At 70.5% G+C, this 197,453-nt stretch carries 169 protein-coding genes and 14 pseudogenes (1 of these 183 cut by a window edge); 97 read left to right on the forward strand and 86 right to left on the reverse strand.

The window, feature by feature from the left end; all coding sequences use genetic code 11:
- From AC3IX6_RS38315 to AC3IX6_RS38340, 6 genes are all read left to right on the forward strand, one after another.
- A protein-coding gene (locus tag AC3IX6_RS38315; RefSeq protein ID WP_489367925.1) for an ABC transporter ATP-binding protein crosses the window boundary here: on the forward strand, positions 1–512 show its 3' portion. The gene continues 301 nt to the left of window position 1, outside the view; only the last 512 of its 813 coding nucleotides appear in the window; its start codon lies beyond the left edge, outside the window; its stop codon occupies positions 510–512.
- Complete coding sequence (locus AC3IX6_RS38320; protein ID WP_250747797.1) at positions 509–1,399, forward strand: branched-chain amino acid ABC transporter permease; 891 nt, start codon at positions 509–511, stop codon at positions 1,397–1,399. Before AC3IX6_RS38315 ends, AC3IX6_RS38320 begins: the two co-directional genes overlap by 4 nt.
- On the forward strand, positions 1,392–2,528 hold the full coding sequence (locus AC3IX6_RS38325; protein ID WP_489367926.1) for a branched-chain amino acid ABC transporter permease: 1,137 nt from the start codon (positions 1,392–1,394) through the stop codon (positions 2,526–2,528). Before AC3IX6_RS38320 ends, AC3IX6_RS38325 begins: the two co-directional genes overlap by 8 nt.
- Complete coding sequence (locus tag AC3IX6_RS38330) at positions 2,525–3,790, forward strand: ABC transporter substrate-binding protein (protein WP_489367927.1); 1,266 nt, start codon at positions 2,525–2,527, stop codon at positions 3,788–3,790. The genes AC3IX6_RS38325 and AC3IX6_RS38330 overlap by 4 nt, the downstream gene beginning before the upstream one ends.
- A gap of 175 nt (positions 3,791–3,965) precedes the next feature.
- Positions 3,966–4,538 carry an RNA polymerase sigma factor gene (locus tag AC3IX6_RS38335; protein WP_489367928.1) on the forward strand — a complete coding sequence of 191 codons (573 nt, stop codon included), beginning with the start codon at positions 3,966–3,968 and terminating at the stop codon, positions 4,536–4,538.
- Positions 4,535–5,185, forward strand: coding sequence for a hypothetical protein (locus tag AC3IX6_RS38340; protein ID WP_489367929.1), 651 nt, complete (start codon positions 4,535–4,537; stop codon positions 5,183–5,185). The genes AC3IX6_RS38335 and AC3IX6_RS38340 overlap by 4 nt, the downstream gene beginning before the upstream one ends.
- A gap of 92 nt (positions 5,186–5,277) precedes the next feature.
- Here AC3IX6_RS38340 and AC3IX6_RS38345 read toward each other — a convergent pair whose 3' ends face one another.
- Together AC3IX6_RS38345 and AC3IX6_RS38350 are read right to left on the reverse strand one after the other, a co-directional pair.
- Complete coding sequence (locus AC3IX6_RS38345) at positions 5,278–6,066, reverse strand: GNAT family N-acetyltransferase (RefSeq protein ID WP_489367930.1); 789 nt, start codon at positions 6,064–6,066, stop codon at positions 5,278–5,280.
- A 116-nt stretch (positions 6,067–6,182) separates the two neighbouring features.
- Positions 6,183–6,386 carry a cold-shock protein gene (locus tag AC3IX6_RS38350; protein ID WP_243336897.1) on the reverse strand — a complete coding sequence of 68 codons (204 nt, stop codon included), beginning with the start codon at positions 6,384–6,386 and terminating at the stop codon, positions 6,183–6,185.
- A 271-nt stretch (positions 6,387–6,657) separates the two neighbouring features.
- Here AC3IX6_RS38350 and AC3IX6_RS38355 point away from each other — a divergent pair, with 271 nt between their 5' ends.
- Together AC3IX6_RS38355 and AC3IX6_RS38360 are read left to right on the forward strand one after the other, a co-directional pair.
- Positions 6,658–7,050, forward strand: coding sequence for a TOBE domain-containing protein (locus tag AC3IX6_RS38355; protein ID WP_489367931.1), 393 nt, complete (start codon positions 6,658–6,660; stop codon positions 7,048–7,050).
- Positions 7,051–7,056: 6 nt separating this feature from the next.
- A complete protein-coding gene (locus tag AC3IX6_RS38360; protein WP_489367932.1) occupies positions 7,057–7,845 on the forward strand; it encodes a sulfite exporter TauE/SafE family protein in 789 nt (262 codons plus the stop codon).
- 22 nt (positions 7,846–7,867) lie between these two features.
- Here the strand turns inward: AC3IX6_RS38360 and AC3IX6_RS38365 are convergent, their stop codons facing one another.
- The 4 genes from AC3IX6_RS38365 to AC3IX6_RS38380 all read right to left on the reverse strand — a co-directional run bounded on the left by AC3IX6_RS38365 (position 7,868) and on the right by AC3IX6_RS38380 (position 9,875).
- Positions 7,868–8,557 (reverse strand): hypothetical protein, encoded by a 690-nt coding sequence (locus AC3IX6_RS38365; protein WP_489367933.1) that lies wholly within the window; start codon positions 8,555–8,557, stop codon positions 7,868–7,870.
- 95 nt (positions 8,558–8,652) lie between these two features.
- Positions 8,653–9,252 (reverse strand): HAAS signaling domain-containing protein, encoded by a 600-nt coding sequence (locus AC3IX6_RS38370; RefSeq protein WP_489367934.1) that lies wholly within the window; start codon positions 9,250–9,252, stop codon positions 8,653–8,655.
- Complete coding sequence (locus AC3IX6_RS38375) at positions 9,249–9,623, reverse strand: PadR family transcriptional regulator (RefSeq protein WP_489367935.1); 375 nt, start codon at positions 9,621–9,623, stop codon at positions 9,249–9,251. The genes AC3IX6_RS38370 and AC3IX6_RS38375 overlap by 4 nt, the downstream gene beginning before the upstream one ends.
- 114 nt (positions 9,624–9,737) lie before the next feature.
- The gene (locus AC3IX6_RS38380) at positions 9,738–9,875 is read right to left on the reverse strand and encodes a hypothetical protein (RefSeq protein ID WP_489371730.1); all 138 of its coding nucleotides are present in this window, start codon (positions 9,873–9,875) and stop codon (positions 9,738–9,740) included.
- On the opposite strand from AC3IX6_RS38380, the gene AC3IX6_RS38385 reads away from it, so the two are divergent.
- From AC3IX6_RS38385 to AC3IX6_RS38405, 5 genes are all read left to right on the forward strand, one after another.
- Positions 9,865–10,743: an AraC-like ligand-binding domain-containing protein gene (locus AC3IX6_RS38385; RefSeq protein WP_489371689.1), complete on the forward strand. Its 879-nt coding sequence runs from the start codon at positions 9,865–9,867 to the stop codon at positions 10,741–10,743. The two genes, AC3IX6_RS38380 and AC3IX6_RS38385, sit on opposite strands and share 11 nt — an antisense overlap.
- A 78-nt stretch (positions 10,744–10,821) precedes the next feature.
- Entirely contained in the window at positions 10,822–11,457 is a 636-nt protein-coding gene (locus AC3IX6_RS38390) for a class I SAM-dependent methyltransferase (RefSeq protein ID WP_489367936.1), read from the forward strand.
- Between the two features lie 262 nt (positions 11,458–11,719).
- Entirely contained in the window at positions 11,720–13,816 is a 2,097-nt protein-coding gene (locus AC3IX6_RS38395) for a glucose PTS transporter subunit IIA (protein ID WP_489367937.1), read from the forward strand.
- Between the two features lie 148 nt (positions 13,817–13,964).
- A complete protein-coding gene (locus AC3IX6_RS38400) occupies positions 13,965–14,816 on the forward strand; it encodes a PRD domain-containing protein (RefSeq protein WP_489367938.1) in 852 nt (283 codons plus the stop codon).
- Between the two features lie 95 nt (positions 14,817–14,911).
- A complete protein-coding gene (locus AC3IX6_RS38405; RefSeq protein ID WP_489367939.1) occupies positions 14,912–15,544 on the forward strand; it encodes a hypothetical protein in 633 nt (210 codons plus the stop codon).
- On the opposite strand, the gene AC3IX6_RS38410 is transcribed toward AC3IX6_RS38405, so the two are convergent.
- On the reverse strand, positions 15,519–16,466 hold the full coding sequence (locus AC3IX6_RS38410; protein WP_489367940.1) for a CehA/McbA family metallohydrolase: 948 nt from the start codon (positions 16,464–16,466) through the stop codon (positions 15,519–15,521). The two genes, AC3IX6_RS38405 and AC3IX6_RS38410, sit on opposite strands and share 26 nt — an antisense overlap.
- 173 nt (positions 16,467–16,639) lie before the next feature.
- Between AC3IX6_RS38410 and AC3IX6_RS38415 the strand changes: the two genes are divergently transcribed.
- From AC3IX6_RS38415 to AC3IX6_RS38430, 4 genes and pseudogenes are all read left to right on the forward strand, one after another.
- Positions 16,640–16,795: a hypothetical protein gene (locus tag AC3IX6_RS38415; protein WP_489367941.1), complete on the forward strand. Its 156-nt coding sequence runs from the start codon at positions 16,640–16,642 to the stop codon at positions 16,793–16,795.
- A gap of 230 nt (positions 16,796–17,025) precedes the next feature.
- A complete protein-coding gene (locus AC3IX6_RS38420; RefSeq protein WP_489371690.1) occupies positions 17,026–18,522 on the forward strand; it encodes a UDP-N-acetylmuramoyl-L-alanyl-D-glutamate--2,6-diaminopimelate ligase in 1,497 nt (498 codons plus the stop codon).
- A gap of 352 nt (positions 18,523–18,874) precedes the next feature.
- A pseudogene (locus AC3IX6_RS38425) lies at positions 18,875–19,414 on the forward strand (carbohydrate binding domain-containing protein); the annotation flags it as partial.
- Positions 19,415–19,573: 159 nt separating this feature from the next.
- The gene (locus AC3IX6_RS38430) at positions 19,574–20,572 is read left to right on the forward strand and encodes a chitinase (protein WP_489371691.1); all 999 of its coding nucleotides are present in this window, start codon (positions 19,574–19,576) and stop codon (positions 20,570–20,572) included.
- 87 nt (positions 20,573–20,659) lie between these two features.
- Here the strand turns inward: AC3IX6_RS38430 and AC3IX6_RS38435 are convergent, their stop codons facing one another.
- The 3 genes from AC3IX6_RS38435 to AC3IX6_RS38445 form a co-directional block, all read right to left on the reverse strand.
- The gene (locus AC3IX6_RS38435) at positions 20,660–22,054 is read right to left on the reverse strand and encodes an amidohydrolase family protein (RefSeq protein WP_489367942.1); all 1,395 of its coding nucleotides are present in this window, start codon (positions 22,052–22,054) and stop codon (positions 20,660–20,662) included.
- A 252-nt stretch (positions 22,055–22,306) separates the two neighbouring features.
- On the reverse strand, positions 22,307–22,741 hold the full coding sequence (locus tag AC3IX6_RS38440; RefSeq protein ID WP_489367943.1) for a hypothetical protein: 435 nt from the start codon (positions 22,739–22,741) through the stop codon (positions 22,307–22,309).
- A 37-nt stretch (positions 22,742–22,778) separates the two neighbouring features.
- Entirely contained in the window at positions 22,779–24,041 is a 1,263-nt protein-coding gene (locus AC3IX6_RS38445; RefSeq protein ID WP_489367944.1) for an FAD-dependent oxidoreductase, read from the reverse strand.
- A gap of 286 nt (positions 24,042–24,327) precedes the next feature.
- Here AC3IX6_RS38445 and AC3IX6_RS38450 point away from each other — a divergent pair, with 286 nt between their 5' ends.
- The 4 genes and pseudogenes from AC3IX6_RS38450 (at position 24,328) to AC3IX6_RS38465 (ending at position 27,555) form a co-directional block, all read left to right on the forward strand.
- Positions 24,328–24,654 carry a hypothetical protein gene (locus AC3IX6_RS38450; RefSeq protein WP_489367945.1) on the forward strand — a complete coding sequence of 109 codons (327 nt, stop codon included), beginning with the start codon at positions 24,328–24,330 and terminating at the stop codon, positions 24,652–24,654.
- A 56-nt stretch (positions 24,655–24,710) separates the two neighbouring features.
- A pseudogene (locus AC3IX6_RS38455) lies at positions 24,711–25,648 on the forward strand (IS5 family transposase).
- 196 nt (positions 25,649–25,844) lie between these two features.
- Positions 25,845–26,145 (forward strand): annotated as a pseudogene (locus tag AC3IX6_RS38460) (transcriptional regulator); the annotation flags it as partial.
- 333 nt (positions 26,146–26,478) lie between these two features.
- A complete protein-coding gene (locus AC3IX6_RS38465) occupies positions 26,479–27,555 on the forward strand; it encodes a hypothetical protein (protein ID WP_489367946.1) in 1,077 nt (358 codons plus the stop codon).
- 55 nt (positions 27,556–27,610) lie between these two features.
- Here the strand turns inward: AC3IX6_RS38465 and AC3IX6_RS38470 are convergent, their stop codons facing one another.
- Positions 27,611–28,996, reverse strand: coding sequence for an MFS transporter (locus tag AC3IX6_RS38470; protein ID WP_489367947.1), 1,386 nt, complete (start codon positions 28,994–28,996; stop codon positions 27,611–27,613).
- A 71-nt stretch (positions 28,997–29,067) separates the two neighbouring features.
- On the opposite strand from AC3IX6_RS38470, the pseudogene AC3IX6_RS38475 reads away from it, so the two are divergent.
- Positions 29,068–30,090, forward strand: a pseudogene (locus AC3IX6_RS38475) (GlxA family transcriptional regulator).
- 8 nt (positions 30,091–30,098) lie between these two features.
- Here AC3IX6_RS38475 and AC3IX6_RS38480 read toward each other — a convergent pair.
- The 3 genes and pseudogenes from AC3IX6_RS38480 to AC3IX6_RS38490 form a co-directional block, all read right to left on the reverse strand.
- Complete coding sequence (locus AC3IX6_RS38480; protein ID WP_489367948.1) at positions 30,099–30,422, reverse strand: hypothetical protein; 324 nt, start codon at positions 30,420–30,422, stop codon at positions 30,099–30,101.
- A pseudogene (locus tag AC3IX6_RS38485) lies at positions 30,406–30,621 on the reverse strand (hypothetical protein); the annotation flags it as partial. The gene AC3IX6_RS38480 and the pseudogene AC3IX6_RS38485, both read right to left, overlap by 17 nt.
- 47 nt (positions 30,622–30,668) lie before the next feature.
- Complete coding sequence (locus AC3IX6_RS38490; protein WP_489367949.1) at positions 30,669–31,349, reverse strand: MarR family winged helix-turn-helix transcriptional regulator; 681 nt, start codon at positions 31,347–31,349, stop codon at positions 30,669–30,671.
- Positions 31,350–31,416: 67 nt separating this feature from the next.
- Between AC3IX6_RS38490 and AC3IX6_RS38495 the strand changes: the two genes are divergently transcribed.
- The 4 genes from AC3IX6_RS38495 (at position 31,417) to AC3IX6_RS38510 (ending at position 33,878) form a co-directional block, all read left to right on the forward strand.
- Positions 31,417–31,878 (forward strand): carboxymuconolactone decarboxylase family protein, encoded by a 462-nt coding sequence (locus AC3IX6_RS38495; RefSeq protein ID WP_489367950.1) that lies wholly within the window; start codon positions 31,417–31,419, stop codon positions 31,876–31,878.
- 159 nt (positions 31,879–32,037) lie between these two features.
- Positions 32,038–32,574 carry an LOG family protein gene (locus AC3IX6_RS38500; protein ID WP_489367951.1) on the forward strand — a complete coding sequence of 179 codons (537 nt, stop codon included), beginning with the start codon at positions 32,038–32,040 and terminating at the stop codon, positions 32,572–32,574.
- Positions 32,575–32,661: 87 nt separating this feature from the next.
- Positions 32,662–33,027: a MerR family transcriptional regulator gene (locus AC3IX6_RS38505; protein ID WP_489367952.1), complete on the forward strand. Its 366-nt coding sequence runs from the start codon at positions 32,662–32,664 to the stop codon at positions 33,025–33,027.
- Entirely contained in the window at positions 33,024–33,878 is an 855-nt protein-coding gene (locus tag AC3IX6_RS38510; RefSeq protein ID WP_489367953.1) for an alcohol dehydrogenase catalytic domain-containing protein, read from the forward strand. Before AC3IX6_RS38505 ends, AC3IX6_RS38510 begins: the two co-directional genes overlap by 4 nt.
- Positions 33,879–33,925: 47 nt before the next feature.
- Here the strand turns inward: AC3IX6_RS38510 and AC3IX6_RS38515 are convergent.
- Positions 33,926–34,638, reverse strand: a pseudogene (locus tag AC3IX6_RS38515) (SDR family oxidoreductase); the annotation flags it as partial.
- Positions 34,639–34,654: 16 nt separating this feature from the next.
- Here AC3IX6_RS38515 and AC3IX6_RS38520 point away from each other — a divergent pair.
- Positions 34,655–35,002 carry a TetR-like C-terminal domain-containing protein gene (locus AC3IX6_RS38520; protein WP_489367954.1) on the forward strand — a complete coding sequence of 116 codons (348 nt, stop codon included), beginning with the start codon at positions 34,655–34,657 and terminating at the stop codon, positions 35,000–35,002.
- A gap of 97 nt (positions 35,003–35,099) precedes the next feature.
- On the opposite strand, the gene AC3IX6_RS38525 is transcribed toward AC3IX6_RS38520, so the two are convergent.
- The 6 genes from AC3IX6_RS38525 to AC3IX6_RS38550 form a co-directional block, all read right to left on the reverse strand.
- A complete protein-coding gene (locus tag AC3IX6_RS38525) occupies positions 35,100–35,531 on the reverse strand; it encodes a VOC family protein (RefSeq protein WP_489367955.1) in 432 nt (143 codons plus the stop codon).
- Positions 35,532–35,654: 123 nt separating this feature from the next.
- Positions 35,655–35,984, reverse strand: coding sequence for a hypothetical protein (locus AC3IX6_RS38530; RefSeq protein ID WP_489367956.1), 330 nt, complete (start codon positions 35,982–35,984; stop codon positions 35,655–35,657).
- Positions 35,985–36,043: 59 nt separating this feature from the next.
- Positions 36,044–37,471, reverse strand: a complete 1,428-nt coding sequence (locus AC3IX6_RS38535; RefSeq protein WP_489367957.1) for a GH1 family beta-glucosidase — start codon at positions 37,469–37,471, stop codon at positions 36,044–36,046.
- A gap of 120 nt (positions 37,472–37,591) precedes the next feature.
- The gene (locus tag AC3IX6_RS38540) at positions 37,592–38,512 is read right to left on the reverse strand and encodes a carbohydrate ABC transporter permease (RefSeq protein ID WP_489367958.1); all 921 of its coding nucleotides are present in this window, start codon (positions 38,510–38,512) and stop codon (positions 37,592–37,594) included.
- Positions 38,509–39,516 carry a carbohydrate ABC transporter permease gene (locus tag AC3IX6_RS38545; protein WP_489367959.1) on the reverse strand — a complete coding sequence of 336 codons (1,008 nt, stop codon included), beginning with the start codon at positions 39,514–39,516 and terminating at the stop codon, positions 38,509–38,511. Before AC3IX6_RS38545 ends, AC3IX6_RS38540 begins: the two co-directional genes overlap by 4 nt.
- 79 nt (positions 39,517–39,595) lie before the next feature.
- The gene (locus AC3IX6_RS38550; protein ID WP_489367960.1) at positions 39,596–40,900 is read right to left on the reverse strand and encodes an ABC transporter substrate-binding protein; all 1,305 of its coding nucleotides are present in this window, start codon (positions 40,898–40,900) and stop codon (positions 39,596–39,598) included.
- Positions 40,901–41,149: 249 nt separating this feature from the next.
- Between AC3IX6_RS38550 and AC3IX6_RS38555 the strand changes: the two genes are divergently transcribed.
- Entirely contained in the window at positions 41,150–43,930 is a 2,781-nt protein-coding gene (locus AC3IX6_RS38555; protein WP_489367961.1) for a glycosyl hydrolase, read from the forward strand.
- A gap of 109 nt (positions 43,931–44,039) precedes the next feature.
- On the opposite strand, the gene AC3IX6_RS38560 is transcribed toward AC3IX6_RS38555, so the two are convergent.
- Together AC3IX6_RS38560 and AC3IX6_RS38565 are read right to left on the reverse strand one after the other, a co-directional pair.
- Positions 44,040–45,077, reverse strand: a complete 1,038-nt coding sequence (locus tag AC3IX6_RS38560; protein ID WP_489367962.1) for a LacI family DNA-binding transcriptional regulator — start codon at positions 45,075–45,077, stop codon at positions 44,040–44,042.
- 167 nt (positions 45,078–45,244) lie between these two features.
- Entirely contained in the window at positions 45,245–45,406 is a 162-nt protein-coding gene (locus tag AC3IX6_RS38565) for a carbohydrate-binding protein (RefSeq protein WP_389695821.1), read from the reverse strand.
- Between the two features lie 187 nt (positions 45,407–45,593).
- On the opposite strand from AC3IX6_RS38565, the gene AC3IX6_RS38570 reads away from it, so the two are divergent.
- A complete protein-coding gene (locus AC3IX6_RS38570) occupies positions 45,594–46,535 on the forward strand; it encodes a LysR family transcriptional regulator (RefSeq protein WP_489367963.1) in 942 nt (313 codons plus the stop codon).
- 130 nt (positions 46,536–46,665) lie between these two features.
- Positions 46,666–48,036, forward strand: coding sequence for a carbohydrate-binding protein (locus AC3IX6_RS38575; protein WP_489367964.1), 1,371 nt, complete (start codon positions 46,666–46,668; stop codon positions 48,034–48,036).
- A gap of 74 nt (positions 48,037–48,110) precedes the next feature.
- On the opposite strand, the gene AC3IX6_RS38580 is transcribed toward AC3IX6_RS38575, so the two are convergent.
- Positions 48,111–50,516 carry a bifunctional serine/threonine-protein kinase/ABC transporter substrate-binding protein gene (locus AC3IX6_RS38580; RefSeq protein ID WP_489367965.1) on the reverse strand — a complete coding sequence of 802 codons (2,406 nt, stop codon included), beginning with the start codon at positions 50,514–50,516 and terminating at the stop codon, positions 48,111–48,113.
- Between the two features lie 246 nt (positions 50,517–50,762).
- On the opposite strand from AC3IX6_RS38580, the gene AC3IX6_RS38585 reads away from it, so the two are divergent.
- A complete protein-coding gene (locus AC3IX6_RS38585; RefSeq protein WP_489367966.1) occupies positions 50,763–53,405 on the forward strand; it encodes a SpoIIE family protein phosphatase in 2,643 nt (880 codons plus the stop codon).
- Positions 53,406–53,435: 30 nt separating this feature from the next.
- Here the strand turns inward: AC3IX6_RS38585 and AC3IX6_RS38590 are convergent, their stop codons facing one another.
- The 3 genes from AC3IX6_RS38590 to AC3IX6_RS38600 all read right to left on the reverse strand — a co-directional run bounded on the left by AC3IX6_RS38590 (position 53,436) and on the right by AC3IX6_RS38600 (position 55,399).
- The gene (locus AC3IX6_RS38590) at positions 53,436–54,275 is read right to left on the reverse strand and encodes a DUF1206 domain-containing protein (protein WP_489367967.1); all 840 of its coding nucleotides are present in this window, start codon (positions 54,273–54,275) and stop codon (positions 53,436–53,438) included.
- A 5-nt stretch (positions 54,276–54,280) separates the two neighbouring features.
- Positions 54,281–54,613, reverse strand: coding sequence for an SRPBCC family protein (locus tag AC3IX6_RS38595; protein ID WP_489367968.1), 333 nt, complete (start codon positions 54,611–54,613; stop codon positions 54,281–54,283).
- Between the two features lie 126 nt (positions 54,614–54,739).
- Positions 54,740–55,399: a GNAT family N-acetyltransferase gene (locus tag AC3IX6_RS38600; protein ID WP_489367969.1), complete on the reverse strand. Its 660-nt coding sequence runs from the start codon at positions 55,397–55,399 to the stop codon at positions 54,740–54,742.
- Between the two features lie 533 nt (positions 55,400–55,932).
- Here AC3IX6_RS38600 and AC3IX6_RS38605 point away from each other — a divergent pair.
- The 3 genes from AC3IX6_RS38605 (at position 55,933) to AC3IX6_RS38615 (ending at position 58,695) form a co-directional block, all read left to right on the forward strand.
- On the forward strand, positions 55,933–56,337 hold the full coding sequence (locus AC3IX6_RS38605; RefSeq protein ID WP_489365223.1) for an aggregation-promoting factor C-terminal-like domain-containing protein: 405 nt from the start codon (positions 55,933–55,935) through the stop codon (positions 56,335–56,337).
- Between the two features lie 321 nt (positions 56,338–56,658).
- A complete protein-coding gene (locus AC3IX6_RS38610) occupies positions 56,659–57,429 on the forward strand; it encodes a 2OG-Fe dioxygenase family protein (RefSeq protein WP_489367970.1) in 771 nt (256 codons plus the stop codon).
- A gap of 660 nt (positions 57,430–58,089) precedes the next feature.
- Positions 58,090–58,695 carry a hypothetical protein gene (locus AC3IX6_RS38615; RefSeq protein WP_489367971.1) on the forward strand — a complete coding sequence of 202 codons (606 nt, stop codon included), beginning with the start codon at positions 58,090–58,092 and terminating at the stop codon, positions 58,693–58,695.
- A gap of 23 nt (positions 58,696–58,718) precedes the next feature.
- Here the strand turns inward: AC3IX6_RS38615 and AC3IX6_RS38620 are convergent, their stop codons facing one another.
- The 4 genes from AC3IX6_RS38620 to AC3IX6_RS38635 form a co-directional block, all read right to left on the reverse strand.
- Positions 58,719–59,414, reverse strand: a complete 696-nt coding sequence (locus AC3IX6_RS38620) for a 4'-phosphopantetheinyl transferase family protein (protein WP_489367972.1) — start codon at positions 59,412–59,414, stop codon at positions 58,719–58,721.
- On the reverse strand, positions 59,411–64,213 hold the full coding sequence (locus AC3IX6_RS38625) for an aminotransferase class I/II-fold pyridoxal phosphate-dependent enzyme (RefSeq protein ID WP_489367973.1): 4,803 nt from the start codon (positions 64,211–64,213) through the stop codon (positions 59,411–59,413). The genes AC3IX6_RS38620 and AC3IX6_RS38625 overlap by 4 nt, the downstream gene beginning before the upstream one ends.
- A 119-nt stretch (positions 64,214–64,332) precedes the next feature.
- The gene (locus AC3IX6_RS38630; protein WP_489367974.1) at positions 64,333–66,576 is read right to left on the reverse strand and encodes an MMPL family transporter; all 2,244 of its coding nucleotides are present in this window, start codon (positions 66,574–66,576) and stop codon (positions 64,333–64,335) included.
- Between the two features lie 122 nt (positions 66,577–66,698).
- Positions 66,699–68,306: a phospholipase D-like domain-containing protein gene (locus AC3IX6_RS38635; RefSeq protein WP_489367975.1), complete on the reverse strand. Its 1,608-nt coding sequence runs from the start codon at positions 68,304–68,306 to the stop codon at positions 66,699–66,701.
- Between the two features lie 230 nt (positions 68,307–68,536).
- Between AC3IX6_RS38635 and AC3IX6_RS38640 the strand changes: the two genes are divergently transcribed.
- From AC3IX6_RS38640 to AC3IX6_RS38655, 4 genes are all read left to right on the forward strand, one after another.
- On the forward strand, positions 68,537–69,163 hold the full coding sequence (locus AC3IX6_RS38640; protein WP_489367976.1) for a hypothetical protein: 627 nt from the start codon (positions 68,537–68,539) through the stop codon (positions 69,161–69,163).
- Positions 69,164–69,320: 157 nt separating this feature from the next.
- Positions 69,321–69,770 (forward strand): nuclear transport factor 2 family protein, encoded by a 450-nt coding sequence (locus tag AC3IX6_RS38645; RefSeq protein ID WP_489367977.1) that lies wholly within the window; start codon positions 69,321–69,323, stop codon positions 69,768–69,770.
- Between the two features lie 311 nt (positions 69,771–70,081).
- Positions 70,082–71,107 (forward strand): glycoside hydrolase family 26 protein, encoded by a 1,026-nt coding sequence (locus tag AC3IX6_RS38650; protein ID WP_489367978.1) that lies wholly within the window; start codon positions 70,082–70,084, stop codon positions 71,105–71,107.
- Between the two features lie 72 nt (positions 71,108–71,179).
- Positions 71,180–71,776, forward strand: coding sequence for a hypothetical protein (locus tag AC3IX6_RS38655; RefSeq protein ID WP_489367979.1), 597 nt, complete (start codon positions 71,180–71,182; stop codon positions 71,774–71,776).
- A 137-nt stretch (positions 71,777–71,913) separates the two neighbouring features.
- On the opposite strand, the gene AC3IX6_RS38660 is transcribed toward AC3IX6_RS38655, so the two are convergent.
- From AC3IX6_RS38660 to AC3IX6_RS38680, 5 genes are all read right to left on the reverse strand, one after another.
- A complete protein-coding gene (locus tag AC3IX6_RS38660; protein WP_489367980.1) occupies positions 71,914–72,939 on the reverse strand; it encodes a phytase in 1,026 nt (341 codons plus the stop codon).
- 149 nt (positions 72,940–73,088) lie between these two features.
- Entirely contained in the window at positions 73,089–73,361 is a 273-nt protein-coding gene (locus tag AC3IX6_RS38665) for a hypothetical protein (RefSeq protein WP_489367981.1), read from the reverse strand.
- A 60-nt stretch (positions 73,362–73,421) separates the two neighbouring features.
- Complete coding sequence (locus AC3IX6_RS38670) at positions 73,422–75,074, reverse strand: ABC-F family ATP-binding cassette domain-containing protein (protein ID WP_489367982.1); 1,653 nt, start codon at positions 75,072–75,074, stop codon at positions 73,422–73,424.
- Positions 75,075–75,121: 47 nt separating this feature from the next.
- Complete coding sequence (locus AC3IX6_RS38675) at positions 75,122–75,625, reverse strand: hypothetical protein (protein ID WP_489367983.1); 504 nt, start codon at positions 75,623–75,625, stop codon at positions 75,122–75,124.
- Positions 75,626–75,830: 205 nt separating this feature from the next.
- Positions 75,831–76,682 carry a LysR family transcriptional regulator gene (locus AC3IX6_RS38680; RefSeq protein WP_489367984.1) on the reverse strand — a complete coding sequence of 284 codons (852 nt, stop codon included), beginning with the start codon at positions 76,680–76,682 and terminating at the stop codon, positions 75,831–75,833.
- Positions 76,683–76,776: 94 nt separating this feature from the next.
- Between AC3IX6_RS38680 and AC3IX6_RS38685 the strand changes: the two genes are divergently transcribed.
- Positions 76,777–77,508: an SDR family NAD(P)-dependent oxidoreductase gene (locus tag AC3IX6_RS38685; protein ID WP_489367985.1), complete on the forward strand. Its 732-nt coding sequence runs from the start codon at positions 76,777–76,779 to the stop codon at positions 77,506–77,508.
- Positions 77,509–77,579: 71 nt separating this feature from the next.
- On the opposite strand, the pseudogene AC3IX6_RS38690 reads toward AC3IX6_RS38685, so the two are convergent.
- From AC3IX6_RS38690 to AC3IX6_RS38700, 3 genes and pseudogenes are all read right to left on the reverse strand, one after another.
- Positions 77,580–77,984 (reverse strand): annotated as a pseudogene (locus AC3IX6_RS38690) (trypsin-like serine protease); the annotation flags it as partial.
- A gap of 204 nt (positions 77,985–78,188) precedes the next feature.
- Complete coding sequence (locus AC3IX6_RS38695) at positions 78,189–79,700, reverse strand: FG-GAP-like repeat-containing protein (protein ID WP_489367986.1); 1,512 nt, start codon at positions 79,698–79,700, stop codon at positions 78,189–78,191.
- A gap of 104 nt (positions 79,701–79,804) precedes the next feature.
- Positions 79,805–80,311, reverse strand: coding sequence for a hypothetical protein (locus AC3IX6_RS38700; protein WP_489367987.1), 507 nt, complete (start codon positions 80,309–80,311; stop codon positions 79,805–79,807).
- Positions 80,312–80,667: 356 nt separating this feature from the next.
- On the opposite strand from AC3IX6_RS38700, the gene AC3IX6_RS38705 reads away from it, so the two are divergent.
- Entirely contained in the window at positions 80,668–84,612 is a 3,945-nt protein-coding gene (locus AC3IX6_RS38705) for a polymorphic toxin-type HINT domain-containing protein (RefSeq protein ID WP_489367988.1), read from the forward strand.
- Positions 84,609–85,004 carry a hypothetical protein gene (locus AC3IX6_RS38710; RefSeq protein ID WP_489367989.1) on the forward strand — a complete coding sequence of 132 codons (396 nt, stop codon included), beginning with the start codon at positions 84,609–84,611 and terminating at the stop codon, positions 85,002–85,004. The genes AC3IX6_RS38705 and AC3IX6_RS38710 overlap by 4 nt, the downstream gene beginning before the upstream one ends.
- A gap of 86 nt (positions 85,005–85,090) precedes the next feature.
- Here the strand turns inward: AC3IX6_RS38710 and AC3IX6_RS38715 are convergent, their stop codons facing one another.
- Positions 85,091–85,783 (reverse strand): SDR family oxidoreductase, encoded by a 693-nt coding sequence (locus tag AC3IX6_RS38715; RefSeq protein ID WP_489367990.1) that lies wholly within the window; start codon positions 85,781–85,783, stop codon positions 85,091–85,093.
- A gap of 115 nt (positions 85,784–85,898) precedes the next feature.
- Between AC3IX6_RS38715 and AC3IX6_RS38720 the strand changes: the two genes are divergently transcribed.
- Together AC3IX6_RS38720 and AC3IX6_RS38725 are read left to right on the forward strand one after the other, a co-directional pair.
- The gene (locus AC3IX6_RS38720) at positions 85,899–86,459 is read left to right on the forward strand and encodes a TetR/AcrR family transcriptional regulator (protein WP_489367991.1); all 561 of its coding nucleotides are present in this window, start codon (positions 85,899–85,901) and stop codon (positions 86,457–86,459) included.
- 203 nt (positions 86,460–86,662) lie between these two features.
- The gene (locus tag AC3IX6_RS38725) at positions 86,663–86,872 is read left to right on the forward strand and encodes a hypothetical protein (RefSeq protein WP_489367992.1); all 210 of its coding nucleotides are present in this window, start codon (positions 86,663–86,665) and stop codon (positions 86,870–86,872) included.
- 213 nt (positions 86,873–87,085) lie between these two features.
- Here AC3IX6_RS38725 and AC3IX6_RS38730 read toward each other — a convergent pair whose 3' ends face one another.
- Together AC3IX6_RS38730 and AC3IX6_RS38735 are read right to left on the reverse strand one after the other, a co-directional pair.
- Complete coding sequence (locus AC3IX6_RS38730) at positions 87,086–87,613, reverse strand: NUDIX hydrolase family protein (protein WP_489371692.1); 528 nt, start codon at positions 87,611–87,613, stop codon at positions 87,086–87,088.
- 124 nt (positions 87,614–87,737) lie between these two features.
- Positions 87,738–88,478, reverse strand: a complete 741-nt coding sequence (locus AC3IX6_RS38735) for a class I SAM-dependent methyltransferase (protein WP_489367993.1) — start codon at positions 88,476–88,478, stop codon at positions 87,738–87,740.
- Between the two features lie 287 nt (positions 88,479–88,765).
- Here AC3IX6_RS38735 and AC3IX6_RS38740 point away from each other — a divergent pair, with 287 nt between their 5' ends.
- On the forward strand, positions 88,766–89,071 hold the full coding sequence (locus AC3IX6_RS38740; RefSeq protein ID WP_489367994.1) for a hypothetical protein: 306 nt from the start codon (positions 88,766–88,768) through the stop codon (positions 89,069–89,071).
- Positions 89,072–89,088: 17 nt separating this feature from the next.
- Positions 89,089–89,265, forward strand: a complete 177-nt coding sequence (locus AC3IX6_RS38745) for a hypothetical protein (RefSeq protein WP_489367995.1) — start codon at positions 89,089–89,091, stop codon at positions 89,263–89,265.
- Here AC3IX6_RS38745 and AC3IX6_RS38750 read toward each other — a convergent pair.
- The 3 genes from AC3IX6_RS38750 to AC3IX6_RS38760 all read right to left on the reverse strand — a co-directional run bounded on the left by AC3IX6_RS38750 (position 89,259) and on the right by AC3IX6_RS38760 (position 91,224).
- A complete protein-coding gene (locus tag AC3IX6_RS38750; protein WP_489367996.1) occupies positions 89,259–89,549 on the reverse strand; it encodes a hypothetical protein in 291 nt (96 codons plus the stop codon). The two genes, AC3IX6_RS38745 and AC3IX6_RS38750, sit on opposite strands and share 7 nt — an antisense overlap.
- A gap of 183 nt (positions 89,550–89,732) precedes the next feature.
- The gene (locus AC3IX6_RS38755) at positions 89,733–90,125 is read right to left on the reverse strand and encodes a hypothetical protein (RefSeq protein ID WP_489367997.1); all 393 of its coding nucleotides are present in this window, start codon (positions 90,123–90,125) and stop codon (positions 89,733–89,735) included.
- Positions 90,126–90,193: 68 nt separating this feature from the next.
- A protein-coding gene (locus AC3IX6_RS38760; protein WP_489371693.1) for an IS630 family transposase occupies positions 90,194–91,224 on the reverse strand; the annotation gives its coding sequence in 2 pieces (ribosomal slippage) (positions 90,194–90,753 and positions 90,753–91,224; 1,032 coding nt in all).
- Positions 91,225–91,235: 11 nt separating this feature from the next.
- Here AC3IX6_RS38760 and AC3IX6_RS38765 point away from each other — a divergent pair.
- Positions 91,236–91,664, forward strand: a complete 429-nt coding sequence (locus AC3IX6_RS38765; protein WP_489367998.1) for a LuxR C-terminal-related transcriptional regulator — start codon at positions 91,236–91,238, stop codon at positions 91,662–91,664.
- 172 nt (positions 91,665–91,836) lie between these two features.
- Here the strand turns inward: AC3IX6_RS38765 and AC3IX6_RS38770 are convergent, their stop codons facing one another.
- A complete protein-coding gene (locus tag AC3IX6_RS38770; protein ID WP_489371694.1) occupies positions 91,837–93,195 on the reverse strand; it encodes an SMI1/KNR4 family protein in 1,359 nt (452 codons plus the stop codon).
- 226 nt (positions 93,196–93,421) lie between these two features.
- Here AC3IX6_RS38770 and AC3IX6_RS38775 point away from each other — a divergent pair, with 226 nt between their 5' ends.
- The 7 genes from AC3IX6_RS38775 (at position 93,422) to AC3IX6_RS38805 (ending at position 108,492) form a co-directional block, all read left to right on the forward strand.
- Complete coding sequence (locus AC3IX6_RS38775; protein WP_489367999.1) at positions 93,422–94,276, forward strand: DUF4132 domain-containing protein; 855 nt, start codon at positions 93,422–93,424, stop codon at positions 94,274–94,276.
- Positions 94,273–99,270, forward strand: a complete 4,998-nt coding sequence (locus AC3IX6_RS38780; protein WP_489368000.1) for a hypothetical protein — start codon at positions 94,273–94,275, stop codon at positions 99,268–99,270. The genes AC3IX6_RS38775 and AC3IX6_RS38780 overlap by 4 nt, the downstream gene beginning before the upstream one ends.
- Entirely contained in the window at positions 99,267–100,460 is a 1,194-nt protein-coding gene (locus AC3IX6_RS38785) for an ATP-binding protein (protein WP_489368001.1), read from the forward strand. Before AC3IX6_RS38780 ends, AC3IX6_RS38785 begins: the two co-directional genes overlap by 4 nt.
- Positions 100,461–100,464: 4 nt before the next feature.
- A complete protein-coding gene (locus AC3IX6_RS38790; RefSeq protein WP_489368002.1) occupies positions 100,465–104,274 on the forward strand; it encodes a vWA domain-containing protein in 3,810 nt (1,269 codons plus the stop codon).
- Positions 104,271–106,040, forward strand: coding sequence for a hypothetical protein (locus AC3IX6_RS38795; RefSeq protein WP_489368003.1), 1,770 nt, complete (start codon positions 104,271–104,273; stop codon positions 106,038–106,040). The genes AC3IX6_RS38790 and AC3IX6_RS38795 overlap by 4 nt, the downstream gene beginning before the upstream one ends.
- A 119-nt stretch (positions 106,041–106,159) precedes the next feature.
- Positions 106,160–106,369, forward strand: a complete 210-nt coding sequence (locus tag AC3IX6_RS38800) for a hypothetical protein (RefSeq protein WP_489368004.1) — start codon at positions 106,160–106,162, stop codon at positions 106,367–106,369.
- A 419-nt stretch (positions 106,370–106,788) separates the two neighbouring features.
- Positions 106,789–108,492, forward strand: a complete 1,704-nt coding sequence (locus AC3IX6_RS38805; RefSeq protein WP_489368005.1) for a hypothetical protein — start codon at positions 106,789–106,791, stop codon at positions 108,490–108,492.
- Positions 108,493–108,629: 137 nt separating this feature from the next.
- Here the strand turns inward: AC3IX6_RS38805 and AC3IX6_RS38810 are convergent, their stop codons facing one another.
- Positions 108,630–109,505 (reverse strand): hypothetical protein, encoded by an 876-nt coding sequence (locus AC3IX6_RS38810; protein WP_489368006.1) that lies wholly within the window; start codon positions 109,503–109,505, stop codon positions 108,630–108,632.
- 245 nt (positions 109,506–109,750) lie between these two features.
- Positions 109,751–110,551, reverse strand: a complete 801-nt coding sequence (locus AC3IX6_RS38815; RefSeq protein WP_489368007.1) for a maleylpyruvate isomerase family mycothiol-dependent enzyme — start codon at positions 110,549–110,551, stop codon at positions 109,751–109,753.
- A 261-nt stretch (positions 110,552–110,812) separates the two neighbouring features.
- Here AC3IX6_RS38815 and AC3IX6_RS38820 point away from each other — a divergent pair, with 261 nt between their 5' ends.
- Together AC3IX6_RS38820 and AC3IX6_RS38825 are read left to right on the forward strand one after the other, a co-directional pair.
- Positions 110,813–111,298, forward strand: a complete 486-nt coding sequence (locus tag AC3IX6_RS38820; RefSeq protein WP_489368008.1) for a hypothetical protein — start codon at positions 110,813–110,815, stop codon at positions 111,296–111,298.
- 266 nt (positions 111,299–111,564) lie between these two features.
- On the forward strand, positions 111,565–114,039 hold the full coding sequence (locus AC3IX6_RS38825) for an MFS transporter (RefSeq protein WP_489368009.1): 2,475 nt from the start codon (positions 111,565–111,567) through the stop codon (positions 114,037–114,039).
- A 7-nt stretch (positions 114,040–114,046) separates the two neighbouring features.
- Here AC3IX6_RS38825 and AC3IX6_RS38830 read toward each other — a convergent pair whose 3' ends face one another.
- Positions 114,047–114,571: a winged helix-turn-helix transcriptional regulator gene (locus AC3IX6_RS38830; protein ID WP_489368010.1), complete on the reverse strand. Its 525-nt coding sequence runs from the start codon at positions 114,569–114,571 to the stop codon at positions 114,047–114,049.
- A 110-nt stretch (positions 114,572–114,681) separates the two neighbouring features.
- Between AC3IX6_RS38830 and AC3IX6_RS38835 the strand changes: the two genes are divergently transcribed.
- The 7 genes and pseudogenes from AC3IX6_RS38835 (at position 114,682) to AC3IX6_RS38865 (ending at position 120,928) form a co-directional block, all read left to right on the forward strand.
- Entirely contained in the window at positions 114,682–115,173 is a 492-nt protein-coding gene (locus tag AC3IX6_RS38835; RefSeq protein WP_489368011.1) for a PaaI family thioesterase, read from the forward strand.
- A 73-nt stretch (positions 115,174–115,246) separates the two neighbouring features.
- A pseudogene (locus AC3IX6_RS38840) lies at positions 115,247–116,250 on the forward strand (IS5 family transposase).
- 388 nt (positions 116,251–116,638) lie between these two features.
- Positions 116,639–117,220, forward strand: a complete 582-nt coding sequence (locus AC3IX6_RS38845) for a YdeI/OmpD-associated family protein (RefSeq protein WP_489368012.1) — start codon at positions 116,639–116,641, stop codon at positions 117,218–117,220.
- Between the two features lie 544 nt (positions 117,221–117,764).
- The gene (locus AC3IX6_RS38850) at positions 117,765–118,421 is read left to right on the forward strand and encodes a hypothetical protein (RefSeq protein WP_489368013.1); all 657 of its coding nucleotides are present in this window, start codon (positions 117,765–117,767) and stop codon (positions 118,419–118,421) included.
- Between the two features lie 1,220 nt (positions 118,422–119,641).
- Positions 119,642–119,857 carry a hypothetical protein gene (locus tag AC3IX6_RS38855; protein ID WP_489368014.1) on the forward strand — a complete coding sequence of 72 codons (216 nt, stop codon included), beginning with the start codon at positions 119,642–119,644 and terminating at the stop codon, positions 119,855–119,857.
- Between the two features lie 181 nt (positions 119,858–120,038).
- Positions 120,039–120,428 carry a hypothetical protein gene (locus AC3IX6_RS38860; RefSeq protein ID WP_489368015.1) on the forward strand — a complete coding sequence of 130 codons (390 nt, stop codon included), beginning with the start codon at positions 120,039–120,041 and terminating at the stop codon, positions 120,426–120,428.
- A gap of 275 nt (positions 120,429–120,703) precedes the next feature.
- Complete coding sequence (locus tag AC3IX6_RS38865; RefSeq protein ID WP_489368016.1) at positions 120,704–120,928, forward strand: hypothetical protein; 225 nt, start codon at positions 120,704–120,706, stop codon at positions 120,926–120,928.
- Between the two features lie 44 nt (positions 120,929–120,972).
- Here the strand turns inward: AC3IX6_RS38865 and AC3IX6_RS38870 are convergent.
- A pseudogene (locus tag AC3IX6_RS38870) lies at positions 120,973–121,146 on the reverse strand (DUF4262 domain-containing protein); the annotation flags it as partial.
- A 452-nt stretch (positions 121,147–121,598) separates the two neighbouring features.
- On the opposite strand from AC3IX6_RS38870, the gene AC3IX6_RS38875 reads away from it, so the two are divergent.
- Positions 121,599–122,801, forward strand: a complete 1,203-nt coding sequence (locus AC3IX6_RS38875; protein WP_489368017.1) for a protein kinase domain-containing protein — start codon at positions 121,599–121,601, stop codon at positions 122,799–122,801.
- Positions 122,802–123,162: 361 nt separating this feature from the next.
- Here the strand turns inward: AC3IX6_RS38875 and AC3IX6_RS38880 are convergent, their stop codons facing one another.
- From AC3IX6_RS38880 to soxR, 3 genes and pseudogenes are all read right to left on the reverse strand, one after another.
- On the reverse strand, positions 123,163–123,612 hold the full coding sequence (locus AC3IX6_RS38880; RefSeq protein WP_489371695.1) for a bacteriocin immunity protein: 450 nt from the start codon (positions 123,610–123,612) through the stop codon (positions 123,163–123,165).
- A 426-nt stretch (positions 123,613–124,038) separates the two neighbouring features.
- Positions 124,039–124,439 (reverse strand): annotated as a pseudogene (locus AC3IX6_RS38885) (ATP-binding protein); the annotation flags it as partial.
- A gap of 414 nt (positions 124,440–124,853) precedes the next feature.
- Positions 124,854–125,318 carry a redox-sensitive transcriptional activator SoxR gene (soxR, locus tag AC3IX6_RS38890; RefSeq protein WP_329390230.1) on the reverse strand — a complete coding sequence of 155 codons (465 nt, stop codon included), beginning with the start codon at positions 125,316–125,318 and terminating at the stop codon, positions 124,854–124,856.
- A gap of 95 nt (positions 125,319–125,413) precedes the next feature.
- Between soxR and fdxA the strand changes: the two genes are divergently transcribed.
- A complete protein-coding gene (gene fdxA / locus AC3IX6_RS38895; RefSeq protein WP_489368018.1) occupies positions 125,414–125,755 on the forward strand; it encodes a ferredoxin in 342 nt (113 codons plus the stop codon).
- A 165-nt stretch (positions 125,756–125,920) separates the two neighbouring features.
- Positions 125,921–126,412 (forward strand): hypothetical protein, encoded by a 492-nt coding sequence (locus AC3IX6_RS38900; protein WP_489368019.1) that lies wholly within the window; start codon positions 125,921–125,923, stop codon positions 126,410–126,412.
- Here the strand turns inward: AC3IX6_RS38900 and AC3IX6_RS38905 are convergent.
- Together AC3IX6_RS38905 and AC3IX6_RS38910 are read right to left on the reverse strand one after the other, a co-directional pair.
- Positions 126,409–127,362, reverse strand: a complete 954-nt coding sequence (locus AC3IX6_RS38905; protein WP_489368020.1) for an IS481 family transposase — start codon at positions 127,360–127,362, stop codon at positions 126,409–126,411. The two genes, AC3IX6_RS38900 and AC3IX6_RS38905, sit on opposite strands and share 4 nt — an antisense overlap.
- Positions 127,349–128,047 carry a bestrophin-like domain gene (locus tag AC3IX6_RS38910; RefSeq protein WP_489368021.1) on the reverse strand — a complete coding sequence of 233 codons (699 nt, stop codon included), beginning with the start codon at positions 128,045–128,047 and terminating at the stop codon, positions 127,349–127,351. Before AC3IX6_RS38910 ends, AC3IX6_RS38905 begins: the two co-directional genes overlap by 14 nt.
- A 357-nt stretch (positions 128,048–128,404) precedes the next feature.
- Here AC3IX6_RS38910 and AC3IX6_RS38915 point away from each other — a divergent pair, with 357 nt between their 5' ends.
- Both AC3IX6_RS38915 and AC3IX6_RS38920 read left to right on the forward strand, forming a co-directional pair.
- A complete protein-coding gene (locus AC3IX6_RS38915; RefSeq protein ID WP_489368022.1) occupies positions 128,405–129,436 on the forward strand; it encodes a hypothetical protein in 1,032 nt (343 codons plus the stop codon).
- Positions 129,396–130,331, forward strand: coding sequence for an HAD family hydrolase (locus tag AC3IX6_RS38920; protein WP_489368023.1), 936 nt, complete (start codon positions 129,396–129,398; stop codon positions 130,329–130,331). Before AC3IX6_RS38915 ends, AC3IX6_RS38920 begins: the two co-directional genes overlap by 41 nt.
- 205 nt (positions 130,332–130,536) lie before the next feature.
- Here AC3IX6_RS38920 and AC3IX6_RS38925 read toward each other — a convergent pair whose 3' ends face one another.
- Positions 130,537–131,202: a HalD/BesD family halogenase gene (locus AC3IX6_RS38925; protein WP_489371696.1), complete on the reverse strand. Its 666-nt coding sequence runs from the start codon at positions 131,200–131,202 to the stop codon at positions 130,537–130,539.
- 108 nt (positions 131,203–131,310) lie between these two features.
- Here AC3IX6_RS38925 and AC3IX6_RS38930 point away from each other — a divergent pair.
- The 3 genes and pseudogenes from AC3IX6_RS38930 (at position 131,311) to AC3IX6_RS38940 (ending at position 134,134) form a co-directional block, all read left to right on the forward strand.
- Positions 131,311–132,248, forward strand: a pseudogene (locus AC3IX6_RS38930) (IS5 family transposase).
- A gap of 92 nt (positions 132,249–132,340) precedes the next feature.
- Positions 132,341–133,344 (forward strand): annotated as a pseudogene (locus AC3IX6_RS38935) (IS5 family transposase).
- Positions 133,345–133,930: 586 nt separating this feature from the next.
- Positions 133,931–134,134 (forward strand): hypothetical protein, encoded by a 204-nt coding sequence (locus tag AC3IX6_RS38940; RefSeq protein WP_489368024.1) that lies wholly within the window; start codon positions 133,931–133,933, stop codon positions 134,132–134,134.
- A 318-nt stretch (positions 134,135–134,452) separates the two neighbouring features.
- On the opposite strand, the gene AC3IX6_RS38945 is transcribed toward AC3IX6_RS38940, so the two are convergent.
- Positions 134,453–134,602, reverse strand: a complete 150-nt coding sequence (locus AC3IX6_RS38945; protein ID WP_489368025.1) for a hypothetical protein — start codon at positions 134,600–134,602, stop codon at positions 134,453–134,455.
- Positions 134,603–134,716: 114 nt separating this feature from the next.
- Positions 134,717–134,818, reverse strand: a pseudogene (locus AC3IX6_RS38950) (YidB family protein); the annotation flags it as partial.
- Between the two features lie 669 nt (positions 134,819–135,487).
- Here AC3IX6_RS38950 and AC3IX6_RS38955 point away from each other — a divergent pair.
- The 3 genes from AC3IX6_RS38955 (at position 135,488) to AC3IX6_RS38965 (ending at position 137,801) form a co-directional block, all read left to right on the forward strand.
- A complete protein-coding gene (locus tag AC3IX6_RS38955) occupies positions 135,488–135,889 on the forward strand; it encodes a DUF4279 domain-containing protein (RefSeq protein WP_489368026.1) in 402 nt (133 codons plus the stop codon).
- A 54-nt stretch (positions 135,890–135,943) separates the two neighbouring features.
- The gene (locus AC3IX6_RS38960; RefSeq protein WP_489363493.1) at positions 135,944–136,858 is read left to right on the forward strand and encodes an IS982 family transposase; all 915 of its coding nucleotides are present in this window, start codon (positions 135,944–135,946) and stop codon (positions 136,856–136,858) included.
- 112 nt (positions 136,859–136,970) lie between these two features.
- Entirely contained in the window at positions 136,971–137,801 is an 831-nt protein-coding gene (locus AC3IX6_RS38965) for a CYTH domain-containing protein (protein WP_489368027.1), read from the forward strand.
- Between the two features lie 133 nt (positions 137,802–137,934).
- On the opposite strand, the gene AC3IX6_RS38970 is transcribed toward AC3IX6_RS38965, so the two are convergent.
- Positions 137,935–138,642, reverse strand: a complete 708-nt coding sequence (locus AC3IX6_RS38970) for a hypothetical protein (protein ID WP_489368028.1) — start codon at positions 138,640–138,642, stop codon at positions 137,935–137,937.
- A gap of 234 nt (positions 138,643–138,876) precedes the next feature.
- On the reverse strand, positions 138,877–140,235 hold the full coding sequence (locus AC3IX6_RS38975) for an aminotransferase-like domain-containing protein (protein ID WP_489368029.1): 1,359 nt from the start codon (positions 140,233–140,235) through the stop codon (positions 138,877–138,879).
- A 47-nt stretch (positions 140,236–140,282) separates the two neighbouring features.
- On the opposite strand from AC3IX6_RS38975, the gene AC3IX6_RS38980 reads away from it, so the two are divergent.
- The 4 genes from AC3IX6_RS38980 to AC3IX6_RS38995 all read left to right on the forward strand — a co-directional run bounded on the left by AC3IX6_RS38980 (position 140,283) and on the right by AC3IX6_RS38995 (position 143,566).
- Entirely contained in the window at positions 140,283–141,221 is a 939-nt protein-coding gene (locus tag AC3IX6_RS38980; protein WP_489368030.1) for a serine hydrolase domain-containing protein, read from the forward strand.
- Positions 141,218–142,405: an aminopeptidase gene (locus AC3IX6_RS38985; RefSeq protein ID WP_489368031.1), complete on the forward strand. Its 1,188-nt coding sequence runs from the start codon at positions 141,218–141,220 to the stop codon at positions 142,403–142,405. Before AC3IX6_RS38980 ends, AC3IX6_RS38985 begins: the two co-directional genes overlap by 4 nt.
- Complete coding sequence (locus tag AC3IX6_RS38990) at positions 142,396–142,854, forward strand: hypothetical protein (RefSeq protein WP_489368032.1); 459 nt, start codon at positions 142,396–142,398, stop codon at positions 142,852–142,854. Before AC3IX6_RS38985 ends, AC3IX6_RS38990 begins: the two co-directional genes overlap by 10 nt.
- Before the next feature lie 298 nt (positions 142,855–143,152).
- A complete protein-coding gene (locus tag AC3IX6_RS38995; protein ID WP_489368033.1) occupies positions 143,153–143,566 on the forward strand; it encodes a hypothetical protein in 414 nt (137 codons plus the stop codon).
- Here AC3IX6_RS38995 and AC3IX6_RS39000 read toward each other — a convergent pair.
- Complete coding sequence (locus AC3IX6_RS39000) at positions 143,508–144,035, reverse strand: winged helix-turn-helix transcriptional regulator (protein WP_489368034.1); 528 nt, start codon at positions 144,033–144,035, stop codon at positions 143,508–143,510. The genes AC3IX6_RS38995 and AC3IX6_RS39000 overlap by 59 nt on opposite strands.
- Before the next feature lie 100 nt (positions 144,036–144,135).
- On the opposite strand from AC3IX6_RS39000, the gene AC3IX6_RS39005 reads away from it, so the two are divergent.
- Entirely contained in the window at positions 144,136–145,533 is a 1,398-nt protein-coding gene (locus tag AC3IX6_RS39005) for an MFS transporter (RefSeq protein ID WP_489368035.1), read from the forward strand.
- Between the two features lie 327 nt (positions 145,534–145,860).
- Here the strand turns inward: AC3IX6_RS39005 and AC3IX6_RS39010 are convergent, their stop codons facing one another.
- Positions 145,861–146,529, reverse strand: coding sequence for a class E sortase (locus AC3IX6_RS39010; RefSeq protein WP_489368036.1), 669 nt, complete (start codon positions 146,527–146,529; stop codon positions 145,861–145,863).
- A gap of 217 nt (positions 146,530–146,746) precedes the next feature.
- Complete coding sequence (locus tag AC3IX6_RS39015; RefSeq protein ID WP_489368037.1) at positions 146,747–147,379, reverse strand: sortase domain-containing protein; 633 nt, start codon at positions 147,377–147,379, stop codon at positions 146,747–146,749.
- A 2,285-nt stretch (positions 147,380–149,664) separates the two neighbouring features.
- Between AC3IX6_RS39015 and AC3IX6_RS39020 the strand changes: the two genes are divergently transcribed.
- A complete protein-coding gene (locus AC3IX6_RS39020; RefSeq protein WP_489368038.1) occupies positions 149,665–150,270 on the forward strand; it encodes a dihydrofolate reductase family protein in 606 nt (201 codons plus the stop codon).
- Position 150,271: 1 nt separating this feature from the next.
- On the opposite strand, the gene AC3IX6_RS39025 is transcribed toward AC3IX6_RS39020, so the two are convergent.
- Positions 150,272–151,843 carry an alpha/beta fold hydrolase gene (locus AC3IX6_RS39025; protein ID WP_489368039.1) on the reverse strand — a complete coding sequence of 524 codons (1,572 nt, stop codon included), beginning with the start codon at positions 151,841–151,843 and terminating at the stop codon, positions 150,272–150,274.
- A 165-nt stretch (positions 151,844–152,008) separates the two neighbouring features.
- Between AC3IX6_RS39025 and AC3IX6_RS39030 the strand changes: the two are divergent.
- Both AC3IX6_RS39030 and AC3IX6_RS39035 read left to right on the forward strand, forming a co-directional pair.
- A pseudogene (locus tag AC3IX6_RS39030) lies at positions 152,009–152,454 on the forward strand (WapI family immunity protein).
- A 413-nt stretch (positions 152,455–152,867) separates the two neighbouring features.
- Positions 152,868–153,116: a hypothetical protein gene (locus AC3IX6_RS39035; protein ID WP_489368040.1), complete on the forward strand. Its 249-nt coding sequence runs from the start codon at positions 152,868–152,870 to the stop codon at positions 153,114–153,116.
- A 145-nt stretch (positions 153,117–153,261) separates the two neighbouring features.
- Here the strand turns inward: AC3IX6_RS39035 and AC3IX6_RS39040 are convergent, their stop codons facing one another.
- Entirely contained in the window at positions 153,262–154,986 is a 1,725-nt protein-coding gene (locus AC3IX6_RS39040) for an FG-GAP repeat domain-containing protein (RefSeq protein ID WP_489368041.1), read from the reverse strand.
- A 538-nt stretch (positions 154,987–155,524) separates the two neighbouring features.
- On the opposite strand from AC3IX6_RS39040, the gene AC3IX6_RS39045 reads away from it, so the two are divergent.
- A complete protein-coding gene (locus tag AC3IX6_RS39045; RefSeq protein WP_489368042.1) occupies positions 155,525–156,307 on the forward strand; it encodes a DUF6086 family protein in 783 nt (260 codons plus the stop codon).
- A 74-nt stretch (positions 156,308–156,381) separates the two neighbouring features.
- Here the strand turns inward: AC3IX6_RS39045 and AC3IX6_RS39050 are convergent, their stop codons facing one another.
- From AC3IX6_RS39050 to AC3IX6_RS39060, 3 genes are all read right to left on the reverse strand, one after another.
- Entirely contained in the window at positions 156,382–157,629 is a 1,248-nt protein-coding gene (locus AC3IX6_RS39050) for a tyrosine-type recombinase/integrase (RefSeq protein ID WP_489368043.1), read from the reverse strand.
- Between the two features lie 59 nt (positions 157,630–157,688).
- A complete protein-coding gene (locus tag AC3IX6_RS39055) occupies positions 157,689–157,889 on the reverse strand; it encodes a hypothetical protein (RefSeq protein WP_489368044.1) in 201 nt (66 codons plus the stop codon).
- A gap of 608 nt (positions 157,890–158,497) precedes the next feature.
- On the reverse strand, positions 158,498–159,007 hold the full coding sequence (locus AC3IX6_RS39060; RefSeq protein WP_489368045.1) for a septum formation family protein: 510 nt from the start codon (positions 159,005–159,007) through the stop codon (positions 158,498–158,500).
- Between the two features lie 756 nt (positions 159,008–159,763).
- On the opposite strand from AC3IX6_RS39060, the gene AC3IX6_RS39065 reads away from it, so the two are divergent.
- Positions 159,764–160,060, forward strand: coding sequence for a hypothetical protein (locus tag AC3IX6_RS39065; RefSeq protein ID WP_489368046.1), 297 nt, complete (start codon positions 159,764–159,766; stop codon positions 160,058–160,060).
- Complete coding sequence (locus tag AC3IX6_RS39070; RefSeq protein WP_489368047.1) at positions 160,057–160,227, forward strand: DUF6233 domain-containing protein; 171 nt, start codon at positions 160,057–160,059, stop codon at positions 160,225–160,227. Before AC3IX6_RS39065 ends, AC3IX6_RS39070 begins: the two co-directional genes overlap by 4 nt.
- 284 nt (positions 160,228–160,511) lie before the next feature.
- Here AC3IX6_RS39070 and AC3IX6_RS39075 read toward each other — a convergent pair whose 3' ends face one another.
- The 4 genes from AC3IX6_RS39075 to AC3IX6_RS39090 form a co-directional block, all read right to left on the reverse strand.
- Positions 160,512–160,943: a hypothetical protein gene (locus tag AC3IX6_RS39075; RefSeq protein ID WP_453603576.1), complete on the reverse strand. Its 432-nt coding sequence runs from the start codon at positions 160,941–160,943 to the stop codon at positions 160,512–160,514.
- Positions 160,944–161,783: 840 nt separating this feature from the next.
- The gene (locus AC3IX6_RS39080) at positions 161,784–162,809 is read right to left on the reverse strand and encodes a hypothetical protein (protein ID WP_489368048.1); all 1,026 of its coding nucleotides are present in this window, start codon (positions 162,807–162,809) and stop codon (positions 161,784–161,786) included.
- Positions 162,810–163,349: 540 nt separating this feature from the next.
- Positions 163,350–165,806, reverse strand: a complete 2,457-nt coding sequence (locus AC3IX6_RS39085) for a trypsin-like serine protease (RefSeq protein WP_489368049.1) — start codon at positions 165,804–165,806, stop codon at positions 163,350–163,352.
- Positions 165,807–166,025: 219 nt separating this feature from the next.
- Entirely contained in the window at positions 166,026–166,520 is a 495-nt protein-coding gene (locus tag AC3IX6_RS39090; protein ID WP_489368050.1) for a hypothetical protein, read from the reverse strand.
- A 793-nt stretch (positions 166,521–167,313) separates the two neighbouring features.
- Between AC3IX6_RS39090 and AC3IX6_RS39095 the strand changes: the two genes are divergently transcribed.
- The 6 genes from AC3IX6_RS39095 to AC3IX6_RS39120 all read left to right on the forward strand — a co-directional run bounded on the left by AC3IX6_RS39095 (position 167,314) and on the right by AC3IX6_RS39120 (position 176,127).
- The gene (locus AC3IX6_RS39095) at positions 167,314–170,673 is read left to right on the forward strand and encodes an ALF repeat-containing protein (protein ID WP_489368051.1); all 3,360 of its coding nucleotides are present in this window, start codon (positions 167,314–167,316) and stop codon (positions 170,671–170,673) included.
- Between the two features lie 760 nt (positions 170,674–171,433).
- Positions 171,434–173,098: a DNA/RNA non-specific endonuclease gene (locus AC3IX6_RS39100; RefSeq protein ID WP_489368052.1), complete on the forward strand. Its 1,665-nt coding sequence runs from the start codon at positions 171,434–171,436 to the stop codon at positions 173,096–173,098.
- Between the two features lie 38 nt (positions 173,099–173,136).
- On the forward strand, positions 173,137–174,177 hold the full coding sequence (locus AC3IX6_RS39105) for a hypothetical protein (RefSeq protein ID WP_489368053.1): 1,041 nt from the start codon (positions 173,137–173,139) through the stop codon (positions 174,175–174,177).
- Between the two features lie 89 nt (positions 174,178–174,266).
- Positions 174,267–174,404 (forward strand): hypothetical protein, encoded by a 138-nt coding sequence (locus AC3IX6_RS39110; RefSeq protein WP_489368054.1) that lies wholly within the window; start codon positions 174,267–174,269, stop codon positions 174,402–174,404.
- A complete protein-coding gene (locus tag AC3IX6_RS39115) occupies positions 174,401–174,592 on the forward strand; it encodes a hypothetical protein (RefSeq protein ID WP_489368055.1) in 192 nt (63 codons plus the stop codon). The genes AC3IX6_RS39110 and AC3IX6_RS39115 overlap by 4 nt, the downstream gene beginning before the upstream one ends.
- Before the next feature lie 977 nt (positions 174,593–175,569).
- Positions 175,570–176,127 (forward strand): hypothetical protein, encoded by a 558-nt coding sequence (locus tag AC3IX6_RS39120; RefSeq protein ID WP_489368056.1) that lies wholly within the window; start codon positions 175,570–175,572, stop codon positions 176,125–176,127.
- Here AC3IX6_RS39120 and AC3IX6_RS39125 read toward each other — a convergent pair.
- The gene (locus tag AC3IX6_RS39125) at positions 176,084–176,875 is read right to left on the reverse strand and encodes an IS5 family transposase (RefSeq protein WP_489368057.1); all 792 of its coding nucleotides are present in this window, start codon (positions 176,873–176,875) and stop codon (positions 176,084–176,086) included. The genes AC3IX6_RS39120 and AC3IX6_RS39125 overlap by 44 nt on opposite strands.
- A gap of 409 nt (positions 176,876–177,284) precedes the next feature.
- On the opposite strand from AC3IX6_RS39125, the gene AC3IX6_RS39130 reads away from it, so the two are divergent.
- The gene (locus tag AC3IX6_RS39130; protein ID WP_489368058.1) at positions 177,285–177,764 is read left to right on the forward strand and encodes a ricin-type beta-trefoil lectin domain protein; all 480 of its coding nucleotides are present in this window, start codon (positions 177,285–177,287) and stop codon (positions 177,762–177,764) included.
- Positions 177,765–178,062: 298 nt separating this feature from the next.
- Here AC3IX6_RS39130 and AC3IX6_RS39135 read toward each other — a convergent pair whose 3' ends face one another.
- The 4 genes from AC3IX6_RS39135 to AC3IX6_RS39150 all read right to left on the reverse strand — a co-directional run bounded on the left by AC3IX6_RS39135 (position 178,063) and on the right by AC3IX6_RS39150 (position 182,092).
- Positions 178,063–178,998, reverse strand: a complete 936-nt coding sequence (locus AC3IX6_RS39135) for a nitrilase-related carbon-nitrogen hydrolase (RefSeq protein ID WP_489368059.1) — start codon at positions 178,996–178,998, stop codon at positions 178,063–178,065.
- A gap of 951 nt (positions 178,999–179,949) precedes the next feature.
- On the reverse strand, positions 179,950–180,330 hold the full coding sequence (locus tag AC3IX6_RS39140) for a hypothetical protein (protein ID WP_489368060.1): 381 nt from the start codon (positions 180,328–180,330) through the stop codon (positions 179,950–179,952).
- 250 nt (positions 180,331–180,580) lie between these two features.
- Positions 180,581–180,859, reverse strand: a complete 279-nt coding sequence (locus AC3IX6_RS39145) for a hypothetical protein (protein ID WP_489368061.1) — start codon at positions 180,857–180,859, stop codon at positions 180,581–180,583.
- A gap of 81 nt (positions 180,860–180,940) precedes the next feature.
- Positions 180,941–182,092: a HEAT repeat domain-containing protein gene (locus AC3IX6_RS39150; RefSeq protein ID WP_489368062.1), complete on the reverse strand. Its 1,152-nt coding sequence runs from the start codon at positions 182,090–182,092 to the stop codon at positions 180,941–180,943.
- Between the two features lie 270 nt (positions 182,093–182,362).
- Here AC3IX6_RS39150 and AC3IX6_RS39155 point away from each other — a divergent pair, with 270 nt between their 5' ends.
- From AC3IX6_RS39155 to AC3IX6_RS39170, 4 genes are read left to right on the forward strand one after another with little or no spacing between them, the layout of a single operon-like run.
- Positions 182,363–182,743, forward strand: a complete 381-nt coding sequence (locus tag AC3IX6_RS39155; protein ID WP_489368063.1) for a hypothetical protein — start codon at positions 182,363–182,365, stop codon at positions 182,741–182,743.
- A 39-nt stretch (positions 182,744–182,782) separates the two neighbouring features.
- On the forward strand, positions 182,783–183,091 hold the full coding sequence (locus tag AC3IX6_RS39160) for a transposase (RefSeq protein WP_328898144.1): 309 nt from the start codon (positions 182,783–182,785) through the stop codon (positions 183,089–183,091).
- Positions 183,088–183,777 carry a DDE-type integrase/transposase/recombinase gene (locus AC3IX6_RS39165; RefSeq protein ID WP_489368064.1) on the forward strand — a complete coding sequence of 230 codons (690 nt, stop codon included), beginning with the start codon at positions 183,088–183,090 and terminating at the stop codon, positions 183,775–183,777. The genes AC3IX6_RS39160 and AC3IX6_RS39165 overlap by 4 nt, the downstream gene beginning before the upstream one ends.
- Positions 183,728–185,146, forward strand: a complete 1,419-nt coding sequence (locus AC3IX6_RS39170; protein WP_489368065.1) for an IS30 family transposase — start codon at positions 183,728–183,730, stop codon at positions 185,144–185,146. Before AC3IX6_RS39165 ends, AC3IX6_RS39170 begins: the two co-directional genes overlap by 50 nt.
- A gap of 485 nt (positions 185,147–185,631) precedes the next feature.
- Here AC3IX6_RS39170 and AC3IX6_RS39175 read toward each other — a convergent pair whose 3' ends face one another.
- The 9 genes from AC3IX6_RS39175 to AC3IX6_RS39215 form a co-directional block, all read right to left on the reverse strand.
- Positions 185,632–186,495 (reverse strand): hypothetical protein, encoded by an 864-nt coding sequence (locus tag AC3IX6_RS39175; RefSeq protein WP_489368066.1) that lies wholly within the window; start codon positions 186,493–186,495, stop codon positions 185,632–185,634.
- Positions 186,496–186,632: 137 nt separating this feature from the next.
- Complete coding sequence (locus AC3IX6_RS39180) at positions 186,633–187,406, reverse strand: AAA family ATPase (RefSeq protein ID WP_254386552.1); 774 nt, start codon at positions 187,404–187,406, stop codon at positions 186,633–186,635.
- Entirely contained in the window at positions 187,403–188,941 is a 1,539-nt protein-coding gene (locus tag AC3IX6_RS39185) for a Mu transposase C-terminal domain-containing protein (RefSeq protein WP_374684052.1), read from the reverse strand. Before AC3IX6_RS39185 ends, AC3IX6_RS39180 begins: the two co-directional genes overlap by 4 nt.
- A 422-nt stretch (positions 188,942–189,363) precedes the next feature.
- Complete coding sequence (locus AC3IX6_RS39190) at positions 189,364–190,041, reverse strand: hypothetical protein (protein ID WP_489368067.1); 678 nt, start codon at positions 190,039–190,041, stop codon at positions 189,364–189,366.
- A 32-nt stretch (positions 190,042–190,073) separates the two neighbouring features.
- A complete protein-coding gene (locus AC3IX6_RS39195) occupies positions 190,074–190,508 on the reverse strand; it encodes a type II CBASS E2 protein (protein WP_254386555.1) in 435 nt (144 codons plus the stop codon).
- On the reverse strand, positions 190,505–191,527 hold the full coding sequence (locus AC3IX6_RS39200; RefSeq protein ID WP_489368068.1) for a hypothetical protein: 1,023 nt from the start codon (positions 191,525–191,527) through the stop codon (positions 190,505–190,507). Before AC3IX6_RS39200 ends, AC3IX6_RS39195 begins: the two co-directional genes overlap by 4 nt.
- A gap of 148 nt (positions 191,528–191,675) precedes the next feature.
- Entirely contained in the window at positions 191,676–192,716 is a 1,041-nt protein-coding gene (locus tag AC3IX6_RS39205; protein WP_489368069.1) for an ImmA/IrrE family metallo-endopeptidase, read from the reverse strand.
- Positions 192,713–193,672 carry a hypothetical protein gene (locus AC3IX6_RS39210; protein WP_489368070.1) on the reverse strand — a complete coding sequence of 320 codons (960 nt, stop codon included), beginning with the start codon at positions 193,670–193,672 and terminating at the stop codon, positions 192,713–192,715. The genes AC3IX6_RS39205 and AC3IX6_RS39210 overlap by 4 nt, the downstream gene beginning before the upstream one ends.
- Before the next feature lie 84 nt (positions 193,673–193,756).
- Positions 193,757–194,650 (reverse strand): hypothetical protein, encoded by an 894-nt coding sequence (locus AC3IX6_RS39215; protein ID WP_254386559.1) that lies wholly within the window; start codon positions 194,648–194,650, stop codon positions 193,757–193,759.
- 837 nt (positions 194,651–195,487) lie between these two features.
- Between AC3IX6_RS39215 and AC3IX6_RS39220 the strand changes: the two genes are divergently transcribed.
- Both AC3IX6_RS39220 and AC3IX6_RS39225 read left to right on the forward strand, forming a co-directional pair.
- Positions 195,488–195,907, forward strand: a complete 420-nt coding sequence (locus AC3IX6_RS39220; protein WP_254386560.1) for a hypothetical protein — start codon at positions 195,488–195,490, stop codon at positions 195,905–195,907.
- A 1,083-nt stretch (positions 195,908–196,990) separates the two neighbouring features.
- A complete protein-coding gene (locus AC3IX6_RS39225; RefSeq protein ID WP_489368071.1) occupies positions 196,991–197,188 on the forward strand; it encodes a serine protease inhibitor in 198 nt (65 codons plus the stop codon).
- The last annotated feature ends 265 nt before the right edge of the window (positions 197,189–197,453 follow it).

Here is a 197,453-nt window from a genome sequence, read left to right on the forward strand (position 1 = left end):
CGCTGCCCCCGCACACCACCGTCGCCGACAGTCTCCTGCTGGGGCGCCACCGGCTGATGCGGACCGGATTCCTGGCCGCCGGACTGCGGCTGCCCGCCGCCGCGCGCGAGGACCGCCGGCACCGCGAACGGGTCCGGGAGATCGCCGAGTTCGTGGGGCTGGAGGGCGACCTCGCGGCGCCCGCCGGCTCGCTCCCGTACGGAAAGCAGAAACTCGTCGAGCTGGCCCGGGCCCTGTGCATGGAGCCCCGGCTGCTGCTCCTCGACGAACCCGTCGCCGGCATGACCGCCGACGAGAGGCAGCGCACGGCGGCCGTCATCGCGGGCGTCCGGGACGGCCTCGGCATCTCGATCGTGCTGGTCGAACACGACATGGGGGTGGTGATGCGGCTCGCGGACGCGGTGACCGTACTCGACTTCGGCAGACGCATCGGCGGCGGGACTCCCGCGCAGGTGCAGAACGACCCCGCGGTGGTCCGCGCGTACCTCGGAGAGGAGGAGCCGGCCGCATGACCACCTTCCTCGAACTGCTCCTCGGCGGGCTCTCCATGGGCTCCGTCTACGCGCTGATCGCCCTCGGCTTCGTGGTCATCTTCAAGGCCACCGAAGTGGTCAACTTCGCGCACGCCTCCCTGCTGCTGGCCGGCGGGTACGTCACCGCCACGCTGCACGAGGAGCTCGGATTCTGGGGCGCGCTCCTGGCCGGCGCCCTCTCGGCCGCCGCCGTGGGGGCGGCGATCGAGTTCCTGGTGATGCGGCGCTACCGGGGCCAGGACCAGAGCGTGCTGGCCATCGTCACCATCGGCGTCGACATCCTCCTGATCACCGACCTCACCCGGCGCCTCGGCACCGACGTGCTCTCGCTCGGCGACCCGTGGGGCGACCGCGTGGTCCACCTCGGCGCGGTCACCGTGCCCCAGACCCGGATCGCCGCCATCCTCGCCGCCGGGCTGCTGATCACCGTGTTCCTGCTCGTGTTCCGGCACACCTCCTGGGGCGTGGCCATGCGGGCCGCCGCCGAACAGCCGGAGACGGCCGCGCTGATGGGCGTACGGCTGGGCCGCGTCTCGCTCGCGGCGTGGGCCGTGGCCGGGGCGCTGGCCGCCGTCGCCGCGCTCTTCCTGACCGTCTTCCCCACGCCCGGCCTGGAGCGGGCCACGTCCCTCGCCGCCCTGAAGGCCTTCCCGGCCGCGATCCTCGGCGGCCTCGACTCCACCTCCGGAGCCCTGGCCGGCGGCCTGATCGTGGGCGTCACCGAGGCACTGGCCACCGGCTACCAGAGCCAGTTGACCTTCCTCGGCCGGGGCATCGGCGACCTGGCCCCCTACCTGGTGATGGTCGCGGTCCTGCTGATCCGTCCCGCCGGACTCTTCGGCACGAAGGAGCTCGCCCGTGTCTGACACCCGCAGCCCCGTGCTGCACCCCGAGGCCGTCGCCCCGGTGGCGGCCTCCCGGCCCCGGCTGCTCAGCGCCCGGAACGCGGCGGCGGCAGCGGCCGTCCTGGTGCTCCTCGCGCTGCCGTTCTACCTCGACCGGTTCTGGCTGCAGGCAGGGCTGTTCGCCATCGCCGCCGCCATCGGGGCCATCGGGCTCAACCTGCTCACCGGAGCCACCGGCCAGCTGTCGATGGGCCACGCCTTCTTCCTCGCCGTGGGCGCCTACGGGTACTGCGCGCTCGCCGGGGACGGCAGCAGGGCGGGCAGCCACGAGCTGGTCGGACTCGGCCTGCCCAGCTGGCTCGCCGCGGTCCTGGCCGTCGCCCTCGCCGGGGCGGCGGGCGGCGTCTTCAGCCCCATCGCCGGCCGCCTGCGCGGCGCGTACCTCGGCATCGCCACGCTCGCGCTGATCTTCATCGGCCAGCACGTGCTGTTCAACGCCACCAGCGTCACCGGCGGGTTCAACGGCCGGGAGGTGGAGCCGCTGTCCCTCCTCGGATTCACCTTCGACGACACCGAGACCGTCATCGCCGCCGTCCCCTTCCAGTCCGCCGAGAAGCTCTGGTACGTCGCCCTCGCCGCCCTGCTCTGCGGGGCCCTGTTCGCGCGCGGCGTCCTGCGGGGCCGGCCCGGCCGGGCCATGAACGCCCTGCGCGACCACAGCATCGCCGCCGGGGTGATGGGCGTGCCGGTCGCCCGGTACCGGGCCGCCGTCTTCGTCCTGTCGTCCATGTACGCGGGCCTCGCCGGCGTCCTGCTGGCCCTGGTCTTCCAGCGCACCGTGCCGGACTACTTCGGCATGGTGCTGTCCCTGGAGTACCTCGCCATGATCGTGATCGGCGGCCTCGGCACCGTCGGGGGAGCCGTCGTGGGCGCCGTCTTCGTCTCCCTCCTGCCCCAACTCCTCACCCGCTACAGCGACGCCCTCCCGCTGGTCTCCGCCCCCGGAACCGGTGGGGTCTCGCCGGGTGAGGCCTCCCGCTACCTGTACGGAGCGGCCGTCGTCGTGGCCGTCCTGTTCCTGCCCGGTGGTCTCACGGGCATCACCCGGATCGTCCGCACCCGCACCACACCCTCGAAGGAGCGAACGTGAACAGAAGAAGGCACGCCGTCGCGGTCCTGGCGGTCGCACTCGTCCTGACCGGCGCCGCCGGGTGCAGTGGCAAGGCCAAACCCTCCACGGACGGGGACAAGCCCGCCGCGGGCGGGGTCAAGGCCGGAGCCGGGGTGAGCGACAAGACCATCAAGCTCGGCGCGCTCACCGACATGACCGGCGTCTACGCCTCCCTCGGCAAGAGCGTCACCCAGGCCCAGCAGCTGTGGGTCAAGCAGACCAACGCGGCGGGCGGCATCTGCGGCCGCACGATCGAGCTGACGGTGCGCGACCACGGCTACGACCCGCAGAAGGCCCTCGCCGCCTACACCGAGCTGGAGCCTTCGGTGCTGGGCTTCGCCCAGTTCATCGGCTCCCCGTTCGTCGCCGCCGTGAAGCAGCGGATCGACGGCCAGGACAAGGGGCTGGTCATCCCGCAGGCCTGGTCCGCCTCCCTGCTCGGCAGCCCGTACATCCGTACGGTGGGCGCGACGTACGACGTCGAGACGATCAACGCGGTCGGCTACCTCCTCGACCAGAAGCGGATCGCCTCGGGCGACAAGATAGGGCACGTCTACTTCGAGGGCGACTACGGCGAGAACGCCCTGACCGGGGCCAAGGCCATCGCCGCGGAGACCGGGCTGACCGTCGTCGAACAGAAGATCAAGCCGACCGACAACGACATGACGGCCCAGGTCGCCGCGCTCAAGCAGGCCGGGGTCAAGGCCGTGGTCGTCAGCGCCGGCCCCCGCCAGGCGGCCTCGCTCGTGGGCGTCGCCGCGGCCGGCGGCTGGGGCGTCCCGATCGTCGGCAACAACTCGGCCTTCGCCCCGCAGCTCCTGGCCACCCCGGCGGGTGCGGCCCTGCAGAAGGACTACTACGTCGCCTCCTCGGCCCTGCCGATCGGCTCGACCGAGGCGGGCCCGGCCGCCCTGGCCGCCGCGTACAAGGCCGAGTACCCGGACGCGGGCCTGGACAACGGCGTGGTGGCCGGCTACTCCGCCGGCGCCCTGTTCGGGGAGGTGCTGAAGAAGGCCTGCGCCGACAAGGACCTGACCCGCGAGGGCGTCCGGGCCGCCCTGCTGAGCCTGAAGTCCTACGACAACGGCTTCGGCATCACCCACGACTTCTCGGACCCGAAGGCCCCCTCCACCCGGCAGAGCGTGATCCTGAAGCCCGACGCTACGGTCCCGGGCGGCATGAAGGTGGTCAAGGAGGCCACCGCGGTGCCCGCCGCCACGAAGTTCACGCCCGCTTCCTGAGCAGCGGGCAGGAAACGGACGCCGCCGCCCCGACCCGCGTCGGGGCGGCGGCGTCCGTCCGCGTGCCCCGGTACTCCCGGCAGGCTCGTCGGCTCCCGATGAAACGTTTGAGGCGCCTTCGGCCAAGTACTGGATGAGGGAGCCATCCGGGATCCCTGCACAAGGGAGGAACCGGGTGCTCAGCCCACGACACGAGACCGGACCGCCGGGCCTCACCACCCCCGAGGGATTCGGCGCGTTCTACGAGGAACACATCGACGCCGTCCTCGGATTCGTCACCCGCCGGGTCGCCGACCCGCACCAGGCGGCCGACCTGACGGCGGACATCTTCCTCGCCGCCATGAGCTCGGCCGCCGGATACCGGCCCGGCAGGAAGGCTCCGATCGCCTGGCTGTTCGCGATAGCCCGCACCATCCCGTCGGGCGCCCGCGGGCCGGCCCGCGACGGACGGGCACCGGCGCGGCTCAGCGGCCGGGGCCTCCTGGACGGCGAGGACCTCGCCGCGCTGGAGGAACGCATCGACTCCCAGCGGTCCTTGAGACAACTGGCCGAGCACCATGCCGTCCTGCCCGAGCCGCTGCGCGCGGCCCTCGATCTCGTGGTGGTCGACGCGCTCACCCCGGCCGAGGCCGCGCAGGTCCTCGGAGTCACCCGGGCGACGATCCGCGTCCGCCTGCATCGTGCCCGGCGTGCTCTGGGCGCCGTCCAGGGCTATGTCACCGAAGGCCAGTTGGAGGTATCCCGATGAGCGATAGGCCCAGTGGTTTCGAGGAGCGCCTCAAGGCGGCGCTCATGGCACGTCTCCCGGAGGCGCCGCCCGCGCCCCCCGCCCGGTCCGTCGCCCGGCGGTACGGCATTCCGGTCGCCGTGGGCGCCGCGACGGCGGCGGTCGTCGCCGTGATGGCCCTGCCCGGCAGCACCCACACCGGCTCCCGGCCCGCCGGCGGTCCCACCGGCTCGCCGAGCCCTTCGGCTTCCGACCAGCCCGAGATCAAGCGGGACGCCGACGGCTCGCTCCGGTTCGACCTGCCCGAGAACCATCAGGTCCCCGGGCTCGCGGCGCGGCTGAAGGCTCTGGGCGTACCGGTCGTCGTGGTCCCGTCGCGGCCACGGTCCCAGTGCTCCGACCCCGGGGGCGGGTACCGGGGTCCCCAGGCCGATCACGACGCCGAGATCTTGCAGAACAGCGGTGACGGCATGAACCTGAAGGTCAATGCGAAGACGGTACCGCCGGGCTACACGCTGACGTTCGGGTGGTCGGACTACTACCCGCTGGGTCAGGGAGGGAGCAGGTTCGGCGTCATCGAGACCTCCAAGGTCCCGTCCTGCTCGATCGACTACTCCGAAGGACTGGAGGAACTGCTGGCATCCCGCGCAGCCAGCCCGGCACCGTAGCGCGCATCCACGCGGCCGTACGCGCCCGCACGGCACGCGGACGGCCCGGGCCCCTCACAGGGCCCGGGCGGGCCGGGGCGGGGCGCCGGTTCCTACGGACGGGCCGTGAAGAGGGCTTCGGTGAACTCCGTGACCTCGCTGAAGCCGAGCCGTCGGTAGAGGCGCACGGCGGTGGCGTTGTCCGCACGGACGTTCAGCCCTATGTGGTCCACCGTCTCTCCCAGCCGTCGGCACAGCGCGGCGACGCAGGCGCCGCCGGCGCCCTGTCCGCGCACGCGCGGATGCGTGGTGACGTTCCCGATCGCGGCGACCCGGTAGGCGGCCGAGTGCACGTGCACGCCCGCCACGGCGACCAGCTGACCGTCCTGCCGGGCGCCGAGGTACTGGCCGGTGTCGAGCATGCGGTCGTCGAACCAGTTGCCCGGATAGGCCTGTTCGAACAGTTCGAGGAGTTCCGGGAGGTCGTCCCGGCTCAGCGGGGCGGGCTGCCAGGGTCCGGCGGGATACCGGTCGGCCGTGCCGGGCTCGGTCAGCACCATGCGGAGCAGGGTGGAGTGCGACTGCGCGACGTACCCGGACTCCAGTACCTTCGCGGCGTTTCCGGTCAGATGCCCGAGGAAGCGCCGGGGCAGTACGGGGAGCAGCGCCTCGGCGAGCTCCTCCAGGGCGGCCGCTTGCCCCGGGCGGGTGAAGCCCAGCAGGGTCGGTGTGTCGCCGACCGCGTAGAGCAGTGCCACCGGCCCGTCCTGGGAAAGGGTGTACCAGCTGGTGTGGGGCCACGGCAGGTCGTCGAGGTCGCCGAGTTCCATCAGGTTCATGGCGGGATCCCGTTCGAAGCGGGCGGCCAGGTCTGATCGGTCGTGAAGGCTGTGCAGGATCACCCGGACAGAGTACGGCGGGGCCCGGTCCGGTTCGACGGCGAGGTGGGCAGGACCACCGGCGGCGGACGCGGCGACGCCCCGCACCGATACGGTGCGGGGCGTCAGGCTGCTACGCCTTAGAGGGGACGAATGTCCTCGGCCTGCGGGCCCTTCTGGCCCTGGGTGACCTGGAACTCGACCTTCTGGCCCTCCTGGAGCTCACGGAAGCCCTGGGCGTTGATGTTGGAGTAGTGGGCGAAGACGTCGGGGCCGCCGCCGTCCTGCTCGATGAAGCCGAAGCCCTTTTCCGAGTTGAACCACTTCACAGTTCCGGTGGCCATCTTCTGCTCCCTGTCGGGGACGAGGGTCCTCGCTGCTGAGGACCCTTGGGTGTGGGTTGCTTGCCCTGGTCCTCCGACGCTTGGTGAAGCGGTACTTCGGACACACGACTGCCGATCACGAGGCATGATCTACCCACTTGCACGAGGAGGGCAAACCGATGATCGTTTTGCCCTGGCATGGGCACATCGCCTCGGGCCGATCGAGCCCTCCACCGCGCGGGGCCCAGGACGGTCGACAGACCCGCGATCTTCTGCCCGTAGGGTGGTGCTCATGGAGTCGTACACGATGGGGCAGGCCGCCGAGCTGCTGGGTGTGAGCGTCGACACGGTGCGGCGGTGGGCGGACGCGGGACGCTTCCCGACCCACCGGCAGGGCAGCCGGCGCATCGTGGAGGGGCCGGCCCTCGCCGCGTTCTGCGTGGAGGTCGCCCACGAGGGCGCCGATGACGGGGAAACCCCGTACACCTCGGCGCGCAACGCGTTCCCGGGGATCGTGACGGCCATCAAGCTGGGCGAGGTCTCGGCGCAGGTGGAGGTCCAGGCGGGCCCGCACCGGGTGGTGTCGCTGCTGACGCGGGAGGCCGTCGAGGACCTCGGCCTGGAGCCGGGCGTGACGGTCACCGCCCGGGTGAAGTCGACCAGCGTGCACATCGAACGCGGCTGAGCCCCCGTGGAATGGGGGCCGGGCCTGGCCGGCCTGGCCACCGGCCTGCTGATCGCGGTGATCACCGCACCGGTCGGGGTTTCCGGTGCGGTGTTCCTGTTGCCGGTACAGCTGAGCGTGTTCGCGGTCCCGAGCCCGGCGGTCACACCGACCAACCTGCTCTACAACGTCGTCGCCGGTCCCGGCGCGCTCCTGCGCCACCACCGCACCGGCACCCTGCACGGGCCGTTGGTGCGCCGGCTGGTGCTCGGAACCCTGCCCGGCGTCGTCCTCGGAGCCGTCATCCGGGTGTTCGCGATCCCGGGACCCGTCGTCTTCAAGGCTTTGGTGGCCGGATTCCTGCTCCCCCTCGGACTGTGGCTGATCATCCGCACGCTCCTGCCGTCCCGGTGGTCCGGCCGGGCCCGTGAGCAGCTGTCGCCGCGGGCGGTGACCGGTCTGGCGCTGGCCGTCGGCGTGGTCGGCGGGATCTACGGCATCGGCGGCGGCTCCCTCCTGGGCCCCATCCTGGTCGGCCGCGGCGCGCCGGTCGCCGAAGTCGCCCCGGCGGCCCTGGCCTCGACCTTCGCCACCTCCGTGGTCGGCGCCGCCACCTACACGCTGCTGGCGCTCGCCGGGCCCGGCAGCATCGAGCCGGACTGGTTCCTCGGCCTGGCCTGCGGAGCCGGCGGCCTCATCGGCGGCTACCTCGGCGCCCGCCTCCAGCCGCACCTCCCCGAGAAGGCCCTCCGGCTCCTCCTGGGCACCCTGGCCACCGCCGTGGGCGCCCTCTACGCCGCCCAGTCCCTGACCTGACCCGGGGCGGTCGTGGGCCGCCTCACCAGTGGGTGAGATCGAAGACCTGCGCGCAGTAGGGGTCGGTCTCGTCCGACGGGTTGTACCGCAGCTGGTCGGCGGCGATGAGGCTGGGGAGAGCCGCGGACAGGCCGGTGACGCCGGAGATCACCGCGCCGTCGCGGTCCCGCAGGCCGACGTCGAGGCCGACGGTACCGGACAGGCCGCCGCCGGTGAGGTAGAGGCGCACGCGTTCCCCGTCGAGCAGAAGAAACCCCAGCAGGACGAGCCCGTCCTGGTTGTCCCCCGTCTCGCCCGGCGCGATGCCCGCGACGGCGGCGTGCAGGGCGTCCGTGAGGTCGAGCGCATCGGGGTGGGCGTCGAGGACCAGCCGCACGGCGTCCACCGGTACGACGGGGATGCCGTGTCCGTCCCGCGGGCCGGACGGGGCGAGGATCCGGTGGCCGGGTGAGTGACGTACGACCTGCCGTACGGCGGCCACCAGCACGGCGGCGGGGAGGCGGTATCCGTCACGGTCCAGCAAGGGGACGTCGTACGCCACCGAGCCGGCCGGGACGGCGCCGTCCCCGACGACGACGCGTACGAGGTCCGGACGCTGCGCCAGGGGCAGTACACCCCTGACCACGGGGCCGCCTCCCAGCGGCGCGGCCGTCAGGCGGAGCAGGGCTCGGAGGGCGTCGGCCTGCACGCTCGGGCACTTGTCGAGGGCCATACGCGGACATTGGACGGTGACCCTGCCGGTCTTCCGGCGCCGACCGGTGCGCCGGTGGAAGTCGTCCCGGACCCACGGACCGGGAACGGCACGTCTCAGGCGCGGCGCCCCCGCCAGAGCCATGCCGCCGTGCCGGCCAGCAGGGCGAGCGTCGCCAGATTGGCCAGGTTGGCCGCGGTGTCGCCCGTCGGTGCGGCGGCGAACACCTTCCAGATGCCGATGGCGAGGGTCGGCAGGACGGCGGTGAGCAGTACGCCGGTCCTCTTCTGGGCCGTGGTCCAGTGCACCGAGGTGCACAGGAGCACCGCGCCGATGACGCGGAACAGGGTGCTCAAGAACGCCGTGGTGTCGCTGTAGGGGAGGACCGCGGCGACGAGGAAGGGGACGGTCAGCATCAGGAGCGGGACCAGCGGGTGGACCTTGCCCCGCCGGACGGGCGCGCCCGCGCCGATCTGGGCAGGGGGCTCGACGACCCCGTCGCCCGCCTCGGCCAGTGCCGTCGCCGCGATGGTACGGGGATCCCCCAGCTCCGCCAGGACCTCGCCGATCGTGACGTGGGGACGTTCGGCGCGCGTCACCTCGATGTGTTCGGCGAGGTCGGCGAGGAGTTCCCGGCGACGGTCGGCGGGGACTGCGGAGGCCTCGCGCTCGACGGCGGAGAGGTAGTCGCGTACGGGGTCGGCCGAGGTCTTCATGCGGAGTCTCCGGTGGAGTGGTGCGGGGTGGCGAGGAACTCGTCGACGGCGTTGCGGAAGCCGGGCCAGACGCGGGCGAACTCGTCGAGCGCGGCGCGGCCGCTGTCGGTGAGCGCGTAGTAGCGGCGGGGTGGTCCGGAGGCGGACTCCTGCCAGGTGGTGGTGACCAGGTCGTCGCGGCGCAGCCGGGAGAGCAGCGGGTAGACCGTGCCCTGGCTGGTGGCCAGGGTGCCGGAGTCCTCCAGGGCGTGCAGCAGCTCCACGCCGTAGCGGGGGCGGTCCCGCATCAGGGCGAGTACGCAGTACTCCAAGACCCCTTTGCGCAGTTGGGCGGCCGCCCGGGCCTGCTTGGTCGAATCACCTGGTTCCATGCGATGCAAGATACCTGGTGAGGCGACCGGCTGGGAAGGGGGCCCCGGTGTCACGTTCGCCGCGATCGCGTGGCCGATACTTGATCACGTGACGGGGGGAAGCACGGCTGTGGGTCAACCGGTGGGGAACTGGTTCACTGCCAGGTCAAAGGGTGTGGGTGAGTTGGCGGTGGTGACGGAAACTGTCGTGGCGCGCGAGGACAGGTTCGATTGGTTCTGCGAGACGGTGTCCAGCGATGTGATGCCCGTCATGCTCAGCACCCGGCATGCGGCCGACTTCCGGGCGAAGATCACGGACCTGGACCTCGGCGTGGTGCGGTTGTCCGCCCTGAAGTGCTCACCGGTGCTCTCGCGCCGTACGTCGGCCCATGTCCGGCGCGGTGACCCCGAGCACGTGCAGCTGGCGCTCATCACCCAGGGCGCCTTCAAGATCTCCCAGCGGGGCAGCGAGTCGGTGGTCGCGGGCGGGCTCGTGCTCACGGACACCTCCCGGCCGAGCGAAGGGGTCAGCGCCGGCGGGCAGGGCGAGGCGATCGTGCTGCAGATTCCCCGCCCGGCCCTGGCCCTGCGCCCGAACCGCGTGGACCGCCTCCTCGCACAGAACCTCGCCGCGGACAGGGGTTCGGGGGCCGTCCTCGCCGACTTCCTGAAGACGCTGCTCGCGCACGGCCCGCACTGCCGCCCCGAAGAGCTGCGCGGGATGGGGTCCATCGCCCTCGACCTGGCCACCGCGTGTCTCGCGCAGCAGCTCGGCGACCCGGGTGAGGCACCCGCCGAGGTGCGCGCGCAGGAGACCCTGCAGCGGATCCACCGCTTCATCGAGCACAACCTCGGCGACCCGGGCCTGACTCCCCAGGAGATCGCCGATCGGCACAACCTGTCCCTACGGGCCCTGCACGCCCTCTTCGCCGACCAGGACCTGAGCATCGCGGCACGCATCCGCGCGAACCGGCTGGAGCGCGCCCACGCCGACCTCGCCCGCACGGAAGCGGGCGCGGAGCCCGTTCAGGCGATCGCGGCGCGCTGGGGATTCCCCAGCGCCACCGCCTTCAGCCGGGCCTTCCGCGAGGCCTACGGCATCACCCCGACCGAACACCGGGCGGCGTCCCTGAACGCCTGAGGGGGCGCCTTCCCGAGGCCGCGGGGGGCGGGCGAGGGGCGGGCCAGGGGCGCCTGCGAGGGTGTTAACTTCGTCCCCATGGGGGATCATCAGACCGAAACCAGGGCGGCCTACGACGGGATCGTCGAGCTGTACGCGTCGATGTTCGCCGACCGGCTGGAGACGCAGCCCTTCGCACGCGCCATGATCGACACCTTCGCCGAGCTGGTGCGCGGGACGGGGAACCCGCGGGCGGCCGACGTGGGGTGCGGACCCGGACACCTGACGGCGATGCTGCACGAACGGGGACTGGACGCCTTCGGGCTCGACCTCTCCCCGGCCATGGTCGACCACGCCCGCCGCGCCCACCCGGCGCTGCGCTTCGACGAGGCGCGCATGGAGGCCCTGCCCCTCGAGGACGCCGCGCTCGGCGGCGTACTGGCCCACTACTCGATGATCCACACCCCGCCCGGGGAACTGCCCGCCCTGCTCGCCGAGCAGGTGCGCGTCCTGGCGCCGGGGGGCCTGTTCCTGGCCTCGTTCTTCGGGACCGACGGATCGCAGGAGCCGGTCCGTTTCGACCACAAGGTGACGCCCGCCTACAGCTGGCCGGTGGACCGGTTCGCCGAGCTGCTGTCCGGGGCCGGCCTCGTCCCGTTCGCCCGGCTCGTCCACGACCCGGCCACCGAACGCGGCTTCCTCGACGCCCACGTGATGGCCCGCCGGCCCTCGTGAGTTGCGCCACGTCAGCGCCGTCTTCCGCGGCCGATTCCCGGTGTTAAGATTTTGTTCGATCGATCTCGATCGCAGGATTGTTACTCCCCGAGGGCATCACCTTCGTCGCCACGCGACGCCAAGGCGGTGCGCCGCTTGAGGGGAGGCAAGGCCTGGGTAGCGCCGCGTGCGCGACCCGGGCCTTTTTTGTTGCCCGGATCCGGGCGTGAGAGATCGCGGACCGAAGCAGGATGGCAAGAGCCCCAGGATGCAAGGACGCATCATGAACACACCCGTAGCCGGACCCGGCACGCCGGCGGAGCAGATCCTCCGCGGCGTCGGCGGAGCCGAGAACATCGAGAGCCTCACGCACTGCGCGACGAGGCTACGTTTCCAGCTCCACGACGGGGCGAAGGCCGACACGGCCGCGCTCGATGCCCTCGCCGGCGTCATGGCCACCGTTCCGCAGTCCGGTGACCGCCTCCAGATCGTGATCGGCGGAGCCGTCGCCCGCGTCTACTCCGAGATCATGAACCTGCCCTCGATGGCAGGAGGCGGCACGGCCGCCCCGCGGTCCGACGCCGACGTCAAGGCCTCGATGCGGGCCAAGAGCCGCGGCCGCTACGCCTGGGTCGACAACTTCTTCGAGTACCTGTCCGACTCGTTCCGCCCGCTCATGGGCGTCCTGCTGGGCTCCTCGCTCATCATCGCGATCGCCTCCGTCCTCGACGCCCTGGGCTTCGTCGACTTCCGCGCCGCGGACAAGTCCGCCACCTGGGTGTTCGTCGACGCCATGTGGCGCTCGGTGCTGTACTTCCTGCCGATCATGGTCGCCTACAACTCGGCCAAGAAGCTGAAGATCGACCCCTGGGTGGGCGCCGCGGTGATGGCCGCGGTGATGACCCCGAACTTCACGGGCATGCTCAACCCGAAGTCCGGGATCCCCGGCATCACCTGCACCACCAACGGGACGCTGGGCACCCAGGAGTGCGTCGCGCACGTCTTCGGGCTGCCGATGCAGCTCAACGACTACGGCGGCCAGGTCTTCGTGCCGCTGCTGATGGTGGCCGTGCTCGCCCTGGTCTACAAGGGACTGCAGCGCATCTTCCCGGAGGCCGTGCACCTGGTCTTCGTACCGTTCTTCAGCATGCTGATCATGATCCCGATCACCGCCTTCCTCATCGGCCCGCTGGGCGTCTGGGCCGGCAACGGACTCGGTGAGGGCCTGTCCTGGCTGAACGGCAACGCCCCGATCGTCTTCGCGATCCTCATCCCGCTGCTGTACCCGTTCCTGGTCCCGCTGGGCCTGCACTGGCCGCTGAACGCGCTGATGCTCGTGAACATCAACACCCTCGGCTACGACTTCATCCAGGGCCCCATGGGCGCCTGGAACTTCGCCTGCTTCGGCGCGACCGCCGGTGTGCTGCTGCTCTCCCTGCGCCACCGCGAGAAGGAGATGCGCCAGACCGCCACCGGAGCCCTGGCCGCGGGTCTGCTCGGCGGCATCTCGGAGCCCTCGCTGTACGGCATCCACCTGCGCTTCAAGCGGATCTATCCGCGCATGCTCGTGGGCTGCCTCGTGGGCGGCGTGATCGTGGGCGTCATGGGCGGCGTGGACACCAAGGCCTTCGCCTTCACCTCCCTGCTGACCATCCCGGTCTTCTCCCCGATGACCACCTACACCATCGCGATCACGGCGTCCTTCTTCGTCTCGATGGCGCTCGTCTACTTCTCCGACTTCCGCACCCCCGAGGACCGCGTCCAGGCCAACGCCGAGCGCGACGCCTCCGAGGCCGCCTCCCGCGGCGAGGCCGCGCCGGCCGATGACCGCGAGCTCGTCACCGTCGGCGCAGCGGCGACCACCGCGGGCGCCCCCGCCCCCGCAGCCGCATCCGTGGCCGGCGCTCCCGCCGCCACCCCCGGCAAGGGGATCGAACTCGCCGCGCCCGTCGCGGGCCGCGTCGTCGGCCTCGACGAAGTCGGCGACCCCGTCTTCGCCTCCCGCGCACTCGGCGAGGGCGTCGGCATCGAGCCGGCCGACGGCCGCGTCGTCGCCCCGGTCGACGGAGAGCTGATCATCGTCGCCGCCACCGGCCACGCCTTCGGCATCCGTACCGCCGACGGCATCGAGGTGCTCATCCACATCGGCATCGACACGGTGCAGATGAAGGGGGAGGGCTTCGACGTCCGCACCGAGGCCGGCCGCCAGGTGTCCGTCGGCGACCTCCTCGTCGAGGTCGACCTCGACGCCGTGCGCGCCGCGGAGCACCCGACCGTCACCCTCATGACCGTCACCAACACCGCCGACCTCACCTCGGTCGAGCCGCACACCGGGAAGACCGTCGCCGCCGGGGCCCCCGTGGTGACCGTACGACGGTAGCGACCCGCCACCGGTCCGACGCGGGCACGCGCCACTTCGTGGGGCGTGCCCGCGTCGGACCGGATCGGGGGAGAGGGTGGCACACGCGTGGCAGACAATGCGGGATCATTGGGCAGAACCGGACCGCGAACGAGAAGGAGAGCAGGCGTTGAAGGCGCTGCGTGTCCTCAATAACAACGTGGTCCTCGCGCGCGACGACAAGGGCCAGGAGGTCATCCTCACCGGGCGCGGCATCGGCTTCAGCTCCCGCCAGGGCAAACCGGTCGACCCCGCACTGATCGTGCGCGTCTTCGTCCCGGCGGACGGACGCGACCCCGACCACCTGAGCGAGGTCCTCGCGCTCATCGACGAGGAGGTCCTGCGGGCCGTCGTGATCGCCCTCGACGAAGCCGGGATCGAGGGGCGCGAGTCCACCCGCCCGACCCTCGCCATCGCCGTCGCCGACCATGTCGCCGGCGCGCTGGACCGGGCCGAGCGGGGCATCGTCATCGAGTACCCGCTGCGCGCGGAGGTCCAGGCCCTGTACGCCGCCGAGTTCGCCCAGGCGCAGCGCCTGCTGGAGGCGATCAACGAGCGGGTGGACGCGCCGCTGGATCCCTCCGAGGCGATCGCGCTCGCGCTGCACCTGGTCAACGCGGGCTTCGCCACGGGCGACCTGTCCTTCACGTACACGATGACCGGGGTCATCCAGCAGATGCTCGCCGTCGTGCGGGAGCGGTACGGGCTGTCCGTGTCCCAGGAGTCCATGAGCGCGGCCCGCTTCATCACGCACGTGCGCTACCTCTTCGTACGCATCCAGCAGCACCGGCAGCTGAAGGGGCACGAGTCGACGATCGGCGAGGGCATCCGCCGCCACTACCCGGAGGCGACCCGCACCGCCCAGCAGCTGGCGACGATCGTCGAACTGCGTCTGGGGCAGCACCTGAGCGAGGACGAGGTCTCCTACCTGGCACTCCACGTGGCCCGCATGACCCTGGAGCCGGACGGCACCACCACCTGAGGCCACGACAGGCCTGGCTGCCGCGGGGGGACGGGGCGTACGGCCGTGCCGAAAATGCGATGACCTGCAATGACGCACCGTGGCAGAGTCATCGCATGTCCAACGACGTCGCCTATCCCGTGTTCCGTAGCCCCGACCTCGCGCTCGCCCTGAGCACCGCGCGCCGCCTCATGGAGTTCGGCCGCCGCGAGTACTCCGATGTCTCCGTCTCCGCGGAACTCCGCTCCCTCGCCGAGGTGCGGCGGGTGGCGCAGGAGCTGCCCGGGGTGTGGTTCCAGGGGCAGGAGGAGTACGGGGAGTTCGACGGAGTGCCGTTCGAGGAGCAGCCCGCGCTGGTCGTCGGCATCCAGGCCCCCGGTCTGCCGGCCGACCCGGCCGCGTACGAGGGACGGCTGCCGGTCGAGTGCTCTCTGCTCGACCAGCCGGTCGGCAGCATCGAGGACGCCTTCGCGGCGACCACCGGCCCGAACATCGGCGAGATCCGCTGGGCGAGCCTGTGCTGGCCGGACGCGCCCGAGGCGGGCTTCTTCGGCGAATCCAAGCACGCCGAGGTGACCCTGCTCCTCAACACGCGCTCCCGCGATCTCGACCAGCCGGCCGACGACCACACCGTCCTCGTCCACGTCCGCAGCGCAGTGTTCAGCGGCCGACAGACGCAGGAGCCGTATGCGCACTGGCTGGCCGAGCAGGTGGGGCTCACGGTCATGGGGCCCGGACAGCGGTTGTGAAGCAGGCGGCGGCCGCCCCGGTCGGTGCGAGGTGGACCGGGTTGCTCCATGCCCGTCCACCGGCCGCGTCCTCGATGGTGACCCTGAGGAATCCGCCGCGGAACATCGCCAGCGGCAGGGTGCACTCCGTGAGGTCCTCGCCCTGGACGACCTCCGCCCCGGGTGCGCCGCCGGTGATCAGGACCTTGCGGACGGGGGAGCACCGGACGGTGACGTGTTCGCCGGTCAGGCTGACGTCGAACAGCTCGGGTCCGGTGGAGGAGTAGTAGTGCCCGGCCTTCAGCGCGGCCAGGATCCGGTCCGGGTCGAGGGACTCGGCGCGCACCTGGACCCAGGCGGCGCAGCCCGGCGGGTCCTGTGGCTGGAGGTGCGCGTCGTCGGCCGCGTAGGCGTGGAGTCGGTGGCCGCGGTTGAGGAGGACGTCGGTCAGATGCCAGCTGTCTCCCCGGTCCTCGCGCGCGGCGAGCGCGTTGTACACCTCGACGGCGTGCGCGGCGTCCAGGCTCTCCGCGTCCGCGGCGCTCAGCAGGGAGGCGGCCGGGTGGGCCAGGCCCACGAACGCGCCGGCGCCGCGTGCCCTGCGGGCCAGCTGGGGCCCCGTCTCTTCCGGTCCGGGAGGTGCGAACCCCGGCGGGAGCCCGACGGCGACGATGTGCCATTGCGAACCGGCCTCGGTGCGCGGCGCGTGCAGTTCGGCTCCGAGCAGGGTGGTGAATCCCTCCGTCCGCAGTGGGGTCGTGTCGGTCAGCGGGAAGCCGTACTCCGGACGGAAGTGGTCGGTGACGGCCAGGAAGTCGTACCCGGCGCTGCGGTAGTACCGCGCCGTCGCGGCGGGGGACAGGGCCCCGTCGGACCGGTCGGAGTGGGTGTGCAGGTTCCCCCGCCAGAAGCGGCCCGGTCGATCAAAGGGCAGGCTGTGCATCCAGTTCCTCCTGGGAGTCGATCCGGCGGGCCTCCGTAGCCCTCACTATCCGGGTCCGACCCCGCGATCCGCAGGGCAATTCCCCAGCGGCCGACCCCTGGACCGGGGCGGATGTCCCCGCCAGGCGCGCGGACGCGGCGTACGGACCGGGCGGGCCCACGTACACTCGGCCCATGAACCGCACACGACGCGTCATGGGGGAGTGCCTGCCGCAGGCCGCCCCCGGCGCGCCCGCGGTCTCCGCGGGCCGGACGGGCGTCAGCCTCCGGACCGCCGCCGACGGCCAGGCCCCCACGGTCGGCCGCGGCGTCCTGCACGGCCACGGCTAGCGCTCTCCCACCGCGCCCGGGCCCACTCCCTCCCGCCGCACCATCCCCAGCGACGGTCCCTGTCCCGGCAGCCCGCAACCCGGCCTCATCACCGGGTTCGGCCCGGCCCCGTCGTCCCGAGGGCGACGCATCGCCCTCCCCGCCGCACCACCGCAGTCCCGACGCTCCGTCGGCGCTGCCACCAGGTTAGGGCCGTGCGCCGGGCCGTAGCCGCCTCCGAAGGGACCACCGTGAAGTTGAGCGGGTTGCTGACCGGCCAGGAACACCACGTCATCCAGGGCGACCCCGAGTCGACCGGGATCACCGCGGGCACCACCTTCGACGTGGACCGGGTGGTGCCGGGCTCGCTCTTCATCGCCGTACCCGGCCACCGAGGCGGTGGTCCGGCAGCCATCGGTGCGGCGCTCGCGCGCGGGGCGGTGGCGGTGCTCGTCGACGAGGCGGGAGCCGCAACCGCGCCCTCCGGGCGGGAACTGCTCCCGGAGGCGTGCGTCGTACGGGTCAGCGACACCCGCAAGGCGGCCGCCGTCGTCTCCTCCCGCTACTTCGGCGAGCCCGGCCGGCACATGGACGTGGTGGCGGTCACCGGGACCAACGGGAAGACCTCCATCTCCTACATGGTCGAGTCGCTCCTCAAGATCTCCGAGGGTGCCTCGGTGGGCGTGATCGGGACGGCGGGCAGCCGGATCGGCGACGAGGTCATCCCGATGCCGCCCTCCGTGCTGACCACGCCGGAATCACCCGACCTGCAGTACCTCCTGGGCCGCATGCGGGACCAGGGCACCGGCAGCGTGGTGCTGGAGGCCACCTCGATGGCCCTGCAGACGTACCGGGTGGACCGGACCTTCGTGGACGTCGGCGTCTTCACCAACCTGACCCAGGACCACCTGGACGACCACGGCACGATGGCCCACTACACGGACGCCAAAATGCGGCTGTTCCAGGGGTTGTGCCGGCACGCGGTCGTCAACGTGGACGACGTCGTGGGCGCCGGTATCCGCACGATGATGCCCGGCGCGGTGACCACGTACGGCCTCGACCAGGAGGCCGACTTCCGGGCCACGGACCTGATCGCGGACGCCTCGGGCACGCGGTTCACGCTGCACCACGCCGGCAAGGAGTACCCGGCGGCGATCCCGGTCCCGGGCCGGTTCTCCGTGTCCAACGCCCTGGCGGCCGTGGCGGCTTGCCGGGTCCTGGGTCACGACCTGGACGGACTGGTCGCCGCACTCGCCCAGATGCCGCCCGTACCCGGCCGGTTCGAACGCTTCGTCACGCCCGCCGGCACCTCGGTGATCGTGGACTACGCGCACTCGCCGGACTCCCTCGACAAGGTCCTGACCGCCATCCGCGGCTTCGCCCGGGGCCGCGTCATCACGGTCTTCGGCTGCGGCGGCGACCGCGACACCACCAAGCGCGCCGAGATGGGCCGCATCGCCGGCACCCACTCCGACCTCTGCGTCCTGACCTCGGACAACCCCCGTACCGAGAACCCCGAGACGATCCTGGACCAGATCGCCTCCGGCATCGAAAGCACCGGCACGCCGTACGAACGCTCCGCCGACCGGCGCCGGGCCATCGCCTTCGCGCTGACCGCGGCACACCCCGAAGACATCGTCCTGATCGCGGGCAAGGGCAGCGAACCGCACCAGATCGTGGGCGAAGACCTGCTCCCCTTCAGCGACATGGCGACCGTACGCGACCTCGCCTCCCGCCTGCTCCCGTGAGCAAGAGGTCCATTCCGTAAGAGCGGCACGGGCGGGGCCGTCGACCCGTACTTCAACGCCCGGCTGTGGCTGCGATCGCCCGCGTCCATGACTCGCCGCCCCGCACCTGATCGGGGATCCCGGGCATGCCCCAACGGGCGCTCCTGTCGCCGACGTCGGCTCGCGGGTCCCAGGCCCAGTACACGATCTCCACTTCCGGTCCGGCTATTGGTCCAGACCTATTGACCGGCCGGGTCGTTGCTCCTACGATCCGGTCGGCACAGCCCCACCTGTCCCCACCTCACCCGGAGCCGGGCGTCACGCCCCCACGCGTCGGTCATGCCCATGACGCTCGGCCTGAATGGAGCACACCATGTTCCGTCGGAGATCACGTACTCCGCGCCCGCCGGCCGACTTCGGCCCCCGCGTGGACCGGACCGGCCGCGCCAAGCGCGGAGCGAGCGTCCTGAACCGCTCCCTCGCCGGAGTGAGCGCCGCCGCCGTCATCGGTGCCGGCATCGCCGCGGCCGGGGCCGTCACGGCCGGCGCCGCGACCAACGAGGCCGTCGCCACCAACCTGGTGGTCAACTCCGGCTTCGAGAACGGCCTCTCCGCCTGGACCTGCTCCGGAGGCTCCGGAGTGGCCGTCGGCACTCCGGTCCGTTCGGGGGCCTCCGCCCTCAAGGCCACGCCGTCCGGCCAGGACAACGCCCAGTGCGTCCAGACCGTCAGCGTGCAGCCCAACTCCCCGTACACACTGAGTGCATACGTTCAGGGCAGCTACGTCTACCTGGGCGCCACCGGCACCGGCCTCACCGGAACCACGTCGACCTGGACGCCGAGCAGCCCGTCGTACGGCCGGCTCAGCGTCGGCTTCACCACGGGGCCGGGCACCACCTCGGTGACCGTCTACCTGCACGGCTGGTACGGGCAGCCCGCGTACCACGCGGACGACGTATCGCTCGTCGGTCCGGGCGGCAGCAGCCCCACACCGACCGTCCCGCCCACCACCGTGCCGCCGACCACCGCGCCTCCCACCACCGCGCCCCCGACGACCACCCCGCCGACCACGGTGCCCCCGACCACGGCCCCGCCGACCACCGCCCCACCCGGCGATACCTGCGCCACGAAGCCCAAGCCGGCGGGCAAGGTCCTGCAGGGTTACTGGGAGAACTGGGACGGCGCCGCGAACGGCGTCCACCCGGGCATGGGCTGGGTGCCCATCACGGACAGCCGGATAGCCGCGCACGGCTACAACGTCATCAACGCCGCGTTCCCGGTGATCCTCTCGGACGGCACCGTCCAGTGGCAGGACGGCATGGACACCGGCGTCAAGGTCGCGACCCCCGCCGAGATGTGCCAGGCCAAGGCGGCCGGGGCGACGATCCTGATGTCGATCGGCGGCGCCACCGCGGGCATCGACCTGAGTTCCAGCACCGTCGCCGACAAGTTCGTGGCGACCGTCGTGCCGATCCTGAAGAAGTACAACTTCGACGGAATCGACATCGACATCGAGACGGGCCTGACCGGAAGCGGCAACATCAACACGCTGTCCGCGTCCCAGGCCAACCTGATCCGCATCATCGACGGCGTACTGGCCCAGATGCCCGCGGGCTTCGGCCTGACGATGGCCCCCGAAACCGCGTACGTCACCGGCGGCAGCGTCACCTACGGATCGATCTGGGGCTCCTACCTGCCGATCATCAAGAAGTACGCCGACAACGGCCGGCTGTGGTGGCTGAACGTGCAGTACTACAACGGCAGCATGTACGGGTGCTCCGGTGACTCCTACCAGGCCGGCACCGTGCAGGGCTTCACCGCCCAGACCACCTGCCTGAACAACGGTCTGACCATCCAGGGCACCACCATCAAGGTGCCGTACGACAAGCAGGTCCCCGGCCTGCCGGCCCAGACCGGAGCGGGCGGCGGCTACATGACGCCGAGCCTGGTCAGCCAGTCGTGGAACGCCTTCGGCGGTTCGCTGAAGGGGCTCATGACGTGGTCGGTCAACTGGGACGGCTCGAAGGGCTGGACCTTCGGTGACAACGTCAAGGCCCTCCAAGGCCGTTGATAGCGCCCTCCTGACGTCCTGAGGATCGCGGACATGAGTGGGCAGGGCCCCGTGGGTGCGTCGAGCGCCCCCGGGGCCCTGCTCGGTTCAGGAGGCGGTGCGCAGGCGGGTGGCGGCGGACTCCGCTTCCCGGACGACGCGGTCGGTGTCGATGCCGACGAGGCGGCCGTCGAGCTTGAGGGGACGGCCGTCCACGAAGACCGCGCGGACGTTCTCCGGGCGGCCGTTGAAGACGATCTGGTTGATCCAGTCGAACCGCGGCGCGAAGTTGAGCGCGGCCGGGTCGATCGCGATGACGTCGGCGCGCTTGCCGGGGCTCAGGGAGCCCACCGTGCCGGCCATGCCGATCGCTTCGGCGCCGCCGAGCGTGGCGAGGCGCAGCACGTCGTGCACCTGGGGGAACACCGAGGAGTCCAGTGCGCGTGCGCGCTGGAGACCGATGGCCGCCTTCATGAGGCCGAAGAAGTCCGAGGTGTCGTTGGTCCCGCCGTCCTGGCCGAGCCCGGCCTTGACCCCGCGTCGGCCGAGGTCCGGCAGTCGCATGATCCCCGAGGCGAGGCGCATGTTGCTGAGCGGACAGTGCGCGACCCGCACGTCGTGCGCGGCGACCGCTGCGATCTCGTCGTCGGTGAGGTGGATCGCATGGTTCATGAGGAGGTGCGGGCCCAGTGCGCCGATGTCCGTGAGGGTGCCGATCGGGTCGTCCGCGCGCTGCTCGGAGCGTTCGAGGACATGGCTGTTGAGCATGACCCCGAGGTCTCGGGCGATCTCCCAATGCAGCCGGTTGAGACCCCTGATGGCCCCCGCCGCATGGGTGGCGACCTGGGCCGAGGCGAGCGGGAGCGGGTCGATGAGCTCCTTCTTCGTCCGGGTGATCAGCGAGGCTTCCCGCTCGGCCTGGAACATCGCGTAGGTGAAGCGCACACCCGTGTCGGCCAGGGCGCGCACGTACTGCACCGTCGTGTCGTACGGGAGGGCGTCCACCCAGTCCACGAGCGTGGTCACGCCGGACTGTACGGAGTCGAGGGCGCCGAGGCGGACGAAGCGGTACATGTCCGCGGGCGTGATCCGGGAGAACGTCGCCCGGTTGCAGTCGGCCAGCCAGCCGAAGAGGTCGCGGTCGGCGCAGCCGCCCCGCATCGACGACTGCCACAGGTGGGTGTGCACGTCGACGAATCCCGGCATCACCAGGTGACCGGCGGCATCGATCACCCGGGTGCCGGGCGGTGTGGGCAACCGTCTGCCCACGGCCGCGATGGCGCCGCCGCGCATGTGGACGTCCGCGTGCTCGACCGTACCCAGAGGGCCGTCGCCGAGGGCGGGGTCCATGGTCAGCACGAGGGCGGCGTTCCTGAGGACGACGGCTTGCCCCGAGGGTGGTCCCCCGTGCGGACGGCTCCTCCCGGCGCCCAGCACGAGCGGGGCGGCCGCGGCCATTCCGAGGCCGCCCAGGATGCCGCGGCGGCTGGGTGCCCGTGGCACGGGCGAGGGCAATCGGACTTCGGGTAAGGAGGTCGGGACGGGTTCGGGACACTCGCTGAGCGGGTTCATGGCGTGTGGCCTCCCAACGAACGAGGGGGGGATCGCCCTTCCCCGCGCTGACGGTCGGTCAGGTGAAGGCGGGGAGGGTACGAGAATCGTCCATCGGGCCGACGTCTTTCCGATAGAGGTGCGTCAACATTCTGTAGAAGTTTTATCGGTGGCGCCGCCCTCACCCACGGACAGGGGCCGCTCCTACGGACGTTCGTCGTAGGTCCCGGCCTCGACCTCGAGGGCGAGTTCCTGGAGGACCTGGATCGCGGACACGTCCGTACGCCCGCCGTCGTGAGCGATCGCGAGGCTGGTGAACGCCAGGCTGAATCCGGAGACCATCGTGTGCAGCGCCGGACCGAGGGCCTCGGCCACCGCCGCCGCGACCTGCTGTGGAGACGCGTCGGCCGGCACGCTGATCGACGGCAGCATCTCGTTCAGGAGGGTCGAGGCCACTCCGGCCGTGGCCTCGACGGCATCACCGGCACGGCCTCCGTCTCCGCCTCCGTCTTCGCCCCCGTCTCCTTCACCGGATCCGCCGTCTCCGTCCGTGTCCCGCTCGGATTCGACGGCCCGGCGGATGTCCTGGGCTTCGGTGAGGATGCCGATCACTCGCTTGAGGACCTCTGCGCGTTCCATCCTGTGGAGCGTAGCCCCGCACGCGAACGTGCGGGGCTCACGACGCCTCCCGCCCTACGGGGCCGCCGCCGCGGATCGATTCCACCGGCGGCCGCTCCCGCAGGGCCCCGTAGCCGATGAAGTAGGCCGGCACCCGGTTCAGCCACCGCGAGCCGGTGACGAGCTCCGTCAGCCGCTTCGCCGCCCGCGGGTGGCCGAATGCGGTCCGCCCGGCCAGCAGCGGTGCGATGACCCGGGTGTGGGCCAGGCGTTGCAGGCCCTGGGTCGCCACCGTCGTGGGCATGCGGCGGCGTTGTACGCGGCGTACGTCGTGCAGCCCCACGGTCCCCGCGCGCAGCGGTCCCACGAGGTAGCGGGCCGCCGCCACCGCGTCCTGCACGGCGAGGTTGATGCCGATGCCGAAGACCGGCGACATGGCATGGGCGGCGTCGCCGATGCACAGCAGCCCCGGCCGGTGCCAGCGGCGCAGCCGCTCCAGCCGTACGTCGAGCAGCTTGACCTCGTCCCAGGAGGTGACCGAGTGCGCCCGGTCGGCCAGCCACGGGACGGCCTGCGCGAACTGGGCCATGAACCGGTCCAGACCCTCCGAGCGGCGCTCGGCATCGGTTCCCTTGGGGATGAGCCCCGCGCACTGCCAGTAGTCGCCGCGGTCGATGAGCGCGCTGAAGAACCGTTCGCCCAGGCCCCCCACGAGCCCGCTGGGATCGCTCTCGTGGCGCGGCAGCCGGAACCACCAGGCGTCCATCGGGCACGGGAAGCCCTCCAGGCCGAGCTCGGGCAGCGCCCTGGCGAAGGATCCGCGGCCGTCGCAGGCCACGGTCAGCGTGGCCCTGAGCTCACCGGTGGCGCCGTCCGCGGTGCGGTACCGCACGCCGGCGACCCGGCCGTGCTCCATCAGGAAGGAGGTCGCCTCGGTGTTCATGCGCAGCCGGAAGGAGGGTTCCTTGCGCGCCTCGTCGGCGAGCAGGTCGAGCAGGTCCCACTGCGGCACCATCGCGATGTAGTTGTACTTCCCGGGCAGCGCCCCGATGTCCCCGACCGTGACCAGGGAGCGGTCGGGCCCGATGGGCAGCTGCACCGAGGTCACCCGACGTTGCGGCAGCCGCGCGAACCGCTCGGCGAGGCCGATGTCGTCCAGCAGGGACAGGGTGGACGGGTGCACGGTGTCGCCGCGGAAATCGCGCAGGAAGTCGCCGTGCTTCTCCAGCACGGTGACCTCCACCCCGGCCCGGGCGAGCAGCAGGGCGAGCACCATCCCGGCGGGTCCGCCGCCCACCACACAACAGGTCGTACGCTCCACGGCACCCCTTCCCTTCGCCGGCATCGGCCGACCCGACGGCATGTACCCCACCAGCTTGCTCGACGCCGCCCTGATCGGGGCGGCGACGCGGGCGGATGCGGCGACGAGCGAGGCCGGGAAACCGACCGGCTCCGAGGGCTGAACCCCTTGCCGGGGCGGCCGCCCTCGCCGACGATGCTGCAAGACCCCTTCTGCCCGCGTTCTGCCGGGCCCTTGACGGGTCATCGAACAACAGGGGGAAACAGTGACGAACCATCACACTCCGAGGAAGCGTTCCCGTGCGGCGATGACCACACTGGTGCCGTTCTTCGTGCTCGCCGGGTTGCTGCTGGGCCCGGCGGCGACCGCCACGGCAGTCGCGCCGGCCGCCCGGCAGGCTCCGGCGGCCGCGGCCCTCCAGCAGATCCCCCTCTCGGCCGGTGCCGGCCCGGTGACCGTCCTGGGCGCACCGACGTCGTCCCGGGTCCAGGCCACCACCGGGAGCAAGAAGAAAAAGAAGAGCAAGAAGAAGGGCGGGCTCTTCAAGAACCTGCTCGTCATCCTGCTGCTCGTGATCGTGGTGGTCGGGATCGTGTTCGCCGTACGCATGTTCCTGCGCCGCAGGTCCGCCTAGGTTCTGTTTCCTGGATCTCCTGACGTGATCATGCTGTGGGGTTCAGGCTGGTCGGCATGGTGGGGCGGGGAGATCTGACGACTGCGGAGTGGGAGCGGCTGGAGCCGTTCCTGCCTCGTGGCGGGGCGCGTGGTGGCCGGTGGAGCGAGCACCGGAAGGTCATCAACGGGGTGTTGTTCCGGGTGCGGACCGGTGTGCCGTGGCGGGATCTGCCGGAGCGGTTCGGGCCGTGGGAGACGGTCTACAAACGGCATCGCCGCTGGTCGGCCGATGGAACGTGGCAGTTGCTGCTGACGCGGGTGCAGGCCGCGGAGAACTCCGCGGGCAGGATCGACTGGGACGTGTCGGTGGACTCCACCACGGCACGTGCCCACCAGCATGCGGCTGGCGCGAGGAAGGTGGCCCCGCCGCCGATTGCTCCCCAAAAGGGGGCCAACAGCGGGGCAAACCAGGGCGATCCGGTGCTGCGGAGGCTGTCTGCCCGCCTGGCGGAGGTGGTGCGGCAGGCGAGTGCTTAGGGCGCTCGCGGGGCGGCTTCACCACGAAGATCCACCTGTCCGCTGACGGCCGGTGTCGCCCGCTGTCGCTGATCCTCACGGCCGGGCAGTGCGGGGACAGCCCGCAGTTCGAGGCGGTGCTGGAGAAGATCTTGGTGCCCTGCACTGGGCCGGGGCGGCCCCGAACCCGGCCCGACAGCGTCAGCGCCGACAAGGCGTACAGCTCCCGGAGCAACCGCCGCTATCTGCGGAAACTCAAGATCCGGCACACCATTCCCGAGCCCAAGGACCAGCGGGCCAACCGCCGCAGGCGCGGCTCGGCCGGCGGACGCCCGACCGGGTTCGACAAGGACCGGTATAAGAAACGGAATGTCGTCGAGCGGGCGATCAACCGCCTCAAGAACTTCCGGGCAGTCGCCACCCGCTACGACAAACGCGCCTACGTCTACCTCGGAACCGTCACCATCGCAGCCCTGACGATCTGGCTCCGCACCTGATCCAGGAAACAGAACCTAGACGGTCTAGGACGCGACTCGCCGGGGAACGCCCGGCCTTCGCCCCGGCAGGCCGCGGGGACAGTGCGCCCTGCGGCCTGCGCCGGTTGGGCCGTGGCCCACGGCAACGGGGCGCGGGTCGGGCTCCGTCCAGCCCGTTCCGGCCTGCGGGCCGGCCGGGCCAGGCGGTCCAGGGTGCTACTACGCGATGGCCGCGCGGTCGATCGTGCTGCCGGATCCGGGCGAGGGCGGTCCCGACCTGCTGATGAGACATGCGGTGGCGGACCTGGAAGCAGCGCCGGCGGCGGGCGAGCGGCACGTACGGATGGCCCATCTGCGCCTCACCGAGGGAGCAGGTCGCGGAGCTGGGGGCGCGACTGGACGCATTGGCGGACAAATACCGGGAGTTGTCCGATCCGGCACTGCCGGACGCGTCACTCGTCCTCGCACTCTTCCACCCGCCGCAGGGTGACCAGGCCACCGGCGAGGGCGCCAAGTGACATCGACCGCACGGAAGTCGCCGACCGGATTCGCCGTCACTGCCACCATGACCAGCAACCGCCGGGCCGAAGCGGCACTGCTCGGCGCTGCCCGGAGAAGTGCGGACGACCTGGAATCCGAGGATCCCGTCCGGGAGGGTGCAACCGAATCCTCCTGACGCCGTCTTCGTGACGCGGGCAACCCCGCAGGGTCACCCTGTCCCGGAAGCTCCGGCGCTCCGGCGCTCCGGGGTCCGGAGGCGGCGATCTACGGGAAGTCCTGCAGCTCATGCGGGCGGCGGTTAGCCTCCCAAGGGATTCGGCAGGAGGCCGACCCCGTGGGAGGGGTGGATCGTGGCCGATGGGCAGGGCTGGGAGCGGCGCAATGAGCTCGCGTACGGGACGGTGGCGTGGCGGCGGGCCGTGATGTCCTGCGGGGCGCTGGTGGTGTGGTCGACCGGCTACGACAACCGGGCCGAGCCCGGCCCGAGGGGACCGCGCCCTGGCCGCCCGGACGCGCCCGACGCCGCGGAGTTCAACTCCGTGTGGATGCGCGTCGTCGCGCTGCTGGCGCTCGCGGCGTGCCGCGCCGCCCGCGAGGCGGACGTCCTGGTCGACGACGTCGAACTGCCCACCCTGCTCGGCTGGGTCGACGGCGCGTACACCGGGCGCCTGCACCAGGGGCCGCTGGAGACCGGCGAGGCGCGGCAGCGCACGGAGGCGGGCTGGCTCGAGTTCGTCGGGGACGAGAAGCGTCAGTGCCTGGCCCGCCAAGTCCTTGCCGACCACGTCATGGCGCACATCGCCGGCGAACGGGAGCCGGGGGACACCGGCGAGGGGACGGAGCCGCCCCCGCTGACCATCGGAGATCGGGCCCGCGCGGTTCGGGCCGCAGGTATCCCGGACCTCGAGCCGGAATGGGCGGGCTCCGTGTCCCGTGCCCGGGCCGAGATCGACCGGCTCCGGCTGGCGCTACGCGGGGGCCTGTGGACTCCCACCCCCGAACACCGCAGGTTCGCGGGGATCCTGCACCACACGCTGGTGGCCGAGCCGGACTTTCCGAGCCTGCCCGAGGGGTTTCCCGGCCCGGCCTGGGTGCAACGGGTGCTGCGGATGCCCCACATCAGCTCCACCTACCTCGCCGTCACCGAGTTGCCCGAGTTCGTGGCGTACGGCCCGCTGGGGGACGCCGGAGACCCGCTGGGCAACGCCGTCGGCTCCGTCGTGATCGACGCGGTGCACGTGACGGTGAAGATGGCGGCCGACCTCGAGAAGCTGTGGGCGGCTCGCCCCGCGGACCGGCCGGTGGACCTGTGGGAGCGGGTGCACCTGCCGGCACCGGTCCGCACGCAGGTCCTGGCCGTCGAGGAGGTGGTGCACGAGCTGGCCGTCATCCTCTTCGACATCGCCCAGCCCGAGTCCGAGGAGTAACCGGCCGGTCCGCCGGGCCGGCGTACGCCGGGTGATCGCGTGGCGGTGGGTCCGCTCAGCCTCCGTCCGGAACGGCGAGCGCCGGCGGTCTGCCGCCGTCCGCGTGAGCGATGCGGCGCAGGGTGCGGATGGCCGGGATCGCGAGGAGCGCCACGCAGCCCGCCAGGCAGGTGCCCGCCGAGACCAGGAGCAGCGTTTCCGGGGAGGCCAGCTCGGTGGCCGGGCCCGCCAGGATCTGGCCGAGCGCGATGCCGGACACCGAGCCGGCCAGCTCGTAGGCGGTGACCCGGTTGAGGACCCCCGGGGGCGTGTGGGTCTGGACGCTCGTCGCCCACATCACCGACCAGAACGCCCAGGCGCCGCCCCCGATGACGTGGCCGGCCAGCAGCACGGGCAGTCCGGCACCCAAGGCCACGCAGAGCGGCAGCACGGTGAACAGCACCATGGCCACCGCGCCGGCCGCCAGCGGCCGGCCCGGGCGCAGCCGCAGGGCCAGCATGCCGCCGAGCACCGTGCCGACACCGAGGGAGGAGACGGCCAGGCCGTAGGCGTTCGGGCCGAGCCGGGCTCCGATCAGTGCTGAGCTCAGCGGCACCAGCGGGCCGAAGAGCAGTACGCCGTAGACCACCCAGATCAGGATCACCGCCCACATCCAGGTACGCGAGCGGAACTCCCGCCAGCCCTGACGCAGGTCGCGGCGGAGCGAACTCTTCCGGCCGACGCCGACGCCGACGCCGACGCCGACGCCGACGCCGGAGCCGGAGCCGGCCACGGTCCCCGTGGACGTGCCCGCCGGGGCGAAGCGGATGAGCCCCAAGCACAGGGCGCTGAGCACGAAGGTGCCCGCGTCGATCGCGTAAACGGTCCCGGCACCGGTCAGCACGATCAGCAGCCCCGCCAGCGCCGGGCCGAGCAGTTGGGCGAGCGCGTCGGCCACCTTGAGCGTGGCGTTGGCCCGCTGCGGCTCCCGTGCGACCAGCGGGACCATGCCGTTCACGCCCGGCTGGAACATCGCGACGGCCGCGCCGGCCACGGCCGCCATGGTCACCAGCAGCCAGAACGGCGGCGTCCCGGCGAAGAACGCGGCAGCCAGCACGCCCTGGGTGAGCACCCGGACGAGGTCCGCGCCGACCATCATCCGGCGCGCGCCCACCCGGTCGGCGAACACCCCGCCGAACAGGACCAGGAGGACGAACGTCCCGGTCCAGGTCCCCAGTACCAAGCCGACCCCGGAGATCCCGTACAGCGGGCCGACCGCGAGTGCGGCGGCCACCGGCATCATCGCGTCGCCGACCAAGGAGACCGCACGTGCGGTGAAGTAGAGCGTGAACCGCCGGTCCCACAACGGAGGCCCGCCGGTTGGCGGATCGATCTGAACGGTGGTCTGCAGGTCGCTCTGGACGCTCGGGACGGTCTGCTTCGGTGTCTGCGCGATGGTCACAGGACGATGCTGGACTAGACCAATGAGTTCGCTCCAGTGTCCTGAACGACACGATGGGGTACTTTCGCGCCATGACACCTCGTACGCCGCCGAAGTCCCCGGTGCTCCACCGGGTCGTGGCCGTGCTCCAGCCCCCGCAGTCGACCTTCCCGCTGGCCTGCGCGACCGAGGTGTTCGCCGACCACAGCCCGGCCATCCCCGCCCGCTACGCGTTCGAGGTCTGCACCGAGCACCCCGGCCCGGTACGCACCCAGGCCGGCTACGACCTCCTGGTCACGACAGGCCTGGACGCCTTGGAGTGCGCGGACACCGTACTGATCCCCGGCTGGCAACAGCCCGCCGGCACCGCGGTGTCGACAGCCCTGATCGCGGCGGTCCGCCGGGCACATGCCCGAGGCGCCCGCGTCGTCGGCATCTGCTCGGGAGCCTTCGTCCTCGCTGCCGCCGGACTGCTGGACGATCGCCGGGCCGCCACCCACTGGGCCCAGGCCCCTGAACTGGCCGCCCGGTTCCCGAGGGTCAGGGTCGACCCCGCCGTCCTGTACGTGGACCACGGCGACGTCGCGACCAGCGCCGGATCGGCGGCCGGCGTGGACCTCTGCCTGCACCTGGTGCGCACCGACCAGGGCGCCGCGTACGCCATGCGCATCGCCCGCCAGATGGTGATGCCGCCGCACCGCGAGGGCTGCCAGCTGCAGTACGCCGAACTGCCCACGTCCGGGCCGGTCGCCGACTCGCTGGCCCCGCTGCTGGAATGGCTGACCGGACGGCTGGACCAGCCGGTCAGCATCGCCGAGATGGCGGTCCACGCCTAGGTCTCGGCCCGCACGCTGACCCGGCGCTTCACCGAGCAGTTGGGGATCAGCCCCGGACGCTGGCTCCTGGACCGCCGGATCGCCGCCACCCGGGCCCTGCTGGAGGAGACCGACCTGCCCGTGGAAACCATCGCCCACCGGGTCGGCCTCTCCTCGGCCGTCAACCTGCGCCGACGCTTCCACGAGGCCCTGCGCACCACCCCCGCCGCCTACCGACGAGCCTTCCGAGCGGACACGGCCGCCGGCCTCCCCTCCCCTCCCGGGAGCAAGTCGGCTTAGGCCCCATCTCATGTGGTGTTGGGCAGGTTCCCCGACACGAGCACAGCGAGCTGGTGCAACCGCTGGCAGTACTGGACTGCTACAGGGTCATTGACCTCGGGGATGACTCGGTCCAGGTCCTCGATGCGGCTCTGCAGGAGGGTGCTGTTCTTCGAGTCGAGAGTGCCGCTGTTGTCGAGCCAGCGAAGAGCACAGCCGGCGATGTCCAACTCGATGAGCCACACGTCTGTGCCCCCGAACGTGGCACGTCGCAGGCTGTCGGGGAAGGGCTCTTGGCGGAATTCCTGCCAGAGGCGATCTGTGGTCTGCACCTGCTCAGTCGATTCGCTCACTTGAGCCATCTTGCAGGAGCCGTGGAGCCGGCTGGGCGTTCATCTTCAAGCGGCGGAAGCAGAAGAGGGCCGCAGCGATGCCTGCGAACGCCAGGAAGTGTTCGGCCTTGCGTTCATGGCACCGGGGTAAGCGACGGCAGCCTGAGGGTCAGGACACCGTCCGCTCCACGACCCATCGGTCCCGGCCGAGCTGGTTCGACGGCTCGATTTCCTTCTCCCGTCAGCCCCCGTTTCAGGGCCGCATGTTCACCGAGTCGATGGCGCGGCGGGACCATTGACTCCTTGAGCCGACTGGTGTTGGGCGCAGTCCACGCGCAAGTCCGGGTCGCCGATCGGGGCGTCCAGCAGGGCGCAGTGGTGCGGGCGCCGGGAATCGTCATGCTCGTCGCGCCGGAAGAAGCGGCAGGTGGTGCAGGTCCGGGCGACGGACAGTACGCCGGTGTCGGCGAGGTGCCCGACCAGGTCGAGGACCAGGCGCAGGGCGGCGCCCTTGTCCTCGACGGGCAGGGTCGCCAGGTGGGTGGCGACGGGGTCGGGCCAGTGGGCGAGGGCGGCGGCCGTGGCGAGGCCCGCCTCGGTCGGCGCCATGACGTGGCCGCGCTTGTCTCCGGCTACGGGCTGCTTCTCGACGAGGCCCTTGCGGCGCAGGGTGGACAGGGCTTCGCTGACGGTGGCCGCGGAGAGGTCGAACTCGGCGGCGAGCGTGCCGACCCGGCGCCGCTCGGGAGGCTCGACCCCCAGGCGTAGCAGGAGTTGGACCTGGATCGGGCTGAGCCCGTGAGCGGTGGCCTGGGTCCAGATCAGCGTGCGCAGTGCGTGGCCCGCGCGTTCGAGCGCCGAGGCGAGACGCCGGTCGAGGTCGGACCGGTCTCCCGACGTCCCGGGCAGCTCCTGCGCCGCCAGATCGGGCGGCAGCTGAGGAGCCACCGGGCCATCGGTGTAGGCTGGGTCGGCGGTCGGCACGGCAGTACCTCCTGTGGAGCGTGCGCTCGGCGTGACGCCGAACATGATGCGGGCGATGGCGGCCTCGCCGGCCGTCCTGGACGGCTACCTGTCCTTCGGCGGTGCCCTGTCCAAGGGGCTGCTGCCCGGCTCGCTCCGGGAGCAGATCGCCCTCGTCTCGGCGGCCGAGAACTCGTGCGACTACTGCTACGCGGCCCACCACGTGCTCGGTGCCCGCGCCGGGGTCTCCGCCGAGGACCTCGCCGTCGGCGGCCACGCCCACGCCTCGGACCCCAAGGCCGCGGCCGCCCTGCTCTTCGCCCGATCCGTGCTGCGCACCAAGGGCTTCGTCGCCGACGCCGACATCGAGGCCGTGCGCGCCGCGGGGTACGGCGACGGGGAGATCGGCGAGATCATCGGCGCCGTGGCGCTGAACATCTTCACGAACTACTTCAACTCCGTGGCCCGCACCGAAGTCGACTTCCCGGCCGTCGACCTGCCGGTCACGGCCTGAGCCGAACTTCCGGACCGGGCGAGCCTTCCCGGCCCGGCCCGGCCCGGCCCGGCCCGGAAGGGGCTGAGCCCGGGCCGGCGGCGTCCCCACCGCCCACCGCCCCCACCGCCCCACCGACCCGCGCCTCACGGCCGGCCCCCGGCCTCGTACTGTCGAGGCATGAACATGTGCGTCTTCCTCTCGGCCGCCGAACTCGACGAGCGCTACACGCTCCCGGCCCGGGAGTTCGCCGAGCTCCTCGGCAAGGCGGGTCACACGCTGGTGTGGGGCGGCTCCGAGAGCGGCCTGATGAAGGTGGTGGCGGACGGTGTCCAGGCGGCGGGCGGGCGACTCGTGGGCGTCTCGGTCGACTTCCTGGCGGCGAAGGCCCGCGAGAACGCCGACGAGATGGTGATCGCCGGCGATCTCGCCGAACGCAAGGCGCTGCTCCTGGCCAAGGCGGACGCGGTCGCCATCCTGGTCGGCGGGACCGGGACGCTGGACGAGGCGACCGAGATCCTCGAACTCAAGAAGCACGGGAAGACCACGAAGCCGGTGGTGATCCTCAATACGGCGGGGTTCTACGACGGCCTCAAGGAGCAGTTCCGGCGCATGGAGGAAGAAGGCTTCCTCCCCGTGCCCCTGACCGACCTGGTGTTCTTCGCCGAGGAGGCCGAGGCGGCGCTCGCCCACCTGGAGGGGAACGTCGGCGCGTAGCCGTCGGCCCACCGTCCACGGGACGGCGCAGGTCCGGAACGGTACCGCTACCGGAACACCCCGCCCCGGCGGGGCGTTGCGCCTCTCATGGACGCGTTGAAGATCGGCGAAGCCGCACAGGCCAGCGGGGCCAGCGCCCGAGCGCTCAGGCACTACGAGGAGGAGGGGCTGATCACCCCCGAACGGTGCGCGAACGGGTACCGGCTCTACTCCACCGAAGTACTGGACCGCGTCCGCGTGATCCGCTTCCTGCTGGAGTCCGGCCTGCCCATGCGGCTCATCAGGGAAGTCCTGCCCCACATCACCCCCTCCACCAGCCCCAAGGGGGTCTGCGCCGAGTTCCTCGCCGAGGTGGAGGGCTACCGGGACCGTCTCGCGGACCGGGTCGCCTCCCTGGTCGCCCAGCAGTCGGCCCTGGACGCCTTCCTGGGCGCCGCACGGAGCGGGCCTTGACCTTCCCGCTTACGGGAAGCTTCTACGGTCCCTCACATGCCACGAACACACCCCTGGTGCGGGCTCTCGTCCAGCAGTCCCTGAAGGGTCCGAAGGATCTGATCCTGACCTTCGACCATCCCCTCCCCGTCGCCGGTCCCGGCCAGTACCTGATCCGCGTCGGCGCGGCGGGGGTCAACTTCGCCGACGTCATGCAGGCCCACGGCACGTACGACGGCGGCCCGGCCGCGCCGTACACGGCGGGCTTCGAGGCCGCCGGTGAGATCGTCGGTGCGGGCCCCGGTGTCGAGAACCCGCTGCCGCCGGGCACGCACGTCGTCGGCATGGGCTACGGCGCCTTCGCCCAGTACATGACCATGCCGGCGGCGGGCGCCCTGCCCGTTCCCGACGGCTGGAGCGACGCCGAATCCCTCGGCCTCGTGCTGAACTGGGCGACGGCCCTGGCCGCACTGAAGCCGCTGGGCGACATGCAGCGGGGCGAGACGGTACTCATCCACGCGGCGGCGGGCGGGGTCGGCCAGGCCGCCTTCCGCGACAGCCTCGCCGTGACCCGTCCCGTCACCGGCTCCGTCGTCGTCTTCGGCGCCGCCTCGGGCCACACCGACATCTCCACCCGCGACCTGCTGTTCACCCACCGGGTCCAGGTCAAGGGCCTCCACATCGGGTCGATGGCCACCGAGGCACCGCAGGTCTACGCCGGTCTCCTCGCGGAGCTGCGTTCCCTGATCGCCGACGGCGTCTACCCGCCGGGCGTCCCGGAGGTCCACGCCCTGGCGGACGGCCCGAAGGTGCTCCGGCAGCTCGAATCCCGCAGGACCACCGGCAAACTGGTCCTCGACCCCTGGGCCTGACGGCGCGCTCGCCCCTGGGTCTGACGGCACTCGACCTCTCGGACCGTGGGATACGAGATCTTCGTCAGCTCTTCGGAGGCTTCCCAGATGCGCCGGGCGTCCTCGGTGCTGCGAAGGCGGGAGTACAGCTTCTGCTCGGCAGGGGGCCCGCCGAGATGTCCGGGGCCGCACGGTCCCGAGCAGGATGCCGCGGGCGGACAGGGCGCGGATGAGCCGCACGCCCATGGTGTCCTTGTCGCGACCGAGCTCGGGGCACGCGGCGAGCAGGCTGGTCCTGCCAGTTGATGGCGTTGCTGTTCGCGGCGACGCTGATCTGGGAGGTCACGCGTGCCCGGCCGGCACGCAGCAGGGGCAGCAGGTGTGCCACCAGGGCGAAGTGACCGAGGTGGTTGGTGCCGAACTGGAGCTCGAACCCGTCGGCGGTCGTCTTCCGGTCGGGCGGGGTCATCACGCCGGCGTTGTTGACGAGGATGTGGATCGGACGCCCGTCCCTTCCCAGGGTCTCGCCGAGGGCCGCGACGGAGTCGAGCGAGGACAGGTCGAGGGCGTGGAGCGATACGTTCGCGCCGGGGCCCGTCTGCCTGATCCCGGCGATCGCGGCCTCGCCCTTGCGCGGGTTGCGGACCGGCAGAAGCACCTCGGCTCCGGCCGAGGCGAGTCCGGCGGCGATCCCGAGTCCGATGCCGTCGCTCGCTCCGGTGACGACGGCACGCTTCCCGGAGAGGTCGGGAAGGGGGACGTCGGTGTGTGTGCGTGACATGACTGGTCCTGTGGTCGTGGCTGCACCCCAACTGGACGCCGTGGCCCGGACCTACGTCGGCTTCGCCACGGACAACGCCGCACTGCTCGACCTGATGTTCCCGGCCCAGCACAGCCCTGAGGCGTCCACGGCGCTGGGCACGGCCGCCCACCGCTGGGGCGAGCAGTTCCTCGAGCTGGTCGCCCACGGACAGCAACGGGGCGAGGTGCGCCAGGGTCCGCTGGAAGGCGTCACGCTGACGGTCTTCGCGCCGCTCCACGGATACATCGGTCTGGCCGCGAGCGGCGTACTGCCGCCCGAGGCCGCCGGGCCGGGGCTGGACGACGTGATCGAATCCATCGTGCGCCACTGCCGGCCCGAGTAGCGCGGACCACGCACCACGGACCACGCACCACGGCCCCGGCCGGTGACCGACGGCGACGGCGCCGCGGCGAGGTCGCCGCGGCGTTTGCCGCCGGCCGTCAGCGTGCCGACAGTTCCGAGGGCGCTTCCTGGACCACCCAGCCGTTGCCGTCCGGGTCGGTGAAGGTGAGGAAGGAGTTCCAGGTGTCGCCCTTGCCGTCCTCCCAGCCCTTCTCGCCCACGTGCCGCACCGGCGACACCTCCACACCGCGCGCCGTCAGCTCCTCTCGTGCGGCCTCGATGTCGGTGACGCAGAGCTGCAGGCCTTGCAGCGTGCCCGGTGCCATCTGGCGCGTACCGGGCGCCGGAGGCATCCCGTGCTCCAGCGCGATCGAACAGCGCGAGCCGGGCGGGGTCAGCTGGATGATGCGGATGCCGGGCGCGACCTCGCTGTCGAGATCGACCGTGAAGCCGACCTTGTCCGCGTAGAACTCCTTCGACCGGTCCATATCGGTGACAGGGACCAGAACCACTTCGAGCGTCCAGTTCATGACGGGTCTCCTCGGAACAGGCAGGGTACGGGGCAGGTCCACCGTGGCCCACAGGATGCCGGTGTGCGAGCCGCAACGCGGCATGCGGCAAAGAACGGGCGGTGCCCCACGGGACGCGCGGGGTCAGGGCGACTGCCGGCCGCCGTCCTCGCGGGCGAGACGAAGGGCGAGTTCCTGGAGGATCGCGTCGGTACCGGGCTCCGCGCCCGTTTCGTCGTACGCGTAGGCGACTGCCGCGAAGGCGGCGATGAAACCGTTGACCAGGGCGCTCAGCGGCTCGGAGAGCTGATCGAGCACGGCGCCGCCGATTTCCTCGGGGTCGGCTCCCGCCGGTACCAGGAAGTGACCGGGGGTCACTTCGGCGAGCAGATCGGAGGCGAGGCCTTCGCCGACGTCCGCGCGCAGTGCGGTGAGCGCGGCGATGGCCTTGAGTTTGATCTCGTTTTCGTGCACGGCCCGAGCGTACGACGGCCCCGGGGCGTTCCCGGGGCCGTCGGGCAGGAGAGAGCCCCTCAGCCCTGCGCCAGCCCGCCCCGCGCGATCACCTCCGCGTACCAGCGCGCGCTGTCCTTCACCGTCCGGCGCTGGGACGCGAAGTCCACGTGGACGATGCCGAAACGCTTGCTGTAGCCGTACGACCACTCGAAGTTGTCCAGCAGGCTCCACAGGAAGTAGCCGCGTACGTCCACGCCGTCCCCGATCGCCCGGTGCACGGCCGTCAGGTGCGCGTCGAGGTACGCCACCCGCTCCGGGTCGTGGACCTGCCCCTCCGGGTCCGCGTAGTCGTCGTACGCCGCCCCGTTCTCGGTCACCAGGAGCGGGACGTGCGGGAGTTCGTCGCGCAGCCGGGTCAGCAACTCGTACAGGCCGTTCGCGTCCACCGGCCAGTCCATCGCCGTGCGCGGACCCGCCGCAGGGGTGAACGCCACATGCTTCTCGGCGCCCGCCCAGGGTGCGGGGGAGGGGGAGGAGCCCGCCGAAACCACACTGGGGGAGTAGTAGTTGATGCCCAGCGAGTCGATCGGGGTGGACGTGACCTCCAGGTCGCCGTCCCGGACGAACGACCAGTCCGTCACCCCCGCCGTGTCCTCGACCAGGTCCTGTGGCAGCCGCCCGTGGAAGACCGGGTCCACGAAGATCCGGTTCGCGACCGCGTCGATCCGGCGCACGGCGTCCCGGTCCGCCGCGCTGTCCGTCAGCGGGCGCAGGGCGTGGAGGTTCAGGGTCAGGGAGATCTCGGCCGTGGACGGGAGACGGTCACGCAGGACGCGGGCCGCGCCGCCGTGCGCCAGGTTGAAGTGGTGGGCCGCGCGCAGCGCGGCGAGGTTGCTGGTGCGGCCGGGGGCGTGGACCCCGTTCCCGTACCCGAGGAACGCCCCGCACCAGGGCTCGTTCAACGTCGTCCAGGTCGACACCCGGTCGCCCAGCGCCCGGGCCACCAGGCCCGCGTACTCCGCGAACCGGTGTGCGGTGTCCCGTTCCGGCCAGCCGCCCGCGTCCTCCAGCTCCTGCGGGAGGTCCCAGTGGTAGAGCGTCGCGACCGGCCTGATGCCGTGCGCCAGCAGCTCGTCCACCAGGCGGCGGTAGAAGTCCAGGCCGCGCTCCACGGCCGGGCCCCGCCCCGTCGGCTGGACCCGGGGCCAGGAGACGGAGAACCGGTAGTCCGTGACGCCGAGCTCCTTCATCAGCTTCACGTCGTCGGGCATCCGGTGCAGGTGGTCGGCGGCGATGTCACCGGTGTCACCGTTGCGGACCTTGCCGGGCGTGCGGCTGAAGGTGTCCCAGATGGACGGCGTCCGGCCGTTCTCGGCGGCCGCCCCCTCGATCTGGTAGGCGGCGGTGGCGGTGCCCCAGCGGAATCCGGTGGGGAAGCGGAGCCCCGTCCCGGTCCCGGGGCGGGTGCCCGTGGAGGTCGCCGGGCGGGCATCGACAGCGGTCATGAGACGGACACTCCAGGAAGTAGGAGGGAGGGGGATGTTCATGTGGGGCTGGTGGGGCCGGGCTCTCGCCGGTGGCCGGTGGCCGGTGGCCGGAGACCCTGGCCGCACGGCAGGAACGCGTCAGCCCTTCACCGCTCCCTGCATGATGCCGCCGACGATCTGCCGGCCCAGCAGGCCGAAGACGAGCAGCACCGGCAGCGTGCCGAGCAGGGTGCCGGCCATGATGACCGACTGGTCGTTGACGTAGCCGCCGCCGAGCTGGCGCAGCGCGACCTGCACGGTCGGCTCCTGCGAGGACAGCGCGATGACCGGCCAGAAGAAGTCGTTCCACGCCGTCATGAACGTGAGCATCCCGAGCACCGCCATCCCCGGCCGCGCGATCGGGATCACGATCGACCAGAAGATGCGGGCTGTGGAGGCCCCGTCCACGCGGGCCGCCTCGATCAGTTCGTCGGGCAGCGACTGGATCAGGTACTGGCGCATGAAGAACACCCCGAAGGCCGACACCAGACCCGGCAGGATCACCGCCTGGAGCTGGTTCACCCACTGGAGTTCGGCGATCAGCATGAACAGCGGAATCACACCGAGCTGCGGCGGGATCATCATCGTCCCGATCGTCAGGGTCAGCAGTGCGCCCCGGCCCCGGAACTTCAGCTTGGCGAAGGCGAAGCCTGCCAGCGTGCAGGAGAGCACCGTGCCCACGGTGATGGACCCGGAGACGATCAGCGAGTTCAGGAGCGCCTTGCCGATGTCGGCCTCTTCGAGGACCGCCTCGAAGTTCTTCATCAGGTTCGGGCCGGGCAGCAGGCTCGGCGGCACCTGCGCCAGGTCCGCGTTGGACCGGCTGGCCGCGACGATCGTCCAGTAGAAGGGGAACGCCGAGATCAGCAGTGCGATGCCGAGGATGAGGTAGGCGAGCCAGCCGCCCGTCATCGTCCTCCCGGCCCCGTCGCCCTTGCGGAGCCAGGCGTGCCTGCCGGGCCGCTCCTGCGGAGGGCGGCGCTTGCGGGGGGCGGTCGGCGGTGGGGCGAGCGCGGTCATCGGCCGGCCTCCTTGCGTGCGCGGCGGCGTGCGATCAGGGCGTTGACCCCGACGAGCACCACGATCAGGACGAACATCACCCAGGCGATGGCCGCGGCCCGCCCCAGGTGGAAGAAGCCCCAGCCCTGCTCGTACATGTACAGGCCGAGGGTCTGGTACTGGTGCGAGATGCCGCCGGACATCGACCCCTCGAACAGCAGCGGCTCACCGAAGAGCTGGGTCGCGCCGATCGTCGAAATGATCACCGTGAAGACGATGGTCGGCCGCAGTCCGGGAAGGGTCACGTGGATGAACTGGCGCCAGCGGGACGCCCCGTCGATCCCCGCGGCCTCGTACAGCTCGTGCGGGATCGACTGCATGCCTGCCAGGTAGATCAGCGCGTTGTAACCGGTCCAGCGCCAGATCACGATCGTCGAAACGGCGATCTGCGAGGCGACCGTGCCGGTCTGCCAGTCCACCGGGCCGACACCGATGAGTCCGATCACGTAGTTGATCAGCCCGAAGTCACGGCCGAAGAGCTGCGCGAAGACCAGCGTGGCGGCGGCGACGGACGTCGCGTAGGGGAGCAGGACCGCGGTCCTGATGAACGTCCGGCCGCGCAGCTTGTAGTTGAGCAAGTGGGCCAGGCCCAGTGCCATCGCGAGCTGCGGCACGGTGGACAGCACGCCGATGGTGAAGGTGTTGCGCAGCGAGATCCAGAAGTACTCGTCGCCGAAGAGGGCCGTGTAGTTGGCGATGCCCCGCCACTGCATGTCACCGCTCGTCTGGAGCTCGACGCGGTAGAGGGAGACGAACGCCGTGTAGAGGAGCGGGAAGAGGCCGAAAGCGAGGAACAGGGTGAAGAAGGGGGCGATGTAGGCGTACGGGGAGGCCTTGCGCCAGGTGCGCCGGAGAGCGGCTGCCGGACCGTCGCCCGGGTCGGTCCCGGGACCGGATCCGGGACCGGACCCGGTCCCGGATCCGGCAGGGCGGGGCCCGGCCTTCGCGGTGGAGGTGGGGGACACGATGCGGCCCTTCGGAATCGGGGCGGGAGGGATTGCGGGGACGCGAGCGGGGCCGGTGCGGCCGGCCCCGCGACCGGCGTCAGCCGGTCACGTTCGCCACGCCCTTCTTCGCCGTCTCCCACGCCGTGTCCGACGGGACTCCCTTGCGCTCGACCTCGCTCAGCGCGTTCGTCAGCTGCTGCATCACGTTCTGGTCGTGCACGCCCAGGACCTGGACCGGGGACGACTTGGCCGCGTCACCGAAGATCTGACCGATCGGGGCGCCCGAGAAGTACGCGTCCTTGGCGTCCGCGATCTGCGCGATCGCGCCCGTCGAGGAGGGGAAGTTGCCCTGCTTCTGGAAGACCTTCGCCTGCTGCTCGGGCGCGGTGAGCCACTCGATCAGCTTGTACGCCTCCTCCTTGTGCTTGGCCGCACGCGGGATGGAGAGGTACGAGCCGCCCCAGTTGCCCGCACCGCCGGGCAGCTTGGCGATGTCCCACTTGCCCTGGCCGGCGGCACCGGCCTGGGCCTTGACGTAGCCGAGCATCCAGGCCGGGCACGGGATGGTGGCGAACGAACCGGCGGCGAATGCCTGGTTCCACTGCGGGGACCACTGGTCGAGCTTGGCGCTCAGACCGGCCTCGGCCGCCTTCACGGAGGTGTCCCAGGCCGTTCTGACCGCCGGGTTCTTCTCGTAGATCATCTCGCCGGCGGCGTTGTAATACCGCTCCTTCTCCTGGCCGATCATGATCCCGTAGAGGGATCCGATGCTGTCCAGCCAGGCGCTCTGGGCGGGTGCCTTCTTCTTGTACTCCTTGCCCAGCTCCAGGTAGCCCTCCCACGTGGACCACTTCTTCGCGAGCTCCTCGCGGTCGGTGGGGAGACCGGCCTGCTGGAAGAGATCGGTGCGGTAGCACATGGCCTCGGGGCCCACGTCCGTGCCGAGGCCGAGGATCTTGCCGTCCTTCGTGGTCGCCGCCGACCACTTGGCCTCGGCGAACTGGCCCTTGAGCTTGTCGGCCCCGAACGCCTTCAGGTCGTGGAACTTGTCGGCCTGCTGCTGGGTGACCGACGCGATCCGGCCCACCTCGACGCCCTGCACGTCCGCGAGACCGCCGCCGCCCGCGAGGCGGGTCTGGAGCGACTTCCAGTAGTCCGCCTCGTCCTGGGTGTCGCTCTGCTTGATCGTCACCTCGGGGTGGAGCTTCTGGTACTCCTCGTAGAGCCCGGCCTCCTTGAAGCCGAAGGATCCGAAGAGGTCGACCGTGAGGGTGACCTTTCCGCCCGCGCCGTCGGAGGAGTCCGGTGAGGCGCCGGATCCACAGGCGGCGAGGAGGGCCCCTGCGAGAACGACCGCGCCGAGGCGGGCTGTGGCTCTCTTGGCGGCTCGGGCGATGGGCATGGGAAGCCTCCCTTGACTTCGGGATGAACCGAGCGTTCTTTCGTTGAGAGCGCTCTCACTAGATGCGTCTGGAGCGTCCCCCACCGCCTGCCCTCCGTCAAGACTCGAACACATAACAGCTTGGCGTTACGATCAACTGCCCGTTACGTGGGCCATCTTGACACTTAGGTTTCAGGAGATTTACGTTCCATGGCACTTGAGAGCGCTCTCGAACGCGCTCTTCCCCCCACGTGATCGAGGTGCTGTTTCGTGCAAGCCTCCCTCTCCAGACCTGCCGCGGCGACGCTCCTGGCCATCGCCCTGGCCGCCGTCGGCCTGGGCCCCGCCGCCTCCCCCGCGGCCGCCGCCACCATCCCCGCGGGTTCCGGCAGTTACACCGACACCCGCCCCGCCGGTACGTCCGGACCCACGACGAACACCGGTGCCCCCGTCACCCCCAAACTCACCGCCGCCGCCCGCGACAAGCCGGTCCCGACCAACGACTGGTGGACCTCGCTCGCCTACCAGCGCTACGGCGACAACCCGTACTCCACGCCCATGTACGGGCACCCCCTCACGTATCAGGCCAAGGCCTCCGGCCTGGAGGTCGGCTACCCGACCGCGCCCGCGATCGTCGGCGACGGCCGGCAGTACGAGTACGCGCACAAGGCCGACCTCACCGTCGGCCTCACCGGCCTGAACTCTCCCGACACCAAGGCCGACGCCTGGTCGGACTGGACGGTCACCCCGTACTGGGCGGACGGCTCCCGCACGTTCCGGGCCACCATCGGCCACGGCATGCCGTTCGTATACGCCAAGGGCTCCGGCGGCGACGCCCGCGTCACGACCGCCTCCACGCCCACCGTCTTCGCCGACAACGGCAACGTCATCGGCATCACGATCGCCGGTCACCATTACGCCCTCTTCGCCCCGACCGGCGCCGACTGGAACGTCTCCGGCACCACGATCACCGCCGGACTCGCGGGCAAGGACTACTTCTCGCTCGCCGTCCTGCCCTCCACGGACGCGCTCGCGACCTACCGCACGTACGCGTTCAGCTTCGTCACCGGCTCCCAGGTGGCCTGGCAGAACGCCGGCGGCGACGTCCGGGCGACCTACACCCTGACCACGGAGGCGAAGGAGGGCACCGAGCGCGGCACGCTCCAGGCCCTCTACCGCCACCAGTGGCTGCACACCACCGACGCGCTGACCCCGTACACGTACGTCTCGCCGCGCGGCACCATGAAGGTGCGCGAGTCCGCCTCCTTCACCACCAGCCAGAAGAACAACGGCGTGGTGCCCGCCCTGCCCGCCTCCAGCGGCGTCGACCGGGCCCGGCTGACCGGCTACCTCAACGAGGTCGCGAACGCCTCCGACCCGTTCTCCGGGGCCACCGACACCTACTGGACGGGCAAGGCGCTCGGCCGGCTCGCCCAACTGGTGCCCGTCGCCGACCAGATCGGCCAGACCGCGGTCCGCGACAAGCTCCTCGGCCTGATGAAGGGCCGGCTCCAGGAGTGGTTCACGGCGGGCGGGGCGGGCGAGTTCAGCTACGACAAGGACTGGAAGACCCTCACCGGCTACCCGGCCTCGTACGGCAGCGACACCGAGCTCAACGACCACCACTTCCACTACAGCTACTACGTCTACGCGGCGGCGATCATCGCCCAGTACGACCAGGCCTGGGCGGCCGACCCGGCCTGGGGCGCGATGGTGAAGCACCTGATCCGCGACACGGCCAACCCGAGCCGCACCGACGCGGCGTACCCCTTCCTGCGCGGCTTCGACGTGTACGCGGGCCACAGCTGGGCCTCCGGCCACCAGGGCTTCGCGGCCGGCAACAACCAGGAGTCCTCGTCGGAGTCGATCAACCTCAGCGCGGGCCTCGTGCTCTGGGGTGCGGCGACCGGCGACACCTCGCTCCGCGACCTCGGCAGCTACCTGCTGACGACGGAGTCCGAGGCGATCACCCAGTACTGGTTCGACGCGAGCGAGCAGGTCTTCCCCGCCTCGTACAAGTACGGCACGGTCGGCATGGTCTGGGGCAGCGGCGCCGCGTACTCCACCTGGTGGACCGCCAACCCGGAGGAGATCCACGGCATCAACGTCCTTCCCGTGACCGGAGGTTCACTCCACCTGGCCCGTGAGAAGGCCGCCATCACCCGGAACATCGCCGAGATGGAGCGCGAGAACGGCGGCCCGGCCCAGGAGTGGCGCGACCTGCTCTGGGAGTTCGAGGCGCTGACCGATCCGGCGTCGGCGAAGGCCAAGTGGGACGGCGTGAACGGCAATTACACCCCCGAACAGGGTGAGTCCAAGGCCCACACCTACCACTGGATCAACACCCTCGACACACTGGGCGCACCGGACATGACGGTCAGCGGAGACCTGCCCACCTCCGCCGTCTTCACCAAGAACGGAACCCGCACCTACACCGCGCACAACCACGGCCCCACCACCCGTACGGTGACCTTCTCCGACGGCAAAACCCTTTCCGTTCCGGCCCGTTCGACGGTCACGGGTACCGGCCCCGGCGGCGGAGACCCCGACCCGGAGGAGCCGGGCCCGTCCACCGGCAACACCTTCCGCCTCAAGTCCGGCGGCGTCCTCACCACCGCCACCACCGACCCGGCCGGCGTGGACACCCTGGCCTCGGCCGACGGCGTGAACCGGGACGGCACCCCGTACCGGCCGACCGTCTACGAGGCGAAGCAGGTCAACGGCAAGGTCTCCGCCGGGGCCGCCACCGCGTTCCGCCTCCGGGTGGACGCGGGAACCAAGGTCGGGCTCGCCCCGCAGGTCCGGGTCAGCTACGACCTGACCGGTGACGGCACCTTCGACCGCACCGAAACCTTCCGGTACTTCGCCACCGACCCGGTCGCGGGCTGGGAGGAGTACACGCAGGCGGTCGGCGCGCAGGCCGTCACCGGCAGCCTGGGCGAACTCAAGAACGGCACCGTCCGCCTGGAGATCTGGAACGCGCTGGGCAACGGCACGTCGCAGGTGCAGACGGGCACGGACGCGGCGGTGCTGAGGATCCCGTACGCGTAGTCCCCTGCGCGTTGAAGCGGACGCACGGGCACGATCGATGCGGCGGGTCTCCGGCTCCTCGGGCGGAGGCCCGCCGTACGCGCAAGTGCGCTTACGCGTACGTCAGGGCTCAGGCCGAGGCGCGCCGGACCAGCATGGTCGGGGTGATCACCGAGTCCGGTGCCGCCCCGTTCCCCGTGCGGTCGAGGGTGCGCAGCAGGAGCCGTGCCATCAGCCGCCCCTGGCCCTCGATGTCCTGGCTGACGGTGGTCAGTGGCGGGTCGGTCTCCTTGGCCACCGGATCCATGTCGTCGAACCCGACCACCGCCACCTGCTCCGGCACCGCGATCCCGCGCTCGCGCAGGACCCGTAGCGCCCCGGACGCCATGAGGTCGTTCGCGACGAACACCGCGTCCAGGTCGGGCCGCCGTTCCAGCAGCTCGGCCATCGCCCGCGCCCCGCTGTCCACGGTGAAGGCGCCCTCGGCGACGAGCGTCGGATCCATGTCCAGCAGGACGTCCCGGTAGCCGTCGAGGCGGTCGATCGCCGAGGTCTGGTCGGGAGGCCCGCCGATGTGCGCGATCCGCTCCCGCCCGAGGTCCCGCAGGTACTGCACGGCGACCCGGGCCCCGCCCCGGTTGTCGGCGTCGACGTACGGAACGGCCCGTTCGCCGGGGTCGGCGGTCCAGCCGGGCCGGCCCCCGAACACGGTCGGAATCCCGGCTCGCCGGGTGATCGCGGGCAGCGGGTCGTCCGTGTGCAGCGAGAAGGCGAGCGCGCCGTCCACGTGCCCGCCGGACAGGTACCGGGTGATCCGGTCGAAGTCGCCTGGCCCCTCCACGAGCAGCAGCACGAGCTGGGTGTCGTGGGCGGTCAGCTCCTTGCTGATGCCCCGGATCTGCTGGGAGAAGAAGGGGTCGGAGAAGATCCGCACCTCGGGCTCCGCGATGACGACGGCCACCGCGCCGGTCCGCCGCGTCACCAGCGTCCGGGCCGCGTGGTTGGGGACGTAGCCGAGCTCGTCGACCGCCCGGAGCACCTTGTCGACCAGCGGCTTGCGGACCCCGTCGCCCCCGTTGACGACCCGCGAGGCGGTGGCCCGGGAGACCCCCGCTCGCGCCGCGACGGCTTCCAGGGTGGGGCGGTACCCGGGGGACTGCTCGGGCAAGGCGGTCGCTCCTCGTCGACGGGGGCGGCGCCGCGCAGGGTGGTGCTGACCTGTGCCGTCGCCGGATCGTCTACAGCCTAGCGCCGGGACGGGCCGCGGGATGAGAGCGCTCCCAATCCGGATCCGGTGCGTGCGTGCGGCGAGCGAGGCCGCAGGCCGCGGGCGGCTCAACCGGCGTAGGGCTGCCACATCTTGACGGCCGTGGCCGGGTTGCTCGCGGAATTGGACTTGTGCGTCACCAGGCACCGGTACTGCTTGCCGAAATGAACGACCCGGTCGTTCTCCGCGTACTGCCGGTTGACCTTCCAGTCCGAGAATCCTGCTGCCATGGGACGCCGCCTTTCATCGCGCCGGCCCACTGCCGGCGGGTATGAAGCATCGCACCCCCTGAGCAGGGCAAACACCGACGCCGGGTTCGACGCGGTGGTCCCGGCCCGCCTGCGGCACCGGCTCTCGTCGATTCCGCATGCGGCAGACCCGTAGCGCATGCCCACAGGTCTGGACCAAGCTCGGGGCATGGATCTGGAGTTGAGGCACCTCAAGATCGTCAGAGCCGTCGCCGACGCCGGCAGCCTGACCCGCGCGGCCACCGTGCTGGGGCTCACCCAGCCCGCTCTGAGCACCCAGCTCAAGAGGATCGAGCGGGCGCTGGACGGCCCGCTCTTCGTCCGGGGGCGGGAGGGCGTACGGGCCACCGCGCTCGGGGAGCTGGTGCTGGAACGGGCCCGCGTCGTGCTGCCGGCCGTGTGCGAGCTCCAGGAGGAGGCGGTGCGCTTCGCCCGGCAGGGCACGGTCGGCTACCGGCTCGGGGGGACGCACGGGCCGCTGCTGGGCGGACTCGTGGACCGGATCGTCCGGCAGGAGCCCGGGGTGCCGGTGACCACCTACACCTCGTGGTCGGAACGGGAGGTCGCCGGGGGCGTGGCCGCCGGCAGGCTGGACTTCGCCCTGGTCGGGGTGTGCGGGGAGAGCGCCCCGCCGGAGCCGGGGCGGCTCGCGTGGAGGGAGGTGGCGCGGGACCCGGTGCACGTGATGCTGGCCGAGGACCACCCGCTGGCGCAGCGGCCGTGGATCGAGCTGGCGGAACTGGCCGCCGAGGCCTGGACCGACGTACCGGGCGACGGATGCTTCGGGGACTGCTTCGCGGCGGCGTGCGTGCGCGCCGGATTCACCCCGGCGTGCGTGTACGAGACGGACACGGCTTCGTGCGTGCACCTCGTCCAGGTCGGGCGGGCCGTGGGGCTGTGCCGGGCGACCTTCCCCGTGACCCCCGGGCTGGTGACCCGGCCGCTCGCCGGGAGCCCGCTGGTGTGGAGGCACCTGCTCGGCTGGCATCCGGGGGGCCGGGCGGCCGCCCGGGCGGCCGCGGTGCTGGAGCACGCCCGGGACGCGCACACGGACGCCCTGGCCCGGTCGTCCGCGGCCGCGGACGCCACGGCGCTGGCGGAACGGGCGTAGGGCGGAGGGGTCCGGCGCGGGCGCCCGCCGCGTGGCCATAACACCAGGGGAGGGGCCAACCGGCAGCTCCCGCTGGAGCGTTCGGATTCCTACGGTGTCGCTGACCCCCACCGAACCGAGGAGATCCCCCATGCTCAAGCGACACGCCCGCGCGGCGTGTACCGCCCTGGCCGCCGCCGGGCTGCTGCTGGCCGCCACCGGCGCCGTTGCCACCGCCGCCCCCGCGGACTCCGCCGACACCGTGCGCCCGCAGCAGTCGGCCACCGCCACCCTGCGCACCGCCGACGCTCCCTCCGAGCTGCTCACCGCCATGCAGCGCGACCTCGGCCTGACCCCCACACAGGCCAAGGCCCGGCTGGCCCACGAGGCCGAGGCGGGGGCCACCGCCGCCCGGCTGCAGGCCCGGCTCGGCGCGGCCTTCGCCGGAGCCTGGCTGGACGGCGCCGACGCGGGGACCCTGACCGTGGCCACCACCCGGGCCGCCGACACCGCCGCGATACGCGCCACCGGGGCCCGGGCGAAGCTGGTCGGCCGCTCCCTGGCCGACCTGGACTCCGCGAAGGCCGCGCTGGACCGGGCCGCCACCGCCGGGACCCCGGTCCGCTACGTCGACCCGCGCGGGAACACCCTCGTCGTCGAGGAGACCCGGCCCGGGGCCGCGGGCGCCCTGCTGGCGGCCACCGGGACCGACGCGGCACTGGTCACGGTGGTTCGTACCGCCGAGGCCCCGCGCCCGCTGTACGACCTGCGCGGCGGGGACGCGTACTACATGAACGGCAGCGGCCGCTGCTCGGTGGGCTTCCCGGTCACCAAGGGAACGGTGAACGGCTTCGCCACCGCCGGGCACTGCGGGCGGGCCGGGACGACGACCAGCGGCTTCAACCAGGTCGCCCAGGGCTCCTTCCAGGCCTCCGTCTTCCCCGGCAACGACATGGCCTGGGTCGCGGCGAACGCCAACTGGACCTCCACCCCCTACGTCAAGGGCAGCGGCGGGGCGAACGTGCAGGTCACCGGTTCGGTGCTGCAACCCGTCGGGGCCTCGGTGTGCCGCTCCGGATCGACCACCGGCTGGCACTGCGGGACCATCCAGCAGCACAACACCAGCGTCACCTACCCCGAGGGCACCATTTCCGGCGTCACCCGTACGACGGTCTGCGCCGAGCCCGGTGACTCCGGCGGCTCCTACATCTCCGGCAGCCAGGCCCAGGGCGTGACCTCGGGCGGCTCCGGCAACTGCTCCAGCGGCGGTACCACCTTCTTCCAGCCGCTGAACCCGATCCTGTCCGCCTACGGCCTGACCCTCAAGGTCACCGGAAACGACCCGGGCCCGGGCCCCGGCCCGGGTAACCCCGAGCCCGGCGGCACCTGGAAGGCCGGCTCCGTCTACGCGGCCGGCGCCACCGTCACCTACGGCGGCGCGAGCTACCGCTGCATCCAGGGCCACCAGGCCCAGACGGGCTGGGAGCCGCCCGTGGTCCCGGCGCTCTGGCAGCGGCTGTAGGCCGCTCGGCAGGGACAGGAGGCGCCGTGGCTGCCAAGGGGGGAGCCACGGCGCCTCCGGCGCGTCCGGGACGGTCAGGGGGTACCGGGGCCGCTCTTCACGGTCGTCCAGCTGCCGCCCTTCACCGCGTACACCGTCAGTTGGCGGTTGACCGTGTCGCCGTACGCGTCGAAGGCAACGCGACCGGTGACGCCGTCGAACGCCAGCCCCGACACGGCCTGCGACATCTTCGCCCGGGCGTCCGTGGGGAGGGCCCCGCCGTTGTCCTCCACCACCGCCTTCACCGCCTCGATGACGGCCCAGGTCGCGTCGTACGCGTAGGGACCGTAGGAACCGGCCGCCTCCGGGTACCCGGCCTCCTCGTACCGCTCGAGGAAGTCCCGTCCCTTGGCCAGGTCCTCGGCGGGAACGCCGATGCCCGTGGCGAGGTCGCCCTCGGCCTTCGTGTTCTTCGTGAGGAACTGCTGGTCGAAGATGCCGTCGCCGCCCATCAGGGGGACGCTCACGCCCGCCTGCTTGAGCTGCGAGGAGAGCGGCCCGGCGGTGTCGTAGTAGCCGCCGAAGTACACGGCGTCGGCGCCGGAGGCCCGGATCTGGGGTGCCAGGTAGGAGAAGTCTTCCTGCGCGGGATCGATCAGGTCCGTCCCCACGACGGTTCCGCCGAGCTTCGCGAACGCCGTACCGAAACCGGACGTGAGGCCGCTGCTGTAGGCGCTGCCGTCGTCGATGAGGTAGAGCTTCCTCTTCCCGGCCTCGCCGTGGAGGTACCGGGCGGCGAACGGCCCCTGGTCCACGTCCGTGGCGACGGTCCGGAAGTAGGACGTGAAGGGGCGGGACTTCGATCCCTTGGCCCAGTCGGGGCCCAGTGTCAGCACGGGGTCGGTGTTGGCCGGCGACACGTTGACGAGGTTCGCCCGTCCGAGCGGTTCCGCCATGGTCTTGGCGACCCCGGAGGTGAGGGGCCCGACCATGCCGAGCACCTTCGGGTCGTCGATGAACTGCGCGGCGTTCGGCCGGCCCTTGGCGGGACTGCCCTCGTCGTCCAGAGCCTTGATCTCGAAGTTCACGCCGGGGACGTGCCCGGTGCTGTTGGAGGTCTTGACCGCCAGGTCGGCGGAATTCTTCATGCCGACCCCCATGGCCGACAGGCCGCCGCTGAGCGGTGCGTCCACCCCGATGACCACCGTGACGGCGGAGGCCGCGGAGCCGCCTGTGGTCGTCCCGCCGCCGCGCGAGGTGTCACGGTTCAACTGCCAGGTCAGAACGGAGCCGGCCGCGAGCGTGACCATGGCGACCCCCACAACGGCGGAGCGCCGCGTCAGGGCGCGCCGCCGGGTGGACGCACCCTCGTCCCGCCCCCGCCGGTCCGACCAGCCGAGCGAGATCAGATCCTCGGCCGGGGGCACGGCCACGGGCGGGGAGGTCGGCGGATCCGGCACGGGCCGGCGAAGGGCATCGGGGGCGTTCGCCGGTTCCTCGGCCGTGGGCGCCGGTTCCTCGGCCGCGGGCGTCGGCAGGGGAGAGGAGACAGGCAGCTCCGCTTCCCGCACGGTCGGCGCCGGAGCGTGCTCCGTCGCCGCCTCCGGGCCGGGTGCCGGTACGGACTCGTGGGACTCGTGCGGTACGGCCTTCGCGGCCGTGTCCGTCCGGGACCCGGAGGACCGCAGCGCCGAGGCCAGCAGTTCGGCGGCCTCGGCGGCGCCGATGCGCTGCGCCGGGTCCTTCGTCAGGAGCGCGTCCAGTACGGGCGCCAGCAGGCCGGCGTGCTTCGGCGGCCGGTGCGGGCGGGTGAAGACGGCTACGGCAAGGGCGTGGAGCCCGTCGGCCTCGAACGGCGGGCGTCCCTCGACGGCGTGGTAAAGGGTGGCACCGAGCGCCCACAGGTCGTTCGCGGGGGTCGGGCGCTTGCCCTCCAACTGCTCCGGGGGCATGTAGTGCGGGGTGCCGATGACGGTCCCGCTCTGGCTGAGCTTGGTCGTGGCGTCCGCCAGGTGGGCGATGCCGAAGTCGGTGAGGACGACGCGGTCCTTGCCCAGGAGCACGTTGTCCGGCTTGATGTCGCGGTGGACGATCCGCGCGTCGTGCGCTTCGGCGAGCGCGCCGAGCAGGGCGGCCCCTATCTCCGCCACCCGCCGCACGGGCAGCCGGCCCTCCTCGCGGATGGCCGCGGCGAGGGACTGCCCCCGGATGAACTCCATGACGATGACGGGGGCGCCGTGGTGCTCGACGACGTCGTGGATGGTGATGATCCCGGGATGGCTGAGAGTGACCGCCGCGCGCGCCTCGCCGGTGAAACGCCTGAGCAGCGTCGCGCGGTCGACCTCGGCCAGCCCCGCCGGGAAGAGGATCTCCTTGACGGCGACCTCGCGTCCGAAGAGCTGCTGGTCGACACCGCGCCAGACCCGGCCCATGCCCCCCTGGCCGATGGGTTCGACCAGTTGGTACCGGCCGGCGATGAGTTCGGGTTTCTGCTCGGTCACGCGCACACTCTAGGACCTGATGGACCGGCCGGGTGACGGAACCATGGCCTGATCCCACACCTCGGACCGGGCACGGACCCCCGTGGCCGCGCTTGCGCGTGAAAGCCGGGGCGCGATGTTGCCCGCCGGGGGGCCACGGACGCCCAGAGGTGCTACAACTGGGGGCGTGACCCTTCCTTGCCACCCGTGCCTGGTGTGTCGGTGCGGTCACTCCTAGGCAACAGACTCCGAAGCGTCGCCGGACAGGTGTTCGTCCTTCAGGTGGCGATCGTGGTGTTGCTCGCCACCGGCGCCCTGCTGTCCCTGCTGCTCCAGTCGCGGCACGACAGTGACAGGGAGGCACGCAACCGGTCGGTTGCCGTCGCGCAGACCTTCGCCCACTCCCTGGGCCTGCAGGACGCGCTCAAGACGTCCGACCCGTCCGCCGTCCTGCAGCCCCTCGCCGAAGCGACGCGCAAGGACGCCGGCGTCGACTTCATCGTGGTGATGGACACCAACGGCATCCGGTACAGCCATCCCCAGCCGGACCGCATCGGAAAGAGGTTCGTCGGCACGATCGAGCCCTCGCTCGCGGGCCAGGTCCACACCGAGAGCGTCGAGGGTCCGCTCGGCAAGGAGATCCAGGCGGTGGTGCCCGTCACGGCGCCCGACGGCCGGGTCGTCGGCCTGGTCTCGGCGGGCCTGACGGTGAAGAACGTGACCGGTGTCGTCGACCGTCAGCTCCCGGTCATCCTCCTGGCCATCGCGACCGGCCTGGCCCTGGCCACCGTGGGCACGGCCCTGATCAGCCGACGGCTGCGCCGCCAGACCCACGGGCTCGGTACGCAGGAGATGACCCGCATGTACGAGCACCACGACGCGGTGCTCCACGCCGTCCGCGAAGGGGTGCTGATCACCGACGGCGACGGCCGGCTACGGCTGGCCAACGACGAGGCCAAACGACTGCTCGACCTGCCGGAGGACGCCGAGGGACGCAGCGTCGGGGACGTGCCCGGCCTGAACCGCCGGATGGCGGACCTCCTGCTGTCGGGCCGCGTGGCCACCGACGAGGTGCTCGAAACGGGCGACCGGCTGCTCGTGGTCAACCAGCGGCCCACCCACCCCGGTGGCCGGCGGGAGGGCGCCGTCGTCACCATCCGGGACTCGACCGAGATGCGGGTCCTGACGAGCCGGGCGGACACGGCCCGCAGACGGCTCAAGCTGTTGTACGACGCGGGAGTCGACGTCGGAACCAGCCTCGACGTGGTGCGGACGGCCGAGGAACTCGCCGCCGTCGCCGTACCCCGGTTCGCCGACTACGTCACGGTCGACCTGGCCGACTCGGTGCTCGACGGCGACGAACCCGGCGCCGGCGCCGACATGCGGCGCACGGCGGTCAGCGGCATCCGCTCCGACCACCCCCTCTACCCGCGCGGGTGGCTGATCGACTTCCTTCCGTCCACCCCCCAGGCGCGCGGCTACGGCACGGGCGAAGCGGAGCTCGTGCCCGACCTGGAGGACGCGCCGGGCTGGCACGCCCAGGACCCGCCGCGCGCCCGGGCCATCGTCGATTACGGGATCCACTCGCTCATCGTGGCCCCGCTCAGGGCGCGGGGCGTCGTGCTCGGCGTGGTCAACTTCTGGCGGTCGCAGAAGCCGGAGCCCTTCGACGAGGACGAGCTGTCACTGGCCGAGGAACTCGTCGCCCGCGCGGCGGTCAGCATGGACAACGCCCGCCGCTACACCCGGGAACACGCCCTCGCCGAGACCCTCCAGCGCAGCCTGCTGCCGCGCGCCCTGCCCGAGCAGAGCGCCGTGGACGTGGCGCACTTCTACCTGCCCGCCCAGTCCGGGGTGGGCGGCGACTGGTTCGACGTGATCCCCCTGCCGGGCAGCCGGGTCGCGCTGGTCGTCGGAGACGTCGTCGGCCACGGACTGCACGCCGCGGCCACCATGGGACGGCTCCGCACGGCGGTGCACAACTTCTCCACCCTCGACCTGCCGCCCGACGAGATCCTCGCCCGCCTGGACGACCTCGTGCAGCGCATCGACCGCGACGGGGCCGCCGACGACCTGGACGGCGGCGTACTGGGCGCGACCTGCCTGTACGCCGTCTACGACCCGGTGTCCCAGCGCTGCACCATGGCGCGGGCAGGGCATCTGCCACCCCTCGTGGTCGCTCCCGACGGCACGACCGACATCGTGGACCTGCCGGCCGGGCCCCCACTGGGACTGGGCGGCATCCCGTTCGAAACCGCGGAGCTGTACCTGGCGGAAGGCAGCCAGCTCGTCCTGTACACGGACGGACTGATCGAGGAGCGGACCCGGGACATCGGCGAGGGCCTGGAACTGCTCCGCGGGGCGCTGAGCCACCCGGACCGGGACCCGGCGGAGAGCTGCCGGGCCGTACTCGACCTCCTCCTGCCGGCCCGTCCGACCGACGACGTGGCGCTGCTCATCGCGCGGACGCGGACCCTCGGCCCGGACCGGGTCACGGAGTGGGACATGCCGTTCGAGCCCAGCGCGGTCGCCGCCATGCGGAGCGTCGCGGTCAAGCAGCTCGACGACTGGGGCCTGTCGGAGCTCGGCTTCGCCACCGAGCTGATCCTCAGCGAACTGGTCACCAACGCCCTGCGGCACGGCAGCGCACCGGTCCGGGTACGGCTGCTGCACGCCCGCACCCTGACCTGCGAGGTGTGGGACGGCAGCAACAGTGCCCCGCACGCGCGCTTCGCCGCCACCACGGACGAGGGAGGGCGCGGCCTGTTCCTGGTGGCGCAGCTCAGCGACCACTGGGGCACCCGCTACACGCCCGACGGCAAGGTCATCTGGGCGGAACAGGCCCTCCCCGGCACCCCGGGCGCCGGCGAACCGTCCCCCGCGGCCTTCCTCGACCTGGAACCCCTCTGATCCACCCGCGCTCAGCGGAACCCCGGCCCCTCAGACCGTGCGCCACCGGGCCATCGCCCAGGAGAACAGTCCGAAGAGCACCAGCCCCACCGCGACCGCCACCAGCAGCCACGGACCCGCCGGGGTGGTGGTGAAGGACCGCAGCGTGTCGTCCACCCCCTTCGCCTGCGCGGGGTCGTAGCGCAGCGCCGCGTACACGAGGAAGCCGCCGGCCGCGACGCCCACCGCTCCCCGGGCCAGACCGCCGGTCACCCCGAGGAAGTCGACGGCTGTGCGCCACCGGGCGGAGGCACCGCCCATGGACAGGTGCTTGCGAAAGGAGCAGCGTGCGGCCTGCACCGCGATGACCACGCCCGCGATGCCGATCCCCATCCCGACGGCGCTCACCAGCCATTGACCGGCGGGCAGGTCCAGGACCTTCGCCGTCGCATCGCGCGACTGCTCGTCCCCGGAGCGCCCGCCGCCCGCCGAGAAGGTCAGTACGGAGAAGGCCACCACCGCGTAGAACACGCACCGGCCCGCCGAAGCCAGCCGTTTCGCGGGCTTGCCGCCGCCCGGTCCGGCCGCCCCGAACAGCGCCTCCGCCAGACGCCACAGCGCCATGCACACGAGTCCGAGACCCACGGCCCAGACGAGGGCACCGCCGAAGGGTTTGTCCGAGAGCTCCTGGAGGGCACCCTGCCGGTCGGCCTCCTCGCCACCGCCTCCCAGGGCAATGCGTACGGCCAGCGTCCCGGTCAGTACGTACAGCACTCCGCGCGCCACCAGCCCGCAGCGTGCCGTGACCTCCCGGCCCCGGCCGCCCTGCGAGGCGGTACGGGCCCCGCGGGACGCGGCGCCGGCGCTCCCGCGAGCCGCCAGGATCCCCATCCCGGTCAGACCTTGCCGCGCCAGGCGCCGGTCGCGACCCCGCGCGATTCGATGAAGAGCTTGAACCGCTTCAGATCACCCGCGACCTGACGCCTGACGAAGCCGAGCTTGTCGGCCGCCACCTCGGCCGGACCGTCCGGGAGCTGCTCGGTGATCTGCGCGTCGAACTCGCGCTGCACCCCGTTCACGTTCGTCACCCAGTGCGTGAGCTTGTCCGTGCGCTGCACGATCCGTTCCACCCCCTCCATGAAGACGGGGAAGTCCTCGAACTGCGTCCACTGGCTGTAGGCCGTACGTACCGGGACGTTGACCTCGACGTACTCCTCGACGTGCGACATGCGCACCCCTTCCGTGTCGTCAGCCCGCACCCGCAGGTGCGGGGCGTCCGTCAGGACGTCTCGAGGCGCGGCTACCCGAGCTGGACGAGCCCATGCGCGGGCGAAGCCCTGGCCGGGTTCCACGGGTCAGCGCGCAGGCGGAGCCGCGGGCGAGGGCTCGCGCCACATGGGCCAGAGGGTGGGCCCGTCCTGCGGGAGACGGAGCGATGAGGTGACGCGGAAGCCCAGCCGTTCGTAGAAGGGAACGTTGGCGGCCTTGCTCGACTCCAGGTAGGCGGGTTGCCCGAGCCTGTCGCACTCGGCCAATTGCTGGCGCAGCAGCGCCGAACCGACTCCCGTCCCCTGAAGCCCCGGGTCCGTCCCCACGGACGGCAGGTACCAGTGCGGAGGGTCCGGATGGGAACCGTGCATGAGGTTCTGGACCTCACCGGCCCGCGACATCCCACCGAGCCCGAAGACGCGCACGTAGTGGGGGAGCGCCGCCAGCTCTCGTACCGCAGAGGTCTTCCAGCGCCCCGGCCCCGACCACAGCGCGGCCGCCAGCAACCGACCGTCGGCGGTCGCGGCGACCCGGACACCGCCGGCGCGGGGTCGCTGCTGGCGCTGGGCGAGCTCGAAGTAGCGGGCGATCCGGCGTTCCCGGTCGGCTGAGTCGGGGACCATCCATGCCATGACCGGATCGTCGGAGAAGGCGCGGGCCAGCAGGGCGGCGACGGCCCCGGACTCGGAGGGCCGGGCGAACCGGATGCCGTAGCCGGCGAGGGCCGGAGTCGTGCGGGTGCTCATGGGTCCACGCTAGGCAGCGGTCCCGCACTTCTGCGGTCGCGCCCGACGGACACGCCGTCCGGACCACCCGGCGACGCCTCCACGCCGTGCGAATGGTGGTGTGCGACGGGCCTGTGGCCTTCGATCCGGGGGTCGGATCGATCCGTCCGCCTTCCCCCGATAGGGGCACGATCGGCCACGGAGGGTGAGTTTCGGGGCTCTGGGCGGTGACCCGCCCCACAGGACCTTGGTCACATACGAGGCGGGATAGTAGTCCTTAAACGCCCCTTACCGACCCCCTCACACCCACCCCGACCTGCACCGATACCCGCCAACCCGGTGGGGGGTCGTTGCGCCCCCGGCTGCGAGGGCCACTAGTAAGAGGGGTCGTTGCCAGACACTCGGGAGCCCCGTAGAACTGGATGAGTCGCAGGGCGGACGGAGATCCCCCGGATCCCCGCTCCCGCCGACGAACCCCTCTCCTTCACGTGAGCGGATCACGCATGTCTCCGGCATGCCTGCGATTGTCCTTGTCCCCGTCGGAAGGTCCGTCCGTGTCCCACACCGTCATCCGCCGCATCGCCGCTTCGAAGAAGACCCTCGCGGGTACCGTCCTCGCCCTGGGCGTTGCCGGTTCCATGCTGGCCGCGGTTCCCGCGCAGGCCGCCCCGATGAGTGCCAAGGCGATCGCGCAGCAGATGATCAAGGACCCGGCGCAGTTCGCGGCGTTCAACAACATCGTGTCCCGCGAGAGCGGCTGGGACCACACCGCCACGAACTCCTCCTCGGGCGCCTACGGCCTGGTCCAGGCCCTGCCGGCCTCGAAGATGGCTTCGGCGGGCTCGGACTGGAAGACCAACCCGGCCACCCAGATCAAGTGGGGCCTGGACTACATGAACTCCCGCTACGGCAGCCCCGAGGGCGCCTGGACCTTCTGGAAGAACAACCACTGGTACTAAACCACCAGCGGAACACGGGGACACGAAAGCGCCCGGCCGGTACCCACCGGCCGGGCGCTTTCGCATGCGCGCACAGCCACCCAGAGCCTCATGGGCGGCCCCTTGGACCGGGCTCGGGTCCCGGAGGCGGGTGGCCGAGCGCTGAGCCTGCTCGGGCTTCCGGGGCACTGCCGGCTTTCGTCCGGAGGGGGAAGGTGTGCGTAAGGTCGGCACGGCCGCCGGCGCGATGACCGCGGTGGTGACCTGGTGGAGGAACACGTGGGAATTACCGAGCCCCGGCGGCGGTCGCACTCTGATGCGGGGGCTCCTGGCGCAGCAGAAGTGGACGGACTGCGTGAGCACGGGTTCGCCCGCTACGGTGCCGAGCAGCTCGGTATCGATCCGGGCGGCTCCGCGGCGAGGGACCTGGCCCGGATCCGGGAGGGCTTCGAGGCTCTGCCGCCCGACCCGTACGCCCCGGGAACGAACCGGTTCCGCCGCTACTCCCACGCCGTGTACCTGCCGTGGAAGGACGAACTGTCCTGGATCCCCGGAACCCCCGACCCGGTACACGGTACGGTCACCAATTTCTCCCAGGGCGAGGACGACCCCGAGCACCCGCGAAAGCTCCGTGTGCTCCCCGAGATCCCCGAGGAGCTGCGCGGCAACGCCCTGCTGCTGCGGCTCCTGCACTGGGACATCGAGCAGGTCCTGTCCTTGAGGGACCTGACGAGGCGGCCGCTGTGGGCCGGGGTCCACCTGATCAGGCTCGGCGTCGAACTTCCAGGCCAGGAGGCTGTTTCTTCCCCGAACTGCCTGCACCAGGACGGAGGTTCGGCCAGCACGTTCACGTTCGCCCACCTGATCAGCCGCACCAACGTCACGGGTGGGGAGAACGTCATCGCCACGCCGGGCAGCGCGGGCCTACAGCCCGAGGATCCGTGGGCGGACATCCACACCGGATTCACCCTCACCGACCCCCTCGACGGCTACGCCGTCCACGACCACAGAGTCAGCCACTACGTGGGCCCGGTTCGCCCGGGCCCCGAGCCGGGCCCGGGCGAGCGATCCATCCTCATCGTCGGCCTCGCCCCGTACATCCCCCAACTGTGACGGCCCGCCGGACCACCCCCACGAGGGCCCGGGCCGATATCCCGTGGCGACTGCGCCCCCGGCCAGGCAGGGTGCCGGGTGATGAGCCATCACGACGAGACCTCCCGCACTCTGTCCTACGCACGCCACGACACGCTGGAAGGGCTGCTGCAGCGCGGCCGGGGGCTCGGTGCGGAGCGCGCGGGGTACGAACCTGACGCCGCCGCGCCCTTCGTGTACGACGGGCGAGGCCGCCGCCGCAGTGCCCGTCCTCTGGCGCTTCTGGCGGCACACCCCGCACTCGTACGAGCGTGCCGACTATCTGATGGCGCTCGCGGCGATCGACCCCTCCGGCCTGGACGACGCGTACACCGAGTCGCTCCGGGACTGTGAGCATCGGGCACGGCTGCTGGGCATCGCCTGGGTGCCCCTCACCCGCAGACCCTGCACCGCATCGCCGTACTCCGCGACGACCCCATGGAAGCCACCGAGGTACGGGCCGCTGCCGAAGCCCGGTTGGTCTCGTGACCGGCCCGTCGGACTCCAGGCAGACGTCGCGGCTGAAATCACCGCACCATTTCGCGAGTATGGGTCTGCCCGAGGGCCGCTCTGCGTCATCGTCGTGTTCAGGCAGCCCGGACCACGGGCGGCCTGGAGACGGGATGGGTCGAGGAGGGCGTTGTGAGCAGGCGCGAAACGTGGACGACGGAGGAGTTCGGTACGTCCCATGCCGGTGCCGTCGGGGTGCTCCTCCCCGACGGCACCGTCCCGGAGCCCGTGTACTTCGACAGCGGCTCCGGCTCGGGCGGGGAAGCGGTGGCGCAGTGGAGCGTCTACGACGGCCGCCGCACCCGCGTACCGCGCGCGGCTGCGGTGCGCGCGGTGTGCTCGTGCGGCTGGGCGGGCCCGGCCCGCTGTCTGGACTGGGAGGCGATCGGCGACGACGACCTGGTGGACGGCGGGGACGATCAGGCGGACGCGTGCGCCAGGGACTGGGACGATCACACCGTCCAGGTCGAGGCGCGGACCGTCCCCTTGCCCGAGTCCGTCACGACGCTGCTCGAGCGGCTGGAGGAGGAGATCGGCAAACTCACCAGAACCTCCCCGGTCGCGGCCGTGCGGGCGGCCCGCCGCCTGGAAGTCACCGCCGATCGGGTCGGCTACTGGGCCGCGCGCGGCACCGCCAACGACCTCGACACCGCACAGGCGGCCGCCCACCTCGGACTGGACGAGGACGCCGCCCGCAAACTGATGGCCCGTTTCGGACGCTGGAGCCCCTACCGCTGAACCCGCTACGTCGGCACGGACCGTCAAGGAGGTCCGGTGCCGGATCTCACGGGTGACAGTCGCAGGACGAGGGCGAGCACCGCGTCTCCCGCCTGCCACGCCATGGCACGGCGCCGTCCGCCGAGGACGGGCGGACGCAGGCCCAGGATCGTGATGCCCCGCGCGGCCGTCCCGAAGACGCCGGTCCGGTCGGCCTTGACCGCCGCTTCCTTCAGCGCCCAGGCGCCGGCCAGCGCCTCGGGCCGGTCCGCACCGACGAGGGAGAGTTCCCCGGCGGAGAGCACGTGGTCCGCGACCCGGCGTACCGCGTCGGCCGAGGCGGTCTCGCACAGGTCCACTCCGACCGGCTGCGGTGCGAGGGCCGCGGCGACGTGATGGGCGGTGTGGCTGATGGAGACGTACAGGACGGGCGCCGGGCTGCCGCCGACGAGGACGTGGGGGCTGCCGTCGTCGCGCGGGAGGATCTCCACGTCGGCCGCCGGGGCGGCGAGGAACTCGCCGACCAGGCGCTTGGCGAGCAGCCGTCCCGCTGCCCACTCGGCCTGCCGCCAGGCCGGCAGCGCCCGGACCACGTGCTGCTCGGCCGGTGAGAGGGGCGCGAGGGGCACAGCCCGGTGGAGGTCGGGGCGCCGGGCCACGAGGACCCCGGCCCCGTCCCATCGGTGGACCTGTCCCGGCACGATCGGCGGGAAGACGGTGTACGGGGCGGCGGGGCTCATGCGGCGCCGGCGGTGGCCGTGTCCAGCCGCCGCAGTTCGCACTCCAGGGCGGTCACGGCCTCGCGGATCTGGTCGGGCGTGTGCTCACTGGTGATGAAGAAGCGCAGCCGGGCCATCTCCTCCGGTACGGCCGGGTAGAGGATGGGGTTGACGCTGACGCCCTCCCGGAAGAGGGCCTCCGCGAGCTTCAGGGTCTTCAGGGAGTCCCCGACGATGCAGGGGACGACCGGCGTGTCGTGGCTGTCCCCGACGTCGATCCCCGCCTCCCGCGCCAGGCGGACGAACAGCGAGGCGTTGTGCGCGAGACGCGTGACGCGCTCCGGCTCGGTGCGCAGCAGGCGCAGCGCCGTCAGGGAGGCGGCGGTGTCGGCCGGGGTCATGCCGGCGCTGTAGACGAAGCCCGGCACGGTGTAGCGCAGGTACTCGACGACCGTGCTGCTTCCGGCGACGTAGCCGCCGCAGCCGGCCAGGGCCTTGGACAGGGTGCCCGACCACAGGTCGACGGCGCAGCGGTCGATGCCGTGGTACTCGCCGGCGCCTCTCCCCGTCGCGCCGGTGGTTCCGATGCTGTGTGCTTCGTCGATCATCAGCAGTGCGCCGTGCCGGCGCTTGACCTCGACGAGCGCGGGCAGGTCGGCGATGTCGCCGTCCATGCTGTACACGCCTTCGATGACGACGAGCACCCGCCGGTACTGGTGGCGGACCTGGGCGAGGAGGGAGTCGAGTGCGGCCGCGTCGTTGTGCGGGAACGGACGGCGGGTCGCGCCGGAGAGCTTGCAGCCCTGCAGGATGCTGTCGTGGGCGAGGGAGTCGTGGACGACGAGGTCGCCGGGGCCGACGAGGTGTCCGATGACGGTGACGTTGGTGGCGTGCCCGTTGGGCAGCGTGAGCGCGGCTTCGCAGCCGAGCAGGCCGGCGAGTTCCGATTCGAGTTCCAGGTGGAGCGGACGACTGCCCGACAGCAGCCGGCTGGCGGACACCGACGTGCCGTAGCGCTCGACCGCCTCCCTGGCGGCCGCCTTCACCTTCGGGTCGGTCGCCATGCCCAGGTAGTTGTAGCTGGAGAAGGAGACGAGTTCCCGGCCGTCGATGACCGTCGTGTCCGTCATGCCGCCTTCGTGGACGAGGAAGTACGGATTCGCGAGTCCCAGCCCGGCGAGCATGCCGATCCGCTCACCGTGGGCGGCGACCTCCGGGAAGCGGTCGATCCGCGTGTGCTCCTCCGGCGCGGCCGGGTCGCCCGTCGGCTGGTCCGGGAGCGTCGGTACCGCGCGCAGGCGGGCGGAGTCCGCTGCCGCGGGCGGGTCGGGAGCCACCACGTCCGCCGTCCGGTCGGCGGACGTCTCCGACGGGGACCCGTCACCGTGTCCGGCGCGCTGCAAGGGGACGGCGGTCGCCGCCGTGGCGTCCGGGCAGGTGCCCGTGATCAGCGCGGCGAGCCGGGCGACGGTCGGCCGGTCGGCGGCCCGCTCGTCGAAGGCCCACCGCGGCCACTGCCGGCTGAGGGAGGTGAACAGGTCGGTCAGCATCAGCGAGTCGAATCCGAGGTCGTCGATCAGCAGCTGGTCGATGCTCAGCTGCTCCACCGGGAAGGCGCTGACCCTGGCCACCTGCGCGAGCACGGCGTCGGTGACCTCGTTGGCGACCTCGCCGGCCGGCGCGTCCCGAAGTGCGGGCGGGTCGGCGGCGGCCTCGGCCTCCTCGGCGGCCGCGGTGGTGGGCACGGCTGCGGCAGCGGGTACGGGCACGGCCGGGGCAGCGGGCACCGGCGCGGGGAGCGTCCCCGTGAGGCGGGCGAGCAGCTCCGCCTGCTGCCGGACCAGCTGGAGAAGTTCCTCCATCGGAGTGTCAGCCGAGTCGTACGTCGAGGCGTCCGTCGAGGTCTCCTCGGGCTGTGCGGGTTCTACCGGCCGTACGGGCTCGGCGGACCGCACGGGCTGCGCCGGGACGGCGGCGGCGGGGTCCTGCTTCGCGGCGCGCCTGGCCGGCACCCAGTAGGACTGGGTGGCGAGCCCGGCCACCGGCAGGTCCAGCAGCCGGCGGTCCTCCTCGGCGATCAGGGCGCGCGGGTCGACCGGGACGCCCAGGACCGCGAGCCGGGCGAGCGCCAGCACGAAGGCCCGCCCGCCGTCGGCCGTCCCCTCGACGGGGACGACGTGGACGTCGCCGTGGTCGGTGAGGTTGCGGCGTACCGAGGTGAGGAGCGAGCTGCCGCCGGTCACCTGGAGGAAGACGCGGGCCCCCTGGTCGTAGGCGGTGCGGACCGCGTCGCCGAAGAGCACCGGCGCGGACGCGTGCCGGGTCCACAGCTCGCGCAGCCGGTCGGGGTCCTCGCAGACCTCGGCGTTCACGCAGGAGACGAACGGCACGGCGGGGCTGCTGATGCGACGGGAGGCGAGGCCCGAGCGGATGGCGTCCTCGACGGCGGCCAGGTGCGGCGAGTGGAAGGCGCCGGACACGTCGAGCGCCGCCGTGACGACCCCGGCTTCCGCGCAGGCCTCGCGCAGGGCGGCCAGACCTTCCGGCGTGCCGCTGACCACGATCTGCCGCGGCTGGTTGAAGCAGGCGAGCCAGACACCGTCGATCCCGTTAGTGAGTCGGCGGCAGGTCTCCTCGTCGGCTTGTACGGCGAGCATCCCGCCCGGGAAGCGGGACTCGGCCTGCCGGAGGGTCGCACCCCGGTGGACCAGCAGCCGGACCGCCGCCACGTTGGTGAGGGCTCCGGCGGCCTCGGCCGCGGCGAACTCTCCGGCGCTGTGCCCGAGAGCGAGGTCGGGCCGGATGCCGCAGTCGGCGAGGACGCGGGTGGCGGCGATCTGGACGGTGCCGAGCAGGGGCTGGCACACATCGGTGGCGGCGAGCCGCGTCCTGAGCTCCTCGGTGTCGCCGTGGGACCGGGCCTCATCGCCGTACAGCAGGTCGGCCAGGTCGAAGCCGAGGTCGGCGCGGGCCACGGCGCTGAGGACGCAGACGGCCGAGCGGTAGGCGGGGAACCGCGTGTAGAGGTCCCGCATCATGCCCGGCCGTTGACTGCCCTGACCGGGGAAGAGGAAGGCCACGCGGCGCTCCGCGGCCGGCAGCGGGGCGTCGGCGGCGAAGGCACCCTCGCCGAGGTCGCCCCGGGCGCCGGCCAGGAGCTGCTCACGGGCACGGCGCAGCCGCTCGACGAACGCGTCCGTGCCGGTGGCCACGATCGCGAGCCGGGCCGTCAGCGGTTCCCGGGAGCCGAGGGTGTGGGCTACCGCGGCCAGCGGGGGACGGTCCGCCGTGTCGAGTGAGTCGAGTACGTCGCCGATGTGCCGGTCCAGCAGCTCGGCGCTGCCGGCCGAGAGGAGGACGAGGTGGGGCCCGGTGTCGTCGGTGTCTCCGGCGTTTGCGGTGCGGTCCGAGAGGTGACCGCGGACCGGTTCGCTGTGTTCCTCCAGCACCACGTGGACGTTGGTGCCGCCGAAGCCGAACGAGCTGACGGCGGCACGTCGCGGGCTGCCGGTGTCCGGAAAGGGCAGTGCGGCGGCGGCGAAGCGCAGGCCGGCGGCGGAGATGCCCAGGTCGGGGTGGGGAGCGGTCTCCGGCTGCGGCACGATCGTGCGGTGGTGGACGACCAGGGCCGTCTTGATCAGTCCCGCGATGCCCGCCGCGGCCAGGGAGTGCCCGATCAGGGCCTTGCCCGCGCCGAGGTAGCACAGGGCGGGGTCGTCGTCGGGGTACTCGGTGCGCAGCCGGCGCAGGGCCTCGGACTCGGCCCGGTCGCCGGCGGCGGTTCCGGTGCCGTGGGCCTCCAGGAAGCCCACGGAGGAGGGCGCGACGCCCGCGTCCTCGTAGGCCCGGCGCATGGCGCGCAGCTGGCCCTCGGAGGTGGGGACCAGTGGTCCGGGAGAGGCGCCGTCGTTGGTCGAGCCGATGCCCTTGATCACCGCGTAGACGCGGTCGCCGTCGGCCAGCGCGTCGGCCAGCGGCCGTACGACGACGACACCGGCGCCTTCGCCGAGGACGAAGCCGTCGGCCCCCTCGTCGAACGGGCGGCACACCCCGGCGGCGGACAGGGCACGGAGCCGGGAGAAGCCGACCAGGCTGTCGGGGGTGAGGTTGAGGTACACGCCGCCGACGAGGGCGATCCGGCAGCTGCCGGACCGCACCTGGGCGATCGCCTGGTCGAGGGCGACCAGCGAACCGGAGCAGGCCGCGTCGACGGCGAAGCTGGGACCGCCGAGGTCGAAGTGGCGGCTGACGGTCCCGGCCGCCATGTTGAGCAGGCTCCCGGGCAGGGTGAAGGCGTCGATGGTGCCGAGCTGCCGCGCCCGCTCCTTGGCGGCAGCGGCGGAGTCGGCGGCGTCCGTGGCCTCGGCGCCGTCGTCCGCCGCGTGCGCGTCCTCGGCCAGGGTGATGGCCCGGAGGGGGGCCGCCATGAGGTCCTTGTAGTCGGAGACCGAGAGTCCGAAGAACACCCCGGTGTTCTCGCGGTCGAAGTCCCCGCGGCCCATCCCCGCGTCGGCGAGGGCCTCGCGGCTGACGTCGAGCATCAGCCGGTGCTGCGGGTCCATGGCCCGGGCGCGAGCGGGCGGTACGCCGTAGTGCGCCGCGTCGAAGCGGTCCAGGTCCTCCAGGAAGGCGACCTGGTCGGTGTACGAGGCGTTGGGCGCCGACCGGTTGCCCGGCTCGTGGAAGGTCCCGTGGTTCCAGCGTTCCCCCGGGACGGCGGAGAACTGACGCTCCGCGCTCATCAGGAGCTTCCAGTAGGTGCGGATGTCGGGGGCACCCGGAAAGCGGCAGCCGAGTCCGACGATGGCGATGTCAGTCATGGGTCTTCCTTTTCGTAGCGCCCTGGACGGAGGCGGCCGGGGCTGGTCAGTGCTGGGGGGTCGGGAGGGTCGGGAGGGAGCGGTACCGGACCGGACGGGAGAGGGGGAGCGCCCGGTGGTCAGCGGCGCGCGTGGGCGTGGGTACGGACGACGGTGCGGTTCGGGGAGCAACGGCCCGGGGCGCACCGCCGCGCGGCGACCGGTGGCGGCCGGGGCGCCGGCTGCGGCACTTTGGGCTTCAGCGCCTTCGGTGCCCACCAGTTCAGGCCGCCCGCCAGGCGCATGAGCGCCGGTACGAGGACGCCCCGCACGAGCGTGGCGTCGAGGAGGACGCCCAGACCCGCGCCGATGCCGAAGAACTGCAGGAGAGAGACCTGGGAGGTACCGAAACTCAGGAGGGTGAACGCGAGCAGGGCTCCGGCGGTGGTGACGATGCCGCCCGTCCGGGCGATGCCCGTGACGATCGAGTCGGTGTTGTCCTCCCCGGCGTCGCGCGCTTCCTTGATCCGGGCCAGCACGAAGACCTCGTAGTCCACCGAGAGCCCGAAGAGGATGCAGAACAACAGCACCGGCATGGTCGTGCTGAGCGGGCCGGGCGTGAAACCGAGCAGGCCGCTCAGATGGCCCTCCTGGAAGATCCACACCATCGCGCCCAGGACGGCCGTCAGGCTCAGGGCGTTCAGCGCGATGGCCTTGAGCGGCAGGAGCAGGCTGCGCGTGAACCAGAAGAGCAGCACGAACGTGGTGACGGTGATCAGGGCGAGGGCCGGCGGAAGGCGGTCACCCACCGTCTCCTTGGCGTCGACCAGTACCGCGCTCGGTCCGCCGACCAGGACCTCGGTGCCCGCCGGGGCGGGGGTCTCGCGGACGTCGTGCACGAGCTGCTGGGCCGCCCGCGAGCGGGGGTCGACCCGCGGTACCACGGAGAGCTGGGCCGGACCGTCGTCCCCGGAGCCGGCGACCGGGGACACCTGGGAAACGACGGAAACCTGGGCGACCCGGGGGAGCGCGGACAGCCTGCGGACGTAGTCCTCCCGCGCCGACCGGGGCGCCGTGCCCGTCACGGATACGGTGAGCGCGTCGGCGCCCTTCATGTCGAACGCGTCGCGCACCAGGTCACCGGTCTGCCGGCTGGCTGCGTTCGTCGGCAGCGCCCGGTCGTCGGGGGTGGCGAAACCGGCGTGCGCGAACGGCGCGGCGAGCAGCACCAGCAGGCCGATCACCGGCAGTGCCGCGAGCAGCGGACGGCGTACGACGATCCGCGCCAGCCCCTCCCAGAAGCGCGATCCGGAGCCCGTACGGGCCCGGCGGCGCCAGGGCACCGGCAAGGCGTTCACGCGCTTGCCGAGCAGGGCGAGGAGAGCGGGCAGGACGGTCACGGAGCTCACGGCGGCGATGGCCACCACGGCGATGCCCGCGTAGGCGAAGGAGCGCAGGAAGTACGGCGGGAACACCAGCAGCGTCGCGAGCGCGGCGGAGACCGTCGCGGCGCTGAAGGCGATCGTGTGGCCGGCGGTGCGGACGGTCCGGATGGCGGCCGTCCGCGGCAGGTACCCGGCGGCGAGCTCCTCGCGGAACCGCGAGACGATCAGCAGCCCGTAGTCGATGCCCAGCCCCAGGCCGAGCGCCGTGGTGAGGTTCAGCGCGAAGACGGACACGTCGGTGACGGAGCCGAGGACGCTCAGGACCAGCAGGGTCCCGGCGATGGCCAGGACTCCGATCAGCAGCGGAAGCGCGGCGGCCACGACGCTGCCGAACGCCAGGACCAGCAGGATCAGGGTGCCCGGCAGCACGACGGCCTCGGCCCGCTTCAGATCGGATTCCGCGATGTCCTGGAGCTCGGCGTCGGTGAGCGCCGACCCTCCCAGGCGCACGGTCAGAGCCCCGTCGGGGGCGTCGGGAGCACCGGGTGCGCCGGGGACGGTCAGCTCCTCGCTCAGCCGCTCGACCCGCGCACCGAGCTGTCCGCCCTCCCCGTCCACGTGCGCGACCACCATGGCCGCGCGGCCGTCCCGGCTGCGCAGCTCCGCCGCGCCGCCGGTCCAGTACGAGGTCACGGCGCTCACGTGCGGATGGGCGGCGAGCCGGCGGGTCAGGTCCTCGCCCTCGCTCCGGGCTGCCGGGCCGTCGACGGAACCGTCGCGGGCCTGCGCGACGACGATCAGGTTGGGGGAGGCCCCCAGACGCTCGGCGGCCACGCGGGCGGCGCGGCTGGACTGGGACCGGGGATCGTCGTACCCCTGAGTCTTCAGCCGCCCGGTGGCCTGCGCACCGAAGACGACGGACAGCGCGAGGAACACGAGGGCGGCGAAGAGGACGAGTCCGGGGCGGCGGGTCACGAAGACGCCTGCGCGACGGGACATCGGGGTCTCCGATCCGGGTGGCGGTCCGTCCTGCTCTGGTGCAGGACGGTGGATTTCCACCGTGCCCCCGGTCGGGGACGGGCCCGTAGCCCCGGCTACTCGTTACTTGACAGGAGCGAACCTCAGCCCTGGCAGATGCCGCGGGCGTGGTCGTACGTCGCGGTGGCCTGCGAATAGCGCCACTGCGGGTCCAGCAGGTCGCTCTTCAGCTGTGCGGCCGCGGCCGGGCTCTCGATGACGTAGCCGAAGTCCTGCAGCCAGGAGGGGTACAGGTTCTTGGAGCCGATGTAGAAGGCCGCACCGTCGACCGAGACGAGCTTGTGGTGCTGGGCGTACGGCTTGCCGTCGGCCCAGGTCGGCGAATCGGAAGCCCGGAACGTGGCCAGCTGGAGGTTCTCGCACAGGGCTGTCCGAGTTCGGGCGCCGTCACCTGTGAGAGCCGCTACCCGGCCGCGCAGGGCGTCGCTCACTTCGGAGAGCGACTTGATCTGGGAGTAGCCTCCGCTGCCGATCGTGCCGCGGTTCGCGGGATCGCTCACGACGATGCGGACCTTCACGCCGGAGACGAGCTTCGCGGCGAGGGCGTCGTAGAGGCGGACGTCGTAGCGGGGCAGCGGCGGGCAGGTGGCGTGCACGTCCTGCTGGGAGATCTCGATGTGCGAGTTCGCGCTGGAGACGAGGGTGCGCAGGGCGCTCTCTTCCGGGTTGACCGTGTCGTAGTCCCGGTCGGCGTTGGTGTAGTCGTGCAGGCCGATCCCGCACTTGGTGTCCCCGGCCGTCGGCAGTACCGGACGGAACGAGGAGGCGGGGTCGTTCTGGCGGATGCCCACCCCGAGTCCGCCGACGGCGAGCGCGGGCACGTCGCCCCCGCCCTGCGGCGAGGCGGGCCGTGGCAGGGCGGGCATGCACTCCGCGCCGGGTGAGGCGGCGAACCAGACCGCGCTCCAACTGCTCTTGTTGCGACAGGTCCAGTCCCACAGGGAGTCGAGGTAGCGGCCGGCCGATCCCGCCGCGGGCCCGGAGAGCGCGAGGTCGACGTCGTTCACCGGGTGGGTGGTGTCCAGGTAGTCGTCCTTCCAGCTGTTGATGCCGCCCGTGATCACCGAACTGCCGTCCACCACCACGAGCTTGGAGTGGTTCCAGGAGAAGGCGGTCTTCGAGGTGGTCATCGAGGCCACGTTGAGCGTGATGCTGCCCGCGGTGGCCGGGCCCAGTCGCGCGAGCAGCTCGTCCCGGTAGGAGGACGGGATCACCGTGGAGTGGTAGAGGGGTGCGGCGCCCACGAGGATGCGCACCTTCAGCCGGTTGCCCTTCCGGACCGATTCCCTGAGGCCGTCGATGATCGCCTCCTGGTAACCCCCGTTGGGGAAGGGTGCCAGCGTCGATATGTCCACCGTCTGCCGGGCGCCGGCGATGTCCTGGCGCGTCTTCTCCAGAAGGCGGCGCGATCCGGGCCGGTCGGCGCACGTGGCGTCGCCCCAGCAGCCGGGCGTCTGGAGCAGCCAGTCGGCACCACCGGGCTCGGACGAGCCGAACCGGTTGCCGGACGTGCGTTCCCAGACCGAGCCCTCCAGCCCCGGCGAGACCTGACGCAGGGTCTGCTCGACCGCGTCCAGGTGCGGTGTGGGCGCCTCCGCGGCGAACGCGGGTGCGGTGGCGCCGGCGAGGGTGAGCGCGAGGGCGAGGGCGGATGCGGAGACGAGGGAGGTCGTCCGAACGGTGCGTGCCAAGGTGGTTCCTTACCCGAGGGGTGGGGCGGGCCCGGGCCGGGAGCGTGGCCGGCCAAGGCTGCGAGCATGATCAACTCGCGCAAGTTACCAGTTGGTACGGAGTCGTTCCCCGACCTCGGGCGAGTTCCGGCCACCCGGAGCCGGGCGCCCAGGGCCGGCCAGCCGGGGCCGGATTCACGGAGTCGGATGCACGGAGTCGGCTGTCAGTGCCGGCTGATAGACAGGTGGGCATGGACACTCCTGAGCCCCGACCGTCATCTGCCCCTGATCCCGCCGAGATCGCCTTCGCGCGCGGGTGTGAGGCCCTGGAATCGCGGAACTGGGAACACGCCCGCAGCCTGTTCGAGGAAGCGGTGCGCGGTTCGGGCCCGCACATGCTCTGGCGCGTGGCAGAGGCCTCCCTGGAGACCGAGCAGAGCCCAGGATGGATGCGGCGGGCCGTGCTCTCGGAGAGCGAACCGGGTGGCATCACGGTGGATCCGGATGCGCTGCGCATCCTGGGGGGCGGCGCCGAGTTGTTTCGCCAGGATTGGGAGATCGCCGTCGAGTCGAGCGACCCGGCCGGGGCGATCGCGGCGCTCACCGCCGCGAGCCTTCGCCTGCCGTACGTGTTCGAGGACGGCCGCGAATGCTCAGAGGAGGAGGCCGACGACGTCCTTGACACCACGGAGCTCTACAGCCCGAACTTCGTCGGCTTCGACGAGACGGTGCCCCGCGTGTGGATGGACTGCAAGGACGGAATGTATCCGCACATGGCGCGCACCGCTCTGCGCATCGTGGCCGACGAACTGCGCAAGGCCGGGGTGAGGCAAGCGCACCTGTTCACCCGCTCCCCATCACGCCCCGCAGGCTGCTGACCGCACCGCGCGCGGAGGTCATCGCGCCCCACCGCAATGCCCAACTGACTGATCACGGCAGCCGGATCCTGGCCCAGCGCCTTCTCGCCGGACACCCCGTCGCGCAGGTCGCGGGGTCTGATAGGACTTGATCATGGATGTTGAGACTCTTGGCGCGATGGAACGCTTGATCGCCGAGCGGGCCTGTGAGCGACTGATCATCGAGTTCGTGCACCAACTCGACCTCGGGGACCCGGGCTCGGTGGCGGACCTGTTCACGCCGGACGGCGTCTGGGAATGGCCCGCCGGGGACCGCCGCATAGCAGGCCGCGAGACCCTTCGCGGCTACTTCGACGGTCGGCCCGCGGACCGGCTGTCGCGTCGGATGTGCACCAACATCCTGGTCACCGTGGCCTCTCCGGACACGGCCACTGCCACCACCTACTTCGCCACGTACCGAGTCGACGGCTACTCCGAGGGCATGGTGCCGCCCCGGCCCCCGACTCAAGTGGGGCATTACGAAGACACCTTCCGCAAGGTGGACGGAGTCTGGCTGCTCGCCACCCGGACCCTGTTCCTGTCCTTCGCCGGCCCCACGGAACACCTTGGCCATCCCGTCCCCTCGTGACGACGACCTGCCGAGCCCTGCCCCTCGCAGGCCGTGCCGTGGTGCTCCGGCTGGAACCTCGCTCAGCCGGCCGCACGGGAAGGCCGGACCGAGCGGTCGGTGAAGCGCACCCCTGAGCTTCTCGCCGGTGCCGCAGACCGGCGGGGAGCCGTCCTTCGCGAGGCTCCGGGCGGCGACGTTCACCTGGTTGGGTCAAACGAGGGCGGTCGGTTGCCGCGAACGGCGCAGCATCGGGAACCGGGCCGGGCCGCGCATCGGATGAGATGCCTACCGTGGCTGGACACATCGTTCGCGGAGCATGTGGAGGCGTCATGTCCCGAAGAAGCCGCTGGGTAGCGGGCGCCTGCATGAGCACGGTCGCCGTCGGCCTGCTGGTCACCGGGAGCACCCTCGCCCCGCCGCCGCGACAGGCCTCCGGCGGTGACGCCCGGCCCGACGTCGCGGTGGGCGCCTACCTCCACTACGGCTCGCCCGGCGTCGACAGGATGGAGGGACTCTCGCACTGGCTCGGCGGTACGGACGTGCGTGCGGGACACACGTACCTGCCGGGCGACACCTGGGCCAACATCGAGGGGGCGCCCGATTCCCTGCACAGCTGGGCACGCTGGCGCAGGGCGAGAGCCGATCGGCTGTTCGTCCTGAACGTGCCCATGCAGGAACGCAATGAGGCCGGCGTCTCCGACGCCCGGGTCACCGAGCTGATCCGGGCCGGCGCGCGGGGCGGGCACGACCACCACTTCCAGCGGCTGGCGAAGCGGCTGGTCGCCCTCGGGTTGCCGGACACGGTGATCGTGCTCGGTTGGGAGATGAACGGCTTCAACTACACTCACCGCTGCCGGCCCGACCCCGAGAACTGGAAGGGATACTGGCGGCGCATCGTGGGCGCCATGCGCACGGTGAAGGGCCAACGGTTCCGCTTCGACTTCGCCCCCAACCGGGGGAGCGACGCGATCGCCTGGACCAGGTGCTACCCCGGCGACGACGTGGTCGACATCATCGGCATGGACTCCTACGACCAGCCGCCCGGCCACTCCTTCGACGAGCAGATCACCCAGCCCTACGGACTCCAGCAGCAGGTCGACTTCGCGAGGGCGCACCGCAAGCGCATCTCGTACCCCGAGTGGGGGCTGTTCCGCAACGGCGACAACCCCGAGTACATGCGGGACATGCTGCGATGGATCGCCGACCACCGCCCGCTCTACCACAGCATCACCGACTACTGCCCGCACGGCGTGTGGCAGTGCAGCGAGAACCCGCGCTCCGCCAGGGTCTTCCAGGAGTTCCTGTCCCCGGAACAGGACGGCCGCCCGGCCGTCCGCCTCAGCCCGCCGGACTGACCCGTCCTCCACCAGGAGCCGGGTCGGCAACCGGGTCGAGGCTGCCGGCGTCCCCGTACGGGGGTGGTGGGCATGGAGGGGAAAGAACCTCGGGCACGTACGGGTGGCGCTCTGTTCGTGGTGCTCGCGGCGTCCGTCGTGTACGGCTGGGCCTGGTGGTCCTTGGGCGGAGCGGCCGCGCCGTCGATGACGGCCGCCGTCGCCGTTGGTGCGGTCATGCTCGTGGCCGCCTGGGTCGCGTATCTCAGGCTCGTTCAGGGCAGTGCCGGCGTCTTCGGGGCGATCTTGCTGGTGCTGGGGCTGTTGACGCTGGTGGCCCTGGCCGACCGGATGGCCGTGCGTGGGGCGGTCGCCGACTGCGTCGTCACCGAGGTGGACGAGAAGACCCAGGGTTCCTCGGGTGAGGGCGCCCCTCCGCCCAGGACGGTCTACCGCCACGTGCTGAGTTGCCCCGACGGCTACCCGAGCGAGCTCAAGGGCGACCGCCGGCTGGCATCCGAGGGCGGACGGATCCAGGTCTCCTACGACCCGCGCCGCAGGGTCTCTCCGGAAGTGGAGGACTCAGGGACGCCGTGGGCGCCGCTGCTCCTCGCGCTGGCCTTGCTGGGCAGTGCGGCGGCCCTCGCCGGCCGGCGGCCCGCCTCGCAGGAGGGCCCGCAGAAGCGCTGACCGTGCGGCCGACCGCTACGGCGCACCAGGACCCGCCGAGGGGCCGCGGGCTGGGCCCTCCGGCCGTCTTTCCGCGTCCGTACCGGAGGACCGCCCGGGCTGCGCGTGTGCTGCCCGGGCCTGGGGTTCACCGGTGCTCAGGCGAAGTGCGCGGTGATGAGCTGGAGCGGGACGAACTTGAAGTTCTGGTTCCCACTGCTGCCGGGGGTCCCGTTGGAGCCGTCCTGGCAGATGAAGACGCCCTGGGGGAAGGCGGGGCCGAGGTTGGCCGCGGTGGCGTCGATGCCGTCGGTGTCCTCGCAGTCGTCGGCCGCGGTGCCGTTGGCGACGGAGAAGCGGCCGAGGTAGGCGCGGGTGGTGCGGTCATAGACGGTGAAGTCGTTGCTGCCCTGGGAGGAGACGTAGATCCGGTTGCCCGCAGCGGCGATGCCCTCGGCGTCGGCGGTGATGTGGCCGCCGGATCCGGTGGAGTCGAGCTTGGTGCGGGAGGTGCCGGCGGTGGGCTCGGCGCCGTACACCCAGACGCCGACGTCCTCCTCGCCGAGGTAGAGCTTTCCGGTGCTCGCGTCGGCGTAGCAGCCCTCGACGGCGGAACCCGCGTCCCACAGGCGGACCGACGTCGCGTTCACGGTGTCGCCGTTCACGGCGAGCTCCCACTGCTCGACCCGGCCTGAGGTGGAGTTGGGGAAGGCGTACAGCTTCCCGGAGGCCGGGGACGTGTAGAGGCAGATGCCGTGGGCCGTGACCTCGGTCGGAACGTCCTTCAGGTGCTTGAGCTGTCGGCTCACGGGGTCGATGCGGTAGATGTGCATGGCGCCGTTGCCGCCCGCGGCCTCGTCGTCCGCGGAGACGACGATGTTGCCGCGCAGGTCGACGTTGTTGCCGTAGTCGCCGCTGATCCGCTGGATCCGGGTGCCGGACAGGTCGTAGACCTCCAGCGCGCCCTTCTTGTCCGTGGCGACGACCACGGACTTGGCGGGGTCGGTCGGGTGGACCCAGATCGCCGGGTCGTCGGCGGCGTCCCCGCTGTGCGAGACCGGCGTGGTCTCCACGCTCGCGTTGACGGAGACGGCCGCCGCGTGCGCGGGCGCGGCCGGGATGACCAGGGCGGCCAACGCGGCGGCGGGCAGGACGGCCGTACGGACAGAAGCGGTGAAGGACACCGGGTTTCCCTTCCACTGCGAATGCTGGACAGGGGGAGGGTAGGGAGGCATTGCGTGCTGGGCGTGAACAGGAGCTGAACCTGTTGCTGCCGCGCGCCTTACCCGGCTCGGCGGCCACGCCCCCGACCGAGGTCGGGGGCGGAAGCCCGTCAGCCGACCAGGCGGGTCTTGACCAGGTACTCGGCTTGCTCGGACAGCTCCGCGCGCCGAGCGTGTTCGCCGGTGGCCTCGATTTCCCTGCGCAGGGCGAGTTCCGTACGCAGCACCGTCGTTCTCGGGACAGGCACCCGCTGGCCGGGCTTCTCCGTGAACTGCTGCAGTTCGCCCGCGAGCGCGTGCGCATCGTCGGACGTACCGCGGCGGAGTGAGAGGAACACGCGGGCGAGCCAGTCGGCGGAGATCTGCACCATGAAATCGGTCATGCTGGTGCAACGACGTGGGCGCTCCACCGTGGCGCGCAACCGCCCACCCGGCGGAGTGCCTCAGCGAACGATGAACTGCCGCGGGCCCTCACCAGGTCGGTGCCTCCGGCCACCGTGGAGCTCCAGCCGCACCCCGTGGAACCGTTCGCCGAAGCCGCGGTCGTGCGAGACCGCGACCACTGCACCCGGATAGGCGGCGAGTGCTTCCTCCAGGTCCTCGACCAGGTCGAGCGCGAGGTGGTTCGTCGGCTCGTCGAGGACGAGGAGGTCCGCCGGACGGGTGACGAGGCGCGCGAGCTGCAGACGCCGCTGCTGGCCGGCCGACAGCGCCGTGACCTCGACGTGCAGGTCCTCCTCGCGGAACAGGCCCAGTGTGAGGAGCTGCTCGGCGTACTCCTGCGGCAGCCCGGGCCGCCCGGCCGCGAAGGCGGCGAGCAGGGGGAGCCGTGTGGGGCGCGTCGGCAGCTCCTGCGGCAGGTACCCGATCCGGGCAGGGCGGCGCACCGCCCCCGCATCCGGTTCCAGGTCGCCCGCCAGGAGGCGCAGCAGTGTCGTCTTGCCCGCCCCGTTCTCGCCGGTGACCAGCAGCCGCTGCCCAGGCGCGATCGCCACCAGCCCGTCCAGGTGCAGCCGTTCGCCGACGGCTACGCCGCCCAGCTCCGCGAGCGGACGGTCGGCAGGATGCCCGTCGCCCGCCGTGGCCGGCGGCATCGTGAAACGCAGCGGTTTCGGCGGTGCGGCCACGGGATTGCGCTGCAGGTGCGCCAGCCGCTCCCGGACGGACCGTACCTGCCCGCCGAGCTTGGCCTCGTGCGAGCGACGGTGCTTGCCGAAGCCCTGCCCCGGGTCCTTGCCGGTGGCGGCCAGGCGCCTGCCGGCGGCTTCGAGCAGTTCCCCGGTACCGGCCACCTCCTCGAGCCAGTCGGCGTACTCCTGCTCTGCGCGGCGTCGGGCGGTCGCCTTCGCGGTGCGGTAGCCCGCCCAGCCATCGCCGTACCGGTGAACCGTGCGAGCGTCCTGGTCGACCTCCAGGATCGTGGTGGCGATGCGCTCCAGGAAGCCGCGGTCGTGGGTGACCGCGACGACCGTGCCGCGGTGCGCGCGCAGGTGCTCCTCCAGCCACCGCGCCGCGACCGCATCGAGATGGTTCGTCGGCTCGTCGAGGAGCAGCAGCCCGGGAGCGGCGGCCAGTACACAGGCGAGCGCGAGCCGTGACTGCTCACCCCCTGAGAGCGAGCCGAGTACACGCTCGCGGCCGATCCCGGCGAGCCCGAGTCCGTGCATGGAGGCGTCCACTCGGGCGTCCGCCGCGTACCCGCCGCGTTCCTCGAAAGCGACCGACAGATCGCCGTACGCGGCGAGTTCTTCCTCCGAGGCCGTGCCGAGACGCTCCTCGGCGGTACGCAGCGAGCGCTCCATGCCGCGCAGTTCGGCCAGCGCGAGATCGACGGCATCCTGCACGGTGCAGTCCGCGTCGAGATCGAGGGTCTGGGCGAGATGACCGGTGCCTCCGGGGAAGCTGGCGGTGATCGCCCCGGCGTCCGGGGCTTCGGCCGCGGCGAGCAGCCGCAGCAGGGTGGACCTACCCGAGCCGTTCTCACCGATGACGGCGGCCTTCTCGCCCGGGCGGACGGTGAACGAGACCTGGTCGAGAACGGTCCGGGTGCCGTAGGACTTGGTGACGAGTAGAAAGCCATACCCCCACCACAGCAAGACGATGCGTCTCGTCTAGCATGTGGCTCCGCCGCGGGCCACCGGGCTCACGCGTGTGTCCACTCCCGCAGGAGGGCTTCGCGCTCGCGCGGTTTCGGTGTGCCACCTCCGCGCTCCCGGCTCCAGGCCGTGAGGGTTCCGAGGTCCGCCGTGCCCTCCCGAAGGTGGGCCAGGAGGTGCTGGGACAGGACGATCTCCCGCGAGCCGTAGCCCATGGTCGCCGCCGACACCGGTACCTCCTCCGTCCCGTCCTCCGTCTCCAGGACCAGGAACATCTGTGGCGGCTCCTCGTCCCCATAGCTGGACGAAACCGTGACCACCGCTTCGAGCACCGCTGCCAGGAAGCGGCCTACGCCCCGTGCGTCGCCCTGGGCGGGTACGGCCTCCATGCACGCGGAGCGCAGGACCGACCACGGCCATGTCCGGATGCGGTCCGGGCCCCGCGCCTGCACCCCTTCGGAGGTGATGCGGACGCAGTGCCCCTCTGCATTCGGCGGGGAACCCACGTACACGGAATCCTCGGTGATCCAGAACAGTCCGACCATCGCCACGGCTGACTCCCTGATGTCCAGGCCCGTCCGTCCCGAGCTCCTGCGATCGTTTTCCGGCACCCGTCGGAGCCTGGTCCCAGTAGGCCCCACCCCGCCCGGCGGGGCATGCCCCTGGATCTCGGGGCTTGACGGTCAGCGGGACAAGCCCCTCCGCCCGCTCCGTGAGCCGGGCCGCGATGGGCGGAACCCGGCCGGCGTGTGGGGACTACTGGAGACGCGTCGCAGTACGGACAAGGTCGGCGACGGCCGTGGAGCGGCTGTGCGGGGGCCAGGCGATGACGGTGGTGACTGCCGGCGCGTCCAGCACGGGCACGGCGGCGAGGTCACCGTGCAGCTGGGCTCGGCAGGACTCCGGTGTGACCGCGCACGCGCGGCCGAGCGCGACGAGCTGCAACAGCTGTGTTTGGTCGCGGACTTGCGGACCGGGGCCGGGCGGGTAGGTGCCGTCGGGGTCGGGCCAGCGGGGGAGGGGCAGGTCCGGCAGCCCGCTGATGTCGGCCATGAGCACATGAGTCCGGACGGTGAGCGGATGCCCGGCCGGCAGGACCGCGACCTGGCCCTCCGTGCTGAGGTCTTCGGTGTGGAACCCGGTCGTCGAGTCGAACGGCCGGTGCAGCAGCGCCACGTCGGCCCGGCCTTCGCGCAGGAGTCGTTCCTGCTCGGCCGGACCGCACAGGATGACCTCGACGGGGACCGAGCCGGGTTCGGCGGCGTACGCGTCGAGCAGTTTGGCCAGCAGTTCTCTGGACGCACTGGCCTTCGTGACCAGGGTCAGGCCCGGACGGCCGGTCACGGAACGGCCTGCGCGGCGAGTCCGGCGCTCGGCGGCGTCGACCGCGTCGAGAGCCGCTCGGCCCTCGACCAAGAGCACCGAGCCGGCCTCGGTCAGCGTGACGGTGCGGCTGGTGCGATCCAGCAGCTGCGCCCCGAGTCGGCGTTCGAGTTGCTGGATCGCCCGCGACAGGGGCGGTTGCGCGATCCCGAGCCGCTGCGCGGCGCGCCCGAAATGCAGCTCCTCAGCGACGGCGATGAAATACCGCAGTTCCCGGGTCTCCACGCGGACACGCTACTCCAGATCAATACCCGGACGGTATCGTTGCCCACCCGATCGGTCTTGGACCCCCACCGGGACCCGCGGGCAGCATGGCCCTATGAGCGAACGAACGATTGCGCTGGTCACCGGCGCGAACAAGGGAATCGGCTATGAAGTCGCCGCGGGCCTGGGCGCTCTCGGCTGGAGCGTCGGCGTCGGCGCTCGCGACGATCAGCGCCGTGAGGCCGCCGTGGCGCGACTGCGCGCGGCTGGCGTCGACGCGTTCGGCGTGCCCTTGGACGTGACCGACGACGCGAGCGCCACCGCCGCCGCACGGCTGATCGAGGAACGGGCGGGGCGTCTCGACGTGCTCGTCAACAACGCCGCCATCACCGGCGGCATGCCGCAGGAGCCCACCCGGGTTGATCCCGCCATCATCCGGACGGTCGTGGAGACCAACGTGATCGGCGTCATCCGCGTCACCAACGCGATGCTTCCTCTGCTGCGCCGCTCCGCCTCCCCGCGGATCGTGAACATGTCCAGCAGTGTCGGCTCCCTCGCCCGGCAGTCGGGAACCGCCGGCGAGCAGACGACCGGTCCGGTGGCCGCGGCGTACGCGCCGTCGAAGACGTTCCTGAACGCCGTCACCCTCCAGTACGCCCGGGAGCTGAGCGGCACGAACATCCTGATCAACGCCGGCTGCCCCGGCTATGTCGCGACCGACCTGAACGGCTTCCGCGGTGTGCGCACCCCCGAACAGGGCGCGGCGATCGCCGTCAAACTTGCGACCCTGCCCGACGGCGGCCCGACCGGTAGGTTCTTCGATGACGCCGGCGTAGTGCCCTGGTGATGTGCACGGCGGTCATCAGCCGCCGGTTGACCGAAGGTACGTTCCACCGCAACGCTCCGGCCCCCGCTGGACCGACGTGTCCAGCGGGGGCCCAGGCGCACAAGCTCATCGCCGTCAGCTCCCGCGGCAGGCTGCGCGGCGGCGAGCTTGATGGGGGTGATGCTGCCCGTGACCGGCTTGGACAGCTTGGCGAGCGAGACGCCGCGGTCAGCGTGCGGTTGGACGTTGATCACATCGAACGTGGTCGTGCCCGCGCCGATCCTCGCCGTGGTCTTCAGCGCCGGCTTCCCCGCCACGACCGCCGCGCCGGGGGTCTTCGCGAAGCAGCTCGTCGCGGTCAGGACCCGGCTAGGGTCGACGAGAACATCGGAACAGGCGCGGCTGTTGGCCTCGTCGCCGATGGTGAGCTTGGCGGTGTGGACATCCGTTGCCGTGTGCGCAGACCGCCAGGTCGGCAGCTCGCTGCGCCAGGGCACACTGCCGGCCCTTCTTGCTGCAGACGGCGGCTCGGGATCGTCGAGCTCGGGAGGCCATGCCGGTAGGTCAAGGAGGCTCGGCTCAGAGGTGCCAGCGAGGTGCTGTTGCCGGGGTCGCCCTTGACTGAGAGGGTCCCGTGGCTGCCGGACCCGGGGCGACTCTCCCGGGTCCGGCAGCCGAATGCTTCTATGGCGGCGTGTGGGTCAGCTGAGGTGGAGCATCGTCTTCCAGCTGGTGCCGCCCATCATGTCGATGCCGTCCGTGATGCCGCCCTTGCCGTCGCCCTTGTAGAGGTGCAGGCTGCCGTCGGTCCAGATGGCCATGAGGTCGGCGATGCCGTCGGCGTTGAAGTCGCCGGCGGTCATGTGCCTGACCGTGCCCCAGGTGCTGCCGCCGAGCGGGACCGCGACTCCGTCGCCGATCTGGCCGGTGCCGTCACCGGGGTAGTAGTGCAGGGTGCCGTCGGTCCAGACGGCCATGAGGTCGGCGATGCCGTCACCGTTGAAGTCGCCGGCGGGCAGCTGCTTCACGGTGCCCCAGGTGCTGCCGCCGGTGGTCACCGTGACCGCGGACGCGAGCTGGCCGTCGCCCTTGCCCTTGTAGAGGTGCAGGGTGCCGTCGGTCCACACGGCCATGAGGTCGGCGATCCCGTCACCGGTGAAGTCGCCGGCCGTGAACTGCTTGATGGGTCCCCAACTGCTGGCGCCCTCGGTGACGGTGACTCCGTCGGTGATCTTGCCCTTGCCGTCACCCTTGTAGAGGTGCAGGGTGCCGTCGTTCCAGACGGACATCAGGTCTGAGATGCCGTCACCGTTGAAGTCGCCGGCCGCGAGCTGCTTGGCGGTGGCCCAGGTGGTGCCGCCGAGCTGCGCGACGCTGGTGCCGGCCAGGCCCTTGGCCTTGTCCCCGGGGTAGAGGTAGAGATTGCCGTCGCCCCAGATCGCCGCGAGGTCGGCAACACCGTCGTTGTTCATGTCGCCCGGGGCGTGGAAGGCGGTCTTGCGGACCCAGTCCTGGAGGCCGTCCGCGCGCGAGGCGATGGCGCCGGTGCGGGTCTCCGTGGCGGGGGTGCCCAGGCAGCCGCCCTGCCAGGACCGGTTGTTGATGCCGGCCAGCTCGCCGTTGCCGTTGACCAGCGGGCCACCGGTGTCGCCCTTGCAGATGGAGTCGGTGCCCTTGCCGGCAAGAGCCAGCGTCGTGGCGTCCGCGGAGGCGACGCCGAAGGCGGCGGTGTGAACCTTCGACTGCACCCAGGCGGTCTTCGTACGTCCGAACCCGGCCGCCGTCACCGCCGCGTTCACGGCAGGCTGCGCAGCGGCGATCTTGATGGGGGCCACGCCGGTGATGGGCCTGGACAGCCGGGCCAGCACCACATCACGGTCGGCGCGCGGCACGATCTTGACCACGTCGAGCGTGGTCGTGCCGATCTTGGCCGTGGTCTTCAGCGCCGGCTTCCCGGCCACGACCGCTGCGCCGGGGGTCTTCGCGAAGCAGCTCGTCGCGGTCAGGACCCAGTTGGCGTGGACGAGGACGGCGGAGCAGGCACGGCTGTTGGCCTCGTCGCCGATGTTGAGCTTGGCGGTGTAGGTGTACTGGCCGGCGGGCGCAGGGGTTCCGACCGAGGCCAGGGCCGCGCCGGCGGGCGCGAGCGCGGAGGCGACTGCGATGGTCAGGGCCGCGGCCGTCCACTTGGTGCGCGGAGGTATGTGGGACATGGGGCTTCCTGGTCTTCTGTGAGCTTCGAGGGAACGTGGGCGGCAGGCGCCATGGGGTGTCGTGCCGCGGCTGGCCGCAGGGCCGACTGGCCTTACGGCCGGGTTCAGCTGGTGACGCGGAGCTCGACCAGGACCGAGGGGGTGCCGGAGTCGCCGGCTTCACCGAAGGGCTTGTAGTCGTTGGCGGGTGCGTCGACGACCGTTTCCTGGCCGTCTGCGGTGATCTTGGCCTGGACCGGGTGGGCCTCGGTCCAGATCCCGAACGCGTCGGGGAGCTCGAGGGTGAGCCAGCCCTTGCTGCCGATGACGTCGAAGCAGAAGTTCTTCTGGGCGATGCGGGACTTGACCGTGATGTCAGGGGTCCCGGCGGCGCAGTCGACGAAGACGATGTTGCCGTCGCCGCGCTTGAGGGTGATCTTCTGCTCGGCCAGGATGCGGGCCGCGTCCGGGTAGGAGAAGTCCTCGACGGTGAGGGGCATCTCGGTCGCCGAGACGGCGGCGGGGGCCTGGGGGCCCGCATGCGCGACGCCCAGGCTCGCGATCCCGGCGAGGGCGGCCGTCGCGCCGACGAGACCGGTGAGGAGTGCCTTGCGGGCACGTGATATCGCCACGATTTTCCTTCGTACATGGTGGCGGGAGGCTGCGATACCCCCCGGTAAGTTAGCGCAAGTAAAGCACATGTAAGATCTTGGCAGTTTCCCAACCCCCGGTCGTATCGGGCCTTTTGGGGTACTTCATCGACCAAAATCGGACAGACTGCCACTTTCTTCGCTACCTCAGAGCGCCTCGCCGCGACGTCGTCGGCTGGAGTGCGCCTTTGCATGTCCATGCAAAAGCGAAGACATCATGGAGACAGGGGGAAAGCCGTATGCGACGGCGAACGCATATATCCGGGGCCGTGGGCTCCGTCACACCGCCCGGAAGTGTGAGAAGGGCGCTCGGCCGCTTCTGCGGTGTCGCGTTGCCCATGGCGCTGACCGTGAGCCTGCTGGGAGCCGCGCCTGCCGGTGCTGCGGACTGGGACGGTACGGACGAGCCTTCGTCTGACCGCTCGTATGTCGTGCAGGCTTGGAAGCACGGCGGCGCCGGAATCCAGGCAGCGGCACAGAAGGCCCTGTTGGGGACCGACGGCGACGTCAAGGCGTTCCTCGCCGAGATGCCGACGATCCAGTACGACGACGACTACATCGACGCCAGCCGGATCTTCCGCACGGGTGGTCCGGCGGTCCGTGCATCCGGGAAGACAGCTCTCAAGGGCACTCCCGAGGAACTTCAGGAGTTCATGCGCAACGGCTGGCAGAAGCCGTTGGCCGAGGACCGCGAGGTCGAGGCGTCGCAGGTCATCAACTTCGGTGGTCCGGGTGTCAAGGAGGCGGGCAAGGCCGCGCTCAAGGCCGGTCCCGACGCCGTTGCGAAGTTTCTGGAGTCGGGCCAGTACGAGGCACGGGAGGTCGACAACGAGGTCGCGGTCTCGAAGCTGATCAATTCCGGTGGCCCGAACGTGAAGCTCGCGGGCAAGAACGCCCTGCGGGGTTCGGCGGATGACATCGCGGAGTTCCTGGAGGTAGGGCAGTTCGTCGCCCGGAACCGGGACCAGGAGCACGCGACGATCGCGCAGCTGACCGAGCAGGCCAAGCAGGCCGGGATCCAGACGGAAGCGGCGACGAAGAAGGCGGAGGCGGCATCAGCCAAGGCTGTCGATGCTGCCGACAATGCCAGGATCGCCGCGCTGAAGGCGGCCAAGGAGACGGAGGCGGCCGGGAAGGACGCCGGCCGGGCCGCCTACAAGTCGAAGCAGGCCGCGCAGTCGGCGCGTGAGGCCTCGGCCGCGGCCCAGCTGGCGATCGGTTCGGCGAACGCGGCGAACCGTGCGGCCCGCACCGCTGCCCTGGCTGCCGCGCAGACCGCGAATGCTGCTTCCCTGGCGGCGACCGCGGCGAACAATGCCTACAACTCCGCGATCGCCGCAGCTGGTGACGCGACCAAGGCGGAGGCGGCCAACCGTGCCGCCAAGGACGCGCGAGATGCTGCGCTGTTGACGCGGGCGTCGGCGGATGCCGCGCAGAAGGCGGGTGAGGCTTCGCTGGCCGCGGGCATAGCCGCGGATGGTGCTCGCAGTGCGGGTAACCACGCGAACGCAGCGGCGACGTCGGCCGAGGATGCCAACCGGTATGCCGAGGCGGCCGGTGTGTTCTCCGCTGAGACCCGCAACGCGGCCGCTGAGGCCCGCCGGCACGCGAATGCCGCGAACCGTGCGGCGAACAACGCCGGGGCGCTCGCCCGCCGCGCGGCCCAGCAGGCCTTCGACGCCCGCGACGCGGCACGCTCCGCCGCGATCCACGCGGAGAAGGCGGCCGCGGCCGCCGAGCTCGCCGCGAAGTACGCGGGGGACGCGGCTCAAGCCGCAGCGGATGCCCGTACCTGGGCCGAAGCCGCGCGAGTCGCGGCGGAGACCGCGACGAAGGCGGTGAACACCGCCAAGCAGGTTCACCTGGTCGCTCTCGACGTCGAGAAGGAGGAGCTGACCTCACGGGCCGAAGCGGCTCTGGAGCGGGCCCGCTCGGAAAAGGAACAGACCCAGCGCCTGATCTCGGCTTCCGCCGAGGTCGCCCGCGACGCGCGCGCCCTGGACACCACGGCCCAGGCGCTGGCCGCCGAGGCGGCCAAGCCGAACGTGGACGTTGCGGCCACCGCGGCCAAGGGTCGCAAGTTCGCCCTGGACGCCTTCAACCTCCGCGGTCCCTGGAACCAGGAAGCGGCGGCGCGTGCCCTGGGCGGCACGGACGCCGAGGTCCTGGAGTATCTGCGGACCGGCTGGAAGAAGTCCGGTCTGGAAGAGAACCGCGACCGTGTCGTACAGCTGAGCGTGAGCAGTCCGTACGCCTCCGTGCGAGCGGGTGCCGTCACGGCTCTGAAGGGCACCCCTGAGCAGATCTCCGACTTCTACACCACCGGCCAGTACGCGGTGGGCGCGGACGACCTCGCGGTCGCCGTGTCCAAGGTGAACAACGACGGCGGCGCGAGCGTCAAGAGGGATGCCAAGGCCGCCCTGGCCGATGGATCCGGCAAGGCGCTGGCCACGTTCCTGGAGGTCGGCCAGTACGGTGCCCGGCTGAGTGATGAAGAAGTCGTTGTCTCTGCTCTGGCCAACAAGAAGGATGCGGACGACGGTAGCGAGACCAACGCCGAGCTGAGGGCCGCTGCGAAGGCAGCCCTGGCGGGTACACCCGCGAAGCTTCACGAGTTCGTCGTCTCGGGCCAGTACGCGGCGGCCCGCAAGGATGACCTGACCGATCACCACCGCTTCCAGATCAGCCGGATGCTCTCCGAGGGTGAGATCATCTCGGCCAATGCCCAGGCCAGCCGCTGGCGTGCCGCCGAGGCTGCGGCCCGAGCCAACAAGGCTGAGGCCGACGCCAAGAAGTGGGCGGCCGAAGCCGACAAGTCCGTCGTCCTGGCCAACGGCTACGCCGCCGACGCCAAAAAGTCCGCCACTGCGGCCACCAAGAGCGCAGATCAGGCCAAGGCCTCGGCAGTCACCGCCCGCAACGCGGCGAACAGTGCCAACCGTGCGGCCGACGACGCCGAGGCGTCCGCCGCCCAGGCAGCCTTCTCCGCGAACTACGCCCGCGAATCGGCGCGCGAGGCGGACATCTCCGCAGCTCGTGCAAAGGAATCGGCCGTCCAGGCCGGCAAGAGCAAGGTCGAGGCAGAGGCAGCGGCCTCCCAGGCCTGGGCCGACGTCAAGGTGAAGCGCGAGGCGGAACTCGCCGAAGCGCAGCGCAAGGCCGAGGAGGCGCGCAAGCAGCAGGCAGAGGCCGAGAAGAACAAGAAGAAGCCCTGCATCATCCCGTACAACCGTGACCACCTCCCGCCGTGCGCGCTGAACCGGGACGATTACGAGATCGTGATCGGCAAGCCCGACGCGGAACTTGCCAAGATCCTGGGTAAGGTCGCGTGGGAGCTCTCCGGCGCCGCCGACATCGAGAAGTGCATCAAGGAGCCCTCGCTCGGCGGCTGCGTCATGGCCGCGGCCGGCGTCCTGCCGATCGGCAAGATAAAGATCGCCGGAAAGCTCTACGACGGCATCGAGAGCGTTGCCAAGGGCACGAAGTACGGCAAGCTCCCGCCGTGCCTGAAGCCGACGAACAGCTTCCCGGCCGGTACACCCGTATTGATGGGTGACGGGACCACTCGCCGGATCGAGCAGGTCAAGACCGGCGACGAGGTTCTTGCCACTGACCCGAACACGGGTGTCACCGGTTCGCGCCGGGTCGACGCGACGATCTACACCCCGGACGACCGCGAGTTCACCGACATCACCCTCGCTCCGAATGACGGCGGCGGTTCGCTCACTGCGACCAGCCACCATCCGCTCTGGTCCGAGAGTGCCAGGGCGTGGAAGGTTGCGGCCGACCTCACCCCGCAGGACACCCTGCGCACGCCCGAGGGCAGCACAGCGGAGATCGGCAACGTCCGCCATTGGACGGGACTCGCCCCCGCATACAACCTCACGGTGAACGACCTCCACACCTACTACGTCCTGGCCGGCACGACTCCGGTCCTCGTGCACAACACGAGCTGCGGCCCGGAACTCAATATTGTGGAAGACCAGTTCGGCAAGAAGTGGGGCAAGCACTCCAAGGACTACGGAGCGCACCCCGGCGACCAGGCCGCCCGTCAGGCCTACCGTGACAAGATTGCCGACGTCCGCTCGAACCACGAGGACGTGCGGCAGGGCCCCTACAACCCCGACGGTGGCGGCTCCGATGACTACTTCTTCTACCGCAAGGGCGTGGATCTGGTGATCACCAAAGCCAACGGCGAGTTCGTTTCCCTCTTCCCCATGGACAAGGGTCTGAACAAGTGGTACTCGAATGCCACTCCGATGACCTGTAGCTGCAAGAAATGAGCGACCGGCAGATCTTCGCGCTCCAGGGCGTGACCCTTACGGCGGCCTACGCCCTGAGGTACCTGCCCGAGGGCGATGAATGGCGGGCGGAGGGGATCGAGCTGATCCTCGCGTCGGGCGGCTCCACGGTGCTGTGGAACGGCACCGATTGGACGCTGCAGATCTCGGCTGGTGGTTGGCCCGCACTGCCCGACTGGGCTTGGCCTCCCGAGGCCTGGGCATTCGAGCCGCTCGAAGGACTCGGTGGACCCGGCCTCGACGAGATCCTCACGGCCTCGCCGGTCTACAACGAAGTCGGCGAGCTGTACGGCGCCACGCTCGCCTTCCCCGACGGGACCCTCACGGTCGGCTCGGGTGACTTCATCAGCTGGAAGTTGGTCCGCAAGGACTGATCGCCCCTCGGTCACGCAAGACCCGAAGGCATAAGACGCCCTGCCCGCGCAACGCGCGGACAGGGCGTTTTCGATCCGGTGGGATCTCAGGCCGCGATCGGCTGCGGTGCGGCGGCGAGGCCCTGCTTGACCTGCCGGGTGAGCTCGTCGGCGACGATCTCCGCCAGACCCGCCTCGATGCCGTCCAGGGTCTGGGCGGCGACGTCGGCGGCGGAGACCTTCCGGTCGGCGGGGACGCCGGCGGCCATGTCGGTGTCCATGTAGCCCACGTGCAGGGCCGAGACCGCGATGCCCCGGGGTGCCAGCTCTTCGCGGGTCGCACCGGTCAGCGCCCAGGCGGCGGCCTTGGTGGTGGCGTAGGAGCCGAGGTGGGCCGGGTGCAGCCAGGACAGCACGGACAGGATGTTGAGCACGGTTCCACCGCCGTTGCCCTCGATGACGGGTGCGAAGGTCCGTGTGACGGTCAGGGGGCCGAAGAAGTTGGTCTCCATCTCCCGGCGCACCTCGTCCGGGTCGCTTCCGATCAGCGTCGCGCCGGTGGAGATGCCCGCATTGTTGATCAGCAGCGTCGCATCGGACGCGATGCGGGCGGCCTCCCGTACCGATTCCGGGTCCGTGACGTCCAGCCGCAGCGGGGTGACGCCGGGCAGGTCGACGGACTCCGGGCGGCGGGCCGCCGCGTACACCTTCGCGCCGCGCTCCACGAGCTGGGCGGCAAGGTGCCGCCCGAGGCCCCGGTTGGCGCCGGTGACGACCGCGACCGCGTTCTTCAGTTCCATGCCTGCTCCTCGACCTGGCGGGTGCCGTCCGACGGCCCGCGTAAATTAGATTATGGGTGCAATCTAAACACTGCTCTACGATAGATGCCAGTCGACATCCACATGGGAGGTGGCCATGGGCCGCGTGTCGCAGGCGCAGGCGGAGGAAAATCGCAGGCGGGTGGTGGACACCGCCTCCCGGCTCCTCAGGGAGCGGGGTACGCAGGTCAGCGTTGCCGACTTGATGAAGGCGGCCGGTCTGACACACGGCGCCTTCTACAAGCAGTTCGCCTCGAAGGAGGCGCTCGTGGCCGAGGCCACCGCCCAGGCCTTCGCCGAGCTCGCCCTGCGGCACACCGCCGGTCTGGAGCAGTATGACGGGCAGCGGGACGCCGCCCAGCAGGCGCTGATCGACGCCTACCTCTCCGTCGAGCACCGCGACGCCCCGGCGGACGGCTGCCCGGTCGCCGCGCTCGCCACCGACATGGCGCGGCAGGACGGGGGGCCCGAGGCCCAGCGCGTCTACGCCGAGGGGGCGGCCCGGTTCGCCGAATTCCTCGCCACCGACGATCAGGACGGGACCGCCCGTCTCTGCACCCTGCTGGGCGCACTGCTCCTGTCCCGGGCCACCAAGGGCTCGCAGCTCTCCGAGGCGGTCCTCACCTCGGCGCACGCCGCCTTGACGCGAACCGGCTGATCGGGGGTGGGGTCCGGAACTGGCCCATGTTCGCCCGTAACGACCACGGGCTTGGTGCTGGTCAGTACCAAGGGAGTCCTCACCGGTTGTTCTTGGCCTGGACGAAGATCCACTCGTTGACCGTGCTGCCGGTGTCGGCGGTCTGGTTCCGGCCCGGGTTCCACCTCAAGCTCGGAGACCGGCGAAGGCGTGGATCCGGATCTGTGCGCGATGGACACGACGATCCTCGGCGTCGCCTTCCCTTCCCGGTCGCAGTTCTCCAGCCCGGCGCGGTGGAGCGGCTGTGGATCGTGGAGGTGTACGCCCTGGCTCTGTCCGGTCTGCTCGTCACGGCGGGTGCGCTCGGTGACCGGTCGGGCCGCAAGCGACTCCTGATGACCGGCTTCGTGATCTTCTCGCTTGCCTCGCTGTGAGCGGTCTTCGCCACCGAGGCGCCGCGACGACGTAGCCGCCGGCCGCCCTGCCATGGCACCTGACGGGCCGTGGCCGACGTTGTGGAGATCCTGACCGGGCCGGGGCCGTGTAGGGCGCTCTTGGTGGAGCGCCGCGAGCGACTTCTTGCCGGTATCTGTGCAACCCGATCAGCCCCGGCCCGGGCGAGGTGTTACCGCGGTGGCGCGGTGCTCTCAGTAGGTGTGTCCCGTGTGCGCGAGCGCCTGCTTCAGCAGCACGCCGTGGCCGCCGGGCATTTCGTTGTGCACGGCGAGGTCGGCGGCCTCCTGGGGACTGAACCAGACCAGGTTCAGCGCGTCCTGCCGGGGCCGGCAGTCGCCGGCCACGGGGACGACGTAGGCCAGCGACACCGCGTGCTGGCGGGGGTCGTGATAGGCGGTGATGCCGGCAGTGGGGAAGTACTCGGCGACGGTGAAGGGCTGGAGCGATGCGGGGACACGGGGCAGAGCCACCGGCCCGAGGTCCTTCTCCAGATGACGCAACAGCGCGTCACGGACCCGCTCGTGGTGCAGGACGCGTCCGGAGACGAGGGCCCGGCTGACCGTTCCGTCCGGGCCCATGCGCAGCAACAGCCCGATGCCGGTGACTTCCCCGCTCTCGTCTACCCGCACAGGAACCGCTGTCACGTACAGGATCGGCATCTGGGCCCTGGCGACGTCGAGCTCATCCGTGGACAGCCAGCCGGGCGTGGTTTCGGTCATGTCAGACATTGCTTGATCCTACTTTCCAGATGCCGCAGCCGTAGGACCCACACCCGATTCACACGCGCAGGTCCCCATGGCCGGCCCGGCGAGGGGATGCCCTCACGTCCCGGCACGGCGGTACTTACGGTTTGTGGGTCACCCAGAGCAGTTCCGCCGGCCAGCGGTGTGCCCAGTCGGGCGGGTCGGTTTCGTTGTAGCCGTTGGGTGTTCCGAGTTCGGGCCGCGGCTCGATGAGGTCGTCGATGATGAGCCCCGCGCCGCGCAGGACCTTGACCCAGTCGCCGTAGGTGAGCTGATAGCTGGTCGCGCCGTTGCCTTCGGCGATGGTGTTCAGCCCAAAGTAGCTCTGCTGCAGCGTCGTGGTCACGCGGCTGGCGGCTTCGTCGTAGCAAGCTTCGAACCATGGGCTGGCGACGTTGAACACCAGGCGTCCGCCTCGGCGCAAGACGCGTGCGGCCTGCGGGACGGCCAGGTGCGGGGGCGCCCAGCTGAGCCCGCCGAAGTCGCAGGACACCAGGTCGAAGCTGTCGGCGGCGAAGGGGAGATGTTCGGCGGCACCTTGCACGAGCGGGTAGCGGGCCGCTCCCATCGCGCGGGCTGCTGCGGCGAGTTGAGCTTCGGACAGGTCGAGTCCGACCACGCTGGCTCCCTCGGTGGCGAGCGCCCTGGACCACTGGCCGGCGCCGCAGCCGAGTTCAAGGACGCGCTTGCCGGTGACGTCGCCCAGGGCGTGCAGGTGCGCGTCGGGGACGGAGTACATGCCCCACAGTCGGGGTGCGGCGCCGATCTGCGGGTCGTGCTCGTGCTGGTAGGCGCTGCTGATCTGGTTCCAGAGCCGCCGGTTGGCGGGGATGCTGTCCACGTGCCGACTCCAGCACTGCCTGCCGGGGGCGGTCAACACGATTAGCGCGCCGGCCGGCCCTCAGCGGGGGCGAAGGCGCTACTCGGCCACAGCGCTCAAGCATCCCGGCTTCGGGCCGTCGCACTCAGTTTTCGGCCACCGGTGTCGTGTCCCCGCTGGTCGGCGGGGGTGGTGAGGGACGTTCGGCGGATACCGAGGTGGAGGCCTCGGATCCATGCTCATGCCAACCGGGAGGTTTGTTCCGTTCCCGGTATGACCTGAGGGATGAAGTGAAGAAGATCAGAGTTGTGTCCGCGTTGGTACTCGCCGCCGTCGCGTTCGGTGCCGCTCCGGCGAACGCGGTGGATCCGCGGCAGGAGTACAACGTGTCCAAGTGCTGTTTCGACAAGCATGAGGCGAACAAGGCGAAGTACTGCAAGGCGCTCGAGGGCCGGCCGATGACGCAGGCGGCGAAGGACTGCTTGCTGCGGGCCGGTGTCGGGGGTGCTGCGGCACTGATCGTGGGCCGGGTCAACAAGAAGGTGGCCAGGGAGATCGCCGTGAACACCGTCGCGGCCGGGGTCACCGGCTGCATATCCTCCCTCCTCAAGTGAGACAGGACGCCGCACCCATGCTGCCCAGAATCATCATCGTCACCGTGGCGTTCACCGTGCTCGTACTCGTCAACCGGTTCCTGATCGGCCCGTACTGGGGTGAGCTCGCGGCGACCGCGGCCGTCGCCGCCGTCATGACGTACGCGCTGGGCAGGGTAGGCGGCCCGAAGCCCTCGGACCCCGCCCGCTACTGACCTTGTAGTCGTGGTGTCGTCAGGGTGGGGCGCTGGATGCCGAGGAGCCGGTCGCGGTGGACGCGGGCATCGGTGACGCGGTCCTCGCCGGTTAGATAGACGACGAGGTCGATGTGGCTGTCGTAGCGGTGCCTGGAGGCGGCGACCGCATGGTGGGCTTCACCGCAGCCAGAGAGCGTGTACCGGTCGCCCGGTTCCAGCAGCCACGCTCGTTCCTCGAAGACGCCGTGGATATCCGCATCCCGTGCTGCCGCGTGCGCGCGTATCTCGGGCAGGGTATACATCTGGCGGAAGGTCTCCTCCTCCGCCCACAGGCGCAGACAGGCGGGGCACTCCTGAGCCCCGGGGTCCGGTACGGCGGGCTGCCGTTCGCCGCAGTACGTCTGGCCGGTGGCACGGTTGCGGCGGAGGGCGGTGAAGCGGATCTCGACTGAGCGGGCTCTTGCGGGTCAGTGCCAGTAGGAGGGCTAAGACGATCCGGAGCCGTTCCACAAGATGATCAGGAGAACGATGATGATTGCCAACGGAACGGCGACGAGCAGGGCGCACCCGATGGCACCGGGCAGGTTCTCCCTGCGCTCGCGCTGATCGAGCAGCTTGGCCTCAGGGGTGTCGTTCCGCCAGTCCGGCTGGAGCTCCGCGGTGCCGTCGGCGATCGCCCTGGCCACCCGGGCGACGTCCGCGGGGTGGTACGTGCACCACTTGCTCGGGCCATAAGTGGACTGCCCTACATGGAGTTTGCTGCGGACTCCATTGGCATTCGCGCTGGCGTCCAGACAGTGTGCCCGGATGGTCGGCCAGGCTCGGGCCAGCTGCCTCTCGGACAACCAGGCGACGTGCTCCGGTTCGGCTGCTGCCACGGGCGCACCTACTCTCGGCTCGCAAGCAGTCTCTCCCCGCTCCGGCCGGATAGGCAACACCCTTTCACTTACTGACCTTGTAGTCGTGGTGTCGTCAGGGTGAGTCCGGTGCCGGTGAGACATCCGTCGATGATGTCGCTGCGGTATTGGATCTGGCGTAGGCCGTGTCGTAGCCGGCGCATGAGGTGGTCGGGGTCGGTGAAGACGGTGTTCGCCTGGCTGGTCCTGCGGAGGATGGACCATATGCCTTCGACAGGGTTGAGGTCGGGTGCGTAGGGCGGCAGATGGTAGGCGGTGATCCAGTCGTGCTCCTCGATGAAGGCCCGCGTGCGGCGGTCTTTGTGGACGTTGAGGTTGTCCCATACGAGGACGATCGGTCCGCCGAGCTGCTGGTGGGCGGCGATGAGAAGGTCGCGGTACTCGGTCCAGGCAAAGCTCTTGCGACCTCCGCTCTTGTGATCGGTATGCCGTTTGGGCCGGTAGACGAGGCGGGAGCGTTCGCCGGGTTTGTAGCAGCACAGGGCTGCGATGGAGAAGCGACGCTGGGATCGTCCACGGACCCCGATGACCGGTGTGGTTCCGCGTCGGGCCCAGGTGCGGGAGGTCGGCGGCGTCATCGAGAATCCGGCTTCGTCTTCGAAGACGATCCAGGCCCCGAGCGCCGCCGCGGTGGTTCCACGTGCGACCACACGTCCTTCACCCAGCCGGCCACCGCCGCCTCGTCACGCTCGACGGCCCGACGAGCCGGAACCTGATGGCTCCAGCCGTGCCTCCGCAGCATCTGCGAGATACCCGACAGCGTCATGGACTTGTGGAACCGCCGGCCGATCAACGTCTTGATTCTGGCCAGCGTCCATCTCTGATCAGACCAGCCATGCGCGACCGGACCCTTCGCCAGCTCCTCCTCGAGCACGGCGAACACCGCGTCACTCAGCTTCGGCCGGGACGCCGGGCCTTGAGAACGGACCCCGCTCTGGCCGGCCTCGAGCCAAGCACGACGCCACCGCTGAACCGATCGCACGCTGACCCGTAACTCCTTCGCGACCTCCGTACTGCCCCGCCCATGGGCGAACATCGCGACCGCTTCCATCCGGCCCAGTCCGGCCGGCGGTGTGCGTCCTGTCCCGGTACACGGCCGGAGACCTGGTCGCCTTCGCCCTGGGCAGCGGCGCCCGCGGCTACATCCTCAAGGACACCGATCCCGAGCGCTTCCCGGCCCTGGTCCGCTTCCTCGCGAGCGGCTGGACCATGGTGTCCTCCGACATCAGCCGCGTCGTCGTCGACGGCTTCCTCCACCACACGACCCGCACACCCGAGACCGACCGCACCGGGCAGCTGACGCCACGGGAGCGCACCGTGCTGGTTCTCCTCGCGGCAGGCCTCTCGAACACGGACATCGGTCTGCGCCTTCACCTGGCCCACGGCACCGTCAAGGACCACGTCAGCACCATCCTGACCAAACTCGAAGTCACCGGACGAGTCCAGGCAGCCCTGTGCGCCGAGCGCGCCGGCCTCCTGCACGGCACCCGCGAGACCTGACGCCTCCGAGACCCGCACAAGCCGGCGGCGGTGGGCAGTCCGTGACGCGTGGGGTACGAGGGCACGGTGCACGACGAGGCTGCGGCACATCACCCTGCCCGAACTCCCCGACTGCCCGTCCCGTTCACCCACGACGACACCGTTCGCCTCGCCGAAGCTCTCGACGACGTCATCACCGGGCTGCGGGGCCGAGGTCTCCCGTAAGGAGCGTTTGTACGATCTGGGGCCGGTCCCAGAGGGCCAGGATGTCGTTGGCGAGGGCCACGACGGGCAGGTGGTTCTGGTCCCGCACCTTGATGGCTGCGGCTTTCAGAGTGCGCGGTACGGCTCGGGCGTCCAGGAGGATGCGCCATTCGTGCGCGCCGAGTTCCAGGAATTCCAGGTCGATGAGCCCCGCGACCTCCAGGGGGTCGGCCAGTGTGCCGGGCATGGCGGTCAGAGTGCGCAGACGGGGGAGTCCCATGACCGGGGCGAGGCTGAAGGGTGTGCCGTCCCAGGTGCCGATGGCCAGGACCTCCAGGGCGGGGTGGGCGGCAGATTGAATGCTCTCCAGGCATCCGGTGCCGACTCTGGCCGCCGCGGGAAGCTTGTCTCCGCTGCGGTCACGGTGTTCTTCCCGCATCCGGCCCAGGACGAAGTCGGTGAGGGAATCGGCAACGAGCTCGGCGCCGAGGCTCTGCTCGTGGTCGACCAGGATGACTTGCCCGAAGTAACCGGCCGGGCCGGGAGTCAGGTCGACCGTGAACGTATCGCCGCCGTTGCTCCCGAAGCCGATCCAGCCCGGCGAGCCGGCCAGGCCCTGCACGGCGGCATCGGGCGCGGTACTGACCGTACGCGTCGCGCCGATGTCCCAGCCGGGGTGACGGACCGCCCCGTCGATGCTCTCCAGGTGCTCCAGGCTGGACAGCTCACAGCCGACCGCCCCGCCTGCCCGGTCCGCCTCCTCGAAGTCGAAGGCGTCGCCGTCGCCGCCGCCGTACACGCGTGTCACCCGGTAGAGCGCCTTGAGTTCATCGGACAAGGTGACACCGAGGCGAGCTTCGGCGGCAGCGATCTCCTCCTCCGTCGCGCCGATGGCACCCGGCAGCCGTTCGCGGAGCGTGCGCTCCAGCAGTTCCGGATCGGCCGATGGCGCCGGCGCCGCCCCGGGCACCGGATCGGGACAGCGGAGCCAGGGCTCGGGAAGGAAGCCGTCGGCCAGGACGAGCACCCCCAGGTCCGGGTAACCCACGGCGGGTTCCACGGCCGGGCTCGGCCAGACCAGGCCGAGCGTGGTCCTTCCGTCCGGGTGGGTCTCCGCCCTGAACGCGATCTCCTGGACTCCGCCGCGCGCGAGCGCCCTCTGTATGCCCTCCACCGCGATCCGCGCCGTCGACGACATGGATCCCCGATGGGCCAGGCTCCAGCCGTGTTGGCCGATGCGTCCCGCGACGCGGGCCGACCGGCCGGCACGCCGGTCCGTGTCGCCGCCGCCGATCAGCATGAGCCGCAGCACGGGCTCCCAGACCGCGAATTCGGACACCGATGACAAGGGGGGTCTCTGATCAACCATGCGCAGACCGTACGCGGAGCCAAGAACAGCGCAGGCACGGGGCCACTCGGCCCGATGGTGATCCGCCCTCCCCGTGACGCTGCCGGAAGCATTGTCCGAGGCTGCCCCTAGAGTCACACCAACGTGATCGCGGCGGCGCTGCGACCGGGGGTGTGCCATGCCGTGCCATGCCCCGGACCAGGCTGTCTGACCGAGGAGACAGCACATGGGGTGGGTTCCGGCCGGCGACTACGAAGTCGCCCTCGACGACGGGAAAGTGGTCTGCCGCAATGCGGCGGGTCGCCGGCTGAAGACGGTCCCGGGGAAACTCGCGGACGACCCGGCCGTGGTCGGACTGCGCCAGCTGGTGGAGTGGCTGGATCGGCACGAACGCCAGTGCGTCGCCGACGTGGAGCGCTGGATGGTGCGCTCGCTGCCCGTCCCCGTCGCGGTCATCGCCCGGGTGTGGCAGGACACGGCCTGGCGCTCCGCACTGTACGACCTCGTCGTCACGGGCGAGGACGGCGAAGTCGCAGGATTCCTGCGTGACGCCGACCCCGTACGGGGCCTCGGCCTGGTCGACCTCGACGGCGACACGGTGCGCATCAGCCCCGAACTGGTCCGCATCCCGCACCCGGTACTGCTGGCGGACCTGGAAGAACTCCGCGAGTTCGCGGTCGAACTCACGGTGGACCAGCGGGTGCAGCAGCTCTTCCGCGAGGTCTGGCACCGCCCGGCGGACCTGGACCCGGAGACCGCCGCAGTCGAGGACTACGCGGGCGGCGCCTTCAAGGAACTGCGGTTCCTGCACGGGCGCACCACCCAGCTCGGCTACCGGGCCCGCGGCGGCCAGGCGGTATGCCCGGTCGTCGAGGACGGCGCGACGGTCGAGGCGCGCATCTGGATCGGCGACTACGACAGCTACGAGCGGACCGAGACCGGCTCGCTGACCTGGACCGACGCCGCAGGCCGGGCACTGGCCGCCGGACAAGTCGGCCCGGTCGCCTGGTCGGAAGGCATGCGCATGGCGGCGGCCCTGTACGCGGGACGCGACATCGAGGACGAGGAGCAGGCGGCATGAACACCGACGACATCACCCGGGCCGCGGCCCTGCTGGACGCCGGCGCGATCCTGCGCGCCGGCACCGTCGCCCGCGACGACGCCGACACCCTCACCGCCCGCACCTACACCCACCCGGCCCTGAACGAACGGCGCGTGGTGCGCCTGGTGGCGGGCACCCTGGGCGAGGCCGAGGACCTGGCACTGGACTTCCTCGGACTCGCCCGTGAGCCCGACGCTCCCGAGGTGGGGCAAGTGCGCCGCGAGACACTGGGCTTCCCCGCCTGGGCCCTCGTCAACGATCCGGCCAACGGCCACCACGCGCTGGCCCTGGTCAAGGACATGGAACGGCTGGCCCGCCAGGCCAAGTCCCGGGCCGGCGCCGCCAAGGACGGCTTCGAGGCACTCGCCACCCGGCTCGGCCGCGCCGTACCGCACTTCCTGCCGACGTTCTACGAGCAGGCCGCGCGCGTCTTCCTCCAGCACGACAACAGCACCTACGCCGCGACGCTCTTCGGCAAGGCGCGCGCCGCCGAGCGCGTCCACGGCCTGCCGGTCGACGAGGAGCGACAGCGGGCCGTCTTCCTGGAGTTCGCCTTCGCCGGGGCCCTGACCGTCAAGGCGCTCAAGGACCATGCGCAGGACCTGTCGCGTCGCCTCGACCCGGCCGAGGCCTGGGCGCAGTTCCGGCAGCTCGCCGTCGAACGCTGCGGTGCGGGCATGGCGCCGTACGCCGCCCTGCCGCTGGACGCCCGCGCGCTCGTCAAGGCCGCCGGCCTGGACCGGGAGACCGCCGAGAGCGCCTTCGTCGGCGACCTGATCACCTCACCGAGCATCGTCCGGGCCCCCGCGTCGTTCTGGACCGCCTACCGCCCGCCCCTGGTGGCGCTCGCCGCCGCACGACCGGAGATCCGTACCCGCCTGTTGGAGATCATGCCGACCGGCCTCGGCGACGACCGGAAGGCCGACGAGGCCTGGCTGTCGCTGCTCGCGGAGACGGGCGCGGACGCCCTGCTCACCGACGCCCTGCTCACCGACGCGGAGAGCACGGACGGCGTCGACCCCGCGGACTGGCTCAGCCGCTGGGCCCTGCACCGCAAGCACGGCTCGTCCAGTTCGGAGCGCTGCCCGCGCACCCTGGCCCTCGTCGAGCGCATGGCCCCCCGGCTGCGCGCCGACGGCCGCCCCGTCGACCTCTTCCAGGGACGCTGGCACGCGGGCGCCGACCTGGACCTGCTCGACGCCTGCGTCGCCTGGGACATCCCCGTCACCGAACCGGCGGCGGGCGCCAACGTCCACCTCCCGCTGGAGCGCTGGATCGGCGACGACACCCCGGGCCGCCGCGACCTGACGGCCGTCGCCGGCCGCCCCCGCTTGCGCGGACTGCTGTACGACGCGCTGAACGGCATGAACGGCCATCGCTCGAAGGACACCGTGCTCGCCGCGATCGCCGCCCACCCGGTGCTCGGCGCCGTGCTCCACGACTGGCTGCGCGATCGCGCCGCGGAACTCACCGGGGCGGCGGGACTGCCCGGTTCGCGAGCGGCGCTCCGGCGCCTGTCGTCCTTCCGTGCGGTCGCCGGCCAGGTCAACGCGGAGGCCATCGCCCGGATCGCCGCCCACGACCTGGCGCCGGTCCTCGGGGCCTCCCTGCGCGCCGGCGTTCTGGACGAACTGGGCTGGCCCGCCCTGGAGGAGACGTACCGGCGGCTCGACACCGACCGGTCCGACCAGCACCACTGGATGGTGGTCGCCGAGGCCTGGCCCGCCCTGGTCCTCGCCAACCGCCACACGGCCGTCGTCGTCGGCCCCGAAGGGGTGCTGCTCGAACACGAGCTGCGCCTGCCCGCCGACCTGGACCGCTGGCGGCGCCCCCGCTTCCGGTACACCGACGGCGAACTGCTGGTCATCTGGGCGGAGGACGGCAAGCAGCGCGCGTACTGGTCGAACCGCCCCGGCGAACCCTTCACCCTCGGCGGCGAGCAGCTGCCGCAGTGGTGGAACGGGCAGGACGTCGGCTCCCCGTCGCTGCCGCTGCCCGGCGGCGGCCGCGCCACCGGCGGCCGCACCCTGCACGCGGGCGACACCACCCTGCCGTCCACCCGCCCCGTGCTGGGCGACGGCACCGGACACTGGCGCCAGGGCAAGCAGGGCCGCGACCACTGCTGGGTCGAGTACGACCCGGAGGGCGGCACCCACGGGCGTGCTTCGCTGCCCGCCTTCCTGCAGTCGGGAATCCGCGACGACGCCCGCCTCGTGACCGGGGAATGCGAGGTCCTGCCGCTGTTCCCGGGCCTGGAGACCACGCCGTTCGGCACCGACGGCACCGTCCTGGGGCGCTGGGTGCGCACCGAGGGACAGGACCCCGACCGCCGGGTCACCTCCGGAACCCCCGACGGGCGGACCGTCACCCTGGCCGTCGCGCCGGGCCGCCGGGACCACCCCGTACCGCTGGGCGCCCTGCGGCTGCCGGGCGGAGCCGCGCCCCTCGCCGCCGTCGTCGGCGGCACCGTCGAGTTCTATCCGGCGGGCGCCGTCACCACCGACGCGCTGGGATCGGTCCCCCTGGGAGAGCAGGGCGGCGAGTACGCCGCCGGCACCCGGTACGTCCCGCCGCCCGCGTTCTGGCACGCCCTGCGCCCGCGCGACGAGCGGGGCTCGGCCGCCCTGCGCGCGGTCACCGACGCGCAGATCGCGACCCTCCTCGACGCCGTCGCCACGGCACTGGCCGGGCGGAAGGCCGCGGTCGCCGCCGACAAGTCGTACGACGGCCCCTCCGCGGACGAGCTCATAGAGGCAGCCGTCGCCACGGCGCTCCCCGCGCTGACCGACGCCCGGCTGCTCACCGGCGTGAGCGTGCTCGTGCGGACGGCCGCCCGCCATCGCGCCGACATCGCCGCGTACGTCGCACCCCCGCGGGACGACCCGCACGGCGGGAAGCGGCACGGCGACGGCATGTACGCCGACCACCGGCCCGTCCACGGGGACGACGCGACCCTGACCGCCGCCGTGGACGGGATCGCCGCGCCGGGCAGATACGGCTACTGGGGGCGCGAAGCGAAGTGGAGCGGCCTCCAGCAGATCCTCTCCGTCAACCAGGTCCTGTCCGGCAAGCCCGCCGACGGCAAGCCGCTGCCCGACCCCACCGCGTTGCCGGCACTCGGCGACGGCTGGACGAGCGAGACCCACACCGTCCCCGGCATCGACCTGGGCTGGCTGCCGTTCCTGGACGCCCTGGCCCCCCTCGCCTACCGCGCCGCCGCCCCCACCACCACCGGTGAACACCGGGAGGCGCTGCTGCTCCTCCTGGAAGCGGTCGCCACCGGCCCGCTCGCCAACCCCGCGGGCGCCCTGCGGCAGGTCCTGCTGTGCGAGGAGGACAGCGAGGACCAGGTCGGCAAGAAGCAGCGGATCGGCCAGGTGCTGCGCCGCGGCGACCGCACGGTGGTGATCCTCGGCCGGGAGCACACCCAGCGCAACGACCGCGTCCACTGGCTCGCCCTCGACCACGACCCGGAAGGGGCCTTCGGCCAGATCGGCGGCTTCACCCACCACGAGGACCAGCGCTACACCCCCGCCCTCCCGCACGAGCGCCTGCTCCCGCTGATCCGCCTCGTCCGCGAGCACGGCGCCGCGCCGTGGCGGCCCGAGGCGCCCGTCACACTCGACGCCGCCACCGGCATCGGGCCCGCACAGGCTGCCCTCCTCGTCGCGGCGGGGACCGGTGAACTCGACGCGGCAGGGCTGGCCCTGGTGGGCCTCAAGGCCCGGCAGGCCGAACGGGCCGACGCCAGGCTGAGCGCGCTCGGCGGCACCAACCGGCTGGCACTGCTGGACGCGCTGCTCCCCGCCGACCCCGCCGACCTGTGGGAGACCGGCCCCGACACCGCCGCGGCCGCCAAGGCCTGGGCGGAGCGCCTGGGATCGCTGGTCCGGCTGCCGGAGGAGCTGGGAGACGTCCTGGCCGGTGTCTCCGTGGCGTCCGCGGAAGCCGTCCTCAACCCCGGCACCACCGCGTGGCTCAGCCGCACCACCCCGATGCGGCTCGACAAGGACGGCCACCTCGTGGCGGAGGACCCGGCCGCGGTCCCGGGCCGCAGCCACCTCACCAGCGCGGTGGCCGCGCTCAGCGGGCTCGCCTACGGACTGCCGTACGGCCATCCGCTGCGCGCCCACCTGCCCGCCGGACTCGCCGCGCTGCGCCGGCGCCTGGCCGACCCCGGCCTCATCCTCGACCTGGACGTGGAGTGGACGGAGAAGGGCACCGCCACCGCGGTCCCGCTGCGCACCGCGTACGGCCTGCCCGCGACGGGAGGCGCCGGAGCCGACGGCCTCACCCGGCTCGGGGACGCCCTCGTGCTGCGCCCCTGGTACGGCGACACCGAGATGACGTTGGTGCGTACGGCCGGCATCACCGGCGCCGACGACCCCGTCCTCGGGCTGCTCGAAGGGCTGGTCGGCCCGGGCCGCGGCCACTCCCTGGCCGCCGTGCGGGCCCTGCTCGGCGACGACCTCGAACAGGCCGTCCTGGCCGGGGCGGCTCCCGGCGGCTTCACCGGCTACGCCCAGGACCCAGCCCGCTCGGTCCCGGAGCTGGTCGCCGAGGTGGCCGCGACCCACGGGCTGGGCGACGACGCGGCCGCGCTCTACCTGCAACTGCTCGCACTGCCCGACCCGACCGACCGCGACCGCGCCCGGTGGACCGGCTGGACGCCGGGCCGGTCGAAGAAGGCCAGGACCGAACTGGCCGCCACCGGCCTGGTCCTGGAAGCCAAGCGGTCCCGCGCGGGCCGGACCTTGTTCCTGCCCTGCGGCTGGCACGACTTCAAGGCCCCCGCCCTGCCGGTGGAGACCTGGAAGGAACCCCTCTACCCGCTCCGCGACCACACCCGGGCCGTGCCGCACCTGCCGGTGCCCGCCCTGTTCGCCCGCGCATGGGGCCGCGTCAAGGACGGCGACGCCCCCGCCTTCGAAGAACTCACCACCCGTGCCACCCGGAAGGGCCGCCGCCGATGACCACCGACACCACCGAAACCACCGCACCCGCACCCGCACCCGCGTCCGCCCGGCAGGTCAGCCCGCCCGAGGACCGCCACGCCACCGAGCTGGCCTTCCTCGCCGCCTACGACGACGGCCCCCGCCCGCCCGCCTGGCTGCTGAGCCCGCGCGCCGTCGTCACCTTCGTGATGGGCAGCGCGGGGGAGGCCCTGCGGCTGCCCGAGGGCGCCGCGGCGCCCGACGGCGTCCCGCGCAAGCTGGTGGTCGAGCAGAAGTTCGTCGGCGACCGCGCCCTGGTGGAACGCTGCGTCGTCACCCTCGCCGGAGAGCGCGGGCTGCTGCTCGTCGGCGAGCCCGGAACCGCCAAGTCGATGCTCTCCGAGCTGCTGTCCGCCGCCGTGTGCGGCACCAGCGGCCTGGTGGTCCAGGGCACCGCCGGCACCACCGAGGACCAGCTCAAGTACGGCTGGAACTACGCGCTCCTCCTGGCCCAGGGCCCCACCCGGCAGGCCCTGGTGCCCTCCCCGGTCCTCACCGCCATGACCCGTGGCGCGGTGGCCCGCGTCGAGGAGATCACCCGCTGCCTGCCCGAGGTCCAGGACGCCCTGGTCTCGCTCCTGTCCGAACGGCGCATCGCCGTCCCGGAGCTCGCCGGCAGCGCCGACGCTCTCGCCCACGCCGCCCCCGGCTTCACCCTCATCGCGACCGCCAACCTCCGCGACAGGGGCGTCTCCGAGATGTCCGCGGCCCTCAAGCGCCGCTTCAACTTCGAGACCGTCGGCCCCATCGGCGACCTGGACGCCGAGACCGCCCTGGTACGCCGCCAGGCCCACGCGGCCGTCACCCGGGCCGGTGCCCCCTTCCAGGTGGACGACGCGATCCTCGAAGCCCTCGTGACCGCCTTCCGGGACCTGCGGGACGGGCGGTCGGCCGAAGGCTGGGATGTCGAGCGCCCCTCCACGGTGATGAGCACCGCGGAAGCGGTGTCCGTGGCCGGTTCGCTGGCCCTGGCAGCCGCGTACTTCCCCGGCGACCGGGACGTGCTGTCCCTGCTCCCCGGCCACCTGCTGGGCGTGGTCCGCAAGGACGACCCGGCCGACGCCGCGCGGCTGCTGGGCTACTGGGACGGCGCGGTGCGCCGCCGCGCCGAGCAGGGCTCGGCGACCTGGCGCACCCTGTGGGACCTGCGCCCGGCCCTGGAGAGCTGACGCCATGACCGTTCCGTCCCCGGCCGCCACCACCCCTGCGGAAGCCTCCACCGCCCTACGCGACTCCACCGGCCTACCCGACTCCACCACCCCCGCCATGACTCCGGACGAGGCGGTGGAGGCCCTGACCGACCCCACCGCCCCGTACCTCATCGGCGTGCGCCACCACGCGCCGTCGCTCGCCGCCGTCATGCCGGAACTACTGGACGCGGCGAAGCCCGAGGTGCTGCTCGTAGAGCTCCCCGCGGATCTGCAGGAGTGGCTGCCCTGGCTCGCCCACCCCGACACCCGGGCCCCCGTCGCCCTGGCCGCCGTCCCCGCCGGCTCCGGCAGGGACGGCGCCGGGGACGGGTGCGGGCCCGCCTTCTACCCGTTCGCCGATTTCTCTCCCGAACTCGTCGCCCTGCGCTGGGCCGCCCGCCACGACGTCCCGGTCATCGCCTGCGACCTGCCGCTGTCCGCCCCGGCCCGGCACGAGCCCCGGCGCCCGGCCGGGGCGGGCCGTGAAGGACCCGGGCTGCGCGAGGCGCTCGCCGCCCGCCTCACCGGCCGTCCCGGCGAGGACCTGTGGGACCGCCTGGTGGAAACCGCCGCCCCCGACTCACTGCCCGAGGCGCTGCGCCGCGCCGCCCTGCTCACGGGCTGGGCACTGCGGCACGACGCCGAACGGGCCGGGGCGGTCGCCGAGTCGGACCTGTCCCGCGAGCGCTGGATGCGTGCCCGGATCGACGAGGCCACGGCCGCCGGCCGCCGGGCCGCCGTGGTCGTGGGCGCCTTCCACACCCCGGCGCTGCTGGGCCCAGGACCGGGCCCAGTACTGGCACCGGTACCGCCCGAGGACGCGCTCCCCAGCGGTCTGGCCTGGACCGTCTCCCTCATCCCGTACACCTATCCGTTGCTCGACGAGCGGTCCGGCTACCCGGCCGGCATCCGCGACCCCGAATGGCAGCACCTCGTCCTGGAGGCGGCGGGCCGTCCGGCCGCCATCGACGAGGCACTGCTCACCACGGCCGTGCGGATCTGCGGCGAACTGCGCGCGCAGGACCACCCCTCGGGGCCCGCGGACGCCCGCGAGATCGTCCGGCTGGCGGGCGACCTCGCCCGGCTGCGCGGCCTGCCCGCGCCCGGCCGAGGCGAACTCATCGAGGCCGTGCAGACCGTACTGACCCAGGGCGAACCGCTCGGCCGCGGTCGCGCGGTCGCCCGATCGCTGGAACGGGTCCTGGTCGGCACCCGCTCCGGCCGGCCCGCGCCCGCCGCCCCGCGCAGCGGTCTGGCGCCGGCCGTGGAGGACGAGGTCGCGGCCCTGGGTCTGCCCGGCCCCGCCGACACCGGCCCCGCCGCCCGCGACCTGCGGCTCGACCCCTTGCGCTCGGACCTCGACCGCCGCCGTGAGCTCCTGCTGCGCCGCCTGACGGTCTGCGGCATCCCCTACGCCACGTCGACGTCCGTCACGGGCACGGGCGCAGGCGAGGCCGTGACCACCCGGTGGGAGGTGCGCTGGACCCCGGCCACCGCCGCCATGCTCACCGCCGCCGGAATCCGCGGCGTCACCCCCGCCCAGGCCGCCGAAGGCCTGCTGCGCGAACGGCGCCGCGCCGAACAGGCCGACGGCGGGCCCACCGCTGCCCAGAGCATCGACGGCCTCGCGGAAGCCGCCGCCTGCGGACTGCCCGCGCTGGCCGACGAACGGCTCACGGAACTGGGCGAGGTCGTCCCGGCCACCGGCACGCTGCCCCAACTGCTGGCAGCCCTCGGCCTGCTGGACCGCATCCGGGCCGGCCACGTCGCCGGCCTCGGCCCCGACCCGGACCGCGCCGCGCGGTCGGCGGCGGCCGGCGAACTGCTCACCTCCGCCGCCGTCCGCCAGGTCGACGGCCTCACCGGCTCCGACGACCCCGAAGACGCTCGCGCACTGCTCGAACTCGCCCACCGTGCGGACGTCTTCGGCGGGATCCGGCTCACCGACGCCCTCACCCGGCTGGCCGCCGACGGCTCGCCGCTGATGTCCGCCGCGGCCGGAGCCGTTCGCGTCCTGCTCGGCCACGAGGACGCCCACGCCTTCGGCACCCGTACCGCGTCCTGGGTGGACGCGGCCACCGACGCCGCCACCCGGACCGCGCTGACCGCCCGCCTCACCGGCCTGCTCACCGCGGCCGCCCCGCTCCTGGAGACCATGGCCCCCGTCCTCGATCCGGTGCTGGACCGCGTCACCGACCTCGCGGACACCGCCTTCCTGGACCGCCTGCCCGCGCTGCGCGGCGGTTTCGACACCCTCAGCCCCGCCTCCCGCGACCGGCTGCTCGCGGCGGTGGACGACCGGCTCGGCGACGCGGCCGGCCTGGTCACCGACACGGACGGCATCGACCCGGCCGCGCTGGCGCTGTGGACCCGCGCCGACCTGGCCGCCCGCGAGACCCTGGCCCGGCTGGGCCTCCTGCCCCCCGCCCTCCCGGCGGGTCCCGAGGTCTGCGGACCGTACGCGACGCCGCCGCAGGGCGCCGAACACCGCCCCGGCGAACCGTCACCAGCCCCCCTGGCGGAGCCCACGCCCCCTGATCAGACCAGTACGCCGCCGCACGCCCCTGGCCACCCACCGGCCCGGGATGCCGCCGCGCCCGGCGGCACGGCCGGCCGCGCGGCCGCACAGCGGGCAGGCCTGCCACCGGCAGCATTCCCGGCGGCGCCCGCCGCACCCGCGGGGGACCGCGTCCTGGCCCCCGCCGACCGCTGGCGACTGGTGCTCGGCCGCCGCACCGACCAACTGCCCGCATCGGCGGCACCGTTGGCCACCGCACTGGACGAGCTGTACGGCAACGGCCGGGGCGAGGGCTCCCGCGGCGATCTCGGCTCGGGCAACCGCCGCGGCCGCCAGGCGCCCTACCCCGGCGTCCGCGAATGGTCCGAGGAACTGTCCGCCCTCTTCGGCCCCGGCATCCGAGAGGAGGTCCTCGCCGCGGCCGCCGCGGCCGGCCGCCGCGACGTCCTGGGCGAACTCGACCCCGCCGCGGTCCGCCCCTCCGTCGACCTGCTGCGCACGGTCCTCCAGCACGCGGGCGGCCTCCCCGAGGCCCGGCTCGGCGCACTCCGCCCCCTGGTCCGCAGGCTCGTCGACGAACTCACCCGCCAGCTGGCCACCCGGCTGCGACCCGCCCTGACGGGCATGACGCTGCCCCGCCCGAGCCGACGCCCCGGCGGACAGCTCGACCTGGCCCGCACCCTGCGGGCCAACCTCGCCACCGCGCGCCGGACCCCCGACGGCAGCGTCCAGGTCATCCCGGAACACCCGGTGTTCCGCTCCCGGGCCCGGCGCGCCTCCGACTGGCGGCTGATCCTGGTCACCGACGTCTCCGGCTCCATGGAGGCCTCCACCATCTGGTCGGCCCTCACCGCTGCCGTCCTGGCCGGGGTACCCACGGTCTCCACCCACTTCCTCGCCTTCTCCACCGAGGTCATCGACCTCACCGACCACGTGCACGACCCGCTGTCCCTGCTGCTGGAGGTACGGGTAGGCGGCGGTACCCACATCGCCGCCGGGCTGCGCCACGCCCGCACCCTGGTGACCGTGCCGTCCCGCACCCTGGTCGTCGTGATCAGCGACTTCGAGGAGGGCCATCCGGTCGGCGGGCTCCTCTCCGAGGTGCGCACCCTCGTCGGAGCCGGGTGCCATGTACTCGGCTGCGCGAGCCTGGACGACGCCGGCCGCCCCCGGTACTCGACCGGTGTCGCCGGGCAGCTCGTCGCCGCCGGGATGCCGGTCGCCGCCCTCAGCCCGCTCGAACTCGCCCGCTGGGTAGGGGAGAAGATCGCATGAGCCAGCACCACCAGCACCTGCCAGCCGTCGCGCCCGCCGTGACCGCCGAGATCGTCGGCGCGCTCTCGCCCAGGCTGCGCAAGCGGCTCGACGCCGCCATCACCAAGATCGCCGACCGGCCCGTCACCCGCGACGGCGACACCGTACGGATCGTGGTCGACGACGAGACCGGCCTGGAACTCCACGCCCCCGCCGGGGTGGTGGCCACGGCGGACGCGATCCGCTGCGGCTGCCTCCTCGCCCCGGGCTGCCTGCACCGGGCGGCGATCGCGTCCGCCGCGCCGGTGGCCCACCCCCTGGCCGGCCCGTCCTCCGACGCGGACGCCGGGCAATCACCCTCCGCCGAGGAAGCCGGCCCCCCGGAGCCGCCGGAGGCCGAGGAGAGCGTGGCCACCCCCGATCAGCGTGCCGCGGCCGGCCACCTGTGGGCCGCGGGCGCCGCCGTGCTGGACACGGGCATCGAAGGCGCCGGAGCCGTCCTGCAGTCCGAACTGCTGCGGGCCGCCCACACCGCCAAGCTCGGCGGCATGCCCCGCCCGGCCGCGGCCGCCGTCTCCGTCGTCACCGCGCTGCGCTCCGCCCGCTCCGCCGACCCCGCCCACCGCCTCGCCGACCTCACGGCAGCCGTCCGCGAACTGCTCGGCACCGCCCACCGGCTGGCCGACGCCACCGGCCCCGAACTGGCCGCCCTGCGCGGCACCGCCCGGCAGACCTACGTACCGAACGGATCCCTGCGCCTGTACGGCCTGTTCACCGAACCCCTGATCACCGCCGGCGGCTACGCGGGTGCCATCACCTGGACCGCCGCCGCCGACGGCTGCCTCTACACCGTCTCGGACATCGCCCCGGGCGGCCCCGGCCGTGCCACGGCGGCAGCCGGGCGCACCGTACGCCTGGGCGATACCGCGCTCACCCACCGCCAGTTGTCCCACGCCGGGCTCGCCCTGTCCGGGGCCACCGTTTCGCCCACCGGCCGCCTCGGCGCGGGCTCCGGGAGCAAGGCGGTCCAGGCGGCGGGCGCGGCCTGGACGGACGAACCCATCGCCGCCCTGTGGGCCCCGCCGGCCGCAGGACAGGCCGCGCGCGCCCTGCACTCCGAGGCTCCCGGCGGCGACCTGCTCTTCCTCGACGTGACGATCCTGGGCCCCGCCCGCGAGACCGGCGGCGACTGCCTCCTCGCCCTGTGCGACGACCTGACGCTCCGCCTCACCGCGGCCCACGACCACCCCGCGCTGGCGTACCGCGACAACCTCCGGATGCTGGCGACCCTGCCCGGCACGCGCCTGCGCGTCGTCGGCCGCCTCGTCCCGGACTCCCGGCCCACCCTCCAGCTCCTGGCGGCCGCCCATCCGGCGGATCCCGCCCGGCGGGTCGACCTGGGCCTGGACCGGCTGCAACGCGCCGACCTCCCCTCCGCCCCGCCGCCGTCCCTCGCACAGGCCCCCACCGGCCGGGAGGCGGACCCGGCCCCCCTCCACCTCCTGCGCCGCCGCCTCGAACAGGCCGTCGCCGCCGGGCGCCCCTTCCTGGCCGTCCCCGGATCGCTGGCGGCCGACGCCGGGCAACTGCGCCGCTCGGCCTTCCCCACCGCCGCCGACCTCCTGGCCGAACTGCAGCGCACCGCAACCCGGCGCGCCCGCGACCCCTTCGGCCGCCTGCTTCCCGCCGACCCGACCGACTTCGCCCGCGCCTGGCTGGGCGCGGCCCTGTACGCCGAGGCGGCCGAGACCTCACTGTGTTCGGCAGCATGGCAACCGGACCGCTGAGGGCCGGGCCGCCGACCGCCACCCGCAGGCACCGATTCGGCGCGGCAACGACCCCGTCCGGGGCTCCAACGCCGGGTCCATGGCCCAACCGCGCCCTGCTCGCTGCCACGCCGGCCCCCGTGGAACACCGCCTGCTGTGCGCCGAGTTCGGCCAGCTGTGGGAGCTCGCCGAAGGCCTCGACTTCACTTTCGCCTCCACCTTGGCCTTCGAGGCCGGGCGCTGCGGGCTGGACCGCTTCGGCTTCACCGGCCGCGGCTCAGGCTGCCGCACGGTGCGCGCTTCGGAGCCCGCTCCGTCGGCATTCCGCCCAGGGCGCTGCGCCCGTTGAGCGCGTGCGGCCGACGCGCTGTCCTCGGGGGCGATCACCACGGCAGGAGCGGGTGGCCGTCTGACGGGCAGCGGCGTCAGCGGCAGAGCCTCACCCGCCTCCCGCTGGGAACCGGGGGCCGGGACGGAGACCCTCGTGCGGCGGCCCCGGCGTATGGCCACAGGCCTGCGAGCCAGTGCAGTGGATTTCATCGACGCGGTACGGTCACCCGCGCGGGTTTCACCGATCGTGCGCGCGAGCGGGGGCCACACCTACGAGACCTGCGCGCGCGAGGCGCCGTCGACCCTGGAGCGGCTGGTGGGACGGCTGACCCCGCCCGGACGAGCTTCGGAGGTACCGGCCGCACGGCCTGGACCTGCGCACAGGTAATCTGATCAAGACCTTTTGCAATGGCGAACATGTTCAGATTTGGGGGGCCGGTGTTCCGTCACCGTGTCATGATCTCCGCCGCCGTCGTCGCGGCGGCCGTCGGCTTCGTACCCGTCACCGCCCAGGCCGCGCCGTCGGCCGGTGCCGCCTCCGCGGCGCCCACGCCCACGCCGGCTCCGGTGCCCGTGCCGGCCACGAAGGGCCCGGCGGACGGGACCGCCGCCGCGAAGGAAGCGGCCGGGAAGGCCGCCGCGCAGGAGATAGCGGCGAAGACCGCGGCCGCGAAGGCCCGGGCCTCGGCCGCGTCCGGCCCGGCGGCGCGCGCCCAGGAGAGCGCGTACTTCGACGTGTCGATGGGCGCGAGCACCTCCGGCGCGCTCTCCGCCGGGCTGGCCACCGGCGTCAGCACCGACCTGACGTACGGCGTCGTCCGGTACGACATCGACTGGGGCGACGGCATCGTCGACACGCAGTTCAACCTCGTCGCCGAGCTCGTGTACGCCGATCACACCTACGCCCACGCCGGCGCGCACACGGTCACGATCAAGGCGACCGGCCCGGGCGACGAGACCGCCGTCACCACCAAGGAGATGGTGGTGGAGGGCTCCGAGTTCACCCCGCACGCCCCCACCCGGCTGCTGGACACCCGGGACGGCGCCGGTACAGGGACCCCCGGCGGCCGCCCCGTCGGAGCCAACGGCACGACCCGCGTGAAGATCACCGGCAGCGGTTCCATCCCGGACGGGGTGACGGCCGTGGCCCTCAACATCACCGTGACCAACGCCGCGACGGCCGGACACGTCATCGCGTACGCCTCCGGCACGAAGCGGCCGGAGACCTCGAACGTCAACTTCGTGAAGGGTCAGACCGTACCGAACCTGGCGATCGTGCCGGTCGGCAAGGACGGGTACGTCGAGCTGGCCAACCGCAGCCTGGGCTCGGTGGACCTGATCGCCGACGTGACGGGCTACTTCAGCCGGACCGCCGCCGCCGGCTACACCTCCGTGGAGCCGACCCGGCTCGTCGACACCCGGGAGGGGCTGGGTGCGTCCACGGTCGCGGCCGGTCCCCAGAAGACCTTCGGCGTCCAGGTCGCCGGAGCAGCCGGGCTGCCGGCCACCGGCGTGACGGCCGTGTCCCTCAACGTCACCGTGACCAACCCGGGAGAGGCCGGCCACCTGACCGTCTTCCCCGGCGGCGGACAGGCTCCGTCCACCTCCAGCGTGAACTTCACCGCCGGGCAGACCGTCGCCAACGCGGTGATCGTCCCGGTCGGACCGGACGGCAGGATCAGCATCCGCAACGGCTCCTGGGACTGGACCCAGGTGATCGTGGACGTCACCGGCTACTACGGCGCCGACGGCGAGGCCGCCTACCTGCCGGCGAAGCCCGAGCGCCTGCACGACACCCGGACCTACGGCTGGCCCCTCGCGGCCCTGAGCTACCACGAAGAGATCCGGTGGGGGGCGAGCGGGCTCGAAGCCCTCGTCCTGAACACCACGGTGACGAACACCGGGAGCGCTGGTCACCTCACGGTGGCCCCCGACCCGAACACCCAGGACGACTACCTCAACGGCACGGTGGAGCGCCCGACCCCGCCGAACACCTCCGTCCTGAACTGGACGAAGGACACGACCGTCGCGAACCTGGTCCAGGCGGGCACCGGCAACAACGACATCGTCGACTTCTGGAACCGCGGCTGGGAGCCGACCGACCTGATCATCGACCTGTTCGGCACGTACAGCAGGAAGTGACACGCCCCGCGCACCATTCCGCCCCTCCCCGATGGATCTCGGGTTGGCTCCGACGGGCTTCTTCACCACGCAGGCGATGCCATCCGCCCGCTCATGCGGTGCAGTCTCCGAGCCGGGTGAGGACCGGCCCGACCGAGTCAGCGGGAATCCGTTGCGTCGTCCTCGGCCGGGCCGGGGGCTGCCGTGCCGTCGGCATCCCGGCCGGCGGCCCGTTCCGCGCGGAGTTCTTCGGCGACGTCGTAGGCCCGGCCCGGGTCGTAGACGGTGACCGAAGTGCCAGGGCTGTACATCGCGCCTGCCCGGGGCGTGTACCGATACCCTTCGACGCCGCGCTGGGCGGCTATGCCGTCGACCTCGCCGACGGGTACCCGCCACAGCTCGGCGGTGTGGGACGGGGTCCACCACTCGTCCGGACGCAGGAAGTCTCGCCTGACCTCCGTCTGACGCTCCACCGCCACCTGGACCTGGCCGAGTTGCTCGGTCAACCAGCCGGTCAGCGCCTGTGCGTCGACCCGGGAGAGCGGTGCGGACATCGCTGGTCGGCACTCCACCGTCTCGCTGCCGGTATGCAACACCACCTTGATCGACTGTCGCTGCCCCAGACGGAGTCGCTCGATGACGACGACTCGCTGCAGATCAGCCATCGCCATGGTCGACGAACGCAGAAAGCGGGCGATCACGACCTGGGCCGGAGTTCCCAGGGGACGGAACTCGACCCACCGCACCGTCAGGGAGACCGTCACGTGCATCATCGCCACGGCGAGCACGGTCACTGCGACCACCGTGAGAGCCAGTAGGACCCAGAAACAGCCCCAGAAGAACGAGCTCCCCGAAACCACGGCGGCCACGAGGGCGGCCAGCAGAAGTGGGGCTGCAACCACCGGCGGGACCATGATGCTCCCGCCGAGCGCGGTAGCCAGCTCGCGGGCCCTGCTGGGCACGAACAGCAGCCGCCATCCGGCTGTCACGGGCAACACAACTTCCGCAAGCGAGCCGGGAGGCCGAGTTTCCATGACGCAAAGGTAGGACCCCGCCGCGGAGTTCGTAAGGCCACAGCGAGCGAGCCGTACTTTCCCGAGGACGGTGACCGCAGGCGACAGCGCGTCAGGCAGCCAGGCAGCGCCATCCTGGCCCGGGGCGATCGGCCCTTGACCTGCGGCGGTCACAGTTGGATGCGACAAACAGCCGAGCGGTCAGGGTTCGGTGCGACCAACTCAAGAAGTCTCCGCTGTCCGTCGATCCATCCATCCTCAAGGCTCTACTTCTCCTCCGGCTCCCAGGCGCGGAGCAGGTCGAGCAGCCCTGCGTCTCCGTCAACGCGCAAGGAGTCGGCCTGGATCCGGTCGTACAGGTAGAGGACCAGCTCACTGGCCGTGCCGTGGACGGAGGCGCCGGCCGCGTCCGAGTCTTCGCCGGTCGCGGCGGTGAGCGCGGGGATGCGGGTGGTGCGTGCGCCGTCGGCGTCGACGGTGAGGCGCCAGGAGCGGCCCTCGGCGGCGTGGAAGTCGAAGGCCGTGGGCTTGTGCGGCCAGGCACTCGGCGTTGCGCAGACGGTGAACAGGAACTCCTCCACACCGTCGAGTGCCAGCTCGACCGGCAGCGGCTGCGGGGCGCCCCCGGCGAGCTGGGCGTCGTAGGTGTGCACCGCGCTCTCCTGGACCCGGTGCCGGGCGGTGCCGCCGGCGGTCTGCGGTGACTGCGACGCGGGCCACCACGTCCAGCAACCGCTCTCCGGCCCCGCCGCGCGCAGGGCGCCCAGCAGAAGCTGTGTCGACGCGTCCAGCCAGGCCAGCAGCGCCTCACGCTCCTGCGGCACTTCCAGAGTGGCGCGCGCGGCGACGGCCTCGGCCGGGGGAGCGTCGGCAAACCCCGCGCCGACGATGGCGGCCCAGAAACGGTCTCCCCCACCCAAGTGCTTGACCAGATCGAACAGTGTCCACCCGGGGCAGGTCGGCACCTGCGCGTCGAGACCGGGCGCGGCGGCGACCACGGCGCGGAAGGCGGTCGACCGTTCATCGATCAGTCGCAACAGCTCAGGGAACTCAAGATTCTTTTCCACGCCGGATGTCTATCACCGCGCTCCGGTAATCGGACAGCGAATTTTCGCAGTCACCGCGGGTTGGCCATTGCGGACGTCCTCGCCTCCCACCGTTCGGGTGACAAGCTGCGCACTGCGGTGACTCCCGTTCGACCAGCACTCCTCAAGTTCGGAACAACACCAGCAACTTAGGGGTTCTGAACCCCTCCCAGGACAGTGGGTTCGTGCACGATGGGCGTGGGGTCGTGGTGGGGGAAGCGAAAGGTGCCACGCTCGTCGTCCATGGATGTGAGCACCTTCTACGCCCTCTTCTCCGCCACCTGCTTCACCCTGGTGGGCCTGTGGTGGAACGCTGTCCAGAGCCACCACGACTGGATGCGAGACCCGGCCCAGCGGCGTGTCGTCGGCGGGATCTACCTGTCGTTCCTGCTCCCCGCCCTGATGGGCCTGTTTGCCCAGGTCGGCGGCACGGACCAGCCGCAGGTCTGGCGCGCCGCCTTCGTCGTTCTCGCGGTGATCGGCTGCGCGTCCACCCTGCGACTGCTGGCCCGAGCGCGTGGCGACCGCTTCCTGACCTGGCAGCAGGCCGCCGCGACCCTGCTCTACGCCCTGATCGCCGTGGTCGGCGCAGTCCCCGAACTCGCTGACCCGGCAGGGCTGGCCCCCATCCAGGCCGAGGCGTTGATGCTGATCGGCCTGATCGCGCTGGGCCACGCCCTGGTCTGGCGGTTCATGGCCGGCGAAGGCCGGGCCACCGGGGAGCAGTAGTACGTGGAGCTGAGCCGGCGCGAATGTCGGGTGCGTGGCCGGTTGGCCGGGTCCGGGCCGCGAGGGCCGGTCACGGGCCGGTCCGGACCCTCACTGGTTCGGGTGGTTCTCCGTACCGGCCGATTGATCACGGCCCCCCTCCCACCGGCTCGTATGTCCGTCGGGCACGTCCGGGACGTCAATCCGCGCGTTTGCTCCTCCTGTTGCCGAATGCGAGAAAAGGGCGGCGCAGGCGAGATTGCCTGAGGCAACGAGGGGAGCAGTACATGGGCGGTATCACTCTGGTGACGGACGAGCAGGCCGCCCCGCGGCCGGCTCCGGTCCGCTTCGAGAAGGGGAGTCGTCCCGAGCCGGGAGGCCGGGACGCCGCGAGCGGGCCGCCCTCCGCCGATGTGGCTCCGGAGCCCGAGGAGTTCAGCCCGCGCCGGGTCCGGCTGGTCTTCTTCGGGCTGATGCTGGCGCTGCTCCTCGCCGCCCTGGAACAGATGATCGTCGCCACGGCGCTGCCGAAGATCGTCGGGGACCTCCAGGGCCTGGACCGGATGTCGTGGGCCATCACGGCCTATCTGCTCACCTCCACCATCGGGCTGCCGCTCTACGGCAAGCTCGGCGACCTCTTCGGCCGCAAGAGCGTCTTCCAGTTCGCCATCGTGGTCTTCATCATCGGCTCCGCGCTGGCCGGCTGGTCGCGCACCATGAACGAGCTCATCGCTTTCCGTGCGGTCCAGGGCATCGGCGCCGGCGGGCTCATGATCGGTGTGCAGGCGATCATCGCGGACATCGTGCCGCCCCGGCAGCGCGGTCGCTTCATGGGGCTGATCGGCGCGGCCTTCGGCCTCGCGTCCGTCGCCGGACCGCTGCTCGGCGGGTTCTTCACCGACCACGCATCGTGGCGCTGGTGCTTCTACATCAACGTCCCGTTCGGGCTGGTCACCATGGCCGTGATCGCCGTCGTGCTGAAGCTCCCCAAGCCGACGGTCCGGCCGCGGCTCGACGTGATCGGTGCCGTACTCCTTGCCGCGGCCTCGACCTGCCTGGTGCTGCTGACCAGTTGGGGCGGAACCGAGTACGCGTGGGACTCGCGGATGATCCTGGGGCTCGCCGTCGGCGCTGCCGGAACGTCCCTGCTCTTCCTGGTCGCCGAGCACCACGCGGCCGAGCCGATCATTCCGCTGCGGCTGTTCCGCGACCCGGTCTTCACGGTCACCGGTCTGGTCGGGGCTGTCGTCGGCATCGCGCTGTTCGGCGCCGCCAGCTATCTGCCGACCTACCTTCAGATGGTCGAGGGCGCCACCGCCACCGAGTCCGGGCTGCTGATGCTGCCGATGATGGGCGGGGTCGTCGTCGCCTCCATCGTCTCCGGCCAGTTGATCAGCAGGACCGGCCGTTACAAGGTCTACCCGGTCCTCGGCGGGGCGCTGTCCACCCTCGGCATGTGGCTGCTGTCCCGGTTGGAGACCGACACGACCCAGCTCGCGTACAGCCTGTGGATGGCCGTCCTGGGCGTCGGCATCGGGCTCGTGCTGCCGGTGCTGGTCCTCGCCGTGCAGAACTCTGTGCGGCCCACCGACCTCGGCACCGCCACCAGCGCCAACAACTACTTCCGGCAGATGGGCGGCAGCATCGGCGCCGCCGTCTTCGGCACCGTCTTCGCCGGCCGGCTCAGCGACGCCCTCGCCGCCCGGCTGCCCGCCGGCGCCGGGCTCCCGGACCCCTCCGCCATCACCCCGCAGCTGGTGCATTCCCTGCCTCCGACCGTCAGGGACGCGTACATCGCGGCCTACGCCGAGGCGATGCCGCGGATCTTCCTCTACCTCGTGCCGGTACTCGTCCTCGGCCTGCTCATCGCCTGCTTCCTCAAGGAGAAACCGCTGGTGTCCCACAACGCCCCCGCAGCCGATTCACTGCCCTCCGAGGCCCTCGCGCAGCCGCTCCCCGGCGAGGTCCCCGCGGCACGGACCTCAACCGACGCCTCCCGGCCGGGCGGACTGCCGGTCCGCGGAACCGTCCAGCACCCCGACGGCAGCACGGTCCCCGGTGCCGCCCTGACCCTGATCGACGTGAGCGGCCATCAAGTCGGCCGGGGTGCCAGCGGAGCCGACGGACGCTATGCACTGAGCGTGCGCGCCCCTGGTTCGTACGTCCTGATCGCGGCGGCCGGCGGCCATCAGCCGCAGGCCGTGACCGTGACCGTGGGCGAGGGGCCGGTCGAGGTCGACGTGGTGCTCGGCGGCGCCGGGCGGCTGGCCGGCGCGGTCGTCACGGCCGACGGCACCCCGGTCCGCGATGCGGCCGTCACCCTCACCGACGTCCGGGGCGAGGTGGTCTCCTCCACCCGGACCGGCCGGGAGGGCAGGTACGTCATCTCGGACTTGGTGGCGGGGGAGTACACCCTGGCCGCGAGCGCCCCGGCGTTCAGGCCGGCCGCACTGCCGGTGAGCGTGCAGGCTTCCCGCGAGACCCGCCAGGACGTGGAGCTCGCAGGCGGAGCGGTCCTGCGCGGCACGGTGCGCGCCGGCGCAGGGAGGCCGGTCGAGGATGCCAGAGTCACCCTGCTCGACGCGGCCGGAAACGTGGTGGACACCCTGACCACCGGTTCGGACGGGACCTTCCGGTTCATCGACCTGCCGTCAGGCGAGTACACGGTCATCGCGGCAGGCTATCCGCCGGTGGCGACAGTCCTGCAGATCGCGGGCGGCGGGCGCACCGAGCGGGACGTACGGCTCGGGCACACGGACTGACGAACAGTTACGAAACTGGCCGGGCTGCTACTTCGGAGGCGGCCCGGCCGTCTCCGTCCCGGGGTTTACGGCGCGCACCCGGACCCGGTCGGACGCTGACGTCCTGCGGGGTCAGGGCGGTCTGCTCCGCGGTGCACTGGACGGTGACGCGGACCGGGGCGCCGCAGTCGGTGTGGGTCACGTCCAGGACGGGGCGGGGGACCTCGGGGCCGAGGGCGTACGTCTCGCCCCACTGGCCGAGCGCCATCAGGACGGGCCACAGGTCCCAGCCCTTGCGGGTCAGGCGGTACTCGTTGCGGGAGCGCCGGCCCGGCTCCTGATAGGCGACGGTCTTCAGCACCCCGGCCGCGGTCAGCTTCCGCAGGCGGTCGCTGAGGACGGCCTCCGAGAGGCCGATGTGCCGTTGGAAACCGTCGAAGCGGCGCACCCCGTTCACGGCGTCGCGCAGTATCAGCAGCGTCCACTTCTCCCCGACCACGTCGAGCGCGCGCTGGACGGGGCAGTTCTCCGTGCTGACCTCAAGCCACTCCATCCCGTCATCGTAAGGCCCCCTGCCCTCCTGACTTCATCATTGACAGTCAGCTGACGACAGGGCTAGCTTCAGCCAGGGAAGCCAGACGATCGACAGGAAGGCACCGGGCCGTGGGGCGCACGCGTATGTACAGCTGGGACGACCCCGCGATCCCGGCACGGGCCGCCCGAGGCATGGCGGGCCTGGACTTCCTGCGCGAGGTACAGGCGGGGCGGGTCTCGCGTCCGCCGATCGGCCGGACCCTCGACTTCGAACTGGACGAGGTGGAGCACGGCCGGGCGGTCTTCTCCCTGGTGCCGGGCGAAGAGCACTACAACCCGATCGGCAGTGTGCACGGGGGAGTGTTCGCCACGCTGCTCGACTCGGCGGCGGGCTGCGCCGTGCAGTCCACCCTCCCGCAGGGGATGGCGTACACCTCGCTCGACCTGACCGTGAAGTTCCTGCGTCCGATCAGCGTGGACACGGGCCGGGTGCGGGCCATCGGCACGGTACTGAACGCCGGCCGCCGCATCGCCCTCGCCCAGGCCGAGCTGGTCGACGCGCAGGACCGCCTACTCGCCCACGCCACGAGCAGCTGCATGCTCTTCCCGGTCCCCGCCTAGGGCCTGTATTGAGTCGTGATCGGTTTGTCGGATCCGCCTTCGCTGTGAGGGCGGATCCGGTAGTCCGGTACACATGACACGTGATCAACTGACGGACGACGAGTGGGGGTTCGTCGAGCCGTATCTGCCGGTCGGTGAGTACGGCCCGTATCCAGAGCGGCTGCGGCAACAGTTCGAGGGCGTGATCTGGAAGTTCCGCTCGGGAGCGCAGTGGCGGGAGATGCCGGGCCGATTCGGCGCCTGGTCTACCGTGCACAACAGGTTCAGGCAGTGGCGGGACGCCGGAGTTTTCGAGGCGCTGCTGGAGGGGCTGATCGCCGAGGCGGCCGGGCGGAGCAGGGTGGATATGTCGCTGGTCAGCGTTGACTCCACGACGGTCCGTGCCCATCACGACGCGGCCGGAATGCGTCTGGAGGAGGACGTTTTGGACGCTCTGGAAAAGGCCGCCTTCGAGGCGGAGGCGGCCCGGCAAAAGGGGGCGGCGCGACGGAACAAGACGGACACGGCGACGTCGCTGATCCCGGCCGGCCCGAACGGCGGCGCGTCCGGCGACGGCGCAAGCTCCGCTTGAAAGCTGCTTTGCTCGGGCGCTCACGAGGCGGACAGACCAGCAAGATTCACCTGGCTGCCGACCGCAGGTGTCGGCCCCTGGCCCTGATCCTGACCGCAGGGCAGGCCGCGGACAGCCCGCAGTTCATCCCCGTGCTCAACAAAGTGCGGGTCCGCGGGCCCGTTGGTCGTCCCCGCACCCGGCCCGGCGCAGTCGCCGCAGATAAGGCCTACTCGTCCTGCGGCAACCGCGCCTACCTGCGCAAACGCCGCATCAAGGCAGTCGTACCGGAGAAGAAGGACCAGGCCGCCAACCGGAAGAACAAAGGCCGCAGGGGCGGCCGGCCACTCACCCACGACGCCGACCTTTACAAGGAGCGGAACACCGTCGAGCGCCTGATCAACAAGCTGAAGGCCTGGCGAGGCATCGCCACTCGATACGACAAAACACCCGAGAGCTACCTCGCCGGCCTCCACCTGCGCGCCTCAATGATCTGGATCAAGGACCTCACCCGGACCGGCCCTTGATCACGACCGAATACGCGCCCTAGGACCGCGGGGCACGGGGCGGAGTCGCTCCCGGTCAGCCCGACTTCTAGGCGAGATGGGCCATTGCTTCCGAGGCGGGACCGTCGACGTGAACGGTCGCTCGGCTCTGTCGGGACGGTCCCTTCAGCCGTGATGTCGGGCTGGATCCACGAACAGTCCGAGCCCGCCCCGGAAGCAGGCGCCAGCCCGGCGTGGTCGGCCCTTCTCACGCTCTCGTCGCTCATGAACGGGGAACCTCTGCGGACATGAGTCGGTTCCACCGGGAGGCCAGATCCCCCCGGCGCAGGCCGTGAAATTCGGCGACGTCGGGGGCTGCGGGTCTAAAGTAGGTCAGAATCTGTCCTATTCGACCCCTAGCCTGCGGCCTATGCAGAAGTATGAGGACGGCGTCGAGATTCTTGTCCCCGCGAGCCCGGCCGAGCTGGAGGCATGGCTCGACGAGCATCACGGGTCGCGGACCGCGCTCTGGGTGAAGATCGCCAAGAAACATACCGGCATCCCGTCGCTCACCTGGGAAGAGATGGTCGACACGGTGCTCTGCTTCGGCTGGATCGACGGCCTGCGGCGCGGCTACGACGACACGTACTTCCTGCAGCGCACGACACCCCGCCGCCCCCGCTCGCCCTGGTCGCAGGTGAACGTCGACAAGGCCGAGGCCCTGATCGCCGAGGGACGGATGCGCCCCCACGGCCTAGCCGAGGTCGAGGCGGCGCGGGCGGACGGTCGCTGGGCGACGGCATACGCCTCGCAGAAGAACGCCACCGCACCGCCGGATCTCGTCGCGGCGCTCGACGCGAACCCGACGGCGCGGGCGTTCTACGAGACGCTCGGCAAGTCCGACCGGTTCGCCCTGTATCTCAACCTGGTCACCGCCCGCACCGAGAAGACCCGGCTGGCCCGCCTGGAGCGGATGGTGGCGACGATGGCGAGGGCCGAGCGGCCATCATGATCAACGTACTGAGCGTCTAGCGGGCCCGACACCCGCCGCCCCGATGGCCCCTCGGCGGATAACGCACCCTCGCGGGCGTCCAGATTCACCGCAGACACCGGAGCAGCCTCGCCCTCGGCTCTGGAGCAGCACTCAGTCCAGCTGTGCGAGCAGACGCTGCGGGTCGCGTCCGGGGCTCGGGGCCAAGGCGGCTTTGGGTCACCCCCGGCAGTGGCGGCTGTGCCGGCCATCGTGGGCGTGCCACTCGGTCGACGACGGCATGCTCGGGCAGCTGCCCACTTCGAAGTGGACCGGGCCCGGGTCGCTGCCCTCGGCCGGCAGCACCCCGCCGATCCCTCGTGCGCGGCTGCAACGCCACAAGATCCTCAGCAAGGCCCGAACTTGCTCCGGATGCCCGTCTGGTCGGAGCTGGTGACTCGTCTCGTCAGAGGTCGACGCGAGCGCCCGCCGCGTTCCCCGTGGACGCCACCGCACCGGGGTAAAGGTGCCACCGGGAAGGGTTAGGGTGCGTCGGGAACGAGATCGCGCACCAGTGGGGGATGGAATGACAGTTCACCGGCCCGGACTGCCGCAGGACCTGCCCGCGCCGGAGGTCCTGTGGGCCCGGTGGAGCGCGGTCGCCGTGCTGGAGGCGACGACCGAGGCGGAGCAGAAGCCGCCGGTCCACCGCACGGGCTGCTGGATCGACGACCGTGGGCTGCACCTCGACGACTGCGGCTGCACCTGGTGGACGCTGAAGCCGCTGGGCGGGGACCGGTTCGTGCTCTTCGGTGAGGACGAGTCCAGCGGGGTCAAGTGGCACGAGCCGCCGGTCGACATGCTGGCCGGGGCTCCGGAGTGGCTCCCCCACGACGAGCTCCGTGAGCTGATGGCGGGGAACGAGCTGGGGTGCGTGTACTGGTCCGAGAACGGGTCCTGGGCACGGGCTCCGTACCCGGCGGACCTCGATGACGACGGTCTCGACTGCGGGTTGAGCCGTTTCGTCAACGAGGACGAACTGCTGCGTGAACTCGACGGCGGGGCGGTCCTCGGGGAGGTCCGCGCGGAACTGGTGCGCCGCGCCGAGCGGTACGAGCTGACGCCGGAGCTGCTGGAGACCCTCGTCCGCAGCTCGGGCGGCGAGCCCGCCGACCTGCCGGCCATGCTGCGCGCCCTGCGGCGCTCGGGCCTGTCTCACGGGAGCCCGCAGCCGGCCGCGTGACGTCGGGGGCTTCCCTCGGCGAAGGGGAGGCGGTGAGCGCTTGCCGATCACGGTCACGGCGGGCGGAGAACGCGATGAGGTGCTGCATTGTGCCCGCCGTCAGAGCACCGAGCAGGATGCCCAGTACGGCGATCATCGCAGTGCCACAAGATCCGGGGTCCGCGGCGAAATCGGGAAGCCGAGTGTCGGTGCGGCACGTCATCTGAGCACATGAACGAGGTGAGCGAACCGGCCGGGACGCGCGATCGGTCACTTTGACCCGCGCGCGAACCTCCGCGCCCAGATCGCCGAGCTGAGCGCGTCACTGGGGCCCCAGAAACCTGGGACGCCTGTTCGTCGAGGCTGCCGGCTCCGTGAGCGTTCTTCCACAGCTGGAGCGAAGCCTGGGCGCGGTCGGAGGCTTGGCCAGCGCGCAGGACGCGATCCGCCGGCTGGTCGACTCGGGCAGCATGCCCGGGACGGTTGCCAGCTTCCAGAAGGGCATCGCCGCGTTGCCGAAGCCCGCGCTGTCTCCGTTCGCGCTGCCCAAGAGCGTCCTGGACGGCATCACCCGAAGCCAGGCAGAGCGAAACCGTGCCTTCGCCGCCGCAGCGGCCAAGGTGTCCTCGGGCCGACGCTGGTACTGCCGCTGCCGCTGCCGCTGCCGCTGCCGCTGCCGCTGCTGTCCGACCGCCTCAGGGCAAGCCTCGTCCAGCTGCAGCCGAGCGCCGCGTACCGGATCGAGTCGCCCTGTCCTCGCTCCTGATCGTGCAGGCCCTGCTCCGCCAGATCGCCCAGCATCTGTACGCCACCGGAGAGCGATGAGCTTGTCATTATCCAGTCGGCGGGGCTTGGTGCCCTTTTTGTGATGGGAGGGTCTGGTGTACGCCTCACCGGTTGCGAGGACCCGTCCCACGTCGTGACGGGTTGCCGAGCGGCTGATTCTTGAACCGAGTGGACGGCCGGGTCCAGGTCGGGAGGGCTTGGGCGCACGCGCTGGCGCCGGGGTCTGAGCGTGGAGGTTTCTGAACCCGGTTCAGGCGGGGGGCGTAGTCACCCGAGCAGTGTGCCGCCGGGCCTCGGCGGTCCGGGCCGGTTCACCGGCGGTAGCAGTGGCTTTACGGCTCTGTTCTGGTGAGCTGAAACAACCATCCTGGCCCCGCTGGCCAGGGCCAGAGCACTATCACCGCTGATAGCGGCCTGGTCCTACCCACAGGGCCGGACCTGGGAGACTAGGGATCATGAACGACCGTCGACCGCTCTCGCTGCCCGCCTTCTCCGAGCCCGCTTCCGACGCTCCCGTACCCGCCCAGGCGGGTGGGCGCCGGCTGATGCCGGTCGAGCAGGGCGCCTACTTCCGCCAGCCGCCCGGCGAGCCCGAGCCCGCACCCGCCCCGGCCCGACGTCCGCTCGCCCCCGGCGGACTCACCTTCTCAGACCCGGACCGCCATATCTGAGCGCTAATACCACGGGTTGCGCCACGCCCAGGACCAGCTCACCACCTAGCCCCACCGCCCGGTGTGCCAGGGCCTCCACCTGGACAGTGGTCGTTGCCGGCCCGGCTCCCGCGTCGGATACCGTGTTCGTCTACGGGGTGCCATATCGGATGTGACGCCCTCCACCGGAGGTAGTCAGCGTATGAGTTCAAAGCGCAGCAAGAATCCAGCCCTGCCCGTACTTGACGACGCATTCCGACTCGCGTCGGTCAAGGAGGCCGAAGAGTCCACCCGTGACTTGGCCGCGCGGCTGGCCACCACCGAGCTGCGCCGCGTTTCCCACCCGGGCCGGGCCACCTGGGAGCCCACCGATCAGGCCGAGCCCGTACCGGTCCCGCCGACTGTGGTCGACGGTGACGGGGACCTGTGGCTGCGGGACCGGGGCACTGGCACCTGGACCATGCCCGAGTTCAACCCGAAGGAGTTCCCGGCCCGCTGTGGCGAGGTTCTGACGTGGAGCCAGCTTGCCCGCGAGTTCGGCCCGCTGACCGCACTGGCCGACGACCGCCGCATCGGCGGCGGCCGGCGCTGACCGCGCAGCCTTCTGGGATGACCGCACCCCTGAAGCGCCCGTTACGGGTAGCTGGGAGCTCCAGCTCACCGCCGAGCTCGACTATGGCGGCGAGCAGCTGAGCGTGGTGGTGGCGTGCGACGGCCTCGAGCAGCGTGGTGTGGGCCTGGCGCCCCTACATGCTTCCGGCTCGGGGCCGCTTCCCGTCTGGCGGGCGCCGGTGAAGAAAGTTCGGCCGCTGCTCCCGCCTGGCGGGGCGTAGGGCTGATCGGTCTTTTCTTGCAGATCAGGGCCGTGTGGCGTGGTCTTGGATCGACACCGTCGTCCGGGATGACCTGCCCGGACTGACCGGCTTCGCCCGCGGCCTGAACAGCGACTTCGACGCCGCCACCGCCGGCCTCACCCTGTCCTGGAGCTCCGGCGGCACCGAGAGCGCGGTGAACCGCATCAAAAAGATCAAGAGGCAGCTCCATGGCCGCGCTGGATTCGAACTCCTACGCAAGATGATCTTGCTTCAGTAGTGCACTGCTCGGGAAATGGATCACTGCTTCCCAGTCCCTTGAAATCAGAGTTCGGTTGTCCAGATGCCGACAGGGTGATCACTCGGACGCAGCCACAACTGAGGCTGTGACCCGCGGCGCCTCTCGTCAGCCTGCTCATCCCAGTCGAAACGGCCCTCGGCATCAGGCCACGCGACTTGCAGCACGGGAAGAGGCGGCCGTCGGTAGAACCCGAGAGCCCGTCCGAAGAAGGTCCGGTACCAGCCGCGGTCAACGCGCCTGAGCGCGACTCGATGATCGTCAGATCCATGCGGTCCGCTTCATCCCGGTCGCCGTAGTCATGGCAGAGGACGCAGCGGCACTGGAACAGATCATCAGTCATGTGCGGAGGGTAGGAGGTGGGGGTTCGCGTCGAGCCGTCGGGTTTCACCCCTCTCAATCGAACGACGCCGTCACCCTCTGCGACGGCTCCCCAAGATCTGTGCCAGAACCCCGTTCTCACCTACGAAGCCAGGAAGTGTCGGCGGGACTGCGCGGCAGATGGCGCGCACGCATCCGGCTTCCATCAGAGCTGTGCAAGAGCCTCTGATGAGAACGTTGCTGCTGAACCGAGTGTGTCAAGCAGATTCGCGGATATCGGCGTTGCAGCCGCCGTACCCTTGGCATTTCCAAAAGCCAGCGGGGGTGGGCAGTGAAGCCAGGGGAACTGATCGCGGGTCGGTACGAGCTGGTCAAGAAGCTTGGGCGGGGCGGGATGGGCGAGGTGTGGGCTGCCCGGGACCGTAGTCTCCACCGTGACGTCGCGCTCAAGCTGCTCGACCTCGGCGGGGCCGTCCACCCGGACCTGCCTCAGCGGTTTGAACGCGAGGCGGTAGCCGCCGCGCAGATCAACCACCCGAACGTGGCTGCTCTCTACGACCGGGGCGTCCACGAGGACGTCCTCTTCCTGGTCATGGAGAAGGTCGATGGTACGACGCTCACCGATCAGCTCCATGCCGAGAGCTCCACGCCCCTGGCACGCGCCCTGGAGATAGGCAGCGAGATTTGCGCGGCGCTGATCGCCGCGCACCGGGCCCAGGTCATTCACTACGACATCAAGCCCCACAACGTCATGATCACCCCGGACGGGCAGGTCAAGGTCGTCGACTTCGGGATCGCGGGGTTCGTCCAGACCGCTTTCTCCGTGGCGCGCTCCTCCCAGCTACAACCCGCCGGCACCGTGGAGTACGGTGCGCCGGAACAGTTCCTCTCCGAGCGCGGGGATGAACGCTCGGACCTGTATGCACTCGGTGGGGTGCTGTTCGCCTTGCTTGCCGGCCGACCTCCCTTCACCGGTCACAACTGGCTCGCGGTCATTCGACGCAAAGCTGAAGAAGAAGCCCCACGCCTCGACACGCTCCGCCCTGACCTGCTGCCCGATGTGACCGAACTCGTCGCCGAGCTTTTGCGACGCGATCCCGGACAGCGCCCCCAGTCGGCGCGGCAGGTCTACGACCGTCTCCAACAGCTGAGGTCTGCCCTCGATCCAAGAGACGCGGGCAGGCTGACTCCGCCGACCACCGTCGCACCGTCGGAATCCATGAGCGCCAAGGCTGCCCCCAGGATCCACGTGGCCCACATGGCCCGTCGAGACAGCTCGCTGGACCGAGGAAACTACAGCTACCACCAGATCCGCGTCTTCGTAGAAGGGGACGATGACGGCGATCTCGATCGGGTCACCAAAGTCGTTTACCACCTTCATCCGACCTTCCCCGAGCCGGATCGTGTCGTCACGGACCGGGCGACGGGGTTTGAACTGAGGATGTCGGCATGGGGAGAGTTCACGATGACGGCAGACGTCCATGTGCAAGGCCAGCAGGAGCCTTTGAGGCTTGAGCGATACCTCAACTTCTGACCCTGCCGAACACCCAGCCGGGGTCGTGACCCGCGCCCGGCATAACGTGTCAGTTGCGCCGCTCACCTACAGGCACGCCTCTTGCCGGTGGATGGCGTGTGCTGCCTCGACCACACCCTGATCGGGCCTTGCCCTAACCGCCGTCGATGGCCGACCGTGGCGCTTGGCTATGTCGATGATTGAGGGGTTCTGGCACAGATCTCGGGGAGCGGTCGCGGAGGGGGCCCTTGGCGTTCGATTGCAGGAATGGTTGCGAACCCCGCGGTCGGACGAAGACCTTCGCCTGAACGGGCACCGGCTCCTGCCGCCTCGCCAGCAGCCACGCCCACGCCGAACAACAAGCAGCGGTCAGTTCCGCAGCTCAGAGCGCGATCGGTCGGTAATTCAGAGCCTCATCGACAATCTGCTCCGCAGACGGGTCCTGAAGGGTGTCTGAGGGGTGGAAGACCAGGTCACTTACCCGGGGGTGCGACACGTTCGCCTTCAGGAGCCGCAGGTAGTAGTCGCTCTCCGCAGAGGCAGCCAGGAGTCTGTGAACGATCTCAACGAGCTCGTCCCGGGTGATGTCCGCAACCACGGGGCGATCCGGCCGGGCCGCCTCCTTCGCGAACTCCTCCAGGCTCCTGCTTCCGTCGTACTCGGCGAAGTCGAGGGCCACGTATTCGTGCCCGGTCATCGCGTTGAAGGCCGTGATCGCCTCGCTCGCCGCTTCTGGGCGGGCGACCAGCAGCTCAGCGATCCGCCCAACCGCGGTACTCAGCTCGGCCAGCCGCTGCCGGCTCACGGGCGGGGGCAACAGCTCCGGTCTCATGTCCACAGCTCGAATTATGTTCGTCGGCGCCGACACGCCTCGAAACTCGTGAACAAAACCATGTTGTCCTGCCCTGCAGGATCCTGAGGCGCGTCTCGGCGGCGGCTACGGCTGGTTCAGCTGCAACTGGGCGTGACGGTCTCGAAGCGAGCGCACGGCGTCGAGGAGCTGAGGATGGAGTTGCCGGCTCCGGGCGGTGACGGTGCCGAGCGGCAGGTTCAGGCTTGGGCCCTCATAGATCACCCAGGTGAAGGAGTGGCTTCCGCCGGACGCACGAGGCCTGCCGAGCGTCCGTCGAACGTGATCGGGAAGGCGCTGCGCCGTGTGGGCTGGCAGGTCCTGCATGCGTCCGGACGTCTCCCGTAGGTCTGGCCGGCCGAGGGCGGAATCCACGGGGCCGCGACGCGGTCCGCCTGAGCCTTGGTGAGCGAGGCGGTATGACTCGGTTCCGGTCTGGATGATGGTGCCGCCGAAGGTGAGGCGGTCGACGATGGCCGTGCAGCGCCGGGGGTCGGTGAACGTCTTCGTCCAGCCACATCCCGCTCCGTCAAAACCTGGAAGAGGAGTTCGGCGCCGCGGTGGTCGAGTTCCATGTAGCCGAGTTCGTCGATGCAGAGGAGATCGACGCGGTCGTAGCGGACCCGGTGGCCCTTCATCGCGGCCTCGGTGCCCAGCGCGATCAGCAGGTGGGACTTGCCGGTCCCGGAGTCACCGATCAGGCAGAGCGGCTGGCCTTTACGGACCCACTCGCACTTCGCCAGGGTGTGGGTGGCAGCGGGGTCGACGTTGGTGTTGGCGTCGAGGTCGAAGGCCCGGAGGGACTTGTCGGCGCGGGGCTCCGAGCGTCCGGGACCACCTGCGCGCTCTCGCCCCCGGGCCGGCCAGCCGCTCGCCCGGTACCCCGAGCGGCTGGCCGGCGCAGGACCCCACCAGCTGCCCGATACCGCTCTGTGCCATGCCGAGCCCGCCGGGGCTGGAGAGCGCTCTTACCCGTAGAGGAGGGAGGCAGAGGTGGTGGTGCAGGTCTGTGGGAGAACGGCCTTGCGGTGCCAGTGGCGGCTTGGCCTGGGGTTTTTGCGGGTCGGGGTGCGGGCTTTTAGCTGCTGCGTGGTTTCGGCGTTGTGGTCGAGGCGGATGGCGTCAGCCAGGGTTTGTGCAGGTCGGCGACGGGACTGATTACCGGACCGAGTGGCCCGCAGTCTGTGTAGCGACCGAGTGAACTCTCTGGCGGGATGCCCGTCTCACAGTCGGCGGGGGCCGACACCGTCGCCGGCGAGCGTGTCTCCGGGGTTCAGTAGAGCGCATGCCTTCATTGAGAGGCATCCGCAGCCGATGCATCCCGTGAGCTCGGCCTCAAGCCGCTCGATGGTCTGTCGGCGCTCTTCCAGCCGACGCTTCCAGCTCCGCGAAGCGCGCTGCCACTCCTGGTGGCTTGGTGGCCGGTCGAGCGGTACGTCGGCGAACGCCTCTCGAAGGTCCTGCAACGGGATGCCGATCCGTTTGGCAACCGAGATCAATGCGACACGGCGCAGCATGTGGCGAGGGTAGCGACGCTGGTTGCGATCGTCGCGTTCGGACGCGATCAGGCCGAGCTCTTCGTAGAACCGCAGGGCCGAGACGGCCGCTCCGGTTCGTGCGCTCGCCTCGCCGATGCTCAGCCAGTCGTCCGGGGTGGCCCGGACGTCGCCGGAACGGTTGCTCGTCATGAAAAGCCTCCTGTTGACCTCAAGGCTACTTGAGGCCATACGGTCGGCTGCGTCGGAACGGCGGGCAGGAACCACCTGGAGAGGACGGCAGTTCGATGACGTTTGTGATCGCTTTGCCCTGTGTGGATGTCAAGGACAGGGCATGCATTGATGAGTGCCCTCTCGACTGCATCTACGAGGGTGAGCGCATGCTCTACATCCAGCCGGACGAGTGCATCGACTGCGGAGCCTGCGAGCCGGTGTGCCCGGTCGAGGCGATCTTCTTCGAGGACGACACCCCGCAGGAATGGCAGCACTTCAACACCGTGAACGCCGAGTTCTTCTCCGACCTCGGCGCCCCCGGCAGCAGTGCGAAGCTCGGTCCGATCGGACGGGACCATCCGATCGTGGCAGCGCTCCCGTCAAAGGGCGCCGTCCCTTCGCTCCCGATGCTCTAGCGCCGCCGGCCTGGGACGTGCCGAGTTCACCATCGACACGTACGGGCTCCGGGCCACGGCACAGGTCCGCTATGACGTCGATCCGGGCAGCCGTCTCCTGCACCGTCGGCGCTTCTGGCGGGCGAGACCGGCACGCAGAGGGCGGAGGACTTCGCCCGGCTTCGGATGCTCGCACCGTACGAGCTCGAGCAGCTGCTGGCAGCGGCGGGATTCGAACTGCTGGAACTCCATGACCGCCAGACCTTGGCAGGGGAGGGGCTGCCCAGCTCGATCATGCTGGTCACCAGCCGCTACACCGGGGTCTCCCAGTCGCAGGCGCCTGCGGGTCTGCGGGGGGCGGACACGCCGGCCACCACGGGTGCCGGCGCGTATCGCCGGACGGTGGCCCGGCGGCTGCCGTGGGCGGTGCGGGGGTCAGGCGGTCTTGCGGTTGCCTTGGTCGTCGCAGGGCAGGTCGGCGGCCGGGTGGTTCATGGTGAAGTCGCGGGTGGCCTGGCGTTCGGCTTAGGCGATGGCGGCGGGTTGGACGTCGATGATGCCGCCGAAGGGGCGGTCGACGTCGCGGATGATGCACAGCGTTGTCGTCAGCAGTGCGGTGATGATGACGAGGGTGAGGAGTTGGCCGCGGTTGTTGCGGCGGGGCAGGCAGATGCCTAGGTGTATTGCCCTGTGAGGTTGGGGACGCGGCTGGCGGGTGGTTTGCCTGCGAGCGCGGTGTGACCGCGGTGGTCATTGTAGGTGTGCAGCCATCCGGGGAACGCGTCGCGTCGTTCCTGTTCTGACTGGTAGGGGCGGGCGTAGGCCCATTCCTCGGCGAGGGTGCGGTTGAGGCGTTCGACCTTGCCGTTGGTTTGTGGCCGGTAGGGCCGGGTTCGCTTGTGGGTGATCCCGGCTGCTGCCAGGGCGTCCCGCCAGAGGTGGGATTTGTAGCAGGAGCCGTTGTCGGTCAGGACGCGCTCGACGGTGATCCCGACGCTGGTGAAGTAGGCGTGTGCCCGCTGCCAGAAGGCGGTCGCGGTTTCCTTCTTCTCGTCGGTGAGGATCTCGCTGTAGGCGAGGCGGGAGTGGTCGTCGACGGCGGTGTGGATGTAGCTGTAGCCCAGGCGGGGCCGCTTTCTGCGGCCGGCCTGGCGGCCGAGCGTCTTGTGGCCGCCGCCGTCGGGGATGTTGCCGAGCTTCTTGATGTCCACGTGGACGAGTTCGCCGGGCTTGTCGCGTTCGTAGCGGCGTATGACACGGCCGGTGGCCCGGTCCAGATGGCTCAGGCGGGCCAGCTTGTAGCGGGTCAGGACGCGGTGCACGGTCGAGGGCACCAAACCCAGCAGGTGGGCGATGCGGGCCGGTCCCCACCGGCGCAGGACGCGGACCTTGATGATCCGGCGCTCCGTGCGGGTCGGGGTCCGGTGCGGGCTGTGACGCGGGCGCGAGGAGTGGTCGCTCATGCCCGCTTCGCCGTGATCTCGGTAGCGGTCGGCCCACCGCTGGGCCGTCGTCGGCGAGACCTGGAAGCGCTCGCCTGCACGGCGGTAGGTCCAGCCGTCTACGACCACGCAGCGGGCCAGGCGCAGCCGTCCGGTCTCGGTCAGGGGTGCATTACGGTGGGGCATGAGGGCCTTCTGTCGTTCGGTGTAGACGTCGCAATCCACACCGAACCCGGAAGGCCCTCACCCGTTCAAGACGCCTCAGCCGAGACCTCCATCCCCCGTCCACAACCTCCCGAGGCAATACACCTAGGGCGATGACGGTGATGGCCAGGGTGGCGAGGAGGAACCAGAGGATGGCGCTGGGGATGCTCGCGGTTGCCTGAGTGAGGCGTTCCTCGCGCTCCTCGGAGCGCTTGTTGTCGGCGGCGATGAGCATACCGAAGACGGGCTTGCCTTCCACCTCGCGGAAGACACGGCGCAGGTCGGTGGACCAGACGCTGGGCGCCGGTGACCCGCGGCCGTCGGCCATGGCCGGCCATTCCTGGGCGCGTACGGCACGGGCGTAGCAGGCGGCGTCCGCCTGGACTTCGGCTCGCTGCGCGGCGGGCGCGTATTCGGCGGACTCGACGAGCTGGTCGACGGCCCGGGCCTCACCGCGCGAGGCGACCTCGGCTTTGCCGTGGGAACCGTTCGCGGTGACCAGGACGAACGCGAGGAGCAGCACGGTCAGTGTCAGCAAGGGGCCGACGAGGTCTTTGACGGCCATGCCGGTGTCGTCATCTTCGTTGAGGAGCCGGGGCCGCAGGAAGCGGTTCGCGGCGAGACCGGCGATCAACGCGAGTACGGCGACGACGATGACGAGGATCACGGGCTGATGCCTCCGAAGGACGGCCTGCGGGGTCCCGGTGCGGGCGGGCGCCGTGATCATGACTGGGCGGGCGAGGGGAGCGGAAGAGCGGAAACGATCGGTCGCCCCCGCACGGGGGACACCCCTTGCGCCAGCGGGAGCACCCCTCGCTGAGGCCTGCGGTCGCGGGAGTCGGTACGGGGTACACCGCCGGTTCGTGTCGTTTCGTACGGCGGACCGCAGGGCAGCCTCGCCCGGTGCGCAAACGGATCTTCACGGACCACGGAGGTAGGGCAGGCATGAAGCCGGTCGATGTGCGAGCGGGCGACCGGATGCCGGATGCCGGGTGCCCGGCCCGCTCCGGCCGGGAACGCGGTCGTGGTGCGGGCCGAGCGTTGCCTGGACAGGGCGGTCGAGCTCGCCCTTGAAACGCAGGCCGCCGACGGCGCCTGGTACATGCCGTCGGAGCCCCGGATCCTGGAGAACGCCGTCGTGGCTTGCTCCTTGGCGGGCTTGGAGCGGGTGCGGCCCGCGCGGGAGAGGGCGCTGCGCTGGCTGGAAGGCGCCGTGCCACAGCGGCATGATCCGTTCGTGGCCGCCGCCGACCAGTGGCTCGCCGCCCTGCACCGCACGGATGACCTCCCCGCGTTCACGACCGGGCTCCCAGCGCGGGGACGGCCGTATGCCCGGCGGGTGCTGTACCTCGATGCCCTGGGCTGCGCGGTCGCCGCCGGGGCCGATGCCCGCCGGCTGCTCGATCAGGCCCGGGCTGCGCTCGGGCCCGATCGCGGGCGCCTGATCACACCGTGGCAGCGGGTCATGCTGCTCGCCTTCGAGGCTTTCGCAGGTTCGGCGCCGGGGATGTCCCTGCCCCGGGACACGCTTGAGGAGTGGGCGCGGGCGCAGTCGCCGGACGGTTCGTTCTACGGGATGCCGCTGGTGACGGGGATGCTCCATCTCGCCCTGACCCGGACGGCCCCCGGCCATCCGATGACCAGGCGGTGCCTAGACAGCCTCCTCGCGGCCCAGCAACCTGATGGGACGTGGCGGTTCCTCGTCAGCGAGGTGTGGGACACCGGCCTGATGGTCCGCGCGCTGCGCGGACATCCCCTCCTCGACTCCGCCCTCCTCGCCGCTCTGGACTTCCTCGCTGCGGCGCAAAAACCTGACGGAGGCTGGGCGTGCACGGCTGCGCTCGCATCCGACAACGACACCACCGCCAACACCCTCCTCGCGCTGGCCGGAACCACCCAGCCCGACCGAATCCTCTGCCGCCGCGGGTTACGCGCGCAGGCACCAGACATCCGAGGGCCTGTGGACCACATGGCATTCCAGCGACGACGCCCCGGCCCCCGACGTCGTCGCCCTCATGACGGCCGGCATCCGTGCCACCGCCCTACCGGCGATTGATCTCGCCCCGGCCCGCCACTGGCCGGCCTCACGCGCCACCACCCAGGGCTGGACCTCGGACTGGTACCTTCCGCCGGCTTACGGCGCCGCCGAGATCGCACCTGCGCTCGTCCCGCACCCGCCCGGTCGCGCAGCGCTCCCGGCGCTCCTGGCGTCCCAGCGGGCCGACGGCGGCTGGCCCCGGATCCCGGACGAGGCCTACTCCAGCCCGACGGCCACCGGCCTGGCCCTCACCGCCCTCACCACCAACGGACACGACCCCGACGACGTCGCGACACCCGCTGCGGTGCGCGACTTCCTGGCCGCTCATCAGCCGGCAGCGTGCGTCTTCGACTTCGACGGCACCCTGGTCGACACCAGCACCATCAACACCGACGCCGCCCGCGCCACCCTCACCGACCTCGGACTCACCGTCCCCGAGCCATGGCTGCGCCAGGCACCCCTGGCCGACCTCGCCGCCCTACGCGATCGGCTCCGCACCGACCTGGGCCTGTCACTACTCTGCAGCGAGAGGGAGTTCGTCGACCGGGCCCGCGCCCACCGGCTCGCCCGCACCGACCTCGTACAGCCGGTACCGCGGGTGACGGCCCTCGCCCGTCAACTGGCTTCGTCCGTTCCCCTCGCCGTGGCCTCGGCCAATGACGGTCACGTCGTCCACGCCGGGCTCAGCGCCACCGGACTGGCCGATCTCTTCGACATCGTCGTCGCCCGCGAGCACGTCACCCGCCTCAAACCCGCCCCCGACGCCTACCTCCAGGCCACTGCACAGCTCGCCGTCCCACCCCGCCGGTGCCTGGCCTTCGAGAACACCGACGAGGGAATCGCCGCCGCTCTCGCCGCCGGCATGCCCGTGATCGACGTCCGCCCCACCAACTGGACCATTCACAGTCCGTGACCCTGCCCATCCCATCGACGGCCGTCTGGGCGCCACCGCGCCTGGACGGCGGCGCCATGGCCGCCCACGCGTGCAGGGGCCGACCCGGACGACGACCACCCCCTGGTCCAGCTCACCCGACACCCACCGTGGCCGCCCCCTGCGAAGCGCCTGTCGACGGGCCCAGGCAGCTCGCCGTCGCCTGCGGTCCCGGCTGGCTGGCGATTCAGGTGTAGAGGAGGGAGGCGGAGGAGGTGGTCGCTGTTTGGCGGCCGGGTGTGGTGTAGGCGAAGTTGAGGACGGTACGCCGCACCCCTGGCCTCGCGAGTGGGGTGACGCGGTGGGCGGTGAGGTCGCTGCGCAGGAGGTATCCGTCGGCGGGCTGGTGGTGGACGCGGCGGGCACCGGGGGTGTCGAGGGCGCCGAGGTCGGCGCGGCCGGGGTGGAATTCGAGGAGTCCGCCGTCGTCGGGGCGGGGTGGGGCTTCGAGGAAGAGGACCAGGGCGAGGGGGTAGTCGTCGGTGTGGGCGCCGTGGGTGTCGCCGGGTTGGTGCAGGATGTTCAGGACGTGGCGTTCGACGGGGTCGCGCACGGCGACGACTCTCTCGCCCAGGAGTACGCCGAGCAGCCGTGACAGGTCCTGGTCCTGGTAGAGGCGGGTGATCGTGGGGGAGTGGCGGGCGATGTGGTGTCCGCCGAGGGTGGTCATGTGGCGGGGGCTGTCGTCCATGCAGGGCATGCGGAAGTCCCGGCGCACCGCGTCCGCCTCCAGCCTCCGTGCTTCCTCACCGAGCTCGGTGAGTCCCTTCGGGCTGATGAGTCCGGGCAGGGCGAGGTAGCCGTCGGCGGTGAACTGCTGGCGCAGGGGTTCCCAGCGCGAGGGCGCAGGCATCGTGAACACGGCGCATGCATCCCGCGTGCCAGCCTGGGACAAACCCGCCTAGGTTCTGTTTCCTGGATCTCCTGACGTGATCATGCTGTGGGGTTCAGGCTGGTCGGCATGGTGGGGCGGGGAGATCTGACGACTGCGGAGTGGGAGCGGCTGGAGCCGTTCCTGCCTCGTGGCGGGGCGCGTGGTGGCCGGTGGAGCGAGCACCGGAAGGTCATCAACGGGGTGTTGTTCCGGGTGCGGACCGGTGTGCCGTGGCGGGATCTGCCGGAGCGGTTCGGGCCGTGGGAGACGGTCTACAAACGGCATCGCCGCTGGTCGGCCGATGGAACGTGGCAGTTGCTGCTGACGCGGGTGCAGGCCGCGGAGAACTCCGCGGGCAGGATCGACTGGGACGTGTCGGTGGACTCCACCACGGCACGTGCCCACCAGCATGCGGCTGGCGCGAGGAAGGTGGCCCCGCCGCCGATTGCTCCCCAAAAGGGGGCCAACAGCGGGGCAAACCAGGGCGATCCGGTGCTGCGGAGGCTGTCTGCCCGCCTGGCGGAGGTGGTGCGGCAGGCGAGTGCTTAGGGCGCTCGCGGGGCGGCTTCACCACGAAGATCCACCTGTCCGCTGACGGCCGGTGTCGCCCGCTGTCGCTGATCCTCACGGCCGGGCAGTGCGGGGACAGCCCGCAGTTCGAGGCGGTGCTGGAGAAGATCTTGGTGCCCTGCACTGGGCCGGGGCGGCCCCGAACCCGGCCCGACAGCGTCAGCGCCGACAAGGCGTACAGCTCCCGGAGCAACCGCCGCTATCTGCGGAAACTCAAGATCCGGCACACCATTCCCGAGCCCAAGGACCAGCGGGCCAACCGCCGCAGGCGCGGCTCGGCCGGCGGACGCCCGACCGGGTTCGACAAGGACCGGTACAAGAAACGCAATGTCGTCGAGCGGGCGATCAACCGCCTCAAGAACTTCCGGGCAGTCGCCACCCGCTACGACAAACGCGCCTACGTCTACCTCGGAACCGTCACCATCGCAGCCCTGACGATCTGGCTCCGCACCTGATCCAGGAAACAGAACCTAGGGCCTGTATTGAGTCGTGATCGGTTTGTCGGATCCGCCTTCGCTGTGAGGGCGGATCCGGTAGTCCGGTACACATGACACGTGATCAACTGACGGACGACGAGTGGGGGTTCGTCGAGCCGTATCTGCCGGTCGGTGAGTACGGCCCGTATCCAGAGCGGCTGCGGCAACAGTTCGAGGGCGTGATCTGGAAGTTCCGCTCGGGAGCGCAGTGGCGGGAGATGCCGGGCCGATTCGGCGCCTGGTCTACCGTGCACAACAGGTTCAGGCAGTGGCGGGACGCCGGAGTTTTCGAGGCGCTGCTGGAGGGGCTGATCGCCGAGGCGGCCGGGCGGAGCAGGGTGGATATGTCGCTGGTCAGCGTTGACTCCACGACGGTCCGTGCCCATCACGACGCGGCCGGAATGCGTCTGGAGGAGGACGTTTTGGACGCTCTGGAAAAGGCCGCCTTCGAGGCGGAGGCGGCCCGGCAAAAGGGGGCGGCGCGACGGAACAAGACGGACACGGCGACGTCGCTGATCCCGGCCGGCCCGAACGGCGGCGCGTCCGGCGACGGCGCAAGCTCCGCTTGAAAGCTGCTTTGCTCGGGCGCTCACGAGGCGGACAGACCAGCAAGATTCACCTGGCTGCCGACCGCAGGTGTCGGCCCCTGGCCCTGATCCTGACCGCAGGGCAGGCCGCGGACAGCCCGCAGTTCATCCCCGTGCTCAACAAAGTGCGGGTCCGCGGGCCCGTTGGTCGTCCCCGCACCCGGCCCGGCGCAGTCGCCGCAGATAAGGCCTACTCGTCCTGCGGCAACCGCGCCTACCTGCGCAAACGCCGCATCAAGGCAGTCGTACCGGAGAAGAAGGACCAGGCCGCCAACCGGAAGAACAAAGGCCGCAGGGGCGGCCGGCCACTCACCCACGACGCCGACCTTTACAAGGAGCGGAACACCGTCGAGCGCCTGATCAACAAGCTGAAGGCCTGGCGAGGCATCGCCACTCGATACGACAAAACACCCGAGAGCTACCTCGCCGGCCTCCACCTGCGCGCCTCAATGATCTGGATCAAGGACCTCACCCGGACCGGCCCTTGATCACGACCGAATACGCGCCCTAGACCACTTGGCCCGGTGGCGGCCTGTGGGCGGGCCGTGCCGGTCGCTGGCCGTGCCGGCGCGGTCCACGAACCCGGCGACTACACCGGGGCTTCCCGCTACACGGTGACGCTGTCTTCGAGGCTGGGCGCGGCCCGAACGGAGGTGCCTCGCCTCGCCGCCCTGAACAACGACGCTCGGCGGCCGTCGGCTGGCAGCTGGTCGGGTTCCGGCCTTTGTGTGCGGGTTTCGGTCATGGAGCGTTGCACAGCCTGGTTGTTGATCGTTTGGCGGGGTGTTGTCGTGCGTGTGGTGAGAGCGGACCGGCTTTCGGCGCGCGGCTGCATGAGGGGAACGTGTTGATGTCTGCTCGCGAATTGTGGATGGCTGTGGTGCTGGTGGCGGGTGCGCTGGCTCCGGCGGCGTTAGGGTCCTGCGTGGCGAGCCGGGTCTGGTCCACCCGGACAAGGACGGCGCGTTCGAGGCGACGTTCACGCCGTGCGGTCTGACCACGCACGGGTCGACGGAGTCGGACTTCACCTGCACGAAGCAGGACGTCAAGGACCGGCGCTGCGAGGAGTACCAGGTGGGTGATGTTCGCCAGGAGGGCGGCCGCTGGTTCAGCCGGGTCGTCAAGGTCGTCGCGATGGATGAGAAGCCGTCCCCGGCGGAGGACCCGAACGGCACCCCGGACGGCACGGGCGGGGGACCGGATGTCGGCTCGGACATGCCGGTGCAGACCTACCTGACGGAGGTTTCCTGGCCGCTGAAGGTCACCGGCAAGAAGTAGCTACCGTCCCGGACCGGGACGGACTTCGCGACCCCAGGGCCCGGCCCCCCGGTCCGGATTGTCAGCAGGCCCAGCGGCGCCGTCGGCTGTACGTCGACGGTGCCGTCCTCGCACCGCACCGTGCAGACGGGCCAGGAGTCGCCCCCGGTGCCCAGCCGCGCTGTCCGGCCCCCGGCGGCGGCCCCGGCAGTTGTGGGGCCGGAGCCGAGGGCCTCCCGGGCGGCCGGGCGCCGCCTAGGGGGGTGAACCTGCGCTTAGCGGCTCTGCGCTCCACCGGCGTCGCCGAGTGGAGCGCACAGGGCCGGCGCGTTGTCCGGATCAAAGGCCGCTGATCGGCTTGCTCGCATCGACGTTGAAGTTGATGCCGCCGGCGGCTGCTTGGCCGGCCGAGATGACGAACTCGAAGTCTCCGAGCAGGTCGACGTTGACGCCTGCTACTTCGACGGGGCTGAGGCCGAGCTGGATCACGCTCTTTTGCGGGGTGGCGTCGCTGCCGGGGGCCAGGCTCCGTACCGTGAACGGGGTGGCCCGCTCGAAGCTCTCGGTGGCTGCGGTGATCCGTGCGGGGTCGTCGGTGAGGGTGCCGTCCGGGGTGGCCGCGTCGATGAAGGTCGGCAGTGCCTCTGCCAGCTGGTCCGCGACGGTCTCGGCGTCACTGCCGGTCTTTGCCGCGAAGGCCTCCAGCTGTTCCGAGCCGGCCTACTCAAGAAGGTCGTGGCCGGTGACCGGTTCGTTCGCGCCGGTCGATACCCAGGACTGCGCCGCTTCGGCCAGTGCCATGGGGGAGTTCCTTTCGGAAGACGTATGCGTGATGATCCCAGCAGGCACCGCGCTTGACGCCAGGATCCGGGATTGCGATGTACCGGGTTGGCGTCGGTGGGGTGCTGACAGTGACGAGCTGTCAGGCAAGCATGTCTGCTGGTCGTGTGACCAGGAGCCCCGTTCGTCACTGACAGGGGGGTGGTGTTCGGGGTGGCTGTCACTGTCACGGGGCGGTACGCCTCCAGGGCCTGGCTGTCTGTCATAGGATCGGTACTTCCTATCCATGGGATCGCAGCCTGGACCAGCCGGCGCACGCCGGGAGCGTGGAACGTGCCGTTGTCACGCGCGGTGCCCCTGTGCGTTCCGTGCGCCCCCTGCGCCCCCTGCGCACAGGATCGTGCTGCCTGTGTGCAGGAGGCTTGTTAGGGACGGAAGTCGTGGGCGTCGCGGGGAGGCCCGCGACAAGCGTGTTGCGCACTACGACATCTACATGGACAAGAGGACCAAGTGCCTCTTCCTGATGCCGAACGATCAGAAATCCTACATTCCTACCCTGCTGCACGAGAGCGGCGAGTATTGGAGTTGCTGACAATGGACTACAAGCGGTCAGCGATCCTTCATGTCGAATCCGATGACCTGTCCGTGGAGGAAATCTCGGAGATCGTTGGACGCGACCCGGATCGATTTCGTCGAAAAGGCGACCCGACGTCAATCCCAGGGCGCACCCTCGAGGTCAACATCTGGGAAATGAGAGAGGACGTCGTCCGGGAGGAGTACATCGAACTGGCCTTGGAGCGGCTGTGGCCGAGGATCTTTCCCCTGGAGAGCGGTCTGGTCGAAGTGGCGCGGAAGGGAAGCTTCATCCGGCTCTCTCTCGTCCAATGGATATCCACGGGCGACGTGCACGGGCCCGGTTTCGGGATCGGCGTCGACGAGTTGCGCTTCCTCGCCGCCATCGGCGCGCCGGTTGACGTGGACCAGTACGTCCACTAGATGATTGATTCCAAGGGGTAGCCGTACGGACGCGAGGGTGCCCAATCTCAGTTTGTGACGACCGAGATAGACACCCTCGCAACTGCACTGTACGTGCGGGTCGATGACCTTTTGAAGGCTTCGCCGCATCTTGCTCCGTGGCGCCCGCGGGTCGGCCTGGAGCCGAAGCTCAGCGATGCGGAACTGGTCACCCTCGCGGTGATGCAGGCCCTGCTGGGCTTCGTCTCCGAGGCCCGTTGGCTGCGCCACGCCCACGCTCACCTGCGGCACCTCTTCCCGTACCTGCCCCAGCAGCCAGGCTGGAACAAGCGCCTGCGACGGGCGTCGGGCCTGGTCAGGCAGGTCCTGCGTGAGCTGGCCACCGACACCGCCCTGTGGACCGATGACGTGTGGATCGTGGACTCCACACCCGTGGAGTGCGGACGCTCCCGCGAGACCTCGAAACGCTCCGACCTGGCCGGATGGGCCGAGTACGGCTACTGCTCCAGCCACTCACGGTTCTTCTGGGGCCTGCGCCTGCACCTGGTCTGCACTCCGCACGGCCTGCCCATCGCCTTCGCGCTGACCGGAGCGAAGGCCGTCGAACGCGAAGTGCTGCTGGACATCTTCCACGTCGACCCGGGCCTGCTCGCAAACCGGCCACCACCGACGCTGCTGGCGGACAGGAACTACTACGGCCGTGCCTTCGAGAGGGACCTCGCCGACCTGGGCGTCCGGCTGCTGAGGCCGGCCCGCAAGGGTGAACCCGAGCGGGCCGGAGCCGAGCTGTTCAAGCCACTGCGCCAGCTGATCGAGTCGGTCAACCAGACCCTCAAGGGACAACTCGACCTCGAACGGCACGGCGGCCGCACGCCCGCCGGGGTCACCGTGCGCGTCCTACAGCGACTCCTCGCCCTAACCGCCGCGATCTGGCACAACCACAAGACCGGTGGACCAGTCATCCGATCACTGACCGCCTACGACCACTAAGGCCTTGGAATCAATCATCTAGTCCGAACCGCTGGACGTGCGCCCGGGTGGGGTCGGTGGTGTTGGGGACGTGCGTAGCCGCTCGCCGAGTGTGATCGAGTCGCCCAGCGGCATGACCGACAGCCTGCTGCTACCGGTCACGCCGTCGCTGGCGTGGATCAGGGTGAACCGGCTACCGCCCCGCCCCGCCCTGGCGACGGTGCTCGCGGCGGACGCTCCGGACGTGCGGTTCGTCGGTTCGATGCAGGGCGCGGACGGCACCCGGCTCGAGGGCCGCTCCGGTTGGCGCATCGACAAGATCTCGGCGAACGTCGAGCACTGGATGGAGCAGGGCAAGCCCAACCTGGTGCTTCACATCGGCACCAACGGCATGAACCGTGACCACGAGGTGGCCACCGCGCCTCCAGCCCGGGTCCCGGACCGCGAAGCCCTGGTGGAGCTGCTCGACAAGCTCGCCGAAGGCGGTCCGGAGGTTTACAGGGACACCTGCTACGACCCGGCAGACCGGATGCTCGAAGCCCGGGACGCCGAGCTCCGGGTACGCACCGTGGAGAGCGCGGACGGCACGGCGCGCACGGTCCTGACCTACAAGAGTGCCGCCGTGGACACCGCCTCCGGCTCGAAGCCGGAGCACGAGACCGCGGTGACCGATCCGGACGCGGTGCACGCCGTGGTGCACGGGCTGGGCTACGAGCCGGTGATCGCGTTCTCGAAGTATTGCCTGAACTACGCAGTCACCGTCCGGGGCCGGCGGATGCTCGCCACGGTGGTTCAGGTCCCGGAGATCGACGGCACGTTCGTGGAGGCCGAGACGATGACCGACGCCGAAGGCCTGACCGGCGCGCTCGCGGACGTCCGCGCTTTCCTGGCAGGCCTCGGCGTCGGTGAAGGGGACCTGACCCGCGAGCTGTACACGGACGCGGTACGGGCCCGCCGGGGGTAGCCGCTCGTCCCGCCCCGGCGGGCACGCGCAGCGCCAGTTATTCCCTCGCAGTGAAGGTTGAGTGTTCTCATCGAAGCCTGAGTGCCTGTGACCTGGCGGCCTCGGTCGACGGGCAGTTCCCACCCGCTATGCGTCAGAGGCCTTGCGCGCTCTCGCGGGGGTCGGTGGTCGTGATCCGTTCAACGAAGCGCCGCACCTGTTCTTCGACGGGCTCCTGCAGGGACACCGGCATCACAAACCAGCGGAACACCCCGCCCGGACCGAACCCATCAGTCATGAAGTGCATGATCACTTTAGGTGAATCTCCGCGCTCACTGACACTGATGCCGTGCGGGAACCGCTCGCAGTTCCACCGCTCACACCAGCCGGAGGCAGTGATCCGGTCGGCCAGCAGTCGTGCTGCAGCATCGACTGGCTCCTCCCAGCGGTGGTCCGCCACGACCCTGGCCAGTTCGGCGTCGTACTGCGCGGCGTCGAAGTGGATCTCGGGCGGGACCGGGACCCGGTTGTCGTTGGTGTTCTCCCAGTCTGTCCACTCGACGAGATCGCCAAAGCGTTGGATGGTGACGAACACTCCTCCGCAGCAGCCGGTGTCGCAGTCGTTGTTCGACAGTTCGACACGGCGAGGCTCGTCGTCGGCCCACAGCGGCCACGTCTCGGGCGAACCGAACCACCTCTCCTGGTAGCAACTCGAATCGCCATCCGGGTGGCTCTCCTGCAACACGTCACGGCCATCGATCAACGGACGTATACCCGCCCCCTTCTTCATCGCCTTCGGATGCGGAAGGTCAGGCAGAAGGGTTAGGACGCTCACCGGCGCAAAGCTTTCCATGTTCCCCATCTTCGCGGATCCCCGCGAGATCCTGGCCGCTCCTGATGATTCCCCGCCCCACTGAGCTGAGAAGCTATGTTGGGTCCGTACATGACAAGTTGAGTTTCCGCGCAGCTCAGGGACTAGTCGTTTCGGTCTCGTCCAGCAGGAAAGGGCGATCCGGGAACCGGACGGATGCGGCAACAACTGCCCCAACACGCCTGAACCGCGCACCCGGAGACTGCCCAGCTCAGCCCTGCGACATCACAAGACCTCCGGCAGAGCCGAGTTGCGCGAACGTCCACACGCGCGGAGCAGGTCGGCGATCCGGTGGAGTCCACGGGAGAGTTCGGAGCGGGAGTTCGGTGCGCCCAGGCCGATGCGGAAGCCGGGCCGCACACCGCCGAAGTCACCGCCCGGTGCCACGGCCACGCCACCGGCACGCGCCCGCGCCGCCACGTCCGCCCCTTCCCACTCCTCGCCTAGGTCCACCCAGGCGTGCGCGCCGCCCACCCCGCAGCGGCGGGCCGCTGGGAGCAGTTCCCGTACCAGGTCGAGACGGACGGCGGACTCGGCGCGACGGCCCTCGACGAGCCTGGCCACCAGACCGCCCACCAGCCAGCGGTGCACCAGGTCCACGACGGGGGAGGCCGGGGTCCAGGCACTGGCCCGGGCGGCCGAGGCCATGCGGTCGGCGAGTGGGGGAGGGCAACTCAGGAAGGCGAGCCGCAGGCCAGGGGCGACCGCCTTGCTCGTGCTGGCCAGGTATACGCAGTGGTCCGGGGCGAGGGTGCTGACCGGGGCGGGCGCGGCCTCGGCCAGGGGGCCGAAGGGATCGTCCTCGACAAGTGTGAGCTGTCCGGCCCGTACGACCTGGGCGAGCTCGGCCCGCCGCCCGGCGGACAGCGTGACGCCCGTCGGGTTGTGGAGGGTGGCCGAGGTGACCACGACGCCGGCCCCCGCGGCGGCGAGCGCGTCGGGCCGCATCCCGTCCTCGTCGTGCGCCACGGGCACCAGGCGCAGACTGAGCAGCCGGGCGGCGGCCCGCACTCCGGGGTTGGCCAGCGCGTCGACGGCGATCTTGTCGCCCGGGCGGGTCAGCACGCTGAGGGCGGTGAACAGCGCGTGCTGGCCGCCGGAGGCCGCGATGACCCGGTGACCGGGTACGCGCAGTCCGAACGCATCCAGGTAGTCGGCGCCGAGAACATCCGGGTCACGGCCGAGCCCCGTGCCGAGCAGGGTCGAGAGCTGACCGTGGGTCCACACGCCGCCGAGCTCCTTGAGCAGTGCCGAAGGCGGAGGAGCGGCCCAGTTCCCGGACAAGTCCACCACCCCGGCACCGCTGCCGGACTCCGCACCGAAGGCCGCAGCGCCGCGGCTGGTCCGCACGAAGGTGCCGCGGCCCGCCTCACCGCTGGTCAGGCCGCGTCGGCGGAGCTCGGAGTACGCGCGCGAGACGGTACCGGGCGTGACGCCGAGCCGGTGCGCGACCGCGCGCACGGTCGGCAGGCGCCAGCCGTCCGGCAGCCGGCCCGCCTCGATGTCGCGGGCGATGCCTTCGGAGAGCCGCAGGTAGAGAGGGCCGCTGCCGGGTGCGGGACGGGGCCGCCATGTTGTGTCCATACAAGAGACGATTGTACCGGGACTTGTTTCGATCTACCGTCTCTCACATGGGAAGACTCGTAGAACTGCTCGAGGATGAAATCCGTCGGGCAGGCATACCCGGCGCGGCCCTGGTGGGCTGGAAGGACGGCCGGGTCCTGACCGCGGCAGCCGGGGTCACCAGCGTCGAGCAGCCGTCGGCGGTCACCGTCGACACGCCGTTCCGGATCGGCTCGACCACCAAGCCGCTCACCACCGCGGCCGTGTTGGCCGCCGGGCCCGGGCTCGACGATCCGCTGCCCTGGGGGATGACCCTGCGTCAGCTCCTCAGCCACACGGGCGGCATGCCCGCCGACCCGATCACGCCCGGCAACCTGTACGGTCCCACCGACCCGGAGGCCCTGGCCCGCTGGGCCCGCGGGCTGCCGCTCCCCGACGAAGGCGCCGCTCACGGGGGCGGGCAGCGGCCCTGGCTGTACAGCAATCCCGGAATCGCCCTCGCCGCGCACGTCACCGAGCAGACCGCCGGGGTACCCATGGCCGACCTCGTCGAGCGACACGTACTGCGGCCGCTCGGCATGACGCACACCTCCTGGCGACTCCGTGATGCCCTCACCTGGACTCCCGCCCAGTGCCATGCGGGCAGCCCGGCAGCCGTCGTCCGTCCGGCCTTCGAGCACGGGGTCTACGCCGCGGCCGGATTCGCGTACAGCAGTGCCACCGACCTCGCCCGGTTCCTGCGCCACGTCCCCGGGCAGATGAAGGTGCGGCACGCCGACACCGAGGGCGAGGAACTCGACGGCTACGGCCTGGGGCTGTACGTCGGCAGCCGGCGAGGCATCGCGCGCCACGGCCACCCCGGCGGGATCCACGGGTCGGGCTGTCAGCTCCAGGCCACCGACGACGGCCGCGCCGGAGTGGCGCTGGTCCACAACCTGCAGCCGGCCGGCGGCTGGTCCTTCGCCGCCGAGGCGCTCGACGTCCTCCTGGAAGGGGACTTCCGATGACCGCTCCGCCTGCCAGCCGGACGTCCGTCCCCGCAGCCAGCCCGCCAGCCCCGGACCCACGTACGGGCCGGCTGGCCCGGACGCTCCTCGACCACTCGCTCGGCGTGCGGTCCGGCGAGGTCGTCCTCATCCGTTCCACCGGGCCGGCGGGCGAGCCGCTCGTCCGTGAGTTGTACGCCCAGTGCCTGACCCGGGGCGCCCTGCCCTCCGTCTACATCCACCTCGCGGACGAGGACGACCTCGTCCTCGACGCCACCGGGGATCCACTCCTGCACCGCCGAGCCGACCCGATGCTCGTCCACCTCTACGACACTGCCGACGCCGTCATCCGCATCGAGGCCGAGGACAATCCCTTCGCCCTGCGCGCCCGCCCGCCCGCCGAGCAGGAAGCGCGCCAGGAGTCGCGGTTCACCCTCATCCACCAGCAGCTGCGCCGACTCGCCGCCGGGACCCTGCGGCGCTGCACCACTCACTTTCCGACCAACGGCTACGCCCTGCAGGCCGGTATGTCGGCCGACGCGTACACGGACCTGGTGCACCGCGTCATGCTCACCGACACCGAGGATCCGGTCCAGGCCTGGCGTCGCGTACGGGAGCGGCAGCAGCTCATAGCGGACCGGCTGGCGGGCACGGGAGACCTCCATGTGCTCGGTCACGACGTCGATCTGCGGATGTCGCTGCGCGGACGCCCCGTCGACAACTCCTGCGGCCTGCAGAACCTCCCCGACGGCGAACTGTGCCTGGCCCCGCTGGAGGACAGCGTCCGGGGCCGTGTCCGGGCCTGCGGGCCCGCGTACCTCCACGACACGGAAGTCCGGGATCTGGAGCTGTGGTTCGAGGGCGGTCGTGTGGTCCGCTGGGAGTGCTCTTCCGGCGCGGAGCAGGTTGCCGCGGCGCTGGCCGTCGACGATGCCGCCGGGCGGATCGGGGAGATCGGCTTCGGCCTCAATGACCGGGCCGGTCGGCTGGTCGGCTACTCCCTCCTCGACACCAAGGCGGCAGGCCGCATGTCCGTCTCCCTGGGCCAGGGCCACACCCCGACCGGCAGCGCCAACCACTCACCGGTCCACTGGACGTTCCCGGTGGACCTGCGGTCGGGCAGCACGGTCACGGCCGACGGCGAGCGCGTACTGCTCGACGGACTGCCCGAGGCGGGCCACTGGGAGGCAGAGCCATGGAGATGATCTTCCGGAAACTTCCGGGCAACCACCATGACGTCGAGGTGCGCGGTCGCCGGGGGCCGGACATCCGACTGGCGGTCCGGCCCACCGGCCCGACCATCCCCCACGACCTCGTGCACGCGGCCGTCGAGCACGCGCTCGCCATCGACGACGGCTTCTGGGGCGCCACCGCGCAGGGCGCCACCTTCGAAGGATTCGAACCCGTCGAGCCGACCCGCCACCGCCGATCGGGGATGAAGGTTCTGCAACGCAAGGGCGATGCGGTGATGCGCGCCGAACTCGCCGTCAACTGGGCCTACCGGGTCTGGTCAGGGCAGCGCACCGAAGGCAGGGGGCTGGGCACGAGCCCGCTCGACGACCGGCAGATCGCCCTTGCCTCGGCCGCGCTCGAGGTGGCGGCGGAACGCTGGTCCCAGGTGGCGGAGGGGGATTTCCTCACCTGGCATTGGTGAGGGCCAGCGACCGGATGCCGTCGCTCACCACCCGTTCGACGGCCCACGGCTCCTCGGCGGTCGTAGAAGGCCGACAAGGCCAGATGTAGGAACGCTCGCCTGGCTGGCTGGCTGGCTGGCTGGCTGGCTGCCTGGCTGAGTGCGGTGGAGGCGGCAGGCGCGCCGAGTCCGTCGGGCGGGCGCAAGCCGTGACCCGGTACCGTCCGGGCGGTCAGCCCGGTAGCACCGCGTACGCCGCCCTGCCCGGACCGGCCGGCCCGCTAACCTTCGGCCCGCGACCTCGAGGAGCACCGCTCTGATGACGGAGGGCATCCACCGGTGGGCGGACGTGCTGCGCGCCACGATGCCCGAAGGGATGGTCCGCGACGCGATGCTCGCCTCCCCGGCCTGGCCCGACAGGGCCGCCGCCATGGACCGCCTGGCCGGTCAGGGCGCGAACGTGACCCGCCTCCTCGCCGACGTGCACAAGGCGGGGGTCGGCACCGGCCAGGCGGTAGCCGCCGTCCTTGCCACCGCTCCACCGGCAGCCAACGCCGGCACCCCCGCCGCCCACCGCGGCGAAGGCACCTGCACCCGGGCCCGCTCCGGCCGCGGCGCCCGCGCTGCCTGTCCGGCCGGTCGAGGCGCCCCTTTGCCCGTGATCGCCGCTGCGTTCAGGAGCCTTCGATCGGTCCGGCCCGATCCCATCCGGGCACGCGCACGTCGATCGTGAGACTTCCCGCCCCGACCTCCTCGCCGCAGGTCCGGCACGTCGACGTCAGATCGAGGTCGTGCTCGGCGTCGTGTTCGGATTCGGCGCTGCCGCGGTGCCGGAAGGCGACCGGCGGAGTGTCCACCGCCCAGCGATCACCCCAGGACAGCAGTGCGCGCATCACCGGTGCGAGATCGCGGCCGGCTTCCGTGAGGTGGTACTCGAAGCGCAATGGGCGCTCGCTGTAGGGACGGCGCTCGACCACGGCCGCCTCTTCCAGCGCGCGGAGTCTGGCGGCGAGGCGGTCGCGGGGGGCACCGGTGTTGCGGACCATCTGGTCGAAGCGCCGGTTGCCGTAGAAGATTTCGCGGATCGCCAGGAGGGCCCAGCGTTCGCCGACGAGCTGCAGTGCGGCGGCCACGGAACACGGCCGACCGGGCGCCTCGGGGTGCGGAACCGAGCTCTCGCCCTGCTTCTTGATCGCGGTCATGTCCCCATCCTCTCCCGAGTCCGTTGTGTTTTCAAACCCGTGGGGCTAGCCTCCGGCCATGATAGTTGGAATTTCAAACTTACAACGGGCGTCCCGAGCCGTGTTCGCAACGGTCACGGCCGCGGTCTTCATGTCGAACCTCGACCTCTTCATCGTCAACGTGGCCCTTCCGGAAATAGGCCGCTCGTTCGGCGGCAGCGGTCTCGGCTCCCTCTCCTGGGTCCTCAACGGCTACGCGATCGTCTTCGCGGCGCTCCTCGTGGTCGCCGGCCGAGTCGCCGACCGCTCCGGCCACAAACCCGTCTTCCTGACCGGCTTGGCGGTGTTCACCCTCGCTTCGGTCGGCTGCGCCCTCGCTCCCAACGTCGGGACGCTGGTCGCGGCCCGGCTCGTGCAGGCTGCCGGCGCCGCGCTGCTGATGCCGACGTCGCTCGCACTGCTGCTCGACACCACGGCGCCCGAGAAGCGTGCCGGCGCCGTGCGGGCCTGGGCGTCGATCGGAGGGATCGCCGCCGGACTCGGGCCGGTGGCCGGCGGGTTCCTGGCCGAGGCCGGATGGCATTGGGTGTTCATCGTCAACGTGTCAGTGGGGATCGCCGCGTTCGCGCTCGGTGTCAAGGTGCTGCCGTCGTCCGGGCACGCTGGGGTGCAGAAGACTCCGCTGCCCGACCTCTTCGGCGCCGCCCTTCTCACCGGATCGATCGCCACGCTCGCGCTCGGGCTGGTCAAGGCTCCCGACTGGGGATGGACGAGCGTCGGCACCCTCGGCGGTCTGGCTGCCGCGGTGCTGCTCGGCGTCTGGTTCGTCCTGCGCTCGGCCCGCCACCCCGTGCCGATCGTCGAGCTGCCGCTGCTCCGAGTCCCGGCGTTCGGATCCGCCGCGGCCGCACTGACGCTGTTCACCATCGCGTTCGCCGGAATGCTGCTCGGCTCCGTGCTGTGGTGCCAGGGCGTCTGGGGCTACTCGGCTCTGCGCACGGGCTTGGCCATCGCGCCGGGCCCCTTGCTGGTGCCGCCGGTCGCGTTGCGGATCGGGCCCGCTGTCGCCAGATTCGGTGCGGGCCGCATCGCGCTGGCGGGGACCGTCCTGTTCGCGGCCGGCATCCTGTGGTGGGCCGCAACGCTCGACACCGGCTCGGCCTACGCGGCCTCGCTCCTGCCCGGCATGATGCTGACCGGCCTCGGCGTCGGCATGACGCTCCCGGTCCTGACCGGGGTGTCGGCGACTGCCCTGCCGCCGGAGCGCTTCGCCACCGGCTCGGCCATCACCTCGATGGGCCGCCAGGTCGGCGCGGTCCTCGGCGTCGCGATCCTGGTCGGCATCCTCGGCACCCCGGCCCCCGGACAAGCTGTCGTCGCGTTCCAGCACGGCTGGTACGCGGTCGCCGCGGCGTCCCTGCTCGCGGCGTGCGCGACGGTCCCGCTCGTCCGCAAGCCGCGAGCGGCCGCCCCCAGGGTGGCCGACGTAGCAGAAGCCGCGAAGGCCGGCCCCGCCTGAGAAGCGAGTCCCGTCCGTCGATGGACGCGAGACTCGCACACCGAAGGGCTCTCAAGGGGCGCTCCGAGGAGTGCGGCACTCTGAGGAATCGGGCGTGGCTGGTCATCTCGCCGCTGACGTAGCCGAGGTCGTGGGCGAGCTTCAGCGCGACGGCGTCGCTGTCGAGCTGCTCCGCGAGCCCTTGGACACGTCGCTGCGCGGTGGCGCCACCTGCTTGCAGGCGCTGGAGGTGACCGCCGCCGGTTGTCGTGCTGATCTGGCCCGTGCAGGCGCTGACCCTGCTCCGGGCGTAGGTGTCTGGGCTCGGCTTGTCCCAAGAGGGGGCTACTACCCGGCAGGCGGGGCTGCGGTCGTCTTGCGGAGAGTGCCTATCTTGTCGATGCGGTGCTCGGGATTGCCCTGGGCATCGCTCCAGAAGTTGCCTTCGGCATGGTCTTCCGGGGTGGCGCAGGTCGAGATCGTGATCATGGCTTGGGTCGGGGCCACACCCGGCTTTCCGGGAACCGCGGCGCGCTGCTCGCTGAGCGAGCGTTCCGACCGGAAGGACGTCTTGCGGCTCGCGATGATCTCGTACGTGTACACGACATCGCCCACGGTCACGAGCACAGAGTCGCCCTTCGCCACGGCGGGCAGGTCACGCAGCGGGCCGCCGGCCGACAGGCGGTGCGCGGTGACCAGGAAATTGCCCACCTTGCCGGGCCCGACTCCGCCACGCTTCCCGTGCGGGCTGGCCGCCACTCCCTTGTCCTGGATGCGGGTGCCGGGCGCATCGTCGGTGGTGCCCTCGTACGGCATCACGCGCAGCCCGGTAATGCCCACCGAGGGTATGGACAGGACGGAGGCCTCGGTCCTCACGGAGGCAACCGGTGGCTCGGACGGCCGCGCGGCGGTGGCGGCCGGGGCCGCAGCTGGTGCCGCTGCCGTCGTAGGCGGTGCGGGAGCCGCCGCGCCGGCGGCAGCCTGAGTGGTCCTGCAAGCCGCCATCAGGACGACCATGGCGCCAGCTGCCGCGGCGGATGCGGCTCGGGACGGGAAATGCAGGGGCATGGGCGATTCCGTACTGGTCGGCGGCGTCGTCGTGCAGGGGCGAGAGCCGGTTTGCCCGCCAGAGTGACATACGGAGCAAGAGGTTCATAAGGGCCGGACCTGTGACCTTCGCCCTCCCGTGGACGGTGACGGGGCGCGGTGCGGGCGGGGCAGGACGTGGTGACGGTCAGGACGTGGTTGCTGTGAGGACGCCGATCTTGTCGATGCGGTGTTCGGGGTTGTTCTGCGCGTCCCGCCAGTGATTGCCTGCCGCATCGTCCTCGGGCGTGAGGCAGGTGGTCACGGTGATCATCGCGCGGGTAGGGGCGGCGCCGGGGAAGCCGGGGACAGCGGCGCGCTGCGCGGCCATGGAGGACTGGGAGCGGAAGGAGGTCGTCCGGGTCGTGATGATCGTGTACTCGTACGTCACACCGCGGGAGATCACGACGACGGACGCGCCTGTCGGCAGTGACGGCAGCGCCCGTAGTGGCCCGCCCGCCACGATGCGGTGTCCAGTGACGATGTAGTTGCCCACATCGCCGGGGCCGACGCCACCGGCGGGACCATGCGGGCTGGCAGCCACGCCCTGGTCCTGGATTCGAGTACCCGGCGAGTCGTCGGGGCTTCCGCGGTACGGGACGACGGGCAGCCCGGACACGCCGATGGCCGGAATAGACACCACGGCTGACTGCGGGAGTGCGACTGCGGCCTGCTCGGTCGCCGCCGCGGGCGTGCCGGGCGTCGTCAGCAGGAGGGCGAGGGCGGCACTGGTGAGCACCGCCGGCACGGCATGGGAGGTGAGGAACGCGCGCTGGGACATAGCGGTATCCCTGGTCGGCCGGGCCGCGCGGGGTCGGACAGGCCCGGTTGGCCCTTCCAGGGTCGCATACGGGCCGGGTGCGGCAGGGTGCCTTGCCCGTACGCGGCGCTTCCGGGGTGGGAGGCGGGGCCCGGGTGGCTGTACGCCCGCTGCGGTAGCCGTTCGTGCTCAGTACGGCGGTGCCAGGGCGACGACCCGCAGACCCGTTCGTCGCCAACGCCGACACGAGCGCCCGCTGCACGGTCTCGAAGCCGACGCCGTACTTCCGCATGAGCGCCCGCAGCGACATTCCGGTCCTGGCGTCACGTCGGATCGACGCGTACGGAGAGAGGGTTCCCGTGGTCGCGGGCCCCGCTCCCCGCCCGCCACCGCAGCGGCACCGTCGAAGGCGGGGCCTGCGGCGACGGCGACCCGCACTCCCACGCGGGATCCGGCGGCGCCGTTGGAGGCGGGCGCAGCAGCGACGGTGACCCGCACTTCCGCGCAGGCCTCGCCGGCGACGTCCACCCGTACGACGACAAGACCGGGAGCGGACGGCTCCTCTTCCGTCCGCTCCCCTCCGGTCCGGGAGCGGGTGTCCTTGCGGCTGAGGAGACTTCTCCGGCACAGACGCACCAGGACAACCAGCGCGTGCACCGCGCTCACGGCGGCCGGGCCATGCCCGAGCCACTCCAAGGACGGCGTCATGGTCAGCGGTTCACCATCTAGTTGGCGGGACGCGGTCGGCGTGAACACGTCCTCACCCCCAGACGAACCCCACAGCGCACTTCTCCCCCCACAGCCCCCCGATTCACCCGGGAGAGTGAACATCACCCCTGACCCGCGCTCCGGCGTAGACCTGAGGCCACAGCGTGCACCGGGGGAGGGATGGCGCCAACGGGCCGTCGCGCTGCGGGGTGTGGCGGACCGCCGGGAGACCGTCGAGGCTGCGACCGTTGCATTGCCGGCGGAGATCGCCGACCTCCTGACGCAGACCGATGAGGCTCTTGGGCGCCTCGTCGACACCTCGCCCGCCGTGGCCCTCAAGGCGGCCCGTCCCGGCTGGAGATCCTCGCGAGGAGCATCGGCTACGACGCGGCCGGCGCCGCGTGGTCGATGGAGAGCGCAGAACTCGGCGGGGCCCTGAGCATCACCGGCGACCAGGCGGAGGCCCTCCCCGGTCGTTACCGGCAGGGGTAGTACGCGGGCCGACCGGCGTTCTTCCCATCCGGGCAGGACTCGCTCGAAGTGATCGCGGGCCATGTCCGGGTCCCCAATGAGGGCGGCTGCGATCCCGGCGTCGAAGCTGTCCCAGAGGAATACCCACCGCACCGGCCTGGACGTCAGGTATCGGGCGACGTTCGGAAGCGCCGGGAACTTCTCCCTCAGCGCGATCACGTTCGCAGCAGCTTGTCGGCCAAGGTCGAGCGCCAGCGGCGTGAACTGGTCCTCGGTGCGGAACAGCTTGGTGCCGGTGCGGGCTGCGTCCACATGGAAGGCCAGGTGGTCCACGTCGTGCCACAGCCGCATCGCTCCGACGTACAGACCGCTGCCAGCCGTCCGCGGTGGGGTGAATTCCACAACCCCGAGCCACCACCCGTGGTCATCAATCCACAGCCGCGACCGCCCTCAGTGGGCTAGTCCGAGCGGCTTCAGGGACTCCCGGGCCGCTGAGTTGATGATCCGGAGGACCGGACTGCGATCTGCCATGTCCGGCATTGCCGACCGTCCCACCGACACCACCATCGGTCGTGGTGGCACACCGTGCACAGGACTGTTCAGCAACACTGAGCGTCACCGCTCCACAGAAGTTGGACCAGAACCGAAAATCCGATTCAGATGCGTTCGCCCAGCGGTCGCTGTGACCGTTCGTCGAACGATTGGCTTCGGGAGCGCCAAACCCTCATCAGGCACCGCCGCGAGCAGAACACGGCGTCCGACCGCCGATCCACCTCGGCCACCCAGGCCGTCCCGCACACGGGACACACCACCCTGCCCGACCCGCTCAACTCCGCCTGCACCCGCCGCCGCAACCGGCGCTCCGCCACGACCTGGCACGACACGCCGTCGAGCAGAACACCGCATCCGACCGAGGCCGGCCCCAGCCGGTCACCGCAACCCCTACAAGCAGGCTCTCCGAGCCGATCGGATCCCTCGGATACTTCCCCAGCCTAGAACCCCACGACCGCCAAAAGCGGGGATATGGATCAGGTACTCATGGGTTTCTCCTTGCTCCACAGCGCAGCCGATGACTTCGTGGCTCCCGGCCAGTCCAAGCTCGTGACACCCCAGGAAAGGACACCGCCATGTCGGAACTTCTCGTCGACTTCATCACCTCCCTCGACGGCTACGCATCGGGAGAGGGATGGCCCGGCTTCTGGGGCCTCGAGGGCCCCGAGTACCTCACATGGCTCGGCGAGCAGCCCGAGGCCACCTACCTGATGGGAGCGAACACCTACCGCCTCATGTCGGGCTTCGCTGCAGGCCAGGTCCCCAAGGGCCAAGACGAGTTCAGGCCCGAAGAAGAAGCGTCCGTCGACGAGCTCACGCAAGCGTCCAAGGTGGTGTTCTCCTCCTCACTCGAGGAGCCACTGACGTGGGCCAACTCCACGCTCGTCCGCGACGACGCCGTCGAGGCGGTCCGAGCCATGAAGTCGAGTGGCTCGGGGCTCCTCAGCACGATCGGCAGCCTCAGCCTGTGCCGGTCCCTGCTGCGAGCCGGACTGGTCGACCGCTTCCGGGTCGTCATGTTCCCGGTGATCACCGGGGCCACGGGCGAAGAACGCATCTACGACGGCTATCCGGACGTTGCCCTCGAGATGATCGAGCACCGCACCTTCGACGGCCGCATCCAGCTGGTCGAGTACAAGCCCCGCGTGCTCGAACAGCCGCCCCTCGGCGTCCCTGCGTGACTTAGTGCGCTCCGGCCTTCCGGGAGCAGGTCTGGTCAGTGGTGGGCAGCTTGCCCGTGGCCAGGTACCGGTTGACCTCGTTGTCGACGCAGGCGTTCTCGTAAAGGCCGTAGACCGCGTGCCGGTTGGCGTCCTTGAGCGTGAGCAGCTTGGAGCTGGGCAGCAGTCCGTGCAGGGCGACGGCCCCCGTGTGCGTGGTGCGGGGGTCTCCGGTGGCGGACACGATCAGCACCTTGGCGTCGCGCTTCACCTCGGTGGGCTCCTCGCGGGGCCGGTCCCAGAAAGCGCACGGACCGATGTTGTTCACCAGCGGACCGAGGCGCGGGTACGCGGCGCGGCTCCGCTCGATGTCGCGCCAGTAGACCTCGGGGTCGCGCGGGGCGGCCACGTCCCCGCAGATGACCGCGGACTGCACGCTGCCGTGGTGGGACTGCTCACCGGTCGTCGCGAGGCGGAGGATTCCGGCGAACTGCGGCGACAGTCGGGTGGGCTGCCCTGCGGCCGCCCGGTTCAGTACGGACACCTGCTCACCGAGGGCCGCCCGGGACGCATCGGTGTCGTTGTCGATGCCGGCGACGAGAACGAACGGGACCAGGGTGTCGTCGAGGTGGAAGGTGTCCGGGCCGGTGCCGACGGTGAGCGGGCGGCGCGCGGACTCTTCGATGAGGCGGTCGATCGTCGCGAGGACCTGGTCGCGGGTGCGGCCGAGGCCGTAGGTGTGATTGCGGAGGGCCGCCCACGCGGCCCAGTCGGCGAGTGCCTGCTCGTTCTCGCCGACCGCCTCCCGCAGCATCCGGGGGCCGAACTTGCGCGGATCGATGGCGCCGTCCAGGACCATGCGGTCGGTGCGGCCCGGGAACATCTGGGTGTAGACGGTGCCCAGGTAGGTGCCGTACGAGTAGCCGAAGTAGGAGATCTTCCGCTCGCGGAGCGCCCCGCGGATGACGTCCATGTCGCGGGCCGTGTTGCGGGTGCTGACGTGCGGCAGCACAGCGGCGTCGGTGGCACGGCACTTGGCGGCCAGGTCCTTCTGGAGGACGACCTGGCGCTCGAAGGCCGCCCGGTCGAGACCGCCCGAGGAAAGACTGGTGCCGACGGGCCAGCCGCAGTCCAGCGGGGTGCTGCGGCCGACGAAGCGCGGGTCGAAACCAACGATGTCGTACCGCGGTCCCGTCTCCTTCATCCAGGCGTGGAACTCCGGCGGGGACTCGAAGGCGGTCCCACCAGGACCGCCGTTGTTGAGCAGGATCGAACCGATGCGGTGGCGGGTGTCGGTGGCTTTCAGCCGGGAAATCGCGACGGTGATCGTACGTCCCCGGGGGGCGGTGTAGTCGAGCGGCACGGTGACGTCCGCGCACTGCACGCCGGCCGCGTCCAGACCACGGCCCATGGTGTCGTCCGGGCCTTCGGCGCAGCTGCCCCAGCCCAGCCGCTGGTTGTAGTAGCGGTCGAGTCCGGAGGCGGACTTCTGCGTGCCGGGGACCGCCGTGGCCGTGGCGGGGGCGACCCCGAGGCAGACAGCGAGGGCGAGGCCCACGGCGGAGGCGCGGCGGATGGCTGAGGCCACGGTCATCACGAGGTCTCCTCGGGGCGGTGGGAGGGGGGCGTCGCGGTCGGGGGTGCCAGTCGTATGTGTCTCACCCGTCAGACGCTAGGCGCAGCACTCGACCCCCTCACTACGGTTGACCTCCCAATTCCCAGGGGGTAACCCCCACCTACGGTCCGCGAGCTCCGCCCGTTGCGGTACCAGTTCTCCGAGGTCCGCGGCGACTCCTACGATGACAACTGGCTGGTCCTCGGCGGCACTGCGACGGCTCCGCAGGGCATCTGGTCTTTCACCGATCCCTGTCTGCTGACCGATGAGGCCCGTGAGGTGTCCGCTTGGCTGCACGCGGTGGCTGCGGGGACGGTTGAGGCGACCGGGCCGGATGTCGACGGCCACCTGTCCCCGGACACGTGGTTCGTCGAGCCGGTCTTGGCCTTCAGCCTCGTCGGTCGAAGTGACGACGGTGCAGTCATTCGCGTGCACCTGTCCTGTCCATGGAGGCGGCACCCCCATGGCAGCAGGGGGAGAAGGGAGCAGACATCTACCAGCACTTCGTGGAGGCTCGGGTAGACACAGCTGCTCTGGTTCACGCAGCTGACCAGTGGGATCTTGCTTTGGCTTCGTTTCCGGCCCGCTGATCGATGTCCTCGAAGCGGACCGTCACACAGCCCAGCAGCGGACGCCGCAACGGCTCGCGTACGGCGCCCACGTACGTACGACAGCTCGACACATGCTTCTGCAGGCTCTACCCCAACTGGTACAGCCACCCGGCAACCCCAGCCCGCCACCCGTACGTCCAGGGCGTGTCCTGTCGATCTGACTGGCTGAGTAAAACCGGGTGCGGCCGGTCGCCGCGATGGTGTGAGATGCGGGACATGACGATCGTTCTGAACGAGCCCGGCGTCGATGGGCTGACCGGGGTCGTGGATGCCCTCCGCGTTTGGCAGGACGACCGCACGCCGCTGCAACTCCATCCGGGAGACCTCGGCTGGGCCTGGGCGCTGGGCGCTTCTCCTACGGCAATCCCGGTAAGGGCGAGCTCTACTCGCCCATGCTGGCGAGCAGCGTCCGCCTGCTCACCCAGGGCGGCCAGCAACTCGGCGGCCTGCCCGCACAACTCCTCGGCGGCCCGGGCATCGCCGACTGCCCGTCCGGCGAAGGCGAGAACACGGTCGCGCCCGGCGGCACCGTGACGCAGTGCACCGTCCACCTGGCGGCCGAAGGCGACCCCCCGGCCGCAGTCGGCTTCAAGAACGCCGACGAAGCCGGCCTCACCGGCTGGCGCACACCCGCCCTCTGACAGCCGCTCAGGTCGGCGGCGCCGCGGGGAGCCCGCGCCGCGCTGCCGAGGTCGGCTTCGTGCTGCCGCTGCGAGGGCGGCCCCTGTGGCCGGTCCAGTGCCGGTCGATACCGGACTGGTCCCGGCCACAGGGGCGGGGTCGTCCTCAGAGAATCCGGTTGTAGGTGTTCCAGCCCGAGCTGACGCGGGTGCGGGAGCCGAACGGGGCGGTCGGGTTGTGGTTGCCCTTGTACAGCCACAGCACGCCCGCGGCGTCGCGGGCGACGAGGTCGGCGCGGTTGTCGCCCGTGACGTCGCCGATGATGCTGAACTGGCTGTAGGCGTTCCAGCCCGAGGTGATGCGGGTGCGGGCGTCGAACGGGTTGGCCGGGTTGTCGTTGCCCTTGTACAGCCACAGCACGCCGGTGGTGTCGCGGGCGAGGAGGTCGGGACGGCCGTCGCCGGTGATGTCGGTGGAGCCGGCGATCTGGGTGTAGGTGTTCCAGCCGCCGCCGACCCGGATGCGGGTGGTGTGGAAGGGGCTGGTCGGGTTGCCGGTGCCCTTGTACAGCCACAGCACGCCTGCGGCGTCGCGGGCGAGGAGGTCGGGCTTGCCGTCGCGGTAGAGGTCACCGGCGCCGATGAGCTGGTTGTAGACGTTCCAGCCATGGCCGACCCGGGTGCGGGGAGCGTACGAACTCGTGCCGGAGAACTGGCGCTGGTACTGCCAGAGCACTCCGTCGGAGTCAAGGCCGACGAGTTCACCGTTCCCTGCCATCGCGGCGGCGGGGGTGCCGGGCGGGAACAGGAGCTGCTCGGTGACCGGGGTCAGCTTGGTGAGCTGGTCGTAGGTGTTCCAGCCGCCGCCGATCGGAATCCTGTCGCTGGACAGCGAGCCCTGCTCGTTCGCGCCGTACAGGAACATCTGGCCGCTGCCGTCGCGGGCGAGGAGGTGGTGGAGTCGCTGGAGCGGCCCGCTGCCCACCTTGAAGGGCGCCGCATCGCGCCGGTAGCCGCCATTGGGCGTGGAGGTGTAGATGCTGCTGGTGCTGTCCACGACGAGCGGCGTCGTGCCGCTGCCCTTGGGCACCGTGACGGTGAACTCGATCCAGTGCTCGCCCGCGGTATAGCGGCAGTCGGCGTTCGTCCAGCGCAGGGTGAGGGCCGGCTCGAGCGTGCAGGACATGCCCTTGCTGGTGCGCAGATTGCTCAGCCGGGCGAGCGAGCCGGATCCCCACTCGGGTGCGCCTGTGCCCGGCAGGTAGACGAGGTTCCGCCAGCCCGCGTCCAGGGCGTGCACGTCGATGCGGTGCACGACAGACTTGCCGGCCGGTACATCGGGTGTGTGGAAGGTGACCGTGTTGCGGGCGGCCCGCTGCAGGGTCTTCACCGTCACCTTGGCCGAGCCGCCGGTCGGGCCGTCGGGGCGGGTGCCGGCGCTCTGCGCCGCCTTGATCCCGGCTTTCAGGTCCCCGCCCTCTGGCACGTAGGCGTAGCCCTGGTAGACCGTCGTCATGTCGACGGTGTCCTTGCCGATGGAGAGGTTGGGAGCGTCCATGTTCGCCACCGAGCAGGCGTAGACGGAGGTCGCCCCTGCGACCTTCTCGCATATGTGGGCCGGCTTGGTGAAGGAGGCGGGCAGTCCGTCGGCCGCCGCTACGGGCCCGTCCAGCGGCTTCGTGGAGAACGCGTAGAGCATCGTGCCGCGCGAGACGCCGAACCCCACCCCGTTCTGCCACAAGGTACCGGGCGCCAGTACTTCGTCCTGGGGATGTCCGGAGATGGGATCGGCAGCAACTGCTGCTGCCGGGCCCGCCATGACACCGAGACCGGCTGCGACGGCGGCCGCGGCGGTGGCTATGGAGACGGCTCTCCGCAGAGTCCTCTTCAATGGGTCCTGACTTTCAAGTGCGAGACCCCCCGCAAACAGCGGGAAGTCGATGGTGAGGCAACGGGTCCGGCAGGCCGCCCAGGGACAGCCGGCCGCACGGTGCCTGGTTCTCAGGGCATGGGAGCGCGAATCGGCACCCCGGCCTCGATGCACGCGGCAGACGCGACGGTGGACAAGAGGCGCCGAGCCGGGAACGACCCGAACTTTGCTACGCCCTTCGCCCCCTGCTCAGGAGATCATCATCTGCCGACGACCCGAGTGCAAACCTTCTGAGCAAATGTTTTCCGCATCGCCGTCACGATCCTCGAGGGGGACGCCGCGGAACGCCCGCTGAATGCCGATATGTGAACTCAAGACTCCCCAATCGGTGCAATGTGCCCCAGCACTGAGGGATCACCGTGTATCCCTCAGCTTGTCGTTTATGGTCCGGAATCGAACGCGGGTCGAACTTGTTCGGAGTTTTCCCAGTTCACCAGCGGTGTGAGGCGCCGCGGGCGGATCCTGAGCTGAGCGACAGCGCAGCACGGAGGCCGGGATCGTGGGATTCGTCGAGCACACGGTTGAACGAGACCCGTTGACGGTGGTGACGGAGTTCCGCTCGGAGTCGTATGCCTGCCTGACTGCCCGGAGCGACGCCCTCTTCGAGTTGTGCGACGCGTTGCTGTGCACCGACGGTCCGGTCCGCACCCTCGTGGACCTTGCGCCCGCTCCCGAGCATCGGCGCGGGCACGGGGCCTTGTACTCGGGGATCAACCACGGTCGGATCAACGTCGCCCGGCTGAGGCGGGCACTGACCAGCGTCCCGCTTCCGCGAGCCGGCGACGGTCGGCTGGTGCTGGCCGTGGACGTCTCCCCGTGGTTGCGGCCGGACGCCGACACTTCCTCGGACCGGTCTTTCTGTCATACCTTCGGCCGGGGTCTGGGCAAGCATCAGATGGTGCCCGGCTGGCCGTACTCGATCGTCGCCGCCTTGGAGACCGGCCGGACCTCATGGACCGCACTGCTGGAATACGTGTCCATCGCGCATAGTGCCGGTGACCTGCTGGGACTGCCTACCGGCGTGACACCTAACGAACGCGGTGGTGCCGACGTCGACATCAAGACGTTCGAGGCATTCACGCAGAGGGTCTATGACACCTGTTGCTCCACCAACAACTTCATCATGCACGACCTGATGCGTGGCATGTTGCTCGCCTCGATCGTGATGCTGGAGAACGGCGGCGAGATCATCACCCGCACCCCGGAGCGTGAAGCAGGCCTACTGGACAGCCACGACCTCTACAGACGTGGGATTGGGGTCGGAGGACTGACGCCCCCGTGAACGACACGGTGGCTCGCCGAAGAAGCCTACGAGGGCCGTCATCCCCTACGCGTGACGGACGTCAAACGACAAGCTCAGGTGGCGGCAGTTCCCGCCGGGTCGTCCTGGCCGTCGAGCTTGTGAGTCCGCAGGGCACCGAAGATCGTCTCCATGTCGCGTGGGTCATATCCGGCCGGCAGCGTGAGCGCCGCCCGAGGGCGGGTGTAGAAGGTCTGCAGGCGGTCGAACATCTCCTCCACCCGCGGCACCGTGTAGATCGTGGTCGTGGCGATGTCGGTATGCCCGAGAATGGCCTGGACGTCCGTGATTGTCAGGGCGGGGTCGTTGGCCATCCGGACACCGGCGGTGTGCCGCAGATCGTGGAGCGTCCAGTTCGTGTCCAGCTTCTCGTTTGCGCGCTGGAGTACCCGCCGCACCGCCGAGTACGTCAGCGGGCGGTCCTGGCCGCGAAGGGTGGTGCGCCACACCACCGCGTGCGGATCGGCCGGGCCTCGGCCGGCCACGTACCGCGCCAGGCACAGCGAAGCGTTCGGCGACAGCGGGGCCACCCGCCTAACCCCCGTGCTCTTCGACACCACCCACAAGCGCTGACCCGGCCAGTCGATGTCGGTCAGGCGCACGCCCGGCAGCTCGGTGGCCCGCGCCCCAGAGCTGACATAGCACGACAGAAGGGCCCGGTCGCTTCTCATCGCCGCGAACAACTCGTCCCAAGCTGGGTCAGGCAGTGACCGCGGCGCCGGCCGGGAGGACTTCTGGCGCAGTCGGCCGCGGCGGGCTGGGGACCTCGGGGTATCCGGTGCACGGTGCCGGTTCAGCATGGCCTCGCGCCGGGACTCCGGCACGGGGTTGAGGACCGGGCCCGCCCCGAGGTGCGCGTGGAACTCGTAGAAACCGTGGACGGCCGCGAGTGTCAGGTTGATCGTGGAGTCGCCGTAGCGGTCAGGCAGGTACCGCTTGCCGGTCTTCGGGTTGACCGACCCCGCCGGGGCCGATTCCAGGCGCCGGGCACGATGCGGGTTCTTGGCCGCACGCATCCAGCCCACCATCGCCGCGACGTCACCCTCAGTGGCACGTTGCCAGTCCACTTCGATCGTCCACAGCACCCTGAACCACGACAGGAGGGCGTAGCAGTACGCCCGGCAGGTGTTCTGGCTGGCGTCCCCGAGTATCAGGTTCGTGGTCCAGTCTGAGACCGGCCCGATCGGCTCGCCGGCTGCGTCGAGGAGGAGGTACGGCACCACCGGCTGACCGGTCCGCACCACACGACCGGCCAGAGTAGGGCCTGTTCGTCCAGACAACAGCTGACTGCGATCGACTGCCATGGCGATAGCCTTCCCCATCGAAGACCGCACCAGATGTCGGACGAGTTGGTGCAGTCAACTCACCAGCCGCGGGCGCCGGGGCGGTAGCTCTGGGTGACGTTTTTCAGGACCAGTCCCTCGACGCCGGGGACGTCGGTCCAGTGCTCCATCCACTCCGTGGTTGTGTCGGGGTCGGTGGTCATCGGGCACAGCGTCCAGGAGGTGGTCAGCGCCCGGGCCGCGCAGGACCTCCAGTCGGCGCCGACGCCAGGACTCTGCATTCCTGGCAGAGGGGGTTCTCTGGGGGAAACTCTGTGGCGAGTGCCGCGGCAACGGCAATTTGTGCAGTTCAGCGTTGGTGCCGCGAACGCTGGCCGGTGCAACACTGTGGCGCTATCGCTGATGCAGGCCGCCGTCTTCGCTGTCCTCGGCGGGCGTCCCGGTGCAGTGGGCGTTCGGCGGTCGGTGGTAGCGCCGGATTCCACGCCGAGTTCGGCGAGCGCGCGTGATATCCGCTGGACGTCCTGCTCCGGAACGGAACAGATGGCGGCGGCCAGCTGCGGACATGCGCGCAGTGCCCGGGCGAAGCAGTCCACGACGCGACGGGACCACAGGTACTGGCCCTCCACGTAGATCAGCGTCCGGGCCCGCAGCAACCTTCAGTTCGCCCGGTGGATCAAGCGCACGGGGTCAGATGCGGTGCATCGCTAGGCTGAGGGGCCCCGCGAGTGTCCGACGGATCATGTGACTGCCTCGGATCGGCACGGCTGCGTCCGACTGTCCTGTGCAGAGCCTGAGCGCTTGAACGAACTCCTGCAGAGTCGGCAACTAGCACTTCGACCGGATCACTGCGCGAGACTCGCCTGCAGCAGGCAATAATCCGTCGGACCTAGGGGGCGGAGGCGCGGACCGAGCCAGTGCTGGAGCCCCTGACGTCACCCAAGAAGCAGGCGATGTCGCGGTCGCCGAAGGCCCAGGCCGAGGGGTGCGGGCCGTAGAAGTAGATGCGCAGCGTGTCGGGGAGTTCCGCGGCGCCCACGTAGTCGGTGAGCGCCGTCGTGGCGGTGCACTTGTTCGTGGCGAGCGTGACGATCTTCTTCGCCCCCGGGAACGGCCCTTCGGGCAGGGTGAAGACGGCGAACACCTCACCCTTGTGGGGCTCGTCGCAGTGCACGGTGTCCACCGTGGGGGCGGCGATACGGCCGTCGTTCTTGTCGTAGTCCTTCAGATCGTCTGCCGTGTTGAAGCATTCCCCCTTACGGAGGTCCTGAATTTCCTCGGAGATCGCACGGGGGGCGTGGACCAGCGCTCCAGTGAGTCCGAGGAGTAATGCGAAAACGAACGCCGCCACGCCGAGCACGCCGTTCTTCTGTGATGGTCGGTGGGGTTGTCTGGACATGTTCGTGTCCTCCTTGTGCAGAGGATGAGATGCAGCCGGCGGCCGGGCGGTGCACCACTACCCACGCTACTCCGCGCCGCCGGGGGTGCACCTACGGGAGGTTTCGGCGGCGGGGGAGCCCGTTCGACGAGGTTCAGAGGTACTGAGCGAAGTTGTTGATCACCGAGTGAACCAGTCTGCCCAGCCCCTGTCCGTCGGCATCTCGGGCGCGAACCTGCACGACAGCCAACACTTCTGCCCGGACGGCATCACCACGGGGAACGCCCGCATGAGCAAATCCTGCATTGAGTCGTGCAACAACCCGCCGCAGAGCCACAACCCCCGAGAACGAGTCCCAGGAGCTCAACGAACCCACCTCACCCCACGTCACACCGCAGCTGATCCACCCCGAGGGAAAGAGGGTTCCCACCCACCCCATATCGCGCACATGCTCGATGGCAACGACGGCGCGGGCCGGCCTGGTCCGGATTCCAGGTCGCGATTCCCGGACGCGGAGCGGGGGTGGGGGTGGTCGTGGTCAAGTCCTTCCGAAGGGCGGCGCAGTGAAGTAAACCGCTCCGCGGGCCCGGCATTCCCACGACATGCGGCATCACGCAGGCGCCCCGACCGCTTGCCGCCTGGGCAGTCGGCGACGGCTGCCGCGTTTGCCAACCGTGGAACACTTGAGCGAATATGTGGCTCATGGCAGGTCGTCCAGCACCTCGCGGTCCCGCCGCCCCCCACTCACCCCAGGCCGGAGCACTTCCTCCGGTCCGGGTGCGACTGCCGGACGGCGAGGTCAGCGCCCGGCTCGTCCGCAGATGGCAGACAGCCGATGGCCGGTGGATCTATCGCGTGGCCCTGCGGGCCTGGTTCAGCCGCACCGCCAGCACCGGCCAGGACCTGACCGAGGACATGATCGAGATCGACGTCCCCTCCGACCGGGTCCGCCCCGCCCCCGGGACCTCCTACGACAACGTGCCGAAGCTCCGCCGGCAGTCCCCGCACTGCCTCCGCCGGTTCCAGCGAGTGCCGCCGGATGGCTCTGCGAGCGCGTACGGGGGATCGGCGTGAACCAGGGCCTCGTCATCCGGATCCACGAGAGCGACTGCTGGCTCATCCAGGGGCCGACCGGCGCCACCCTGACCACCGCTGAGGCCCGGTTTACGGCCGCCAACGACCCCGCCGCGACCCTCTGCGATGCCTGCGACACCCAGGCCCTCGCCCCGAATGACCTGTGACAGCGAAGGCGGGCCCCGTTTGCCATCGAACTTGGACCGATGGCTGTTTGTGTCACTGAAGACGGACCGCCGCAGGTCAGTGAGGTGAAGGTCGGCACGGGCACGGGTCAGCGGATGGACCGCGGACGTACCCGGCCGACCCGCTCTCGGAGCGTGCCGTACGTGAGCCAGCTGTGCTGCGGGCGGGCTCCACGCTCGCTGAACAGAGCTCGCGTTGTGGCCCTGGACTGCGGTAACGCCTCTCATGACGCCGGGTGGGGACGCTCCGCCTGCCGCGTGGCGGGTCAGTACAGTTTGTTCACGGCGGTCCGCAAGGTGTTCTTCCATTCGGTGACCGGCGGGTCCCCCCAGTAGCTCTGCCACATGTTCAGGGTGACAGTGTCTCCGTCGCGGCCGACGCCCCAGAGGTAGTTGAAGTGCGGGCGGTCGGACGCCTCGGCGTCGAAGGTGTACATCCCGTGCAACGTCGCCCCTTCCTCCACGTCGAGTACGCCGTGGTCGTAACCGGTGGCGGTCACCCCGGGTTCCTGCGGGCGGTTCGCGCACTCGGCGTAGCTCTTGCGGGTCTCTTCCGCGAAGGTGATGGCTTCCGCTTCGGTGGCGAAGACCACCACCTTCTGCTCGGCGTAGGCGGTCTCCGCGGTGCTGAAGTCCCGGTGCCAGACGTTTACCTCGGGCATGCCTTCCGGCCAGTTCGCCAGACACTCGTGAGACATGCCCCAGCCCCGCGCGACCGGTGCAGCGCGCCACGACTCGGTCTTGGGCAGGTCGGAGATGTACAAGGTCCCCGGCCGAGGCCGCCACTGGTCGGCGCTCGCCGCCGGCCCAGATGTCACTGCTACCGCCACCACCGCGGCCCCCATTGCGATACCGGTCCCGCGCATTCGCCCTCGTACCCCCATGATGTGCTCCTTCCCCCGAAGTGTTCCGATCGCTTGCCGACCCTTTGCCGGGCGGCGACTGCACTGGATTCCAGAGTGGGGTGACAACGTCTCCTGAGCCGGGGCCTTCGGTAGCGCTGACCTAAAAGACCATGCCACTGGCCGAAAGCGACGAACTGGTTCAGAGAGGAGGTCACAGCTCCGGCGAGCAGGGGCTCCAGTCGCACAAGGACTTGTGGCTCACTTCCCTGACTGGATCGGAGCCAACGGGCGTACAGCGGCGATTGGCCGACCAAGCCCGACCGCGTGCTGACGGGCCTGGGGAGACGAGGCCGCGGGAGCCGTCGAGGACACCTCCTGCAGAACATCGTCGGCGGCCGTGGCAAAGTCCAGGTGTGCGGCCAGTTGAGTCCAGGCTGATGGCCACCGGAATTCCCGGTGTGTGGCCGCCTGACCTGTGGTGTTCCTGATCGCTTCCTTATCTGAAGGAGACCCCTCCGTCCGGTTTGCTGGTGCTTGCGTGCGTCAGCTACCGGCCGGAGGCTCACTGCCTTCAGCCTCCTCGCCCGCTGGGTCGACGGTGCCACGGTGGAGACCGCCTCGTAGTACTGGGTGCGGAGGGGCTCACCTCGATGAAGTGGGCCCCGCGTCCCCGACGGCGGACGGCAGCTTGTCTCAGCGCATGTTCACCACCTCGTCGAGGCGCCAGACCGCCTCACGAGTCTTCTGCTCAAGATCCTCGAACGCGTCCTCAAGGGCAGCAAACTCCGTGAAGAGCGCGTGCTTGTCTTCCAAGCCCTCCATCGCCCTGGCCCGATCGATCCAGGACCTGACGTCGTCCATGGTGCGTGGGTAGGGCCGACTCCGCATTACCTCGTTGTCGAAGATCGCTTCCACATCTTCGTCCTTGACCTGCACCGCCCGGATGCCGTCGCCGGGAATCGCGCCGCCTGTGAGGCCTTCCTCGATGTAGGTGAGCCCAGATTCGAGATCGTCGAGGCGCCCGAGAAGGTGATCGACCAGCGCCGTCCGCACTACCTCCAGAACGAGGCCCACTTCCGACCGCAACTGCTTCGCAACTCGACGGGGCAAGTGGAACGGGTCCTGATAGCCGGGGGTGTCCGACTGGAAGCGCTCCAGCTCCGGGTCCATCAGGTGGTCGTCGACCAGCACTCCTGGGGTGTAGTGATCGAGGACGGTGCAGGCGGCGTCGAAGTAGATCAAGACCGCCGGACGGATCACCTCGATCCGGTGCTGGTCACGGTGGTAGGTCTCGTTCCGGTACTCGTGCAGCTTCTTCAACACCGGCCCCAAATCCTTCGGGAGCCTCTTCCTGCCGACCAGGAACTCGATCTTTCGGTTGAATACATCGTTGATCTTGTCCCGCTGCCTCTGCGAGGTCACCTTCCCTTCGAGCCGCTGGATCTCTGCGTGGAGCTCGTCGCTGCTCGGGCCTGTGGCCGCGAACTTGTTGCGGATTGGGTCGTCGCTCTGGCGGTGGGCTTCAAGCCGGCGAAGTTGCTTGAGTCGCTCAAAGTAGAAGCTCTCTCGGTCGAGCTCGTCCTCAGCCATGCGGTGCATGATCAGTTCGACGGCGCTATCGAGCAGGATGTGGGCCAGCCGGAGCTGCGAAACCCGACCGCCCTTGATGAGGCGCTTGATCTCTTCAAACTGAACGATCACCAGCTCAAGGCGCTTCATCGCCGCCGCCCTCCACGTTTTGGGCTCGACTCCCTGCCGAGACTCCTCACCGTAGTGAGCGGACGCACAGCCAGCACCGGGGTTTCCCGCTCTCCCTGCCCACCAGCACGCGGCACCAAAGCAGCCAGATCCACTTCTAGGCCGCCCGCACGCCGGCGGCGTCCACTGGGGCGTGGGGCTCTCCCTAGCCCCGGAGGGCGCCGCGCGGAGGCCTCAGCAAGGCTCTGAATCCCACCTCCCGCGAAGCCACCCGCCTGCTCGGCCAACCCCAGGCCGCCCGGCACCCTGGGGCCGAGAAGCCTCCCGACAGGAATGCCGGGCCGGATCAGACGCTCTCGCCCGGGACCGACGGGGCCAACGGGGCTGAATTCTCCGCACAGCGGGCTGAGTACTTCTGAGCCCGAGGGCACTCAGTGGCAGGACTGGGGTTTTCCCTTAACGAAGTTCGATGCAGTGGATGAACGACAAGCTGAAGGCCCCGCCTGCTCCAGGTGGTACTTCTGGTGCGGGCGGGGCCGGCGGTGCTGGTTGAGTGCTGTGTTACTTGGTGGTGGTGGCGGTCAGGTCGGTCGGGGTGGTGAGGGTGCCCGGAACCTGACGCCAGGTGGTCCAGTTGCCCCGGGTGGTGTCGAGGGTGGTGTTCTGGACCGTGCCACTGGCGTCGATGGCGTAGACGTTGATGTTGCCAGCGGCGGTGGCGCTGGAGATGCGGGTCAGGCCGGTGCCGCCGATCTTGGTCCAGGTGGGCTTCCACGCTCCGGCGAGGTAGTCGCCTGCCTGGGTATGGAGGGCACCGTCGGAGCCGATGACCTGGACGTGGAGTGTGGCGCCGACGCGGGAGGCCGCGATGTCCTTGGCGCCGGTGATTCCGCCGGGGATCTCACCCCAGCTGGACCAGGTGTTGTTGCGGGTGTCGAAGTCGCGGTTGTAGGCCTTGCCTGCGTTGATGGCGACGACGCGGACGAAGGGACCGGCCTTGACGCTCGAGATGCTGGTCAGGCCCGTTCCGCCGGCCACGGGAGTCCAGCCGGTGTTCCACCGGCCGGCGTTGTAGTCGGCGACTTGGGAGTAGAGGTCACCACTGGAACCGATGGCCTGGACGTACAGGACGTTGTTGATCATCGTGGCAGAGACGTCCTTGACGCCGCCGGCCTGGCCCGGGACCTCGTTCCAGGTGCCCCAGGTGTTGGTGCTGGGGGTGTATTCGCGGTCGTAGACCTTGCCGCCGGCGACACCGACGTAGCGGATCGTGTTCCCGGTGTCGGCGCTGGCCAGGTTGGTGATCGCGTGGCCGCCGATGCTGCCCCACTGGGCGCCGAAGGCGCCGGTGGCCAGGGTGCCGTTCTGGATGGACAGGGCGTTGCCCGCGCCTGCGGCCAGTGTCACCTTCGAGGGGGCGATGGACATTCCGGCGGCCACGTCAGAGGCGTCCGTGATGCCGCCGGGAACGCTAGTGAAGGCGCTCCAGGTACTGGTCGTGGTGTTGAACTGGGAGTTGTAGACCTTGCCGCCGTCACCGGTCGCGTAGAGCTCGACGGTCGTGCCGGTAGCGGCACTCGACACGTTCGTGAGGCCAGTACCGCCGGCCTTGGCCCAGGTGTCGTTCCAGCGGCCGGCGTCGTAGTTGCCGAACTGGGTCCACAGGGCGTCGTCACTGCCGATGATCTGCACGTGGACGTTGTTGCCGATCGTGCTGGAGGAGATGTCCTTGGCACCGAGGGCGCCTCCGGGGATCTCGCCCCACCCGGTCCAGCTGTTGTTGCGGGTGTCGAAGTCCCGTCCGTAGACACGGCCGCCGCCGATGGCCTGCACCCGCACGATCGGGCCGGCGGGCGCGCTGGTGACGCGGGTCAGCCCGGATGCACCGACCGCGGTCCAGGCGTTGTTCCAGCGGCCGGCCTTGTAGTCGGCGACCTGCGAGTAGAGGTTGCCGTCGGAGCCGACGATCTGCACGTGCACGGAGCTGCCGACCAGAGAGGCGGCGATGTCCTTGGCTCCCGCACCGCCGCCGGGGACCTCACCCCAGCCCGACCACTTGCCGGTCGCCGCGAGGTCGAGGTCCTGGGAGTACACCCGGCCGCCGGCGATGGCGTAGGCACGCACGGTCTCGCCGTCGCGGACGGTGGCCACCCGAGAGACGTCCTTGCCGTCGACCTTGGCCCAGGACGGGCCGTACTCCCCGTACCCAAGGTCCCCGAACTGCGACCACATGGCTCCGCCGCCGCCACCGGCGAGCAGGGATACCTGGTTCCCGGCGCGCGGGGCGGCGGCCTGGTCGATCCACTGTCCGAGGTCGTCGGTGCGGGCGGCGATGGCGCCGGTGCGGGTTTCGGTGGCGTCGGTGCCGAGACAGCCGCCTTGCCAGGACCGGCTATTGATGGCGACGAGCTCGCCAGCCGCGTTCAGGAGCGGGCCGCCGGTGTCGCCCTTGCAGATAGCGTCCGTGCCCTTGCCGGTGATCGCCAGGGTCGTGGCGGCCGCGGAATCCGTGGTGAATGCGCCGGTGTGTGCCTTGTCGGGCACCCATTCGGTCTTGGTCCGCCCGAATCCGGCCGCGGTCAGGTCGGTGCCGGCCGCGGGGGCGGTGGTGGCGAGCTTGGCGGGGGCGATGTCGGTGACGGCGGTGGCGAGGCGGGCCAGGACCAGGTCGCGGTCGGTGGCGCTCGCTGAGACCTCCACGACCTCGCGGGTCTGGCCGGTGAACGTGGCGGTGGTCTTCAGCGCGGGCTTCCCGGCCACGACCGCGTCGCCGGGCTTCGCGGCGAGGCAGCTGGCGGCGGTCAGGACCCAGCGCGGATCGATCAGCACCGCGGTACAGGCACGGCTGTTGTCCTCATCGCCGATGTTGAGCTTCGCGAGGTACGCGTACGAGCCGGCGGCGGAATCAGGACCGGCAACGGCCAAGGCCGGAGCGGCAGAGACCAGGCTTGCCGAGACCGTGGCGGCGGTGAGTAGGAGGCCGGTTGTCCGCGCGGGGCGCGGACGGGGTGCAGACATGCTTCTTCCTTCGAAACGGGACACGGGCACGCGCGAACGAGGTCGTGCGCACGTACTGAAAGGTGGGAGTTGGCGATCCAGGCAGATCCACGAGGGCACTGCCATGCGGGTGCCGGGCGGCTGCGGTCCTGATCTCCATGAGCATGAAGTCGCGGCTCTCTGCGTCCGCTGCTCGGGCTACAGACGCAGAGGGCTGGTGGACGTCGATGGGCTCGGCTGTTACTTGGAGGTCCTGATTTCGACGAGCATGTGGTCGCGGCCCTGCTCGTCCGCAGTCTCGCCCACGGGCGTGAAGACCTCCTTGGCTACGTCGAACGACTTCTCCTCCGCCCCTACGGTCATGTCGACCTCGGCCGCCTGCGTAGCGCTGCCCCGGATGCCGTAGACCGCGGGCATCTCCAGGGTCAGCCAGCCGCTGTTGCCGGTGACCTTGAAGCAAACCTTTTCCTTGGCACGCGCGAAGACCTCGAGGAGGCCGGACTCGCTGGCGCAGTCAGCCAGGGTGATGTGGCCGTCACCGCGCTTCAGGAGGATCTTCTTCTCGGCGAGGATCTTTTCGGCCAGCGGGTAGTCATGGGTCTCTACCGCGTATCCCGGGCCCTCGTCGGCAATAGGTGTAGCCGAGATCGTTGTCTCATTGCCGGCGGTCACCAGCAATGCGGCTGCGGCCAATGCGGTGCCGCCGACTGCGAGGGTACGTAGGGAATTCTTCATTGAAGCTCCAAAGGAATTGTTCTATGGCCGCGCGAGCGTATGGATCATCCCGGGAAACACCCATCGTTGGATGGTCAGATGCGACGCGATGGCATGCGAGTAATCACACAAGCAGGCTCTTTGAGTATGCCTGCAAGGGGGCTTGAATGCCGTTCGACTGCACTAATGGCCAAGATCGTCCCCGCCTTGATTAGACGCCTCACCTGACCAAATGTCCATCCTGGCAAATCGGACCTATGTCTAAATCGGCATCAAAGATCCCTATGGGTGACCCAGTATGGGGGGTTTGTGTAAAACAAAATGGGCAGGGTTTGATTGACGTGCGTAATGGTTGCAAGGGGGTGAATAACGGATCGGTTACGATAATATTCGGCGAGCGTAATGGTTGTAGGGGAATGGATAACGGATCGGTTACGATCTCGTTTCCGTGTGATTCTGCCGTGGTTTTCTGCGGCTCAGGAGCGGCGCTACTAGAAGTCGGTATTTTGCTTTACTCTGACGCGGCAACATGTGAGGATGACGCCGACCAGGGGGGATGCGTCGCTGTGAGGAATTTCCAGGCGACAAGCGGTGGCCGAGAGGCGGATCAGATCCCTGAGCGCGCCACTCGTTCCGCGTAATTTCCGCTGCTTTCCTTGCCCGGCGGTGCTGTGCCCACCCGTCGGTGGAGCCTGTGCGCCGTAAACCTGGGCTCGTTCCACAGGCACCCGAGGCGCCCCCGTGGCACTGGTCCTGACGGCTTGTAGTCCGCCTCATCAACTTTCTCCATCAGACGGCCCCTTGAGGAACCCCAATGCAGATGACCTTCATGAGCAGACGCCGCCTTCTCGGGGTGCTGGCCGCCGCCGGCATTGCCGCCGCCGCGCCGATTCCCCTCTTGGCGCCGGCCCGTGCGGCCGGAGGTGACAGTCCCAATCCGCTGCCCGACACCGACCGAGCCAAGGCCCTGACTGCCTGGCTTTCCGGAGGGAGGGGGACCCGCGCCCTGGCTGCCCAGGCCCTGTCCGGTACGGACGCCGAGGTGAGCACATTCCTGACAGAGCAGCTAGCCAAGGTGGCGGCGGAGGACAATCGGGTCGCGGTCTTCGCGTGCATGGCCAACGCGGGCAAGGGCATGGCCCGCGAGGGGGCAGCGGCCATAGTCGGCGGTGACGCGGCTGTCGCGACGTTCCTGCAGAGCGGCTTTAAGCCGGCGGTGACCGAAGACCTGCGGGTGGCCACTGCCGCGGTCATTCACGTCGGCGGCCGGGCTGTGAAGCGCGAAGGCACGGCCGCTCTGGACGCGGCCACCGACCGCGCCCTGGAGCGCTTCATCGTCGAGGGCCGGTGGAAGGCCGATGACGAGGACATGCGGGTCGAGAGCGCGAAGATCATGTTCGGAGCGGGGCCGGAGGTGAGCAAGTACGCCGACCGTGCTCTGAAGGGCACGGACGCGGACCTGGCCTGGTTCCTGGAGGTCGGGCAGCACATCGCCCGTGCCCGCGACCAGGAGAAGGCCACCATCAAGGAACTCGTCGCGGTCGTCGAACGCGAGGGCAAGCGCGCCCAGGCGAGTACCGACCTTGCGGTCGAGGCCTCCCAGCGAGCCCAGACCGCCGCCGTACGGGCCAAGGAAGCGGCCCAGAAGGCCGCAGCGGAAGCCGAGGCGGCCAAGAATGACGTGGCGCAGTCCGGCGCTGCGGCTCGCAAGGCCGCCTCAGCCGCCCGCGGAGCGGCCGACGCGGCCCACATCGCCATCCGCGCCTCCAGCACGGCAGTGGAGGCGTCCCGTCGCGCCGCCCGAGCGGCCACGGGCGCGTCCCAGGCTGCGGCAGTGGCCGGGTTCGCCGCCTCCACCGCCTACAACGCGGCGATCGCCGCGTCCAAGGACGCCTCCAAGGCCCAGGCCGCGAAGGACGCCGCGGTCGCCGCACGTGATGCCGCGGCCAAGGCCCGTAGCGCGGCCAAGGCCGCCGACCAAGCCGCAACCGCCTCCAGCGACGCGGCGGCGGCAGGAGGCTCCGCAGCTGGTGCCGCACGCGAAGCCGCCACCGCGGCCAAGGCCTCCGCCCAGGCGGCCACGTCCGCGGGCATCGCCCAGTCGGAAGCAGCCGAAGCGCAGCGTCAGGCATCCATCGCCAACACGGCGTCCAACCAGGCCACCAACGCGGCCTCCACGGCCCAGTCCCTGGCCAACGTATCCGCGACTGCGGCCAAGGCGGCGCGTGACGCGGCGAACTCCGCAGCAGATCATGCCGAGAAGGCGGCCGCTGCGGCCGAGGAGGCCGTCAAGTACGCCGGACAGGCCATCGACTACGCGAACAAGTCGACCGTGCACGCCGCCGAGGCCGTAAAGGCTGCAGACACAGCCACCAAGACGGTCGCCGACGCCATGAAGGTAGCCGCCGACGCACGAGCGGCGGAGTGGGCGTCGCTGGAGGAAGACCGCAAGCAGGCCATGGAGGAGGCCAAGGAGCTGGCCTCCTTCGACACCGCCCAGCGTGCTGCCGCGCTGAACAAGCGTACCCAGGCCGAGCAGACCAGCCAGGCCACCAAGGATCTGATCAACAAGGCCGAACAAGCATTGAACGCGCAGGACTTCGAACTCGCGGTGCCCCTGGGGCGCAAGGCGGCGGTCGCCCTGCTGAACTCCAAGGGGACCTGGACTCGGCAAGCGGCTCAGTTTGCGCTCGCGGGCACGGACTACGACGTCCTGTCCTGGATCGACCTCGACCGCGCCCTTGCCCAGTCGCAGGACGACCGCGAGACCATCCTGTACATCGCTCAGATCTCCGCTCCGGCAGTCGCTGACGGCGCGGTCCAGGCGCTGGCGAGCGGAAGCGACAAGGCCGAAGGAGACTTCAGCACCGGGGGAATGATCCAGCGCAGGTCTGAGGAGAACCGGGTCCTCATCTTCAAAATCCTGGACGACGAACCAGGCGCCGCGGTGGAGAAGGCCGCGGACAATGCCCTGAGGATCAACACTCCAGTAGCCCTGCAGAAGTTCTTCGACGAGGACCTCGGACCCGCCATCGAGGAAGACGCCCAGGTCAAGATCGCATCACTCATCAACACGGGCGGCCCCTACACGAAGGCCTTCGGCGAAGTGGCCCTCGCCGGTCCGGTCTGGATGAAACTGCAGTTCGTCGAGATTTTGTGCTTCAAGACCGCACAGCTCGACTTTGACTCCGCCAGCCACGAGGCCGCCATCCAGGCCGCGATCTCCGCAGCAGCCAAGATCGCCCAGGAGGCGCAGCGCGACGCCGCCCACGCTTCCAAGGCTGCGGCCGACGCACGCAACGCGGCTGCCGACGCCCAGAAGTGGGCGGACAAGGCCATCAAGGCCCAGGAACAGGCCTTCCAGTACGCCACAGAGGCCAACAACAACGCCGACGCCGCCGAGAAATCAGCCAACCAGGCGCAGGCGCAGGCAGACAAGGCCAAAGCCGCGGCGAACGTCGCCCAGGGAGCGGCCCGGGTCGCCAACTACTCGGCGAACAAGGCCATCGACTCCGCCCGCAGTGCCCTGACCTCGGCACGCTCGGCACAGGATTCGGCCGCCGCCGCACACCGATCGGCGCTGGATGCCGGGAAGAGCGCAAGCGAGGCAGCCGCAGCAGCTTCCCAGGCCCGTAACATCGCTGTGGCCAAGCGAAAGGAAGAGCTGCTCGCGGAGGCCCGCAAGGCCGCGGAAGAGGCACATAAGAACAAGGACGCCCAGCGCAACCCCGCCGACATCCCGCAGCACGACAAGGTCAATCCCAACGGGACGGGTGCCGACGAGGACTGGTGGTCGGACGCTGGCTGGTGGGCCGACGCCGCCGAGGTCACCGCCGGACTTGCGGCCATCGGCGCGGCCGTCCTCTCTGTAGCCAGTCTCTTCCCCACCCCGGCAACCCCGTTCCTCAGGATTGCGTCCACCGCAATGAGTGCCATCTCCATCGTCTCCTCGGGACTCAGCGGGGTCTTCAATGGCGTCGAGTACGGCTGGGAGAGCAAGGAGTTCGCCAGCTCTGTCAGCCGCTTTGCTCTCAGCCTGGGGTCGCGTGGGCGGGGCGGATTCGCCAGCCTGCGCCTGCCGGTCAAGACAGGCAAGACACTTGCGCCTGTTGCCAAGACCACCGGCGACGTCGGTTCCAAAATCATGAGGGAGTTCTACAGCCTCGTCGCCTGATCCGCGCACAGTCGCCGCCACCAGCTGCACCACATGTACGCAAGCGTGACAACGCCGGAGGCAGCCCTGGTTGCATCCGGGGTCGCGCCGCCTCGGGACCACACCGACGCAGGTTCGCGCCCGGTGTGTTTCTTCGGCAGTCGCTGGCCCATGACACACCCCTGCCCCGCTTTCGGGAGCGCTTGAACGCCCCGACCTGTGCACACGACTGGGCGCGGGCGGAAGGGTGGATTCGTGAGGCAGCCGGCCTTTCAGGCCGGGCCGGGCAAGCGGAAGACGCAGGGGACGTGGCCGCGCACGGTGACCTCCCCTCCCGGCTACCGCCACGGGAGTAGTGCCCCAACCGGCGCCGGACTGCGGTGCTTGACGCCTGCCTGGTTGCTGAGCCCGTTGGCGCGCTGACCTCAACGCGCCAACGGGCGGACCTCAGGGCGTCACATGTGGTGTTCCCCCCACCCATCTACCAAGACAGAAGAGAGATCTGACGAGCATGCACAAGACACGTCCCCGAAGCGCAATCCGAATACGTGCCCGGTCGACCGTACTCGCCGTACTGATGGCCGTGACGCTGGGACTCACCACGACGGGTACCGCCACGGCACAGCCCGCCGCGGAAAAGTCCAGGCAGACGGGGAGCACGGGCCGGGCCGGTGCTTCAACCTCCGCCGTTATCGGTGTCCTCCCGAAGAAGTCCAGGGAGCACTGCGAGGCCACGAAGGCAGGTTCGAAAGAACGCCGGAGGGGAGCGGTCGAGGCATGCGTGAGCATCAGCCCCTCCACGACCAAGCTTGCTTCCGCGAACCGGCTAGCCTCCGCACAGCCGCTCGCCAGCGCCAGCTGCGACATCAGCAGTCCCGGGAACTACGCCTACGAGCGCTTCACGTACTGCGTCACCGGGCTGAACGTCCTCTACATCCTGCGCGACGGCAACGGCGTGGAGATCGGGCGAGGCACCCTGGACGTCTCCACCAGCGCCTCACTGCCTGCCAGCGGCACGACGTGGACCGAGCAGGTCACCGTGACGATGACCTCTGCGAAGGGCGACGTCACCAACCTCACCACTAAGTTCCGCGCCGCCTGCGGAACCGGTTGCAAGGCGACGAAGGACATGCCTTGGTTCGGCAATAACCTGACCGTAGGGAAGTCCTCCACCGGAACCGTCACATACTCCTCGACCCCCGCTCCGGGCGCCAAGGCGGTGTTCGGCACTTCGTACCGGATGTACGTGGCCATGCCGGGCGCCACGATCACCGACCCGAACGCTTCGTGGACCAACCCTCGCGACATCCGTTGCGACGACGCGGGCGGCGGTACCTCGACCGCAGGCTGTGCCATCCCTTCCGTAATGCCCGTCGTGGCGATGAAGGCGACGAGCTCGGACCCGGGCGGCGCCATCGCTGCCTACGGCTGGGCGCAGAAGAACCTCAATGGCGGCTGGGGGAAGAAGGGCAGTCCTCTGACCCGGTCGACGAGCGGCATGGCTGGCCGCACCGCCACCACGTGTAGCGGCTTCACGGCCCAGACGGATCTCGTCGAATCCGACTCCTGCAGTGACTTTCCCTTCGGCGAGGCGAAAGAGGGCGGTGTCGCCGGCGACCGGTGCGTCAATGTGATCCCGAACCTCGGCAACGGTGAATGGGACACCTATATCCTCAACGACGGCCATGTCCTGGACCGGGCCTCACCTTGTGTGCAGGCTCATGTCACGCCCACCGAGAAGCAGTTCGCCGACACCCAGCTTGCCGACGGCTTCAAGGATCAGCGGGTGATCGACGCCGACAAGTTCGAGCTGACGGTCTCGACACCGGACACCGGACCGAAGGCCAGCTGCCTGAACGATCCTCCGCCAGCGGGTGCGCTCCCCAACCGCGACGGCTGGTTCAAGAACACCACTGAGCCGGTGCCTCTCATCAATCAGACCGACCCGTCCGGCGGGCCCGGAAAGCGGCCGACCCAGGCGCAGGCGTGCCTGGGTCGGAATCTCGGCGGGGGGACAGGAACCAGCGACCCCATCACCGGATGGAAGGACGCAGAGGAGTTCAAGAAGGCGAGCAACGTCACCAACGGGCTGGCCCGATGTCATCTCATCGCGAAGATCCTCGGCGGACAAGGCACGAGTGATCTCACTCGATACAACCTCGTCCCCTGCTGGCAGTCCGGGATGAACACGGGCACGCCCAGCATGCGGACGTTCGAGACCATGGCGCAGGACCTGATCAAGGGCCCCATCGCCGCTTTCGGAGTCAACGACGCGATCTTTTACGAAGTGACGCCCGTCTACAAGGACGCGAACAGCAGCATCCCCTTGGGCGTCACGATGCACGCAACCATCCAACGGGCGAACGGGACAACCGAGGAACTGTTCCCCAACGTCTACGTCACCAACACCTTGCAGAACACTGGGACGCTCAACCTCGGCAACTGATCCCCCGAAAGCACCAGTGCGCGCCAGAAGGAGCAGGCATGAGTTTCACCACCCCATCGCGGCCGTTCGATGTCACCGCACTCTTCCCTCAACTGACCCAACTGGCGCGCACAGCGACCCGACTGCACCCGCGCCCCGGGTCACCGACCGTGCACGACAGCCACGTCGGCGGGCCGCTCCTGTGGCCCGCCGACGAACCATGGCCCCACTGCCACGAGCCACACGACAGGCACGCCTCGCCGGTCGTCCACTCCCCAGGCGACGTCCGGGTCCTGCGCCGCGACCTTGCTGCAGCAAACGAACGGCTGAGCCTCGACCCCGAGGCACCCGAGTCCACCCCTGAGGAGCTGGAGAACTGGGAGCGGATCAAGGTCGGCCGCCCGTGGTCCGACAGCCCGGTACCCCTTCTCCCGGTCTCCCAGCTCTACGCCCGTGACATCCCCTTCCCGCGCCCGGCCGACGCGGATCTCCTCCAGGTCCTGTGGTGCCCCTTCGACCACGCGATGGCACACCCCAAGACCACGCTCTTCTGGCGTTCCTCCGCCACCGTCACCGATGTCCTCGGCGCAGCGCCCGAGCCTGCGCTCATCCAGTCGGCGCACTACCTGCCGGAGCCGTGTCTGCTCTCACCAGAGCAGGTCACCGACTACCCCCATCCCAGGGAGCTGGACGAAGAGGTAAGGGGCCAGCTGGACGACAGGACCCGATGGGAGGTGATCGACCGCGCAGAGTACAGCGCATATGCATATGACTCGGGTGAGCTCTACCTGAACAACCTCTCGACCGCACCTGGCTGGAAGACGGGCGGCTGGACCCGCTGGGACCCCACCGACCCCGTCGACCGCTCATGCCCCGAGTGCGGCACCGAGGCGGTCCCCCTCCTCACCATCGCCTCCTCGGAATGGGACTCAGGCAGCAAGACCTGGATCGCTGAGGAAAAACCGGCGTCCCCGCCCCCGCTTCCCCAGGGCACCTTGGACGGCAACTTCACCAAGATCGACATTGCTGGCGGCTACAACCTTCAACTGCACGCTTGTCCAGCAACCCCGAACCATCCCCACATCGAGCTCATCCAGTGAGACAGCCCTGAGGGCTTGCAGAGAAGCACACGCCGACTCGAAACGTGGTGACGTCGGTCAAGGCAAGGAACCTGGCTGTCGAGGACCGAATGCTTTTGGCCGTCCGTGGCTGCTCGGGCCTGGCGTACGCGACGGCTTGGACGAACGTGAAGAGCACCTACCAGCTCACCGCCATGGAGGCGGAGAAGATGAAGCTGACCGAGATGCTGGAGACGTGCCCCCCATGACCACCAACCAGCAGGGAGACACCCCGCACCCCAGCAGCCGCGATGGCGCCGTTGCGCTGACCGTGCACGTGAAGGCAGGACCGGGCGGGGTGATGACAAAGGAACTCGGCGACGTCACCCTCACCACCGAGCCCGGCCCCGACGACACCGTCCAGGTCCGGATCCAGTACACGGGCGCGGAGGAGTAGTCCTGCACCCTCACCGGCAGCCCGGCCCCGCTCCCACCCGGCGGCCTCGCCGCGTTCCACGAACGCGTCGTCGAGGCCGTCAGGGCCGGCGGCGCGGCCGAAGTCCCCGACACCATTTCGTGAATACCGCCCTGCCCGGCGGCCGTGCTGCGGGAAGTTGCCACCGGTGGTGCCTCTCGCACACTCGCTGCCAGGGGTCGGCATAGCGGACCACAGGGACGGCCTGTCGGGTGCGTCGGGCCGTGCAGAGCCGGCAGCCGAACGCCACCGGTTTCACCGTTGTGCCTGCGACGCGCCACAGTGCCCCGGGGCCTCTGACAGCTGCTTGTCGCTGAACTGCTGGTCTCCTTGCCGCCACGACGGCAGGGCCTGACCAAGGGTTTCCTCGTCGCCCCTGCACAGTCTTGCCAGCATGCTTCGGCCGGCCTGATTGAGCAGGACTTCAGTGTCTTTGCGTGGTCTCCCGTCATGGTGCCGGGGCTGGTGGTTGCTCCACTGCCAGTGACCCAGCAGTTCAGCGGGGCTCTGTCCGTAGCGGGCGGCGATCCGTGTAAGGAAGGAGAAGGTCGTTTCTCTGCCGAGGGGGGCGACGTGGAAGACCCCGGGAGTCATACCTTCAGGCTCCCAAGAAGAAGTGCTGCGTGGTGGCCTTTCGCCCTCGCCATGGAGGCAGGGACCCTTCTGCTGCCTCATCGCGGGAAGGACGTCGCTGCGGCTGGTAGTTGGGCGTGCCACCGGCGACCTTCGGGATTTGCGGGTTGGTGTGGGTGAAGGTTCAAGATTCACTTGGCAGTGGTGGTGTTGGTTGTCAGTGGGTGCCTGGACAGTAGTTGAAGAGGAGTGCGGCCCGTCTTGTCAGCGCTAAGTAGGTGTTGTCGTACCGAACCTGAGATCGGCGTTTTCGCTGGTCAGGCATAGGTTCGGTGCTCCCGTGGGAGGGGTGGCCTGTCGTGTCATCGTTTCTGGGGAGACCGTGGATGCCGTCGGTCGTGGGGTTGCTCGAGCAGCGTGAGCTGGGTGCTCGTCGTCGTGTGGACGAGCTGCGGGAGGAGGCCGACCGCGTCCAGGCCGAGCTGGCCGTGGCCGAGCGGGAATGGAAGGAGTGGGTCATCGCCCGCTCGCGGGTCGGCGAGGTGCTGGGTCCGGTGGCCGAGACCGCAGATCACGCACGGACCGAACGGGCGATGCCGGCGCAGGGGCAGGGGCAGGGGCAGGGGCAGGAGGCATCGTCGGCGTCGATGGCAGCGAAGCCGAAGGCGCAGGTGCCGGTGTGGCGCGAGGGGCTGGACGCGTCCGTGCTGTCGATGGACTACCAGCGCATCCTGCGGGCTCTCGCGGACCGGCATCGCCTTCATCAAGGGCCGCTGACCTGCCAGGAGATGGCCGTCCTCTTCGGCCTGGACGCGGTGCCGTCGAAGGTGGAGGCGTTGCGGTCGAAGGCGAAGCGGCTGGTCGCGCGGGGCTGGCTGGCCGAGCCGGCGCCGGGCCGGTTCACGCTCGCGCGGGGTGTGAGCGGGTCAGGCGGCAGGTCATGATCATGGTCATCGACCAGTAGATCATCGCCTCGGCGCTGGTGGTGCGGCGTTCGAAGTCGCGGACCAGGCGGCGGCTTCGCATCAGGTGGGCGAAGAGCCGCTCGACGATCCACCGCTTGGGCAGGACCACGAAGCCGCGCGTGTCGTCGCTGCGTCTGACGATCGCCAGGACCAGGGCGAGCGTGGCCAGGCAGTGCTCGACGAGGCTGCCGGTGTAGCCGCCGTCGGCCCAGACGAGTTCCAGCCGGTGGTGGGCGTCGGCCACCTGGGCGAGCAGCGCCTTCGCGGCGGCGCGGTCACCGGTGTCCGAGGCGGTGACCATGACGCCCAGTAGCAGGCCGAGGGTGTCGACCACGACGTGCCGCTTGCGTCCGTTGATCAGCTTGCCGCCGTCGAAGCCGCGGCTGTCGGCTCCGACCACGACGTCCGCCTTGACGGACTGCGAGTCGATCACGCCGGCCGTCGGCTCCACATCCCGGCCCTCCTTCTGGCGGACCCGGTCGCGCAGCCGGTCGTGGAACTCCCCGACCAGCAGGTGGTCGCGCCAGCGGCGGAAGAAGGCGTAGACCCGGTCCCACGGCGGAAAGTCGGCCGGCATCGCCCGCCACTTGATCCCGTTGTCCACGAGATAGCGGACCGCGTCCAACATGGCCCGGTGGCAGTACGCCTCCGGCTGCCCGCCCCGGCCCCGCATCCAGCCCGGCACCGGCAGGAGCGGCCGGACCACGGCCCACTCCGCGTCTGTCATGTCCGAGGGATACCTCCGAACACGTTCCGGGTGATCGGCCGCATTCCCGAACCGGTGAGCGGCACAATAACACGACGGAGCAGCCGAGTTGAACTCCACCGGCGTGAGGACGTACAACTGCGGCAACAGGGTCTCCTGGATCTCGGTTGGCTTCGCAACCCCGAGCTACCAAGAGGCCCTGCCTTCATGCCCACGGTCAGCCGCGATCACCCGATCGAGACTCCTGTTCGACGCCCACCCCTCAAGATCGGAACGACAACAGCTACTAAGGGATGAAGATGCCGCGTAGAAACCGTTGGCCAAGTCTTGGGTGCTGCTACCAATTACCTTGCGTTCGGAACAGAGCTGGGAACCCATCTCGCGGTCGGGCGTGAATCCCATTTCTTCAGCACGAACGGATTTCGCCCTCATGACTGTCGCCCTTCGCAAGACGCTCGCTCTCACGACGCTGGCGCTGACCGCTTCCCTCCTGCCTGCCACGGGGGCGCAGGCCGCGGCAACCGCCGCTCCGGCCCTGCGTGCTCCCGGGCTTTACTGTCTGGCGAATGCCTGGAGCACCCCGAACGTCTCCACGAAGCCGTGCGACCCGAAGGACCAGGGCCAGCACTGGACCGTCTCGGGCCACCAGATCTCCCTGACCGACGCGCCGGCCTACTGCCTCGCCAACACCTGGAACGCCGCGGACGTCTCGGTGAAGCCGTGCAACCCGAAGGACCAGGGGCAGTACTGGAAGGTCTCGGACCAGCAGATCGCCCTCAGCTACGCGCCGGCCTATTGCTTCGCCAACACGTGGAGCACCCCGAACGTTTCGACCAAGGTGTGCGATGTGAAGGACGCGGGCCAGCGCTGGGTGATCTTCAAGAACCAGATCAGCCTCGCCGCCGCCTGACCCCTTACCGAATGAGGGACGTTCCCGGCCGGTACTCGTAAGCCGACTGCATTGACGGTCCCGGCTGTCAGAGGTCTCAAGGAGTTCTGACAGCCGGGACTGTAGTCGCCACGCCTGCCGGGTGTTCCGGCCGCGTGCAGCGCCGAGTGCCCGCGGTCCGTGGACGTCGGCGCCCCACCGGGCCGTGGACGCCCGCACCCGGGCCCGCTCCGGCTTTCGGGACGCCTTCCCGCTGTGTGTGGGATCGGGCCGATGTCCGCGCACCATCTTGTTCTCCGGTGCCGGCAAGAAGCGGTCCTCAGTGGGTGGGGCGTAGGGCGGGGTTGAAGGTGAGGCGGTTGTCGGTGGGGTGGTGGCCTTCGGGGCTGAAGGGGGGTACTTCTGCGGGGAGGCAGTCGGCGATGAGTAGGCAGTCGTGGTGGCGGTCTTCAGCGGTGGCGGCTACCAGGGGTTCGCCGTCTGGTCCCCAGATGCCGGAGTTGCCCTGGTACTGCCAGGCGCCGGCGGGGACCTGTTCCCAGCCGCGGCGGTTGGCGTAGGCGATGAACAGGCGCCAGATGCTGGCCATGGCGGGGATGATGTGGCGGGTGGCGTCCTGGTAGGGGACCTGGCTCATGGTGCCGTCGGCCAGGCGGAAGTGGCCGTCCGCGGCGGTGGGGCCGAGGACGATCGTGGCGCCCTGTCCGGCGAGGTACTGGTAGAGGGGCGGGAACTCGCACTCGTAGCAGTTCAGCACGCCCACCCCGATGCCGTTGATGGTCACGACGGGCGGCAGGTCCTGGCCGAAGGAGTAGTTGCGCCGCTCGGCGGCCCCGTACAGGTGGGTCTTGCGGTAGTTCGCCGCCACCAGCCCGTCGGAAGCGATCACGCTGATCGAGTCGTAGAACGCGTCCCCGTCACGCTCGGGGTAGGGCAGGACCACGGCCAGGCCGTGCTCCTTGGCCACCAGCCGCGCCCGCTCGACCGAAGGCCCTTCGCGGTGCTCGGCCAGCTCCCGGCACTCCTCGGGGCCGATCGCGTAACCGGTGGTGTACTTCTCCGGGAACACCACCGTCTGGCAGTCGTAGTCCCCTGCCAGAGCGGCCACCTCGGCCAGACGCTCCAGGTTCTGCTCCACCGCCTCCCGGCTGCCGACCGGACCCTCTCCTTGGTACAGGGCCACCCGCAGCCCTTCACCGAAGGCCGGCGCAGCACGCCGGGCAGAGCGGAACACGACACGAACAGGCTGCGACATCGACAACGGGATCCTTCCGCGAATGCCGGTCCGGGCGACCGCCACCGCAGCCAGAACGATTCAGTACACCACCGGACACCACAACAGGGCCGTAAGAGGCAACACCCCTACCTGATCAGCGACGGACACCAGCCGCCTCGGCGATGCCGATGGTGTCGGCGGCCGCCGCCCGCTCCCGCTCCACCACCCCCGGCCGCCGCATCCGGCCCGGCAGGCGTGGCCCAGCCAAGCCGGCGGTGCCCGCTCCGTTCCCAGATCCGGGAACGATGCCACCCCGGATGTTCCATCGTTCCTATATAGGGGAATCGCGCAGGTCAGTCAGAGGGAGGGATGGACGCGGACGGCAGCGTCGGGCCGCGTACGGGACGCTCGCGGGGCTGGTCTTGTCGCTGATGGCCGGCGCTGTGGCCCCTGAACAGCCTGTGGCCCTGGACCGCACCCCGGCGCCGCCCACTCCCGGCTGCGTACCGGGCCCTTTGCGTTCGGCGGGAGCGAAGGCGGACCAGGAGCGCTCGATGCGGTTGTTGAAGGCGATCGACGAAGCCGCCGCCGACGGGGGAGCCGGGGGAGCTGTCGGAGTTCGAGCGGATCTGTGCATTCTCGTTCATGTTGTGCCCGCCGACGGGTCACCGCCCCGCTGATTGCGCCGGGAATACGGGCGGAGGCCAAAGCGGTCGGGCGGAAGGACGGACACGGCTCAGCCCCCATACCGCGCCCGCCGGGCCTCCTTGCACGCTGCGCACAACGTAGAGGCCCGATCCCGTACCGGCATGTGGCCTGGTGGCTTCTCTGCCGCAAGCACCGCCACGCCTCTCGCGTGAGGTGGCATGGCCGGGCCCTCCCGGCTCGGAGGTGGGAAATCCGCCCGAGTTGCCAGCAGGACAGGGAGCGGGAGCGCGCCGTCTGCGTGCACCTGGATGATGCGGGCCGGCCGCCTCCGGCCCGCGGATCCTACTTGGTCAGGCTGATGGGCTTGCAGTCGGGGGTGGCGCAGACGAGATCGTTCTGGTCGTCGGGAAGCATCCGGCTCGCGATCCGCTTCGGGGCAGGGCGCGCCTCGTACTCGGCCAGGACGCTTCCGGACCCGTCCACGACGGTGATCAGGGAGGGGACGATCGTGCCGCCGGTGAGGACGAGCGTGGGCACCAATCCCCTGTACCGGATACTGAACAAGCCCACCTCCTCCGCCTTCACGTCGGCCGGGGCGACCACGGTCAGGCCGCTGTCAGCCTCCGGGTGGATCTCGGTCACCGGGATCGAGCCCAGAGCGGGCGCCGCGGGACCGCCCCCGGATCCCTGGATCGCGCCGAGGTCAGTAACTTCATCGGACATGGTCTCTCCTCACAGGACGGCACGCTGCCTTCCTGGTCAGAGGCTTCCACCGGAGATCACCACCAGGTCGGAACTCCTGCGTGAACGGCCGGAACCCGACGATGGCGCGAACACCCCGCCCGGCGCCCCGTCCGTCACACCGGCCCGAAGAAGGTGCAGTGAAGGTGACACCGGGCGCAGGGGCCGGTTTGGCTGGGCGCCCACGTGACCAGCACGGGGCGCGGGCGGGTGGTGGTGGGGGCCTGCTCGCTCATGCTGCGCTCAGTGCCGTGGGGGTCGGGGTGTGGGTGCGGGCGGTGCGGCGCAGCTCGGCGGCGCCGCACCGCCACTGGGCGGGCGAGGCCCAGTAGGGGTGGGTGGCGAGACGGAGGTCCAGGAGGACCAGGGCGCGCCGCAGCGCGGCCGTGCCAGCCCCGGCGGGGGTGTAGGCGAGGGCGGTGTAGGTCCGCTCCCGTTCCTGCTGGAGGGCGACGAGATCGTGGGGTTTACCGATCGACCTGATGACTAGACGAGCTCTGAGCTGCGGCAATGAGTTGCGTACATGTTCGCGACGACGCGTGAGGACCCTGATGCAAAGGAGCTCGAAGGAAGGTCGAGACGAGCGTCGAGCTCAGGTCGAGGCGGTGCGCGCGCGAATGCGGTGCGCGGTCCGCAGTCCCTGCTTGGCGGCGGTTGCCACGAGGCCGCCGAGGGTGGTTCTGGCGAGGTCGTGGGCGGCGAGGTGTTCCAGTGCTGGCAGGGCCCGGTCGTCGGCGGTGGAGCCGAGGGCGCGGCAGGCCAGTGCTCGGAGGTCTGGGTCGGGATCGGTGGTGAGGGCGATCAGGTCGTCCACCACCGGCGGGCCGAAGGTAGCGATCGCTGAGGCGAGATGACTGGCCTTCGGGTTCCGGCGTTCCATCATGGCCTGCCAGAGCGCAGCGAGTGCCCGGTCGCCGCCGATTTGGCCGAGCGCCAGGGCGGCCCTGCTGCGTACCCAGTTGGTCTCGTCGTTCAGCCGGGCTGTCAGGGCTGGTATGGCGGCGTGTTCCTCAAGGAGGCCGAGCGCCTCGCAGGCACCTTCGCGGATCATCGGATCGGGATGCTCCAGCAGGGCGGTGATGAGGGGAACGGCCTGGCGGAAGCCGAGTTCGGCACAGGCGAGCGCCGACCACCGCACCCCGCGGTGCCCGGTGTCGGCGAGCGCGCGCAGTAGGCCCGGTTCGACGCTCGCGTCGCCGAACAGGGCGATCCGGTTGAGTGTCTTGGTCCAGACGGTGACGTCCTGCGTCCGGTGGTCGGAGGCGACCTCGGACAGGGCTGCCCGGGCCTGGGGGTGGCCGAGTTCGGCCCATTCCAGCAGGGCGTCGATCGCCCGCAGCCGGATCGTGCGGTTCCCGCTCAGCTCGGAGGCGTGGACGGTGACGAGGGATGTCGGCCCGTCCGGCGGGTGGCCGAGTGCGTCCTCGAGCGGGCCGGCGAGTGCTGGTTCGAGCTCGCCCAGCCGCAGGGCCAGTGGGCCGATTCGGGTGCCGACGTCCGCGTCGTAGCGGCCGTCGCCCCGCAGGTTCGCGGCCAGCTTGGCGACCGTACGAAACAGCAGCCATGCGTGGTCCGATGGGGAATTAGCGAGGGCGTCGAGTCGGCCGGACATCGCCGCGGTGACGGCGGTCGGCGGGCGACCGGTGGCCTCCAGGACCGTCTCCGCCCAGGCGAGTGGCTCGCCCTGACGCTCGTAGAGCTGGCGACCCCACAGGCGGAGGACGGAGTCACGGTGGTCGGTCATAGCAGGATCGTTCCAGCAGGGAACACCGACAGCCAACGGGTTTTCCTCGCGGCCGGTCGGGTGCGATCGAGCGCCGCCCGAAAAGCGTTCACGAAATCGCGGACAAGCCTGCGAAATCCTCAGTGCCGCTCTCGTTGCCCAGTTGATTGAGCTGGTCAAGGGGGTAGGGAAGGTGGGGAGCGCGTGCGCGTCGGCTCTGCCAGGCAGTGGTGTCAGACCCGGGTGAGATGCTGTCGATCGCATGTCCTCTTACGAACGGAGCTGCTGGCGATGGGTGTCGACTTCGATGCCGCCTGGTGTGCGACAGATCTCGGCGACCATCGCCCCTGCCGCTATACGTATGAGAGGTATCCCTACGACACCCTGCCGCCTCTGAACAAGAAGCAGCTCACGGGCGTGTTCCAGTGGCTGAGAGATCCAGGCGAGGTCGTCGCCGAGCGGGCGGCGAAGGTGCGGCAGCTGGAGGAGAGGCTGGCTGCCGAAGGACTAACGTTGCCGAAGGACTTCGTCACCTTCCACGTCTCGTCGAACCTGCGAGAGTCCTTGGACTCGGTGTCGGTGACTGGTTGCTGGAGCAGCCTCTCCAAGCCACTGCCGAGCCCAGTTGAGCCGGGTGCGTTCGGGTCTGCCGCACGATCGGGTGACATCTGAACTGGCTTGCCCTGTCGGGTAGGTGGGAAGGATGTCGCTGTGCCCAAGCCTTATCCCCAGGAGTTCCGCGAGGACGTCGTGCGGGTCGCGAGGAACCGCGGTCCGGGCGTCACGGTCGAGCAGGTGGCCGCCGACTTCGGCGTCCACGCGATGACGTTGTGGAAGTGGATGCGCCGCGCGGACATCGACGACGGCGTGAAGCCCGGGACGACCAGCCAGGAGAGCGCGGAACTGAGGGAAGCGCGTCGGCGGATCAAGCTGCTGGAGCAGGAGAACGAGGTCCTGCGGCGGGCAGCGGCCTATCTGTCGCAGGCGAACCTGCCGGGAAAAGGATCTACCCGCTCGTGAAGGAGCTGGCCGGCGACGGGGTGCCCGTCACGGTCGCGTGTCGGGTGCTGAAGCTCGCCAGACAGCCCTACTACCGCTGGCTCGACGAGCCGGTGACCGCAGCCGAGGTCGAGGAGGCCCATCGCGCGCAGGCGCTGTTCGCCGCGCACCGCGACGACCCGGAGTTCGGCTACCGCTTCCTGGCCGACGAGGCCCGCGACGCGGGTGCAGGCATGGCTGACCGCACCGCCTGGCGGATCTGCCGGGACAACCAGTGGTGGAGCGTGTTCGGCAAGAAACGCGGCCGGGCCAAGAAGGCGGGCCCGCCGGTCCACGACGACCTGGTGAACCGCGTCTTCACCGCGACCGGCCCGAACCGCCTGTGGCTCACCGACATCACCGAACACGCCACCGGCGAGGGCAAGCTGTATCTCTGCGCGGTCAAGGACGCCTTCAGCAACCGCATCGTGGGCTACTCCATCGACGCCCGGATGAAGTCCCGCTTGGCAGTGACCGCCCTGGACAACGCCGTCGCCCGGCGACAGAGCGTCGCCGGATGCATCCTGCACAGCGACAGAGGATCACAAGGCGGATTCAATTGGTCGTCGCAACACCCTGATCTCGGAGGTGTGCGGCGTGGCTACGGCGGAATGGAGTTTGAAGACCAGCGATGTTCCGGAGGGGAGGCGTCGGCAGTGGCGTGCTGACCGTGCGTTGCGGCCGGCGATGCGTTCACCGGGGCGGCCTGATCCCTCTCGGGTCGTGCAGCGCCAGTTTTGGCGGCTGATCGCCACGGGGGTCACGACGGTGGAGGCGTCGCTGGCGGTCGGCGTGTCATGGCCGGTGGGTGCGAGGTGGTTTCGTCACGCTGGCGGCATGCCTCCGATCACGTTGGCCGAGCCCTCGGGCCGCTACCTGACGTTCGAGGAGCGCGAGGAGATCGCGATCCTCAGGGCGACGGACAAGGGCGTGCGCGAGATCGCCCGCGCTCTGGGGCGTGACCCGGGGACGATCTCTCGGGAACTGCGCCGCAACGCCGCCACGCGCGCCGGCAAGCAGGAGTACCGCGCGACGGTCGCGCAGTGGAAGGCCCAGCAGGCGGCCAAACGTCCGAAGAGCGCGAAGCTCCTGGGCAACGACCCGTTGCGTGAGTACGTGCAGGAGCGGCTGGCCGGGAACGTCCGCCGGCCTGACGGGACAGTCGTCGCGGGGCCGCAGGCACCTGAGTGGAAAGGGCTGAACAAGCCGCACCGGCAGGACAGACGATGGGCGATGGCATGGAGCCCGGAACAGATCTCGCACCGGCTCCCTGTCGACTTCCCCGAGGATGAGTCCATGCGTATCAGTCATGAGGCGATCTACCAGGCACTGTTCATCGAGGGCCGTGGCGCGCTCAAGCGGGAACTGGTCACGTGCCTGCGCACTGGCCGGGCGCTGCGGGCTCCCCGAGCGCGGTCGCAGAACAAGCCGCGGGGGCATGTCACCGCAGACGTCGTCCTCAGCGAACGCCCCGCCGAGGCCGGGGACCGTGCGGCCCCGGGACACTGGGAGGGCGACTTGATCATCGGGACGGGCCGCTCCGCGATCGGCACGCTCGTCGAGCGCAGCAGCCGCTCCACGCTCCTGGTGCACCTGCCCCGGCTCGAGGGCTGGGGCGAGAATCCGCCCGTGAAGAGCGGCCCCTCGCTCGGGGGCTACGGCGCGATCGCGATGAACACGGCACTCACCACGTCGATGACGCAGTTGCCCGAGCAGCTGCGCAAGACCCTCACCTGGGACCGGGGGAAGGAACTCTCCGGTCATGCCCAGTTCGCTCTCGACACCGGGACGAAAGTGTTCTTCGCCGATCCGCACTCGCCCTGGCAGCGACCGACGAACGAGAACACGAACGGGCTACTGCGCCAGTACTTCCCCAAGGGAACCGACCTGGCCAGATGGTCTGCCGAGGACCTCGAGGCCGTCGCCCTGGCGATCAACAATCGACCCCGCAAAGTTCTCGGCTGGAAGACTCCCGCCGAGGTCTTCGGTGAGCAGCTACTCTCGATCCAAGAAGCCGGTGTTGCAACGACTGGTTGAACTCGCCCAATTTCGCTCCCGGAAACTCGTCCGGGCCCTCGGCCACCACCAGATGGTGATGATGTGCATCGGTCTGTCAGTGATTTTTCGGCGTTGATATGTCAGTGGTTCATCGGGTGATTTCCGCTGGTCAGTGGGTGTGTGGGCTGACTTTTGGTACTGACAGTTGGTGCCGATTTCGCGCTGACGTCTTTGACGTTTTGCCTGGTCAGTTTGGTGGAGATTGGTACTGGGCTTTCGGGGTCTGCGTGGGCCCGTGGCTGAGGTGTTGGGACTTCGAAGTGTGGCCTCAACCCTTGGGCCTCCGGGTGGCGTTCGGGTTGCTGCTCTGCCGTTGCGGATGGCGGGGAGGGGCTCGGGCCCGGATGGGGAATCGGGGTCTCGGAGCGTGGAAGCAGGTTGGTTGTGGCCTTCGGGGAGCAGGCTGGCGCCGGGCGGCCCTGGACGGCACCGGTCTCCTGCGCGCGCTCCGGTGGTATGGGGTGTCAGTGGGGTAGGCGGATGTGGATGCTGGTGGCGTGTTCGGTGAGGGTGGCGGCATCGCGGGCGGTGATGAGGGGATAGAGGGCGCTGGTCGGGGGACGGCTGGTGTCTTGATGGTGGTGGTGTGCTGCGGTGATGAGGGTGTGGGCCCAGGCGGGCAGGGCGTGGATCCGGCACCGGTGGTGGGTGTGGGGGTCGTGAACTTTGACGTGGGTTCCGTCGGGGTGGACGTCGGTGCCGCGGATCAGCGCGAGGCGGGCGGGGCCGGCTCCGGTGAGCAGGGTGGTGGTGAGGGCTGCGGCGTGGAGGGGGTGGGCGAGGGTGTGCAGGCGGTCGGCGAGCTCTGCGTGGCCGTCGCTTGCCGGTGTTCCGGGTCGAGCTAAGCGGGGGAGTGGTTCGACACCCTGGCAGGGGCTTCTTCTGGCCCGTGGCACGGCGAGGCCGGGCAGGGACTGCGGTGGGTCGAGCCAGGGGAAGGACATCCGTGGCGGTCGGCGGTCGGCGGTGGTGCCGGTGCCGGTCGGGGTGGTGAGGGTGCGGGTGGTGTGGTGGTCGATGCCAGCCAGAAGTTGGCGGAGGGTCGGGGTGGGGCGGGTGTGCCAGAGCAGGGTGAGGTGGATGCCGGTGTGTTCTCGCAGGTGAAGGAGTTGGCGTAGGCGGTGTTCGGTGAGCCGGTGGGCGCGGGTGACGGTCAGGCCGCTGATGTGGAGAGCAAGGATCCAGGCGCGGACCGCCATCCATGCGGGGGTGAGGGAGTCGGCCCAGGCGCCGTTGCCGGCCGGGGTGCCGAAGCAGGTTTTACCGAGTGCGTGGAGGACGTCCTGCGCCAGGGCGGCAGGCGCTGTGGTGGCGGGGGTGGGGTCCACGGTGATCCGTCCGGCCGCTGGCTGGTGCGAAGCCAGTGCCCGGGCGGTCGTGGCCGGGAGGTCGTCGGTGTCGATGACGATGGTGACGGGCGGTGCCCGAGCCGGTAGAGGGGTGGCCGCGGGACCGGCGCCAGGCACTACATGCCGCCGATTTTGCTGTAGACCCAGTGGATGAGGGGTTCGTCGACCTCGGTCAGGTTCTTCTTCCGCATTCCGTTGATGACGTGGGCGGTGATGCAGGCCCAGTTGCGGAAGCTGCCGTGGGCGGCCTGCTTGTCGACGGTCTCGATCAGTGCGGGTGTGGTGGTGGCCCAGACGGGGTGGAAGACGGGGATGGTCTGGAGGACTTCGGCGCGGGAGAGGCGGCTGAACTCCTGCCAGACATGGATGCGGGAGGCGAGCATCGGTTCGCGCCGCAGGACTTTGTAGCAGCCGTCGCCGCCAGCGAAGATCACCGCGATATCAGTGCGTTTGTCGTCCCACAGGTGTCGCCAGTACTCGAACGAGTTCTTCTTCATCCACTGCGCCTCGTCGCAGACCAGGATGCGGAACTCCTCGGAGAGGGCGTCTTTGAGGAGGTTGTCGAACTCGATGGGCCGGATGGGAGGTTCCCCCGGCAGGCCGAGTGCGTTGAACAGTCCGTGGCGGATGTCGCGGGGGGTGGGGCCGGCCCGTAGTTCCAGGCGGTGGGTGCGGTCGGGGGCCAGGAGCCGTAGGGCGGAGTTGACGGACATGGTCTTCCCGGATCCGGCGGGCCCGTACACGCACATCATGGCTTTGGCCTCGATGACGGTCTCGATGTTGTCCCGGGTGGTCAGGAGGGCTTCGGTGCCGACGAGTTGCGCGTCGGGCAGGGCCAGGAAATGGTCGGCGGTCTCGGGTGGCAGCACACCGTAGTCGAGGTCGATCATGGCGGGTCTGTCTCCTTGTGATCGTTGGCTGATGCGGCTTTCCTCGGGGGCGGGGGAACGGGGCGGGCCCAGGTGTCGGGTACTGGGGCGTGGGGGATGTAGTCGGGGCGGGCCAGTTCGCGCAGTCCACGCTGGTCGGCGGCTCGTAGTTCCGCGTCGGCTTCTTCGGCGGTGAGCGTGTTCAGCTGTTTGGGGACCTTGGCGGTGGTGACGGCCTCGAACCGCTTACGGCGTAGCTTCTCGGCGGCCTTGAGATCGGCCCGAAGGCGGCGGGCCGCACTGGTGCGGGCGGACTGGACGGCTGCGAACTGCTCGACGTCGGCGGTATCGGCGAGGAAGGCCCTGCCCAGGTGGCGTCCGCTGGCCGGGTCGAACACTTCGATCTCTTCGTCGTGGTGCGGCAGCCGGCGCACGGTGACCGGGTCGCCCGCGCAGCCGACCATCCAGTCGGCGATGTAGTCGCGGCGCCGAAACCGAACGCCGCTGGTCGAGATCATCCGGATGCGGCCGTCGCCTTCCAGCCCGAAGCCGATCAGCGCTTCCCTGGGTACGTCGGTGATCGGGGTGGGGTCGGCCTGCCATGACTGCAGGGGAGTGCGGCCTCCCAGGGCGGGGGAGAGGTGGGCGGTGTTCCACCAGTGCACCCACTCGAGCAGCTTGGTGATGAACGCGTCGAATGGCAACGCCGGGGCGTCCGGGTCTGCCAGCCGGCCACCCGGCAGGCGCTGACGGTGCCGGTAGCGGGGAAGGGTGACCAGGAACATCTTCTCGACAGAGTCGTTGAGCGCCTCGATGCTGCCCTTCAGATACGGCGTCCAGGCCGGAAGATCCACCACCGGCACCGCGAACGTCCCCAGCGCACCGGTCACCGCCTCACACAGGAACTCCTTGCCCCGGTCGATCCGCACCTGCCCCGGCAGTCCGCCCACCGGGCCGAACACCGCCTCGTCACGGACCAGAGCAACACGCAGCGCCGCGAGTACACCGTCCCTGCTGGGAGCATGCGCGGTAACGGAAGCCCCGGTGATCACATTGTGTGCGCAGTCGATGAACCAGGTCACCCACGGAGTGACCAGTTCTCCTTCCAGGTCCACCTCGACGGCCAGGTGCTTGTGATCGCCCTCCCATGCCGCGTTGCGATGGGACGGCGGCCGCTTGCCGAACACGTCGTGGGCGCGCCTGGCCACTTCACCCGACCGGAGCCCGGCACGCTCCCCACGGGTCAGATCCCGCCGCAGTGCACGGTGCAGCGTCGACAAAGACGGAACCGACCCGGGACCCTGCCCCTCCGCGGCCCGCCGCGCCAACTCCTCGTGCAGACGCGAAGCGTTCCCGCCGTAGAAGGCCAGCAGACGCCGGACCTCCGCCGTCACCACGAACTGCGCCACTGCTTTGCGCTCCGCCCGGCCCTCACTGCGGGCCGCCGACAGCCACCGCCACACCGTCCGCTCACTGCGCCCCACCGACACCGCCACCAAACGCACGTGCTCGGCCGTCAGCTCACCCCGCCCGTCCAACTCCAACAACCGCGGCACCGCCGCGGCTCGCCCCAAGGCTGGCGAGAACACCCCGCCTCTTGCCTCTCGGGCCTCCTTCGCTTCCTCGTCACGCACTACACCGTCATCCCAGACCGAGGACTCCAACAACCCCTATATGCCGATAACAGGAAGATCCAGGTGTTCGCCCTGGAATAATGCCTTTCCTCTTGCAGCGTGTCGCCCGGTTGTCGCTGCAGCGGTCTCCGGATCCGAAGGCCTGGCTCGGCGCTCGACTGGGCCCCTATCAGCGGGTCCTGTTCATGCCTGGCTCGGTGAGCTGCGCTTGGTCGAGCGGTCTTTGGCCCTGGTTCTGTTTCGTGATCCGCATCCCGGTCCGGTGCTCGCCGCCTTCTGTGAACGGATGCGTATTCGGCCCGAATCGCTCTCTCCCAGTGCCTGCGATAAGCGCTCTGGCGCTTCTACCGGGACCACCAAGATCTTCTGAGCGCGCGCAGGTGTTCCCGGACGGCAGCGATGTAGGCGGTCTCCAACGTCTGCAGCGTGCTGAGGTCGATCTGCGCCGGCGGGATGTTCATGGCCGTGTCGCTCTCGATGGGAGACACTTCCCACGCTGCGCGCATGGCCGCTCCGGCCGTCTTACGCAGCTCCTGGACGAGCTCCGCGTAAGCAGCGCCCACTACTTCGGACTCGATCTTCGTCCACGCAAGGTGGTAGGAGAGGTTGCCCTGGATCTCCCGCAACGTCTCCGACAGCCGCACGCGTTCCTCGGCTGCGGCGTCGAACCGGCGCCGCCTGATTGCGTAAGGCATCTCCTTGTAGGCGCCGTGGGCGGCGAAGGCCTCGGCGAAGGCGGTCCTGAGCCTGCTGATCTCCTCCTCCCGGCTCTTTCGCCGTGTCAGCCATATGTTGATGGCCGCCGTGAGCATGGCGGCGAGGAACGCCCCGGACACCACGGCCGGCAACACCGAGGTGGCATCAGCCGCGGCAGGTGCCGCGGGGGGAGCTGAAGGAACCACGGTGGCCGTCGACACCACCGGAACTGGCAGGGAAGGGGCCGCAGGTGGCGCGGAAGGCACCGCTGCGGTCGCCGATCCTGAGGGAGTCGGCGGCGCAAGTGCCGTCTGCACGGACGTCATGACGACCTCCAAGCCGATACCGGGCACGCCGTTCACGTGCCGTGGGGAGCTTCCTGGCCGGGCCACTCGCCCGTGCCGCGCCACCATTGTTCACGCAGTAGATGGGCCACCACATGCCCCAACAAGGCCTCCGGCCCGTCCTTGCGGATCCAGCGCTGCTCAGGCGCATCGTACGGGTACCACATGCACAGAGCGCCATCGGAATAGCGGTGAGGCGACTTGGACGGCCCATCGGTGTACACGTGCGGCACGTCGGGGGCCGCTGGGCCGAAAACGATCGAGACCGTCTGCTCGACGACGTCCGCGACCCGCAGCTGGACGGCCAGGGCGAAGCCACCGCGGAAGCGGCGCGGAGGCGGGATGACCCTGACCGCCTGGCCGCAGGCGGCCAGGCGGCGCTGGAAGGCGATGCGGGCCGCCGGCCTGGCGAACCAGGCCGGCGCACGCCAGGCAGGACGGCGTCTCACGCGTGATGCCCGGCGCCGTAGGCCCGGGTGGGCCGTACATCGGCCGCCGGCCCGCGCAGCCCCAGCGCCACCGTCGTGACAGGGGCGTACTGCCGCAGCGCCGCGATCTTGCCCGCGAAGCTGTCGGACACCGGGGCCTGCACGTACCGGTAGAACACCCCCGACAGTGCCGACAGCACCGCCTCGCGGTCGTCGTCGACCGCCAGAGCCTCGGCCACGCCGTCCGCGGCCCCGCGCAGCCGCCGGGCCGCAGTCTCGCGTCCCACCAGCAGCTTCACGTTCGGCGAGACCCCCAGCGGGTCCTTGGTCGCCGTCCCGGCCTCCACCCGGGCCGCAGCCCTGTTCAGCACCGCGCTCAGCGCCTTCGCCACGCCCATCCCCGGCTCGATGAACTCCCACGCCCAGACCGTCAGGTTGTGCGAGGAGAAGCCCGGCTGGGAGTACTGCTTGTTCCACGCCTTCAGCAGGCGCACCACCCTGCGGCGGGTACGGCGCTGGGACTGCGTCCCGCCGGTGAAGAGCTCGACGTGCCCCTCCGGGTCGGACGCCTCCCACCGGTCGGTCTCCAGGTTCGGGATCCACAGCCCACCCCCCTCCTTCCGGGTGAGGGCCACGACCAGGTCCACCGTCGGGTCCTGGCCGTCGACCGGCTCCCGGAAGGTGATTTTCGGGCCGCGCTTGGAGGTGCCGCAGCGGGCCTTCGGGTACACCTTGCGCACCGCGGGGCCGAGCAGCGCGCACAGCTCGGTGGTGATCGCGGTCGGCGTCTCGCCGCCCCCGTCCGGCCCGAGCTGCGGATACACGCGCCGGTCCAGGACGACTCCGCCGTCACCGTCGCCGACCGGGTGGATGAAGGTGTGCTGGGGCAGCGAACCACTGCGGTAGGTCCGCCGGGCGCCCGTGAAGCCGATCGCGCTCGCGCTGACCAGGTCCAGCCGCGTACGTGCCTGCGCCAGCGGCTCAGGGTGGGCATCGATCTGGCTGCGGATGTCGTTGAGGATGTCCTCGGTGTATCCCATGAAGATGTGTCCGTTCAGGTGAGGGGCGCTGAGCGCCGCACATCGCCCGGGACGTTCCCCGGGCGGAGCCGTCACTCGGCGGCTCACCCTCCTCTGACGTCACACCGTCGAGATCGTCCGGGCTGCCCTCTCCCTCTCTGAGATCAGGTCAGGAACAGTCGCGGCAGATTGTGTTCGCACCCTCGAACCGGGACAGGGCCAGGACCATGAAGCACTCCTTGCAGGCACGGTCGCTCCGCCTCCTGGCGGCCGTGCAGCCACAGTGCCCCTGCCCGCATGAAGGGTCCCCGCACTCTGCACATCCCTGCTCGGTGATCTTGAACGACTCCCCGCACGTCTCGCACTCCCACCAGGAACCGAACCGGGAGCTCCCGGTCCGTGGTCGCGGCGCTGTGAAGGCACGCCAGGCCACGTTGTCCTCGGCGAGCACCGCGATCAGATAGTCCTCGTCACACCAGGCCGCCTGCCCGTACAGCAGATCGCTCTGATGGCCGGACCGGTAGAGCACGAACGTCTTGTCGCGCTCCACCGTGGCGCGGGTCCCCAAGGCCGCAGCCAGGAGCGGGGTACCCGACTGGTCGGAGCCACGGGCCGGCGGAATCATGCCGTGAGCCGCAGCGAACAGCACATGGCCCGCGGCGTCGAACAGGACGACCGCGCCCCCACCGGCCAGGTACTGCGCCGCACGCACACAGCACGCTTCGCGTGAGGCCCGAGAGGCGCGGAACATGGCGACCACATCGTCGGCGCAGGGCCCGCGGCGGCGTACGTCCGCGCCAATCTGCGCATCCGGCACGAGGATGCGCGCGGCGAAGGCGTCACATGCGGCTTCCTCGAACGCTTCGGAGTCCTCCCAGTCGAACAGGAGCTGCCCCAGCTCGGGGTCGGTCTGCTGGAGATGGTGGCCCAGCTCGTGCAGGCCAGTGAATCCACGGCGCCGATGTGATCGGGCCGCCCCGACCACCAGCGTGGGGGGATCGGTCTGCGACCGGTAGCTGCCGGCGACCGAGCACCGGCCACCGTCGTCCGACGCGGCCTCCAGCGACACTTGGACGTCCGTCCAGCGGCCCAGCTCGGTCAGCGGATCAGCGCGCAGCGCTTCAATGGCGCCGGGGTGCAGTCGCTCAAGAGCCGAGATCATCGCCTCCGCCTGGCGCGGAGCCTCCTGGTCGAACCGGCGCCGTGTCATGTGCCGCCCTTTGTACTGTCTTCGCCGCCGAGGAACTGCTGTAGACGGGCGTCCCAGTCGGCCGCGCCACCGCCTGTTTCGCGAGCTGCCAGGGCGAAGGCGCCGTAGCTGCCCCAAAGACGTGCCTGGGCTTCGCTGATCTCCAGTTGCCGGGCGCGGCGTACCCATACCGAGCGCCACCGCGGGTGCTCCATGGCCTGGACGAGGTCGGCGGGCAGGGGGCGGACCGTCTGGGCGATCTGCTCTGCGCTCAGCCCGGTTGCCGAGGCGATGGCACCGATCCGGTCGGCAGGCAGCGGGGCCTTGCCGCGAAGCAGTTTCATGACCTCGGGCTGCGGCATCTCCAAGGCAGAGCACAGCGTCTTCAAGTCCAACCGGTCGCCGAGCAGCGACGCCAAGGTCTCGGGAGGCCGTCCGCTCTCCTGAACCGGAAGACCGGGAGCATGTTGCAGATGCTCCAGATCATCAGCGAGGCCGGCTCGCGTCTCGGCGTCGGGTTCCAGGGCAGAACGGATCATCTGTCCCTGGCGTACCCCTGCCGCGGCCGGCGCCGACCGGCCCTGAGCCCGAGCCGCCGCACACCCCACGATGTCCTCGTCCCAGGCATCGACCACGCGCTCCAGCACGCGCATGGGGACACAGGAGAGCAGCCCTGCCCACACGGTGGCCTCGACGCCGAACGCGGTACGTGCCCCGTCGACCACCACGCTGGTCTCATCCTCACCGGGCGGGTCGATCGTGACAGGGACGGCGTTCACCTCACGGGCCTGCACATCCAGGATCAGCACAAGCACGCTGACCTTGTCCCAGCGTGCCCGCCACACCTGACCAGCCTTGATCTCCGCCTGAGCCGGATCACCGAAGCGCTCTCTCAGCCCTGCCTCCGACAGAGCACGCGGCCCACGCATCTGCTGGGCCAGGTCCAGGAACCGCTGCGGCACTTTCGAGTCACTCATGGTGTCCTCCCGCATCCATCGACTGAGCAGGCCTCCACCCTCGACTGACGTCATACCGGCCAGGACGTCCGGCCCAGGCTCCACTCATCGTGCCTGCGCCGCTTCGCTGCACAGCCGGATCACCTCCGACCCCACCGAACGTACTTGGTCTCCGTCTCCGTTCCCGACGAGCTGCTGCAGTTTCTCCTTCAGACGTGTTCTGTGCTGATAGGCCTGGGTCCGGCCGCAGCCCAACAACGCCTGGAGCTCGCTCAGGCTCTCCAGATAAGTGACCATGCCCCGCTCCTGAGGGCTGAGCATGGCCACGATCTGTGCCGCGGCAGACGCCGCACCGGCCTCGTCGTCGCGAGCAAGCACGATCTCCTCCGGGGAGGCGTGCGTACTGACGGTGATCTGCGATCCCGCATCGTCGGGGAGCGGGAGGACTCTCGGATCCAGCGCCACAGGAAAGCGAGCGATGAACACCTCGACGAACTGCGCGACCTCCATCGATCCGGTGGCGGTTGACAAAACCGCACGGATCACAGCTTCCAGCGACTTCCTGTCAGCGAGAGGGGCACGACGCGTTTCACTGGTCCACTTCGGAATCTTGATGTTCGGCACGGCGTACGCGGCTTCGACGAGCAGGTCGGGGGGACCGGACCAGGGCTGCACCGTGGTGCCGGACAAGCGCCACCTACCGGCCCCCGCCTCGCCAGGCGGCACCACCTCGAAGGCACTGCAGTCCGTCAGCACCTCTTCCAGCGAGCGCCTGACCGAACCGAGCGCAGTCTTGCGTGCCTGGTCGATCAACCAGCGCCGGATCGACGTCCGCAGCAATCGTCCGACACTGCCATCGTCGGTGGCCAGAGCCAGGAGATTGGCGGTGACCGCCTGGAGGCGATCTGCCAGGAACTCACTCAGCAGATCCTCCTCATCGGCCTGCTGCCAGCCGGCCAGCGGAGCTAGAACGGGAAAGCGCTGCACTTCCTGCCGCACCAGCGTCCCTGTCAGAGTCAGACACGCGGGGCCGAAACACCCGAGTTCGTGCAGTTCGTCGAATACGGAAATAGCCGGTACCTCCCCTCGATGGGCGAACCGTACGCCAAGGAGCCCTTCCGGCACAGGAACTTGCCCATTCCAGCTCGCACCGCGTCCGCACACCCGCTGAGGTGGCGACCGCGGTGTTCACCACTGCGTCCTGCACCCAGCTGCGCACCGTCCACATCCACGATCTGGGCCCGGGTGCCTCCGCCATCACGCTCCACGACAACGGGCTTAGCCAAGGCTGCATGACCCATCAGGTCCCGTTGTGGGCCCGTCCATTGCTGCTTGCGGCCCGCCGCCTCTGGGACATCGCCACCGGCACCAGCGGTCCACTCTTCACCGACCCGCTGGGCAGCACCGGCCTGCCGTTCCCGACCACCTTCGCCGAAAGCTCCGCCCACCCCAACCACCCAGACCTGCGCCACGTAAGCGGAGAGCCTGCACAGCGCCGCGCCGGAAGCAGCAGCACAAGACCATTTGGCCGGCGTGCACCGTCCACTACGGACTGGCCTGGGCGATGAGTGAACCCGACCTGATGCGGCTCTTCCCGTACCCACCTCCCCACACCCGCAAGACCATCGCGAGGAGGAAGAAGGGGTGGCTGCCGCCGGACTACGGACTGCGCGAGTGACGTTCCAGCCGGACAGGGCGCTGCGGATCCTCAACTGCGCAGATTCATCGGTCTTCGACATGCGACGAAGGCTTCTGAGATTCGGATGGGGGCCTGTTCTCCAGACTCGATCCAGGCTTCAGAATGAATCAAACTCTTGAGGCTGGCATGATCGGGTCATGCTGCGTGTTGTTGAGTTCTTTGTGGCTCCGGATGATGGGGCGGTCGCTGGCGTGGGGCCGAGGCGTCGTGGTCATGGGTTTCCGGCGTTCGGGTGTGCGGATTTCTTTCCCGATGATGCGGTGGAGGACTGGGAGGTTCTCCTCGTCGGGGGTGTGGCATCGGACCCGCGTGTTGTGGTGCCGATGAGGAATGACGGTTTCATGGTGTTCGAGCTCCCCGGGAGACTGTGTTCGGCGCTGGCGGCGGCGAGTAGGAGCCGGCTTGTTGAGGTTGCGGCCGAGTGGGTCGAGCTTGCCGAGGCGAAGGACGGGGCGCCAGCAGAGGTGGCGGTTGAGATCCTCACAGAGGTGGCCGATCTGGCTCGTACCGCAGGAGATCTGGGCCAGCCCCTGTACTGCTGGTACTTCGCGCCTTGAGCCGGGAGTCTGTGATGACCGAGTTTCTTGAGAACCCGTGGACTCCCGCACATCAGGCGGTGGAGTCGGGTGACCATGCGGAGCTGGCCCGCCTCCTTGACGCGGGTGGGGACCCGGAAGAGGTCTGCTGCGGGATGACCCTCCTGCTCCACGCGATTGATGTGGAAGGGGACGGGGCACTCCAGTCCGGCGGGCCGCTCGACTCTTCGCTCACTGCGATCTTGCTCGCCTACGGGGCCGACCCCACCGCAACACCTGATGGTGAGACTCCGCGAGAGTTGGCGAGCTCCTACAACCACGACATGGCAGTCAGGCTCCTGGATCGGCACACAGCAGCCCTCACGGCCCCTGCTGCCAGCCCGCGGAGCGGGCTGTTGTCCTGGAGGCGGAGCCGGAAGGACTGAGGGTAGGAGCGAAGCGGGGACACCCTACGGGACCCTGTGAGCTCCTCCTTGGGGAGGAGTGTGGTCTTTGGTTGCGCCTGTTTGGATTGCAGCTGGAGGGCTGAGTCCGACGGGGGTGGCGCGTGATGGGTTTCTTGCTGGAGCTCGTTTTTGGCGGTCTGCTGACGTGGGGTCATGAGAAGCGCCAGGCCAGGAGGAAGGCTCGGAGTTTCGGGGAAGGGGCGGAGGTGGGTTTCGTTGCCTGCGTCCTTGGTGACCGCCCGTACTGCCAGGATGAGGCGTTGGTTTTCCTCTGGGCTACGGGTTCTACGCTTCATGTCACGCCGACGGAGTTCAGGGACCTTCACCGAAGCGCACTTCCCGCAGCGCGGTTGGAGTTGGTTCGGGTCCGGTCGAGAGGCCGTACGGATTCACGGTTGGTGAAGTACGGCTGGCAGGTGGCCGAGTGCCGCGACGGTGATGCTGTGGTGCTGGTCGGGTGTGCTCCGGATTCGATGCGGTATCTGACAGGCAGTCTGAACGCGCAGGGAGTCAGCTAGCGAGATCGTGGCACGGGATCGAAGGCGGAGGCCCGTACCCCGTCAAACGGTGTCACCTCCCGGGCGGAGCGGGACGGGGCCAGCGGTAGACCTGGTGGCGTCGAGGCGGGACTGGAGCGATCATCACCCTGGAGGGGCTGATGGAGACGAAGAGCGTGTGGCCGGAGCTGATGGGGAAGCCGGCGGAGGAGGCCCGCCAGCAGATCGGGGCGGAGTTCCCGGAGATTGCGGTCCATGTGGTGCCTGAGGGCAGCATGGTGACGATGGACTTCAATGAGCAGCGGGTGAGGCTCTTCGTGACGGACGGCAAGGTGGTCCGGGAGCCCAGGCGTGGATAGTCTTTGCTGCCAGCTTGGGCCTGCGGAGCAGGCCTGGGGCCCTGGAGGCGGAGCCAGAAGGGCTCTGGGGTGGGGGAGCGGACCCGCCCAACGGGCCGTAAGCCCGGGCCCCGTGAAACGGGGTCACCTCCCGCGCGTAGCGTGGGAGCTCTGGAGCCTGCGGAGCAGGCCCCGCTCTGGTGGAGCGCAGCGGAACCAGAGCCATTCCGGAGCGAAGCGAAGGCCCCCGGCCGAAGGCCGGCCATGGCTCGGAGCGAAGCGCAGA

The sequence above is a fragment of the Streptomyces sp. GL_141 genome (assembly GCF_057834385.1).

What these genes read in the sequence shown, in the direction of transcription:
- AC3IX6_RS38320 (WP_250747797.1), top strand. Translation starts at nt 509, where the DNA reads ATGACCACCTTCCTCGAACTGCTCCTCGGCGGGCTCTCCATGGGCTCC.
- AC3IX6_RS38340 (WP_489367929.1), top strand. Translation starts at nt 4,535, where the DNA reads ATGAGCGATAGGCCCAGTGGTTTCGAGGAGCGCCTCAAGGCGGCGCTC.
- AC3IX6_RS38350 (WP_243336897.1), bottom strand. Translation starts at nt 6,386, where the DNA reads ATGGCCACCGGAACTGTGAAGTGGTTCAACTCGGAAAAGGGCTTCGGC.
- AC3IX6_RS38355 (WP_489367931.1), top strand. Translation starts at nt 6,658, where the DNA reads ATGGAGTCGTACACGATGGGGCAGGCCGCCGAGCTGCTGGGTGTGAGC.
- AC3IX6_RS38365 (WP_489367933.1), bottom strand. Translation starts at nt 8,557, where the DNA reads ATGGCCCTCGACAAGTGCCCGAGCGTGCAGGCCGACGCCCTCCGAGCC.
- AC3IX6_RS38370 (WP_489367934.1), bottom strand. Translation starts at nt 9,252, where the DNA reads ATGAAGACCTCGGCCGACCCCGTACGCGACTACCTCTCCGCCGTCGAG.
- AC3IX6_RS38375 (WP_489367935.1), bottom strand. Translation starts at nt 9,623, where the DNA reads ATGGAACCAGGTGATTCGACCAAGCAGGCCCGGGCGGCCGCCCAACTG.
- AC3IX6_RS38385 (WP_489371689.1), top strand. Translation starts at nt 9,865, where the DNA reads ATGCCCGTCATGCTCAGCACCCGGCATGCGGCCGACTTCCGGGCGAAG.
- AC3IX6_RS38380 (WP_489371730.1), bottom strand. Translation starts at nt 9,875, where the DNA reads ATGACGGGCATCACATCGCTGGACACCGTCTCGCAGAACCAATCGAAC.
- AC3IX6_RS38390 (WP_489367936.1), top strand. Translation starts at nt 10,822, where the DNA reads ATGGGGGATCATCAGACCGAAACCAGGGCGGCCTACGACGGGATCGTC.
- AC3IX6_RS38395 (WP_489367937.1), top strand. Translation starts at nt 11,720, where the DNA reads ATGAACACACCCGTAGCCGGACCCGGCACGCCGGCGGAGCAGATCCTC.
- AC3IX6_RS38405 (WP_489367939.1), top strand. Translation starts at nt 14,912, where the DNA reads ATGTCCAACGACGTCGCCTATCCCGTGTTCCGTAGCCCCGACCTCGCG.
- AC3IX6_RS38410 (WP_489367940.1), bottom strand. Translation starts at nt 16,466, where the DNA reads ATGCACAGCCTGCCCTTTGATCGACCGGGCCGCTTCTGGCGGGGGAAC.
- AC3IX6_RS38415 (WP_489367941.1), top strand. Translation starts at nt 16,640, where the DNA reads ATGAACCGCACACGACGCGTCATGGGGGAGTGCCTGCCGCAGGCCGCC.
- AC3IX6_RS38440 (WP_489367943.1), bottom strand. Translation starts at nt 22,741, where the DNA reads ATGGAACGCGCAGAGGTCCTCAAGCGAGTGATCGGCATCCTCACCGAA.
- AC3IX6_RS38450 (WP_489367945.1), top strand. Translation starts at nt 24,328, where the DNA reads ATGACCACACTGGTGCCGTTCTTCGTGCTCGCCGGGTTGCTGCTGGGC.
- AC3IX6_RS38500 (WP_489367951.1), top strand. Translation starts at nt 32,038, where the DNA reads ATGAACATGTGCGTCTTCCTCTCGGCCGCCGAACTCGACGAGCGCTAC.
- AC3IX6_RS38505 (WP_489367952.1), top strand. Translation starts at nt 32,662, where the DNA reads ATGGACGCGTTGAAGATCGGCGAAGCCGCACAGGCCAGCGGGGCCAGC.
- AC3IX6_RS38525 (WP_489367955.1), bottom strand. Translation starts at nt 35,531, where the DNA reads ATGAACTGGACGCTCGAAGTGGTTCTGGTCCCTGTCACCGATATGGAC.
- AC3IX6_RS38535 (WP_489367957.1), bottom strand. Translation starts at nt 37,471, where the DNA reads ATGACCGCTGTCGATGCCCGCCCGGCGACCTCCACGGGCACCCGCCCC.
- AC3IX6_RS38540 (WP_489367958.1), bottom strand. Translation starts at nt 38,512, where the DNA reads ATGACCGCGCTCGCCCCACCGCCGACCGCCCCCCGCAAGCGCCGCCCT.
- AC3IX6_RS38550 (WP_489367960.1), bottom strand. Translation starts at nt 40,900, where the DNA reads ATGCCCATCGCCCGAGCCGCCAAGAGAGCCACAGCCCGCCTCGGCGCG.
- AC3IX6_RS38565 (WP_389695821.1), bottom strand. Translation starts at nt 45,406, where the DNA reads ATGGCAGCAGGATTCTCGGACTGGAAGGTCAACCGGCAGTACGCGGAG.
- AC3IX6_RS38570 (WP_489367963.1), top strand. Translation starts at nt 45,594, where the DNA reads ATGGATCTGGAGTTGAGGCACCTCAAGATCGTCAGAGCCGTCGCCGAC.
- AC3IX6_RS38575 (WP_489367964.1), top strand. Translation starts at nt 46,666, where the DNA reads ATGCTCAAGCGACACGCCCGCGCGGCGTGTACCGCCCTGGCCGCCGCC.
- AC3IX6_RS38590 (WP_489367967.1), bottom strand. Translation starts at nt 54,275, where the DNA reads ATGGGGATCCTGGCGGCTCGCGGGAGCGCCGGCGCCGCGTCCCGCGGG.
- AC3IX6_RS38595 (WP_489367968.1), bottom strand. Translation starts at nt 54,613, where the DNA reads ATGTCGCACGTCGAGGAGTACGTCGAGGTCAACGTCCCGGTACGTACG.
- AC3IX6_RS38600 (WP_489367969.1), bottom strand. Translation starts at nt 55,399, where the DNA reads ATGAGCACCCGCACGACTCCGGCCCTCGCCGGCTACGGCATCCGGTTC.
- AC3IX6_RS38620 (WP_489367972.1), bottom strand. Translation starts at nt 59,414, where the DNA reads ATGAGCCCCGCCGCCCCGTACACCGTCTTCCCGCCGATCGTGCCGGGA.
- AC3IX6_RS38625 (WP_489367973.1), bottom strand. Translation starts at nt 64,213, where the DNA reads ATGACTGACATCGCCATCGTCGGACTCGGCTGCCGCTTTCCGGGTGCC.
- AC3IX6_RS38630 (WP_489367974.1), bottom strand. Translation starts at nt 66,576, where the DNA reads ATGTCCCGTCGCGCAGGCGTCTTCGTGACCCGCCGCCCCGGACTCGTC.
- AC3IX6_RS38640 (WP_489367976.1), top strand. Translation starts at nt 68,537, where the DNA reads ATGGACACTCCTGAGCCCCGACCGTCATCTGCCCCTGATCCCGCCGAG.
- AC3IX6_RS38645 (WP_489367977.1), top strand. Translation starts at nt 69,321, where the DNA reads ATGGAACGCTTGATCGCCGAGCGGGCCTGTGAGCGACTGATCATCGAG.
- AC3IX6_RS38650 (WP_489367978.1), top strand. Translation starts at nt 70,082, where the DNA reads ATGTCCCGAAGAAGCCGCTGGGTAGCGGGCGCCTGCATGAGCACGGTC.
- AC3IX6_RS38655 (WP_489367979.1), top strand. Translation starts at nt 71,180, where the DNA reads ATGGAGGGGAAAGAACCTCGGGCACGTACGGGTGGCGCTCTGTTCGTG.
- AC3IX6_RS38665 (WP_489367981.1), bottom strand. Translation starts at nt 73,361, where the DNA reads ATGACCGATTTCATGGTGCAGATCTCCGCCGACTGGCTCGCCCGCGTG.
- AC3IX6_RS38685 (WP_489367985.1), top strand. Translation starts at nt 76,777, where the DNA reads ATGAGCGAACGAACGATTGCGCTGGTCACCGGCGCGAACAAGGGAATC.
- AC3IX6_RS38695 (WP_489367986.1), bottom strand. Translation starts at nt 79,700, where the DNA reads ATGTCCCACATACCTCCGCGCACCAAGTGGACGGCCGCGGCCCTGACC.
- AC3IX6_RS38705 (WP_489367988.1), top strand. Translation starts at nt 80,668, where the DNA reads ATGGCGCTGACCGTGAGCCTGCTGGGAGCCGCGCCTGCCGGTGCTGCG.
- AC3IX6_RS38710 (WP_489367989.1), top strand. Translation starts at nt 84,609, where the DNA reads ATGAGCGACCGGCAGATCTTCGCGCTCCAGGGCGTGACCCTTACGGCG.
- AC3IX6_RS38715 (WP_489367990.1), bottom strand. Translation starts at nt 85,783, where the DNA reads ATGGAACTGAAGAACGCGGTCGCGGTCGTCACCGGCGCCAACCGGGGC.
- AC3IX6_RS38720 (WP_489367991.1), top strand. Translation starts at nt 85,899, where the DNA reads ATGGGCCGCGTGTCGCAGGCGCAGGCGGAGGAAAATCGCAGGCGGGTG.
- AC3IX6_RS38730 (WP_489371692.1), bottom strand. Translation starts at nt 87,613, where the DNA reads ATGACCGAAACCACGCCCGGCTGGCTGTCCACGGATGAGCTCGACGTC.
- AC3IX6_RS38745 (WP_489367995.1), top strand. Translation starts at nt 89,089, where the DNA reads ATGCTGCCCAGAATCATCATCGTCACCGTGGCGTTCACCGTGCTCGTA.
- AC3IX6_RS38750 (WP_489367996.1), bottom strand. Translation starts at nt 89,549, where the DNA reads ATGTATACCCTGCCCGAGATACGCGCGCACGCGGCAGCACGGGATGCG.
- AC3IX6_RS38775 (WP_489367999.1), top strand. Translation starts at nt 93,422, where the DNA reads ATGGGGTGGGTTCCGGCCGGCGACTACGAAGTCGCCCTCGACGACGGG.
- AC3IX6_RS38780 (WP_489368000.1), top strand. Translation starts at nt 94,273, where the DNA reads ATGAACACCGACGACATCACCCGGGCCGCGGCCCTGCTGGACGCCGGC.
- AC3IX6_RS38785 (WP_489368001.1), top strand. Translation starts at nt 99,267, where the DNA reads ATGACCACCGACACCACCGAAACCACCGCACCCGCACCCGCACCCGCG.
- AC3IX6_RS38790 (WP_489368002.1), top strand. Translation starts at nt 100,465, where the DNA reads ATGACCGTTCCGTCCCCGGCCGCCACCACCCCTGCGGAAGCCTCCACC.
- AC3IX6_RS38795 (WP_489368003.1), top strand. Translation starts at nt 104,271, where the DNA reads ATGAGCCAGCACCACCAGCACCTGCCAGCCGTCGCGCCCGCCGTGACC.
- AC3IX6_RS38810 (WP_489368006.1), bottom strand. Translation starts at nt 109,505, where the DNA reads ATGGAAACTCGGCCTCCCGGCTCGCTTGCGGAAGTTGTGTTGCCCGTG.
- AC3IX6_RS38820 (WP_489368008.1), top strand. Translation starts at nt 110,813, where the DNA reads ATGGATGTGAGCACCTTCTACGCCCTCTTCTCCGCCACCTGCTTCACC.
- AC3IX6_RS38825 (WP_489368009.1), top strand. Translation starts at nt 111,565, where the DNA reads ATGGGCGGTATCACTCTGGTGACGGACGAGCAGGCCGCCCCGCGGCCG.
- AC3IX6_RS38830 (WP_489368010.1), bottom strand. Translation starts at nt 114,571, where the DNA reads ATGGAGTGGCTTGAGGTCAGCACGGAGAACTGCCCCGTCCAGCGCGCG.
- AC3IX6_RS38845 (WP_489368012.1), top strand. Translation starts at nt 116,639, where the DNA reads ATGCAGAAGTATGAGGACGGCGTCGAGATTCTTGTCCCCGCGAGCCCG.
- AC3IX6_RS38850 (WP_489368013.1), top strand. Translation starts at nt 117,765, where the DNA reads ATGACAGTTCACCGGCCCGGACTGCCGCAGGACCTGCCCGCGCCGGAG.
- AC3IX6_RS38855 (WP_489368014.1), top strand. Translation starts at nt 119,642, where the DNA reads ATGAACGACCGTCGACCGCTCTCGCTGCCCGCCTTCTCCGAGCCCGCT.
- AC3IX6_RS38860 (WP_489368015.1), top strand. Translation starts at nt 120,039, where the DNA reads ATGAGTTCAAAGCGCAGCAAGAATCCAGCCCTGCCCGTACTTGACGAC.
- AC3IX6_RS38880 (WP_489371695.1), bottom strand. Translation starts at nt 123,612, where the DNA reads ATGAGACCGGAGCTGTTGCCCCCGCCCGTGAGCCGGCAGCGGCTGGCC.
- soxR (WP_329390230.1), bottom strand. Translation starts at nt 125,318, where the DNA reads ATGACGAGCAACCGTTCCGGCGACGTCCGGGCCACCCCGGACGACTGG.
- fdxA (WP_489368018.1), top strand. Translation starts at nt 125,414, where the DNA reads ATGACGTTTGTGATCGCTTTGCCCTGTGTGGATGTCAAGGACAGGGCA.
- AC3IX6_RS38900 (WP_489368019.1), top strand. Translation starts at nt 125,921, where the DNA reads ATGCTCGCACCGTACGAGCTCGAGCAGCTGCTGGCAGCGGCGGGATTC.
- AC3IX6_RS38905 (WP_489368020.1), bottom strand. Translation starts at nt 127,362, where the DNA reads ATGCCCCACCGTAATGCACCCCTGACCGAGACCGGACGGCTGCGCCTG.
- AC3IX6_RS38920 (WP_489368023.1), top strand. Translation starts at nt 129,396, where the DNA reads ATGACGGCCGGCATCCGTGCCACCGCCCTACCGGCGATTGATCTCGCC.
- AC3IX6_RS38925 (WP_489371696.1), bottom strand. Translation starts at nt 131,202, where the DNA reads ATGCCTGCGCCCTCGCGCTGGGAACCCCTGCGCCAGCAGTTCACCGCC.
- AC3IX6_RS38955 (WP_489368026.1), top strand. Translation starts at nt 135,488, where the DNA reads ATGGACTACAAGCGGTCAGCGATCCTTCATGTCGAATCCGATGACCTG.
- AC3IX6_RS38965 (WP_489368027.1), top strand. Translation starts at nt 136,971, where the DNA reads ATGACCGACAGCCTGCTGCTACCGGTCACGCCGTCGCTGGCGTGGATC.
- AC3IX6_RS38970 (WP_489368028.1), bottom strand. Translation starts at nt 138,642, where the DNA reads ATGGGGAACATGGAAAGCTTTGCGCCGGTGAGCGTCCTAACCCTTCTG.
- AC3IX6_RS38975 (WP_489368029.1), bottom strand. Translation starts at nt 140,235, where the DNA reads ATGGACACAACATGGCGGCCCCGTCCCGCACCCGGCAGCGGCCCTCTC.
- AC3IX6_RS38980 (WP_489368030.1), top strand. Translation starts at nt 140,283, where the DNA reads ATGGGAAGACTCGTAGAACTGCTCGAGGATGAAATCCGTCGGGCAGGC.
- AC3IX6_RS38985 (WP_489368031.1), top strand. Translation starts at nt 141,218, where the DNA reads ATGACCGCTCCGCCTGCCAGCCGGACGTCCGTCCCCGCAGCCAGCCCG.
- AC3IX6_RS38990 (WP_489368032.1), top strand. Translation starts at nt 142,396, where the DNA reads ATGGAGATGATCTTCCGGAAACTTCCGGGCAACCACCATGACGTCGAG.
- AC3IX6_RS38995 (WP_489368033.1), top strand. Translation starts at nt 143,153, where the DNA reads ATGACGGAGGGCATCCACCGGTGGGCGGACGTGCTGCGCGCCACGATG.
- AC3IX6_RS39000 (WP_489368034.1), bottom strand. Translation starts at nt 144,035, where the DNA reads ATGACCGCGATCAAGAAGCAGGGCGAGAGCTCGGTTCCGCACCCCGAG.
- AC3IX6_RS39010 (WP_489368036.1), bottom strand. Translation starts at nt 146,529, where the DNA reads ATGGTCGTCCTGATGGCGGCTTGCAGGACCACTCAGGCTGCCGCCGGC.
- AC3IX6_RS39015 (WP_489368037.1), bottom strand. Translation starts at nt 147,379, where the DNA reads ATGTCCCAGCGCGCGTTCCTCACCTCCCATGCCGTGCCGGCGGTGCTC.
- AC3IX6_RS39020 (WP_489368038.1), top strand. Translation starts at nt 149,665, where the DNA reads ATGTCGGAACTTCTCGTCGACTTCATCACCTCCCTCGACGGCTACGCA.
- AC3IX6_RS39025 (WP_489368039.1), bottom strand. Translation starts at nt 151,843, where the DNA reads ATGACCGTGGCCTCAGCCATCCGCCGCGCCTCCGCCGTGGGCCTCGCC.
- AC3IX6_RS39035 (WP_489368040.1), top strand. Translation starts at nt 152,868, where the DNA reads ATGCTGGCGAGCAGCGTCCGCCTGCTCACCCAGGGCGGCCAGCAACTC.
- AC3IX6_RS39050 (WP_489368043.1), bottom strand. Translation starts at nt 157,629, where the DNA reads ATGGCAGTCGATCGCAGTCAGCTGTTGTCTGGACGAACAGGCCCTACT.
- AC3IX6_RS39055 (WP_489368044.1), bottom strand. Translation starts at nt 157,889, where the DNA reads ATGCAGAGTCCTGGCGTCGGCGCCGACTGGAGGTCCTGCGCGGCCCGG.
- AC3IX6_RS39060 (WP_489368045.1), bottom strand. Translation starts at nt 159,007, where the DNA reads ATGTCCAGACAACCCCACCGACCATCACAGAAGAACGGCGTGCTCGGC.
- AC3IX6_RS39075 (WP_453603576.1), bottom strand. Translation starts at nt 160,943, where the DNA reads ATGTCTCACGAGTGTCTGGCGAACTGGCCGGAAGGCATGCCCGAGGTA.
- AC3IX6_RS39080 (WP_489368048.1), bottom strand. Translation starts at nt 162,809, where the DNA reads ATGAAGCGCCTTGAGCTGGTGATCGTTCAGTTTGAAGAGATCAAGCGC.
- AC3IX6_RS39085 (WP_489368049.1), bottom strand. Translation starts at nt 165,806, where the DNA reads ATGTCTGCACCCCGTCCGCGCCCCGCGCGGACAACCGGCCTCCTACTC.
- AC3IX6_RS39090 (WP_489368050.1), bottom strand. Translation starts at nt 166,520, where the DNA reads ATGAAGAATTCCCTACGTACCCTCGCAGTCGGCGGCACCGCATTGGCC.
- AC3IX6_RS39095 (WP_489368051.1), top strand. Translation starts at nt 167,314, where the DNA reads ATGCAGATGACCTTCATGAGCAGACGCCGCCTTCTCGGGGTGCTGGCC.
- AC3IX6_RS39105 (WP_489368053.1), top strand. Translation starts at nt 173,137, where the DNA reads ATGAGTTTCACCACCCCATCGCGGCCGTTCGATGTCACCGCACTCTTC.
- AC3IX6_RS39110 (WP_489368054.1), top strand. Translation starts at nt 174,267, where the DNA reads ATGCTTTTGGCCGTCCGTGGCTGCTCGGGCCTGGCGTACGCGACGGCT.
- AC3IX6_RS39115 (WP_489368055.1), top strand. Translation starts at nt 174,401, where the DNA reads ATGACCACCAACCAGCAGGGAGACACCCCGCACCCCAGCAGCCGCGAT.
- AC3IX6_RS39120 (WP_489368056.1), top strand. Translation starts at nt 175,570, where the DNA reads ATGCCGTCGGTCGTGGGGTTGCTCGAGCAGCGTGAGCTGGGTGCTCGT.
- AC3IX6_RS39125 (WP_489368057.1), bottom strand. Translation starts at nt 176,875, where the DNA reads ATGACAGACGCGGAGTGGGCCGTGGTCCGGCCGCTCCTGCCGGTGCCG.
- AC3IX6_RS39130 (WP_489368058.1), top strand. Translation starts at nt 177,285, where the DNA reads ATGACTGTCGCCCTTCGCAAGACGCTCGCTCTCACGACGCTGGCGCTG.
- AC3IX6_RS39135 (WP_489368059.1), bottom strand. Translation starts at nt 178,998, where the DNA reads ATGTCGCAGCCTGTTCGTGTCGTGTTCCGCTCTGCCCGGCGTGCTGCG.
- AC3IX6_RS39140 (WP_489368060.1), bottom strand. Translation starts at nt 180,330, where the DNA reads ATGTCCGATGAAGTTACTGACCTCGGCGCGATCCAGGGATCCGGGGGC.
- AC3IX6_RS39150 (WP_489368062.1), bottom strand. Translation starts at nt 182,092, where the DNA reads ATGACCGACCACCGTGACTCCGTCCTCCGCCTGTGGGGTCGCCAGCTC.
- AC3IX6_RS39155 (WP_489368063.1), top strand. Translation starts at nt 182,363, where the DNA reads ATGGGTGTCGACTTCGATGCCGCCTGGTGTGCGACAGATCTCGGCGAC.
- AC3IX6_RS39180 (WP_254386552.1), bottom strand. Translation starts at nt 187,406, where the DNA reads ATGATCGACCTCGACTACGGTGTGCTGCCACCCGAGACCGCCGACCAT.
- AC3IX6_RS39190 (WP_489368067.1), bottom strand. Translation starts at nt 190,041, where the DNA reads ATGACGTCCGTGCAGACGGCACTTGCGCCGCCGACTCCCTCAGGATCG.
- AC3IX6_RS39200 (WP_489368068.1), bottom strand. Translation starts at nt 191,527, where the DNA reads ATGGGATACACCGAGGACATCCTCAACGACATCCGCAGCCAGATCGAT.
- AC3IX6_RS39205 (WP_489368069.1), bottom strand. Translation starts at nt 192,716, where the DNA reads ATGACACGGCGCCGGTTCGACCAGGAGGCTCCGCGCCAGGCGGAGGCG.
- AC3IX6_RS39210 (WP_489368070.1), bottom strand. Translation starts at nt 193,672, where the DNA reads ATGAGTGACTCGAAAGTGCCGCAGCGGTTCCTGGACCTGGCCCAGCAG.
- AC3IX6_RS39220 (WP_254386560.1), top strand. Translation starts at nt 195,488, where the DNA reads ATGCTGCGTGTTGTTGAGTTCTTTGTGGCTCCGGATGATGGGGCGGTC.
- AC3IX6_RS39225 (WP_489368071.1), top strand. Translation starts at nt 196,991, where the DNA reads ATGGAGACGAAGAGCGTGTGGCCGGAGCTGATGGGGAAGCCGGCGGAG.